Genomic DNA, 228,637 nt, shown 5'->3' with positions numbered 1-228,637 from the left:
AGCAGGCCCCACCAGTCGAAGCGGTCGAGCAGCTCGAAATGCGGCTCGTCGAAATCGACCAGTGCCAGCACGCCGACGGTGATGCCGATGCCGGGCACGACGTTGATGAAGAACAGCCAGTTCCACGACATCAGGTCGGTAATGTAGCCGCCGACCGTCGGGCCGATGGTGGGAGCGAGGGTCGCGACCAGCCCGATGATGGGGCCGACGATGTGGAATTTCGTTCGCGGGAAGACGGTATAGGCCGAGGCGAACACCGTCGGGATCATGCCGGCGCCGAGGAATCCCTGCAGCGCGCGCCAAAGGATCATCTCCTCGATGGTGGTGGCAAAGCCGCAGAGCAGGCTCGCGGCGGTGAAGCCGGCGGCCGAGATCGCGAACAACAGCCGCGTGCCGAAGGCGCGCGACAGGAATCCCGACAACGGAATCGCGATGACCTCGGCGATCAGATAGGCGGTCTGGACCCATGAGACTTCGCTGGAGCTTGCCGACAGGCCGGCCTGGATCTCGCTGAGGGATGCCGAGACGATCTGGATGTCCAGGATCGACATGAACATCCCGAACACCATGATGATGAAGGCGAACAGCCGCTTCGGCGCGATGCGCTCCGACGCCGGGTCCGCCATCATGGTAGGTGAAGCGGTGGTGGCGGTTGCCATGGGTCAGCTCGGAATCCTGACAGCCGCGGGGTCGGTGCACCTCTCCCGCCTGCGGGAGAGGTCGGCGCGCAGCGCCGGGTGAGGGTTCTCTCCGCTAGGGGACTGTCCCATTGCCGAAGCACCCTCTCCCCAGCCCTCTCCAGCAAGCGGGAGAGGGAGCGCACCTGCACTTGCGGCTGCAGCGCGATTCATTTCACCGCATCCTACTGCGGATGGACCGCGGGATCGTCGAGATCGACCTCGCTGTCGGCGTCGGCGGCGCCCTTGTTGGTGTCGACGGTGGCATAGACCGACATGCCGGCCCGGAGCAGGTTCTGCTTCGCCACCGACTTCGGCACGCGGATGCGGACCGGCACGCGCTGCACGATCTTGGTGAAATTGCCGGTGGCGTTGTCGGGCGGCAGCAGCGTGAACACCGAGCCCGCGCCCGCCGCGATGCTGTCGACCACGCCGGAGAACTTGCGCATGCCGTAGGCGTCGACCTTGATCGTCACCGGCTGGCCGGGACGGATGCGCTTGAGCTGCGTCTCCTTGAAATTGGCGTCGATGTAGACGTCGTCCAGCGGCACGATGTTGCCGAGGCGCTGACCGACCGCGACGAAGTCGCCGGTGTTGACGAGGCGATTGGAGAACGTGCCGTTGACCGGCGCACGCACCGCCGTGAAGCTGAGGTCGCGCTCGGCCTTGGCGAGCGTGGTCTTGAGCTCGGCGAGCTGGGCCTGCGCTTCGGCCTGCTGCGCCTTGGCGACCTCGACATTGCTGACGGCAACGTCGTAGGCGGCCTGCGCGGCCTTGACCGCGGCGGCGCCCTGGTCGCGTCCGGCTTCCGAGCTCTCGAACACTGCACGCGAGGCGAACCCCTTGGTGCTCAGCGCCTGCTGGCGCTCGTAATCGAGATCGGCGCGCTTCAGGCCCGCTTGGGCCGAGACGAGCTGAGCCTTGGCCTGCGCCACCTGGCTGTCGAGCGCGGCGACCTGGCGGCCGATGCGGTCGATGGCGGCCTGCTGGGTCGCGATCTTCGTGGCGGCGGCCTCGACCGCGATCTTGTAGTCGCCGTCATCGATGCGCAGGACGACGTCGCCGGCGCGCACCGGCGTGTTGTCGCCGGCGAGGATCGAGGCGACGTGTCCAGACACCCGCGCGCCCAGCATGGTGTTGTTGGCGCGGACGTAGGCGTCGTCAGTGGAGACGTAGAAGCGGCCGACCAGCGTGTAATAGCCGGCATAGCTCGCGACGGCGAGCGCGAGCAGCAGACCAACGCCCATCAGGACGAATTTGCGCTTGCCGGATTTGGGAGCACCGCCTGCGGGTGCGTCCGGCGCTGCTACAGCCGGCTCGTCAGTCGCGGGCTTCTCCAGCGCCTCAGCGGGGCGGCGCTTGGCCTCCTCGACCCTTTCACCGCGCAAGTGCTCGGTAACGGGAGCAGAGTTCTCGATCGCAGCGTTACCGCCGGCTTGCTCCGCCGCTTCCTGGCGAAGGACTCGCGCAGCCTGGTCTCTCGATGCCGCCATCAAGGCCTCCACAAAAGGCGATCGAGGACGGCCGGCCGGAGGCCGCTTTCCCTGTCGCTGATCTCAAATATCATTGACCGAACGGTTCGGTCAATATACATAAATGGCTCTAAGCGGCACCCTACTGAGCCGAATCCCTTAATATTTGCGTTTCACCGTTCAGCTGATCAGAAAATCTTCCGAGACCCTAAACCAATGGTTGTAGCCGGCCGCGACCATCTACACGCCGTCCAGGAGGAGGACGGCACCAAACGTCGCCAGATCCTGGACGGTGCCCGCAAGGTGTTCATGGATCTGGGTTTCGACGGCGCCAGCATGGGCGAGATCGCGCGCGCCGCGCAGGTCTCTAAGGGCACGCTCTACGTCTACTTCGCCGACAAGTCCGCGCTGTTCGAAGCCATCATCGAGGAAGAGGCCCTCCAGCACGGCCAGGTCGTGTTCAACTTCGATCCTGCCCGCGATGCCGAGGCCACGCTGAGGGAATTCGGCCTCGCCTACCTTCACCTGATCTGCCGGCCCGGTGGCGGATCGGCGATCCGGACCGTGATGGCGATCGCCGAACGCATGCCTGATGTCGGCCGCCGCTATTATGCGCGGGTGCTGGACAAGAGCATCAGCCGCCTCTCCGGTTATCTCAAGGCCCGTGTGGTCGCGCGCGATCTCGATATCGAGGATTGCGATCTTGCCGCCTCGCAGTTCATGGAACTGGCCAAGGCTTCACTCTTCCTGCCCTTCGTGTTCCAGGCCGCGCCGGCACCGTCGGAACAGCGCATGGCCGAGGTGGTCGACAGCGCCACGCGGATGTTCCTGGCGGCGTACAAGACGAAGTAGCGGCGCGTTGCACCTGCAGGCGGGGCGGCATTATATTGCGGCCATGTCTCGCGATCTTCGCCCGCCGGTCGACATCCTCCACTACGAGATCGTCCAGGAACAGGCCTCGGCACTCGGACGAATGGGCCGCGCCCTCGAACAGGCGCTGGCGCGCTTGCGCGAGTTTGACGCCGCTCACGCCGCCGCGGGAACTGCAGCCTCGATGCAGCCGGCCAGGCGCAAGCTGGTGCTGGAAGCCGGCCAGGCGCTCTGGATGTTCGTGGTCCAGCGCGAGGCGACGGGCCTGCGCGACAGCCGCCACATCATGCGCACCTACAACGTCCCGGGCGAGGTGCAGCGCTGCATGGGGCTGGCACCGTCGACAACAGGCTCGAGATGACGACAGCGGCTCGATCTAGTCCGTCACCTGCTTTCTCAACGCGGCGAGATCATTGACGACCATCTTGGTCGGACCGGTCGAGATGATGCCCTCGTCCTGGAGTCGGTTGAGGATCAGGCTGATCGACTGCCGTGTCGCGCCGATCATGCGCGCGAGATTGGCCTGCGTGATGCGGCCGAGTGAGATCGGAGCGTTCTCGTCCTGGGCCGCGTTCTCGCACAGTTTCACAAGCAGCAGCACCAGTCGTTCCGCAGCCTTTTGCCCGGCCAGCGTCTGCGCCAGCATCGAATAGGTCTCGCCCTTGAAGCCGAGACACTCGATCAGCGCGACTGCGAACGAAGGCGACTGCGCGATGAGCCGGCGGATCGCATCCTGGTCGAGATGCAGCGCCTCGACCCGGCCGAGCGCGCGCGCCGACCAGCTATGTCGATGATCGCCGAGAATGTAGGGGGCGCCGACGAAGTCGCCGGCCTCCCAGGTCGCCAGCATCAGTTCTCGCCCCTGCGTACCGGCGTGGGTGCTTTCGACGATCCCGCTCAAAATGATGTGGATGCCGTTCGCGGGCTCGCCTTCGCGCAGCAGATGTTCGCGGTTCTGGTAGGTCGCCAACCTGCCGGTCCGCATCACCAGATCCAGATCGGACTTGTCCAACGACTTCAGCACATAGCGCCCGGTGCCGGCGGCTCGCGCCTCCGCGCACGGCTCACCCGGATCGGCGACCTCATGCGCATGACCGCGCCCCACGATCAGTCTCCCTTCGAGTGACGGCTCGAAGGCTAGGAGGTATCAGGTCGGATTGCAACGCGGCGCGAACGCTCAATGCACGGCCGCCGTAGCTGTAAATGCGCAGGCGAGGTCAGCGAGCAGGCGCTCCCGCCCCGCCGGCGCCAAGAACGTGACCCCGTAAGGCACACCCGCCCTGGTCATCGCATTGGGAACTGCAATCGCGGCGAGCCCGAGCGGATTGGCGTAGTTGGTGTAGTAACCGTTGTTGAAGTTGGCCGTCAGCGGATCGCGCGCCACATCATCAATGCTGAGGACAGTGCCGACCGTCGGCACCACCAGCACGTCGTGAGCATCCCAGAAACCGCGAAGCCGACGCTGGACTTCCTTGACCTCGTAGGACGCACGGTATGCATCGGCGGCGGAGAACTTCCGGCTGCCGAGGACGAGGTCTCGGACGATCTTGACGCCCGCATCGGGATGGGCGTCGAGGAACGCACCGACCGAGACGTCGCGCTCGGCAAGGAACGGACCGAAGAACATCAAGTCGTTGATCGAGGTGAACGGCGCGAAATCGACCGGCGTGATCGGCAGGTCGAGTTGCCGCAGCCGGCGCAGTGCGGCGCCGAACAGCCTCTCCGTCTCCGGATTGCCGAAGAACTTGAGCTGATCGACCCGGGGCGCTGCGAGCTTCAGCGGCCGCGCGGGGGACGCCTGCTCCGTCCATCCGGCGAAATCCACCGGCGCAAAACAGTCCGCGGGATCGCGCCGCGCCAGCACGCGATAGACGTCGTAGCCGTCAGCGGGATCGCGCGTGTAGAGCGAGATGGTGTCGAAGCTCCGGCACGCATACACCATGCCGCGCTGGCTGAACGCGCCCGGCGCCGGCTTGAAGCCGGTCACGCCGCAATAGGACGCGGGCACCCTGCCCGATCCTCCGGTGTCGGTGCCGAACGCGAAGGACGACGTTCCGGTTGCGACCGACACCGCCGCGCCCGAGCTGGAGCCGCCGGGAATGTAGTCAGGATTGTGCGGATTGCGCGCGATGCCGTAGGGCGAGCGAACACCGACGAGCCCGGTCGCGAACTGGTCCATGTTGGTCTTGCCGATATAGATCCCCCCGGCTGCGATGGCATCGGCGACCACCGGGCTCGTATCCTTCGCGACATAGGCAAATTCCGGACAGGCCGACGTAGTCTGCTCGCCCGCGACGTCGATGCAGTCCTTGACCGAAAAGACGAGCCCGTAGAGGGGCAGGCCGTCGATCTCGCCGATGCGCGCATCGAGCGCGCGCGCCGCGGCCATGACGTTCTCGGGCCCCGCCGTCGATATCCAGACGCCGCTCTGGTCGGCGTCCGCCAGGCGCGACAGCACGTGCGCGGCGACGGCCGACGGCTTGAGCGTTCCGCTGCGATAGGCGGCGCGAAGACGGCGAGGCGAAATATCCATGTCGGTCACATGCTCATGGGAATCGGAGGTGCCGGCGAGACGAGCCCGCCGGCCCGGCGCGTCAGCGGCCGATCACCTTCTCGAGATAGACCGGCTGGATGAAGGCTTCGAAGTCGGTGCGCGGCAGCAGTTTCGGCAGTCGCTCCTGCTTCACCAGAAAGTCGGCGGTGGAAATCAGCGTGTCGACAAACCTGCCCTTCTTCGCGGTTGTGCCGAGATATTCCTCGGTGAGCTGCTTGTTGCAAGGCACCATGCCGGTGCCCTTCATCATCCGTGTCGCGTCGGGTAGCGGCAGCGACAGCTCCTCCGCAATGATCTCGGCCGTCTTCTCCGGGTTCTTCAGCCAGAAATCGATTCCCTCGCATTCGGCCTTGATGAACTTGTCGACGTAGGACGGATATTTCTCCGCGAACGCATTCATGACGACGCCGATGTCCCAGGTCGGATAGCCACGCTTGGTCATCTCCCCCGAGGTGATCAGGATCTTGCCACCGTTCTTGACGGCTTTGTCGAGGTTCGGCTCCCAGAACCAGGCGGCATCGATATCGCCGCGAAGCCAGCCGGCCGCGATGTCCGAAGGCGCGAGATCGATGATCTTGATCGAGGCGGGATCGACGCCCTCGTCCTTCAATGCCTGCAACAGCAGGTAGTGCGTGGTGGATCCGAACGGCGCGGCGACCGTCCTGCCCTTGAGGTCCTTGAGCGACGTGATGTTCTTGTCGGCCCGCACCACCATCGCCTCGACATAGTCGAGCAGATTGATCACAAGGATGCCCTTGATCGGCAGGGCTCGGGTCGCCCCGATCGCCGTCGGGGGATTGCCGAGGCCGCCGAAATCGACGTCGTTGCCGGCGATCGCGCGCAGCATGTCGCCGCCGCCGCCGACCTTGACGTATTTGATGTCGACACCCGGCATCTCCTTGGCGAGCAGGCCAAGATGCTTGGTGACAAGCTGCGCGTTCACCAAATTCAGATAACCGACGGTCACCTTGGCCGGCTTGTCCTCGGCCCGCGCGGCGGCCGTGAGCGCCAACGTGGCAAGTGCGAGCGTGGCAACAAGTCTCTTCATCATGTCGATTCTCCTCGATCAGGATTACGTTCGGGCCCACGGCATCAATAATCTGGCAATTCCGCGCATCATCAGGTCGAGCACGACCCCGGTCAGGCCAAGCACGATCAGGCCCATGATGACGACGTCGGACAGCAGGAATTTCGCGGCATCCCAGATCATCCAGCCGATGCCGGCCGAGGCCGCGACGATCTCGGCGGCGACGAGGACGGTGTAGGTGAAGCCGAGCGAGATACGCATGCCTGCGAGGATCAATGGTCCCGCCGCGGGCAAATAGACGTGAAACAGCAGATGCCGCCGGGTCGCGCCGAGGGATTGCGCCGCGCGCACATATACGGGATCGACGCTGGTGACGGCCTGGATCGTCGAGATCACGATGCCCGGCAGGCCCGCAAGAAACAGCAACGACAGTTTGGAGCTCTCGCCGATGCCGAGCCACATCACCAGCAGCGTATAGAGCCCGAGCGGCGGCAACGGGCGATAGAACTCGATCAGCGGATTGAGCAGCGCACGCGCATTGCTCGATACGCCCATGAGAACGCCGAGTGGAATGCCGACGAGGCACGCCAACGCGAACGCCACGAGGATGCGGTAGAGGCTGGCGCCGAGATGCTGAACCAGCGTGGCGCCCTGATAGCCCTTCGTCATGGTCTTGACGAACGCGCCCCACACCGCCTGCGGCTTCGGCAGGAACAGCTCATTGGCCCAGCCCATCTCCGTGACGATGGTCCATGCGGCCAGCAGCGCGGCGACGGTAAGCGTGGAGAGCAAGACCGACCGGGAGACCGTTGGCAGCCGCAAACTGCCCCGCCGCGTACGATCGGCGGAGATCGGAATCGCCATGGGGCTTGCCTCGACGCTCATGTGCGCACTCCCAGGATCTGCATGATGGTCAGCGCGTAGATCCGCGTCGCCATCACCGACTTGGTGATGGAGATGTTCTCGTTGTCGACGGCCCAGCCGTCCTCGCCCGGACCGAACGTCACCGCGTTGATGCCGGCTTCGCGAAAGCGGATGGTGTCGTTGAAGGCGTTCTTGCGATTGACGCCGGGCTCGCGGCCCATCAGGCGCCGATAGACCGCGCGAAGCGAGCGGCAGGGCTCTTCCTCAACCGGCACGGGCTCGGTCGCGTTGACGAACAGCGAGCCGGGCACCTGGCGCACCCCGACCCTGACGTCGTTGATCCCGGCAAATGTTTGCTGCCCGAGCCGCTCGATGTCGGAGATTACGCTGGCAAGCGTCATGCCGGGCACGATACCGACAACTGCGAGCGTGACGATGCAGGCATCCGGCGAGAACTGCATCTCGCCGGGCAGGCCGCCGCGGATGCGCACCACCGAGCAGCAGGGCGGCGTATGCCCCATGAACTTGCTCGGCACGTGGGTGAACGTCATCTCCGCGAGTCCTGGCAGCAGTTTCGCCGCCTCCATGATGGCATTGACGCTGATGTCGGGCCGCCAGATATGCGACTTGATCCCCTGGACCGTGACCTCGATCAGGCAATGGCCGGAATTGGCCACCGAGAGGTTCATGCCCCAGTCTTTACTGACGTCACCCCAGGCGGTCGGCTCGGCCGTGATCTCGTAGTCGGCAGCAAGGCCGACCTTGTCGAGCATGTAGATCGAGCCCTCGGTGCCGTTGCGCTCCTCGTCGACGGTGTAGCAGCACATCAGGGTGCCATCGAACTTCACGCCCTCCTCGATCAGGGCCTGCACCGCGAGCAGTGAGGCGGCGAGATTGCCGCGCGTGTCGGAGGTCCCGCGTGCGTAGAGCAGATCGCCATGGCGCGTCGCCTTGAACGGATCGTAATCCGTCATGTGCCATTTCTCGGGCTCGACCACCGGATAGGTGTCGAGATGATCGTTGAGAATCAACGACGGCGCGCCCTCGCGCCCTTTGAGCACGCCGAGCACATTGGGCCGGTGCGGCTGCGCGCTGTGCTTGGTAACCTCCATGCCGAGGGCTTCGAGCTTGCCCGCGACCAACATGGAGATCGCCTCCTCCTCGGCGGGCGGCAGATCGGGATCGAGCGGATTGCCGGAGCGCGGCTGACCGGTGCGGATCAGTTCGGATGCAAGGTCAAGCCAGCGTTCCTCCGTGATGCGCGCCAGCACGCGCCGCTCGAGATCAGAGTAAGGCGGGGTGACAGACATCTGCATGACGGGTTCCGCTGGCTTACAGCGCCGGCTGCGCTGCGTCGTTGCAGGCCCTTCATTGCACCGACTGTGCCAATTGCCGGCCACGCCCGTTCGGACACGAATAGCGATTGCAGTTCAATGATTTGGTCGAAAATCGAGACCGCGCAAATTTTTGCGCGTCAGCTGTGCTTTGCCGAAGGCACAGCGTTGGCTGAACAGACCAGCCGCAGCGGGTGGACGGCCGCCTGAGCTCTGGCGGACGCGCCTATTCGTCGATGTAATCGTCATCCTCGCGCTTGCGCGCCGTGCTCTTGCGCGCACCGAGCGAACCGGTGACGGAGGAATCGCGCGCATTGGCATAAGGGCTGCGCGACTGCGCGCGCGCGGCGACCTCCTCGCCGGACACGGCGGCCGGCTGGCAGATCAGGCGGCGGCTGGCGCGGCGCATCAGGTCGACGTGGATGTGATCGTAGTGAAAGACGTTCGAGCCCGGCGCGAGAACGGTGGTGAAATGCGCACACGCTCCCGCTTGCACGTCGCGCAGGAAGCCCTGCTCCTCCGGCATGCCGCGCCAACCGTCCTTGATGGTGACGCGGCGGCCGTCGGCGAGCACGAAGGCGGAGATGTCGAGCGCATTGCCGAAAGCGTGCTCGGAGATATGGGCCCGCGAGTTGCCGTTCATGCCGCGGCAGGAATAGGCGGAGATCTGCTTGATCTCGGCGACGCGGACGCCGAACCAGCGCATCGCCGAGGGCTGGACGGTGTCGGCGAGCCAGCGGTCGAGCTCGGACACGATCGGACAGGCCAGCGTCGCCGTCGGCTTGATCGCGACGGGCCCCACGGCCGTGACGGAATTGCCCTGCGCAGGGCCGAGGCGCGGCAGCGGTTGTTGCGCGGGCGCCTGCGAGTAAGGCGCCGGCCGTGCCGGATAGCTCGGCGAATTCATGTAGCGCGCCGCGCCTGCGGCATCGGTGCCATCGGGCGGCAGGTCGATCTCGTCCTCCTGCGCCGCCACACCCGGTGCGTTCAGCGACACCGGCCCGGACGAGGCGCCGTAGCCGGACGGGTGGCGCACCGCGCTCTCAGGATAGTTCGACTGCGGCGGATAGGCGGAGGCCGGGTAGTTCTGGCCCTGCGGATAGTTCGATTGCGGCTGCCTCACGGGCCAGCGCGGCTGGTTGCCGATGCTCCCCGGCGGCCGCAACGGCTCGTCGGCGAAGCCGTAGGTGCTGGAGGCTTCGCCGATAGCGGCCACCTTGAGTGGAAATTCGGCGCCGCACTGGCCGGGTCCGGAAATCGGGTCGATGCGGACGAGATCCGGCCCCTCTTTCACCGCGCCCGATTTCAGGCATGCGGCTTCCGCCTCGGCCCGCCACGGTTCGCGTTCGGCCTGGAAGAAGCCGCGTCCGCAACCCGCTAGCGAAACAAGGACGATGGAGCCGACGAGATACAAACGAACTCCGCGCGTCATGTACGCACGTTCGGTGAATTTACTTAAAGACTCTTCAACACGTTGATTTCAGTGTTCTTTAACCATGACGACCGGCGCGCGCCGAACCCCGGGCAAACCGAGCGACAGCAGGGCTGACTTTATCGAGACGAGACTCTCTGTTAACCATGATGCTCGCGCGCAAAGCGGCGCGCGTGGAGGGAGCGATTCATGACGTTCGCCGGGAAACTGAGCGTAGTCACCGCCTACCTCGCCATGGCCTTCGTCGGCGCCATCGTGCTCGGCATGATCTAGCGGCTCATCGAGCGCATCGAAGCCGGCTTCTTCCCTTCTCCCCTTGCGGCAGAAGGTGGCGCGAAGTGCCGGATGAGGGGTTCTATCCTCGCGCGCCGGCGTTCACGGACATGCCCTCTCCCGCAAGCAGCGCGGCATTTTGTGCGGCGCTACGACCGCGCGCTCCATTGCCGCGAGGTCGTGATCAGTTGCTCGCGCGGCGCTTCGATCCGCGTCCAATCATTGGCCGAGCACCAGAAACGCCAAAGCGCACAGGCCTCGACGCGGAGCCTGCCGGAGCTCTTCAGCGTCATCGTCGCGTAATAGGTGTTGCCGCTGGAGCGGCTGTAGATGCTGCCGGTCCAGACGTCGTGCGATTTCGGCTTCATGTTGACGAGCACGCTCTCGCCCCGGCGCGAGGTCTCGGTCAACGCATAACCGCAAAGCGCAGGGCCGCAGCGCTCGATGCGGACCGTGCCCTTGGCACCCCGGCTCTCCCATTCGCCGAGCGGCGTATAGGCCTGCTTGTCGTCGCTGCGCCGTGCGACCACCACGGTCTGCTTGATCTCGGGGCTCGGCACCGGCGGCGACTCCAGGCGCGGCGGGTCGGGATCCGGCGCCTCGGCTCTTGGCGCCTCGGCTCTTGGCGGCTCTGGTCTCGGTGGCTCTGGTCTTGGTGTCTGCGGCGGCACGACGGGCTGCGATGTCGCCGCGGCCAGCGTCGGGGCTGGAGCAGCCGGCGGAGTCGCGACCACGCTCGCCTGCGGCGGGCGAGGTGGGATGGCCGGATCGACCGGCGAGCTCGGGGCAATCGGCGCCGGGACCGGTCTCGTCGCGGCGTTTTCCGCCGGCCGAAAGCTGCGATGGGACGAGATCGACACGCAGGATGTGGATCGGCACGTTTTGGGCGCCTCGACATGGAAGCGGTGACGGCCAATCGAGACGGAATAGGAACCGGCCTCGGCCGCCGGCGCGATCGCCATCAGCGCGATCAATGTGCCAAGCGAAGTCGCAAGCCGTTGCATCGCCCTCTCCCTCAATGTCGCGACGACCTTACGCAGAGGAATTGCGGCTGAATGTGCGCTGCCTCACCCAGCCGCTCGCCGCCGTTGTGACCCTCATCACAGAACACCGGGCCAGCCCGGCATAGGGTCGAGCCACGTTTCATCCACCAGCGACTTCGGTCCATATCGGGACCGCGCCATTTTGGAGGTTGTCATGAACAAGCTCACCGTCGCCGCCACCGCGCTCTTCCTCGCCTCGACCGCCGCCCATGCCGGCGGCAATACGATCTCGTTCCAGATCGAGGGCCAGCACATCCGCATCGAGACGCCGCGCAACTGCGCCTCGCTCAACTGCGTGACCATCGTCGCACCGGGCCTGTCGGACAAACCGATCAAGCTGAACAACATCAACCTCAAGGGCTTCGGCGGCTCCAAGGATGATGACGCCGACACCACGCCGGCTCCGGCCACGGCCGCGCAGCCCGCGCCGGCACCGGTGCAGCAGCAGCCCGTGCAGCAGGCGCCGGTTCAGGCGACCGTACCGGCCGCACCAAGTGTCGCCCCCGCCGCGCCCGCGTCGACCGTTGCCGCCGCGCCGACCGTCGACACCACGACGCAGCCCGCGCCGGCCGCGGCGCCCGCGCCCGTTGCTGCGCCCACTGCGGTGGCGGTCGCTCCGGCTCCGGTGGCGGCCGCGCCCGTGGCCGTAGCTAACTCGCCGATCGGCATCTGGGCGACCGAAGAGGGGAAGGGCAATGTCCGGGTCGAGCAGTGCGGCGCCAATCTGTGCGGCTACGCCGAGAAGACCAACGAGCGCATCCTGATCAACATGAAGCCCGAGGGCTCGAAGTGGAGCGGCCGCATCCGCGATCCCAATTCCGGCCGCAACTACGACTCGACCATCGCGATGAAGGGCCCGAATACGATGCGCGTGCAAGGCTGCGCCTTCGGCGGCATGTTCTGCGGCGGTCAGACCTGGAAGCGCGTGAGCTGACACGCCGAGCGTGTCATTCCGGGGCGATGCGCAGCATCGAATCCGGGATCTCGCGCCACGGACCCCACTTCGAGATTCCGGGTCGCGACTTCGTCGCGCCCGGATGACGAGCAAAGGCGAAGCCACGCCCTCACCCAGCGTGGCGTTTGGACGTTCACCCTCCCCATACCACACATGTTCATCCGCCATTCAGGTCCGCGCGGCTGAGATCGGCTGATCTCGCCTCGCGTTCTCACCGGGACTTCCTCGTGACATCAATGCCGGCTTGGCGCCGCTTCGTGTTCGCGCTTGCGCTGCTGGCATTGCCGCTGGCGGGCGGCGGCGTTGCGCATGCATCCGATGCAATCAAGTTTGCTCAGGCGCAGCCGCAGGCGGACCCGGCGCCTGCACCTTCCCCAACACCCTCGGCCTCGCCGACACCGGCTACTGACGCAGAAGTGACCGCCGTCGAGCCTATCGGCAACGTCGCGGCCGTCACGGGCATCGCGACCGTGATCCGCGACAAGAACTCTTATCCTTTGCGCCTCCGTGACGACATCTATCTCAACGACGTCGTGCAGACCTCGTCGAACTCCACGCTCGGCATCACCTTCAACGACGCGACCACGTTCAATCTCTCCGCCAGTTCCAAGATCACCATCGACAATTACGTCTATGAGGACGGCGGCAAGCAGAACTCCGGAATCTTCGACATCGGCAAGGGCACGGTCGCCTTCGTTGCGGCGGCAGTGGCGAAGACCGGCAGCATGAAGATCACGACGCCGACGGCGACGCTCGGCATCCGCGGCACCACCGGCGTCGTCGAGGTGCCCGAAGGCGCCGCCGCCAGCGGCGCGCGCAACGTCAACGTCAAGCTCTATCCCGACGCCGACGGCCGCGTCGGCCACATCGACGTCGACGACCGCATCAGCGGCGCGCGGCTCGGCGCGCTGACGCAAGGCGCCAGCGGCTTTGCGATCCGGCCTGGCGCAGCCGCTGCCGGAATCATGCGCTTTGCCGCGGTACCGATCAGGATTCCCGCACAGCAGGTCGCACGCGACCGCGGCTTCGTCAGCCAGGTCCATCTGGCGCAGACCACGGGGCGCCGGATCGTCACCGAGCAGCGCGACTTCCGCCGCGCCAATCCGGGCGCGATCAGCCGCATCCCGCGGCCGATGCAGCCGTCGCAGCAACAACAATTGCGACCGGCAACCGCGCCTGGCCAGCAGCCGCAACGCCCGACCGGCCCGAACAACCGTCCAGGTCAGCAGCAGCCGGGCGCGCCGGACCGGCAAGGAACGCAGCCAGGCGCCCAGCCGCCACAGCGGCAGGGACAAGGCGGCGCGGTACAGCCCGGCACGCCGCGGACGGGTCAGGCACGGCAGCAAGGCCAGCAGCAACAGGGCCAGCCGCAACGCGGTCAGCAGCAAGGCACAGCTCGTCCAACGGGCGGGCCGCGTGCCGGCGAAAGCCTGCAGCCGGGCGGCACGTCGCAAATCCGGCCGCAGCGTGGTGGACGTATTCAATCTCAGCCCAGCCCGCAGCCCGAGCTGCCGCGCACCGGCATGCAGCCGGGCCAACCACCAGCAGAACAACAGCCTCGCATGCAGCGCCCCGGCGGATTCCAGCAGCTCCCCCCCGCCGCGCAGCGTCCCGCAGCGCCGCGCAAGCCGGCGCCAGCCCCGAAGGAGAAGGGACGGCAGTGACAGTGCCGCCCCTCACCCTGAGGAGCTTGCGAAGCAAGCGTCTCGAAGGGCGAGGCCACTGTCGGGCCGCATGGTTCGAGACGCGCGCGATGCGCGCTCCTCACCATGAGGGTCAACGTTGAGCACGCCGCTCTCTCCTCCGTCATTGCGAGCGCAGCGAAGCAATCCAGCGACCCTCCGCGGAAAGATTCTGGATTGCTTCGCTGCGCTCGCAATGACGATGTGGAAGGAGCTCAGGCTCTCACAGGCCCATCCGCTCGCGGATGTCTTCAGACCGCAAGCAGTGTGCTCTGGACCTCACGCCTCGCCGCGCAGCCAGGCCTTCATCTTGTGCAACAGACCGTGACGCAACTCATCAGCGGAGGCGGCTTCGGCTTGCGTCAGCGTCTGCAAGGCTGAATCGACGTCATCGGCCGATTGCACCGGCTCCGGCACCAGCCCTGCTGCGGCAAGTGCGATCGGGCCGGTCTGGGTCAGGAACGCGCGTTCGTATTCGCGCGACAGCCGCGCGATCGCGTCGTCCAGCGTCAGCCAGTCGACCGCCTTGACGTCGTTCATCAGCTTGCGGACCGGCCCGCCCTCGGCCTCCATGCGCCAGAAATGCACGACCTTTGAGCGTCCGCCGGATTGGTAGGCGAGCGTGCCGAGAAATTCGTGCACGGCGACGTCGTGGCCGGTTTCCTCCAGCACCTCGCGATGCGCGGCTTCTTTCGGCGTCTCGCCGTCGTCGAGCTTGCCCTTCGGCAAGACCCATTCGTTGCGCTTGCGCTGGCGCACGACCGCGATCAGCGGCGTCGAACCACGCCGCAGCACGATACCACCCGCCGCCATCACCGGCGCCCGCGCCATCACCACATCCGTCGTCGAATCGTCCCCACCGACGATATAGGCGCCCGGAACGGCGGATTGAAGGCTACTTTCTTCTGAGCAGCCCCTGGCCGGCTCGGATGCGCGTGCCCTCGGCGATGCCATCGCAGAAGGTGAAGTCGCCGGGCGCCAGGATGATGATGGTCGAGCCGTGCTCGAACCAGCCGAGCTCCTCGCCCTTGGCCACGTTGACGTCACAGGGGAAATTGACGGGACCGCGGGTCTGCGCGTTCAGCACCAGATCGAGGAAATGCAACCGGATGCTCGCGACCAGGATCGCGGCGACCGGCACCAGCGTCACGGCCTCGCCGGTCGAAAGATGCGTGCGGATCACGGCGCGCTCGTTCTTGCAGAACAGCCGCTCGACCCGCTTCAAGGCGATCGGGTTGACGTTCCAGACGTCGCCGTGGATCAGCGTCACGCCCTCGATATGCGCATCATAAGGCGCGTGGAAGCGGTGATACATGCTCGACGTCAGCCGCAGCGTGACGAACGAGCCGTTGCGGTGCTGATCGACCAGCGCGGAATCGCCGACGAGATCGAGCAGCGAATACGGCGCACCCTTGACCTGGAACAGCTCGGTATCCGCGATCCTGCCGTGAGCGCCGACGATGCCGTCCGAGGGGCTCGTCACGATGGCGGGGTCTGGATCAAAGGGCCGCAGGCCCGGCTTGAGCTCGCGGGTGAAGCAGTCGTGCAGACTTTTGAAATGCGTCTTGCGCGCCTCCGACAGATCGAGGTCGGAGAACAGCTTCCACAGCGCGATCGAGAAGTCCCGAACCAGGGGATTCTCGATCTTGGAGAACCATCCCATGAAGCGGGTCAGGGCGGCGCGCGGGATGCGGTTGGTCAACAGGAAGTTGAGATCTTCCTGCTGGGTGAAAGAGGCGATGAGGGCTTTGACTGTCATGAATCTGTCAGCTCGCAGGTTTAGCGCTTGTTGTCATGGAAACGACACTCCCGATTCTCTCGATGTCCGTGGCCGCCGCAGCGTCCGCTGCCGCCGTCCTCCCGAAGCTGAAGGCGCGGATCGAATTGTCCCGCGCCAAGCACCGCTCGCTCGCCGGACACTCCAAGATGTCGCGACGGGTGGCCAAGCTGCTCCCGTTCTACGAGTTCGGAGCGAACGACTACTTTTCGTGCGACGGCGCGCCGGCGAACATCGCCGCGCAGCGCAAGGACGGCTTCTTCCGTCTCGCCGCCCTCTACGCCGAGCGCTACCCGAAGGGGCGCGCGATGACAAAGGAAGCGGCGGAGAAAATCTCCGACCTGAATTTCACCGAGAGCTACCGCGTGCCGTTCCAGTTCTCGCGCCTGGTCCGCGAGCATCTGGGCACCTCGACCTTCGTGGCATCCTCCAGCGGCGTCACCGTCACCGATGTCGACGGCAACACGTCGTACGATCTCACCGGGTCCTACGGCGTCAACATTTTCGGCAACGACTTCTACAAGGAGTGCATCGAGGGCGCCGAGAAGCGCGCGCATGCGCTCGGCCCGGTGCTCGGCCCGTACCATCCCGTCATCCTGGAGAACGTGCAGCGGCTCTGCCAGATATCGGGCCTCGACGAGGTCTCGTTCCACATGTCCGGCACCGAAGCCGTGATGCAGGCGGTGCGGCTGGCGCGCTATCATACCAAGCGCACGCATCTCGTCCGCTTCGCCGGCGCCTATCACGGCTGGTGGGGCGACGTGCAGCCCGGCGTCGGCAACCCTATCCCTGCGCACGAGACCTACACCCTCGCCGAGATGTCGGAGAAGACGCTGCATGTGCTGCGCACACGCAAGGACATCGCCTGCGTGCTGGTCAATCCGCTGCAGGGCCTGCACCCCAACGCCAACGCCCCCGGCGATTCCGCGCTGGTCGACTCGTCGCGCGGCGGCCATTTCGATCGCGCCACTTATACCGAATGGCTGAAGAAGCTGCGCGAGGTCTGCACCGAGCGCGGCATCGTGCTGATCTTCGACGAGGTATTCGTCGGCTTCCGTCTCGCCGCGGGCGGCGCCCAGGACTATTTCGGCGTCAAGGCCGACATGGTGACCTACGGCAAGAGCCTCGCCGGCGGTCTGCCGGTCGGCGTCGTCTGCGGCAAGCGCGAGCTGATGCGCCGCTTCCGCGACGACCGCCCCGCCGACATCTGCTTCGCCCGCGGCACCTTCAACTCGCATCCCTATGTCATGACGGCGATGGACGAGTTCTTGAGCCGCCTCGCCAGCCCGAACTTCCGCGCCATCTATGACGGGCTGGAGGAAACCTGGGACGGCCGCGTGCAGAAGCTCAACGGGATGATGGAGGACGCCGACCTGCCGGTGCGGTTCGCCAATTTCTCCTCGATCTGGACGGTGAAATACACCACCCCGTCCCGCTACAACTGGATGCTGCAATATTACCTGCGCGCCGAAGGTCTGGCGCTGAGCTGGGTCGGCACCGGTCGGCTGATTTTCAGCCTCAACTACACCGACGCCGATTTCGCCGAAGTCGCCGAACGCTTCGTCCGCGCGGCCAGAAAGATGAAGGCCGACGGCTTCTGGTGGCACGACGGCGTGCTCACCAACAAGCAGATCAAGCGGCAGATTGTGAAAGAGATGCTGTCCAGGCGTTTCCGGCGCTGAGGCTTTCTGACACTTGGCCCCGATCACCGCTTGCCCTTCTCCCTCGCCCCGCTTGCGGGGAGAGGGTCGGGGTGAGGGGGACTCTCCGCGCATGCGGTGAGCGTTGACGCACGACCATCTGGCAGCACCCCCGCGGAGAGCCCCCCTCACCCGAATTTGCGCTCCGCGCAAATTCGACCTCTCCCCGCACGCGGGGAGAGGTGAAGGAAGCACCGCGTTCGCAGCCCCCAAGACGTGGATGCCCGGGACGAGCCCGGGCATGACGTAACCATCAGACATCGGAATGCGTCGTGCGAGCAGCGCGCTCAGGCATGCTGCTCTTCGAGCACGGGCTCGCCGACAAGACCCAGCGTGTGCTCGGGGTTGAGGTGCAGGCCGGGATCCATCAGCTCGCCGCGCATCAGCGCCAGCGGCGCCTTGTGGTAGAGCATCAAATCGTGGAACGGATCGGTCAGGATCTTGGTCATCCAGACCAGGCCGGTCTCGACATCGCGGATGAAGAACAGGTGCACGGTGCGGAACAACAGGCCGCCGCCGCCGACCACGAGCCAGATCTTGGCGACCTGCCGCATGAAGTCGGTCGCGCTTTGCCAGGGCGTGAACAGGCCGAACAACGTGGGATCCACCACCAGCACCAGCGGCGAGAGCGCCCAGATCGCCATCAGCACCACCTTGCGCTGCAGGTTGTAGCCGACCTTGATCTCTTCCTTGTACTCGTGCGTTGCCTGGTTGACGTGGTCGTAGGTATGCGGCTCGAAGAAGAAATGTCCGGCCTGCCGTGAGGTCATCGACACCAGCCAGCCGACCAGCGCGGAAACGACAGGATCGACGAACAGCCAGACATAGGCGAACAGGAAGCTCAGCGCGCTGATGAAGTGCAGACTCTGATTGATGCGGCTGTGATGGTAGTAGCGATGGTCGTCCCAGCGCTGGATCCGCAGCTGCTCGAGATAATTCTTGATCATGCTCTTCCCCAAATGCTTTCGGCTACGGGGTTAAAGGGATTCGATGTACGCCGTGTGACAACATCATCTTGTCATGTGATGGCATGCGGCGGCGCGATGACGCACGACGCCTGCACTCGAGGTCACGCGGCCTTGGCGACATCGACCTTGCGGAAGCGCACCAGCGAGAAATGACCGAGTGGCGGAATCAGGCGGCGTTCGGCGAGCTCTATACCGTGGGCGCCGGCCAGCCATTTCGTATAACGCGACCAGGCGAACTCGGCAGTGCGGAAGCCGAGCGGACGCACCACCGGCTGCAGCTTCTGCTCGATGAAGCGGCGCATGCCGGCATCTGCGCTGACGCGGGTGAGGACGATCAGCTCGCCGCCCGGACGCAGCACGCGGGCGAACTCGTCCAGGGCTTTCTCCGGATTCGGCACCGCGGTGACGACATATTGAGCCATCACCACGTCGAAGGAATTGTCCGGGAATTCGAGCTTCTCGGCGTCCATCACAGCGAGGCCCTCGACATTCTTCAGCTTGCGCTCGGCGACGCGCTGGCGCGCCTTGTCGAGCATCGCCTCCGAAATGTCGGTGCCGAAGATGCGCAAATGCGGCGCGTACATCGGCAGCGAGATGCCGGTGCCGACGCCGACCTCGAGCACGCGGCCGCCGATCTTGTTGGTGGCCGCGATCGCGGCCTGACGGCCCTTGGCGAACACGCCGCCGAACACGAGGTCATAGACCGGGGCCCAGCGGTCATAGGCCTGCTCGACCGTGCCGCGGGTGAGGTCGAGCTGCTGGGTGCCGTCAAGGTTCATGATCTTGGCCATCGATGAGGTTCTCGCTGTGGGTCTAAGGAAAGTTCAACCGCGCACCGGCCGCCGCGCCATGCGGGGCGAGGCGCGCAAGGCGCGGCTGGGTTGGAGTGAGGTCAGGTTGCCGACGAACTGGCGCGCGCTGTTCTCCCAGGAGCGCTCCAGCGCGAAGTTTCGGCAGGTCTCGCGCGACATGGCGAGCGCGCGCAGGCATGCGGTGCGCAGATCGTGATCGATCGCGCCGATCGGATGATCGGCGATGACGTCCTTCGGGCCCGTCACCGGAAACGCCGCCACCGGCGTGCCGCAGGCGAGCGCCTCCAGCTGCACCACGCCGAACGTGTCGGTCAGACTCGGAAAGACGAACACGTCGGCCGCGGCGAGGTGCGCGGTGAGATCCGCGCCCTTCTTCCCGCCGAGGAAGACGGCAGCGGGATATTTCCTCTCCAGCGCTGCCTTCTGCGGGCCGTCGCCGACGACGACCTTGGTGCCGGGCAGGTCGAGCGCGAGGAACGCTTCGAGATTCTTCTCCACCGCCACGCGCCCCATCGTCATGAAGATCGGACGCGGCAGGTCGAGCCTCGCCGGCGCGCCGGGATGAAACAGCTCGGTGTCGACGCCGCGGGTCCAGAAGCCGAGCCGCTTAAAGCCACGCTCGGCCAGCTCCTGCCGCAGCGACGGCGTCGCCACCATGGTCATCGCGGCGGCATCGTGGAAATGACGCAGCACGGCATAGCCGACACTTGCGGGGATGCCGGTCCGCACCGCGACGTATTCAGGAAAGCGCGTCGTGTAGGAGGTGGTGAAGGCGAGCCGGTTGCGGCGGCAATAGGCCCGCGCCGCCCAGCCGATCGGGCCTTCGGTCGCGATGTGCAGCGCGTCCGGCGCCGCGGTCTCGATCCGCCGCGCGATCTCCTTGCTGCCCGGCAACGCAAAGCGCAGGCCCGGATAGGTCGGCAGCGGCCAGGACGGAAAGCCGTCCGGGGTCAGGAAGCCGATCTCGACGTCCAGCGCCTTGGCCGCATTCGCCAGCGAGGTCAGCGTCCGGACCACGCCGTTGACCTGCGGATGCCAGGCGTCCGTCGCGATTAATACCCGCATGGGAAAATCCCGAGAGTTTGATGATTCTCGGTTTCCGACCATCAACGAAGGATATTTCAGGCGTGTGACGTCATAGAAGTGTCGGCCCGTCGTTTTGTGCGTTAACGGACGCCTGCGGCCACGAAACTGTCATGAAACAATTCTTGCCGCGGTGAAACCGTTTTCGGTTTTCCGCGCAAATGTCCCGAAACGTTTTGCCGTTAGTGATCCAGGCAACAGAGCACCGCAGCGGTGCCGCGGTGGCCGAGACCACCGAGCCAACAGGGGCGATCACATGTTCAATCTGGACACGTTCAAGACGTTTTCGCGCGCCGTTGCTTTTGGCGCAGTCGCGGCTTCCGCGATCGCATTCGCAGGCGCAGCCAAGGCGGCGCCGGTGCAGATCTTCCCGTTCTTCCAGCCGTTGCCGCCGATGGTCGCGCCGCAGCCGTTCCAGCCCTACCAGCCCTATCAGGCGCCGACCTACCAGACCGAGCCGTCCGAGGACCAGGACGCCGTGGAGATGCCGGCCCGCTTCCGCCGCCAGACCGTCGCTTACGCGACGCGTGAAGCGCCGGGCACCATCATCATCGATACGCCCAACACCTATCTCTATTACGTGCTCGGCAACGGCCAGGCGCTCCGCTACGGCATCGGCGTCGGCCGCGACGGCTTCACCTGGTCCGGCATCCAGTCGGTGACCCGCAAGGCCGAATGGCCGGCCTGGACGCCGCCGCCGGAGATGATTGCCCGCCAGCCCTATCTGCCTCGCCACATGGCCGGCGGCCCCGGCAATCCGCTCGGCGCGCGCGCCATGTATCTCGGCGGCACCATCTACCGCATCCACGGCACCAACGCCCCCGAGACCATCGGCAAGCGCGTCTCGTCGGGCTGCATCCGCATGACCAACGAAGACGTCACCGACCTCTACTCCCGCGTCAACGTCGGCACCAAGGTCGTGGTGCTGCCGATGACGGAGCGCCGCGCGGAACTCGGAACCGCGACGCGCTGAACCGGCAGGACATCGTGACGCAAACGGCCCCGGAACCTGCCGGGGCCGCTTTTGTTTGCCCTCGACATGTTGACGCGCGCCTGCCGCGGCGCGGTCCCCGATGGAGGCGCAAATGCAATCACGCCTGCAATCCTCGCCCTATCCGTGGCTGCACGCGATCGCTGGCGCCGCCACGCTGGCGTTGCTCGTGTCCGCGCCCGCCTCGCTCGCGCAGCAGCCTGCGGTCGATGAGGCAGGCAAGCAGGCCTTCAACAATTCCTGCCGCACCTGCCATTCCATGAAGGAAGGCGACAACCGCCTCGGCCCCAACCTCAACAAGATCGTCGGACGCAAGGCCGGCGCGCTGCCGGACTACAATTACTCGTCATCGATGAAGGAAGCCGGCATCGTCTGGGACCAGGACAAGCTGACGCGCTTCATGGTCAAGCCGGACGAGGTGGTGTCGGGCAACAAGATGCAGCCCTATGGCGGCATCTCGGCGGAGGAAGCGGCGAAGGTCGTTGCGTATCTGCAGGCGGCTTCGCAGTGACTCTCTCGGCCTGGCCCCGGTGACCGCGGCGCATCCTTCGAGACGCCCGCCTATCGGCGGGCCCTCAGGATGAGGACTGAGTGTGTGGCTCGCAGCCGCTCCAGTACTTGCGCCACTCGCCAAATGCCAGTTAGCCTCATCCTGAGGAGCGCGCCCTTGCGCGCGTCTCGAAGGACGAGGCGGGCACGAGATATCCGTTACCTACCCCGCCGCTCCGCGAGCAACCGCAGCCACGCCGCCGAATGAAACGCGCTCATCAGGAGATACATCGGCACCATGCCGCCGAGCAGCGCCCCCTGCCCGGCGGCGCACAGCGTGTCGGCCGGCCCATCCCCGACCATGGCCGTCAGCACGGCCATGATCGCGAAGGTGGGTGTCGCTGCCAGCGACAGCCACCTGGCAAGGTGGCGCGCCGCCACTACGCCATTGCCGCCGGCGCCGGCCATTGCGCCGACGGGGCTAGTCACGGCCTTCCGCCGCCTCCCGGCGGAACGCCTTCTCGCCGGCGTCTGAGATCTCGACCCACTTCTTGTCGGGCGCTGCGCCCTCCGTGTAGCTGTCGTGCCAGTTCCACCATTTGTAGGTCGGCGTCTGCGGATAGCCCTTCGGCGAGTCCTCCCAGACCTCCTGGCGGCCGAGCGGCGTGATGTCGAGGTAGTTCCAGGTGCCGCCCATCTGCTCGTCGCCGCGGCTCTTGACGAAATAGGTGCGGAAGATGCGCGTCCCGTCGCGGTAGAACACGTTCGTGCCGTGCCATTCGTCGACGCCGAAATCGGAGTCGAAGCTGTCGGCGATGGTGACCCACGGCATGGTCCAGCCCATCCGTTGCTTCAGCCTGATGATATCGGCTTGCGGCGCGCGCGAGGCGAACACGAGCGTGGTGTCGCGGGCGTTCAAATGCGCGACGTGGGCGACCTGGTCGGCCACCATGGAGCAGCCGCGGCAGGCGTGATCGGGCCAGCCGAACACGCCGGGCTCGAAGAACGCGCGGTAGACGATCAGCTGCCGCCGGCCCTGGAACAGGTCGACGAGACTGAGCTTGCCGCCGGGCCCCTCGAACGCATAGGTTTTGGAAACTTCCATCCACGGCATGCGCCGGCGCTCGGCGGCCAGAGCGTCACGGGCACGGGTATGCGCCTTCTCCTTCACGAGCAGTTGCTGACGGGCGGCCTCCCAGTCCTGCGGCGACACCACCGGAGGTGTCTGCATGACGGACTGTCCGTTATTCGGTTCGTTTTGGGCTAATGTCATCATGACTCTCCAAATCTCTCGCTCAAGTCCATTCCGCCCCGTACCGCACATGGTCGGTCGACAACGATTTCTGGCACCGCGCGGTTGCGCGGTGGGAGTAACAAGTGTGGCGGGATTTGAATGGAGTCGCTGATCACGGCCGCCGCGCGCGCGCTCGAGGCGGGCGATCCGCTCGGCGCCCTGAACCGCGTCGCGCTGCGCAACGACGCGCCGTCGCTGGCGCTGCGCGGCATCGCGATGGCGCAGCTCGGCGACCTCGCCAAGGCCAAGTCGCTGCTGCGAAATGCTGCGCGCGCCTTCGGTCCGCGCGAGGCGGTGGCGCGGGCAAGATGCGTGGTGGCCGAAGCCGAGATCGCGCTGGTCTCGCGCGACCTGAGCTGGCCGGACAGGACACTCGCCGCCGCGCGCACGACCCTCGAAAAGCACGGCGATCTCGCCAACGCGGCGCATGCCCGCCACATCGCCGCGCGGCGTCTTCTCCTGCTCGGACATATCGAGGAGGCGGAGCGTACGCTCGCCGATCCCGGCCGCTTCCCGCTCCCGCCTGCCTCACAAGTCGTTCGCGAGCTGGTGCTCGCCGGCATCGCCATACGGCGGCTCCGATCGGAGGATGCGCGCGCGGCGCTGGCGCGGGCGGCCCGCGCCGCACGGCAGGCCGGCATCCCCGCGCTCGCCGCCGAAGTCGAAGCCGCGAGCCGCGTGCTCGATACGCCGGCGGCGCGCCTGATCACGCGCGGCGAGGAGCGGCCATTGCTGCTTGCGGAGGTCGAACAGCTCGCGACATCCGAGGCGCTCGTCGTGGACACGTTCCATCATTCGGTGCGCAGGCGAGGCACCGTCGTGCCGCTCGGCACCCGGCCGGTGCTGTTTGCCCTCGTCCGCATCCTGGCGCAGGCGTGGCCCGCGGACGTATCGCGTCAGACGCTGATCGCGGGCGCGTTTCGCGCCAGGCATCTCGATGAATCGCATCGCGCGCGGTTGCGCGTCGAGATCGGTCGGCTCCGCACCAAGCTCAACCCGCTCGCCGACGTGCACGCGACGAAGCAAGGATTTGCGCTGGCGCCGCGCAGGACGCGCGACATCCTCGTGCTGGCGCGGCCGGTCGACGAGAAGCACGCCAATGTTCTCGCTCTCCTCTCCGACGGCGAGCCCTGGTCGAGCTCGGCGCTCGCGCTGGCGCTGGGAACGAGCCCGCGCACGGTGCAGCGGGCCCTCGACGAGCTGGCGCGCTCGAACAAGGTGCAATGTTTCGGGCACGGGCGCGCCCGGCGCTGGATGACGCCGCCCGTCCCGGGTTTCCCGACAGGCTTGTTACTCCCCACGCCGCTCCTGAAGACGTAACGTTGAGGCCACATCACAGGGAGCAAGCAGATGAAGCGTTCAGCCGCCGAGATCGTCAGGGAGTACGGGCCGTTTGAGGGCGTCGAGGCCGTGCATGGCGTCACCTATGACGGCAGCCATGTCTGGTTCGCCTCCGGCGACAAATTGAATGCGGTCGATCCCGACAGCGGCAAGGTCGCGCGCTCCATCGATGTCGCCGCACATGCGGGAACGGCATTCGACGGAAGGCACCTGTTCCAGATCGCCGAGGATCGCATCCAGAAGATCGATGCGGCCTCGGGCAAGGTGCTCAGCACCATTCCGGCGCCGGGTGGCGGCGGCGATTCAGGCCTCGCCTGGGCCGAAGGCTCGCTGTGGGTCGGGGAATATCGCGAGCGCAAGATCCATCAGGTCGATCCGGAGAGCGGCAAGGTTCTCCGCACCATCGAGAGCAAGCGCTTCGTGACCGGGGTGACCTGGGTCGACGGCGAGCTCTGGCACGGCACCTGGGAGAACGAGGAGAGCGACATCAGGCGGATCGATCCCGCGACCGGCAAGGTGCTCGAGCAGCTCGACCTGCCCGCCGGGACGGGCGTGTCCGGGCTGGAATCCGATGGCGGTGACCGCTTCTTTTGCGGCGGCGGCGCCAATGGCAATGTGAGAGCGGTCCGCCGTCCCCGGCGCGGCTGAATGCCCGGCAAATGCGGGGCGCATCCGTTAACCTGTTCGCCGCAATTCCACCCCACCGGTGCGCTCTAGCGCCCTGCTCGCCCGCCCTGTAAAATCCCCGCCGGGGCGGCTTGGGGGATTAATGCGACTGACGTTGAATCTGAAGACGATCCTGATCGGCGTCGCCGTGCTTGCGGCGTCCTTCTTCATCAGCTTGAAGGCGATGGATTGGCTGGCGCCGCGCGCGACGAATTCGGCGCCGCCGGTCGCGCAATTGCCGCCGCTGCCGCCGGCCGCGAAGAGCTCGATCGTGATCGCGCCGGTCGCCATCGCGCTCTCGGCGATCCGCGAGCAGGCCGAGAAGGCCGCGCCGCGCAATTTCTCGGGGAAAGCCGACAACCCGATCTCGCAGATCCTGGAGAACGCCGACATCGGCTGGTCGGCCGTGCGCGGGTCGATGGCAGCTAGCGGCGACAAGGACGTGCTGACGATCTCGACGCCGCTCTCCGGCAAGCTGAACGTGACGGGCTCGCTGTCGGCGAAGGCCACCGGCGCGCTCGGCGACGCGCTCGGCAGCGTGCTCGGCGGTGACGCAGCGAAACGGATCGGTGCCGTCAACATCAAGAATCTGAACGCCAGCGCGGAGATCAAGGGTAACGTGGTCGTCACCTCGCGCCCGAAGCTTGGGGCCAATTGGCATCTCGAGCCCAATCTCGGCGCCCAGGTCAATCTCGGCGACACCAACCTCAATGTCTCCGGCGCCAAGGTCAACGTGCCGGCGCAGGTGAAGCCGCTGATCGACAAGAATGTCGGCGAGCAGATCAACATCGTCTCCGAGCGGATCCGCAACGATCCGAGCCTGCGCGAGAACGCGAAGCTGCAATGGGCCAAGGCGTGCCGCTCGATCCCGCTGCAGGGCTCGGGCGCCTCGGCCGCGCTGCCGCCGCTCTGGCTGGAGATGAAACCGATCCGCGCCATCGCCGCGCAGCCGCGCGTCGACGCGCAGGCCGTGACGCTGCTGCTCGGCCTGGAAGCGGAGACGCGCGTCACCTCGACGCCGACCAAGCCGAACTGTCCGTTCCCCGACAAGATCTCGATCGTGCCGCCGACCGGCACCGGCGTGAACATCGGCGTGCCGATCGACGTGCCGTTCACCGAGATCAACAAGCTGATCGCCGCGCAGATGGTCGGCCGCACCTATCCCGAGGACGGCTCCGGCCCGGTCGACGTCACCGTGAAGAGCGCCAACGTGATCCCGTCGGGCGACCGGCTGCTGATCTCGCTGCTGGTGCGCGCCAAGGAGAAGAAGAGCTGGCTCGGCCTCGGCGCCGAGGCGACAGTGCACATCTGGGGGCGGCCTGTGCTCGACCAGGCGCAACAGACGCTGCGGCTCACCGACATCCAGCTCGCGGTGGAATCCGAGGCGGCCTTCGGCCTGCTGGGCGCCGCGGCGCGCGCCGTGGTGCCGCAGATGCAGCAGGCGCTGCTGCAGAAGGCGACGCTCGACCTGAAGCCGATCGCCGCCAACGCCCGCGAGAAGATTGCCGCCGCAATCGCCGATTACCAGAAGAGCGAGGACGGCCTCAAGGTCGAGGCCAGGATCGACAGCCTGACGCTGGCCGACATCGCCTTCGATTCCAAGACCTTGCGCGTGGTCGCGGAAGCCGGCGGCTCGCTGAACGTGTATGTGAGCAAGCTGTCGGGGATGTAGCGCTTTCACTGTCAGAAAGGCCATCGCATCGAGATCTGTCCCCGCGGCCATCCTTCGAGACGCCCGCCTCCGGCGGGCCCTCAGGATGAGGCTGGAATGTGCGACAGCCGTTTCAACGTGCATCCAATGCCGCCTAGCCTCATCCTGAGGAGCCCGCGAAGCGGGCGTCTCGAAGGACGAGGCGTGCGCGCATGCTACCGCCGCGAGTCGTGTCCGATAGCCTGTACTCGTACGCTTCTTCATCGGCCGCCCCGCTGGCATTCTCATTTGAGGATGCTAAGCTGCCCCTGGCCACCTCGAACGAGGTGCTGACGAGCATTGTAGCGGCAAGCCGAGGTCAACATGGAAGCCGGCACGGTCACGCCCCCGCCGGCATTGGTGCGCTTTTCCGGCATTCAGAAGACCTATGATGGCGAGCACCTCGTGGTGAAGAACCTCGATCTCGACATCAGGAAGGGCGAGTTCATCACCCTGCTCGGCCCGTCGGGCTCGGGCAAGACGACCACGCTGATGATGCTGGCTGGCTTCGAGGTGCCGACCCATGGCGACATCTATCTCGCGGACCGGCCGATCAAGAACATGCCGCCGCACAAGCGCGACATCGGCATGGTGTTCCAGAACTATGCTCTGTTTCCGCACCTGACGATCGCCGAGAATATCGCCTTTCCGCTCTCCGTTCGCAAGACGAGCAAGGCGGACGTGCAGGAGCGCGTGGCTGCGGCGCTGCGCATGATCAAGATGGAAAACCTGGCGCACCGGCGGCCCGGCCAGCTGTCCGGCGGCCAGCAGCAGCGCGTGGCGCTGGCGCGCGCGCTGGTCTTCAACCCGCAGCTCGTGCTGATGGACGAGCCGCTCGGCGCCCTCGACAAGCGCCTGCGCGAGCAGATGCAGCTTGAGATCAAGCAGCTGCACGAGACGATGGGCATCACGATCGTCTACGTCACCCACGATCAGAGCGAAGCGCTCACCATGTCCGACCGCATCGCCGTGTTCAACGACGGCGTCGTGCAGCAGATCGACAAGCCCGACGCGCTGTACGAGCATCCGGTCAACAGCTTCGTCGCCCATTTCATCGGCGAGAACAACGTGCTGGCCGGCACCGTCGAGACGGTCGACAGGGACTATTGCCGCGTCGCGCTGACTGGTGGCGGCGCCGTCACCGCCCGGGCGGTCAACGTCTCGGGCGCGGGCGCCTCCACCTCGCTCTCGGTACGGCCGGAGCGGATCACCATCATCGCGGACGGCAGCTCCGGCGACGGACCGAACCGCCTGCCGGCGAAGGTGCAGAACACCATCTATCTCGGCGACCACGCGCTGGCCGTGCTCGACGTCGCCGGCAACGCCGAATTCATGGTCAAGCTTCAGCCGGGCGCACATGGCAGCCTGAGACACGGCGAAAGCGTCTTCATCACCTTCCGCCCGGAGGATTGCCTCGCCCTCGATCCGGTCTGATCCAACGCAGGCGGACCTGAAATGCTCAACCTCAACGCAACTCGCACCAAGAAGGAACCAGGACCATGTTGAAGCGCAAGATTGGCAGGATTGCTCTGGGTTTCGCCGCCGCGCTCGGTGCCAGCGCTGCGCTGGCGACGGTCGCCCAGGCGCGGGACCTCACCGTCGTGTCGTGGGGCGGCGCCTATCAGGAGGCCCAGAAGAAGGTCTATTTCGAGCCGTTCAAGAAGGCCGCTGGAATTGCCATGAACGACGAGTCCTGGGACGGCGGCGTCGGCGTGCTGCGCGCCAAGGTGCAGGGCGGCGCCGCCACCTGGGACGTCGTCCAGGTCGAGAGCGACGAGCTTGCGGTCGGCTGCGAGGAAGGTCTGTTCGAGAAGCTGGACTATACCAAGATCGGCGGCGAGGCCGCCTACATTCCGCCATCGGTCAATCCGTGCGGCGTCGGCGCCATCCTCTACGACTTCGTGCTCGGCTACGACAAGGACAAGCTGAAGGAAGCCCCGAAGGGCTGGGCCGACTTCTTCGACACCAAGAAGATTCCGGGTAAGCGCGCCCTGCGTCAGGGCCCGAAGACCACGCTGGAAATCGCGCTGATGGCCGACGGCGTCGCACCGAAAGACGTCTACAAGGTGCTGGCGACCGACGAGGGCGTCGAGCGCGCCTTCAAGAAGCTCGACAGCATCAAGGGCGACATCGTCTGGTGGAAGGCCGGCGCCCAGCCGCCGCAACTGCTCGCCTCCGGCGAGGTGGCGATGACCTCGGTCTACAACGGCCGCATCGACACCGCGAACAAGAACGAGAAAAAGAACTTCGGCATGGTGTGGGACGGCGCGCTGTTCACGCTCGACAGCTGGGTCATCCTCAAGGGCAGCCCGAACAAGGACGCCGCCTACAAGTTCCTCGACTTCGTCGGCAAGGCGGAGAACCAGGCGAAACTGTCGGAGAACATCGCCTACGGCACCTCGAACAAGGACGCGGCCGGCAAGCTCTCGCCTGCCGTCCTGAAGGACCTGCCGACGGCGCCTGACAACATCAAGAACGCGGTCGAGATCAACGTCGCCTTCTGGCTCGAGAACATCGACCGCCTGACCGAGCGCTTCAACAAATGGGCCGCGAAATAGCGCCTTCCGAAGAGGTAAGGGATGCGTGACGGGCAACTCGCCCGTGACGCATCCTTCGAGACGCCCGCCTGCGGCGGGCCCTCAGGATGAGATCTGAGTCTGTGGCAGCAACTTTGCAAGCAGAGATGTCGATGAGCCTCATCCTGAGGAGATCGCGAAGCGGTCGTCTCGAAGGACGAGGCGCTTGCTCAGGCCATTCCGACGGGCCCTCTCCATGACAGCAGCGTCCCTGACCGGCGCCGATGCGTCGACCGAGGTGCCGCTCAAGCGCCGATTGAGGCGTGCGGAGCGGGCACGTCAGCTCAAGGCATTGGCGCTGGTCGCTCCGCTTCTCGTCTTCCTGCTCTTCACCTTCGCCGGGCCCATCGCCGGCATGTTGTGGCGCGCGGTCGACGACAGGGAGGTGCGTCAGGTTCTGCCCCAAACCATCGCTGCTCTCGCCGATTGGGACGGCAAGGATCTGCCGGACGAGAAAGCCTATTCAGCGCTGGCTAGCGACGTGCTGGCCGCGCGCGCCGCCGGCACCATCGCCATCGCGGCGAAGCGGTTGAACTACGCGCTGAACGGTTTTCGCACCATCCTGACCAGCACCGCCCGCAATCTGAAGACCGCGCCCGAGCCCGGCACCGCCAAGGAGACGCTGGGCAAGATCAATCCGGCCTGGCGCGAACGCGCCACCTGGACGACGATCAAGGACGCCAGCGGCCCCATCACGGGCTTCTACCTTCTGGCGGCGCTCGACCTCGTGCGGAACGTGGACGGCGCGATCGTTGCGGCCCCGCCTGACCAGGCCATCTACCGCAGCCTGTTCGTCCGCACCTTCGTCATCAGCCTCAGCGTCACCGCCCTCTGTCTGATCCTCGGCTTCCCGGTCGCTTACCTCCTGGCGACGCTGCCGCCCGGAAAGTCGAACCTGTTGATGATCTTCGTGCTGCTGCCGTTCTGGACCTCGCTTCTGGTCCGCACCTGCGCCTGGATCGTGCTGCTGCAGAGCAAAGGCGTTGTCAACGACAGCCTGCACTGGCTCGGCATCATCGACGAGCCGTTGCGCCTGATCTACAACCGCTTCGGCGTCTGCGTGGCCATGACCCACGTCCTGCTGCCGTTCATGATCCTGCCGCTGTACAGCAGCATGAAGGCGATTTCGCCGGCCTACTTGCGCGCCGCCGCCTCGCTCGGCGCGCCGCCGGTCACCGCCTTCCTGCGCATCTACCTGCCTCAGACCCTCCCCGGTATCGCCGCGGGAAGCCTGCTCGTTTTCATCCTGGCGCTCGGCTATTACATCACGCCGGCGCTCGTCGGCGGCGCCGCCGACCAGATGATCAGCTATTTCATCGCGCTCTACACCACCGACACCGCCAATTGGGGCCTGGCTTCGGCGCTCGGCGCGGTGCTGCTGCTCGCCACCATTCTGCTGGCGCTCGTCTACGGCAAGCTGGTGCAGGGCCAGCAGGTCACGGGAGGCATGAAGAATTGAGCGACAATTCCGCCCTGCGCACGCCCAGCCAGCGCATCGCGTGGACCGCGACCATCGTCGTCTCCACGCTGGTGTTCGTCTTCCTGATCGCGCCCATCCTCGCGATCATGCCGCTGTCCTTCAGCTCGGGCTCGTACCTCACCTATCCGCTGCCCGGGCTGTCCTTGCGCTGGTACGAGGACTTCATCACCTCGCCGCGCTGGATGAATGCGTTGAAGAACAGCGTCATCATCGGCGTCGCCTCGACCGCATTGTCGATGGTGCTTGGCACGCTGGCCGCGCTGGGGCTGGCGCAGTGGAAGAGCCGGTTCAAGCCGCTCGTGCTGGCCTTCGTGCTGTCGCCGGTCGTCGTGCCCGGCGTCATCACCGCGGTCGGCCTGTACTTCTTCTTCGCGCCGATCGGACTGACCGGCAGCTATCTCGGCTTGATCCTGGCCCACACCGCGCTGGCGACGCCCTTCGTGGTGATCACGGTCGGCGCGACGCTGCAGAGCTTCGACACCAATCTGGCGCGCGCCGCCGCCTCGCTCGGCGCCTCGCCGCTTCAAGCGTTCCGCCGCGTGATCCTGCCGCTGATCCTGCCCGGGCTCGCCTCGGGCGCGCTGTTCGCCTTCGCGACCAGCTTCGACGAAGTGGTGATCGTGCTGTTCATGGCGGGGCCCGAGCAGCGCACCCTGCCGCGCGAGATGTTCAGCGGCATCCGCGAGAACATCAGCCCGACCATCACGGCCGCGGCATTGATCCTGACCAGTGTGTCGGTCATCCTCCTCGCCACCATGGAAGCCCTGCGCCGCCGCAACGAGCGACTCAAGGCCGGCGGCTGAGCGGAAGCGTTCTCTTTCCCTTCCGGGCGCGGCTAGCAACGCACGACAGCGCGCCCGGTGAAGACCGGGCGCGCCTCGTCTACTCGCTCAGAGTCGCATTACTCCGAATACTTGAACTCCGGCATGTTCTTCAGCTCGTCCTTGCTGGCGTTGAACACGGCATGGTCCGGATACCACTTCGACGCGGACGACGTCGTGGTCGCAGCAGGCTTGTTGTCGGTGCCGGTGGCGGCGCCGGTGGTCGTCGTCGCCGCGGGCTTGGCGCCCGGGTTCGTGCCGGTGCCGGTATAGGCCACGGCCTCGTTGACGAACTTCAGCTTCTCGTAGGGCACGGCAACCAGATGCTCGCCCAGGCCGAGGAAGCCGCCGACGCCGATCACGGCGATCTTGATGTCGCCGTTCTTGTCCATCAGCAGGTCGTTGATGGTGCCGATGTTCTCGTTGGCTTCGTTATAGACCTTCAGGCCGTCCATCTTGGACGTACGCCACTGGCCGGACGCCGTGGTCGAGGCGGTCGTGGCCGTGGACGTAGTCGTGGTGGCGGACGGCGCCGCCTTGTCGGTGGTGGCGGTCGGTGCTTGCGCGAACGCAACGGTCGTGAGCAGTGCGGTGCCGGCAAGACCGGCGACGATCGACTTCATCATGTTGTCCTCTCCTTCAACGAAACTCGTAAGGAGAAAACAGCGCTGACCACACGCAGTTCCGTGCGCGCCGCAATTTCGTCGCGATGCGCGCATGCGCACTGTTCCTGCGTCACCTAGGAACATATTGCGACGCACGGTTCCCCGCCGGCGATCATGCGCCCTGGGTGGAAGCACGATCGCGGCGAGGAGCCGCGCCGACCGCGTCGCTCGGGGTCAGCTCTTGTAGTCGATCAGAAGCGCGGAGAAATCGGTGCTGGTGGATGAGCTGCCGTTGGCGCCGTAGGACGAAGTCGACGATTGCGATTGCTGCAGCGCCTGGAGGAACAGCTGGAGGATCTCGGCAACGGTCTCGTCGCTGGAGCTGCTGCCGGTCGTGTCCGTTGTCGACGACGAATCCGAGGAGCTGTCGTCCGGCGGCGGACCGGGGGGAGGTCCGCCTGCGCCGCCGGGGCCGCCCGCACCGATCGCGAAGGCGGATTGAAACACGCCCTTGAGCGCCTCGGCTTGGTCCGCGGTCAGCGTCCCGTTGGACACCTCGTTCGAGATGAGGTCGTCGATTTTCGACTGCATGTCCTCCTTGGAGGGACGCGTGCCGCTCGCCTCCTCGCTCGACCGGCTCTGCTGGAGTGCCGTGTCGATGTCGGTCAGCGCCGTCGAGAGCGCGGACTGATCCGCCGACGAGATCGTGCCGGCGGACACTTCCGATTGCAATTCCTGCTGCAGCCGCTGCAGCGGCGACTGGTAGTTGCCGGCGGAGGCGGCCGAAATCGAGGTCATGATGGCTCCGTGGATCTTGCGGGTTTCGCCGCGGACCACGCCACGGTATGGTTAACGGCCTTAACGAGACCTTGCCGCTGCGCGACGACGCGATTGCGGCCTGTTGCGGCAAGCCAGACAGAAACAATCCGAAACAAAAATCCCCGCCATTTGGCCCGAATCTTGGACAAACAAGGCGTATGGCCATTCCCAATCCGAACATCCTCGTTGTCGAGGACGACCGCGAAACCCGGACGTTGATTGCGAAGTACCTGCGCAACAACGCCTGCAACGTCACCGCCGTGGGCGATGGGCGCGAGATGTCGCGCGCCATGGCCGATCACCGCGTCGACCTCATCATTCTCGACGTCATGCTGCCCGGCGAGGACGGCCTCAGCCTGTGCCGCAAGGTGCGCGCCGAGGGGCAGACGCCGATCATCATGCTGACCGCGCGCGGCGAGGATGTCGACCGCATCGTCGGCCTCGAGATGGGCGCGGACGACTATCTGCCAAAGCCCTTCAACCCGCGCGAGCTGCTCGCTCGCATCAACGCGGTGCTGCGCCGCCAGGCCGCGGCGCAAGCGGCAAGCTCGATCGAAGGCGCCTCCACGCTCGCCTTCGAGGGCTGGCACATCGATCTGCGGCTGCGCGAGTTGCGCAATCCGGCAGGTGCGCGCGTCGCGGTGACCAGCGCCGAATTCGATCTCTTGCGCACGTTCTGCGAACGGCCGGGCCGCGTGCTGTCGCGCGACAGCCTGCTCGACCTCACGCAGGGGCGCAACACCGGCTCGTTCGAGCGCTCCATCGACGTGCTGGTCAGCCGCATCCGCCGCAAGATCGAGCCCAACCCGGCCGATCCCACGCTCATCAAGACGGTGCGCTCCGGCGGTTATCTGTTCACGCCGCGAACGCAGGTCGCAAACCTTCAAGCGGCAGACCTTCAAGCGACAGGCCTTCAGGCGGCAGATCTTCAAGCGGCAGGCCCTCAAGCCGCGGGCACTGAAGCGGTCGCAGCGCCCCCGAGCAATTGACGGGGACGCCGACGATGAAGTCGTTCGGGTTCTTCCACCTCAAGGGGATCGGCGGGCAGATCGCCGCGCTGGTGCTGGCGTCGACCGTCGCGCTCCATCTCGTCGTCACCACCGCCTTCCTGGTCAGCCGGCCGGACCGCTCCGACGCGCCGCCGGACGGCGCGCATCAACTGGCCGATGCCGCGCTGCTGCTCGGCGCGGCCGAGGCCGGCGAGCGCCCGCGCCTCCTCGCCGATCTCGCGCGCGCCTTCCCCAAGCTCGGTATCGAAATGCTAGCCCCTGGCACCGCAAGCGTCGAGGAGAGCGACAATCAACCCCTGCGCGGGATGCGCCGTCATCTCGGGCGCGGCTACAAGGCGGTCCAGCTGACCTCGAACGGTCCCGGAGCCCGCATCGGCGTCGAGTTGCCCGACGGCAGCATGATCGCCGGGCATGTCGATGGCGGGCCGCGGCCATGGTTCTGGGGCGCGCCGTGGCTGATGGCGCTGATGACCGTCTTCATCTGCGTCACCGTGCTCGGCCTGTGGGCGGCGCGCGCGCTGGCCGCGCCGCTGTCGTCCTTCGCCGAGGCCGCCGAGAATTTCAGCCTGGAGGGCGGGGCAGAGCCGTTGCCCGAGCGCGGGCCGGAAGAGATCCGCTCGGTGGCGCGCGCGTTCAACCGCATGCACGAGCGGATCGCGCGGCTGATGTCGGATCGCACCAGGATGCTGGCTGCGATCAGCCACGATCTGCGCACGCCGATCACGCGGCTGCGCCTGCGTGCCGAGTTCATCGAGGACGAGGGCCACCGCAAGCGCATGCTGATCGACCTCGACCAGATGCGCGCGATGCTGGAATCGGTGCTGTCGCTGCTGCGCAACGACCGCAAGGTCGAGGCCGCGACGCTAGTCGACATCGCGAGCACGCTCCAGCTCATCGCCGACCAGTTCGGCGACATGGGCCATGTCGTGCGTTACGATGGGCCCGCATCGGCAACCGCTGCCGCGCGGCCCGACGATCTGCATCGCGGCGTCACCAATCTCGTCGAGAACGCGGTGCGTTTCGGCGCCGAGGTGACGATCCGGCTCGTCGTCTCGGACAGCGCGCTCGTCATCGACGTCGAGGACGACGGTCCCGGCATTTCGGATGCGCGCAAGCAGGAGATGCTGGAGCCGTTCGTGCGCGGCGATGATGCCCGCACCATGGACGAGTCCACCGGCTTCGGGCTCGGCCTGTCGATCGCGCGTGCCATCGCGCTCGCCCATGGCGGCGAGCTGTCGCTGCACGACCGCGTCCCGCACGGACTGATCGTGCGGATGCAATTGCCGCTGTGGCAGCAGCCGCGCCTGGCAGCGTAGACCTCGCGCGCTGCTTGGCGGAAGGCCTTACGCCGCGAGCGGCGGGTGCTCGACGGCCGTCTCGTCGTAGATGGCCACCGCCTCGAAGCGGTAATTGCAGGCCTGGCAGGTCCAGAGATACGAAACGCGTCCCTCGCCCGGCTCGATCCAGTCGGGCCGCGGGATCGGCGTGCCGCACTGGGCACAGGGGTTCTGCCTGGGGGTGTCGCTGAGGATTGCTTTCGGCATGGCACCTCTCCCGATTTGCGGCGTCTTCTTACTCGCTTTCGCGCGCCCGCGCGAATAGACAGCCTTGCTGCCGCGAGCGGGCATCCGCCTGAGGGAACCCATAGCCCGGCATTGAGTCGTCAAAGCGGCTCGGCGCCGCAAAATCGCCATTGGCGGCGTTTGGTCACATCATCGCCGCGTTCGGAAGGCCTAACGGCGGCCGGGCGCAGGTCACACCAAGGGCCCAAGGGCCTAAGGAATATCTGATGAAAATTCTACGCATTGCCGCGCTGCTCGCAGCCGGACTGACATTGCCGCAAGCCGCGTTCGCCGGCCAAGCCGATTATGCCGAGATGGTCGCGGCCCATGCCCGCGCCAACGGCGTGCCCGAAGCGCTGGTTCATCGCGTGATCATGCGCGAGAGCCGCTATCAGCCGCACCTGGTCGGCCGCGGCGGCACCATCGGCCTGATGCAGATCAAGCTCGCGACCGCCCGCGGCGTCGGCTACACCGGCGACGCCGCCGGCCTGCGCGATCCCAACACCAACCTCACCTACGCCGTGAAATACCTCGCCGGCGCCTATCGCGCCGCCAATGGCGACCACGACCGCGCCGTGCGCTATTTCGCCGGCGGCTATTATTACGTCGCCAAGCGCCAGCGCCAGGACGCGGTGCAGCTCGCCACCATGAGCGACAGCAGCATGGGCCAGGGGGGTATGGGTCAACTTTGGCTCGAGCCGAACGGCAACCCGCAACCGATGTTCGCCGCCACTCCGCACCGGAAGCTGGCCCAGCGCGTCCGCAACGCGCGGGCGCAGGCCTCGCGGTGACTCCCGTGTCCCGGACGCGCTGCAGCGTGCAACGCTGCTGCGCAGAGTCGGGACCCAGCATCCCGCATGAGCATGGGCCCCGGCTCAGCAGCGCACCACTGCGTGATGCGCTGCGTCCGGGGCAGGGTTTCCACCTAACGCGTTGACCGCCCCGCCCCACTGTCCTACATTAGCACCGTTCCGAGGGGTGCTCCGAGGAGGAGCTGAGATACCGCTAAATGGGCAATGCCGATCAACCGGCTTGCCAGGACCGCGGTGACCCTTTGAACCTGATCCGGGTCATGCCGGCGAAGGGACAGGGATGTTGCAGAAGACCAAGCGACCGGATTCACCGGTATCCATCATCGGCGCAGGCATTGCGGGCGCCTGGCAGGCCCTGCTGTTCGCACAGGCCGGCCATGCCGTGACCTTGCACGAGCGCGGTGACGAGGCGATGACGGACGCCACCAGCCATTGGGCCGGCGGCATGCTCGCGCCCTATTGCGAGGCCGAGGTCGCCGAGCCCATCATCAGCCGCCTGGGGCTGCGCTCGCTCGATATCTGGCGGCGCGAGCTGCCCGACACGCCGTTCAACGGCTCGCTCGTCGTCGCCCATCCGCGCGAGCGCAACGACTTCGAGCGCTTTGCCCGCATGACCGAGGACCACCGCCGGCTCGACGCCGCCGGCCTTGCCGCGCTCGAGCCGTCGCTGGAGGGCCGCTTCCGCGACGCGCTGTTCTTCCCGGCCGAAGGCCATGTCGAGCCGCGCCGCGTGCTGCCGCAGCTGCACGAGCGCATCCGTGCCGCCGGCGGCACCATTAAGTTCGAAAGCGACGTGACCGCAAGCGATCTCGCCAAGGACCCCGACGGCATCGTGATCGACTGCCGCGGCCTCGGTGCCCGCGACGAGCACAGCGAGCTTCGCGGCGTCAAGGGCGAGATGATCCTGATCGAGACGGCCGAGGTGCAGCTGGCGCGCCCGGTGCGGCTGATGCATCCGCGCTGGCCGCTCTACGTGATCCCGCGCGAGAACAATCTGTTCATGCTGGGCGCGACCTCGATCGAGGCCGAGGACACCGGCGTCAGCGTCCGCTCCGCGCTGGAGCTGCTGGGCGCCGCCTATACCGTGCACCCGGCCTTCGGCGAAGCCCGCATCGTCGAGTTCGGCTCGGGGCTTCGTCCCGCCTATCCTGACAACCTGCCGCGCATCGGCATTCGCGGCAGGACGATCTCCGTCAACGGCCTTTACCGCCACGGCTTCCTGATCGCCCCTGCGCTCGCCGAGCTGACGCTCGCCTATGTCGAGCGCGGCCAGATCGACAACGAGGTGATGCAATGCGGGTGATTGCGCCATGCGTTTGATCGTCAACGGCGAGCAGCGCGAGGTGAACGCGGCCAGCGTCGATGCGCTGCTGTCCGAGCTCGACTACGAGGGCACCCATTTCGCGATCGCGCTCAACTACGACGTCGTGCCGAAAAGCCGCTGGGCCGAGACGAGCCTGAAGGCCGGCGACGAGATCGAGATCATCACGCCGCGGCAGGGAGGGTGAGGATGAACGATGCTGTCGCCTTCCTTCGCCTCTCCCCGCCTGCGGGGAGAGGCCGGAATTTGCAAAGCAAATTCCGGGTGAGGGGGACTCTCCGCGAGTCCGACTCTCACCGCCCCTGCGGAGGCTCCCCCTCACCCCAACCCTCCCAGCGCGAGCGAAGCTCGTCGCGGCCCCGCAAGCGGGGCGAGGGAGCCAAAGCGGAGACACCTTCCACATGGTGACCTTCTACGGCAAGACCTTCGCCTCGCGCCTATTGATCGGCAGCGCGCTCTATCCCTCGCCGGCGATCATGCAGGAGGCGATCCGGGCGTCCGGCGCCGGCATCGTCACGGTGTCGCTGCGCCGCGAATCCGCCGGCGGCAAGACTGGCGATGCGTTCTGGAAGCTGATCCGCGAGCTCGACGTCACCGTGCTGCCGAACACCGCGGGATGCCGCACCGTGCGCGAGGCGGTGACCACGGCCAAGCTCGCGCGCGAGCTGTTCGGCACCAATTGGATCAAGCTCGAGGTCATCGCCGACAACGACACGCTGCAGCCCGACGTCGTTGGCCTGGTCGAAGCCGCCAGCATCCTGATCAAGGACGGCTTTGAGGTGTTCCCCTATTGCACCGAGGATCTCTCGGTCGCCAATCGCCTGGTCGATGCCGGCTGCAGGGTGGTGATGCCGTGGGCCGCGCCGATCGGCAGCGCCAAGGGCATCACCAACCGCGATGCGCTGAAGCTGCTGCGCGAGCGCCTGCCCGACATCACGCTGGTGGTCGATGCCGGTTTAGGGGCGCCCAGCCACGCCGCGCAGGCGCTGGAGCTCGGCTATGATGCCGTGCTGCTTAACACCGCCATCGCCAAGGCTGCCGACCCGGTCGCGATGGCCAAGGCCTTCCGCCTCGGTATCGAGGCCGGCCGCACCGCCTTCGAGGCCGGGCTGATGAACGCCCGCGACTTCGCTTCCCCCTCCACTCCTGTCGTTGGGACCCCGTTCTGGCATGCCGTATCCTGATCGCTTCTATCCCGTCGTCGACAGCCTCCAATGGGTCGAACGTCTGACCAAGCTCGGCGTCGGCACCATCCAGCTGCGCGCCAAGGAGCTCGACGACGGCCAGGCCTTGCAGATGGTCACCGACGCACTGGCGATCACGAAAGGCACGCAAGCCAAGCTGGTCGTGAACGATTATTGGCGCGCTGCGATCGTCGCCGACGCAAAATATCTGCATCTCGGCCAGGAGGATCTCGCCGAGGCCGACCTCAAGGCGATCCGCGAAGCCGGCCTGTCACTCGGCATCTCCACCCATGACGATGCCGAGCTTGAAACCGCGCTCAAGGCAAAGCCTGACTACGTCGCGCTCGGCCCGATCTTCTTCACCACCTTGAAATCGATGCGCTTCGAGCCGCAGGGCATTCCCAAGATCACCGAATGGAAGAAGCGCATCGGCACCATCCCGCTGGTCGCGATCGGCGGCATCAAGTTCGAGCACGCCGCGGAGATCTTTGCGGCCGGCGCGGACTCCATCGCTGTCGTCAGCGACGTCACCCAAAACCCCGACCCGGATGCCCGCGTGCGGCAATGGCTCGGCCTGTCGCAGGAGGCGGCGTGATGCATGTCCGCCCCTATTCGACCGTCACCCTGAGGTGGCCGCTTCTTCAGCGGCCCTCGAAGGGCGACGGCCCGGCTCGTTCATTCTTCGAGGCTCTCGTTGCGGCGCGGACGCGCCGCAACGCTCGCGCCTCAGGATGACGAGATCAAACACCGCATACGAATTAAACCGGAGGATCCCATGAACATCCGCTCCAATCCCGAAAAAACCGTCCCTGCCGTCACCACCGGCCCGCTGCCCTCCTCGCGCAAGATCTTCGCCACCCCCGACGCCGCGCCGGACCTGCGCGTGCCGCTGCGTGAGATCATCCTGTCCGAAGGCGCGGGCGAGCCCAACCTGCCGGTCTACGACACCTCGGGCCCCTACACCGACCCCTCCGTCACCATCGATGTCAATGCCGGCCTAGCGCGCAATCGCAAGCAATGGGTGCTGGAGCGCGGCGGCGTCGAGGAATATGAGGGCCGGCAGATCAAGCCGGAGGACAATGGCAGCGTCTCCACCGACAAGGCCGCGCGCGCCTTCTCGGCCTATCACAAGCCCTTGCGCGGCCTCGACGGCCACAAGATCACCCAGCTCGAATTCGCCCGCGCCGGCATCGTCACCAAGGAGATGATCTACGTCGCCGCGCGCGAGAATCTCGGCCGCAAGCAACAGCTCGAGCGCGCGGAAGCCGCGCTTGCCGACGGCGAAAGCTTCGGCGCCTCCGTGCCCGCCTTCATCACGCCCGAGTTCGTGCGCGACGAGATCGCGCGCGGCCGCGCCATCATCCCCTGCAACATCAACCATTCCGAGCTCGAGCCGATGATCATCGGCCGCAACTTCCTGACCAAGATCAACGCCAATATCGGCAACTCGGCGGTGACCTCGTCGGTCGAGGAAGAGGTCGAGAAGATGGTGTGGGCGATCCGCTGGGGCGCCGACACCGTGATGGACCTCTCCACCGGCCGCAACATCCACACCACCCGCGAATGGATTTTGCGCAACTCGCCGGTGCCGATCGGCACCGTGCCGATCTATCAGGCGTTGGAGAAGTGCAACGGCGATCCCGTCAAGCTGACCTGGGAGCTCTACAAGGACACGCTGATCGAGCAGTGCGAGCAGGGCGTCGACTATTTCACCATCCACGCCGGCGTGCGCCTGCAATACATCCACCTCACCGCCAGCCGCGTCACCGGCATCGTCTCCCGCGGCGGCTCGATCATGGCGAAGTGGTGCCTGGCGCATCACAAGGAAAGCTTCCTCTATACGCATTTCGACGAGATCTGCGACCTCATGCGCAAGTATGACGTCTCGTTCTCGCTCGGCGACGGCCTGCGCCCCGGCTCGATCGCCGACGCCAACGACCGCGCCCAATTTGCCGAACTCGAAACCCTCGGCGAACTGACAAAAATCGCGTGGGACAAGGGCTGCCAGGTCATGATCGAAGGCCCCGGCCACGTGCCGATGCACAAGATCAAGATCAACATGGACAAGCAGCTGAAGGAGTGCGGCGAGGCGCCGTTCTACACGCTGGGACCGCTGACCACCGACATCGCGCCGGGCTACGACCACATCACCTCAGGGATTGGCGCCGCCATGATCGGCTGGTTCGGCTGCGCCATGCTCTGCTACGTCACGCCGAAGGAGCATCTCGGCCTGCCCGACCGCAACGACGTCAAGACCGGCGTCATCACCTACAAGATCGCCGCCCACGCCGCCGACCTCGCCAAGGGCCACCCCGCCGCGCAACTGCGCGACGACGCCCTCTCCCGCGCCCGGTTCGAATTCCGCTGGACCGACCAGTTCAACCTCGGCCTCGACCCCGAGACCGCCAAGAACTTCCACGACGAGACCCTGCCGAAGGAAGCCCACAAGGTCGCGCATTTCTGCTCGATGTGCGGCCCAAAGTTCTGCTCGATGAAGATCACGCAGGACGTGCGGGATTATGCGGCGACGCTGAACGATCCGAACTCGGTGGGGATGTCGATGGCCGGCACCGCCGAGGACGGCATGGCGAAGATGAGCGCGAAGTTCAAGGAGATGGGCGAGAGCTTGTATCTGGATGCGGAGAAGGTGAAGGAGAGTAATCGGGTGTTGTGAGAGCTCACACAGATTGTAGGCTCTTGCCTACCAATCCCAATGGTGAAAGGCCGAGCAAAGCTCGGCCTTTTCTATATAGCTAACGATTGAATTGTGTATTTTGATCTACTTATAGTAACGACACTGACCTAAGGATCAGCGAAATGACGATCTCATATGACGACGCGCTTAAGAAGTCCGATAAGAGTCGCTCTCTGCTTGTTGGAAACGGCTTCTCGATTGCTCAAGCCGGCGGGCAATTTTCTTATTCGAGCTTGATAGAGAAGTCGGGATTACAACCCGACACTCCGATCCGGCAGCTATTCAATACGCTCGCCACTGTCGACTTCGAGCTAGTTATGCGAGCTTTGCAAGATGCCGCTCAGGTCGAAGATGCTTATGGATCTGGCGATAGAGCCGATCTTTTCAGAGGTGACGCTGCCACAATTCGCGAATCTCTTATTCATGCCATTAGAGAAGTTCATCCCGGAATTCAGTTTGATATTCCTGAGGTCCAAAGGAAGAAATGCGCAGCCTTCCTTGGAAGTTTTCAGAATATATTCACGGTCAACTACGATCTTCTGCTCTATTGGGTTGTCCTCAAGATGGGCGGACAGGTATTTACTGACGGATTTGGCCGAGGAGAAACCGTAGAGGGTTTTCGCACGTTTAGCTTGAGTGCCGCGTGCAATACCTTTTACCTGCATGGGGCATTGCATCTTTTCCTTGGCCCTCAACGGGATGCCCTAAAGAGGGTGGTGACTACCGGTACGATCATTTCCGACATCTCGGATACAATTAGAGCTCGGCAAGAGTTACCCCTCTTCGTGGCGGAAGGAACTGCGTTACAAAAGATGGAACGGATAAATTCCGTCCCCTACTTTCGCCATTGCTACGATAAGCTGAGAGCTCTGACCGGCTCGCTTTTCATATTCGGGCATTCAGTCGCTGAGAATGACTTCCATCTTTATGACGCAATATTCGAAAGCGGCCTGACGAAGCTGTTCGTCTGCGTTTATCAGCCCGACGCAAACCTGCAAGGGGTCAAGGAACGGCTGGCTAAATTCCGTGAACGAAACGATAAAATTGCGGTTGAGTACATCGACTCTGCATCAGTCAAAGTTTGGCACTAATAAGCCCAGCCCGGACAAGCACAGCGATCTCAGCCTGCGCCGTCCCCTCGCACAGTATTTTTGGAGCGGAGCATGGAAAGAGCTATTGGCGACCTTGATCAGCTTTCAGATGAAGCCCTGTTCGAAGAGATCTCAACAGGTATCAATCATCTCATCAAAGGAATTGACCAGCTAAATAGTGCAGCCCTTTCGCTATCGCGGGGAGATAATGAGTATCCCGCGAAGATCTTAGGGAATTTGGCGGAGGAAGAAGCTGCAAAGATCTTGATATTAGTAGACGCAGTTAGATGCCCATTAGACCGGCGAAACGATCGCGCTCGCCAATTGCAGTATTTCTATCGCCATTTGCCAAAAGGCATCTACGTCGAGATTTGCAAATGGGGAGGAATCCTGTCGTTTGCCGAGATGAAGAAGGCTGTCGATCTGGAGCGTGAAACGCACTATCTCGACGGCCCAAACGATGTCGACTGGATTTTTCGCAACCAAATTCTTCAGAAACGAGAGGATGACCTCTACGTTGACTATTTGCGGGACAATGATGATCGGCGATATTGGACATCGCCGGTCGATAACGTCGTATCCTCTTCATTTCCATATCGTAGCCTTGCTTCGCCTGTCTTGCACATAGCGACGGCGCTAGCGTCTGTCGGGGCAACTTCCGTCAACGGGCTAAAGATCATTGCGCAGATTTGGCGTCCAATCAAAATGACGCCCAATTTTAGTATTGACGAGATTCAAAATCTAAATCGCGACACGCTTCTGAAACTTGAGATCGGTGGCCTTTTGAGAAGCAACGCTCAAGACGATTGTAACACTATCATCCAGTCTTGGCCGTTTCCCCTCTATTCGTTAGATCTCCACGAAACAAAGGTGGCAAAGAGTGAGCTCAAAGACAAGCAACGTCGTTGGCAACCTACCTAATTTTCGGGTTAACTGATAGGTCAACGGTACGCAGCGAAACTATCACGCTTGCTGAGTTCCCGAGGCAAACACCCAGCATCAAATCTTCTTAGGAATACTCGTCCAAGATGTCTGCTAGCTCCCTCCATGGCAAGCGTCGAAAGCCGCTTTTGGCTCGTGCACTTTTCCAGCCAAAAGTCCCCTGACCGATTTCGATCGTACCGATTAGCCCGTTGCGGCCTCGCACTCTAAGGCTCATAGCTGCACCGGCCTTGGCGATATCCCAAGCTTGCATCGAAACGTTAACCGCATAGCGAGGTTTCACTTTTCTAGATTTTCTTGCCACGCATCATCTCCCTTTGCCGTAGATAGCGTACCGCAGGGAACGAGGGCTGCAAGCTCGCCCTTAGGATGAGACGATCAACGATGCCACCGCACGCGCCCCTCTCCACCGCCTCTCCGACCAGCTCCGCGGGATCACGCTACGCGCTATCAGCCACACAAATTTCCGTCGCAGCAGGCGTCGACTTCACCGATCTCTCCAACGCAACCGCCTCGACAGAAACCTCCTCCACGCCTATTCTAATCGCATGAACATCATTCGCCGCACGCTGGAGATCGACACCGACGCGCGGTTGCGCGAGATGGCCGACGAGCGCGGGCAGGATGTCGCCGCCGTGCCCGCGGAGGCCGTGGCGCTGCTCGATTCCGTGGTCGATATTGCCGGCCCCGACATCGCCGAGGATCGCCGGCGGCTGGATCATTTCCGAAGGAACGGCGCCGCCGTGCCGCTCAACGAGGTGAAGGATTGGGTCGCGAGCTGGGGCTGGGCGAAGGAACTGCCGCGACCTGTGGCGCGCAGGATCGGATGATCCTGCTCTGCTCCGTTGAGCAGTCCACATGCACCACCTCATCCTGAGGAGACCGCGAAGCGGTCGTCTCGGAGGATGGCTGCACGCGAGGTGCGGGCCTTCATGGTTCGAGACGGCGCTCTGCGCCTCCTCACCATGAGGGTCGAGGTCTGTTGTCGTCGAAACTTAGGACACCGTGCTCTTCAGCAGCGGCTGGTCCTTCTTGACGGCGGCTAAACAACCGGCTTCCCAAGGGAAACGCCGATTGACGTCTTGCCAAACCACTTGAAGGCAGGGGAATTTCAGCCGCGACTTCCAGTAAACCAGATCGCTGTGCCGAGATACTCAGGGTAGGCCCCGAATGGCACCTGCCAAAAGCCGAGCTTGTAGCCGTTCTCCAGCATTTCGTCGCAGATATCGCCATCGACGAATTTGTGCCCTGCTGCGACCCGATCGCGGATGAGGTTGATGACGGCTTGCGCATTGCCGGCGTTCTGACCGAAGATGATGAGTTCAGGATGGCCATAGTTCAGAAACAGGCCGATTGAAAATGCGAACGGCGGATCGGCATCGGCCATGCCGATGATATGGCAGCCGTGCTCGCGGACGTTATGAAGAATAGCCTCGTCGGCTTGGTGCTCGGGCTCCGGCCACTCGAACTGGTCTTGCATTCCGCGCCTTTGCATCCTCTGGGACCAAGCTCTGAGGTCGGCAAACTCCGTTCGAATACCGACGTAAATCATGACAAAATGCAAGTCGTTGGTTGCACCGAGAATGTCCAACAGCCCCCACCGCCTCCCCGACCAGCTCCACCCCAACCTCCGCCTCGTCTTCGTCGGCACAGCCGCCTCGACGCGCTCGGCCGAGCTCGGGCACTATTACGCCCATCCCGGCAACCGCTTCTGGCGCGCGGTCCATGAGGCCGGGATCACGCCGCGGCGCTATCAGCCGAGCGAATTCGCGGCGCTGATCGAACTCGGAATCGGCTTTACCGATCTCTGCAAGACGGGCGCCGGGATGGATCACCAGATCGCGGCGGAGACGATCGACGTGGCGGGCTTTCGGGCGAAGATGGAAAAGTATCGGCCGCGGACGATCGCGTTCACGAGCAAGAAGGCGGCGAGCTTGTTTTACGGCCGGCCATCAGTTGCTATCCCGCTGGGGCGGCAGGCTTCGGATGGAAGCTGGCCGGAGACATTCGTGTTGCCATCACCGTCGGGTGCAGCGTCCGGGCATTGGACACTGGAGCCGTGGCGCGAGCTTGCGGCATGGATTGGTCGCGGACGCTGAACGGCTTCTGCCGGATTGCCTCTGCTCTCGTGTCCCGGGCAAGCGTAGCGCAGACCCGGGACCCAGAGGCTCCGGCACGCGTTCGTCATGGGCCCCGGCTCTGCAGCGCATCACGCCGCGCTGGACGATGCTTCGCATCGCCAGGGGCGCGCTACACTGCGTCCGGGGCACGTCACCACCGATATTTTGCACATGGTCTGTCGGAAAGCCCCATCCGTCGTTCGTCCTCTGGAAACGATTACCCGGAGCTCCATATGCCTCCCACCATCACCGCTTTCGAATCCTCCCCCGACCGCGGCCGCGGGCAGGCCCGCGACATGCGCGTGCGCTGGGCGTTCGAGGAGGTCGGCCGGCCCTACGACGTCCGCCTCCTCTCCTTCGCCGCGATGAAGCAGCCGGCGCATCTTGCGCTGCATCCGTTCGGGCAGATCCCGACCTATGAGGATGGCGATCTCGCGCTGTTCGAGTCCGGCGCGATCGTGCTGCACATCGCCGAGCGCCACGACGGCCTGCTGCCGAAGGACGCCAATGCGCGCGCCCGCGCGCTCGCCTGGATGTTCGCTGCGCTGAGCACGGTCGAGCCGCCGATTGTCGAGCTCAGCATGGCCATGCTGGTCGAGCGCGACAAGGGCTGGTACGCGGAGCGGCTGCCGATGTTGCAGGATCGCGTCCGCGTCAGGCTCGGCGAATTGTCCGCTCGCCTGGGCGGTGCCGAGTGGCTCGACGGTGCGTTCAGCGCCGGCGATCTCATGATGGTGACGGTGCTGCGGCGGCTGAACAATTCGGGCTTGCTGGACGAGTATCCTGACATCGCCGCCTATGTCGCCCGCGGCGAGGCGCGGCCGGCGTTCCGGCGCGCGTTCGAGGCGCAGCTTGCGGTGTTTACCGCGGCGTCGCGTTCGTAGGGTGGGCAAAGCGGCTTGTCCGCCGTAGCTCGAAGAGCGAAGGCGGAAAGCGTGCCCACCACCTGTCTCGATCATGCGATGGTGGGCACGGCGCTTCCGCGCCTTTGCCCACCCTACGGCACCTTGCCTAGCGCATCGTGATCGCGAGGCCGCTGAGATCGGCGTTCGCCATCAGGCCGACCTGGTGACCGGTCAGCTCCAGCACGGCGCCCTTCTGGTTGCTCAGCACGATGGCGCGGGCGCCGCGGCCGACGGCAAGGCCGGCACCGGCGGCGCCGTAGACGCCGGCGACGTCGGAGGGACGGTTGATGTTGCTGACGCGGCCGCGCAGCACGGTCTTGGAGCCGCCGAACACGAGGCCGTAGTCGAGGCCGCCGGTGGAGAGCCCATAAGTGCGGCCGCGGAAGTTGAGCACGCCCGAGCCGCCGGAGCCGCCGATGATCCAGCCCGCCTTGTAGATCGTCAGCGTCACGAAACCGCTGTCGGCCTGCGCCGCGGTCGAAAGTCCGGCCAGGGCCGCAATGGCGACCAGCGCGGCGCGAAGGGTGGATGCGAGCTTCATGGATGTCTCCGGGGGCTGTTTCTGAGGGGGATTCGAATCAGACGCGGCGAATGTATCTGATCGATCGGGGCGGCAACATGATGAGAGGCGGCGTCAATCGGGGCATGACAGCGGAGCTTGGGGCCGAGCCCAGTCCACTATGCCATCCTGCTCCTGTTTTGCCCGACGGAGCAATGCCAATTTCGACATTTCAGCATTCCAAAAAAGCCGATGATTTCCGCTGGACTCCTACAGTGCATGGGGTTGTTTTCGCATTTTTTGGTTTGAGGCCCCCTCGCCTGCCGCTACGCTTGTGGCATCAGCGACCGTCTTCGAGGTGATCCCATGCCGATCCAGCATTTCGCGCCCCCGCCGCACGTCAAGGCGCCGCCGCTGTCCTTTGCGACGCGGGTCGGCGATCTCCTGTTCGTCTCGGGCATTCCCGGCTTCGATGCCAACGGCGCGCTGCCTGACGGCTTCGAGGCGCAGTTCGCCAATGTCGTCGTCAACATCAAGCGCGTGCTGGACGAGGCCGGCGCCGGCATCCGCGACCTCGCCAAGGTCAACGTGCTGCTGACCCGCGCCTCCGACGTCGCCGCCATGAATGCGCTCTATGCCGGCGCCTTCGGCCCGCCGCCCTACCCGGCGCGCACCACCTGCGTGGTGCAGGCCCTGCCGAGACCGGAGATGCTGATCGAGATCGAGGCCGTGGCCTCGCTGGCCAGGTGAGGTTCAAATAAGGGCCACGTCAGGCTCACGTCAGCTGGCTGTGGCCCGCAGGGCACGCGGCCGAACCGAATGCGCCAGGCAGGGCTGACATGTCCGTGAGTGCCGGCTCACTCGCTTGCAAAGGGCCTGCTTTTACCGCACGAGTTTTTCCGGTCCATATCCCAAAGGAGTTATTTCATGCGTCGCCTTCTCGCGCTCAGTGCCGTTGCCGGCATCGCCAGTTCCGTGTTCGCCGTGCCCGCCTCCGCGAAGGTCGGCTATTACGTGATCCGCTGGGACAACACCGGCATCTGCCAGGTCTGGAACGAGGACCTGCAGATGAAGCCGCTCCAGATCGGGACCTCGACCTACAAGGTCGTCAGCAAGTCGTTCCCGACCTTCCAGCAGGCGTCAGATCTCCAGATCAAGATGCGCGGCGAGCGCCGCTGCACGCTTTAGAAGCACCGCAACAGCCGCGGATTTCAGGGGCGGATCGCGCAGGCGGTCCGCCCTTTTTCTTTGGCAGGACCGCGCATTTTTCCGTCCCCGACCGGCCATCTCCCGCGCGCGTCCGTTGAACCTGACCGGCAGGCGGAACTACTCACATCTTGTCCGGGGCGCATCGACTATAGAGCGTCCGGCACCCGCCCTCCCCGTCATTGCCGGGAGGCGCATCACATCATTCATTTGAGGAGCTGATCATGCGTCGTATTTCCCTGCTGTGCGCCGCCGCCGGCCTTGCCGTCACCGCCTTCGTCGCGGCGAGCCCCGCCGAGGCCGGCTATCACCTGATCCGCTGGCAGGACACCGGCTTCTGCCAGATCTGGGACGAGAGCATCCCGACCACGCCGTGGCCGGCCGGCTATCACCGCGCCAGCGCAAGCGTGCCGACCTTCGTCGACGCGCTCGTGCTGAAGGATTCCGCGCTCAAGAGCGGCAGCTGCACCTGGTAGAAATTCGATCGGCGGACGAACAGCCGGGCAAGGACGCAGCGTCCTTGCCCGGTTTCGTTTGTATTGCGCGACCGAGAACGCCCGCTCACGCGTCCTTGTGCGCGCCGGGATGGATCAGGACGTCGCGTGCGGCGGCGAGGTCGATGAAGGCTTGCGCGCTGCCGCCGTGGTCGGGATGCATGCCCTTGGCCGCGCGGCGATAGGCCTGGTTGATGTCCTCGCAGGTCAGCTGCACCGCGAGCGGGAGGCCGAGCATCCTGCGGGCGTGATCCTCGCGGGAGAGCTTCTTCGGCATGGCGTTGCGGCGGCCGAAGCGCGGCGCGGTCAGATCATGGACGACCTCGAGCACCACGCCGAGGCGGCGCTGCGCCGCCAGCGTCACGCCGTGATCGTCGTTGCCTGCCGCCTGGCGCAGCACCGGAAGCGCCTGCTCCGCCGCCTGGCGCAGCGTGACATCGACGCTCGACCGCGCGATTTCGGCCACGAGCCGGCCCGCCTCGGCGAAGTCGGCGGATGGCGCCGACCGCAGCCGTTCGAGGGCGAGTTTCCAGGAGTCCAGCCGGGAGTCGAGCCGTTCCATCATGCGCGCAACGTTTAGCAATCACGATCAGTATGCCAAGGCTGCCGTTTCCGGCCCCTTAATTTCGAGTTAGCGTTTCGTGAAACTTCGAAACGAAATCGGGAGGAATATGTCATGGCCTTGCTCGCAAACCACATCGCCGTCGTCACGGGCGCCGGTTCCGGCATCGGCCGCGCCATCGCCGCCGGCTATGCGCGCGAGGGCGCGCAGGTGGTGCTGCTCGACGTCAACGCCGACACCGTCGCGGAGGCCGCGCAGGAGATCCGAAATTCGGGCGGCAAGGCCGAGAGCTTTGCGCTGGACGTCACCCGGCGCGAGGATTGCTTCGCGCTGGCCAAGCAGGTCGCCGACAAGGTCGGGCAGGTCTCGATCCTCGTCAACAATGCCGGCATCACCCGCCGCAACGCCTTCACCGCCGAGACCGAGACGGTGGCGAAGGACTGGAACGACATCATCTCGCTCAACCTCAACGGCGTCTTCAACATGACGCAGGCCTTCCTCGCCCCCTTGCGCGCCAGCAAGGGCCGCATCGTCAACATCGGCTCGATCCAGTCCTTCGTGCATCTGCGCACGCCGAGCTCGGCGGCCTACACCACCTCGAAGCACGGCGTGCTCGGCTTCACCAAGGCGCTCGCGGTCGAGCTGGGCAAGGAGGGTGTGCGCGTCAACGCGATCGGGCCCGGCTTCATCGAGACCAACATCAACGCCAACGTGCGCGCGACCAATCCGGCGCTGGTGCAGGCCTTCGTCGACCACACCCCGCTGGCGCGCACCGGCAAGCCCGAGGATATCGTCGGGCCCGCGCTCTTCCTCGCCTCGGACCTGTCAGCCTATGTCACCGGAACGATCGTGATGGTGGACGGCGGCTATCGGACGGTCTGACCGGATTCATCACGGAGCCGCCGCCAATCGCGGCGGCTTCGCGGCATTCCTGAGGTCATCTGGTGCGGCGCCCCGCAATTAACCTTTCATTAACCAAACCCGAGCACCGTAGATCTACGGCTTGGGGGTCGTTTGTTCTCGATCCGCTTCCAACGATGGAAGCGGGCGTTGATCGGGGAGTGTATCGATGACCACTGTTCACGTCGCCGCGTCCGGGCCGGGCACCCAATTTCTTGCCCCCAACCAGATCGTTCCACTGCTGATCGGCGCCACCGTCGACGAGGTCGAACGCGAGCTCGTGCTGCAGACGCTGGCGCGCTGCGACGGCAACCGCACCCGCGCCTCGCGCGTACTCGGCCTGTCGGTGCGCACGCTGCGCAACAAGATCAAGCTCTATGCCGCATCCGGCATCGAGGTGCCTGCCTATCAGGACTAGCGCGCGGGCCGCGCGCATCGACGTTGACCCGCGTCGCGCGATGCGCGGGCGCGGAATTGCTGCTGTCGTCAAACGCCGCTAAGTAGCTTGCTTCGGATTAAGGGAGCAGTGGCGTGGCAGACGATCAAGGACGACGGCCGGGACCTCAGGGCCCGCGCGGACGGCAGGGCGAGCCGGGACGGCCTGGGCCGCAGGGTCATCCTGGACGGCGCGGGCCCGACGGTGCGCGCGGCAAGCCGGGGCCGCAGGGCAAGCCGGGGCCGATCGGAAAGGCCGGCCCGCCTGGCAAGCCCGGTCCGCAAGGCAAGCAGGGCGAAGCCGGCCCGCGCGGGCCAGTCGGCGCGCCAGGACCTGCCGGACGGCAGGGGCCAGCGGGGCCGCAAGGCCCGCGCGGCGAACCTGGTCCGCCCGGCCAATTGCCGTCGATCGAGCAGGTGCTGCCGTGGCTCGATCAGCTGTTCGACGCCTGGGACGAGCGCCGCCGTCAACGCGAGCGCGAGGCCGCCGAGCGCGAAGCGCTGGCGGCCGCCGTTCAGGAGCCCGATGAAGCCATTGTTGGCGAGAGCGACGACGGCGGCGGGCACAAGAAAAAGAAGAAAAAGAAAAAGCACGTCGACGAGGACTAGCAGCATGGCGGTGCCCCGGACGCAGCGCGACATGCAATGCTGCGCTGCTGAGCCGGGGCCCATATCACCGAGACCTGCGCCGACGATGACTGGGTCCCGGCTCTGCAGAGCGGCACTTCGCGCCGCACCGCGTCCGGGACACGAGAAAGATCAGGACGCGCCGGACGCATCGTCCTTGTGCGGCAGCAAGCCCATGCGCTCGAACTGCCAGCGCATGGCGCGATACCAGAGATAGCCGACCGCCGCGCCGCACAGGGCAAGGATGATCACCTGGGCGCTCGAGAACGAGCCGCTCCACCACATCATCCACGCCGTCCATAGCAGCGTGAGAACGATGGCACCTGCTTTCAGAGGAAGAAGGGGGCGGCTCATGATCGTGCTCCCGGGCTGTCAAAAACCCCGGCGGACATCATGGCAAGGCCGGGCCGCCCATACCGTGAGCCAGATCACGGAAGGAGTGGCCGGCGCTGCTAAAGCGCGATGAGACTTGGATGAATTGTCATCGCGCTTGAGGGTGTCGTTTGCGCATGATCTTGCTTTAGCCGAACCGCAGCCGCGAGCGCTCCCTGGCCCGCTCCGCCTCGACCTCGCGGTCGCGCGCCGGCGCATGGGTGTGCAGCGAGCTCAGCAATCTTCGCGCGGCCTCCGAGACTTCCGCCACCGCGCGGTCGAACGCCGCCTCATTGGCCTGCGACGGCTTGTTGAAGCCGGACAATTTTCGCACGAATTGCAGCGCGCTGGCATGGATCTCGTCCTCCGTCGCCGGCGGCTCGAAGTTGAACAGCGTCTTGATGTTGCGGCACATGCAGGCCTCTCTCCGGATGTTTCCATGAAGACGATCGGCGGAGCCGAAATCCTACATACTTCCCCGCATTTCTGCTAAGTTCCATCGCAACGCGGCCACTGACGACGAGCCGCAACGGGGAGAGAGACATGAGAGACATGAAGGCGCTTTGCGCCGCGCTGTCGACCGTCCTGTTGTCCTTTTCGATGTCGGCGACGGCCGCCGACTATCCCGCCCCCAGGCAGGGCGACTGGATCGCCAAGGATTTCAAGTTCCACACCGGCGAGGTCATGCCGGAGCTGAAGCTGCATTACACCACGGTCGGCGAGCCCTCGGGCCAGCCGGTGCTGGTACTGCATGGCACGGGCGGCTCGGGCACCGGCATGCTTGGACCCTCCTTCGGCGGCGAGTTGTTCGGCCCTGGGCAACCGCTCGACGCCGCCAAGTACTACATCATCCTTCCCGACAGCATCGGCCACGGCAAATCGTCGAAGCCGTCCGACGGCATGAAGACGAGCTTTCCGAAATACAATTACGACGACATGGTCGAGGCGCAGTACCGGCTGGTGACGGAGGGCCTCGGCGTCAAGCATTTGCGGCTCGTCATCGGCAATTCGATGGGCGGCATGCACACCTGGCTGTGGGGCGAAAAGTATCCGAAGGCTATGGACACGCTGATTCCGATGGCCTCGCAGCCGACCGAGATGGCCTCGCGCAACTGGATGATGCGGCGGATCATGCTCGACACCATCCGCAACGATCCCGACTACAATGGCGGCAACTACACCAGCCAGCCGCGCATGATGAAGTACGCCGTCACGGCCTACGGCATCGCCAGCATCGGCGGCACGCTCGCCTATCAAGCGCAGGCGCCGACCGCGGCCAAGGCCGACAAGATGGTCGATGACCGGCTCGCGACGCCGATCACGGCGGATGCCAACGACTTCGTCTACCAGTGGGAGTCCTCACACGACTACAATGCGGGCGAGAAGCTGGAGGCCATCGAAGCGTCGCTGCTCCTGATCAATTCCGCCGACGACGAGCGCAATCCGCCCGAGACCGGCATCACCGACGCGGCCATGAAGCGGGTCAAGAACGGCAAGCTGTACCTGATCCCCGCCAGCGCCGAGACGCGCGGCCACGGCACCACAGGCAATGCGAAGTTCTATCGCGAGCAGATCAGGCAATGGCTGGAGAGCACGCCCCAGCAAAGCATGGAATCGGCGCGCCGCTGATTTTGCAACGCATCATGTGCGACGCGTCGGCGCCGCATATTATTTGAGCATGCAATGCGCTGAGAGCTCGGGCTTAATCGCGCCAACGATGCGAATCGACGCGCGAGACCATTGCGCGCCGATCGCACGACACGCGACGAGGAGGACCGCATGCGCAGCCTCGCATTGTGCGTTTGGCTGGCCGCGATGACGGCGCTGACGAGCGCCGCGTTCGCGCGCGACAACGGTCAATACGACCATGTTCCGCCCGACATCCGTGCCTGGTTCAAGAGCGTCATCGCGCCGAACGGCGTGCCCTGCTGCGACATCTCCGACGGCCATCGTACCGAGTACGACGTGCGCGGTGGCGTCTATTGGGTGCCGATCGAAGGGCAATGGATGGAGGTGCCCGGGCGGGCGGTGATCCGCGACCAGGGCAATCCGGTCGGCCAAGCCGTCGTGTGGTACGTCCACCACCGCGGCGCCATCATCATCAGCTGCTTCGTACCGGCGGATGCGGTTTAGCGCGCCTTGATCGATTCCATTGGCTGGCAACGGCCCGATCGGGTAGGTTGCCGCCAATCCGATGCGGAGGCACGCCGTTGACCGATCTTTGCGCCGAAGACCTCGCCACCATCTACGCCAAGCCGAGCCCGCGCGTGATTGCGAAAGCGCGTCCCGCGATCGACGCGCATGCGAAGAAGTTCATCGAGATGTCGCCGTTCTGCGTGCTCGCGACATCGGGAGCGGACGGCAGCGTCGATGCCTCGCCGCGCGGCGGCGGGATCGGCTTCGTCCACGTCGCCGGTCCCAACCAGTTGTTGATGCCTGACCGCTCCGGCAACAACCGGATCGACAGTTTTCGCAACGTCGTCGAGGGCTCGGGCTTCGTGCAGCTGTTGTTCTTCGTTCCCGGCATCGACGAGACGCTGCGCGTCGGCGGACGCGGCACGCTCTCGGCCGATCCGGATCTGCTCGCGTCCATGATCGAGTTCGGCAAGCCGCCGCGCGCGGTGCTGAACGTCGCCGTCAGCGAAGTCTATTTCCACTGCGGCAAGGCGCTGATGCGCTCGAAGCTATGGTCGTCGGACAAGGTGCAGCGCTCGGTGATGCCGAGCATCGTCACGGTCATTCACGACCAGACCGGCCTCGGCGAACCGGCCAGCCAGGAGAGCGTGGAAGAGCTCTACAAGACGCAGTTGTAGTGGGGCGTGGTTCCGCAAACGAACCGTCATGCCCGGGCTTGTCCCGGGCATCCACGTCTGAGTCGCGCGGCAACACGTGGATGGCCGGGTCAAGCCCGGCCATGACGAATGGATGGGCCGGAGCCAGGGCCTAATGCCCCTCGCCCTCGAGCCCGCCGACGTGCTTCTGGGTGTAGAGTTCGAGGCCAATGCGGCCGATCAGGTCGAGCTGGGTTTCGAGGAAGTCGATGTGGTGCTCCTCGTCGCTCATCAGCTTCTCGAACAGGTCGCGCGTGACGTAGTCCTTGGCGCCATGGCAGTAGGTGGCCGCTTCCTGGTAGAGCGCCCGGGCGCTCATCTCGGCGGCGAGGTCGCACTCGATGATCTCCTTGACGTTCTGGCCGATGCGCAGGGGATCGAGCACCTGCATGTTCGGGAACCCGTCGAGGAACAGAATGCGCGCGGTGAGCTTGTCGGCATGCTCCATCTCCTCGATGGACTCCTTGCGCCAGACCTTGGCCATGTCGAGGAGGCCCCAATTGTCGAGAAAGCGGTAGTGCAGCCAGTACTGGTTGATCGCAGTCAGTTCGTGACGCAGCGCCTTGTTGAGATAGTCGATAACTTTTGCGTCGCCCTGCATGATTCACTCCAGCTCTTGCATTCCAAATCGGCCCCAAACCGAATTTAGAACGTTTCTAAGTCAGTTTGCGGATGAGGGCAACTGGCTACCGAGACGCAGCCGGGGAAAAGCTCTGCCGATCCGGCGGGAAGAGGTCAGCAGGCCGCGAGGGCGAACTGGGCGGGCTCGGTCGTCTCGTCATTGGCGGCCATCGTGTGGCTGTGCGGGCAGCCCGTACAGCAGGACTGGGCGCAGGGGCCAAGGGCTTCGTCGATGATGGTCTTGATGGTCCGCGCACAGCGGCCGCATTCGGCGCTGCAGCCGAGGCACCCATAGACCTGCTTGGCATGGCGCACGGCGTCGTCGGACTCGGCGACGGCGGCGCGGATGTCGTCATCGCTCAGCACGTTACAGGAACAAACGATCATGGAAGCGATAGGCCCTTCGGTGATGCGTCATCATCGATATTTAACGGGCCGGCCGGATGCAAAAGGAAAAACCGGAATTTTAAGCTATTCCAAACTGGCCCACGGACAGCCCAGATGGGCTTCGAAACCCGGCGTTGCGGTGGATCAAGATTAGAGCGGATCTAGTCGCCGCCGCCCCCACCGCCGTCGCCGCCACCTCCACAATCCCCGCCAACGCCGCCGCTGTCGCTGCTGGAACAACTGCCGCTAGCGGTCGCACTCCCCGTGCTGTCGCCGGAAAACCAGCTTCCCAGTGAGAAGCCGTCATTTGTCCCGCTGTAGGAGGTCTCGCTGCTGCTCCCGCCGTCGCCACCGGCCCCGGCACGCGAGCGTCGGCGGCGATTCTGGAGGTGGACCAGCCAGCCGTAGCCGATCGCAGAGACCACCCCCGCTGCGATCAGTGCGTTCATCATCGCGATGCCCATGTCGTTTCCTGGCAGACCCGGTTCACATGAATTGGTCGCGCCCGGCAAAAGGGCCGTTCATTGATCATTCAAGCGAAGTATGGAACTCTGCCCCAAAGGGTTCCAGCGTGTTTGTACGAAAGGTCAAGCCAATGAAGAAATTGCTCCTGGCGGTCGCAGCCGTCGCGACCCTGGCCGTGGCGGCCGGAACTCCGGCTCACGCCCAGCGCGGTGTCGCCGCGGGCGTAGCCGCGGGCATCATCGGCGGCGCCATTGTCGGCGGCGCGCTGGCCTCTCCGTATTATTACGGACCCGGTCCGGGCTATTACGAACCCGGCTACTACCCGCCCCGCTATTATGCGCCGGGTCCCGGCTATGTCTCCGACGGTTATTATGGCCGCGGATATTATGGCGGCGGCTGCGTCTGGCAGAAGCAGCGTTTCTGGGACGGCTATGCCTGGCGCATCCGCCGCGTCAGGGTCTGTGGCTGAGCCGCCTCGAACCGGCTCACTGCGACGGCTTCGGCTGCACCGGTTCACTACGGATACGCTGTTCATCTCGGGGCCTGAAAAACACCGCTTTTTCTCGTCACAGCTCCGTGTGCGTTTACCGTGGATTGACCATTTGCGCGCTTCCTAGCCCGACGGCCAATTCCATCAGAGTGTGCGTGAACCTTTGAAACCCGGGCGCCTCTAACCAGAGGAACCCATCTCCCAGGAGAGCCCTGAGCATGAAGAAGACTTTAGTTGCCGCCCTCACGGTTGCGACGGTCGCCGGTTCGCTGGTCACCGCCACGCCACCCGCGAAAGCCGGTGACGTCGGCGCCGGCATCGCAGCCGGCCTGATCGGCGGCGCCATCGTCGGCGGCGCGATCGCCTCGAGCCGTCCGGCCTATGGCGGTCCCGTCTATATCGCCGAGCCCCCGCCGCCCGCGCCCTGTTACTGGCGTCGTGAGCGCTATTGGGATGGCTACGGCTGGGTCAGCCGTCCGGTTCGCGTCTGCTACTGATCTGATCGCCTGATCCGATCGCATTGGCGCATGCGCGCCGCGATCGGGAAGCCCGGCCGAGAGCATCGGCCGGGCTTTTTTCTTGCCGCTTCGCTAGCGCGCGGCCTGGATCGAGCGGAGGACCTCCTCGCTCGGCCAGCAATCGACCTTGAGCCCCGCCGATTTCTGATAAGCGCCCAGCGCCGCGCGCGTCTGCATGCCGGCCTTGCCGTCGATCTTGTCCTTGTAGAGTCCGATCCGCGTCAGCCCGCGCTGCATGGTCTCGACGTCCTTGGTGCGCAACTGCTTCGAGGCCGACCAGGGCGTTGCGAACGGCAGCGGGCTGGTCATGCGGTCGCTGAGATGGCCGACGAACAGCACATAGAGGTCGGAGAAATTGTATTCCTTGATGACGAAGTAGTTCTTGGTGGTCAGGAATGACGGGCCGTAGATGCCCTCGGGCTGCAGCAGCGAGGCCGGCTGGGCCTGCTCCGCCGCGCTCAGGCGCTGGCCGCGCACCGGCACGAAGCCTTCGCGCAGCCACTGGCCGATCGGCTTCGTCACCTCGGGTACGCCAGCGGTGCAATCGACCTTCGCGGGCGCCTGCACTTCATAGGCCCAGCGCACGCCGCTCTGCCAGCCCTTGTTGGCGAGTTGCTGCGCGGCCGAGGCCAGCGCATCCGGCACCGAGTGCCAGATGTCGATGCGGCCGTCGCCGTCGAAATCGACGCCGTGCTTGTAATATTCGGACGGCAGGAACTGCGTGAGCCCGGTGGCGCCCGCCCAGGACGAGCGCATGTCCTTGCGCGTCACCACGCCCTCGCCGAGGAGCTTCAGCGCCAGGATGAACTCGGTGCGGTACTGATCCTTGCGCCGCCCCACATAGGCCTGGGTCGCCAGCACGCGGACCAGATCGTAAGGCAGCGTGTAGCGGCCATAATCGGTCTCGCGGCCCCAGATCGCGAGCATCACGGTGGCCGGCACGCCGGACTTGTTTTCGATCTCGCTCAGCACGGCGCGATGCTTTTGCAGCAACCGCTGCCCCTCGCCGGCCAGCCGCGCGATCGAGGATTCCCTGACATAATCCGCCGGCACCTGCACGAACTCGGCTTGCGACGGCGCGCCCGTCGCGGGGCGCCCGGGCAGGATCAGGTCGGGCAGCTTGTAGTCCGGCTCAAGCCCGCGCGTCTGCTCGTCGAATGTCTTGCGCGAGACGCCTTCGGCCTGCGCCTCCGGCCAGAGCGAAGCGATGAACTGGGTGAAGGCTGCGTCAGCGGCGCGGGCGGTCGACCAGCCGCAGGTGACCGCGATCACCGCAGCGATGAGCGCCCGCCGCATCATGCCGCCGTCACCGCGTCAGCTTCTTGTACTTCATGCGGTGCGGGATGATGCTGTCCTGGCCGAGCCGGCGCATCTTGTCCTTCTCGTAGTCCTGGAAGTTGCCTTCGAACCATTCGACGTGGCTGTCGCCTTCGAAGGCCAGGATGTGGGTCGCGATGCGGTCGAGGAACCAGCGATCATGGCTGATGATGACGGCGCAGCCGGCAAAATCCTCCAGCGCCTCTTCGAGCGCGCGCAGCGTGTCGACGTCGAGGTCGTTGGTCGGTTCGTCGAGCAGCAGCACGTTGGCGCCGGACTTCAGCATCTTGGCCAGATGCACGCGGTTGCGTTCACCGCCGGAGAGCGCACCGACCTTCTTCTGCTGGTCCGCGCCCTTGAAGTTGAACGACGAGCAATAGCCGCGCGAATTCACTTCCTTCTTGCCGAGCAGGATCAGCTCGTTGCCGCCGGAGATTTCCTCCCACACGGTCTTCTTGCCGTCGAGCGCATCGCGCGACTGGTCGACATAGCCGAGATGCACGGTCTCGCCGACCGTGATGGTCCCAGCGTCCGGCTTCTCCTGACCCGTGATCATCCGGAACAACGTGGTCTTGCCGGCGCCGTTCGGACCGATCACGCCGACGATGCCGCCGGGCGGCAGCTTGAAGGTGAGATTGTCGATCAGGAGCCGATCGCCGAAGCCTTTGCTGAGCCCATCGAAATCGACCACGTTGGCGCCGAGCCGCTCGGCAACGGGAATGATGATCTGCGCCGTCTGGGTCTGCTTCTCGCTCGCCTTCTTGAGCAGTTCCTCATAGCGCTGGTAGCGCGCCTTGGACTTGGCCTGGCGCGCTTTCGGCGAGGACGCGACCCATTCCTGCTCGCGGGCCAGCGTCTTCTGGTGCGCTACGTCCTCGCGTCCCTCCTGCTCCAGGCGCTTCTGCTTCTGCACCAGCCAGGACGAGTAATTGCCCTCATAGGGAATGCCGCGGCCGCGATCGAGCTCGAGGATCCAGCCCGTGACGTTGTCGAGGAAGTAGCGGTCGTGGGTCACGATCAGGATCGCGCCGGGATAGTTGCGCAAGTGCCCTTCCAGCCACGACACCGACTCGGCGTCGAGATGGTTGGTGGGCTCGTCCAGCAACAGGAGTTCGGGCTGGTCGAGCAGCAGCCGGCACAGCGCGACGCGGCGGCGCTCACCGCCCGAGAGCTTGGTAACGTCGGCATCGTCGGGCGGGCAGCGCAGCGCGTCCATGGCCTGGTCGACCTTGCTGTCGAGATCCCAGAGGCCCTGGGCCTCGATCTCGTCCTGCAGCTTGGTCATCTCGTCGGCGGTCTCCTCCGAGTAGTTGACCGCGAGCTCGTTGTAGCGGTCGAGGATGGCCTTCTTCTTGGCGACGCCCAGCATGACGTTCTCGCGCACCGAGAGCGCAGGGTCGAGCTGCGGCTCCTGCTCGAGATAGCCGACGCGGGCGCCCTCGGCGACCCAGGCCTCGCCGGTGTATTCCTTGTCGAGGCCGGCCATGATCCTGAGCAGGGTCGACTTGCCCGAGCCGTTGACGCCGAGCACGCCGATCTTGGCGTCCGGATAGAACGACAGATGGATGTTATCGAGCACCTTGCGGGTCGGGTAGCTCTTGGTCAGGCCCTGCATGAAGTAGATGAACTGGCGCGCCATCGGTCCCGAAAACCTTCGATTTGAGGAAATTTGCTTTGCCAGCGATGTAGCGACCCCGTCCCAAAAGGGCAACGTTTTCCGTCCGTTCACCACGGGTGATTACGGACCGGACACCATCCGGCCACCGATCCGGACAATTGAAACCATCTTTTAATAAATCAGGCCGAAAGCTCGGTTTCGCGCGCGGAAACAGCGCCACCGCTCAGAACGAACGGGAGCACAGCGAGGCCGCATCATGGCTCTGATCGAGACCCATTCTCTTCCTGCTCCGGCAGAAGCCGGCCACGTCTCCGACTTCGCCTCGGAGATCAGGGGATTCTGGAAGCGCTTCTTCGCCACCGCCTTCAACCCCTACCGGCCCGAGCTGCACTACATGCGCGGCCCCGGACCCGCCTGGCGCGCCAAGCACGGCATGGATGCGCCGTTCCGCCTGAAGCCCCGCGACCTCTAAAGCCTGCTCTGCTGTCGGATTCTTGAAGACGCAGGCGGCTTGCGCGCGTGCCGATTGCGCGCAACCATGGCCCGGTCCGACGATGGCGCTCGTCCAGCGCCCTCACCCCTCGCCATGGATGAACGCTGATGAGCCGGCTGCGCTGTGCAATTCTCGACGATTATTTCAACCTCGCGCTCGACGTCGCCGACTGGCAGAGACTGTCCGACCGCATCGACGTCACCGTGTTCAGCCACCCCTTCGCTTCGGAGCAGGCCGCGGCCAGCGCGCTGGCCGACTTCGAGATCATCTGCGCGATGCGCGAGCGCACCGCTTTCCCCAAGGGCCTGTTCGAGAGCCTGCCGAAGCTGAAGCTGCTCTTGACCTCCGGCATGCGCAACGCCGCGATCGACATGGAGGCTGCGAAGGCGCGCGGCATCGCCGTCGGCGGCACGCAATATTCCCGCGATCCCACCGCGCCGCTGGCCATGGGCCTGATCCTGGAGCTGACCCGCGGCATTGGCCGCGAAAATGCGCGCATGCATGCCGGCGAGCCCTGGCAGACCTTTGCCGGCGTCGAGATCGAGGGCATGACGCTCGGAATCGTCGGGCTCGGCAAGCTCGGCAGCAAGATGGCCGGGATCGCCAAGGCGTTCGGCATGAACGTGATCGCCTGGAGCCCGAACCTGACGCCGGAGAAATGCGCGGGCGCCGGCGTCGGCTACGCCACCAAGGAGGAGTTGTTCGCCAGGGCTGACGTCGTCACCATCCATGTCGTGCTGAGCGAGCGCTCGCGCGGTCTCGTCGGCCGCGAGGACCTGGCCCGCATGAAGCCGACGGCGTTCCTCGTGAACACCGCCCGCGGGCCGATCGTGGACGAGCAGGCGTTGCTCGAGGCGTTGCAGCAGCGCAGGATCGCAGGCGCCGGCCTGGACGTGTTCTCGGTCGAGCCGCTGCCGGTCGAGCATCCCTTCCGCAAGCTCGACAATCTCGTGCTGACGCCGCATCTCGGCTACGCCACCAAGGATGGTCTTGGCATCCATTACGGCCAGATGGTCGAGGCGATCGACGTCTTCACCAAAGGCAGCGAGCTGCCGCGCAAGCTGGCCTGAAACGACGAAGGGCGTGCCGATGGCACGCCCTTCGCTCTATCAGATTTCGTGTAGCGCTTAGCGCACGGTCACCGGCGCGGGCAGCGGCGGCACCACCGTCGGCTGCGTGCCCGGGACCGGACCGGCCTGGGCGGACATCGGAGCCGGACCGGCGGCGCCCTGCGTCGGTGCAGCGGACGCGGTCGCCGTTCCCGGCGGCGGGCCGCCCGGCATCACGACCACGCGGGTGCCGACCTTGACGCGATCGAACAGGTCGGAGACGTCCTCGTTCAGCATGCCGATACAGCCCGACGAGACGAACTTGCCGATGGTCGAGGGCTGGTTGGTGCCGTGGATGCGGTAGACGGTCGAGCCGAGATACATCGCGCGGGCGCCGAGCGGATTGCCGGGGCCGCCGGCCATGAAGCGCGGCAGATAGGGCTGGCGCTCGATCATCTCGGTCGGCGGATGCCAATCCGGCCACTCGGCCTTGCGGGTGATCTTCTGCACGCCGGTCCAGGTGAAGCCGTCGCGGCCGACGCGGACGCCGTAGCGGATCGCCCGGCCATTGCCGAGCACGTAGTAGAGATAGGTGTTGGGCGTATCGACCACGAGCGTGCCGGCCGGCTCCTTGGTCTGGAACGAAACCTCCTGGCGGCGCAGGTTCGGCGGCAGCTGCACCGGCGCAGCATCGGGCTGCTCCTCGGGCGGCAGCGCAGCCAAGGTCACGGGGCGACCATCGGTGCCGACGGGCGGCTGACCGGCCTGAACCGTTCCGGTCGCGGCGGGACCGCCGACAGCTTCCGGCGGACGGAGGCCATCATTGGCAGGAGCCTGCTGGGGAGGACGATCGGCGTAGATCACCGCTGGCGGGCCGGCGGGGCGGCCGTAGCGGGGATCATCCGGCGACATCACGGGCCCTTGCGGCGGCGCGGCCGAATAGACCGGCGGAGCGCCCGCCGGGCGGCCGTAACGCGGATCATCCGGCGACATCACCGGGCCCTGGGGCGGGGCTGCCGAGTAGACCGGGGGCGCGCCGAGCGGGCGGCCATAGCGCGGATCATCGGCCGGGCCGGGCGGCGGCAACGATGCGTGCGGCATCCCGTCATCGTCATCGTCCAGCGCATCGAAATTCGGCGTGCGATCGCCGGGGCGATACTCCGACGGTGCGCCGTACGCCGGCACCTGCTGGACCGGATAGCTCTGAGCCTGCGCGAGCGAGGTTCCGGCCGCAGCGAGCGTTGCGGCAGCGCATATCGTCAGAAAATGTTTGATCATCATCGCTCTTGTATAGTCCCCAAGGCCGATCGGACCGTTAACGGCCAGATGACGGAAGATAGCGGCACATTCAAGACATATCAGGCTTATTTGAGCCGGATTTGCCGTTTTGTGATCCGCAAGACTACCGTTGCGCCGTTGCATCACGGGGCGGAAATCGGATCGCGCCGCAGATTGCACGACAGGTTGGCTCCGAATTTAACGGAACGGCTCGGAATCGTTGCGGTATGTTCGAATAAGCCTGATTCGCCGCCGATTTGAGCTCCGATTCCCGCGCGGCGAACGCGGCAAACAGTACCGTCACCGCGTTCAGATGGCTCTTGGGCCCTGGCACCCCACGCTGCCGGGGCGGAAATCCGCAATCCTTCGATGCTTCCCGGCTTTCGCTTCCTGTTTGCCGCGATCCTGCTGTCAACCTCCATCCTGGTGTTCGGCCTGGGCGCCGCCGCGCTGCTGCGCGCGAGCCACGAGCAGTATGTCAGCAACCCCTCCTGGCGGAACGGCCCGCAGGAGCAGATGTTCGCGCGGGCTTCCGAGCCCGCCCAGCCGGTGCTCGCGATCCTCCGTGCCGAGCCGGAGGTCGCGGCCGCCCCCGAGCCGTCGTTGCGCGACCGGGTGCCGACCATTGGGCTGCCGGCAACCGAGCCCGAGCCGGAGCGGATCGCCGCGCTGACCGAGGCTGACGTCCCGGCCCAGGTCGCTGCGCCCGCGGCGGAAGCTGCGGCCATCGAGCCGGCCGAGGCCGAGACGACGACGGAGGCCGCTGCGCCGGCTGCCGCCGACACGCTCACTCCAGCGGACGCCACGGCGTCGATTCCCGACGCCAAGCCGGACGCCAAGCCTGACGTTCAGCCTGCCGCCGCCGCGACCGCCAGCGAGCCGGCACGGGCCGATCCCCATGCCGCCCCCGCCGCCTCGGCGCCCGAGGTCGCTTCGGGGAAGCTGGCTGCGCTGAACGACCCGGCGACAACGGCCGCGAAGGATGCGCCGGCGAAGGCCAAAGCCGAAAGCAAGCCCGAGAGCAAGGCCGACGACAAGGCGACCAAGCGCAAGGCGAAGGCCAAGAAGCGGCAGCGCGTGGTGCGGCGCCCGCCACCTCAGCAATTGCAGCAGCAGCTCGATCCGTTCGGTCAGCAGCAGCCGGCCTTCGCGACGACGACCGCGCGCACGCGCTGACGCGCCCTCCTTCGACCAAGCGATCGTTTCGAAGCGATCGTCATGCCCGGGCTTGTCCCGGGCATCCACGTTCTTTGTGCCGCGCCTCAAGACGTGGATGGCCGGGTCAAGCCCGGCCATGACGATGTGGAATAGCGAGGCTACGCCGGACCGGTCGCGATGGCCGGGCCGCCCTCCTGGCCCCATTCCGACCAGGAGCCGTCATAGAGCGCGGTGTCGGTGATCCCGAGGCGGTAGAGCGCGAGCGTCAGCACGCCGGCGGAGACGCCGGAGCCGCAGCTGGTGACGATCGGCGCATCGAGCCTGACGCCGGCATTGGTGAAGGCGGCCCGCAGATCCTCGAGCGGCTTCATCGTGCCGGTCGCGGCGTCGAACAGCAGGTTGTACGGCACGTTGCGGGCGCCGGGGATGTGGCCGGAGCGGATGCCCGGACGCGGCTCGGGCGCGCGGCCCTCGAAACGGTCGGCGGCGCGGGCGTCGATCACCTGCTCGGCACGGCTTTCGACATTGGCGACCAGCTGCTGCATGCTGCGCACGCGCTTGCCGTCAAAGCTCGCCTTGAACGTCGCGGGCTTCGGCTTCACCTCGCCGCTCTCGACCGGCCGCCCTTCGGCGCGCCATTTCTTCAGGCCACCATTGAGAATGCGCACGTTGTCGTGGCCGAACGCCAGGAACATCCACCACGCGCGCGGCGCGGCGACCCAGCCGCCGGAATCGTAGAGCACGACGGTGTCGGCGTTGGAGATGCCGAGATTGCCGATGTCGCGGCCGAACTGCTCGGCGCTCGGATACATGTGCGGCAGCGGGTTGGAATGGTCCGACACCGCATCGACGTCGAAGAACGCAGCGTCCGGCAGATGCGCGGCGAGATAATCGTCCTTCGGCAGCGGCAGCACGCCCGGCAGCTTGAAGCTGGCGTCGAGGACCTTGACGTTGGCATCGCCGATATGGGCGGCGAGCCATTCGGTGGAGACGAGGGGGTCGGTGGTCATTGCATGCTCCGGCAGTTGTCCCAGGCGTCATGGCCGGGCTTGTCCCGGCCATCCACGTTCTTGTTCGCGGCCAAGACGTGGATGCCCGGGTCAAGCCCGGGCATGAGGGAGTGTGTGGCGAGGAAAGCGTTCACACCTCACCCCTTCTTCTTCGGCTCCCACTTCTCCGTCGGGCCGCCGGCATCGCGCCAGGCGGCGTAGCCGCCGGCGATGTGGGCGACGGGCTTCAGGCCCATGTCCTGCGCGGTCTTGGCGGCGAGCGCGGAGCGCAGGCCGCCGGCGCAGTGGAACACGAACTTCTTGTCCTCCTGGAAGATCGGCTTGGCGTAGGGGCTCTGCGGATCGATCCAGAATTCGAGCATGCCGCGGGTGCAGGCGAAGGCGCCGGGGATGCGGCCGTCGCGCTCGATCTCGCGGGGGTCGCGGATGTCGACGATGACGACGTCGCCGTTCTTGGAGATCTCGATGGCGTCTTTCGCGGAGAGCGTCTCGATCTCGGCATTGGCCTCGTCGATCAGCGCCTTGATGCCGCGGGTGATATTTTGGGGCATGTGGTTCTCCCTCTTGTTGTCATTCCGGGGCGATGCGTAGCATCGAGCCCGGAATCCATTCCTCTACATGCGCTGCGGCCCGATGGATTCCGGGTTCGCCCTTCGGGCGCCCGGAATGACGACGGAAAGCATCAGTGCGTCAATTCCTTCATCGCAGCTTCCAGCCCCTCGATCGTGATCGGATACATCCGGCCCGCGAAGATGCGTTTGATGATGGTGGTCGATTCCGAATAGTCCCAGTGCTTCTGCTGCACCGGGTTCAGCCACACCGCATGCGGATAGGTGCGGATGATGCGGTCCAGCCAGACCGAGCCGGGCTCCTCGTTGACGTGCTCGACCGAGCCGCCGGGCACCATGATCTCGTAAGGGCTCATCGAGGCGTCGCCGACGAACACGATCTTGTAGTCGTGCGGGTATTTGTGCAGCACGTCCCAGGTCGGCGTGCGGTCGGTGAAACGGCGCTTGTTCTGCTTCCACACGCCTTCATAGAGGCAGTTGTGGAAGTAGAAATATTCCATGTGCTTGAACTCGCTCTTCGCCGCCGAGAACAGCTCCTCGACCTGCTCGATATGCATGTCCATGGAGCCGCCGATGTCGAAGAACACCAGCAGCTTCACCGCGTTGCGCCGCTCGGGGCGCATGTGGACGTCGAGATAGCCGTGGTTGGCGGTCTCACGGATCGTGGTGTCGAGATCGAGCTCGTCCGGCGCGCCGGTGCGGGCGAATTTGCGCAGGCGGCGCAGCGCCACCTTGATGTTGCGAATGCCGAGCTCGACATTGCCGTCCAGGTCCTTGAACTCGCGCTTGTCCCACACCTTGACGGCGCGGTTGTTGCGGTTCTTCTCCTGGCCGATGCGCACGCCTTCGGGATTGTAGCCGTGGGCGCCGAACGGCGAGGTACCGGCGGTGCCGATCCATTTCGAGCCGCCCTGATGCCGGCCCTTCTGCTCCTCGAGACGCTTCTTCAAGGTCTCCATGAGCTTGTCCCAGCCCATGGCCTCGATCTGCTTCTTCTCTTCTTCCGTCAGGTATTTCTCGGCGAGCTTCTTCAGCCATTCCTCGGGGATCTCGGCCTTCTCCATGGCGTCGAGCAGGTTTTCCAGCCCCTTGAACACCGTGCCGAAGACGCGGTCGAACTTGTCGAGATTGCGCTCGTCCTTCACCAGCGAGGCGCGCGACAGGTAGTAGAAGTTCTCGACCGAGTAGTCCGCAAGGTCGGCGTCGAGCGCCTCCACCAGCGTGAGGTATTCGCGCAGCGTCACAGGGACCTGCGCGTCGCGCAGAGAGGTGAAGAATTGCAGGAACATGGGTGACAGATTGCCCGTCGGGGGGCGAACGTCAAGGGGCGCCGCTTCACCTCTCCCATAGGGGAGAGGTCGCGCCGAAGGCGCGGGTGAGGAGTTTCGGTCTCTCCTGCCCCATCGCCCCCTCACCCGATTTGCTCCGGACGACGCTTCGCATCGCCAGGAGCATCGACCTCTCCCCGCTGGGGAGAGGTGAAGCGCGAGCGCGGCGATTCAGCGTGGACCCAAGCGCTTTTTGCTCTAGAATTGGCGTCCTCACGGGGTTGTCTTGGGGACGTATGCAATGGGAATTCTCGCAGCGCTCATCATCGGCGCGATCGCAGGCTGGCTCGCGGGCAAGATTGTCCACGGGGCGGCATTTGGGCTGATCGGCAACATCGTCGTCGGCATCATCGGCGCGCTGGTTGCGAGCTGGGTGCTGCCCCAGCTGCACATCCAGCTCGCGACCGGCACGGTCGGCGCGATCGTGGACGCCACCATCGGCGCGGTGATTGTGCTCGTCATCCTTTCGCTGATAAAACGGGTCTGAAAGCCTGACCGAACCAGGAACGGCCGCCATGAGCGGCCGTTCGCTTGTCGTGACCAAGGCAGCGACATTGGCATTGCCTCACGACGACGACCAACAAGGACGCGCGATGAAATTTACCGGCACCAAGGACTATGTTGCGACCGACGATCTCAAGGTCGCCGTCAACGCCTCGATCGTGCTGGAGCGCCCGCTCCTCATCAAGGGCGAGCCCGGCACCGGCAAGACGGTGCTGGCGGAGGAAGTGGCGAAGGCGCTGAACGCGCCGCTTCTGACCTGGCACATCAAGTCCACCACCAAGGCGCAGCAGGGCCTCTACGAATACGACGCGGTGTCGCGCCTGCGCGACAGCCAGCTCGGCGATGCGCGCGTGTCCGACATCAGGAACTACATCAAGCGCGGCAAGCTGTGGGAGGCGTTCAGCGCCGAGCAGCGCCCGGTGCTCCTGATCGACGAGATCGACAAGGCCGACATCGAATTCCCGAACGACCTCCTGCTCGAGCTCGACCGCATGGAATTCCATGTCTACGAGACCGGCGAAACGATCAAGGCCAAGCAGCGCCCGATCATGATGATCACCTCCAACAACGAGAAGGAGCTGCCGGACGCCTTCCTGCGCCGCTGCTTCTTCCACTACATCAAGTTCCCCGACGCCGACACGATGGGCCGCATCGTCGACGTGCACTTTCCCGGCATCAAGAAGCGCCTGGTGGAAGAGGCGCTGCGCATCTTCTTCGAGGTGCGCGAGGTGCCCGGCCTGAAGAAGAAGCCGTCGACCTCGGAGCTGCTCGACTGGCTCAAGCTGCTGCTCAACGAGGACATGAGCGCCGAGCAACTGCGGGAACGCGACCCGCGCAAGCTGATCCCGCCGCTGCACGGGGCACTGCTGAAGAACGAGCAGGACGTGCATCTGTTCGAGCGGCTGGCGTTCCTGAGCCGACGGGAAGTGTGAGGCTTGAACTTGCTTGCGATAGCGTCCGCTATCGCTCCCATCACCGGTGTCATTCCCCGCGAAGGCGGGGAATCCAGTACGCAGCAGCCTGTCGGCTCAATCACAACGGCCTCTGGAATACTGGATCGCCCGCCTTCGCGGGCGATGACAGCGATTGTGTAGATACAGACACGCCTTCGCGGCCTCGCGGCGCATGTCGCCCGAGCTTTGCTCTCATTCCTCGCCCCAAAATGAAGAGGGCGCAGGGAAGGCCGGGTGCTGACAACGCACCCGCGGTCCGCTGCGCAAAATGCACACGCAGAAGAACCGCACAGCAGCATACAGGTGGTGCCGATCACTCGGCCTTCCCTGCGCGATGGTCGGACGGCTTATGCCGTGCTCTCCCGGGAGCCGAACTTTCCTTCTGGCCTCCCTCGCCCCGCGAATTGGATGATGCAGTCTGCCCGGTTGGGCTCGCTCGCACCTTCGCAAGAGCTTGACCGTAGCAACGACGGCCAGGACCACACGGTTTTGCCGTACGCGCTCAGCGCCGTTCGTCCGCACGCAGGTTTCGGGCTCACAGGGACTACCCGCCCTGCCCATCCCATCTCGTGCCGACGCTGCCGCGTCCACCGCAACCCGGCCCGCGTTTCGAACGACTCGCGAACCGCCCCTCTTCGTCGGGCCGGGCTGTGTCGATCTATGCCGCAATTCCGAATTTCGGTAAAGGGGAATATTTTTGCATGGAGGGGTTGACGCGAGAGCGACACAGCAAGCTTGTAGGGTGGGCAAAGGCGCACTTGCGCCGTGCCCGCCACCTCTACAACATCGCAACAGAAGCGTGGGCACGCTTCGCTTTGCCCACCCTACGTTACTCGCAAGACTTGCGAGCGAGCGCGTGTCCCGGACGCGCTGCAGCGTGCAACGCTGCCGCGCAGAGCCGGGACCCAGACGTCACGTGGAGATCGTGGATAGATGGGCCCCGGCTCTGCAACGCACCCCTAAAGAAGCGCTGCGCTGCGTCCGGGGCACCGCAACCTCCTACGCCACCGCTGCGTCCGGGATGCGTGCGGCTTCCATCGGCTGCTTGCCCCGGATCAGGTCCGAGGCGCGGTCGGCAATCATCATGGTCGAAGCGTTCAAATTCGCCGAGATCATGCGCGGCATCACCGAGGCGTCGATCACGCGCAGGCCCTCAAGCCCGTGGACGCGGAGCTGGTCGTCGACGACCGCCCAGGTGGAATCCGCCGGGCCCATGCGGCAGGTGCAGCCGGGGTGGAAGGTGGTGGTGCCGCGCTCGGTGGCGGCGTGCAGGAATTCGTCGTCGGTGTTGACGTTGGGGCCGGGGAAATCCTCGTAGGCGTAATAGGGCGACAGCGGCGCGGATTTCAGCAGGCGCCGCGCGAGCTTCATGCCGCCCACGATGACGCGGCGGTCGAGCTCGGCGTCGAGATAATTGGTCTGGATGATCGGCGGCGCGAACGGATCGGACGAGCGGATGCGGACATAGCCGCGGCTCTCCGGGCGCTGCTGCCAGGAGGCCACCGTCATGCCGGGCTCGTCCTCGAGCTGGCCCTGCACGCCTTCCTTGTAGGACGCCGGCGTGAAGGTGAGTTGCAAATCGGAGCTCTCCGCGCTCTCGCCGGAGTGCCAGAAGCAATAGACCATGGTCGGCGACAGCGAGAGCAGGCCGCGGCGCGAGGTCGCCCATTTCAGCGCCTCGATCCACAGCGAGACGCCGCGGCGCAGCTCGTTGATGGTCTTGATGTCCTTGACGCGCGCCACCGTGCGCGGCGCGTAATGGTCCTGCAGGCCCTCGCCGACCGGCAGCGCGTGACGCACCGCGATGCCGTGCTGCTGCAACAGATCCGGCGAGCCGATGCCGGAGAGCTGCAACAGCTGCGGCGAATTGTAGGTGCCGCCGGACAGGATCACCTCCTTGTTGGCGCGCACCTCCACCGGCGTGCCGCCGCGGCCGCCCTTGCTGTAGCGGACGCCGACGGCGCGCTTGCCTTCGAAGATGATCTCAGTTGCGTGCGCATGGGTGCGCACATGCACGTTCGGCCGCTTCATCGCCGGCTTGAGGAACGCGGTCGAGCCGGAGACGCGCAGGCCCCTCTCGATGGTGCGTTGGCAGTAGGAGACGCCTTCCTGGGTCTTGCCGTTGTAATCGGGATTGCGGGGAATGCCGAGCGAGACCGCGCCTTCCATGAAGGCTTCGCAGAGCGGATCGCGCCAGTCCATGGTGGTGACGGTGAGGCTGCCCTCGCGGCCGCGATAGGTGTCCTCGCCCTCGCCGACGCGCTTCTCCAGCCGGCGGAAGTAGGGCAGCACGTCGGCATAGCCCCAGCCGCGATTGCCCATCTGCGCCCAGGTGTCGAAATCCATGCGCTGGCCGCGATTGTAGATGTGGCCGTTGATCGAGGACGAGCCGCCCAGCGTCTTGCCGCGCGGCGCATAGATGCTGCGCCCGCCGGTCCACGGCCCGGGCTCCTGCTGATAGGCCCAGTTGATGCTCTTCATATGGAAGGTCTTGATGAAGCCCGCCGGCAGATGGATGTAGGGATGCCAGTCGGACGGACCGGCTTCCAGCACGCAGACGCTGGTGTTCGGGTCTTCGCTCAGCCGGCTGGTGAGCACGCAACCTGCGGAGCCCGCGCCGACGATCACATAATCAAATCTGTCCATGGTCCTTCGGCCGCCCTTAGCGTGTCTCGATATGGGATGAATTGCAGCCGCGCACGCTGACACCTCTCTCCATGGGAGAGGTGATCGAGCTCACGGAGAGATCGGGGCGCATCATGGCTAGCGCGGTTTGTCGTTGAGTTGAAATTCGAGATGCGCCTCCACCGTCGGCCATTCGGCGGCGGTGATGCTGTAGACCACGGTGTCGCGCAGCGTGCCGTTCGGCGCGATCTGGTGGCTGCGCAAAATGCCGTCCTGCTTGGCGCCGAGACGCTCGATGGCGCGGCGGCTCTGGTGGTTGAAGAAATGCGTACGGAACTCGACCGCGATGCAGTTCAGCGTCTCGAAGGCGTGCCGCAACAGCAGCAATTTGCACTGCGTGTTAAGCGGGCCGCGCTGCGCGCTCTTGCCGTACCAGGTCGAGCCGATCTCGACGCGGCGGTTGGCGGCATCGATGTTCATGTAGGTCGTCATGCCGACGATGTTGCCGGCGGCATCGAACACGGTGAAGGGCAGCATCGAGCCCGCGGCCTGCAGGCCCAGGCGGCGGTCGATCTCCTTCGCCATGCCCTCTGGCGTCGGGACCGCCGTGTACCAGAGCTTCGAGAGCTCGCCGTCCTTGACGGCCGCGACCAGCCCCTCGCGATGCTGATGCGACAGCGGCTCCAGACGGGCGTGCTGTCCGCGCAGGGTGATGGGATCGGGCCAGGGCATTGAAGTCTCTCTCCGTTGTCTTTGTGCGGCGAAGCAGCCAAACTGCCAGATCCTCATCCTGAGGAGCGCGGAACGCGCGTCTCGAAGGATGAAGGCCCGGCTGGTGGCCTCGCCCTTCGAGACGCGCGCTAGGGGCGCGCTCCTCAGGGTGAGGGTCTGATACTTGCTTCGCTTGCTCGCAATGACGGTCACTAGCACCGTTTATTTGTTAAGAAAATTGAGCGGCAATCCGCCGCGCGGCCAGTCCATGGCGACCAGCTCGCCCTTGCCTGACAGCGTGATGTAGGCGGTCTTCAGCTCGGGGCCGCCGAAGGCGATGTTGGTGGTGACGCGGTCGCCGGTCGGGACCTGCTCCACCAGGGTGCCGTCGGGCGCGATCACCGAGATGCAGCCGGACACGAGCGTGGCGACGCAGACATTGCCGCCGGCCTCCACCGCGAGCGAGTCGAACATCTGGTAGCCGCCGAGGCCGCAGATCGGCTTGCCCCGCTCGCCGCGATAGATCACATCGCGCGGCTTCAGCGTGCCGGGCGCGGAAAGCTCGTAGGCCCAGAGACGGCCGGTCGGCGTCTCCGCGATATAGACGGTATTCTCATCCGGCGACAGCCCGATGCCGTTCGCCGGCAGGATGCCGTGCACGATCTCGACGAGCTCGGTCATGCCGGGCTTGAGATAATACATGCCGCCGACGTCCATGTCGCGTGCGCGGCGCTTGCCGAGATCGGAGAACCACAGGCCGCCCTGCTTGTCGAACACCAGATCGTTCGGCCCGCGCAGATCGTGCGCGCCGCATTTGGTCACGAGGGTCTCGATCTTGCCGGATTGCAGATCGACCCGCTGGATCGAGCCGCCGAGATAGTCGTCCGGCTGCGGGCCCGGCATGATCATGTTGCGGGTCGGGATCCAGGAGAAGCCGCCATTGTTGCAGATGTAGATCTTGCCGTCGGGGCCGAGCGCGGCGCCGTTCGGGCCGCCGGGAATCTTCGCGACGATCTCCTTGCGGCCGTCGGGATGGACGCGGGTCAGGCGCTGGCCGCGAATTTCCACCAGCACCACCGAGCCGTCCGGCATCACGACCGGCCCTTCGGGAAATTCGAGGTCGGTGGCGAGAACGCGGACGTCAGGCATCGTGAGATCCTCCCGGCTTGTTATGACTTGCACGGGATGTCCGGCACGGCTCCACACGCAAGCTTTGCCTGCGGTTATGGCAAAGTCGCTGCGGCTTGCCAAGCAAGCGGGACGGTATGCCAGCGTTGCGGAAGCTCTATTCCCTCACCGGCACCCAGATCTCGAAGCCGCCATTGCCGGTTACGGGATCGAACGCCGCGCCGTAGCGCTCGAAATTCGGCGCGTCGGCGGCCTCGAGACCCGATGCCGGCAGCCACTGATTCCAGATCGTGTTGACGGTGCGGCGGACCGAGGCGACGTGATCGGCATGGGTGAACACCGCATAACGCTGCCCGGTAATGCGGATGCGCGCGAAGCGGCGCGGCAGATCGGAGAAATCGGCGACCTCGACGCCGGCGATGTAGTCGAAATTGCCGGCATCGTCGCCATTGCAGCAGACGCCGTAAGCGACTTGATCCTTCCCTTGATCTCTTCCTTGGCCGACACGTGCGGGAATGTCGGCGACCTCCTGATGGAAGCGCCGCCACAGGCCCGGGATCATGGCGCCGTTGTCGCAGGCGATGCGCTCGGCGGGACCGGCGACGAGGAAGGCCTTTGCGGTTTCGAAACGCGGCGGGGCGAGATGGTCGAGCATGGTGGAATCCATCAGGATCGGCTCCTGTAGCTTGAGTTGGCTGACGCACGTCGCCGCCCTCACCGCTTCGGGCGTGACACCGAACTGGTCGCGGAACGCGCGGGTGAATGCTTCGTGCGAGCCGTAATCCGCCTCCAGCGCCAGCGACAGGATGTCGGGCGCGCCGTTCGCAAGGCTGCGTGCGGCCTCCGTCAGCCGGCGCGCGCGCACGTAGCGGATCACCGGAAGACCCGTGGCTGCGGCAAACGCACGCACGATGTGGAACCGCGACACGCCCGAGACCGCAGCGATGTCGTCCAGCGTCATCGGCTCGGCCAGATGACTCTCGATATACCAGAGCGCGCGCTGCGCTGGATTCATGGCGGCTAACCCTCGTTCGAAGCGCGGCGATGATGCGCAGGCCATCGGCCGCTTCGCTTGATCGGCATTGCTGTCCCGGCATGAGGATAGACCGGGAATCGCCACTGGCAACGCCCGGTGGTTCACGGCTACATTCCCGAAAGAACCGCTCACCAGAAAGCATGGAGGAACCGCGTCATGGACATCACCGATGTGCGGGCACACCATATCCGCATTCCCTATGATTCCGGTGTCGCGAGCTTCCGCCAGGGAGCTTCCGCAATCACCGCGCTCGACATGGTGCTGGTCGAGGTCTCGACCGATGCCGGACTTACCGGCTGGGGCGACGCCTTCGCCTATGTCTGTCCCCGCACCACGCGCAACGCGGTCGAGGAGATGATCGCACCGCAGGCCCGCGGGCTGAAGGTGCCCGATGCCGCCGGCATCCCCGCCGTCATGGAGCAGATCCAGCGCAATCTGCATCTGTTCGGCCGCTACGGCATCACCATGTTCGCGATCTCCGGCCTCGACATCGCGCTGTGGGACCTTGCCGCCAAGATCGAGGGCGTGCCGGTGCATCGCCTGCTCGGCGAGACCAGGCGCACGGCCATTCCGGCTTACGCGAGCCTGCTGCGGATCGGTACGCCCGACAACATCGCCGCCGAATGCAGGAAAGCGCTCGCGCTCGGCTATGGCGCGATCAAGCTGCACGAGACCACGGCGCCTGCGGTGTTCGCCGCACGCGAGGCGATCGGGCCCGGCATTCCGCTGATGGTCGACATGAACTGCCCGCTCACGGCCGCGCAGGCGATCGCGTTCGCGACGACGTGCCGCGACGCGCGGCCGATGTTCCTGGAGGAGCCGGTATGGCCGCCGGAAGACTTTGCCGCGCTGGCCGAGGTCCGCAGCAAAGGCGGGCTCGACATCGCCGCCGGCGAGAATGCCTGCACGGAGTATCAATTCCGCCAGATGATGGAGGCGGGCGCGGTGAGCCACGCCCAGCCGTCGGTGACCAAGGTCGGCGGCATCACGGAATTCGTGAAGGTCGCCGCGCTCGCCGATCGGCGCGGCGTCAAGATCGTGCCGCACTCGCCTTATTTCGGCCCCGGCCTGCTCGCGACGCTGCATCTGCTGGCGACGCGCGACGACGGGCTTGTGGAGATGTTTCATCTCAAGCGCGAAGCCTGCCTCTGGGGCGGCCGCATCGATGCCGATGCCACCGGCCATGTCGCAGTGCCCTCCGGCCCCGGGCTCGGCTACGAGCCCGATCGCGGCGTGATGGAGCGCTACCGCGTGGCGTGAACGGCGCGCTATTTCGCGTCCTTGGCCGGCGGCGAGTCCTGCTTCTTCTTGATATCCTCGGCCGTCTTCGCTTGGGCGGCCTGGAGGTCGAGAAGCGTCTTCTGCAGGCCGGCGAGGTTCGTCTTCAGCGCGTCGATCTGGCGGTTGGCGGCGTCCAGCTTCTGCTGATGATCGAGATTGAGCTTGGTGATCGTCTTCTGCAGGAAGTCGACATTGCTCTGCAGGCAGGAGGTGCGCCGCTCCATGGTCTTCTCGACCGTGCAGATCTCGATGCCGGGCACGTCCTGCGCGTGCACCGGCGCATGTGCCAGCGTTGCGAGCGGCAACATCGCGAAACATATGCCGGCGTTTCGAAGCAGCATGAAGGGTTCCTCGTCCGATCGATCACGGCAATGTGCGCTTTTTGCGCACAGCCGGGAAAGGCTACCACACTCGTACCGCATTCTCGCGTTGAGCTTGCGCCGTTCCCTCGGACGGGGAACGATGATCCGCACGCGGAGGAAGTGGGCGCTCGTTCCGCGGCTTTGTTTAGGGGAGATTTTCGGAATGGCAACGCGCGATAGACGACTGGCGGAATTCGACGGCGCCGGAGAACCGCCGCCGGGCCTGGCGCTTGAAGTGCTGTGCGAGGACCACAGCGGAACGTATCAATTGCCGTTCGCCTGCCGCTATGTCGAGGGACGCTGGCAGAACCACGAAGCCGGCATCGCGGTCGAGGCCACCGTGATCGGCTGGCGCCTGCCGCGCGTGAAGCATCGCGGGGCCGCCTGAAGCCCCATATCTGTTCCAAAATGCAACGGCGCCGCGCTCCGCTTTAACGAACGGAACGCGGCCCGAACGAATCGCGCCCGAATCAGCCGAATGGCCGTGTACGCAGCTGTTCACGGCTAGATGTCGATGCGGTGAGGGCAGGTGCGTACAATATCTGTGCGGGCGCGGCGCACGGCGTCGGCCGCACGAGAGCGCCAAAGGTTAATGCTGGCAAGGGCATAGAGCGCTCAGGTCGCCGCGGTCGGCGCCGCCCCCGAAACAGGCAAGGCCGCCAGCGCTGCCTAATATTCGACCTCGAGCTCCTCGATCTCGGCGGGCTCCTCCCGCGCCGCTGCGATCCATTCGGCCATCTCGGGCATCGCCATGATGGCGTCGGCATAGGCCTGCAGCTGCGGCTCCAGCTTGACGTCGTAGGTGACGAAGCGCGTCACCACGGGCGCGTACATCGCATCCGCCATGGTGCGCTGGGCGCCGAACAGGAAGGGGCCGCCCGACCGCTCCAGGCAGTCGCGCCAGATCGACCAGACGCGGTCGATATCGGCCTGGGCGCGCGACCAGACCTTGAAGCCGGGAAAACGTCCCTTCAGATTCACCGGCAGCGAGGCGCGCAGCGTGGTGAAGCCGGAATGGATTTCGCCGCAGATCGAGCGGCAATGGGCGCGCTGGATGCGGTCATCGGGCAACAGGCCGGCCGCCGGCATCACCTCGTTGAGATATTCGGCGATCGCCAGCGTGTCCCAGACCACGGCGCCCTCGTGCCGCAGGCACGGCACCAGGATCGACGAGGACAGCAACAGGATCTCCGCGCGCGCCGACGGATCGTCCGGCGCGGTGACGATCTCCTCGAAATCGAGCCCGGAGAATTTCGCCAGCAGCCAGCCGCGCAGCGACCAGGACGAATAATTCTTGCTGCTGATGGTCAGTGTCGCCTTCGCCATATGGCCCTTCCCTGATCCCGCCTCTCCGCCGGCTCGCGGATGTGCCCGTGCCTGCCGTGACGTGAGCAGCAAGCGACGTGCCAATTTTGCAGGCGGTCCGGCCGCCCGGTTTGGCGTCGTTATTGCATAGCAATGCGGGACGGGTGGGCGTTCCAGTTATGATGTCGATGAATTATCAGGCCTTTCAGAACCACATGGACCTGACGGCGCCGTGGCGCGCGGGGGCCTCGTCCGCGCTCAAGTTTCTCAATCTGGTGCCGCAGGGCATGTCGGATCAGCTCATTGGCCGGCTCGCGGCCGCGCTGGAGCTGATCTCACGCTCGACCCTGACCTATCACCGCCCCGCCTACGGCATCGAGCGCGTAACGGTGGGAAATCGCGAAGTGGCCGTCACCGAGGAGATCGCCTACGCGACGCCGTTCGGCTCGCTGCTGCACTTCAAGAAAGACGGGGTCGGCGAGCAGCCGCGCATGCTGCTGGTGGCGCCGATGTCCGGCCATTTCGCGACGCTGTTGCGCGGCACCGTGCAGACGCTGCTGCAGGACCACGACGTCTACATCACCGACTGGCACAATCCGCGCGACATTCCGCGCAGCGAAGGCCGCTTCGGGCTCGACGACTACACCGAGCACCTGATTGACTTCCTGGGCCAGCTCGGGCCGCGCCCGCACATGGTCGCGATCTGCCAGCCCTCGGTCTCGGCGCTCGCCGCCGCCGCGATCATGTGCGAGGACAACCATCCCTCGCGCCCGGCGACGCTGACGCTGATGGCAGGTCCGATCGACACCCGGATCCAGCCGACCCGGGTCAACGAATTCGCGAAGAGCAAGCCGATCGAATGGTTCGAGCAGAACCTGATCAACTACGTGCCGGTGCAATGCCGCGGCGCCCTGCGCAAGGTCTATCCCGGCTTCGTGCAGCTCACCGCGTTCGTCTCGATGAATCTCGAGCGCCACATCAAGCAGCATCTCGACCTCGCCAACCACATTGCCAAGGGCGAGAAGGACAAGGCCGCGACCATCAAGACCTTCTACGACGAATATTTCGCCGTGATGGATCTGCCGGCCGAGTTCTACATCGAGACCGTGCGCGACGTGTTCCAGGAACATTTGTTGCCGCAGGGCAGGCTGATGCACCGCGGCCGTCCCGTGAACACCAAGGCCGTCAGCCGCATGGGGCTGATGACGGTCGAGGGCGAGAAGGACGACATCTGCTCGATCGGCCAGACGCTCGCCGCGCAGGATCTCTGCACCGGCGTGCGCGCCTATCGGCGCGTCCACCACATGCAGGCCGGCGTCGGCCATTACGGCGTGTTCTCAGGCCGGCGCTGGAACAACGAGATCTATCCGCTGCTGCGGGATTTCGTGCACGTCAATTCGTGAGCGTCATCCCCTGCCCCAGGACGTCCGGCCAGGGGAAGCGTCACGTGCCTCATCCGCCTGCGTGAGCAGCTCCCTGGCTTCAACCAACTCCGGAAGATTTCGCTCCGCCTCGAATTCAGCAAGCACGGGATCGAGCACCCGGGATATCGCATCCGCTCGGCCATTTGTCTTGTACAGCCGTGCAAGTTCGAGCGCGCTGCGCAGCTCGAAAGTCCTGGTCTGCTGGTGTCGCGCGATGTCCAGCGCTCGTTCGAAGGCGTCTTCGGCACTGGGTTCGTCCGAAGGATCATGGCGCGACATGAGTTTGCCGCGGACTCGATGCAGCTCGGCATCAAGCCAATGCTGGCCGGATTGTGCCGTGCCGGCGATCAATTCGTTCAGGATGTCCAGCCCGGTCTCGACTTGGCCCAGCTCTGCATTCGCAACGGCGACGTGCATCCCCCAAAACGGTTCGCAGAGATAGCAATCGTTCTCGCGCAGCAAGGTCCAGCCGTGACGCATGTCCGCCAGTCCGGCCATTCGGTCGCCGGCACGCCACTTGGCCAGGCCATTCAGGTAGGTGCCCGCGGCCACGTATAGCGGCATCGTGTGGTCGCGCGCGAGACCGAGCGCCAGGATCGTCTCTGTTTGCTGCAACATGCCCCCGCATACCCCGTCGAACACTGCGCGATGAACCAGCGCATTGGCCTGGGACAGCGCTCGTTTTTCTGCCGGAGCACCCACCGCTTCCGCGGCGAGCCTGCACGCACGAGCGGTGCTGCCCAGCGGCCAGAGCACCAGGGCAAGAAATCTCATGATCACGAACGGCAGATCCAGCGCCGAAGCCCTGAAGGTTGCGGGATCCGGCTCGGCACCATAGATCGCCAGCGCCCGCTCGAGATGCGTTCTCGCAGTCAAGTAATCGCCGGCGAACCAGCAGGTGACGCCGCCCGTCCAATGGGCAACGACGGCGGCCACCGGCGAGTCCGGTCGCCGGTCAGCGGCGCTCCTGATGGCGTCCGCCAGCTCCCGCATCGGAGCGAGTTCGCCCTGCGTCAGGCAGGCATTGAAGAGTCCCGAATGCACCGGCGCCAGCTCAACGGGATCATCGATATCGGCTGCGAACTGGCGGGCACGCGTCCATGCCGCGACCGTTTCGGGAGCACTATGACCGAGGCTGCCCCTGAGTGCACGACCATATGCGATTTGAAGATGCAGCCTGCTCATCATCCGGCGCGGCTCGTCAGGCAACTGATCGGCGATCGCAATGGCCTTGCCGAGATGCGCGATCGCCTCGGAATAGGCCGAGCGTTTCAGTGCCTGCTGGCCCGCCTTGCGCCACCATTCGAGGGCGGCCTCGCTCAGCCCCGCCTCAGTGAAGTGATGCGCCAGGACTTCCGGTTCGGTCTCGGCGACGGCTGGAAAGTTCTCGCGCAGGATCTCGCCAATTCGGGTGTGAAGCACCTGCCGTTTGCTCTTGAGCAGGCTCTCGTAGGCCGCTTCCTGAACGAGGGCGTGCTTGAAACTATAATTTGCCTCGGGCGGAGTCCCACGGCGCAAGAGCAATTCGGCCTCTTCAAGCTGTTCCAGCGCAGCGCTCAGGGTCAGATCATCGCGTCCTGCCACGGTCTTCAGCAGCGCGTACGAAAAGTCGCGGCCGATGGCCGCGCCGATCTGTGCCACCTCCTTGACCGGAGCGAGCCGGTCGAGCCGCGCCATCAGCGAATCCTGCAGCGTCGCGGGGATGGCAAGCGGCGGCAGCGGACTGTTCAGCCGGTAGCGTCCGGCATCCTCGACGAGCAAGCCGGACTCCAGCACCATCTTGGTCAATTCCTCGACGAACAGCGGGATGCCATCGGTCTTGTCGATGATCTGCTTCATCATCTCGCGTGGCAGCTGGCGGCCGACGACTACCTGCTCCACCAGCGCGCGCGTGTCCTGCCGGTCGAGCCGGTCGAGCCGCAACAGACTGACGTTGGCAAGGCCCGACCAGGAGGGCTCGAACTCCGGCCGGGATGTCATGAGCACAAGTATCGGCAGGGCCCTGATCCGATCGACCGCGAGATCGAACAGTTCGAGCGTCGTGGCATCGGCCCAATGCATATCCTCGCAGATGAGCAACAGAGGCTGGCCTCGCGCCAATCCCTCAAGCTGATCGAGAAGGGCGGCAAACGTCTGTCTCCGCTGCTGCGCCGGGCTCAAGCCGAGGGGCGGGTAATGGTCGCCAATGGGAATCGAAAGCAGAGCCGCGATCAGCGGAGTTGCTCGGGCGACCTGCTGGGTTCCCAGCGCCAGCATGGCCTCGAGCTTGTCGAGCTTCTGTTCTGGCGTGTCGTGCAAGCGAATTCCGGCGGCGCGCTCGAGCTGCGCGACAAAGGGATGAAGTGCGCTGTTGGTGTGATAAGGCGAACACTGATACCGCACCCGACGGTGTGTCCCCAGCGAGGGGCTTTCGGACAATGTTGCCACGATGCGCGACTTGCCGATGCCCGCTTCGCCGGAAATCAAAACGATCTGGCCCAAGCCCTGCCATGCCTCCCGCTGGCGCGAGAGAATGAATTCGATCTCGTCCTTGCGGCCGACAAAGCCGATCGAGCGCGCGGCGCGGACCGCCTCGAAGCGGCTCTCAGATGCGCTCGCTCCTTCCACCGCCCAGACCGCGATGGGCTCGCTTATCCCCTTGACCTCGCGGCGGCCGAGATTGCGGAAGGTGAAGAGGTCGCCAAGCAGCCGGCGTGTCGATGAAGCAACGACGACCGCCCCCGGCTCCGCCAGGCTCTGCAGCCGGGCAGCGAGGTTCGGCGTATCGCCGATGGTCGCGTGTTCCTCTGACGCGTCTCCGCTGATGAGGTCGCCGACCACCACGAGCCCGGTCGCAATTGCGATCCGAAGTTCAACCCGTTCGCCCGCGCCTGTCTTGAGCTGGCAGATCGCAGCGATGATATCGAGGCCCGCTCGCACTGCGCGCTCCGCATCATCTTCGTGGGCGCGCGGATAACCGAAGTAGACGAGGATTCCGTCACCGACGAACCTCGCTATCCTGCCGTCGTAAGCGGCGATGACGCGCGCGCATGCGACGCGGTAGGCCCGGATCACTTCCCACAGATCCTCGGGATCGAGACGCGCTGAGAGTGCAGTGGATCCGACCAGATCGCAAAACATAACGGTGAGGTGGCGCCGCTCGGCGTCGTGAGGAGGAGACGGCGACGCGATCAACGCGGCTGGATCGAGCTCGGCAATGGCACGCAGCATCTTGCGGCGATGACCGAGCAGCACCCCGAGCTTGTCAAAGTCCTCGTCCATCAGTTCGGGGAGGATGCCCACATCGATGCCATTCTGGGCAAAACGCTCCGCGTATTGCCCAAGCCCCAGCTTCTCGAGCCACTCCGCAATCTGCATGGCTCCCACCGATCTTGTGACTGGCAGTTAGCAGAATTTTGGACCACGGACGCGCGGGAAGAATATCCCAACGCCGCAATGATCGCACGTCTTGTTTGTTGCGCGAAAATCTAGGTTACTCAGTACCGGTACGGTTTCGATCGGGATACTGCTCGATACGAACGGCTGCGCTACCAAACATCGCTGGCGCGCAGCGTTGGACAGCAGAGGTTGCGATGAGTCGTCATTGCTCATTCCAGACCTGAAGCCGAACCAACACTGCGGCTTGTGCTGACGTACGATGTCAAGCGGACGCTTTTCCGTGAGCGCACGTCCTTCATTGCTCGTTGATGGGCGCTTCGTCGTTGCGAGCCATCGTGCCCGCCGCAACCTGAAGCGAAGAACCAACCACCCAACAGCCGGCTACAAAGGCTATCAGGCCGTTAGGCAGATTCTGATCAAGGACAAGGATGCTGACGGACAGAGTCGCGGCGATCGCTGCACTAAACGTTCCGGCTGCACTCATGATCTCGATCGGCTCGGAACCGTTCCATTCTTCCGAGATGCCCGATGTCGACTTCCGTGCGACATTGCCGGCCAAGTCGATGCCGACATAATAACTGAGAGCTCCGTAGAGCATTGTTATCAGCACGATCCAGCCGCTTTCAAACAGTCCGCCTTTCTGACGCAACAGGGTCGCACCCACATAGAGGCCGCAAGAGGCTCCAACGGCTGCCAGTCCAATTCTTTCAAGGAGATGGGCCGACTTGATCAGACGGGAACGAGGGATCCGAAGACTGCCGACCTGCCTTGTGAGGGAAAATGCGTTGGAAAATGCGCTGCTTATCTTCATCGGGGGCTCCTTCTGAGTAAGTGGCAGCCTACCGGCCGACCCGAATGGAATCTGCCAGGACGCGTTTCTCGATGCCCTTGATTCCAATTCCTGAAAAATCTGTGCTGAGTGATGGGGCTGGCTTGCTCGTGAGCAAGACGAGGAGCCAACCCAAAGCTGCGAGCACGCGGCTGCGCAGGCATTGCATCTCACCCGTGTTCGTCAATCAGGTCCGGGTGCGGCAATTTCTTGCGGAAGTGGTAGTTCAGAAAGGGAGTGAAGGAGTATGAAGCGGTTCACATGCCGCTGTTCCCTGTCGCTCCATCCGCTCACGATTTCCGGAGAATGCGGAGCTCGCAGTCAGCCCGACCACTCCTCGCCCCAAGCCTGCACGACGTGGCCGGGCGAAACTTCGCGATAGTGCCGCACCGGGGGCTGGTAGTCCGGCGCGCGCACCGGGCTTCTGATCTCGTCGTTCGACACGTCACGCCGGGTGCCGCGACGGGAGGGATCGGGCACCGGCACGGCGGCCATCAGCTTCTTGGTATAGGGATGCTGGGGATTGCCGAACAATGCGGCGCGCGGGCCGATCTCGACGATTTCGCCGAGATACATCACCGCGACGCGGTGGCTCATGCGCTCGACCACCGCGATGTCGTGGGAAATGAAGAGATAGGCAAGGCCCATGCTGGCCTGCAGGTCGAGCATCAGATTGACGACCTGCGCCTTGACCGAGACGTCGAGCGCGGAGACCGCTTCATCGGCGACGATCAGCTTGGGCCCGAGCGCGAGCGCACGCGCGATGCAGATGCGCTGGCGCTGGCCGCCGGAGAACTCGTGCGGAAACCGCGCGGCCATGTCGGCGGAAAGACCCACGCGCTTGAGGAGGTCGGCGACCTTGTCGCGCGCCTGGGATGCGGTGGCGAGGCCGTTGGCGAGCAAGGGCGCGGCAATCGCCGTCCCCACCGACATCCGCGGATTGAGGCTCGCGAACGGATCCTGAAAGACGATCTGCATGTGCTTTCGGACGTCGCGCAAGGCGCGGCCCTTCATGGCGAGGACGTCCTGGCCGTCGATCAGCACGGTGCCGCTGTCCGGCTCGGTCAGCTTGAGGATCGAGCGTCCCGTGGTCGACTTGCCGCAACCGGACTCGCCGACCAGCGCCAGCGTCTCGCCGGCCCGCAAGGTGAAGGAGACGTTCTCGACCGCATGGACGCGGCCGGAGACCTTGCCGAACAATCCGGAACGGATCGGAAAGCGCGTGGTGAGGCCGGCGACCTCGAGCAGCGGCCGCTGCGCCGTCGAGACGGTGTCGGGCGTCTCCGCCGGCTCGTCCGAGGCCCCCGTCACCTTGTCGACGACCGGAAACCGCATCGGCCGCGCGCGGCCGTCCATCGAGCCGAGCCGCGGCACCGCGGCGAGCAGCGCGCGGGTGTAGGGGTGCGAGGGCGTCTCGAAGATGCGCGTCGTCGTATCCGTCTCCACCGCCTGGCCGCCATACATCACCACGGTGCGGTCGGCGGTCTCGGCGACCACGCCCATGTCGTGGGTGATGAAGAGGATCGACATCCCCTCCTCCTGCTGGAGCTGCTTCAGGAGCTCGAGGATCTGCGCCTGGATGGTGACGTCGAGCGCGGTGGTGGGCTCGTCCGCGATCAGGAGCTTTGGCTTGCAGGCCAGCGCCATCGCGATCATCACGCGCTGGCGCATGCCGCCGGAGAAGCGGTGCGGATGCTCGTGGAAGCGCGACCTTGCCGCGGGAATGCGGACGCGATCGAGCAGGCGCACGGTCTCCGCTTCCGCCGCCGCACGCGACAGGCCACGGTGCTGGATCAGCGCTTCCGCGATCTGGAAGCCAATGGTGAGCACCGGATTGAGGCTCGTCATCGGCTCCTGGAAGATCATGGCGACGTCGTTGCCGCGGATATCCTTCATGCGCACTTGCGGCAGCGTCAGCAGCTCGCGGCCGGCCAGCGTGACGCGTCCCTCAACACGGCCGATCTCCTGCGGGATCAGCCGCATGATCGACAGCGCGGTCACGCTCTTGCCCGAACCGGACTCGCCGACGATCGCCACGGTCTCGCGCGGCGCGACGTCGAAGGAGACGTTGCGGACGACGGGAATCCATCGTCGCTCGAGCATGAAGGAGGTGGTGAGGCCGGCGACTGACAGCACGGGCTCCTGCGCGCCGGCGGCGAGTTGGTCTGGTCTCGTCGCGCTGTTGCTCATGCGTGGATTCCAACGCCTGCCGCACGGACGGTGCGCCCCCTCCCCCGCCTGCGGGGGAGGGTTGGGGAGAGGGTGCCTCCGCAAGCGAGAACCTCCAAGAGGAGAGAACCCTCTCCCGGCGCTCCGCGCCGACCTCTCCCGCATCCGCCTTCGCCAAGGCTTCGGCGGACAAGAGCGGGAGAGGTAAGAGGAGCCTGCGGCTGCACCAACGTTTTCACCATCATCGCGCCCTCAATATCCACGCGTGCGGTCAACAAGTCCCGGCAGCTCTTCGCCGCGGCGGTGGCGCGCAATCACGTCGAGCACGAAATCGACCGCCGTATCGGGCATCGTCATGCTGGCATTGTGCGGCGTCAGCAGAATGCGGGGGTGGCTCCAGAACGGATGGCCTGGGGGCAGCGGCTCGGGATCGGTGACGTCGAGCACCGCAGCCGACAAGGCGCCGCTGTCGAGCGCCGCAAGGAAATCAGCCTCGACCAGATGCGGGCCACGGCCGACATTGACGAGCCCCGCCCCGCGCGGCAAGCGCGCGAACAGGTCTGCGTTCAGGATGCCGCGGGTCTCGTCGGTCAGAGGCAACAGGCAGATGAGAATGTCGGCCTGCGCAAGGAAGCTTGGCAGCACATCCGCGCCCGCGTAGCAGGTCACGCCTTCGATCTCGCGCGGCGAGCGGTTCCAGCCCGATAGCGGAAAGCCGAATGCCTTGAGGCGTTCGAGCACGGCCTGGCCGAGCTGGCCGAGCCCCATCACGCCGATGCGCCGGCGCCTCGCCGGCGTGATCCGAATCTCACGCCAAACCTGCTCCTTCTGCTGGCCGATGAAATGCAGGAGGTCGCGATGCAGGGCCAGCACGGCCATGGTGACGTATTCGACCATGGTCTCGGCAATGCCGGGCTCCAGCATGCGGACCAGCGGAATGTGCGCCGGAATTGTCGTGGCATCGAACTGGTCGACGCCGGCACCGACCGAGAAGACGAGCTCCAGGTGCGGAAAGGCCGTCGCGAGATGGTCCGGCGGCACCCAGGCCACGAGATAACGCACCGCGGCAGGGTCGCCGATGTCGGGCCAGAGCCGGAACGGCACGTCGGGCGCGCGCTCAGCGAAGAAGCGCGCCCATTCGGCGCCGCGCTCCATGTTGGCCTTGTAGAGAACCGTCATGCGGTCCTCAGAACGGACTGACCGGCGCCAGGCGCCGGCCGTCGATCATGCGCTTGTGGCTGTAGGCGGCGGGATCGACCAGCGGCGTCGCACCGGTGACGATGTCGGCGGCGAGCTTGCCGGCCGCAGGGCCGATGCCAAAGCCGTGGCCGGAGAAGCCGGTGGCGAGGAAGAAGCCGGGCAGCGCATCGACCGGCGAGATCACGGGGATCGTGTCGGGCGTGCAGTCGATGGTGCCGCCCCAGGCTTCCGCGATCTCGATGTCCTTCAACTCCGGATTTGCCTTGATCAACGAGGCAAGTGCGGCATTGACCAGCGACATGTCGGGCGCGGGATCGCGCACGCGCTCGGCCTCGAATGGCGACGGCTTGTCGAAGCTCCAGCTGGTGCCGCGCACGATCTGCTCGAAGAAGGACTTGCCGAACGAGAGCTTCAGCCCGTTCTTGCGATGCAGATAAGTCGGCCAGAACGTGCGCGCGTAGCGGAACAGGTCGGGCGACAGCTCGACCGTGCCGCGGTTGCGCAGCGCCAGCGTGAAACCGCCGTCGAGGCGGCGACGAATGCAATAGAAATCCGTGCCGAGCGCGCCGGAGGTGATCTCCGGTCCCGGCGTGGTCCGGCATGCGGTGGCGTTGACGAGACCGATCGGCAGCTCGATGCCGTGACGCCGGCAGAACAGCGACGACCAGGCGCCGCCCGACAGCAGCACGGCTTGCGTCCGGATGGTGCCCTTCTCGGTGACGACGGCGCTCACGCGCCCGCCGGTCGTCTCCAGCCCGCGCGCGGCGCAGCCCTGGTGGATGGTGACGCCGTGTTTTCGCGCGGCGGCCGCGAGCGCGGGCACGGCCATCGACGGCTCGGCGCGGCCGTCGCTTGGCGTGTGCAGGCCGCCGACCCATGTGTCGGTATTCCCAGGCATGCGCTCGGCAATTTCGGCCGGCGTCAGGACGGTGGAGTGAACCTGCATCTCGCGCGCGACCGCGGCCCAGCGCTCCCAGCTTGCGAGCTCGTCCTTGCTCTTGGTCAGGAACAGTACGCCGGTGCGGCGGAAACCGGCATCGACGCCGGCGTCGTTCTGCATGTCCTCCCAGAGCCGCAGCGCCTCGCGCGCCAGCGGAATCTCCTCGCGCGCGCGGCCCTGCTGCCGGCACCAACCCCAATTGCGGCTCGACTGCTCGCCACCGACATGGCCCTTTTCGACGAGAGCAACCGAATGCCCCTTCTTCGCCAGATGGTAGGCCGCGGAGACGCCGATGACGCCGCCGCCGATGACGACGACGTCCACCTGTGCCGGCAGGCGTTCATCGCTGTTGATACGGTTGAGCGGCGGGGACATGGGGCACTCCTGGAAGCGGTTCGATCGAGATCTGGTTCGTCATGGGATGTTCATGCGCGGATCGAGCGCGTCGCGCAGCCCGTCACCGAGGAAGTTGAAGCTGGTCACCGCCAGCGTGATGGCAACGCCCGGAGCAATCGCGAGCCAAGGCGCGCTGGTGAGATAGATCTGCGCATTGTTGAGCATGTTGCCCCAGCTCGCAGCCGGCGGCTGGATGCCGTAGCCGAGGTAACTGACATAGGATTCCAGCAGGATCGCCTTCGCAACGTTCAGCGTCGCGGCCACCACGATCGGCGCGATCGCATTGGGCACGAGCTCGCGGAACATGATGCGCAGGTTCGACGAGCCAAAGGCGAGCGCGGCGACCGCAAACTCGCGCTCGCGCAGCGACCGCACCTGGGCCTCGACAACGCGGGCAACGGCCATCCAGGCGGTGGCGGCGATCAGCATCGTGGTGGTGACGAGGCCGGGCTCGGTGAGCGCGGCCAGCGCCAGCAGGAGAAAGATGGTCGGAAAGCACAGCACGGCATCGACCAGCCGCATCAGGACCGCACCGACCACGCCGCCATAGAAGCCGGCGAAGGCGCCGACGGCAATTCCGACCGCCATCGCGATCACCATCGCGACGATGCCGATCGAAAGCGAGACGCGGCCGCCCATCATCAGCCGCGCCAGCACGTCGCGGCCGAGCTCGTCGGTGCCGAGGATATGAGCCCCGGACAGCGGCGGCGCGAACCGCTTCATGATGTCGATATAGGTGTCGTCAAACGGCAGCAGATACGGGCCGAACGCCGAGCCGAGCACGAGCACCAGGATGATGATGGCGCCGGCGAGCGCGAGCCGGTGCCGACGGAAGCGCCGCCACGCCGCCTGGCCGGGCGCGAGCTGGACGGTGGAGAGCGCTGCGGTCGCCATCGCTTCAGCCCACCCGGATGCGGGGATCGACGACGGCATAGAGGATGTCGGCCAGCAGCGAGCCGATCAGCACCATGGTCGCCGAGAACATCAGGATGCCCATCACCACGGGATAGTCGCGGTAGCCGATCGAATCGAGGAACAGCCGGCCCATGCCGGGCCAGGTGAACACGGTCTCGGCCACCAGCGCGCCGCCAAGCAGGGTGGGAAACTGCAGGCCTGCCACCGTGATCATCGGCAGCAGCGCATTGCGCAGCGCGTGCACGGTGAGGATACGCCATTCCGGCATGCCCTTGGCGCGCGCGGTGCGGATGTAGTCCTGGTTGATCACCTCGAGCATGGAGGAGCGCATGAAGCGGCCCCACATCGCGGTCTCCACCAGCGCCAGCACCATCGCCGGCGCGATCAGATGATGCAGCAGATCGAGGAAGGAGCCGTCGCCAATGGTGTGCCGGTTGCCGGCCGGCAGCCAGCCGAGCTTCACCGAGAAGACGTAGATGGTGACGAGGCCGAACCAGAATGTCGGGATCGACAGCGCGATCATGGCCCCGACGGTGGCCAGCGTATCGAACAGCGAATAGCGGCGCAGCGCGCCAAGGATGCCGATCCAGCAGCCGAGCAGCACCGCGATGATGGTCGCCGTCGCCATCAGCTCCAGCGTGGCGCCGAGATGCGAGGAGATCACCGACAACACCGCCTCGCCGTCGCGATAGGAGCGGCCCCAATCGCCTTTGAGCATGCGACCGAACCAGTCGAGATACTGCACCGGCAGCGGCCGATCGAGCCCGAGCTGCTTGGTGACGCGATCGAGATCTTCCTGCGTCATCTGCCCGGAGACGGCAAATTGCGACAGCGGGCCACCGGGCGCCAGATGCAGGATGGCAAAGCCGATCGCCGAGACGATCACCAGCAGCATGATCGCCTGCGCCAGGCGGTTGACGACGTAACGGGCCATCTCAGGCTGCCCTGCGCACCTGATCCGTCAGGCCCAGTACCATTCGCGGATGTTCCAGCAATTGATCGAGGTGTTGATGTTGGGCCGGAAGCCTTGCAGCCCCTCCTTCACGCCCTCGGCGATGAAGCCCTGGAACAGCGGCAGGATCGCAAGGTCGTTGCGGATCAGCTTTTGCAGCTCGCCATAGGTGGTCTTGCGCTGCGCCAGATCGAATTGCCTGGCGCCTTGGGCCAGCAGCCGGTCGGCCTCCGCGCTCTGATATTGATAAGTGTTGTAGCCGCGGCCGCCCTTGGCGGGAATGGCGCCGGAGCCGAAGCGCGGCGTCACGTCGGGGTCGCTGCCGAGCATGAAGTTCACGCCGACGATCACCGAATTGAACTTGGATTGCTGCCAGAACTCGCCCCAGATCACGGCCGCCGGCATGTTGTTGACGCGCATCGCGGCGCCGATCGCGCGCCAATCCTGGATCAGGAGCTGCTGGGTCTGCTCGCGCGCCGCATTGCCCGACGTGGTCGAGTTGGTGAATTCGAGCTTGACGCCGCCCTTCTCGCGCACGCCGCCGGCACCGCGCACCCATCCCGCCGCATCGAGCAGTGCGTTGGCCTTGGCTGGATCGTATTTGTGCTGCGGCAGTCCCTGCTGGGACGACCAAGCCTGTTGCGGCACGAAACTCTCGGTCTGCGTCGGCAGGCCGTAATAGAGCGCATCGATGATCGCCTGCTTGTTGATGGCCAGGTACAGCGCCTCGCGCACGGCGCGGTCGGCGAAGGGACCGAACTCCAGGTTAGGCGCGATATGCTCCACCGAGGACGTCGAGGAGACGACGATCTTGCGGCCCTTCAGCGTCTTCGCCTCCTGCACGAAGTTCGGCAGGATGCCTTGCAGGCCGGTGTAGTCGACCTGTCCCGTGCGGAACTGGGTGTAGAGCACGGTCAGATCGGGAATGTACTTGAAGACCACGCGTTCGACGTAAGGCCCTTTGCCGTGATAGCCGGTGTGGGCATTGAGCAGGATGTGGTCGCCGGGCACGCGTTCGCCCCAGCGGAAAGGCCCGGTGCCGACGGGCGCATTGTGGAACGGCGAGGCGTTCGGATCGGACACCTTCTCCAGGATGTGCTTGGGCACGATGAAGGTCAGCGATCCCAGGATCGACATGTAGGGCGAATAAGGCGCTTCCATGCGCCAGTGAATCTCGTCCGCCGCGACGACCTTGATGTCCTTGACCAGGCTGTGGCCGACGCGGCTGCGCGCGCGGAAATTGGAATCGTTGATCAGCTCGAGCGAGAACTTGACGTCGTCGGCCGTGAACGGCGTGCCGTCGTGCCACTTCACGTCGCTGCGCAGCTTGATCTTCCAGGTCAGGCCGTCGGCCGACAGGCCGCCATTCTCGATGGTCGGGATTTCGCGGGCGAGATCGGGAACGAAATTGCCGGCGGGGTCGATGTACCAGAGCAGCGAGAACACCTGCCACCAGACGCCCTGGTCAACCTCGATGCCGGGCATCAAGGGATGAAAGACCGTCGGCTCCTGCGACAGCGCCGCGATCACCTGCCCGCGCGGCTTGTCCGGCGGATTGGAGGGACGTTCGCTCTGCGCAAAAGCGTGGCCTGGAAGCGTCAAACCCGCCGCGGCGCCCGCACCGAGCTGGAACAATTGCCGGCGGCTTGGACTGCCGAAGTGGACTCCGCCAACGCCGAACCTGCCGGTGCTGTCTGCCATGACCAGTCTCCGTTCCCGCACGCGGCACCGTCTCCCGCGCCCCCGAGACCCCGGCAGGGGACAGGAGTGGGCTTTAGTGCTTCTAAATTCTTGAACCAAAATTTCATCACGACTAAATACAGCTGTCAATCGCATTGCTAGTATGCGCGACCTTTTCAATTTGACTTAAGCCTCGCACCGATGCGGCCGAGGCTCATGATGATGCATGGGAGAGCGGCATGGATGGTCGCGGCGACACCAACAGTCCGAAGGACGCCCCGACCAGCGAGGCGGACGATGCGGTCGACCAGCGGCTCGGCGAAACCGTGCGGCTGCTGCGTCAGCGCGCCGGCTTCTCGATCCAGGACGTCGCCAACAAGACGGGCCTCTCCACCGGCATGATCAGCCAGCTCGAACGCGCGCGCGCCATGCCGTCGATCCGGACGCTGCGCCTGCTCAGCATCGCGCTCGACGTGCCGATCTCCTATTTCTTCGAGACCAGCGATCCCGCCGAGGTGCCGCGCTACATCGTGCGCAAGAACAGCCGCCGGCTGCTGCGGCTCACCGCCAGCGGCGTCGTCAAGGAAGCCCTCACGCCCGAAGGCAAGGGCCAACTCGAGCTCTACGAGCTCACGCTCAATCCCGGCGCCTCCTCCGGCACCGACTTCCTGCAGCACACCGGCGAGAAGGCCGGCTACATCCTGTCCGGCAGCCTGCGGCTGTGGCTCGACAACCAGGCCCATGTGCTGGAGGCCGGCGACAGCTTCCGCTTTCCCAGCACCGTGCCGCACATGTTCGACAATCCGACCCAGCAGGCAGCGCGCGTGATCTGGGTGACGACGCTGCGCGAAAATCCCGCGACTGCTTAACGATCCTTTAGCTCAGCCGCCGCCGCAGCGTGGCAGACGGGGTCTCGCCGAATTTTTCGCGGTAGGCCCCGGCCATGCGGCTGAGATGGGTGAAGCCGAGCTCGAACGCGATGTCGGTGACGGAGGCATCGGGCGATCCTTGCGCGAGCCGGGCGTGCAGAGCGGCGAGGCGCATGTCGAGCAGCATCTGCGAGATCGACTGGCCGAAATGGCGGCGGAAGCCGAGCTGGAGCGCGCGGATGCCGATGCCGGAGGCGCAGGCGAGCTGTGCGAGGTCGAGCGGCTCGCCGGCATTGTCCGCAAGATGGTCCCGCGCCGCGCGGAGCGCGCGCGGCAGCCGCTCGCTTCGTCCCGAGAAAGTTTGAATGGCATCCGAGAGGCCATGCGGCTGGCCATTGAGGAGATGATCGAGCAGCATTTCGCGCCAATCGGCCATGGCGATCGCCGACAGCCTGCCGGACGGACCTAGACGCTCGGCGAGCGTCATCAGCTCGGCAAGACGGGTTCGCAGCACCACCCCGGCCGGCGTCTCCAGGTCGATCGCGGGATCGAACTCGACCGTGCCCGATGCCCTGCCCGACAGCGCCGCGGCGCGCTGCTCGACGATGCGACGATCGAGCAGCAGGATAGCCTGCGCGCAGTCGCGCCACATCATCCGGGTCGGGATCGTCGGCGACAGCAGCGACGCCGTCCGCTCCGGCGCGGCCTCGAGCTCGGTGATGCCAGCGCGGATCTGGGCTGTGCCCGCGAGCGGAATCTGCACCAGGAAGAAGCGCTCGAGGCAACCGGGATCGATGCAGACCGATCCGCCGTAGGCGACGTAATTGATGGAGAAACCGTCGAAGGCCGCGCAATTGTGCCGGGCCGAGAAGCCGGCCGCGCGCGCCTGTGCCGGCTTGAGGTCGTGCGGGCAGAAGATGCGTCCGATCTGTTCGGCCGCCTCGTCGACGTCATCGGTGGTGACGCGGGCGAAATCCGCAAGCCGTTCGGCCGCGGACGTCCTTGCGCCCATTTCCAGCACGGCTGCGGACATCGTCGACCACGCTTCGCGTCAGGGAATTACTTTAAGCCTATAATAATTCATCGGACTCGAAAAGGCCGGCCTTGCCAAAATCGTCAATGCTGCACGGCAACAGGCACTTCCCGGATTCGTTTATCGGATAGACAGGCCGCTCCGTGTTGACCGATGCTCCATCCCCGCCGGAATCCAATGGGAGCGCACCATGACTGCACTCGAAAAGGGCATTACCGCCAACGGCACAGGCTACGGCGGCAAGAGCTGGAACATTCTGGGCCAGGTTTATTTCCCCAAGGCCGTCACCGATTCCACCTTCGCGTTCGAGACCAACAGCGATCCCGGCCAGTTCGTGCCGGTGCACATCCATCCGACCCAGGACGAGTTCATCCTGGTGCAGGAGGGCACGCTCGACCTCAAGCTCGACGGACAATGGGTCAAGGCCCATGCCGGCGATCTCGTGCGCATGCCGCGCGGCATCCCGCACGGCTATTTCAACAAGTCCGACAAGCCCTGCCGCGCGCTGTTCTGGGTCTCGCCGATGCAGAAGCTCGAGGCGTTGTTCAACCAGCTGCACAATCTGACCGACCCAGCGGAGGTCGTGCGCATCTCGGCGCTGCACGAGGTCGATTTCCTGCCGCCCGAGGCCAACGACTAGGTTCCTCCTCCACTGTATCCGCTTGCTGGTCCGCCGGCCGCGCCTTGCGGCCGAACGGGGCCGCTTGCGCCCAAACACATTGCGAGCAAACCCATGGTCAGTCCCAAGCATGTCTGCGTGATCGGCGCCGGCGTCTCCGGCCTTGCCGCCGCCAAGGCGTTCTCTGCCCGCGGCCACCGCGTCGCCATCGTCGAGCGCAGCTCGGATCTCGGCGGCGTCTGGGAGCCCGCGCGCTCCTATCCTGACGTGCAGACGCAGAGCCCGAAGGAGCTCTATCGCTACACCGACCGCGCCATGCCGGAAGGCTATCCGGAATGGCCGACCGGGCCGCAGGTCCATGCCTATCTCGCCGACTACGCCAGCAGCTTCGGCCTCGACCGCATGCTGCGCCTCGACACCGAGGTCGCCGGCATGGCGCGGCGCGCCGACGGCAGACCGGGCTGGACGCTCGCGCTGAAGAGCAAGGACGGCGCGACGACGAGCGAAGATTTCGACTTCGTCGCGGTCTGCACCGGGCAATTCAACGAGCCGCGCGAGCTGCACTGCCCCGGCGAGGACGCGTTCCTCGCACAGGGCGGCCAGATCCTGCATTCCTCGAAATACGGCGATCCTTCGCTAGCGAAGGGCCGCCGCATCGTCGTGCTCGGCGGCTCGAAATCGGCGACCGACATCGCGGTCAACGCGGTGAAGTCAGGCGCCCGCGAGGTCACCATCGTGATGCGCGAGCCCGTCTGGCGTATCCCCTATTTCATCGGCGGGCTCGTGAACTTCAAGCGCATCCTCTACATCCGCGCGCAGGAGGAGATGTTTCCGGGCTGGGGCATGAGCGCGATGGGGCGGCTCGCGCATCGCATCGCCGCGCCCTTGGTCTGGGCCAACTGGCGCGGGCTGGAAAGCCTGCTGAAGGCGCAGCTCAAGCTCGGCCGCTGCAACATGGTGCCAAAGGAGCGGATCGAGGATGGCGTCAATTGCTCGGTGCCGATCGCAACACCTGGCTTCTATCCGATGGTCGCCGACGGCCGCATCAAGGCGGTGTTCGGCACCTTCGACCATTACGACGGCGACAGCATCGTGATGAGCGGCGGCGAGCGCGTGGGCGCCGACGTCGCAGTGCTCGCGATCGGCTACAAGCTCGGCGTGCCGTTCCTGCCCGAGGCCTACCGGCAGAAGCTGGTCGATGCCGACGGCCAGTACCGGCTCTACCGCCTGATCGCCAACCCCGATCTGCCCGAGCTCGGCTTCGTCGGCTTCAACTCCTCGTTCTGCACCGTGCTCTGCGCCGACCTCGCCGCCAACTGGCTGGTGCGCTATGCCGACGGGCAGCTCGCCAACCAGCCGACGGCGCAAGCGATGCGCGACAACATCGAGATGATGCTGCACTTCAAGCGCGTCGAGCGGCCGGCCGCCGGCGTCTATGGCGGCCTGTGCGTCGCGCCCTATCACTACCGCCATTTCGACGAGCTGATGGCCGACATCGGCGCGAAGAACCAGAAGCGCGGCGGGCTTGCGGGCCGCTTCCAGCCGCCGGACGCGGACGCCTACGCCAAATTCCTGGCGACGGCGCCGGATTATCGGGCTGCATAAGAATTCCGGCTGAGCGGGATTTGCGTCTCGCCAGCCCTCACCTCTGTTGCTTACGATCTCCCTGGCCAGCGAATCGACAGGAACCGGCCATGGGATTGAGACGTCTCGCAGTCTTTGCGGCTGTTGCCTTCTTCATCATGGGCCCTGCCCTCGCGCAGAAGGGCGCGCTCACGCCCCGGCAATCGGAGGCGGTCGCCGCCTATGACCGGGCGCTCGCCGAGTTCAAATCGATCCTTGCCGAGCGGCGGCGCCAGATCGACGCGAAGGAGCCGCTGCCGAACCTGCCGGGACAGGCGCTGTATCTCGCCCGCGTCGCCGTGATCAGCACCTACAAGGATCTCACCGACGCCGTGCCGTCGCGGATCGGCCGGCCCAACAAGTTCGAGATGCCCCCGGCCTATTTCGATGCCGATATCGAGCCGCTGATCGACGAATATTCAAAACTGTTCGACGTCATGGAAGCGCCGCCTGCGGGCGCGCAGAGCTCGGCGACGCCGTTCAAGGACGTCGTCGATCTCGGAACGGTGATCGCGCGCGCCAAGGGGCTCGCGCCCGAGCACGCCGACGCCGCGGGACGGATCAGCCTCGGGCTGTTCTTCGCCGAGACCAACGGCAAGCAGAACGTTCGCAACGGACGCTCGAACACCTATATGGGCAGCTTCCAGACCGGCCCCTCCGAGGACCGCAATGGTCACAGGAAATGGCAGGCGATCAGAAGCGAGATCGCCGCGATCGATCCGCACCTGAGCGCGCGCGATGACAAGGAGGAGGCACGGGCGCGCGGCACCGACCACCGCTTCAACCACTGGACCAACGTGCGCAACGGACTGATGAACGCGCACGCCGACCTGTTCCGGGAGATCCCGGGCATCGCGAAGACGCTGCCCGACCCGATCGACCAGATGAAGCTGTTTCAACTGATCCAGATCGTTCCCACCCCGACGCGGTCCGCGCTGAGATCGGGCGATCTCCTGAACTACCGGGTGTCCAGCCCCAGGATCATGAGGTACCTGCGCAACAACAGCATTTTCGCGTTCGGACAGGCCGACCGGGCGCGAACTTCGGCAAGCTATCGCGAGATCTTCGCCGCGATGTGGCTGTTCAACCGCAAGTTCGAGAAGGCGATGGCGAAGTATGCGGAGATCAAGGGGCGGTAGGGGCGCCAGGCAACTTTATCGGGTTTGCCCTGGTCCCTTCATGCGAAGGGCGACCGGCTAGATCGGTCGCCCTCCTCATTTCACATCGCCGGGATCAATGATGAAGATCCCGGGGCCGGACCAGAGGTCGTCAGTAGCGCGTCAAGCCCGGTCCGCCGAAGCGATAGTTGATGCGCGCAGTCACGATATCCACGTCCTGACCGATGCTGTTGGTCGTGGCAACGCCTCCAGGCGCAGCCGCAAAGCTCAGAGTCCGACGATCGAGGAAAATGTGATCGTACTCCACGCCGACCGACCAATTGGGCGCGAAGCCGAACTCCACGCCGGCGCCGACGGTGGCTCCCCAACGCGTATCGCTGCTGCTGTTGATCAACGCACTGGTCGCCGTGAAAGTGTGGGTGTAGCGATTATCCACCACGGCCGCGCCGCCCTTGGCATATAGCAGCACGTTGTTCCAGGCCCACCCGACCTGGCCGGTGAAAAGACCGAAGGCGCGCACCTGAGAATTGATGGTGAGGTCACCCGGCGCGAACACGAAGGCAGGCGATGACACCCGCGATCCGTTCAAGTCGGCCCAATCCCCTTGCGCCTCCAGTCCGAACACCCAGGACGCCGACTGCCAGCGATATCCGATCTGACCGCCAGCGACGGCACCGTCTGCGTTGTGACATCCCTCGCCTGCCGTAAAGGCTGCGCCTGCGAAGCTCACAAAGTCCCAGCAGTTGCGGGTGGTGCCCCATCCGCCGTTGCCGCCGATGTAGAAGCCGCTCCAATCGTAAACCGACGCCACAGCGGGCGGCGGCGCTTTGACGTACGGCCTTGCCGCCATATCAGCGGCCTGCGCATGGGTACTCAACGCCAGTGCCGCCACTGCGACACCGGCTAGCATTGTTTTTTTCATGTGTAGTCCCCTTGGGCTGAAATGCCGTAACAACTAGACACCATTGAGCGGTGCTTCGCTGTAACCGTGAAAACACGGGTATGCTGGACGTTCAGCCAGGAGAGTTCCTCCCGCTTCCGAACGTTCAGGACGAAAAGCCCAAAGAAATCAATGAGAGTACGGCGCCGACGTGCGAAAATTGCGGAACTCAACCTGATTGAAGCGGTGCTACCTGTCCTTCCGCACCGAAAAACGGTTCTTTCGCTTTTCGAACGCGAGGTACTTTTCAATCGTGGCCTGAAGTTCACCGGCCAATTCCAACCGCCGCTCAGGCGTGTTGAGGCCGCGCTGAAGTTCGAGCACCCGGCCGGCCATTTCCTGACAGATCTTCGCAAGCGTTTTGTTCATGGACAGCTTCCTCGGTGACTCTAACGAGAGGAAGTCGGTCTTGGATCACATCCAATCCGAGCCCAGGAGAATTCGCGCCCGAGCGAAGCGATCCTGCGGATAGCAGTAAAAGGCAAGTCGACCGAGATCAAGCGTCTCACTCCGCCGGCCTATTTCGACGCCGAGATCGACCCGCCGACAGGCGGTTGCAACTGCTACCGTAAATTGTAGTCTCTCGCGCTCACTAGCGGCACGGACCATGCACATCCTCATCCTCGGTGGCAGCCAGTTTCTCGGACGCGCGGTCGCGAGCCATGCCTGCGCTGCCGGCCACGACGTGACCTGTGCCGCCCGCGGCGTTGCGGGGCCCATCGCGGCGGGCGCGCGCTTCATCCGGGTCGACCGCGATGTGGCCGACGGTCTTGCGCCGCTCGCGGGCGAGACCTTCGACGCAGTGGTTGATGTCGCGCGTCATCCCGGCCAGGTCCGCCGCGCGGTCGCGGCGCTGAAGCGGCCGAACGTGCATTGGAGCTTCGTCTCCACGATCAGCGTGTATGCGGACAACCGGGTACCAGGACAACGCGCGGATACGGCACCGCTGCGCGAGCCTACGGCAGGGGATATGGAGCACAGCACGGATGCCATTTACGGCGCCGCCAAGGTCGCCTGCGAACAGGCGGTCGGCAACGATGCCTTCATCTGCCGCGCCGGCCTGATCGCCGGGCCGGAGGATCCGACGGGCCGCTTTGCCTATTGGCCGACACGGCTCGCGCGCGGCGGCGAGGTGCTGGCCCCGGGGTCTCCTGATGATGCCGTCCAGTTCATCGACGTGCGCGATCTCGCGCGATGGATCGTGCATGCCGCGGAAATTCGCCTCACCGGCATCTATGACGGGATCGGGCCAATTCGCACGCGCGGCGAGCTGCTGGCCGATTGCGCAGCGGCGCTGAACGCGTCCTGCACCTTCACCTGGATCGACCGTGCGTTTCTCGAGGCCCACGACGTGCGACGCTGGGCGGGCCCGCGATCATTGCCGCTGTGGCTGCCCCTGCCCGACTTTGCCGGCTTCATGACGCGCGACCCCACACCGGCCCGCGAGGCCGGCCTGACCGCGCGACCGCCGGGAGACACCGCGCGCGACACGCTGCATTGGCTTCGTAGCAGCGACGGCGCGGTCGTCGGGCTGACCGCCGATGAAGAACGCGCGGTGCTTTCAGCGTGGCACGCGCGCGAGGCAGCTGCGACCGGGACTTAGCCCGATCGCGGAAAACCAGGCTGACGGACGCTACTCCGTCCTGATCGGCGAATCCTTCAGGCCGTTATCGTCATAGGCCCTGCGCAGCGTGCCATTGTTCGTCGCGTCCGTCATGAACGTCGTGACGAACGCCAGCGCCCGGTTGTGGCCGAGCGGCACGGCGACGGCGGTCACGGTCTTCTTGAACGTCTCGTCCAGCACGCGCGTGCCCGGGATCTTCTGCGCCATCTTGTTGAGCTGGTCGCGCGACAATGCGAAGGCGTCGATCTCGCCGCTCCTGAGCAGGCCGAAAATCTCGTCATAGGTCTGATAGCCCGTGACCTTGGCATGCTTCAGATGCGCGATCGCGCCGCGCATGGTCGTGGTGGCGTTGACGGCGGCGACCTTGGTGCCGGATCGGTCCAGCGTTGCGAAATTGGTGACCGCCGAGCCGGGCTTGACGATGTAGGTGGCGTCCGCGACCTCGTAGATCGGGCCGAACAGCATCCTGGTCTCGCGATCGGGATCTTTGGGAAGCCAGGTGACGTCCCATGTCCCTGTCGACGCAGCGTCGGTGATCTGCCCGGAATTCTGGTGCGCGACATATTCGACGGGGACGCCGAGCTGCGCGGCCATCGCCTTGCCGAGATCGACCGGGACGCCGGCATAGCCGGCTTCGGTCCTGGTCGACCAGAACGCGCCGCCGGCGGGGCTGATGGCGATCGCGACCCGGAGCTTGCCGGTCGGCGCGATCTCGTCCTTCAAGCCGTCTGCTAGCGCGGGCATGTCATGGTCTCCTCACTCTTTCTTCCCTCCGACCGCTCCGTTTGGCTCGCACGGCCTTTGATACAATTCCGGTCGATCACGCCGCCGATGAAGAGCGGTTTGTGGTGATAAACTTGTCAAAGGCCACATCGCTCGTTGCAGGGCAAGGCCGGTGACTGCCATGGCTATGGTGTTCCACGGCCATTCGTTTATTGCTAGCCTGCCGCACCGACAGACAGCAATCGGGGGCTACCGAATGACCGCGCCGAATCCCGCCACTCCCGCGCGCCGCAATGAAGCGTGGAGGCATATCGGGCGGGTCCTTTCCGCTGCGGCGTCCATGGCCGTGCTCGCCGGCTGCGAGGACAAGAACGCATATGTCGCCCCGCCGCCGCCCAAGGTGGACGTCGCAGCGCCCGTGCAGCGTCCGGTGACGCGCTACATCGAGGCCACCGGCAACACCGCGCCGATCAAGAGCGTCGATCTGGTGGCGCGGGTGCAGGGCTTCCTGCAATCCATCGACTACCAGGACGGCACTTTCGTGAAACAGGGTACCCAGCTGTTCACGATCGAGCCGGAAACCTACAAGCTCAAGCTCGAACAGGCGCAGGCGGCGGAGATCGGCGCGCAGGCTTCGGTGCGGCAGACCGACGCCGACTACAAGCGGCAGGCCGAGCTGGTGCAGCGCCAGGCGGTCTCGCAAGCCACGCTCGACAACTCCACGTCCGCGCGCGACAACGCCCAGGCCAATCTGCAGCAGGCGCAAGTCAACACCAGGCTGGCCCAGGTCAATTACGGCTACACCAAGGTGACGGCGCCGTTCGACGGCATCGTCAGCGCCCACATGGTCTCGGTCGGCGAGCTCGTCGGCGTCTCCTCGCCGACCCAGCTCGCCACCATCGTCGCGATGGACCCGATCTATGTGAACTTCACCATCAACGAGCAGGACGTGCTGCGCATCCGCGCAGAAGCGGCCCGCCGAGGATATACCCCCGCCAACCTCAAGCAATTTCCGATCCAGATCGGCCTCCAGACCGAGAGCGGCTATCCCCACGAAGGTCATCTCGACTACGTCTCGCCGACGCTCAATCAATCCACCGGCACGCTGGCGGTGCGCGGCCTCATCGCCAACGACAAGCGCTTGCTGCTGCCCGGCTATTTCGTGCGCGTCCGCGTGCCGTTCGAGCAGGAGAAGAGCTCTCTGCTCGTCCCCGACGCCGCGCTGGGCAGCGACCAGGGCGGCCGCTACCTGCTGGTGGTCAACGGCGACAATGTCGTCGAGCAGCGCAAGGTGCAGATCGGGCCGGTCGACAACGGGCTGCGCGTGATCGAAAGCGGCCTGAAGCCTGACGATCGCGTGGTGATCGCGGGATTGCTGCGGGTGATCCCGGGTCAGAAGATCGATCCGCAGGTGACGAAGATCGAGCAGCCGCAGGCCTCGAGCAAGTAAGGGGCCAGCGAATGATCTCAAAGTTCTTCATCGAGCGGCCGGTCCTCTCGAACGTCATCGCGCTGTTGATGATCCTGATCGGCGGCGTCGCGCTGTTCAACCTCGCCGTCGCGCAATATCCCGACGTGGTGCCGCCGACCGTGCAGGTCACCACGCGCTATCCCGGCGCCAGCGCCAAGACCGTGATCGACACCGTGGCGCTGCCGATCGAGCAGCAGGTCAACGGTGTCGAGGACATGCTCTACATGCAGTCCTACAGCGGCTCCGACGGCACCTACACGCTGACGGTGACCTTCAAGATCGGCACCGACCTCAACTTCGCGCAGGTGCTGGTGCAGAACCGCGTCTCCAGCGCGCTGTCGCAATTGCCGCAGGCGGTGCAGAACCAGGGCGTCACCGTGCAGAAGCGGTCGACCTCGATCCTTCTGTTCGTGACACTGACCTCGCCGGATTCGCGCTACGACAGCCTCTATTTGAGCAACTACGCCACCATCAACATCCGCGACGAGCTCTCGCGCCTGCCCGGCGTCGGCAACGTCACCGTGTTCGGCGCCGGCCAGTATTCGATGCGGGTCTGGCTCGATCCCAACAAGCTGCAGGTCCGTGGCCTCGTGCCGCAGGACGTCATCCAGGCGATCCAGCAGCAGAGCCAGCAGGTCGCCGCCGGCCAGGTCGGCGCGCCGCCGACGCCGCCGGGACAGGCGTTTCAGTACACGCTCAACGTCAACGGACGGCTCGACGACACCAGCCAGTTCGAGAACATCATCGTCAAATCGGGCTCAAGCGGCGACGTCACGCGCGTGCGCGACGTCGGCTGGGTCGAGTTGGGGGCGCAGACCTACAGCCAGATCTTCTCGCTCAACAAGCAGCCGGCGGTCGGCATCGGCGTGTTCCAATCGCCCGGCGCCAACGCGCTCCAGGTCGAGAAGGCCGTCGAGAAGAAGATGGCCGAGCTCGCCAAGCGGTTTCCAGAAGGCATCAAATACGACACGCCGTTCGACACCACCAAGTTCGTCGAAGCCTCGGTGCACGAGGTCTACATGACCCTGATCGAGGCCGGCCTGCTGGTGCTGGTCGTGATCCTGGTGTTCCTGCAGGACTGGCGCGCGATGCTGGTGCCGGCCACCACCGTGCCCGTCACCATCATCGGCGCCTTCGCCGCCATGGCGGCACTCGGCTTCACCATCAACATGTCGACGCTGTTCGCGATCGTGCTCGCGATCGGCATCGTTGTCGACGACGCCATCGTCGTGGTCGAAGGCGCCGCGCACAACATCGAGCAGGGCATGAACGGCCACGATGCCGCGATCAAGGCGATGGACCAGCTGTTCGCGCCGATCGTCGGCATCACCCTGGTGCTGATCTCGGTGTTCCTGCCGGCCTCTTTCCTTGCCGGCCTCACCGGGCGGATCTACTCGCAGTTCGCGCTGGTGATCGCGGCGACCGCGCTGCTATCCGCCATCAACGCGGCGACCTTGAAGCCGACGCAATGCGCGCTGTGGCTGCGGCCGGCGGTGCCGCCGGAGCAACGCAATTTCTTCTACCGCGGCTTCAACGCGGTCTATGACCGCGTCGAGCGCGGCTATACGAGGCTGATCACTTTCCTCGTCAAACACGCCACAATCTCGGTCGCGTTCGCGCTGCTGGTCATCGGCGCCAGCGGCTACGGCCTGTCGCGGGTGCCGACCGGCTTCCTGCCGATCGAAGACCAGGGCTATCTGATCGCCGCCGTCCAGCTGCCCGACGGCGCCGCCTTGGAGCGGACGCAGAACGTGCTCGATCGCGCCAGCGAGATCATCAAGGACACGCCCGGCGTGGCGCAGGTCATCACCATCGCCGGCATCTCGGCGCTCGACAACAGCGCCAGCCTCGCCAATGCCGGGGTCGCCTACATCATCCTGAAGGATTGGGACGCCCGCAAAGGGCCCGGCGAGGATCTGCGCTCGCTGGTCTACGGCCTCAACGACAAGCTCGCGACCATCATGGAAGCCCGCACCATCGTGCTGCCGCCGCCCCCGATCCAGGGCATCGGCAACGCCGCCGGCTTCTCGATGCAGGTCGAGCTGCGCGACGGCAACAGCGATTTCGCCAAGCTGCAGGCCATCACCGGCGCGGTGGTCGCGAACGGCCAGAGCCAGAGCGCACTGCAGCGCGTGCAGTCATCGTTCCGCTCCTCGGTGCCGCAATTCAACGTCGAGATCGATCGGGTCAAGACCCAGACGCTGCATGTCACCACCGATCAGGTGTTCGCGGCGCTGTCGACCTATCTGGGCTCGTCCTATGTCAACCAATTCAACAAGTTCGGCCGCGTGTTCCAGGTCTACACCCAGGCCGATCCCGCCTTCCGCGTCACCGAGCGCGACATTGCCAACATGATGGTGCGCAACTCCAACGGAGACATGATCCCGATCGGCACCGTCGCCAAGATCACGCCGGCCACCGGCCCGTCGCTGATCAGCCTCTACAATCTCTATCCGTCCTCGACCGTGATTGGCCTGCCGGCACAGGGCTACTCCTCCGGCCAATCCCTGAAGCTGATGGAGGAGATCGCGGACAAGACGCTGCCGCCCGGCACCGGCTACGAATGGACCGCGATGTCGTATCAGGAGAAGGCGGTCAGCAACCAGATCTACTGGGTGTTCGGCCTCGCCATGCTGCTGGTTTATCTCGTGCTCGCCGGCCAGTACGAGAGCTGGTACGCGCCGATCTCGGTGATCCTCGCGGTGCCGCTGTCGCTGCTCGGGCCGATGCTGATTCTGTCCGGGCTCAAGATCGACAACAACCTCTATTGCCAGATCGGCCTGATCCTGCTGATCGCGCTGTCGGCCAAGAACGCGATCCTGATCGTCGAGGTCGGGCTCGAGCTGCACGGCCGCGACGGCAAGCCGGTGCTGGAGGCCGCGATCGAAGCGGCACGCGCCCGCTTCCGCCCGATCCTGATGACCTCGTTCGCCTTCATCCTCGGCGTGGTGCCGCTGGTGCTCGCCACCGGCGCCGGCGCCAGCGCGCGCAAGTCGATCGGCATCACCGTGTTCTCGGGCATGCTGGCCTCGACCTGCCTCGCCGTGCTGTTCGTGCCGGCCTTCTTCGTGGTGGTGCAGCGCTTCGAAAACTGGCGGGCGAGCAGGAAGGCGCCGAAAGGGGTGGCGGAGGTGAAGCCTTAGGAGCCGCTGCTTCGGGTCACCTCTCCCGAAGGGAGAGGTCGGAGCGCATCGAAGGTGCGTTCCGGGTGAGGGGTTACGGTCCCACCGAATACTGCGGCCCCTCACCCGGATTGCTGCGCAATCCGACCTCTCCCCGCTGGGGAGAGGTGAAGCGCTCCGGCCGCAGCAAACAAGTCGACCAGTTCAACCCTTCTCCACCGCAGCCCGCCGCGCCTCGCCACTCGATACCAGCAGCACCGAGACCTTCGACTGCCTGAGCACGGCGTCGGCGACGCCGCCGAAGGAGAGGTGGTCGGCCTGGATGCGGTCAACGCCCATGACGACGAGATCGACGTCGGTGGTGTCGATCTCGCGCAGGATCGCGACTTCCGGCGCACGGTTCACCCGCAGCGTGGTGGTGAAGTCGACGTCGTAGCGTGCTGCGAGATCGCTGGCGTCCTTGAGGATGCCGGCCTCCTGGCCGAGGCCGCGGGAGGTGCCGCGCTGCGCGCCCTTGTCGCGCGTGGTCGCGACGTAGATCACCCGGAGCGAGCCCGATCCTCCTTGCGCCAGCGCGACCGCGACCTCGGCGCCGCGCTTGGAGATGGCGCTGCCGGAGACCGGAATGAGGATGTTGAGCCCGTCGGGATTCGGCTGCTTCAGGTGCTTGCCCTTCGCCGCGGCGATCGCGAGCGGTCCCTCGAACGTCGCGGCGATGTCCTCGATCTTGCGGTCGAAGCGATCCTTGGTCGCGGCGACCTTGTCGATGCCGACGACGAGGAGATCAAAGCCCTTGCGCGCCTCCTCGGTGATGGTCTCGCCGAGCTCGGCACGCCTTGCGCGGGTGACGACATCGATGCCGCCGGCCTCGTTCTCGCTGCTGGCGGATACGGCCGCCTTCTTCACCACGGCTTCGTGGCTCTTCTCCTCCTCGCGGCCCTTCTCCTGCTCCTTGGCGTTTCGGCCGATATGCAGCACCGTGATCGGCAGGCCGCGCATGCCGGCGATCAGGCCCGCGAGGTGGGCGGCAAAGGTGGCGTTGACGCTTTCGTCCACCGCCAGCAGAGGCCGCTCGAGATTGGCGAGGAAGCCGCGCTTCTCGAATTCCTCCCGCTCCAGCCGCTCCTTCTCCTCCTTGTTCATCGGCAGCCTCGCCAGCGCTGCGCGCAGCATCGGGGGCATCGCCATCGTGGTCACGATCGCCATGGTCACGATCATCGTGAACAGGTTCTGGCTGAGCACGCCGATCGACAGGCCGATGGTGGCGATGATCACCTCGGTCGAGCCGCGCGCGTTCATGCCGCTTGCCAGCGCCAGCGATTCCCGCTTGCTGAGGCCGCCCAATGCGCCGCCGAAGAAGGCGCCGCCGAACTTGCCGACGCTGGCGATCAGGACCAGGAGGCCGGTGAGCATTAGCAGACCGGGATCGCGCAGCACCGAGAGATCGGCGGCAAGGCCGGCAAGGCCGAAGAACACCGGCATGAAGAAGCTGGAGATCAGGCCGCGCAGGCGCTCGTCGATCTGCCGCGTCAGGATCGGCGACTCCCCGACCAGGATGCCGGCGACGAAGGCGCCCAGCACGGTGTGGACGCCGATGGCATGCGTGATCATCGCCATCACGCACATCAGCAGCAGGATCACCGAGATGACCGCCGCGGCGCTGACGAGGTTGTCGTTGGCCCAGCGGATCAGCTGAAACACCAGGCGGCGGCCGATCGTGAAGCTGACAGCGAGGAACAGCAGCGTCCCCAGCACCGCCTTCGCCACCGAGGCGATGTCGAGCGTGCCGTGCGAGGCCAGGCTGAAGATGACGGCGATGATGATCCAGCCGATGGTGTCGTCGATGACGGCGGTCGCGACGATGATCTGACCGACATTGCGGCGCATGAAGTTCATCTCGCGCACGACCACCGCGACGATCTTGACCGAGGAGATCGACAGCGCCGTGCCCATGAACAGCGACGCCACCAGGCGCTGCTCCGGATTGGGCAGCAGCGCATCGGGCAGGAACTCGCCGAGGGCGAAGCCGCATGCAAACGGCACGACGATGCCTGCGATCGAGATCGCGACCGCGGCCCTGCCGACCTTCCGGACCAGCTTGAGATCGGTCTCCATGCCGGTGAGCAGCAAAAGGAGCAGGATGCCGACTTGCGCGATGCCGTCGAGCATCGCCTTCTGCTCGGGCGACTTGGGGAAGAGCGCGGCTTGCGCCTCCGGCCAGATCCAGCCGAACAGCGACGGCCCGAGGATGATGCCGGCGAGCAGTTCGCCGATCACCGAGGGCTGGCCGATCCGCTGCATGATCTCGCCGAGGCCGCGGCCGACCGCGATCAGCAGCACGATCTGCGCCACCAGGAGGAATTCGGACGGGCCGGCCGCTTTGCCCGCTTCAGCGCCGGCCGCAATGGTGGTGAGGACGAGCGCCGCCGGGACAAGGCCGGCCGATCGGAGCAGGCGCGAGAGCATGCAGATAATTTCCCCCTTCACCCCCGGCGTCGGGGCCATGGAGATAGAACCCGCAGCAGGTGGAGCCGGTTCCAGAGGTGTGAGGCGGCCGGCGAGGACAAAAAGTTCGAAAACAACCCCATGCACAGTAGGGATGGGGTTAAAAACGCTCGGGAAAATTTCGGCCTTGCCGAAGCGGTTTGCGCCGTCGGGCAAGACATAGGCAGAGTTGCATGATCGGGGGCGTGAGTGACGGGCCGCTCCGTTCCCTGTCATTCCGGGGCGTCGCGCAGCGACGAGCCCGGAATCCATTTCTCCGCAGTCAGTGCCGCCCGATGGATTCCGGGTTCGCGCTGACGCGCGCCCCGGAATGACGATGTGGAGACAGTTGCCCGCCTCACAAAGACCTCACACCGCCTGCGGGGTCCGGATCTCGCGCGGCAGGATGATGGCGGCTGCGATCGCGAGCAGGCAGAGGCCGGCGAAGGCGTGCAGCATGGTGACGAAGCCGCCCTGCTCGTAGAGCCAGGCGACCAGGCCGACCGAGGCGCCGGCCGCGGTGAAGCCGATGAAGTAACGCACGGCATAGGCGCGCGAGCGCCATTCCTCGCTGGTGTACTTGCCGACCATGGCGTCGTTGACCGTGACTTGCCCGAACGCCCCCATGACGATGCCGATCGAGACCAGGATCAGCGGCAGGTTCTCCAGGCTCGCGGCCAGATACAGGAACGGCGCCAGCATGAAGGACAGCGGCAATGCCACCGTCTTGAGCGAATAGCGGTCGAGCAGCCGGCCGATCGTGTACTGCGTCATCGCGCCGAACACGTAGACGCAGGCGGCGATGGCCCCGAGCAGCGCCGGGCTTTTGGTCAAGTCCGCGAGACGCTCGGCGAACAATTTTGGCAGCGCCACGGTGACTGCGTTGAACGTCGTGGAGATCGCGATCACCACGATCAGCAGCGACAGCACCACGCGCCACATGTCCTGCCTGGCCACCCGCGCCTGCGCCGCCGCCTGTTTCGAGCCCTTGCGGTCCTCATGCACGACCATGATCGCAAAGGCGATGCCGATCAGGATCGTGACCGCGCCGGGAATGATGAAAGCGAAGCGCCAGCCGAGATATTGGCCGATCACGCCGGTGACGAGCGCCGAGGACGCCACGCCGAGATTGCCCCAGACGCCGTTGATGCCCATCTCGCGGCCGAGCCGATCGGCATAGGACACGATCATGGCGGTGCCGACGGGATGATAGATCGAGGCAAAGATGCCGATCGCCAGCAGCGTGGCGCCGAGCTGCGCCGGGGTCTGCACGAAGCCGACCGCGACCATGGACGCCCCGATGCCGACGAAGAAGATCAGCATCATGTGGCGGCGGCTCCAGCGGTCGCCGAGCCAGCCGGTGAGCAGCGAGCCCGCGCCGAAGGCCACAAAGCCAGGTGTCGCGTAGGGCAGAAGTTCCGAATAGGCCATGCCGAGCGCCGGGCCCATGATGATGACGGCGGCGGCGAAGATCAGCATCGAATAATGGTCGATGAAATGGCCTGCGTTGACGAAACTGATGACCCGACTGGGACTGTTCATTCCCGAATCCTCTCCTGCTCCGAAATGAGTTATATGTCCTCCCCATGACGGGATGCCGCCAATGACTGTCTTTGAAACGCCAATTTTGGAAACGCCAGTCCTACGGGAGGTCCGCAGCAATCATCGCTCCCCCGCGGGCGTGCACCTGGTCGCGCGCGACTATCCCAGGGGCATGCGGATCGATCCGCATTTGCACCGCGAGGCGCAGCTGATCTATGCGGCGAAGGGCACCATGCAGGTGACGACGCCCGGGGGCCGCTGGCTGGTGCCGCCGGACCGGGCGGTGTGGGTGCCGGCCGGGCTCGAGCACGCCATCGACCTGCTCGCCGACATCGAGATGCGCACGCTGTATTTCGATCTCGCCTGGTTGAAGCGCGAGCAGCGCTACGACGGCCTCACCAGGGAATTCGTGGTGCGGGTGTCGCCGCTGCTCAACCAGGCCATCCTGGCGCTGTTCGACGTGCGCAATACGGAAGAGCGCACCGAGCTGCTGGTGCGCCTGGTGATGCTGGAATTGCACCAGGCCGAGGATTCCACGACGTTCGTGCCGCTGCCGCGCGAAGTGCGCTGCCGGCGCGCCGCGATGATCGTGCTCGACGATCCCACCGCCCTGCACGACATCGACACGCTGGCGCGGGCGGTCGGAACCTCGGCGCGGACGCTGTCGCGGCTGTTCTCGACCGAGACGCAGCTCAGCTTCAAGAGCTGGTGCCAGCGCGCGCGGATCGCCGCGGCAATCCAGCGCCTGTCGACCGATGCCAGCGTGTCGGTGAAGCAGCTCGCGACCCAGCTCGGCTATGCCAGCGTGCCGGCGTTCTCGGCCGCGTTCCGGCAGGTGACGGGACGGACGCCGACGGAGTTTGCGGGGAAATAACGCACCGCCTCCGCCCGGCATGACTGCATTCTCCAAACGCACGGCCCGACTAAAGTTGCCGCATTCCTCCGCTTGATTGTGATCGGCTTCCACCCAAATCCCGTGTAAGCTTCCGCAACGCACAAACCTGTACGAAAGCCCCTATGGCCAATGCCTTCTTCTCCGACCTGCTCGCCACCATCTCCGAGCGCGGCCGCACGCTGCTTCGTCGCGGCGAATCCGCCGACACCGGACGGGATGCCGACGGGTTGCTCGAGCTGTGCGATGCGCTGCTGTCGGGCCGGGGCGAAGCATCGGGTATCGCCATCGCACGCGAGGTGCTCGACATCTACCGGGAGCTCGATGCGGCGGGACGGCGCGCCTTCTTCGAAGGGCTGGTGCGCGACTTCGGTCCGGACCGGGAGCGCCTGTCCAGGGCGATCGAGACATGGCGCGCCGCGCCGAGCGACGAGGACGCGAGCTCGCTGCATTTCGCCTCGGAGCCGCGGCGGCAGGAGCTGATCCGAAGGCTCAACCGCGCGCCCGGCGGCACCGGCGACCTCGTCGCCATGCGCGCCGATCTGCTCGACATGATGAACGGGCACACCGATCTCGCCGCGCTCGACCGCGACGTCTCGCATCTTCTTTCTTCGTGGTTCAACAGGGGGTTTCTCGTGCTGCGCAGGATCGACTGGTCGACGCCGGCCAACATCCTCGAAAAGATCATCCGTTACGAAGCCGTGCACGAGATCTCGGACTGGGACGATCTGCGCCGGCGCATCGATCCGGTCGACCGCCGCTGCTACGCCTTCTTCCACCCCGCGATGGTGGACGAGCCCCTGATCTTCGTCGAGGTGGCGCTGACCGAGACGATCCCGGGCGCGATCGCGCCGCTGCTTGCGGTCGACCGTCAGCATCTGCCGATCGAGCGCGCGCGCACCGCCGTGTTCTATTCGATCTCCAACACCCAGCGCGGCCTCGGCGGCATCTCCTTCGGCAGCTTCCTGATCAAGCAGGTGGTGGAGGAGCTGCGGCGCGAGACGCCGAAGCTCGACACCTTCGTGACGCTGTCGCCGGTGCCCGGCTTCATGGCCTGGGTGAAGCAGGACAAGGACCTGCCGCTGTCGGACGAGGACCGCGAGGTGCTGAAGCGCCTGGACGATCCCAAATGGTTCGAGAACCCCGAGACGACGTCGCTGCTCCGCGCCGTGATCGAGCCTCTCGCCGCGCATTACTTCCTCAAGGCGCGCACGCCGAAGGGCAAGCTGATCGATTCCGTCGCCCGCTTCCATCTCGGCAACGGCGCCCGGCTCGAACGCATCAACTGGCTGGGCGACCTCTCGCCGAAGGGGCTGCGCGAATCCGCCGGCGTGATGGTCAACTACCTCTACCGCCTCGACGACATCGAGAAGAACCACGAGGCCTACGCCAATGACGGCGAGGTGGTGGCGTCGAGCGCGGTGAAGAAGCTGCTGAAGAGCGAAGGACGAAGGCTGCTGGACATGCGGTTGTCGTAGGCCACACACTCCATCGTCGCCCGGACAAGCGAAGCGCAGATCCGGGACCCATAACCACAGGACAGGGTTTGGGGAAGACTCGGAGTGACCAGCTCGCGCCATAACTCCTCCTTGGGGTTATGGGTCCCCGCGTTCGCGGGGACGACACTGAGGGATTGGTGCGAGCTTCATTCCCAAGCGCCGCAGCGCCGCCCCCTACTCCGCCAGCGCCTTCATCTCCTTGTAGAGATCGGATTTGCCTTCGAAGCCGATGCCCGGCAAATCCGGCATGGTGATGTGGCCGTTCTCGACGCGGACGCCGTCCGGGAAGCCGCCATAGGGCTGGAACAGGTCGGGATAGCTCTCGTTGCCCCCGAGGCCCAAGCCAGCGGCGATGTTGAGCGACATCTGGTGGCCGCCGTGGGGGATGCAGCGGCTGGGCGACCAGCCGTGGGTCTTCAGGACTTCCAGCGTGCGCTGGTATTCGCACAGGCCGTAGGACAGCGCGCAGTCGAATTGCAGCCAGTCGCGGTCGGGACGCATGCCGCCGTAGCGGATCAGGTTGCGGGCGTCCTGGTGGCTGAACAGGTTTTCGCCGGTCGCCATCGGGCCGGGATAGAATTCGGCCAGCGCGGCCTGCAGCGCGTAGTCGAGGGGATCGCCGACCTCCTCGTACCAGAACAGCGGATAGTCGCGCAGCATCTTGGCGTAGGCGATGCCGGTCTCCAGGTTGAAGCGGCCGTTGGCATCGACGGCGAGCTGCGCGTCCTTGCCGATCTCTTCCAGCACGGCCTCGATGCGCTTGCGGTCCTCGCCGATATCGGCACCGCCGATCTTCATCTTCACGACGTTGTAGCCGCGATCGAGATAGCCGCGCATCTCGCCGCGCAGCATCGACAGGCCCTTGCCGGGATAGTAATAGCCGCCGGCGGCGTAGACGAAGACGCGCGGATTGGCGGTGAGGCCGTGGCGTTCGGCGAGCAGGCGGAACAGCGGCTTGCCCGCGATCTTCGCCACCGCGTCCCACACCGCCATGTCGATGGTGCCGACCGCGACCGAGCGCTCGCCATGGCCGCCGGGCTTCTCGTTGGTCATCATCGCGGCCCAGACCCTGTCGGGATCGAGATTGCCGCCGGCTTCATCGAGCAACGATCTCGGATCGGCCTCCAGGATGCGCGGGGCAAAGCGCTCGCGGATCAGGCCGCCCTGGCCGTAGCGGCCGTTGGAATTGAAGCCGTATCCGACGACGCGCTTGCCGTCGCGCACCACATCGGTGACGACGGCGACAAGGCTCGTCGTCATCTTGGTGAAGTCGATATAGGCGTTGCGGATCGGGGACGAGATCGGCTTGGTGATCTCGCGGACGTCGACGATGCGGACGGACATGGGGGGGCCTTTCACTTTCGTCATTACGAGGAGCGAAGCGACGAAGCAATCCAGACTGCCTCAACGGTGAGATTCTGGATTGCTTCGCTTCGCTCGCAATGACGTGGAGAGAGCGCGGCGCGCGCTCAGAAACTACTTCTTATCCCTGAAATACGGCTCGACCGGACCGTGCACCTTGATGGTCAGCGGGTTGCCGTGGCGGTCCTTGGCGTTGCCGGCGGTGACGCGGACCCAGCCTTCGCTGATACAGTACTCCTCGACATTGGTCTTCTCGATGCCCTTGAAGCGGATGCCGACGTCGCGCGACAGGATGTCCGCGTTGTAATAGGGGCTGTTCGGATCGACCGACAGGCGGTCCGGAAATTCGTCGCTCATGATTGTCTCGCTTACAACAGTGTTTCGATTTGGTTGCGCAATGCTTCGGGCCGGGCGGTCGGCGCGTAGCGCGCGACCACGCGGCCGTCACGGTCCACCAGGAATTTGGTGAAATTCCATTTGATGGAGGCCCCCAACAGGCCCGATTGCTGGCGTTTCAGGTACGCATACAGAGGGTGCGCATTTGCGCCGTTGACGTCGACCTTCTCGAACAGCGGGAAGGTGACGGCGTAGTTGGCCAAGCAGAACGCCTGGATCTCGCTCGCCTGGCCCGGCTCCTGCGCACCGAACTGGTTGCAGGGAAAGCCGAGCACGGAGAAGCCGCGCGGCGACAGATCGCGATGCAGATTCTCCAACCCGCGATATTGCGGCGTGAAGCCGCATTTGCTGGCGGTGTTGACGATCAGCAGCACCTGTCCCGCGAAACGCCTCATCGGCACCTCCTCGCCGGCAAGCGAGTTGGCCTTGAAGTCGTAGATGGCGGACATCGCTAGCGCACGGGGTCGATCGGCGACGGCGGCACGCCGCCGGCCTCGATCGCTTCGCCCGCGAGCAGACAGAGATCCTCGCGATAACGGCCGGACACGACGTGCACGCCGACCGGCGCCTTGCCGACGAGGCCGGTGGAGACCACGAGGCCCGGCAAGCCCATGAAGGGGATGGCGATCTGCGGCAGCTGCGCTTCCCACACCCGCTTGAAGGATTCGTCGTCCTTGCGGTCGAGGTGATCCGGGAACGGCAGCTCGCCCGAGACCGGCGTCAGCAGCACGGCATATTTTTCGAAGAACAGCATCCACTCGCGCGTCAGGGTGGCGCGTCGGGTCAGCGCCTTGGCGTAATTGGCCTGGTCCATCGGCGTCACCCGGGCACGGTTGCCGCGCAGGCACGCCAGCGCGCCGGGATCGCCCTCGCGCTCGGCCATCGCGAGCTGCGCCTCGTAGCCGTCGCCGAGCCAGAGCTTGATCTGCCACTCCACCGCCTCGCGCATCGGCGGGGTGTCCTCGATCACGTCGACGGTCCAACCGGCGCGCTCCAGCCGCTTGCCGGCATCGCTCACCGCCGCCTTCACCTCCGGTGTGGTGGCAAGGCCGCCGGGATTGAGGCAAAGCGCGGCGCGCTTGTCCCGCGCCGGGCCTTGCAGTGGCACCGGCACGAACCAGGGATCGCGGATGTCGCGGGCCGCCATGGCTTCGAGGGAAATCCTGAGGTCGTTGACGGTGCGCGCCAGCGGACCCGACACCGCCATGATCTGCGGCCCGATCGGGCGCTCCGGCAGCGCGGGGTTGAAGGCGGGGATGCGGCCCAGCGTCGGGCGCAGGCCGTGCACGCCGCAGGCATAGGCGGGATAGCGGATCGAGCCGGCGATGTCGGTGCCGTGGGCGATGTGGCCGATGCCGGCCGCGACCGCGGAACCGGCGCCGCCGGAGGAGCCGCCCGGCGTCAGCGATGCATCGCGCGGGTTCTTGGTGTCGCCATGGATCAGATTGGTGGTGAACCAGCGATAGGAGAAGGCCGGGCAATTGGTGCGGCCGAGCAGAATGGCGCCGGCTTTGCGGAAATTGGCGACGACGGGATTGTCCTCGCGCGCGATCACGTCGCGCTGCAGCTTCAGGCCGTTGGTGGTGGCAAAGCCTTCCTGGTCGACATTGGCCTTGATGGTAACGGGCACGCCGGCGAGCACCCCGGGGTCCTCGCCTCGCGCGATGGCGGCATCGACGGCGTCGGCCTGCTTGAGCACGTCGTCCGGCCGGTGGTCGATCACCGCATTGAGCTGGGGGTTGACGGCATCGAGCCGGGCAAGACCGGCCTTGGCCGCCTCCCTGGCGGAGACTTTCCTGGATTTGACGAGGGTGGCGAGGTCGGCGGCGGACAGGCGCCAGAGATCTTGCATGGCATGCTCCGTGTATCCGGCGTCTTTTAGCGCCGGGAACGCGGCAAAGCCATGCGGATTTCGCAGGGGTGAAGGGGGCTGGCGCGGGACGACGCCACATTCTCCGTCATTGCGATGAGCCCTTGCGACGAAGCAATCCAGAATCCCTCCGTGGAGGCAGTCTGGATTGCTTCGCTACGCTCGCAATGACGGGGAGAGAGAGGGGCTAATGCCGCGTCGCGGACGGATCCGGCAGGTCCAGCAGCGCCTCGGTGAAGGGAAACTCCAGCACGACCTCGCCGTCGGTGTCGGTCACCTCGATCACCGCCTCGAGCAGGGCCCGTTGGGTGCCTCCGACTTCACCACCTCCAGGATCATCTGGCGGGCGACCTCCCAGGCGCGATCGGGGTTGCGCAGCTCCTCGCCGTCAGGATCCACGATCAGTTCGTCGCCGATACGGGTGTTGAAGAAATATCTGGGCATGCCTGATCCAATGGGGTCGCCTGCAGATGATTGGAAGCCGTTCTAACTCACAACTCGTTTATCCCGACAGGGATCACGACCTATCGGCGGTTTTTGCGTATGTCCATTGCGGATCTTTACGGCGGCAATGCGCTCGCTTTGCAGTGCAGCAATTCGGCACGCCTACTACCTAGGTCCGGGAAAATTTCACTAGCGAACTTCTCCGCCCGCATTAACTTAGCCTGTGGGCGGATACGTCCGAATTCGCAGAAATGGAGAGCCAAAATGGCATGGAAAGCCCCGAAGATCGTCGAAGTGCCCTGTGGCATGGAAATCAACATGTATGTGAGCGCCACCCGCAAGTAAGCCGGTTGGCGAACTCGCGTTCTGCGGCGGTGGATCTTTCGGTCACGAGGCATCTCCGAAGGAAAGAATCCGTGTCGGCGCTTGCGTCGGCCTGAGATCCACCGCGCGTGTTCCCTTCCAGGAGACGGATCATGCTTCGCGTCGTCGTCCTGGGCGCCGCAGCCGGCGGCGGAGTTCCCCAGTGGAATTGCGGCTGCGAAGGCTGCCGGGCGGCTCGCAAAGGCGGGCCTGAGCTGCACCGGACGCAGGCCTCGGTCGCCTTCAGCGGCGACGGCGAGAACTGGTTCCTGATCAACGCCTCCCCCGACCTGCGCCAGCAATTGAATGCCACGCCGCAACTGCACCCCAAGGCCGGGGCGCTGCGCCATAGCCCAATTGCGGGCGTGATCCTGACCAACAGCGAAGTGGATGCGGTGGCGGGCCTGCTCTCGATGCGCGAAAGCTCGCCGTTCACGATCTATGCGCATGACAAAGTGCTGGCGATCCTCGCCAGCAACAGCATCTTCAACGTGCTGAACGAGAAGCACGTGCGGCGCCAGCCGATTTCGATCCGCGAGCCGTTCGAGCCGCGCCTCACGGACGGCGCACGTTCCGGGCTGGAAGTGCTGCCCTTCGCGGTCCCGGGCAAGTCGGCCTGGTATCTGGAAGGCAAGGCGCATCCCGGCGGGAGCAGCGGCGACGGCGATACGCTGGGCCTGAAGATCACTGACAAGGCGACCGGGAAATATTTCTACTTCATCGCGGCCTGTGCCGATGTGACCGACGCCCTCAAGGCCGAGATCGACGGCGCCTCACTGGTGTTCTTCGACGGCACGGTTTGGCGGGACGACGAGATGATCAGGGCCGGCCTCGGCCACAAGACCGGCAAGAGCATGGGACATGTCGCCATGTCCGGCGACGACGGCGCGATCGCGCGCCTGGCCGATCTCGATATCGACAGGAAGATATTTCTGCATATCAATAACTCGAACCCGGCGCTGCTGCCTGCCTCGCCCGAGCGCAAGCAAGCTGAAGCGGCGGGCTGGCAGATACCGGCGGATGGAACGGAGATCGTGCTGTGACTACGGCATCAATGACTGGAATGACTGCGCTCTCGATCGGCAGGGATATCAGGCTCAATTCGGCCGAGGAGCTGGAGGCGACGCTGCGCCACATCGGCGCGACGCGCTATCACAGCCTGCATCCGTTCCATAAGCTGCTGCACGGCGGCAAGCTGAACAAGGGCCAGGTGCAGGCCTGGGCGCTCAACCGCTACTATTACCAGAGCACGATCCCGATCAAGGACGCGGTGGTGATCTCGCGCTTCCGCGACCGCGCCACCCGTCTGGAATGGCGCCACCGCATCGAGGACCATGACGGCGATGTCGGCGCCGAAGGCGGCATCGAGCGCTGGATCAAGCTGACCGAGGGTCTCGGCCTCGACACCGCCTACGTGGAATCCACCGAAGGCATCCTCCCGGCGACGCGCTTCGCGGTGGAAGCCTATGTCCATTACTGCCGCGAGAAGAGCCCCCTGGAGGCGATCGCCTCCTCGCTGACCGAGCTGTTCGCGCCGAGCATCCACGAAGAACGCATCGCCGGCATGCTGCAGCACTACGATTTCGTCAATCCGGACACCATGAGCTACTTCAAGCGCCGCCTGACGCAAGCGCCGCGCGATGCCAATTTCGCGCTCGACTACGTCAAGAGGCACGCTACGACGCCGGAGCAGCGCGCACAGGTGTGCAACGCGCTGATCTTCAAGACCAACGTGCTGTGGGTGCAGCTCGACGCGCTCCAGCATGCCTATGTCGAGGGCCACATTCCGCCGGGCGCGTTCGTGCCCAAAGCGGGCTGAGAGGAAGATTGATGGCCGGGCCGCGTCACATCAGCGTCAGCGAGGCAAGCCGCCCGGTGCTGCCGCGGCATGCCAAGCTGAAATATGACGAGACCCGCAAGGTCTGGGTGATCCTGGCGCCGGAGCGCGTGCTGGCGCCGGACGAGATCGCGGTCGAGGTGCTGCAGCTCTGCGACGGCAAGCGCAGCGTCGGCGATGTCTCCGATCAGCTGGCGGCGAAATACGCAGCTCCCCGCGAGGCGATCCTGGCCGACGTCATCGTCATGCTGCAGGATCTCGCCGACAAGGGCTTTCTCACCGAGATCAGGGAGAAGACGTCATGAGCGACGTGACCATCCCACCCAGCGACAGCCTGGCGGTGCTGGAGAAGCAGCGCTCGACTGCGGAGACGTTCGGCATCCCGCTCGCCGTGCTGCTCGAGATCACGCATCGCTGCCCGCTGCAATGCCCCTATTGCTCCAATCCGGTCGAGCTGGACCGCTCGGGCAAGGAGCTGACCACCGAGGAATGGAAGAAGGTCTTGAGCGAGCTCGCCGAGATCGGCGTGCTCCAGGTGCATTTCTCCGGCGGCGAGCCGACCGCGCGGAAGGATCTCGTCGAGCTGGTGAAGCATGCCAGCGATGTCGGGCTCTACACCAATCTGATCACCTCGGCCGTGCTGCTGACGCGCGAGCGTTTAAGCGAGCTTGCCGATGCCGGGCTCTGCCATGTGCAGATCTCCTTCCAGGGCATCGAGGAAGGCCTCGCCGACCGCGTCGCCGGCTACAAGGGCGGCCACCGCAAGAAGCTCGAGGTCGCCAAATGGACGCGCGAGCTCGATTTGCCGCTCACCGTGAACGCGGTGATGCACCGGCAGAATTTGCACCAGCTGCCTGACATCATCCAGATGTCGCTCGATCTCGACGCCGACCGGCTGGAGGTCGCCAACGTGCAATATTACGGCTGGGCGCTGAAGAACCGCGCCGCCTTGATGCCGACGGTGGCGCAGCTGGACGAGTGCACTGAAATCGTCGAGGCGGCGCGCGAGCGGCTGAAGGGTCGGCTGACGATCGACTATGTCGTTCCCGATTACTACGCGCTGCGGCCGAAGAAATGCATGGGCGGCTGGGGCCGGCAGTTCTTCAACATCTCGCCCGCCGGCAAGGTGCTGCCCTGTCACGCCGCCGAAAGCATCACCGGGCTCGAATTCGAGTCGGTGCGCTCCAACCATTCGATCGCCTGGATCTGGCAGAATTCCGAGGCCTTCAACCGCTATCGCGGCACCGGCTGGATGAAGGAGCCGTGCAAGTCCTGCGAGTTCCGCGAGATCGATTTCGGCGGCTGCCGTTGCCAAGCCTTTGCGCTGACCGGGGACGCCGCCAACACCGATCCCGCCTGCGCGCTGTCGCCGCTGCACGAGACCATCTTCAAGCAGGCGGAAGCCGAGGCCGAGGGCGAGACCAGCCGCTTCCTCTATCGCAATTTCGCCGGCGGCACCCTGGAATCCGAGAATGGGACCTGACGCCGACGCAGGCACAGCCGCCAAGGAAGCGGCGCGACGCGCCGATCCCTTTGCGCCGCTGACTTCTGAAATGCTCGACGTCGGCGACGGCCATGAGCTCCACGTCGAGAGCGTCGGCCGCGCCGACGGAATCCCTGCGGTCTACCTGCACGGCGGACCCGGCAGCGGCTGCCAGCCGGACCATCGCCGGCTGTTCGACCCTGATCGCTTCTGCGCCGTGCTGTTCGACCAGCGCGGCTGCGGCCGCAGCAGGCCGAAGGGCTCGCGCGCGCACAACACCACCGCGCACCTGATCGCGGACATCGAGGCGATCCGCGAAAGGTTCGGCTTTGATCGATGGATGGTGGTCGGCGGCTCCTGGGGCGCCACGCTGGCGCTGGCTTACGCCGAGGCGCATCCCGAGCGCGTCTCCGGCATTGCGCTACGCGCGACGTTCCTCGGCACGCGGGCCGAGGTCGAGACGGCCTTCACCTTGCGCCTGTCCCAGTTCTATCCTGCGCTCTACGAGGATTTCCTGAGCGTGCTGCCGCCTGACGAGCGCGAGCAACCGGTCGACGCCTATTGGCGCCGCATCCTCGATGCCGATCCGGCCGTGCACGGCCCTGCGGCGCGGGCCTGGCACGACGCCGAGCGCGCCCTATCCGAGCACAAGGCAGCCAAAACGCGGCTCGACCTCGCCTCGCTGAACGTCTGGCGCACGCTGCCGGCAACGCCGTTCATGGAGGCGCATTATTTCGTCAACAATTCCTTCATGAGCGAAGACCAGCTGTTGCGGAACGCGCATCGGCTCACCGGCATTCCCGGCGTGATCGTGCAGGGCCGCTACGATCTGCTCTGTCCGCCGCAGACCTCACAGGCCCTTGCGAAAGTATGGCCCGGTTCCGAGCTTCGCATCGTGGAAGAAGCCGGACATTCGCTCTATGATGCCGGCGTGAGGGATGCGGTGATGAAGTCGATCGCGGACCTCGCATCGAAGATCGCTCACTAGGGTCTATCTCCTCATCCTGAGGAGCGCTCGGAGAGCGCGTCGCGAAGGATGGGAGGCCCGGGTGCGACAGCGGGGCCTGCATGGTTCGAGACGGCGCTTACGCGCCTCCTCACCATGACGGTCTGGAAGCAAGGACAAGAAGAATGCCGCTCGCCGGGAAAGGCATGCTGCTGACGTCGATGAACATCGACGCAGCCGATGAAGCCGATTTCAACCGCTGGTACGATCGCGAGCATCTGGAAGAGCGCGTCGCGATCGACGGATTTCTCGAAGCGCGGCGCTATGTCGCGCATGCCGCCAACCCTAAATATCTCAGCCTGTACTCGACGGCGACGCTCGAGGTGCTCGACAGCCCCGCCTACAAGGCGCGGCTGGCGAAGCCGACCGACTGGTCGCGGCAGACCATGGCCCGCTTCAAGGACATGCTCCGCGTGGTCGCGCGGATCACCGTCAGCAACGGCACCGGGCGCGGAGCCGCGCTCGGCCTGGTGCGGCTGCGGCCAACGCCGGACAATGCCGCGGCATGGCGTGATGCGCTGCGAGAAAAACTGACGCCGGACAAGTGCGACGGCATCATCTCGATGCACCTGCTCGAAAGCGAGCCCGAATTGTCGGGTGCAACGGCAGGAATTCCGGCGACCGTCAACGAAGGCGCGCGCGACTGGTTCGTGCTGATCGACGGCACGCAAATCGGCGCGGTCTCCGCCGTCATCGCCGAGCGCTTTACCGGCCCGGCGGCGGCGCCCTTCCCGCTTCCCGTATCTGTCGGCACCTACTGCCTGATGTGGGATCTCGCGAAGAGTGATATCGCGCGCGGCTGACGCACTCGCACGCACCGCAACATGCTGCATCGCACGCATGTTGCGTGCGTCGTTAATGCTGTGCGCGCGTAGCTCCCATGAAAGCGTGGGCGCGCGCAACTTTGCCGTTGTACTTCGGAACGGTTCTAATAAGCTAACCCAATGACGTCATTCAGAAACCAGATCGAGACGCGTTAAGCGTCCGCCAGGCTCAACAAAAGAGGCCGCCGGGTCTTTGAGCCTGCGCGGACAGGGTAGGAATGAAACCAACCGATATTGCGGCCCCCGACTACTTTCACAAAGTGGTCGATTGCCAATGGGCCTGTCCTGCGCACACTCCGGTTCCCGAATACATCCGACTGATCGCCCAGGGCCGCTACAGCGACGCCTACATGATCAATTGGAAATCGAACGTGTTTCCCGGAATCCTGGGACGCACCTGCGATCGTCCCTGCGAGCCGGCGTGCCGGCGCGGGCGCGTCGAGGAAAACCCCGTCGCAATCTGCCGCCTGAAGCGCGTCGCCGCGGACTTCAAGGACGACATCAGACAGCGCCTGCCGCGGCCATCGCCGAAGAACGGCAAGCGCGTCGCGCTGGTCGGCGGCGGTCCCGCTTCGCTGACGGTGGCGCGCGATCTGGCGCCGCTCGGCTATCACTGCACCGTGTTCGATGCCGATCCCGAAGCCGGCGGCATGATGCGCACGCAGATCCCGAAATTCCGCCTGCCCAATTCCGTGATCGACGAGGAGACAGGCTACATCCTGGGCCTCGGCGTCGAGTTCAAAGGCGGCCACCGCATCGAGAGCATGAAGGCGCTGCTCGCGGAAAAATACGACGCGATCTTCGTCGGCTCCGGCGCCCCGCGCGGCCGCGAGCTCGACATCCCCGGCCGGAAGGAAGCAGCCGGCAACATCCATATCGGCATCGAATGGCTGGCTTCGGTCTCGTTCGGCCATACCGACAAGATCGGCAAGCGCGTCATCGTGCTCGGCGGCGGTAACACCGCGATGGATTGCTGCCGCACCGCGCGCCGGCTCGGCGGCGAGGACGTCAAGGTGATCGTCCGCTCCGGCTTCGAGGAGATGAAGGCCTCGCCCTGGGAGAAGGAGGATGCGCTCCACGAGGACATTCCGATCCTCAATTTCATGGTCCCCGTCGCCTTCATCCATGACAATGGCAAGCTCACCGGCATCACCTTCCAGAAGGTGAAGGCCGAGTACGACGCCAAGGGCCGCCGCAACCTCGTTCCCTCGGGCGAGCCGGACCAGACCATCGCATGCGACGACGTGCTGGTCGCGGTCGGCCAGGAGAACGCCTTCCCCTGGATCGAGCAGGATTGCGGCATCGAGTTCGACAAATGGCACATGCCCAAGGTCGACCCGAAGACCTTCGTCTCGACCAATCCAAGAGTGTTCTTCGGCGGCGACGCCGCGTTCGGGCCGAAGAACATCATCTGGGCGGTCGCGCACGGCCATGACGCCGCGCTGTCGATCCACAAGATGCTCTCGGGCGAGGACATCACCGAGCGTCCGCTGCCCGACGTGCAGGTCTCCTCGCAGAAGATGGGCATCCACGAATGGAGCTATGACAACGACATCTCCGTCGACAAGCGCTACAAGGTGCCGCATCGCGACAAGGTGATCGCGCTGAAGGACATCCGCGCCGAGGTCGAGCTCGGCTACGACGTCAAGCTCGCGCTCGGCGAAGCGCATCGCTGCCTGAACTGCGACGTGCAGACGGTGTTCTCCACTTCGCTCTGCATCGAGTGCGATGCCTGCGTCGACATCTGCCCGATGGATTGCATCACCTTCACCGCCAATGGCGAGGAAAGCGACCTGCGCCAGCGCCTGAAGGCGCCATCACTCCATCCCGACCAGGATCTCTACGTCTCCAGCGACCTCAAGACCGGGCGGGTGATGGTCAAGGACGAGGACGTCTGCCTGCATTGCGGGCTGTGCGCCGAGCGTTGTCCCACCGGCGCCTGGGACATGCAGAAATATTACATCGAGATGACCCACGCAGGTTCGACATGTCCGACAAAAAGCCGATCAGCAGCGTAAACGACTTCGTCGTCCGCTTCGCCAACGTCAACGGCTCGGGCTCAGCCAGCGCCAACGAGATGTTCGCGCGCGCGATCCTGCGCCACGGCGTTCCGGTGTCGCCACGCAACATCTTCCCCTCCAACATCCAGGGCCTGCCGACCTGGTACGAGGTGCGGGTTACGGAAGACGGCCATCTCGGCGCCCGCGGCGGCGTCGACATGATGGTGGCCATGAACCCGCAGACCTGGGACAAGGACGTCGCCGGCATCGAACCCGGCGGCTATCTGTTCTACGATTCGACCAAGCCGATGCCGTCGACCAAGTTCCGCGACGACATCACCGTGATCGGCGTGCCACTCACCGCGATCACCAACTCGACCTACACCGATCCGCGCCAGCGCCAGCTGTTCAAGAACATCATCTATCTGGGCGCGCTCTCGGCCCTGCTCGACATGGACCCGAAGCTGATCGAGCAGCTGATCGGCGAGCAGTACAAGGGCAAGGAGAAGCTGCTCTCCTCCAACGTCCACGCACTGCATCTCGGCCGCGACTGGGCGCTGCAGAACCTGAAATGCCCGATCGGGCTTCGCGTCAAGAAATCCGACAAGGTCGGCGACCGTATCTTCATCGAAGGCAACAGCGCCGCCGCGCTCGGCGCGGTCTATGGCGGCGCCACCGTGTGCGCCTGGTATCCGATCACGCCGTCCTCGTCGGTGGCCGAGGCCTTTACCGCCCATTGCAAGAAGTACCGCCACGACCCTGAAACCGGCAAGGCGAAATACGCCATCGTGCAGGGCGAGGACGAGCTGGCCTCGATCGGCATCGTGATCGGCGCGTCCTGGAACGGCGCCCGCGCCTTCACCGCGACCTCAGGTCCCGGCATCTCGCTGATGACTGAGTTCATCGGCCTTTCCTATTTTGCCGAGATCCCGGCCGTGATCATGAACATCCAGCGCGCCGGCCCCTCGACGGGCATGCCGACCCGCACCCAGCAATGCGACATCATCGCCTGCGCCTATGCTTCGCATGGCGACACCAAGCATGTGCTGCTGTTCCCGGAAGACCCAGCCGAAGCCTTTGAATTCGCGGCAGCAGCGTTTGATCTCGCCGAGCGGCTTCAGACCACGATCTTCCTGATGCTCGACCTCGACATCGGCATGAACCACCGGCTCTCACGCCCGCTGAAGTGGGACGATTCCAAGCAGTATGACCGCGGCAAGGTGATGACCGCGGAGATGCTGGATGAGGGCCGCGACTTCGGCCGCTATCTCGACGTCGACGGCGACGGCATTCCCTATCGCACCTATCCCGGCACGCACCCGACCAAGGGCTCCTATTTCACCCGCGGCACCTCGCGCGACCGCTATGCGCGCTATTCCGAGGAGGGCTCGGTCTACGCCGACAACATGCAGCGCCTGATGCGCAAGTTCGAGACCGCGCAGGACCTGGTGCCGCGGCCGCTGCAGGCCAACGCGGAACGGCCGACCAAATATGGCGTGATCTATTTCGGCTCGACTTCGCCGGCCATGGACGAGGCGATCGGCCTGTTGGAAGCGCGCGGCCATCAGCTCGACCGGCTGCGCATCCGCGCCTTCCCGTTCCATTCGAGCGTCGCAAGCTTCCTCGCCGAGCACGACTTCGTCTACGTGGTCGAGCAGAACCGCGACAGCCAGCTGCGCCAGCTCATCGTCAACGAGAACGGCATCGATCCCGTTCGCCTCGTGCCGATCGTGCACTACGACGGCACCCCGATCACCGCCCGCTTCATCGCCAAAGCCATCGGCGACCACCAGGATCACCTCAAGGTGACCCCGCTCCGCAAGGCCGTGTCATGACCTACATCGCCAAACCGAAATTCCATCATCCCGCGCTGAAGCCGAACGAGCTCGGCTACACGCGCCGCGATTACGAGGGCAAGATCTCGACGCTGTGCGCCGGCTGTGGCCATGATTCGATCACGGCCTCGATCATCGAGGCCTGCTACGAGCTTTCGATCGAGCCGCACCGGGTGGCGAAGATCTCCGGTATCGGCTGCTCCTCGAAGACGCCGGACTATTTCCTCGGCAATTCGCACGGCTTCAACTCCGTGCACGGCCGCATGCCCTCGGTGCTCACAGGCGCCAACCTCGCCAACCGCGATTTGATCTATCTCGGCGTTTCCGGCGACGGCGATTCCGCCTCGATCGGCTTCGGCCAGTTCGCCCATTCCATCCGGCGCGGCGTCAACATGACCTATATCGTCGAGAACAACGGCGTCTACGGCCTGACCAAGGGCCAGTTCTCCGCGACCGCCGATCGCGGCTCGAAGAGCAAGAAGGGCGTCACCAACACCGACAACGCCATCGACCTCGTCGCGATCGCGCTGCAGTTAGGGGCCACCTTCGTCGCGCGTTCCTTCTCCGGCGACAAGACCCAGCTGGTGCCGCTGATCGCGGCCGCGATCCGCCACAAGGGCGCCTCCTTCATCGACGTCATCAGCCCCTGCATCGCCTTCAACAACCACGCCGGCTCGACCAAGAGTTTCGATTATGTCCGCGAGCACAACGACGCGGTGAACCGGCTCGACGTGCTGGTCGGACGCGACCCGATCGCGGTCGATTACGCGCCCGGGACGGTGCAGGTGGTCGAGCAGCACGACGGCAGCAAGATCGCCCTGCGCAAGATCGACGCGGACTACGATCCGCACGACCGGCTGGGCGCCCAGACCTTCCTGGCAAGGCACGCCGCCAAGGGGCAGATCGTCACCGGGCTTCTGTATGTCGACCCCGAGGCGGAAGACCTGCACGAGCACCTCAACACGGTTGAGACGCCCCTTAACTCGCTGGAGGCGGACACGCTGTGCCCCGGCTCAGCGGTGCTGGACAAGATCAACGCCAGTCTGCGGTGATCATTTGCTCCGCGCTGAAGCCGACGACCTGACGCGGATCGTAATCTTCTCCGACACGATCGGCGGTGCAAACGGATAGTGCTTGGCGTCGCCGAGCACCAGCTGGAGCGTGTGCGTGCCCGGCGCAAGCTCAAGCATGGTTTCGGTCTGCCCTGCGCCGAAATGCAGGTGCGACTTGTCTTGCGGGATCGGCTCATTCGGATCGATAGGGTCTTTGACGTCGACCAACAGATGATGATGGCCGGCGTTCTGGTAGTCGTCGCCAGCATGCGTCACGCCCATGTTACGCAAGCCGAACCGGACCCAGAACCCACCGCGAACCTTCTGCCCGTCATGCGGCGTGATGAAATAGAGCTTGGCGTCCTTGGGCGCAGCCTTGCCCTGCGAACAGGCCGAGCCCGGTAGCAACGCGATCGCGACTACCAGCGCGACACAGGCAATGATCTTCATCAAACTTACTCCAGCACTTACGGACTGAGTGCGACACGGAATCCATGTGTGGGGTAACGGACATTGGTGTCGTAACCATCGCGGTTTGACGGCCGCACATATCTCGAATCGTTCTTCCAGGAACCCGAGCGGAGGACATGAGAGCTGCAGTCGCCGCTGCTCCATGCCGAGCCGTCACCCGGCGCGCCCTGATAGGTCTTATGCCAGCAGTCCTCGACCCACTGATCGATGCCGCCGCCCATGTCATAGAGCCCGAATGGATTGGGTTTGAAGCTGCCGACCTTGGCCGGCTGCTCGGCCGCAAGATCACCGCAATCCTTGCACCCGGCCATGCCCGGCTGGAGCTTGTCGCCCCACCAGTATTTGGTCTGCGTTCCGCCGCGCGCCGCATATTCCCATTCGGCTTCGCTCGGAAGGCGGTAAGGCTTCTTCGTCGCCTGCGCGAGCCAGGCGGCATATTGTTGCGCGTCGGCCCAGCTCACATTGCTGACGGGAGCATCGTCCTTGCCGGTGGCCGTGAATCCGCACGCCTTGGCGGCGGCGCATTCGTTCCACTCCTGCACTGTCACCGGGTATTTTCCGATCGAGAACGGCTTGATCGCGACCTGGTGGACAGGCCGTTCGGTCGGGTCGTCATTGCTTCCCATCGCGAAGCTTCCGCCGCGAATGGCGATCATCTCGGGTTCGCGGGGCGGCGTCGCCGATGGGCTGGGCGCCGGCGACGGCGAGGGCGAGGGAGGGGCAGAAGCCAATGATGGGGTGGGTTGTGGCGACTGCGTCGCTGCCTCTTGCGGCGACGCGGCCGGGGCAACGGTGGGCGTGGCGGCCTGCTCGTTGATCCTGCCGGGCTGCGCCAGCAAATACCAGAGCACGCCGGTCGCGATAATCAGCAGCGTGATGGCCAAAAGGAAGATAAGGGTATTTTCGCGCCGCCCTCGCGTGCTGCCGACCGCATCTGCATCCGGCAGCACGCGATAGACACGCACCGGGTCGGTGATGTTCTTGACTTTGCGGTCTCCGAGCGACTCATAGCCGCACACCACCTTGTGCTTGATCTGCTCGTAGATCGCGCCTGAGATATAGACCTGACCGGGCTGCGCAATGCCTTCGATACGGCTGGCGATATTGACGCCGTCGCCGTAGATATCGTCCGGCTCTACGATCACGTCGCCGAGATTGACGCCAATCCGGTATTCGAGGCGCGAATGCTTTGGAAGCGAGGCATTGCGGCCGATGAGGTTCTGCTGGATCACGATGCTGCAGCGAACGGCCTCAACAGGGCTATCGAAAATCGCGATGAAGCCATCGCCCGTCGTCTTCACCAGACTTCCATGGTGCTCGATGATGCTGGGCTGGATGATATCGCGCTCGATCCGCTTGACGCGGACATGCGTCCCCTCCTCGTCCGCTTGCATGATGCGGCTGTAGGAAGCGATGTCACCGACAATGATCGCGGCGAGACGGCGAGGCATGGAGCCGTGTGGCGGCGGCTCATCCTGATTGCCGGATTTGAAGTTGCGAATTTCGCCCATGCGGGGGACTCCACAAGCTTACAAGGCAGCCCCAGCTTACGACCGCCAAAGGCGGTCGTCTGTGAACGCTACCACATTGACGAACCGAGACAATGTCGCCGCCATCGCCGACATCGAGTTCCCGGAGAAATCAAGGAATGCACCAGTTGAACCTTCTTAATCCCATCAATGACTAAGGCCCGGCGTGAGACGACGGCCCCAAGTTCGTGCCGGGATAGTCGCAGGGGTGACCGTGCCGAAGGCTTGAACGCCGTGCGCTGGCGCCGCGACTAATGGCAGGCCTGCGCCGCCCTGCCGCGGCGGGCCATAGCCGCCAGGCGCCCGGTGCGATCATGAAGCTTGCTCTTATTGTTCCGCTTGCCCTTGCCGCATTCATCGGCGCCGCCCAGGCCGAGGAAGGCGACGACATCCGCGAGGCCGGCAAGGCTGAATCCGAGGCCTTCAATGCGCGCATGTATGCGGGCAAGCCCGGCGACAAGGCCTATGCCTGCTTCGTCCGCCGCTACGACGCCGACCATCTGGCGCGGCATCCCAAGCAGAAGGTCGCCGCGATGAAGCTGCTGATCTCGGCGGAACTGGACAAGGAGGACAAGGAGCTGCACCATTCCTTCCGCCTCGGCTTCGGGTACCGTCACCGCAGCGGCAATTTCGACTCCAGCGGCTCGTGTAACCACGCCGTGTTCACCAGGAATGGCAGCGAGGTGCGCCTCGGCTGCGGCGTCGATTGCGACGGCGGCGGCATCGGCGTTGCGCTCTCCAAGGACGACAAGGCGGCGATCGTGCGGCTCGAGCGAGTGCGCGTCTGGCAGAACAACAAGCCGGACGATGAGGCCGAACATGCGCTGGTCGGCGGCGCCGACGACAGGATCTTCCGGCTCGATCGCACCGAGACAAGTGAATGCGCTTCGCTCGTGACCGACCGCAAGGAGCTCGCCGCGCTGCGCCACAAGTGATACTGTCCGGCATCGTCGCTTTCGGGGAGGCCGCCATGAATCGCCGCAACATCTTGTGGAGCGCCGTCTCGGCACTTGGCGCCGCGTTCGGCGCCTCACGTGCGCAAGCAGCCACCGAAGCCGGCCCGGGCAACAAGCTCAAGGTGGTCTATCACCTCAGCGACGCCGAGAAGGTCAATTTCGTGCTGGGCAACATCCAGAACCATATCGACGGCGTCGGCGGCCCCGAACATGTCACGATCGCACTGGTGATCCACGGACCGGCGCTGAAGGCGTTTCATTCTGCGCAGGCCAATCCCGACATCAGCAGGCGCGTCAGTGATTTCTCCAAGGACGGCGTCGAGCTCGCCGCCTGCGGCAACACGATGAAGGCGCAGAACGTCACGCTGGCGGATCTGTTGCCCGGCTTCGTCAACCTGGAGAAGGGCGGCGTGGTCCGCATCGCCGAGCTGCAATCGCAGGGGTATCTTTATTTGCGGCCGTAGGCCGGGCTCGACGCCACATTCTCCGATATTGCGAGCGCAGCGACTTGTCCGCCGAAGCCTTGGCGAGCGCGGAAGCAATCCAGACTTTTCTCCGCGGAGACAGACTGGATTGCTTCGTCGCAAGGGCTCCTCGCAATGACGCGGAGAGGGCTGCGCCAGCCTTCGCCGCAGTCTCCCCTCGTACTTGACTTACCCATAACTCACCAGTTATAGATCAATTCATAACCTCTCAGTTATGGGTCGCCATGTCCCCTGCCCCCGATATTCTGTTCAGGACGCTCGCCGACCCTACGAGGCGGGCGATCTTCGAGCGGCTGTGCCGCGAGGGCGAGCAGACGGTCGGGGCGCTGACGGTGCGATCCGGGGTTTCGCAGCCGGCGGTCTCGAAGCATCTCGGCGCGCTGAAGCAGGCTGGCCTCGTGCGCGACCGCCATGAAGGACGCCAGACCCATTACAGCGCGCAGCCCGGCGCGCTCAATCCGCTGATCGACTGGACCAGCCAGATGTCGTCCTTCTGGCAGCGGCGGCTCGACGCGCTCGACGATCTCCTGAAGAGGATGGACCAATGACCGAAGCCTCAGGCCAGACGCGCTCCGTGGTGGTTGAGCGCGAATTTGCCTTTCCCGCCGACCGGCTCTGGCGCGCGCTGACGCAGCCGCACCTGATCGAGGAATGGCTGATGAAGAACGACTTCAAGCCGATGGTCGGCCATCGCTTCAACCTGCGCGGCGAATGGGGCGGCGTGCTGGACTGCGAGGTGCTCACCATCGAGCCGCAGAAGAGCCTCGCCTATACCTGGAATTTCTCGCATGAGGACGCCGCGTTCGACCTGAAAAGCGTCGTGACCTTCACGCTGACGCCGACCAGCGCGGGCACGCATCTGCGCGTCGAGCAGGCGGGCTTCAGCCCGACGCAGAAGCAGGCGTTCGGCGGCGCGCATGCGGGCTGGAAGCAGTTCCTGGCAAAGCTGGACGAGGTGCTGGCGCGAGGGGACTAGCTCGTCCGCCGTGTCTATTTCCAAACATTCGCAAGGGAGGATCCGATGAGCACGCAAATGTGGATTCGGCAAATTCATCGTTGGCTGTCGATGGCTTTCACGCTGGCCGTCATCGCCAACATCGTCGCGATGATCATGCAGCTCCAGGCGGTGTGGATCGGAATCCTGGCACTCGTGCCGCTGATTCCGTTGCTCGCGACCGGGCTGTATCTGTTCGCGCTGCCCTATCTCGGCCGCAGCAACGCGTGAGGCGAGATAATGAAGAAGTCCGTGACTGCAAAGAAGGTCGGCGCGACGGAAGCGAACGGGCTTTCGCCCGCCAAGCTGATCGACGGCAGGATCAATGAGCTGGGCGACTGGCGCGGGGACATGCTGAAGCGGATCCGCGCCCTGATCAAGGAAGCCGACCCTGACGTGGTGGAAGCGTGGAAATGGCGCGGCGTTCCCGTGTGGGAGCACGACGGCATCATCTGCACCGGCGAGACTTACAAGCAAGTGGTGAAGCTGACCTTTGCCAAGGGCGCGGCACTCGACGACCCCTCAGGCCTGTTCAATTCCAGCCTCGACGGCAACGTGCGGCGCGCGATCGACATTCGCGACGGCGAGACAATCAACGAGAAGGCGCTGAAGGCGCTGATCCGCGCGGCGGTGGAGCTGAATGCAAGCAAGGTGAAGAAGGCGGCGAAGCGACCGGGATAAAGGTGCCCGTTGTGCGGCCACAAACGCCTTCCTTCTCCCCTTGTGGAAGAAGGTGGCGCGAAGCGCCGGATGAGGGGTCTCTATCGACACGGGAAGATGCGGAGAGATACCCCTCACCCCACTGAGCTTGGGTCTGCCGGCGTCGCTGCCCTCTCCCGCAAGGGGCGAGGGCACATCAACGTGCATTACGCCCATTGCTCCGCATCGGTCGCCTCACGCCACCGCGGCGGGGATCGGGCGCGGGCTCACGACGTATTCGCGCAGGACCTTGTCGTTGGAATCGACCTCGATCAGCGCGACGTCGTAGGTCCAGAGATCGGCGAGGTGCTGCAGCACCCGCTTGGCATCGGTCTCGTTGAGCTGCGCGCCCTTGATGACGTGGTGATGCAGGATCAGGCGGCGATCGCCTGAGAGATCGACGTCGACCACCTCGATATTGGCGTCGATGTAGCCGACATCATGCTGCCGTGCCAGCTCACGGCGGACGCGGCGGAAGCCGCGCTCGTCGTGGATGGCGTCGACCCTGATGCCGGCACGCTCCTCGGGATCGTCGTGCAGGTGGAACATGCGGAAGTGCCGCATCAATTTGGGGCTCAGGAACTGGGCGATGAAGCTTTCGTCGCGATAGTTGGCCCAGACGTCGCGCAGCACGCCCATCACGTCGTTCTTGCCGGCGATGTCGGGGAACCATTCGCGGTCCTCGTCCTCCGGCCTGGTGACGATACGCTCGATGTCCTGCATCACGGCAAAACCGAGCGCGTAAGGGTTGAAGCCGGAGAAGCGCGGATCGTCGAACTCGGGCTGGAACACCACATTGGTGTGCGAGCCGAGGAATTCGAGGAAATTGCCGTCGGTGATGCGGCCCTGCTGGTGCAGCTGGGTCATGATGCGATAATGGACGTAGGTCGCCGTCCCCTCGTTCATCACCTTGGTCTGGCTCTGCGGATAGAAATATTGCGCGATGTGGCGGACGATGCGGAGCAGCTCGCGCTGCCACGGCGCCAGCCGCGGCGCGCTCTTCTCCAGGAAGTAGAGCAAATTCTCCTGCGGCAGGCCGAGCAGCTTGCGGCGGCGCTCGATGCTGAGCGCAGAGCGGGTCTTGCTCTTGCCGGCCGGCACGGTGCGCCAGAGGTCGTTGAAGACCTCTTCCTCGTGCTGACGGCGGCGCCCGGCCCGCTTCTCCTCGGCGCGCAGGTCGAGCTTCTTCTTGCCGGGATAGCGATCGATGCCGTGCGACATCAGCGCGTGCGCGGCGTCCAAGGTGCGTTCGACCTCGATGCGGCCGTAACGCTCCTCGCACTGCATGACGTAGTTCTTGGCGAAGTCGAGATAATCCAGGATGCCGTCGGCGTCGGTCCACTGCTTGAACAGATAATTGTTCTTGAAGAAGTGGTTGTGGCCGAAGGCGGCGTGCGCGATCACCAGGGTCTGCATCGTCGCCGTGTTCTCCTCCATCAGATAGGAGATGCAGGGCGAGGAGTTGATCACGATCTCGTAGGCGAGCCCCATCAGGCCCTTGCGATAGGACGCCTCGTGAAAGGCGAAATGCTTTCCGAACGACCAGTGCTTGTAGAACAGGGGCATGCCGACCGACGAATAGGCGTCCAGCATCTGCTCGGCGGTGATGACCTCGATCTGGTTCGGATAGACGTCGAGCCCGAGATCCTTCAGCGCCACCTCCTCGCAGGCATCGGTGATGCGCTGCAAGGTGTGGAAGTCCCAATCGGCGCCTTCGAATAATCGTTCCGTCATGGAGCAGCCTTCTCCTGGGACGTTTCGCGGCGCTGGAACAGATCGTGGAACACCGGAAAGATCTCGCTGCGCTCCGAGACCTTGCGCATCGAGAGCGGCGCGCCGCTGTTGCGCAGGCGCTCATAGAGGCTCCAGAGCGAGGAGTCGGAGAGATCGAAGGCGCTGCCGCCGGACTCCCCGACCTCGAGATAGGCAAAGAACTGGCAGACCGGCAGGATCTTGTCGGTCAGCAGCATGCCGGTGAGCTCGCCGTCGGAATAGGAATTGTCGCCGTCGGAAGCCTGCGCGGCGTAGATGTTCCAGTCCGACGGGTTGAAGCGCTCGCGCACGATCTCGTGCATGGCCTGCAGGGCGCTGGAGACCAGCGTGCCGCCCGAGGCCGGGCCGTAGAAGAAGGTCTGCTCGTCGACCTCCTCGGCGCGGTCGGTGTGGCGGATGAAGACGATCTCGACGTGCTTGTAGCGGCGCTTCAGGAACACGTAGAGCAGCATATAGAAGCGCTTGGCGAGATCCTTCATGTGCTCGGACATCGAGCCCGAGACGTCCATCAGGCAGAACATCACCGCCTGGGCCACCGGCCGCGGCACCGTCTCGAAGCGGCGGTAGCGGATGTCGAGCGGGTCGATGAAGGGAATGCGCTTGGATTTCGCCTTGAGCTTTTCGAGCTGGGCGAGCAGCACCTCACGCTCGTCCTCGTCGGTGCAGGCCGCGATCGCAGCTTCCAGCTCTTCGATCTCGTCCTTGCGCGGACGCTTGAGCGCGATGCGGCGGGCCAGCGCGAGCTTCACCGTCCGGCTCACCGAGATGTTGGCGGGCGAGCCCGACGTGGTGTAGCCGGCACGCTGGATGCCCTCGCTCTCGGTCTGGGCGATCTTGCGCTTGGCAAGATCGGGCAGCTCGAGATCGTCCAGGAAAAGATCGACGAATTCGTCGCGGGACAGCACGAAGCGGAACGCGTCCTCGCTGTCGCCCTCGCCCGGGCCGGAATCCTTGGCGCGGCCCTGGCCGGAGCGCTGGAGATAGTCGCCCTCGATGAACTTCTTGTTGCCGGGCAGCACCATGTCGCGCGTGCCGCCTTCGCGGCGGAAGCGCGGCTCGTGCATGCCGTCGAGGGGGATCGTGACCTCGCCCCCCTCCAGGACGTCCTTGATGTCGCGCTCCTGCGAGGTCTTCTTGACGGCGCCCTGCACCAGGGACTTGGCCCGACGCAAGAACCGCTGGCGGTTCTCAAGACTCTTGCCGCCTGGATTCAGGCGCCTGTCAATAATGTGAATGGGCACTTTACCATTCGCCTCCCATCCGCCTCAACCGGCCTGCTTCACGCGCATGTACCATTCGACGAGCCGGCGAACCTGACGCTCGGTGTAGCCACGCTCCACCATGCGTGCGACGAACTCGCCATGCTTCTTCTCCGTCTCGCCGTCCTTCTTCGACCCGAAGGAGATGACCGGAAGCAGGTCCTCGACTTGGGAGAATATCCGCTTTTCGATCACATCGCGAATCTTCTCGTAGGAGGTCCAGGCCGGATTCTTGCCGCCGTTCTGGGCCCGCGACCGTAACGAGAATTTGACGACCTCGTTGCGGAAGTCCTTGGGGTTGGCGATGCCCGCCGGCTTCTCGATTTTCGTCAGCTCCTGGTTCAAAAGCTCGCGATCGAGCAGCTGGCCGGTGTCGGGATCCTTGAAGTCCTGGTCCTCGATCCAGGCGTCGGCATAGTCGACGTAGCGATCGAACAGGTTCTGGCCGTAATCCGAGTAGGATTCCAGATAGGCCTTCTGGATCTCGTTGCCGATGAACTCGGCATAGCGCGGCGCCAGATCCGCCTTGATGAATTCGAGATAGCGCTTCTCGACTTCCTCCGGCAGCTGCTCCCTGCGGATCGCCTGCTCCAGCGCGTACATGAGATGCACCGCGTCGGCTGCAACCTCCTGCGGATCGTGGTTGAAGGTCGCAGCGAGGATCTTGAAGGCGAAGCGAGTGGAAACGCCGTCCATGCCCTCGTCGACGCCGGCGGCGTCGCGATATTCCTGGACGCTGCGCGCCTTCGGGTCGGATTCCTTCAGGCTCTCGCCGTCGTAGACCCGCATCTTGCCGAACAGGGTGGAATTCTCGTGCTTGCGCAGGCGCGACATCACCGAGAACCGCGCCAGCGTCTCCAGCGTCGAGGGCGCGCACGGCGCCGCGGCGAGCTCGGAGCCCTGGATCAGCTTCTCGTAGATCTTCTGCTCTTCGGTGACGCGCAGGCAGTACGGCACCTTGATCACGCAGATGCGGTCGATGAAGGCTTCGTTGTTCTTGTTCGCCTTGAAGCTCGCCCACTCGGCCTCGTTGGAGTGCGCCAGGATCACGCCGGTGAACGGAATCGCGCCGATGTTCTCGGTGCCGATGTAATTGCCTTCCTGCGTCGCGGTGAGCAGCGGGTGCAGCATCTTGATCGGCGCCTTGAACATCTCGACGAACTCCAGCACGCCCTGGTTGGCGCGGTTGAGGCCGCCGGAATAGCTGTAGGCGTCGGGATCGTTCTGGGCGTAGGTCTCGAGCTTGCGGATGTCGACCTTGCCGACCAGCGAGGAGATGTCCTGGTTGTTCTCGTCGCCGGGCTCGGTCTTGGCGATGGCGATCTGGCGCAGCCGCGACGGCTGGATCTTGGCGACCCGGAACTGGGAAATGTCGCCGCCGAAGGCTTCCAGCCGCTTGTAGCACCACGGGCTCATCAACCCGGTGAGACGCCGGCGCGGAATGCCGTATTTCTCTTCCAGCATCGGGCCGAGCTGATCGGGATCGAACAGGCTGAGCGGGCTCTCGAACACCGGCGAGAGTTCATCGCCGGCCTTGAGCACGTAGATCGGATGCACTTCCATCAGCGACTTCAGCCGCTCGGCAAGCGAAGACTTGCCGCCGCCGACCGGCCCGAGCAGGTACAGGATCTGCTTGCGCTCCTCGAGGCCCTGCGCCGCATGGCGGAAGAAACCAACGATGCGCTCGATGGTTTCTTCCATGCCGTAGAAGCCGGCGAAGGCCGGATAGGTCCGGATCGTGCGGTTCAAAAAAATACGGCCAAGGCGTGGGTCCTTGGCCGTGTCAATCGTCTGAGGTTCACCGATCGCTGCTAGCAATCGTTCGGCCGCGTTCGCGTATTTCATGGGATCGCTTCGACACGATTCCAGATATTCCGCCATCGACATGTCGTGCTGGCTTCTCGCCTCGAACGACCGAGCGAAAGCGTTGAATAGAGAATCGTTGTACATGATCCCTCTCCGCGTGAGTTCCGCTACAAGCTGAAACGAAAGCAGTTACCGGACCGTTCCTCAGGCCGTTTCGAATCAGCGTGAGCACATGACGATCATTGGACACCCGGGTGCCGACACGACGCAACGCACAACGTAGGCACTCGTTGAGTTACGAACAGGCACCTGCCCGTATTTTGTGCGAATCTCCGTCTATATTGGCTCATTTCCAGAAAATGTCACTCGGTCGCAACATCCGGGCCTTACCGGGGATGCGTTCATCCGGCGTTGCAGCATAGCGAGCCGCCAGCGGCGATCTTATGACGCTCGTAGGGCGAAGCCTTGAGCGCAGCTTTGAGAGCCGCGTTCATCTTCCTGCTGCAATGCAGTGCACAGAGTGCGCGTCGCCACGCAGCACTGTATCAAGTCGACTGCCAAGCCGTCCGACCGGATGAACGCTCCGCTCGTTCTGCGCGGGTCAAGTTGAGAATAGGGCGGAATGGCCGCTTCAAGTCGAGCGTCGGCGTCAGCGCGATCATGTCGTGCCCGCGGCGCCGTTCAGCAGAAATTTCGGTAACCGAATTCAGGGCGAACCGACGTTGCTCAACTGGCCTCGGCCGAGCTTTCGGCCGAAGACTTTTTACGCAACAGGGCTACTGCCGCCGGGATCGCCATGATCGCGACGGAGTTACACCGGAGGGTAGGACGCCTGTACCCTTGATTGGTTCCCTCCCGGGAGCATGTAAGCTAGAGGATAGCGCGTCAGGACTGGCGCGGAAACCCCTCGCCCGCAGGCTTGGAGATAAATAAGCATCATGAATCCCGTCAAAGAACTGGAAAAGCACGGACAAGCCGTCTGGCTGGACTTCCTGGCCCGTGGCTTCATCGCCAAGGGCGACCTGAAGCGGCTGATCGACACCGACGGCGTCAAGGGCGTCACCTCCAATCCCTCGATATTCGAGAAGGCGATCGGCAGCTCGGACGAATACGATGCGCCGATCGGCAAGGCGCTGAAGCGCGGCGACCGGACCGTGGCCGATTTGTTCGAGACTGTGGCGGTCGAGGACATCCAGAACGCCGCCGACGTGCTGCGCCCAGTCTATGACCGCCTCAAGGGAGGCGACGGCTATGTCAGCCTGGAAGTCTCGCCCTATCTGGCGATGGACACCGCTGGCACCGTCACAGAAGCGCGGCGGCTGTGGAAGGACGTCGGTCGCAAGAACCTGATGGTGAAGGTGCCGGCGACGCCCGAGGGCCTGCCGGCGATCGAGACGCTGATCGGCGACGGCATCAGCATCAACATCACGCTGCTGTTCTCCAGGGCGGTCTACCTCCAGGTGGCCGAAGCCTACATCGCCGGTCTGGAAAAATACGTCGCCGGCGGCGGCGACCCCGCGCATGTCGCGAGCGTGGCGAGCTTCTTCGTCAGCCGCATCGATTCCGTGGTCGACAAGCAGCTCGACGACAAGATCGCCCGCGCCAACGACCCGTCCGAGAAGGAGCGGCTCGCAGCGCTGAAGGGCAAGGTCGCGATCGCCAATGCCAAGGTCGCCTACCAGGACTACAAGCGCCTGTTCGCAGGTCCCCGCTGGGACAAGCTCGCCGCCAAGGGCGCCAAGCCGCAGCGCATGCTGTGGGCCTCGACCGGCACCAAGAACAAGGATTACAGCGACGTCCTCTATGTCGAGGAGCTGATCGGCCCGGACACCATCAACACGGTGCCGCCGGCGACGTTGGACGCGTTCCGCGACCACGGCAAGCCGCGCGACAGCCTGGAAGAGAACGTCGATGACGCCAGGCGCGTGCTGGAGGAGCTGGAGCGCTCCGGCATCTCGCTCGACGCCATCACCGAGGAGCTGGTCAAGGACGGCGTCAAGCTGTTCGCGGACGCCGCCGACAAGCTCTACGGCGCGGTCGCCCACAAGCGCGCGACCGTGCTCGCCCCCGCACTCGATCGGCAGCTTCTCTCGCTTGGCGACGGCCTCGGCAAGGCGGTGGCCAAGAGCACCGAGGAATGGCGGGCGTCCGCCAAGATCCGCAGGCTGTGGCAGCGCGACAAGTCGGTCTGGACCGGCACTGATGAGGACAAATGGCTGGGCTGGCTCGACAGCCCCGCCAAGGCCGACGTCGCCGATTACGAGGATTATGCGGGCCGCGTGAAGGGGCAGAAATTCTCCGACGCCGTCGTGCTCGGCATGGGCGGATCGAGCCTCGGCCCCGAGGTGCTGGCCGAGACCTTCGGCAAGAAGCCCGGCTTCCCGAAGCTGCATGTGCTGGATTCGACCGACCCGGCCGAGGTCCGCGCCATGGAGGCGAAGATCGACATCGCCAACACCGTGTTCATCGTCTCGAGCAAGTCCGGCGGCACCACCGAGCCGAACGCGATGAAGGATTATTTCCACGAGCAGGTTGCCAAGGCGGTGGGTGCGAAGGTGAAGACCGGCCATCGCTTCATCGCGGTGACCGATCCCGGCTCGTCGCTGGAGAAGGCGGCGAAGAAGCTGAACTATGCCCGCATCTTCCACGGCGAACCCTCGATCGGCGGCCGCTATTCGGTGCTGTCGCCGTTCGGCCTGGTGCCGGCGGCAACCGCCGGTATCGACGTCAAGACCTTCGTCAAGCATGCGCTCTCGATGGCCCGCTCCTGCGGCCCGGACGTGCCGCCGAGCGAAAACCCGGGCGTGCAGCTCGGTCTCGCCATGGGCCTCGCCGGCCTCGAGGGTCGCGACAAGGTGACGATCCTGGCCTCGAACAAGATCGCCGATTTCGGCGCCTGGGCCGAGCAGCTGATCGCGGAATCGACCGGCAAGGAAGGCAAGGGCCTGATCCCGATCGAGGGCGAGCCGCTAGGCGATCCCAGCGTCTACGGCAACGACCGCTTCTTCATCGACATCCGTGTCGAAGGCGAAGCGGACGCCGCTCACGATTCCCAGCTTGCCGCGATCGAGGCGGCAGGTCACCCCGTGGTCCGCATCGTCATGAAGTCGATCGACCATCTCGGCCAGGAGTTCTTCCGCTTCGAGATGGCAACGGCTGTGGCGGGCTCGATCCTCGGCATCAATCCGTTCGACCAGCCGGACGTGGAAGCGGCCAAGATCAAGACCCGTGAGCTCACCGCTGCGTTCGAGAAGACCGGCGCGCTGCCGGAAGAGCAGCCGGTGATCAGCACCGATGAGGCCGATCTCTACACCGACGAGGCCAACGCCACGGCGCTGCGCGCCGCCGGCGCCAATGGCGACCTCACCTCCTGGCTGAAGGCGCATCTGTCGCGATCCAGTGACGGCGACTACGTCGCGCTGCTCGGCTACATCGCGCGGGACAAGGCGACGATCGACGCGCTGCAGGCGATGCGGCTGGAGGTGCGCGAGAAGCGGCATGTTGCAACCTGCGCCGAATTCGGGCCGCGCTTCCTGCATTCGACCGGACAGGCCTACAAGGGCGGACCCGACAGCGGCGTGTTCCTCCAGATCACCGCCGACGATGCCAGGGACCTCAAGGTGCCCGGCCAGAAGGCAAGCTTCGGCGTGATCAAGGCGGCCCAGGCGCGCGGCGATTTCGACGTGCTGACCGAACGCGGAAGGCGCGCGCTGCGCGTGCACCTGAAGGCCGGGCTCAAGAAGGGCCTCGCCGCGCTCAATGCAGCGCTCAACGACGCGCTGAACTAAGGAATATTGCCAATGCAACTCGGCATGATCGGCCTCGGCCGGATGGGCGGCAACATCGTTCGCCGCCTGATGCGCCAGGGACATTCGACCGTGGTCTACGACAAGGACGCCAAGGCGGTCGCGGGCCTGGCCGCCGACGGCGCAGTCGGCTCCGCATCGCTCGAGGACTTCATCTCGAAGCTGGAGCGGCCGCGCACGGCCTGGGTGATGCTGCCAGCCGGCCACATCACGGAGACGACGATCGAGGCGATCGCCGGCGTGATGCAGGAAGGCGACGTCATCATCGACGGCGGCAACACCTTCTGGCAGGACGACGTCCGCCGCGGCAAGGCGCTGAAGGCCCGCGGCATCCACTATGTCGACGTCGGCACCTCGGGCGGCGTCTGGGGCCTCGACCGCGGCTATTGCATGATGATCGGCGGCGAGAAGACCGTGGTCGACCGGCTCGACCCGATCTTCGCTGCGCTCGCTCCCGGCGCCGGCGACATTCCGCGCACGGAGGGGCGCGAGGGCCGCGATCCCCGCATCGAGCAGGGCTATATCCACGCCGGCCCCGTCGGCGCCGGCCACTTCGTCAAGATGATCCACAACGGCATCGAATACGGCCTGATGCAGGCCTATGCCGAAGGCTTCGACATCCTCAAGAACGCCAACATCGAGGCCCTGCCGGCGGATCACCGCTACGATTTCGATCTGGCCGACATCGCGGAAGTGTGGCGGCGCGGCAGCGTGATCCCGTCATGGCTGCTCGATCTCACCGCCACGGCACTCGCCGACAGCCCGCAGCTCTCGGAATATTCCGGCTACGTCGAGGATTCCGGCGAAGGACGCTGGACCGTGAATGCCGCGATCGACGAGGCGGTGCCGGCCGAAGTCCTGACCGCGGCGCTCTACACACGTTTCCGTTCCCGCCGGGAACACACCTTCGCGGAAAAAATTCTCTCCGCGATGCGTGCGGGCTTCGGCGGCCACAAGGAGCCGAAGCAACCGGGCGCGGCAAAGCCTAAGTAAGCGTTAAACAAGCGAAGGCCGACAATTCGTGACAAAAGACCCGCAGCCCAAGCGCAAGCCGGAAAATTGCGCCTTCGTCATCTTTGGCGTGACCGGCGACCTCACCCATCGGCTGGTGATGCCGTCGCTCTACAATCTCGCCGCCGAGAACCTGTTGCCGGAAAAGTTCTGCGTCGTCGGCGTCGGCCGCAAGAATCAGTCGGATGACGAGCTGCGCCACAGCCTGATGAAGGGCTTGCGTGAGTTCGCGACGCGGCCGGTCGACGACGACGTCGCAACACAGCTGCTGCAATGCGTCACCTTCGTCGAGGCCGATCCGAAGGACCCGCCGTCGTTCGACCGCCTGCGCGAGCATCTGGACTCGCTGGAGTGCTCGCAGGGCACTGGCGGCAACCGCCTGTTCTACCTTGCCACGCCGCCGGCCGCGTTCGCGCCGACCGCGCGCGAGCTCGGCCGCACCGGTTTGACGAAGGAGAACGGCGCCTGGCGGCGGCTGGTGATCGAGAAGCCGTTCGGCACCGACCTCGCTTCGGCGCGCGCGCTCAACGCCGAGCTCCTGAAGATCATGGACGAGCACCAGATCTACCGGATCGATCATTATCTCGGCAAGGAGACGGTGCAGAACATCCTGGTGCTGCGCTTTGCCAACGGCATGTTCGAGCCGATCTGGAATCGCAACCACATCGACCACATCCAGATCACGGTGGAGGAGAAGCTCGGCGTCGGCCATCGCGGCGGCTTCTACGATTCGACCGGCGCGCTCCGCGACATGGTGCCGAACCATCTTTTCCAACTGATGTCGCTGGTCGCGATGGAGCCGCCGGCGCGTTTCGATGCGCATTCCGTGCGCTCCGAGAAGGCCGAGGTGCTCACCTCGATTCAGCAGCCGAGCATGGAAGAAGCCTTGAGGAATTCGGTGCGTGCGCAATACCTCGCAGGGCGGATCGGCGACGAGGAGATCCCGGACTATCGCAAGACCGAGGAGGTCAAGCCCGGCAGCACCACCGAGACCTATGTCGCGCTGAAGCTGATGATCGACAATTGGCGCTGGGCCGGCGTGCCGTTCTATCTGCGCACCGGCAAGGCGCTGGCGCACAAGCGCACGGAAGTGGCGATCAAGTTCAAGCAGGCGCCGCTGTCGATGTTCTCGGGGACGGCGATCGATCGCCTGTCGCAAAACTTCCTCACCATCGGCATCGCACCGACCGAGACCATCGAGCTGCAGTTCAACGCCAAGATCCCGGGGCCGAGCGTCACCATCGACGGTGTCGAGATGAAGTTTCGCTATGGCGACTATTTCCGGGCCGATCCCTCGACCGGCTATGAGACGCTGATCTACGACTGCATGATCGGCGACAACATCCTGTTCCAGCGCGCCGATGGCATCGAGGCCGGATGGCAGGCGGTGCAGCCGTTCCTTGACGCCTGGAAAAGCGCGGGCACCAACGGCATCGAGACCTATGAAGCCGGCAGCGACGGGCCGAAATGCGCCGACGAGCTGCTGCGGCGCGACGGACGAAGCTGGCGGAAGTTTTCGTGATGGCGGCGGCGGCCCTGCCGAAGCTGATCGTGGAGGCCGACGCCGAGGCCCTCGCCCGCGCCGCGGCCGAGCAGGTGATGGCGCGGATCGCGGCCAATCCCGGCCGCATCGCGATCTGCCTGACCGGCGGCTCCAGCCCGAAGAAGCTCTATCAATTGCTCGGCAGCGAGGCCTGGCGCGGCAGGATCCCGTGGCAGCGTGTGCACTGGTTCATCGGTGACGAGCGCTTCGTTCCCGCGAGCGATCCTCTCAACAACATGGCGGTCGCGCGCGCGACGTTCCTCGACCGCAACGCAGCCTCGAGCCACATTCACCCGATTCCGACCGCGACCGAGACTCCCGAGCAGAGCGCCGAGGCCTATGCGCGCGAGCTGCAAGCCTTCTACGGCTCCGACCGCCTCGATCCCTCGCGCCCGCTGTTCGATTTGGTCCTGATGGGCGCGGGACCGGACGGCCACACCGCTTCGCTGTTTCCTGGCTTCCCCGAAATCGAGGAGACCGAGCGCTGGGTCGTTGGGGTGCCCAGGGCCAATGTCGCGCCTTTCGTGCCGCGGGTCTCGCTCACCCTGCCCGCTTTGGCGTCCTGCCGCGAAATGCTGTTCGAGATTGCCGGGCACGACAAGCAACCGATCTTGACGCGCCTCCTCAATGGCGAGACCTTGCCGGCCTTGCGCGCGCGCTCGGCTGGCGAGACCGTCTGGCTGGTCGACAGGGCCGCGCTTCCGGAGGGCATTCGTGGGCCGCGTTGAAGCACCTTGTGCGTTGATCGTGATGGGCGTGTCGGGGGCGGGCAAGAGCACGATCGCCGAAGCGCTCGGCCAGCGGCTCGGCTGGCGCTTCGAGGACGGCGACAGCTTCCATCCCGCCAGCAATGTCGAGAAGATGCGGGCCGGCCACCCGCTCACCGACGAGGACCGCTGGCCCTGGCTCAATGCCATCGCCGACGAGATCGGGCGGGTCTGCGGACGCGGCGAGCACATCATCATCGCTTGCTCGGCGCTGAAGCACGCCTACCGTGACGTGCTGCTGCGCGGGCGCGACGATGTCCGCTTCGTCTTCCTGAAAGGCACCAGGGAGCTGATCGCCGAACGGCTCGCGCACCGCAAAGGCCACTTCATGCCACCCGGGCTGCTGACGAGCCAATTCGAGACGCTGGAGCCGCCGGAGGCGAGCGAGCACGTCATCACCGTTTCGATCGACGAAACCGTCGAGGCGATCGTGGACGGCATCGTCCGGCAACTGACACTGGGCGGCACGAACCGCTGAGGCGCGAGCAACGTTAGGTCCTGTCATGACGCAAATCTCACTCGTGGTGTCCGACGTCGACGGCACGCTGCTGACCAAGGACAAGACGCTGACGGACCGCGCGAGGAGCGCGGTGCAGCGGTTGCACAGAGCCGGCATCGGCTTCACCATCACCTCCAGCCGTCCCGCGATCGGCATGCGCTTCCTGATCGAGCCGCTGGCGCTCTGGCTTCCGGTCGGCCCATTCAACGGCTCCTCGATCGTCGATCCCGAGATGCGGCCGGTCGAGCAGCATCTGATCCCGGCCGGCGCCGCCGAGCGCGCCTTGCAGATCCTTCGCGAGTTCGGCGCCGACATCTGGCTGTTCACCACCGACGAATGGCTGATCGACAATCCGAGCGGACAATACGTTGCGCACGAGCGGCACACGATCCGCTCCGACCCGACCAGCGTGACGGATTTTTCGCCCTACCTCGCAAGCGCCTGCAAGATCGTCGGCGCCAGCGCCGACGCTGCCCGCCTCGAAGCTTGCGAGAAGGCGATGCAGCAGGCGCTCGGCAGCGAGGCCAACGCCGTAAGGTCGCAGACCTATTATCTCGACGTCACCCCGCCCGGCTTCGACAAGGGCACGTTCGTCGCGGCGATGGCCAAGCGCCTCGGCATCGCGACCGCTGCCGTCGCCACCATCGGCGACATGCAGAACGACCTCGCGATGTTCGCCGTCAGCGGCACCTCGATCGCGATGGGCAACGCCGCTGACAACGTCAAGGACCAGGCCACGCACGTCACCGCGACCAACGAGCAGGACGGTTTTGCCGAGGCCATGGAGATGATCCTGAAGCGGAACGGGATGGGCTGAGGCTTGTCGCCAGTTCGAGCAGAGCGCTCGCGGTTCACCTCTCCCCAGCGGGGAGAGGTCGGATTGCGCAGCAATCCGGGTGAGGGGCCGCAGCGGTCGGCGAGACTGTAACTCCTCACCCGGACCGCATCTTCGATGCGATCCGACCTCTCCCTAGGGGAGAGGTGAAGAAACCTCTGCCGCGCCGATTCACTTCGACCGCTGCATCGCCGGCTTCTCGCTCTTCTGCCTTGCCGCCGACAGATTATGTGCAGTGTTGACCAGCGCGATGTGGGTCAGCGCCTGCGGGAAATTTCCGGTCTGGCGCCGGGCGACTGAATCGTATTCCTCGGCGAGCAGACCGACGTCGTTGGCGATGCCCGCCACGCGGTCGAGGAGGGCTTGCGCCTTGTCGAGATCGCCCGCCAGCACATGGGCATCAGCCAGCCACAATGTGCAGGCCAGGAACGCGCCTTCGAGCGGCGGCTGCCCTGCGGGCAGTTCGCGCGGATCGTGCCGCAGCACGAAGCCATCACGCATCAGGCATTTCTCGACCGCCGCGACGGTGCCGCGAATACGCGGATCATCCGCCGGCAGAAAACCGACCGCCGGCAGCAGCAGCACGCTGGCATCGAGCAGCTTCGAGCCATAGGATTCGACGAAGGCGTTTTCCTCCGCGTCAAATCCCCTGCTGCAGACGTCGCGATGGATCGCCTCGCGCAAGGTGCGCCAGTGCAGCAGCGGCGCCTTGAAACCGAAGGTCTCGGCGCTCTTGATGCCGCGATCGAAGGCGACCCAGGTCATCACCTTGGAGAAGACATAATGCTTGGGCTCGCCGCGACGCTCCCAGATGCCGTGATCCGGCCGGTCCCAGACCTTGGCGAGATGGTTGAGCACGGCGCATTCCAGCGCCCATGTCGCTTCATCGTCGAGCTTGAGCTTGGCCATGCGGGACTGGTGGAAGGCGTCGATCAACTCGCCGTAGACGTCGAGCTGGAGCTGCGCATGCGCGGCGTTGCCGACGCGCACCGGCTTTGCGCCCTCGTAGCCGTCGAGCCAGCCGGCCTCCCATTCCAGGAGCCGACGCTGGCCCCAGATGCCGTACATGATCTGCATGTTCGCCGGCGAGCCGGCGGCGGCGCGCAGCAGCCAGTTATGCCAGGCCAGGGCTTCCTCGGTGTAGCCCGAGTTCATCAGCGCCAGCAGGGTGAAGGTGGCATCGCGCAGCCAGCAGAAGCGGTAATCCCAGTTCCTGGTGCCGCCGAGCTTCTCCGGCAACGACGTGGTCGGCGCCGCGACGATGCCGCCGGTCGGGGCGAAGGTCAGCGCCTTCAGCGTGATCAGCGAGCGCATGATGAGATCGCGATACTCGCCGTCGCGGGTGCAATGGCTGCACCAATCCCGCCAGAACGTCTCGGTCTCCTGGAGCGCAATTTCCGGATCGATCGGCGCGGGCGGCGGCAGATGCGAGGGGCCATAGGTCAGCACGAAGGGTACGGTCTCGCCCGCGCTCACCTCGAAGTCGGAGACCGTGGTCAGATCCTCGCCGCGGGTCTCGACCGGCGTGCGCAGCACCGTCATGTCCTGGCCGGCGATGGCCATCAGGGAATGGTCGATCCGCCGCACCCAGGGAATATCGACACCGAAGCCGAAACGGATGACGAGCTCCATCCGCATCTTCACCGTCCCCTTGATGCCGCGCACCAGCCGCACGACGTCGGACGCCTTGCCGCGCGGCGGCATGAAGTCGATCAGCGCAACGGTGCCGCTCTTCGTCTCGAAGCGGGTTTCGAGGATGAGGGTGTCGCCGAGGTAACGTCGCGATATCCTGGTGACGTCGCCGCTCGGTGCGATCAGCCAGCGGCCGTTCTTGTGGGTGCCGAGGATGGCGGCGAAGCAGGCGTCGGAATCGAAGGCCGGCCAGCATAGCCAGTCGATCGAGCCGTTGCGCCCGACCAGCGCCGCGGTCTCGCAATCGCCGATCAGCGCGTAGTCCTCGATCCTCTGAGACAATGTCGTGCGAGCCTGAGACGCCCCGGCCGATCAACTCCCGCCGTTCAACGAACGTTCCCGCGTTGCAGCTCGCAAGGCCGTGAGGTCGACCTTCGCGGCGATCTTGTCGAGTGCGACGGGAAGGCGCTGGCGCCAGTTCGGGTGCTCATCGATCGTGCCGGGAATGTTGGGCTGGTCGATCACGCCGAGCAGATCCTCCATCGACACCGCGAGCAGCCGCGACGGCGTGCGCGACAGGAAGGCGAGCACCGAATAGAGGTCGTTGGCCTTGATGCCGTTCTGGCGCAGGATCTCGTCGAGCCTGCCGAGCGCATCCCAGCGCGCCTGGTCGTTCTCGCCGGGATCGAGCCCGAGAGAGCGCTTCATCTTGAGGTCGCCGAAGGAGCGCCAGCCGGCATAGGTCGACAGGTCATGCGTATTCAGCGTGACGAGCGCATTGGGCCGGTAATGCTCGACGTTGCGGAAGCGGCCGGTCTCGTCGCGCTCGAACATCATGACGAGGTAGGACCAGATGCCGAAATCCTGCATCATCTCGCGGAAACCTTCCGGCACGGTGCCGAGATCCTCGCCGATCACGATGCATTTGTGGGCCGCGCTCTCGCGCGCCACGACGCCGAGCAGCGCCTCAAACGGCATCTGCACATAGGCGCCGTTGTCCGGCTTGAAGCCGCGCGGCACGAGATAGAGGCGCTTCAGGCCGAGCACGTGATCGAGCCTGATCGCGCCGGCATGGCGCATCGAGGCCGCCAGCATGTCGGCGAACGGCACGAAGGATTGCGCCTCCAGGCCGCCGGCGTTGAAGCCCGCAAGGCCCCAGTCCTGACCGATGGTGTTGAGCACGTCGGGCGGGGCGCCGACGGCGAGATGGCGGGAGATCGCCATCTGCTCGTTCCAGGCATCGAAGCCGTTGGACTGCACGCCGACCGCGACGTCGAGATAGAGCCCGACGCGCATGCCGAGCTGGCTGGCGAGCTCCTTGGCGTCATGCAGCTGGCTGTCCGCGGTCCATTGCACGAATTCGACGAATTCGACCTCGCGCTTGTCGGGTCCATTGCGCAGTTCGGCGCACTTGGCCTCGTCCGGTTGCTGCCATTCCGCCGGCCATTCCCACCACGGCGCGGCGAAGCGATGGCGTAGTACCTCGAAGCAGGCGAACCGGGACAACAACGGCGCGCGGGCGGCGCGGAAGGCGTCGAACGCCTTGCGGCGCGCTTGGCTCGCGCTCGCCACGAAACTGTTGAACGCCGCGCGCAAGGCCAGCCATTTCAACGCCGCCATGTCGGCGTAAGGCACGCGATCGCCCTGGCGCAGGCGTGCAGCGGTCGCCGCCGCGTCGGGCACGAGGTCCGCCGAGAATTCGGGGATGGCCTCGACGTCGATATAGAGCGGATTGAGGAACAGCCGGCTGTTCGGCGAATACGGACTGCAGTCGGACGGGTGGTCGTCGAACAGAACGTGCAGCGGATTGAGCCCGACGCCGTCGGCCCCGAGCTGCTTGGCGAGCCGGACGAGATCGGCGAGGTCGGTGAAGTCGCCGATGCCCCAGTTGCGGTCCGAACGGACGCTGTAGAGCTGCACGGCGAGCAGCCAGCCGCGGTCGAAATCGCCGCCGAAGGCCCGCTCGGGCGCCACGATCATCGGCACCTCTTCGGTCACGCCTTCGGCATCGGTCAGCGTCAACCGGTGATAACCCAGCGGCAGGCCGGCGGGCCAGGCGATCACGGGCTCGCGTGTCTCGCCCTGGGCCGTCGATTTGCCGTTGGCGGTCAATTTCCATTGCAGCGGCGGCGCGCCGATGGCGGCCAATTCCGTGCGCGGATGTCCGAGCGCGCGGACCACGACCGGCCCGTTGACGAAGCGGTAAACCCGCTTTTCCGGCAGGGCGTCGAGGATGGACTTCAGGGCCACGGGGTCGGTGACCCGCAGCTTCCCAAGCGCATCAATAAATTCGGATTGAACGCCCTTGATCCGGGCTTGAGCTAAAAGATCCATACGGCACGCAGCTTGCAGGCCATTCTTCGGCCGGGGGCATCGATTTTAACGAGGCAGCGGAAGACGTTAGTCTGGGTCAACTCACAAACCATGCCTGCCGTTCCCAGGGGGAACTAATGACACACAAGCGGCTTTCTATATAGGGTATCAAGCGTAGGTTCCCGACAAGGGAAACGGGCCCCTGCTCTCTTGTCACCTGCTTTCTTGTCAATGGCATCACCGTGAACAAGACAATTCAAACTGTCGAAAGTGCCGCAGCCGGCAGCGCTTTCCTCATCGAAGACGTCTATCCCGCGATCGATGGCGGCCGCTTCGCCGTGAAGAGGATCGCGGGCGATCGCGTCGAGGTGTGGGCCGATGTCTACCGCGACGGCGACGCCGTGATCGGAGCCGCACTGCTCTGGCGCCCCGAGCAGGACCGGGATTGGCGGCGCGAGCCGATGATCCAGCACGGCAATGACCGCTGGTCCGGCGCTTTCACACCGGTGGAGCCCGGCCGATATTTCTATTTGATCGAGGCCTGGACCGACGAGTTCGCCACCTGGTCCCACGGGATCGCGCGCAAGCAGCGAACGGGCGCCGATGTCAACCTCGACGCGCTCGAGGGTGCCAGCCTGCTGACCAAGGCCCACGGCGCGCCGCAGGCCGCGGCGGCAATCATCGTCCGACAATGCGAGGATTATCTTCAGACCGGCGATGTCACCTCGCTGCTGGCGAGCGAGCTCGGCGATGCCATGGCCGAGAGCCAGTCCCGGCCCGACCTGACCCGCTCACAATCCTTCCCGCTTGTCGTCGACCGCGACAGAGCGCGGTTCGGCGCCTGGTATCAGATGATGCCGCGCAGCCAGAGCCGGATTCCCGGCCGGCACGGCACGCTCCGCGACTGCATCGCCCGCGTGCCCGATATCGCGGCGATGGGATTCGACGTGCTCTATTTCACGCCGATCCACCCGATCGGCCGCAGCCGCCGCAAAGGCCGCAACAATGCGCCGGTGGCGCGCGAAGGCGAACCCGGCTCGCCCTATGCGATCGGCGCCGCCGAGGGCGGCCACGACGCGCTGCATCCCGAGCTCGGCACCATCGAGGACTTCCGCGCGCTGGTCGCGACCTGTCTCGAATACGGCCTCGAGCTGGCGCTCGACTTCGCCGTGCAATGCTCGCCGGACCACCCCTGGCTGACGCAGCATCCGGAATGGTTCAAATGGCGGCCGGACCGCTCGGTGCGGACGGCGGAGGGCCCCTATTCGGACATCGTGATTCCCGATTTCGCCTCAGTCGACCGCGTCGGCCTGTGGAACGCCTTTCGCGACGCCATGCTGTTCTGGATCGACCATGGCGTCACCATCTTCGCCATCGACAATCACGACACCGCGCCGCTTGCGTTCTGGGACTGGCTGATCGGCGACATCCGCCGCCGGCATCCCGAGGTCATCCTGTTCTCCAAGACGTTTGCGCGGCCCAAGCTGATGAAGGGACTCGCCAAGCTCGGCTTTGCGCAATCCTTCACCTATTTCCCCTGGCGCACGTCGCGGTGGGAGCTGGAGCAATATCTCGGCGAGCTGACGCGCTATCCCACGCGCGACTTCTATCGTCCGAACCTGTTCGTCAACACGCCCGACCTGCTGCCCTATCATCTCCAGAGCGGAGAAGCCTGGGCGTTCAAGTCGCGCGTTGCGCTGGCGGCCACGTTGTCGGGCAGCTACGGCGTTTACAGCGGGTTCGAGCTGCTCGAGCACGAAGCGATTCCCGGCCGCGAGGAATATCTCGATTCCGAGAAGTACCAGATCAAGCAGCGCGACTGGGACCAGCCCGGCAACATCAAGTCCTACATTGCCGACCTCAACCGCGTCCGCAACGACAATGCCGCGCTCCAGCAAACGGCGAATCTGCGTTTTCTTGGCGTCGACGACGGCGAGACCATCGCCTTCGTCAAGGAGGCGGCCGAGCCCGCCAACACCGTCGTGATCGTGATCGCACTCTCCGGCCGATCGCGCGAATGCTGGCTGCCGCTCGGCGACGTCACGGTTGACGCCGGCGGGCAGCGTCACCATGTGACGACACTCGAAAACCTCCTCAGCGGCGAACAGTCCCGCATCGAATGGGGCGGGATCAGGTTGCGTATCGATCCTGACCGCGATCCGGCGCTCTTGTTCCGCTGCCTGGCGTAAGGGGCACGCCATGAATGTTCTGTCTTCCGTCGACACCAAGAAAGCCGAGGCTGCCGAGATCGTGGACGAGCTGTGGTACAAGGACGCCATCATCTATCAGCTGCACGTCAAGGCCTTCGCCGACAGCAACAATGACGGCATCGGCGACTTCGCCGGACTGACCGAGAAGTTGCCCTATCTGCAGGAACTCGGCGTCACCGCGCTGTGGCTGTTGCCGTTCTATCCCTCGCCCGGCCGCGACGACGGCTACGACATCGCCGATTACGGCTCGGTCAATCCCGATTTCGGGACCATGAAGGACTTCAAGCGCTTCATCCAGGAGGCGCAGAAGCGCGGCTTGCGCGTCATCACCGAGCTCGTCGTCAACCACACCTCGGACCAGCACAAATGGTTCAAGCGCGCGCGACGCAGCCATCCCGGCTCGAGCGCCCGCAACTGGTACGTCTGGAGCGATACCGACCAGAAGTACCAGGGCACGCGCATCATCTTCACCGACACCGAGAAGTCGAACTGGACCTGGGACCACGAGGCCGGCGCGTTCTACTGGCACCGCTTCTTCTCGCACCAGCCCGACCTCAATTTCGACAATCCGCGCGTGGTCAGCGCGCTCATCCAGGTGATGAAGCGCTGGCTGGACGCCGGCGTCGACGGCTTCCGGTTGGATGCCATTCCCTATCTGTGCGAGCGCGACGGCACCAACAACGAGAACCTTCCCGAGACGCATGCCATCATCAAGCGCCTGCGCCAGGAGCTCGATTCCTACTCCAAGGGCAAGCTGCTGCTCGCCGAGGCCAATCAATGGCCGGAGGACGTGCAGGAATATTTCGGCCGCGGCGACGAGTGCCACATGGCCTATCACTTCCCCTTGATGCCGCGCATCTACATGGCGATCGCGCAGGAGGACCGTTTCCCGATCACCGATATCCTGCGTCAGACGCCGGACATTCCGGCGAGCTGCCAATGGGCGCTGTTCCTGCGCAATCATGACGAGCTGACGCTGGAGATGGTCACCGACGTCGAGCGCGACTATCTCTGGACCACCTACGCCAACGATCCCCGCGCCCGCATCAATGTCGGCATCCGCCGGCGCCTCGCGCCGCTGATGGACAACGACCGCCGCAAGATCGAACTGATGAACTCGCTGCTGCTGTCCTTTCCCGGCACGCCGATCATCTATTACGGCGACGAGATCGGGATGGGCGACAACATCTATCTCGGCGACCGCAACGGCGTGCGCACGCCGATGCAGTGGAGCCCGGACCGCAACGGCGGCTTCTCGCGCTGCGACCCGGCGCGCCTCTACGCGCCGCTGATCATGGATCCCGTCTACGGCTACGAGTCCGTGAACGTGGAGGCGCAGTCGCGCAGCCTGTCGTCGCTGCTCAGCGCCACCAAGCGGCTGATCTCGGTCCGCAAGTCGACGCTCGCCTTCGGCCGCGGCACCATGACCTTCATCCGCCCGGCCAACCGCGCCGTGCTGGCCTATGTCCGGCAATATCGCGACGAGGTGATCCTCTGCGTCGCCAATTTGTCGCGCGCGGCGCAAGCCACCGAGCTCGACCTGTCGCCGTGGAAGGACCGCATCCCGCAGGAGATGCTCGGCCGCACCCGCTTCCCGGCGATCGGCGAGCTCCCCTACATGATCACGCTGGGACCCTACGGCTTCTACTGGTTCCAGCTTCAGGAGCGCGACAAGTCCGAGCCGGTGACGCCGCGCGCGGTGCCGGAATTCGAGACGCTGGTGGTGCCGGTGAATTCGAACTGGGTGTCGCTGGCCCGCGAGCGCGGGGTGTTCGAGCGCGACGTGCTGCCCGGATTCCTGTCGCGCACAAGGTGGTATCCCGAGCACAATCCCAAGAAGATCAAGACCACGCTGACCTCAGCCGTGCCGTTCTGCGATATCGGCGACAACAGGCCCTGGATCGCGTTCTTCGAGAGGACGGACCAGGACGCCGGCTCGCGCTACGTGCTGCCGATGCAGATCGAATGGGTGCGCTTCGACCGCGAGCGCTTCAACCCGAAGGCGCTGGCCGCCGTGCGCCAGGGCGCGCGCGAAGGCACGCTGCTGGACGTCGCGACCGACCAGATCTTCATCGGCCTGTTCCTGCGCAATCTGTCGCAGAATCTGGTCGTGGAGGAGAACAATCTGCGGCTCGAGTTCAAGGCGACCAGCCGGTTTGCCGATTACACCATCAAGGAGCCCGAGCGCATCCGCGCGATCGAGCAGTCGAACAGCACCGCTCTGGTCGACAACCAGTATGTCGCCAAGATCTACCGCCGGCTCGAGGGCGGCGTCAGCCCCGAGATCGAGATCGGCCATTATCTCACCGAGGTCGCGCGCTTCGCCAACACGCCGGCGCTGCTCGGCAGCGTCGAGCTGGTCGAGGGTGACCAGCGCAGCGCGCTCGGCGTGCTGCATGCCTATGTCGAGAACCAGGGCGACGGCTGGACCGTGACCACGGGCTATCTCGATCGCTATATCGACGACCAACGCGTCGTCCCGATAGGCGAGGCGCTGCGCGAGACCCAGGAGCAGGCGCTCTATCTGCACTTCGTCGCGCAGATCGGCCGGCGGCTCGGCGAACTGCATGTCGCTCTGGCCGCGGCAGAGCCGGTCGATCTCGCTCCGGAGCCGATCGACTCCGCTTACGTCAAGCGACTCGTATCCGACCTCAAGGCGCGCGCCGAGCGGGTTTTCGACAGGCTGGCCGAAAGCCGCGAGGGCCTCCGGGAGGCGGACCGGCCGCTGGTCGATCGGCTCACGGAGGCGCGTACGCTCCTTTCCAACCATCTGAGCGGGCTCTTGCCATCCGAGATCGGCGGGTTGAACATCCGTCATCATGGCGACTTCCGGCTCGGGCAAACTCTGATCGTGAAGGACGATATCTTCATCATCGACTTCGACGGCGATCCGCGCGTGCCCCTGGCTGCCAAGCGGCGCAAGGCGCCTGCTGCCCGCGATGTCGCTGGCCTGATCCATTCGATTCATGTTTCGGTCGATGCCGCCCTCAGTCACGCACCGACCGGCGCCTCCGAGGAGCACGACCGGCTCGCGGCCGCGCTCGACGAATGGCGCGGGCGTGCCACCGCAACCTTCCTGTCCGCCTACCGCGAAGCCATGACCGATCAGCGGCTGTGGCCGGCAGATGCGCAATCCAGCGAGGGACTGCTGCGGTTCTTCCTGCTTGATCAAGCCTTCAATGACGTAGAGTACGAGCTGTCCCACCGGCCTGAGGGGCTGCATGCGCCGCTGACCGGACTGCTTCGCATTCTGTCCAAGACCGAGAGCGAAGCCCATGCCTAAACTTCCTGCCGAGGCCTATGCGATCATCGAGGGCCGCCACTCCGACCCCTTCCACTATCTCGGGCTGCATCCCGAGGGCGGCAAAAGCGTGGTGCGCGCGTTTCTGCCCGAGGCCTCCAATGTCGAGGCGGTCGGCGACCATGGCGAGGTCGCGCCGCTCGACCGCGTGCACGATGCCGGTCTGTTCATCGGCGCCCTGCCCAACGGCTCGAAGCACTACCAGTTGCGCGCGAAATTCGGCAACAGCGTCGTCGAATTCGAGGATGCCTACCGCTTTCCGCCGATCCTGACCGATTTCGACCTCTATCTGCTCGGCGAGGGCACCCACCAGCGCCTCTATGACAAGCTCGGCGCCCATCCGATGCGGCTCGAGGGCATCGACGGCATCGGCTTCGTGGTGCTGGCGCCGAATGCACGACGCGTTTCCGTGGTCGGCGATTTCAATTTCTGGGACGGGCGGCGCCATCCGATGCGGGTGCGCGGCGCCGGCTATTGGGAATTGTTCATCCCGCACGCCAAGGCCGGCGATCACTACAAGTTCGAGATCATCGGGCCGCATGGCCACCTGCTGCCGCTGAAATCCGATCCGATGGCGTTTGCGAGCGAAGTCCGTCCGAAGACGGCCTCCATCGTGTTCGACGAAGCCCATCTGCCGCGGCCGCGTCCGGCGCCGGACGGCATCAACGCACTGTCGGCGCCGATGTCGATCTACGAGGTCCATCTCGGCTCGTGGCGGCGCAAGAACGGCGATGAATGGCTGACCTATCGCGAACTGGCCGAGCAGCTGCCGGCCTACGCCCGCGACATGGGCTTCACTCATCTCGAATTCCTGCCCGTGAGCGAGCATCCGTTCGACGGCTCGTGGGGTTATCAGCCGACCGGCCTCTATGCCCCGACCAGCCGCTTCGGGACGCCCGAGGATTTCGCCGCCCTGGTCGATGCCTGCCACCGCGAGGGCGTCGGCGTGCTGCTCGACTGGGTGCCGGGTCACTTCCCCGACGATCCGCACGGGCTCGGCAGTTTCGACGGCACCGCGCTGTACGAGCACGCCAACCCGCTCCAGGGCCGCCACCTCGACTGGGGCACGCTGATCTACAATTACGGACGCACCGAAGTGACCAACTTCCTGGTGTCGAACGCGCTGTTCTGGATGGAGCGCTATGCCATCGACGGGCTGCGTGTCGATGCCGTCGCGTCCATGCTCTATCTCGACTACAGTCGCCCGCCCGGCGCTTGGATCCCGAACCAGTATGGCGGCCGCGAGAACATCGAGGCGATCAACTTCCTGCGGCGCTTCAACACCGAGGTCTTCGCCCGCTTCCCGCAGGCGACCACGGCTGCGGAGGAATCTACCGCCTGGCCGCAGGTCTCGCGCCCGGTCGAATTCGGTGGGCTCGGCTTCGGCTACAAGTGGAACATGGGCTGGATGCACGACACGCTGAACTACATCAGCAAGGATCCGATCCACCGGAAATACCATCACGACGAGATCCTGTTCGGCCTGCACTACGCGTTCTCGGAGAACTTCATCCTGCCGCTCTCGCATGACGAGGTCGTGCACGGCAAGCGATCCATCCTCGGCCGCATGCCCGGCGACGAGTGGCAGCGCTTTGCAAATCTGCGCGCCTATTACAGCTTCATGTTCGGCCATCCCGGCAAGAAGCTGCTGTTCATGGGCGCGGAGATCGCGCAGAGCCGCGAATGGAATCACGATCAGTCGCTCGACTGGCACCTGCTCGAGTACAAGTACCATTCCGGCACCCAGGCGCTGATCCGCGACCTCAACCGTCTCTACCGTGCGGTGCCGGCGCTGCACCAGATGGACTGCGACCAGGCCGGCTTCGAATGGCTGATCACGGATGACGCCAACCGCAACGTGTTCGCCTGGCTGCGCAAGGGATTTGACGAGCACGCGCGCTGTCTCGTGATCGTCAACTTCTCGCCGAACGTCTATCAGAATTATCGCGTTCGCGTGCCCTTTGCCGGAAAGTGGAAGGAAGTGCTCAACTCGGATTCCGCCCATTATGGCGGCAGCAATGTCGGCAATATCGGTGAAGTCCATGCCGAGGGCGGCGAGCTCCGCCTCACCATTCCGCCGCTCGCCGCGATCTTCCTTGTTCCGGAAAGCTGACACATGCGCCTGACTGCCGGATCGCCCGCACGCCTCGGCGCAAGCTGGGACGGACGCGGCACCAATTTCGCGCTGTTCTCCGCCAACGCGCAGAAGGTCGAGCTCTGCCTGTTCGACACGCAAGGCCGCCGCGAGCTAGAGCGCATCGAGCTGCCCGAGAAGACCGAGGACGTCTGGCACGGCTATCTCAACGACGTCTCGCCCGGCCAGCTCTACGGCTATCGCGTGCACGGCCCCTACGAGCCCGAGCACGGCCATCGCTTCAATGCCAACAAGCTGCTGCTCGATCCCTATGCCAAGCGGCTCGCCGGACGCCTGGTCTGGAGCGATGCGCATTTTGCCTACCGCACCGGAAGCCCGCGCGAGGACCTCTCCTTCGATCGGCGCGACAACGCGCGCGGCATGCCCAAGGCCGTAGTGGTCGACGAGACCTTCAACTGGGGCCGCCGCGAGATCCGTCCCCACATCCCCTGGGAAGACACGATCATCTACGAGGCCCACGTCAAGGGGCTGACGCAGAAGCGCGACGACGTGCCGCCAAATTTGCGCGGCACCTATGGCGGCCTGTCCTCGCCGGCGATGATCGAGCATCTGAAGAAGCTCGGCGTCACCACGGTCGAGCTGCTGCCGGTGCACAGCTTCGTCGACGACCGCATCCTCGTGGAGAAGAAGCTCGCCAATTACTGGGGCTACAACACGCTGTCCTTCTTCGCGCCCGAGCCGCGCTACGCCCAGGACAATGCACTCGATTCCTTCCGCACCACCGTGGCGCGCCTGCACGATGCCGGCATCGAGGTGATGCTCGACGTGGTCTACAATCACACCGCCGAGGGCAATCACCTCGGCCCGACGCTGTGCTATCGCGGCATCGACAACGCCTCCTATTACTGGCTGAACCGCGAGAACCCGCGCTATTACGACGACTTCACCGGCTGCGGCTCGTCGGTGAACCTGACCCACCCGCGCGTGCTGCAGATGGTGATGGATTCACTTCGCTACTGGGTCGAGGTCTGCCATGTCGACGGCTTCCGCTTCGACCTCGCCACCACGCTGGCGCGCGGGCCCAACGGCTTCGATCGCGGCATTTCGTTTTTGACTGCAATTCGCCAGGATCCGGTGCTGGCGACCGTCAAGCTCGTCGCCGAGCCCTGGGACCTCGGCCTCGGCGGCTACCAGGTCGGCGCATTCCCCTCGCAATGGTCGGAATGGAATGATCGCTATCGCAGCGCCATGCGCCGCTACTGGAGCGGTGAAGGCAGCCTGATCGGCGACATCTCGAGCCGGATGACGGCATCGTCCGACCTGTTCAACCACGACGGACGGCGGCCGCGCGCCAGCATCAACCACATCACCGTGCACGACGGCTTCACCCTCGCCGACCTCTTCAGCTACAACGAGAAGCACAACGAGGCCAATGGCGAGGACAACCGCGACGGCTCCAACGACAACCACAGCAACAATTGCGGCGTCGAGGGGCCGACCGACGATCCTCAGATCCTCGGCCTGCGCCGCCAGCTTCGCAAGAACGTGCTGGCCTGCCTGATGCTGGCGCAGGGCGTTCCGCTGATCCTCGCCGGCGACGAGGTCGGCAACTCGCAATCGGGCAACAACAACGCCTATTGCCAGGACAACGAGATCGGCTGGGTCGGATGGGACAATCTCGGCAAGGAGGATGACGACATGGTCGATTTCGTCGCCCATCTCGCCGAGATCCGCCGCCGGTTCTCGCAGCTTCGCAGCCACCGCTGGCTCGACGGCCGCCCCGCGGACGGCGTATCCTACGGCGCGTTGTGGTTGACGCCTGCCGGCGACGAGATGACGGAGAGCGACTGGAAATTCCCGGAGGGAAGATTCCTTTCCTACGTCATGGGCCCGATGGAACCGGGCGGAGCCGCGATCTTTATCGTACTGAACGCTGCCCCCGAAGAGATCGCATTCAAATTGCCAAAAATGACCGAATACAAGAGCTGGCAGCAGATCCTGAACACGACCGATGCCAAGCTGAATACGATCGACTTCCCGCCCGGAAGCGACAGCAAGGCGCCGCCGCGCTCCGTGCTCGCCTTCGCGGGGGCGCTATGAGGCCATCCTTCGGGGCGAAGCCGACCAAGGACGGCGTGTCGTTCCGCCTCTGGGCGCCTGCCGCGCGACGCGTCGACCTCCTGCTCGATCGACGACACGCGATGCAGCGCCGCCAGGAGGGCTGGTACGTGGCCGACATTGCCGGCCTCACCGCCGGCGCCCCCTACAAGTTCAGGATCGACGACGCGATCGACGTGCCCGATCCTGCGTCGGCTTTCCAGCCCGAAGACGTGTTCGGCCCGAGCGAGGTGATCGACCACGACGCCTTTTCCTGGCGTGCGCGCGATTGGCGCGGCCGTCCCTGGGAAGAGACGGTGCTGATCGAAACCCATGTCGGCACCTTCACCTCCGAAGGCACCTACCGCGCCATGATCGACAAGCTCGACCATCTCGCCGCAACCGGCATCACCGCGCTGGAATTGATGCCGCTGGCGGATTTCGCCGGACGTCGCGGCTGGGGCTATGACGGCGTGCTGTGGTATGCGCCCGACAGCGCCTATGGTCGCCCCGAAGACCTGAAAACGCTGATCGACGAGGCGCATTTGCGCGGCCTGATGGTGTTCCTCGACGTCGTCTACAATCATTTCGGTCCCGAGGGGAATTACCTTGGCCGCTATGCGCCGGCCTTCTTCACCGATGCGCACACGCCGTGGGGCAGCGCGATCGATTATCGCGTGCCGCAGGTGCGCGCCTTCGCGGTCGAGAATGCGCTGTGCTGGCTCAGCGACTACCGTTTCGACGGGCTGAGGCTGGATGCCGCCAATCACATCATGGCGATGCCCGGCGAGCAGTCGATGCTGCAGGATCTCAGCGTCGCCGCCGGCGAGCTCGCCAAGGCGACGGGACGCCACATCCATCTGGTGCTGGAGAACGGCGATAATCGCGCCGGCCTGGTCGACGCCGCACAGGAGCCGCCGAACGGCAAATATCGCGCGCAGTGGAACGACGATTACCACCACGTCTGGCACGTGATGCTGACCGGCGAGCTCGCCGGCTATTACGCGGATTATCAAACGCCACGCCTCGATCTGGCGCGCGCGCTGGCGTCCGGCTTCGTCTACCAGGGCGAGGTCTCCGAGTTCTGGGGCAAGAAGCCGCGCGGCGAGCCGAGCGGTGAGCTGACGCCGGCGACGTTCGTCAACTTTCTGCAAAACCACGACCAGATCGGCAACCGCCCGCTCGGCGACCGGCTCGAAAGCCTGGCATCGCCGCAGCAGATCGAAGCCGCGCTCGCGGTGACCCTGCTGGCGCCGATGGTGCCGATGCTGTTTCAGGGCGAGGAATGGGGCTCGACGGTGCCCTTCCCGTTCTTCTGCGATTTCCAGGGCGGGCTTGCCGACGCCGTCCGCCAGGGGCGCAAACGGGAATATGCGTGGGCCTACGAAACGTTCGGCGACGAAGTGCCCGACCCGCTCGATCCGGCGACGCTGCAATCGGCTGTGCTCGACTGGAGCGGCCGCACGCCGCAGCAAGACGCGCGGCTGGCGCTGGTCCGCGAGCTGCTCGCCCTGCGCCGCAAGCAGATCATGCCGCGGCTGAAGGGGGCCAGCTTCGGGAATGCGGAGGCGGCCGACAACGGCCTGCTCACCGCGCATTGGCGCATGGGCGACGGCACGACGTTGCGGCTCCTCGCCAATCTCTCGGACAAGGATATCGCGCGTCCCGAAGCTGCCACGGGCACGCCGATCTGGGGAGAGGCAAGTGGCGACCAGCTGCCGCCCTGGTCGGTGACCTGGCATCTCGGAGGTTAGCATGCCTCCTGCCATCCCCCTTGCGACCTACCGGCTCCAGCTCACCGCGGATTTCGGCTTCGACAAGGCCGCCGCCATCGTACCTTACCTCAAGGCACTGGGGATCACGCATCTCTACGCCTCGCCGGTGATGAAGGCGCGCAAGGGCTCGACCCACGGCTACGACACTGTCGATCACGGCCAGTTCAATCCGGAGCTCGGCGGTGAGGCCGGATTCGTGCGACTGAGCGAGGCACTCAGGGCGCACGACCTCGGACTCATCATCGACTTCGTGCCCAACCATGTCGGCGTGCATTTCGCCGATAATCCGTGGTGGCTCGACGTGCTGGAATGGGGCCAAGCCTCGCCCCACGCGGTGTCCTTCGACATCGACTGGGACCTGCTACCCTACCGCGCCCGCGGCGGCGTGCTGCTGCCGATCCTCGGCAAGTCCTACGGCGAAGCGCTGGAGAGCGGCGAGATCGAGCTGCGCTACGATCCGGATCAGGGCGGCTTCTCCGCCTGGTATTTCGAGCATCGCTTGCCGATCGCGCCCGAGCGCTATGGCGAGATGCTCCGCATGATCGTGAAGGACGCGGATGCCGCAGAGACGGAGGCCGGCAAGCGCCTGCTCTCGCTCGCGGCGCGCTACACCGGGCTGCGCCGCCCCAACCGCAAGGAAGCCCCCGCGTTCAAGGCCGAGCTCAAGGAGATTGTGGGCGCCGCCGAGATCATTGCGCGCGGTCTTGCCGCTTATCGTGCCGCCAAGGATCGTCCCGCGCAGACGCTGGCGTTGCATCACCTGCTCGAGCGCCAGCACTACAAGCTCGGGCACTGGCGGCTCGCCTCCAGCGACATCAATTATCGCCGCTTCTTCGACGTCAACGGGCTCGCCGGTCTGCGCGTCGAGGACGCGAGCACATTTGCCGCCACGCACCGGCTGGTGAAGCAGCTGATCGCCGAGGGCAAGCTGCAGGGCATCCGGCTCGACCACATCGACGGCCTGCGCGACCCCGCGCAATATTGCCAGCGGCTGCGCCGCCTGGTGCGCGACGCGCAGGGCAACACCAAGCCGTTCTACACGGTGATCGAAAAAATCCTGTGCGAGCACGAACGCCTGCCGCACTTCGCCGGCGTTCAGGGCACCACCGGCTATGAATGGATGAACGTAATTTCCCAGGTCCTGGTCGACACCAAGGGCATGGCGGCGCTTGATGAGACCTGGCGGCAGATCAGCAACCGTTCACCACGGCTTGCGCCATATGTGAAGGACGCCAAGCGGCGCGTGCTGGAGACGCTGCTCACCAGTGAATTCACCGTGCTGACGCGCCTGCTTGCACGTATCGCCAACGGGCATTACTCCACCCGCGATTTCTCCGCCGACAGCCTGCGGCAGGCGCTGGAGCTCTATGTGCTGCATTTCCCGGTGTACCGCACCTATCTGACCAACAGCGGCCCGACCGCGCCCGACCGCAAGCTGATCGACGACACCATCGCCCGCGCCCGCGCGGAATGGTTCGCCGCGGACGAAGGCATCTTCGATTTCCTGCGCGACGCCCTGACCATGGACCTGCTCAAGCCCGGGCGCCCTCCGCACAGTGCCCCGCGCGTGCGCCGCTTCGCGCTGAAGGTGCAGCAATTCACCGGGCCGATGATGGCGAAATCGCTGGAGGACACCGCGTTCTATCAATTCCACCGGCTGCTCGCGCTCAACGAGGTCGGTGGCGATCCCGCCAGCAACGGTCTTGCGATTTCCGCCTTCCACCAGACCATGCAGGCCCGCGCCAGGGAATGGCCGCTGGGAATGACGGCCACCGCCACGCACGACACCAAGCGGGGCGAGGATGCCCGCACGCGGATCGCGGCGCTCAGCGAAATTCCGGGCGACTGGACCGGCGCGGTTTCGCGCTGGAAGGTGTTGAACGCGCCGCACCTCACGCTCCAGGGCAACTTCCGCGCGCCTTCGGCGACATTCGAATACATGCTCTACCAGACACTGCTCGGTGCCTGTCCGCTCGAAGAGACGATAGACGCCGGCTTCGTCGAGCGCATCCAGGCCTACGCGCTGAAGGCCGCGCGCGAGGGCAAGGAAGAGACCAGCTGGCTCAACCCGCATGAAGCCTATGAGAGCGGCATCAAGAGCTTCATCGACAAGATCCTCGACCCCGCATTGTCAGGCGAATTCCTGGAGGCGCTGCAAGCGCTGGCCCGCCGCGTCGCACTGCTCGGCATGTTGAATTCGCTGAGCCAGCTCACCCTCAAGGCGACGCTGCCCGGCGTGCCCGACTTCTATCAAGGCACCGAGTTCTGGGACCTGTCACTGGTCGACCCCGACAACCGCCGCCCGGTCGACTTTGGCGCCCGGCACGCGGCGCTGAACGCGCTGGACGAGCCGGATTGGAACGCCCTCATGGCGCGCTGGCCGGACGGCCTGATCAAGCTGGCCTGGACACGGCGTCTTCTCAAGCTGCGCAATGCGCTCGCCGACGTCTTTGCTCAAGGCGATTACCAGCCGCTGGCGGTGCACGGCACGCATGCGAACCACGTCGTCGCCTTCGCCCGTCGTCACGGCCGCAGCGCGGCGATCGTCGTGGTCGGGCGTCACTTCGCGCCGCTCACGCAAGCGGGCCGGGAATGGCCTGCGCCGGAGAGCTTTGACGCCACCATCGACCTGACCGGCTACATCGCGCCCGGCCTCGCCGGTGGTGGATTGCCGCTGGCGCAGGCCTTCCGGGACTTCCCCGCGTTCGTCGTCGAAGCCCGCACGGCAAGCGCCGTCAGGCCGGCGCGACCGCGCGGACGCGCCTGAAATTACTTTCCCCCATCCTTGGTCAGCAGCAACTGACCACGCTTCTTGATCGTGGCCTGCGCCATCTCGGTAAAGCGCTGCAACAGCCAGGGCAGCACCACCTCGACCCGGACTTGATCGTCGCCGACGTCGACCTGTCCCGTCGCAATCTGGCCGAGCGCGCGAATGCGGAACGCCATGCTGTCGCCGGTCCAGCGCTCCTCCTCGACCTGCATCACGGGAATGCTGGCTGCGGCGCGGCCGAGCCCGGTCTTGAGCCGGCGCACCGCCTCCTCGCGGCCGAGACGGTGCGGAATTGAAACGACAAGCGGTGCTGACATGGCCCTCCCCCGAATTGACTGAACTCACATAGTTATGCCGACGGCCTGCACAAAGGTTCCATGTAAGTTGATCCGCCCGCCGTGTTTCAATGCGGGAACTTTACAACCTGCGGCAAGTTGCCTTCGCACAACGGGACAGGTTGCAAAGGACCCTTCAAGGAAGGGCTGGAGGAAATTGGCATGTCTATCGGCACGATCATTCTGATCATTCTAATCATCGCCCTGCTCGGCGGCTTCAGCGGCATCGGCGGCGGCCCGTTCTACGGCACCGGCTATTACGGCGGCGGCGGCCTCGGGCTCGTCATCGTCATCTTGCTGATCCTGCTGTTGATGGGCCGGATCTAGCGGCACAGCGAGGATCTCGTTGGGTGGGCAAAGGCGCCGTTGCGCCATGCCCACCTCTTCGTCGTAACGAGAAAGATCGTGGGCACGCTTCGCTTTGCCCACCCTACTTCTTCCCCGCCAACTTCTTCATCGCGGCCTTGATCGACACGGCCGCATCCTCGTAGCCCTCCCACGCCTTCGACCGCGACAGCAGGCCCGGCACGGTGCGCAGCGTATAGCGCTTCGGATCGAGATCGCTCTTCACCTGCGCCCAGGTCAGCGGCATCGAGACCGTGGCACCAGCGCGCGCCCGCGGCGACAGCGGGGCCACCGCCGTCGACATGCGGTCGTTGCGGAGATAGTCGAGGAAGATCTTTCCCTCGCGCAGCTTCTTCGACATGTTGAGCAGATAGCGCTCGGGGTTGTCGTCGGCCATCCACTGGCAGACGCCCTGCGCAAAGGCCTTCGCTTCCTTCCAGCTCACCTTGTCGCGTGCGCCGTGAAGCAGCGGCACCACCACGTGCAGGCCCTTGCCGCCGGTGGTCTTGCAGAAGCTCTCCATGCCGATGTCGGAAAGGCGCTGCCGCATCTCCTTGGCCGCCTCGACCACGGCGGCGAATTCGACGTCCGATGCCGGATCGAGATCGAACACAAGCCGGCCCGGCGTGTCATAGGCATAGGGCGCGCAATTCCAGGGATGCAGCTCGACGCCGCCGATCTGCGCAACGGCCGCGAGTCCCTCGATGCGGTCGATCTGCAGATAAGGCTTGCGGTCGCCGGAGACGCGCGCGAGCTCCAGAAGGTTGGACGTGCCCTGCATGGCGTGGCGCTGGAAGAAGCATTCGCCCTTGATGCCGTCGGGGGCGCGGATCAGCGAGCATGGCCGGCCCTTCAGGTGCACGATCATCCACGCGCCGACCGCTTCGAGATAGCGCGCGAGATCGAGCTTGGTGACGGGAGCACCCTCGCCGTCGTCAGGCCAGAGCTCCTTGTCCGGCTTGGAGATGATGACGCCCATCACCTCCGCTGTGCCGGCATCCTTGGAGCGCTTGGCCGTCTTTGCGGCTCGCTTGCCGGGTGCAGGTTCGGCAAGCTTCGTGTCGACGGGCGTCTCGGCCTCCACCTCCTCGGCCGGCTTGTCTTGCCGCAGGCCCTTGAACGCGGCCTGGCGGATATTGCCGTCGGCGGTGAAGCCTGCGAACTCGATCTCGGCGACGAGCTCCGGCTTCAGCCAGTGCACCTCGCGCGTCTTCTTCGGGGCATTCTTGCCGCCGAAGGGGCTCTCCTTGGCCGCCATCGCCTTCAACGACGGCATGATGCGCTTGACCTTGTCGGCGCCGAAGCCGGTGCCGACCATGCCGACGAAGGCGAGATGATCGCCGCGCTGCACGCCTGCCATCAGCGAGCGGAATTTGCCGTTCGTGGTCTTGTAGCCGCCGATCACCACTTCGTGGCCGGCGCGACATTTCGACTTGACCCAGCTCTCGGTGCGCCCCGAACGATACGGCGCATCCAGCTTCTTCGACACCACGCCTTCGAGCTCGAGCTTGCAGGCCGATTGCAGCACCGCATCGCCGCCGCTCTCGAAATGCTCGACATAGCGGATCTGGTTCGACTTCCGCTTGCGGGCTTCCAGCAGCTGCTTCAGCCGCGCCTTGCGCTCGCCGAGCGGCAGCCGCCGGTAATCCTGCCCCTCGGCGAACAGCAGGTCGAAGGCAAAGAAGATCAGCTCTTCGGTCTTGCCATCCGACAGCGCAGCCTGGAGCGAGGAGAAATTCGGTGCGCCGTTGTGGTCGAGCGCGACGATCTCGCCGTCGATCATCACGTCCGGCAGCGCGGCCGCCTCCTTGGCGATGGCGCCGAACTTGCCGGTCCAGTCGAGGCCCTTGCGCGTCTTCAGCGTCGCCTCGCCGTCCTCGACCCGGAGCTGCACGCGATAGCCATCGAACTTGATCTCGTGGCACCAGCCGTCTCCGGCCGGCGGCCGCTCGACCAGCGTGCAGAGTTGCGGCGCCACGAAGTCCGGCATCTCGGCGACCTTCTTCGCGCTGCTCGCCGTGGTGGCTTTCTTCTTCGCCGTCCTGGTCTTGGGGGTCTTGCCGGCCTTCAACGCCGCGCGCGGCGCCGGCTTGACGGTGCGCCCCTTCGTATCCTCGGCACGGTTGGACTGCCAGACGGCGTCGGCCTTACCCTTGGCGCCCTTCGCAAGCATGAACGGCTTTGGCGCGCGCCCCTTGCCCGCGGCGATCTGCTCCATCGCGCGGCCGGAGGCGACCGACCTGTCCTCGTCGAGAATGTCGTTGTCCTTGCCCTCGCGAACATATTCGTCGCGATGCTTGATCAGAAGCCAGTTGGTGCGCTTTTCGCCACCGCGGTTGCGCATGCGCACCAGCACCCAGCTGCCGTGCAGCTTGTCGCCATGCAGGGTGAACTTCAGATCGCCCTTCTTGAATCCGGCGTCCGGATCCTCGGCCTCCCAAGTGCCGCGATCCCACAGCATCACCGTGCCGCCGCCATACTGGCCTTCCGGAATCGTGCCTTCGAAATCGCCGTAGTCGAGCGGATGATCCTCCACCTCCACCGCCAGCCGCTTGTCATGCGGATCGAGCGAGGGGCCCTTGGTCACCGCCCAGGACTTGAACACGCCGTCGAATTCGAGCCGGAGGTCGTAGTGCAGCCGGCTCGCATCGTGCTTCTGGATCACGAAGCGCCGCTGCTTCGATGGCGCGACCGCGGCCTTGCCCGACGGCTCGGGCGTCTTCTCGAAGTCACGCTTCTGTCGGTAAGTGGAGAGTTTTTGCAGCACGACCAGTCCCGCTTCTCTTTCGGCCTTGAGCCTATCACGGCCAAAGTCCCGCCCGGAACCAAAACCCTGTGGGAGGGTTGGGGTTCCAAAACGCCTTGAAAACGCTGGAGAATGGAATGGCCCCGCGCGCCTATTGGAAGGGAACGTTGAAGCTGTCGCTGGTCAGCTGCCCGGTCGTGCTCTATCCCGCGACCACGGCGGCGGAGAAGACGCGGTTTCACCTGATCAACCGCGAGACCGGCAACCGGCTCAAGCAGCAGATGATCGATTCCGAGACCGGCGACGTCGTCGAGAGCGACCAGAAGGGGCGAGGCTACGAGCTGCGCAAGGGCAAGTATGTCGAGATCGAGCCGGAGGAGCTCGACGCGGTCCGGATCGAGAGCAACCACACCATCGACATCGAGAGCTTCGTGCCGAGCGAGGAGATCGACCAGCGCTACCTCAACCATCCCTACTACATCGCGCCCGACGGCAAGGCCGCGGTCGACGCCTTCGCGGTGATCCGCGACGCCATGAAGGACCAGGACCGCGTGGCGCTCGCCAAGATCGTGCTCACCAACCGCGAGCACATCATCGCGATCGAGCCGCTCGGCAAGGGCCTGCTCGGCACCACGCTGCGCTTTCCCTACGAGCTGCGCGACGAGGACCAGTTCTTCGACGACATCAAGAGCCCGAAGATCACCAAGGACATGGTCGAGCTCGCCGGCCACATCCTGCACACCAAGGCCGCGCATTTCGATCCCGGCAAGTTCAAGGACGACTACGAGACCGCGTTGAAGGCGCTGGTGAAGCGAAAGGCCAGCGGCAAGAAGATTGAATTGCCCGAGCCCGAGGAGCGGCCGAGCAACGTCGTCAGCCTGATGGATGCGCTGAAGCAGAGCCTGAAGGGACGCGGCGGGAAGAAGACGGCAGCGAAACCTCATGCGCGCCGCGCGACCGGACGGCAACGCGCGGCGAGAAAGACGCACCGGTCGACGGCGCGGCACAGGAAGGCGGGCTGAGGAGACCGCTCGCCCAGGGCTCGATATCGTAGGGTGGGCAAAGCGAAGCGTGCCCACCACCTTTGTCGAAATCGAAAGATGGTGGGCACGGCGCTTTGCGCTTTTGCCCACCCTACGGCACTGCGAAAATCAATCCCCCGCCTTGAGCCGGTACCCGATCCCCGTCTCGGTCAACACGTATTGCGGCCGTTCCGGATCGGCTTCGATCTTCTGGCGGAGCTGGCGGACATAGACGCGCAGATATTGCGCATCGGTCAGTTCGTCCCAGAGCTCCTTCAGCAGGAACCTGTGCGTGAGCACCTTGCCGGCATGCTGCACCAGCACGCGGAACAGGTCATACTCCTTCGGCGACAGCTTCACCTCGCGCTCGCCGACCTTGACGATGCGGCGGACCAGATCGACGGAGAGATCGCCGGTGCGGAATACCGGGCGTTCGCCCTTGACCTGGAGCTGGTGGCGCAGCGCGGCGCGCAGGCGGGCCAACAGCTCGTCCATGCCGAACGGCTTGGTCAGATAGTCGTCGGCGCCGAGATCGAGCGCCTGCACCTTGCCGGCTTCGTCGCCCCGGCTCGACAGCACCACGATCGGCACGCCTTCGTTGCGGGCGCGGATGGTGCGCAGCAGTTCGTGTCCCTGAATGTCGGGCAGGCCGAGATCGAGGATGATCAGCGCCGGCGCTTCCTCGAGCTTCTCCAGCGCGATCTTGCCGTTCGACGCCTCCAGGATGTCGTAGCCTTGCGTCGTCAGCCCCATCCGCAGCAATTTACGGATCGGCGGCTCGTCGTCGATGACAAGGACCTTGATCGGCGCAGCGTTCATGCAGCGGTATCCAATGTGCGGCTCTCTGCCGGAACGGGAAGACGGACGGTGAGGACAGCGCCGCGCCGGTCGCTGCGGTTGGCGGCCGAGATCGTGCCGCGCATCGCCTCGACGAAGCCGCGTGAGATGGCGAGGCCGAGCCCGGTGCCGGGGCGGACATGATCGCCCTTCTGCACGCGGTAGAACTTGTCGAACACGCTCTCCAGCTCGTCGGGCGGAATCCCGGCCCCCTCGTCCACGATCTCGAGCACGACATGATCGCGGTCCCGCCGGCTGCGGATCGAAACCGTCGTGTCGGCCGGCGAATATTTGGCGGCATTGTCGAGCAGGTTGAACAGCACCTGCTCGAACAGCACGGCATCGAGCTGAAGCATCGGCAGATCAGCAGCCAGCACCAGCTCGACCTTGTGGCAGCCGAGAATCTTGGCTGCACGCCGCAGCGCGCTGCCCACGATCTCGCCGAGATCGTGCAGCGCGGAGTTGGGGACGATGGCACCGGATTCGAGCTTGGTCATGTCGAGCAGATTGGCGATGAACCGGTTGAGCCGCTCGGATTCGTCGATGACGGTGGCCAGCAGGTCGCGCTTCTCGGTGTCGGAGAGCGCGGCGGCGAGATCGCGCATGGTGGAGGCCGCTCCCAGGACGGAGGCGAGCGGCGTTTTCAGATCATGCGAGATCGAGGTCAACAGCGCCGAGCGCAGCCGCTCGGATTCGACCGTGCGCTTGACCCGGTCCATGTCCTCGACCAGCAGCACCCGCTCGATCGCGAGCGCGCCCTGGTCGACCAGCGCATCGAGCAGCCGGCGCTGGTCCGGCGTCAACAGCGGGCCGGTGCGGTCGTTGTCGATGCCGATGACGCCGATCGGACCGCGCCCGGTGCGCATCGGCAGGAACAGCCGCTTTGCACCCGGCAACGTATCGGACCCGCGCCCGGCGGGTCGGTCGTTGCTCCACGCCCAGTTGGCCGCGGCAAGATCGGCCTGATCGAGCTGGTCTTCCGGCGGATAGCCGGATTTCACCGTGAGCAGCCCGTCCTCCGGCAGCAGCAGCACGACGCGCACCTTCAGCATCAACGCGATCTGATAGGCGCTCGCCCACAAGACATCGTCGAGCGTGGCGGTGCCCGCGAGCTTGCGGCTGAAGGCATAGAGCTGCTCGGTCATCCTGATCCGGCCGATCGCGGCATCGGCCTGCGTGCGCACGCGACCCGCAACGTTCGACACCACGAACGCAATCAGCATGAAAAAGAAGAAGGCCGCGACGTTGGTCGGATCGGTGATGGTGAACGTGTAGACCGGCGGCAGGAAGAAGAAATTGTAGGCCAGCGACCCCGCGACACTCGCGAGCAGTGAGGGCCACAGCCCATAGCGCACGGCCACGGCCACCACCGCGGTGAGGAACATCAGGTCGACGTTCTCGACGCCGACGTACGGCTTGATGCCCATCGCGGCCGTAAGGCCAACCGCCGTGATCCCGAGCGCCTTGACATAGGGGAGCGGATCGAACGGCTCGGATCGCGCCGCGGTCTGCACCGCCGTCTTGGGCGCCGCCTCTCCGGAGAGCTCGTCGCCGGGGATGACGTGAACGCTGATATTGCCGGCACGCCGCACGAGGTCATGCACGACGGAACCGCGCGTCATCTCGAACCAGCGCGAACGCGTCGACTTACCGATCACGATCTGGGTGACGTTGTTGCCGTGCGCGAAGTTGATCACGTCGTCGGCGATGCGGCGACCGACGCCCGGGATGGTCAAAGCCTCCCCGCCGAACGATTCCGCGAGCCGCAGCGTATCGGCAAGCCGGTCGCGCTCCTCGTCGGAAAGCTGGAGCGAGCGCCGCGTCTCGATCGACAGCGCGGTAAACGGCGCATGCAGCCGGTCGGCCAAGCGCTTGGTGTAGCGCACGAGGCCGGTCGCGCGCGGATCCTCGCTGACGCAGACCAGGATGCGCTCCCCCGCGGCCCAGGGCCCGGGAATCGCATTCGCCTGCATATGGCTGAGGAGCTGCTCGTCGACCCGCTCGGCAGTGCGCCGCAATGCGAGCTCGCGCAGTGCGGTGAGATTGCCCGGCGAGAAATAATGCTCCAGCGCCCGCTCGGCCTGCTTGGGCACGTAGACCTTGCCCTCCTTCAGCCGCTGGATCAGATCGTCGGGCGTGAGGTCGATCAGCTCGATGGCATCGGCGCGGTCGAAGATCGAGTCCGGCACGGTTTCGCGGACCCGGACATGGGTGATCTGGGCGACGACGTCGTTGAGGCTCTCGATGTGCTGGATGTTGACGGCGGTGTAGACGTCGATGCCATGGGACAGCAATTCCTCGACGTCGAGATAGCGCTTGGGATGGCGGCAAAGGGGCGCGTTGGTATGGGCGAGTTCGTCGACCAGCGCAATCTGCGGCCGGCGCGCGATCACCGCATCGAGATCCATCTCCTCGACGATCTGGCCGCGATAGTCGAGCCGCTTGCGCGGGATCACCTCGAGCCCGCGCACCAGCGCCTCGGTTTCGGCGCGGCCGTGAGTCTCGACGAGGCCGACCACGACGTCGATGCCGGCCTTGCGCCTGGCGTGGGCGCTTTGCAGCATCTCGTAGGTCTTGCCGACGCCGGGCGCGGCGCCGACGAAGATCTTCAGCTTGCCGCCCGCACCCTCCTCCCGGCGCGCTGCTTCCAGCAGCGCTTCGGGAGAGGGACGTTGTTCGGGATCGCGGCGCTCTCGGACCATCAGGATGGTTACGGCTCGTTAGGTTGTTCGCCTGCCTCTTCGCCTCTCCCCGCGTGCGGGGAGAGGCCGGAATTCAAGCGCAGCTTGAATTTCGGGTGAGGGGGAGCCTCCACGAGTCCAATTGTCACCGTCGTCGTGGAGACTCCCCCTCACCCCAACCCTCTCCCCGCAAGCGGGGAGAGGGAGAAGCAGCTTCGTCCCAAATATAACCATCCGGGCGCCGCGAGCCTAGACGGCTACTTGGCGGCGATGCGATCGAGCACGAGATTCAGTGCCAGGACGTTAACTCTGGGTTCGCCGAGCAGGCCGAGCAGACGGCCTTCGGTGTTGGCAGCGACGAGCTGCCTGACCTGATCCTCAGGCAGATTCCGCGCCTTGGCCACGCGCGGCACCTGGAATTGCGCCGCTTCTGGCGAGATATCAGGGTCGAGGCCGCTGGCAGAGGTCGTCACCAGGTCGACCGGCACGGCCGCGTTCGGATTCTCGCCCCTGAGCTTGTCCACGTCCTCCCTCAACCGGTCGGCCAGCGCCTTGCTGGTCGGGCCAAGGTTGGAGCCGCCCGAATTGGCGGCGTTGTAGGGGGCCGACACCGTCTTGGTCGAATCATTGGGGTCCGGCCCAAGCGTCGCCGAGGGACGGCCATGGAAGTACTTGTCGTCCTTGAATTCCTGCCCGATCAGGGCGGAGCCGATCACCTTGCCGTCCTTCTCGATCAGGCTGCCCTGCGCCTGCACGGGAAACAACGTGCCGGCAATGGCGGTCATCGCCAGCGGATAGGCAAGGCCGGTGATGGCGGTGAGTGCCAGCAAGAGGACGATGGCGGGGCGGATTTCTCTGAGCATGTTGGGTCTCCGATGTTCTGTCACTACGAGCTGGGAAGCCAGACCCTCACCCTGAGGAGCCGCGCCTGCGCGGCGTCTCGAAGGGCGAGGCCACCAGCAGGGCCTTCATCCTTCGAGACGCGCGTTCCGCGCTCCTCAGGATGAGGGTCTGGCAGGATTGCCTCGTCGCTCGCGATGACATGTCAGGCCAGGTGCAAGGCGGTCACCACGAGATCGATTGCCTTGATGCCGACGAAAGGAATGACGATGCCGCCGAGGCCGTAGATCAGGAGGTTGCGCCGCAGCAGCGCACCGGCGCCGACCGCGCGATAGGCGACGCCTTTCAGCGCGAGCGGGATCAAGCCGATGATGATCAACGCGTTGAAGATGATCGCCGACAGGATGGCGCTCTGCGGGCTCGACAGGTTCATGACGTTGAGCACGCCAAGCTGCGGGTAGAACGCCAGGAACATCGCCGGGATGATCGCGAAGTACTTGGCGACGTCGTTGGCGATCGAGAACGTCGTCAGCGCGCCGCGCGTCATCAACAGCTGCTTGCCGATCTCGACCACCTCGATCAGCTTGGTCGGGTTGGAGTCGAGGTCGACCATGTTGCCGGCCTCGCGGGCGGCCTGGGTGCCGGTGTTCATGGCGACACCGACGTCGGCCTGGGCGAGCGCCGGCGCGTCGTTGGTGCCGTCGCCGCACATGGCGACCAGCTTGCCCTTGGCCTGCTCGTCGCGGATCAGCTTGAGCTTGTCCTCGGGAGTTGCCTGCGCCAGGAAGTCGTCGACGCCGGCTTCCGCCGCGATGGCCGCGGCGGTCATCGGATTATCGCCGGTGATCATGATGGTGCGGATACCCATGCGGCGCAGCTCGGCAAAGCGCTCACGGATGCCGCCCTTGACGATGTCCTTGAGCTGGACGATCCCGAGCAGCCTGCCATCCCTGGCGACGGCCAGCGGCGTGCCGCCGGACTTCGACACGTCATCGGCGATGGCCTGGATCTCGCGGCCGAGCTCGGAAAGCGCGGCAGGCTGCATCGCCCGCGCCATGTTGCCGGAAGCGACCGCGGTCGGAGCGCCGCCGCCGACATAGTTCAGCATGGCATCGACCGCACCCTTGCGCACCGACGAGCCGCCGGCATCGACGCCGCTCATGCGGGTCTGTGCCGTGAACGGGATGAAGGTGGCACCCAACTCGGCCATGTCGCGGCCGCGGATGCCGTACTTCTCCTTGGCCAGCACGACGATGGAGCGGCCTTCCGGCGTCTCGTCGGCCAGCGAGGCGAGCTGGGCGGCGTCGGCCAGCTCCTGCTCGGTGACACCGCGGACAGGGCGGAGGGCGGTCGCCTGGCGATTGCCGAGCGTGATGGTGCCGGTCTTGTCCAGCAGCAGCGTGTCGACGTCGCCGGCGGCCTCGACCGCGCGGCCCGACATCGCCAAGACGTTGAAGCGAACCAGGCGATCCATGCCGGCGATGCCGATCGCCGACAGCAGCGCGCCGATCGTGGTCGGAATCAGCGTCACGAACAGCGCGACCAGCACGATCACCGAGATCGAGCCGCCGGCGTAGGCGGCGTAGCTCGGGATCGTCACGGTTGCGAACACGAAGATGATGGTAAGGCCGGCGAGCAGGATGTTGAGCGCGATCTCGTTCGGCGTCTTCGCCCGCTCGGCGCCCTCGACCAGCTTGATCATGCGGTCGATGAAGGTCGAGCCCTGGGCTGCCGTGATGCGGACGCGAATCCAGTCCGACAGCACCTGCGTGCCGCCGGTCACCGCCGAACGGTCGCCGCCGGATTCGCGGATCACGGGTGCCGACTCGCCGGTGATGGCGGCCTCGTTGACGGAGGCGACGCCCTCGATCACCTCGCCGTCCGAGGGGATCGTGTCGCCCGCCTCGACCAGCACGAGATCGCCGACCTTCAGGCTCGTGCCTGATACGAGCTTGTAGTCGCGGCCCGCGCCGCTCAGGAGCTTGGCCTGGCTCTCGGTGCGGGTCTTGCGCAGCGTCTCGGCCTGCGCCTTGCCTCGGCCCTCGGCCACCGCTTCGGCGAGATTGGCGAACAGCACTGTGAACCACAGCCAGAGGATGATCTGGAAGGTGAATCCGAGATTGTCCCCCCCGGTCAGGAGATCGCGCAGGAAGATCACGGTGGTGAGTGCAGCAACGATCTCGACCACGAACATGACCGGGTTCTTGATCATGGCGCGCGGATCGAGCTTGGCGAAAGCCGCGCCGATCGCCGGCATCACGATCCTGGGATCCAGCATCGCCGACACCGGCATGCGCTTGTTGGGTTTATGGACGGGTTCCATGGAGGCCACTCCGAAAGAGCTGGATCAGAACAGGTTGCCGGCGTTCATCGCGAGATGCTCGACGATGGGGCCGAGGGCGAGCGCCGGGAAGAACGTCAGACCGCCCATGATCAGGATGACGCCGACGACGAGACCGACGAACAGGCCTCCCGTGGTCGGGAACGTGCCCATCGACGGCGGGATCGATTTCTTCGCCGCGAGCGATCCCGCGATCGCCATCGCCGGCACGATCATGAAGAAGCGGCCGACGAACATCGCGCTGGCAAGCGTGAGATTGTAGAAGAAGGTGTTGCCGGTGAGGCCGGCGAAGGCCGAGCCGTTGTTGGCCGCCCCCGAGGTGAAGGCGTACAGCACTTCCGTGAAGCCGTGCGGTCCAGCATTCGCCATGGAGGCGACGGCCGCCGGATAGACCACGCCGACGGCGGTCCAGCCAAGAATCATCAGCGGCAGGACGAGGATGGCGAGCATCGCCATCTTGACCTCGCGCGCCTCGATCTTCTTGCCGACATACTCGGGGGTGCGGCCGACCATCAGGCCAGCGACGAAGATCGCGAGGATGACGAACAGCAGCATGCCGTACATGCCGGCGCCGACGCCGCCGACGATGATCTCGCCGAGCTGCATGTTGATCAGCGGGATCATGCCGCCAAGCGCCGTGAAGCTGTCATGCATGGCGTTGACCGCACCGCAGGAGGCGGCGGTCGTGATCACGGCGAACAGCGCGGACGCGACGATGCCGAAGCGGACCTCCTTGCCCTCCATGTTGCCGCCGGTCAGGCCCAGCGCATGCAGGATCGAGGTGCCGTTGGCTTCGGCCCAATAGCAGACGCCGACGCCGGCGATGAACAGCAGGCCCATCACGGCGAGGATCGCCCAGCCCTGGCGCTGGTTGCCGACCATGCGTCCGAACACATTGGTGAGCGCGGCGCCGAGCGCGAAGATCGACAGCATCTGCACGAAATTTGACAGCGCGGTCGGGTTCTCGAAGGGGTGCGCGGCGTTGGCATTGAAGAAGCCGCCGCCATTGGTGCCCAACATCTTGATCGCGACCTGCGAGGCGACCGGGCCGACCGCGATGGTCTGCTTGGCGCCTTCGAGCGTGGTCGCCTCGACATAGGCCCCGAGCGTCTGCGGCATGCCCTGCCAGACCAGGAACAGCGTATAGACGACGCAGATCGGCAGCAGGATATAAAGCGTGCAACGTGTCACATCGACCCAGAAATTGCCGACGGTACGCATCGAGGCGCGGGCAAAGCCGCGGATCAGCGCGACCGCGAGCACGATGCCGGTCGCCGCCGACAGGAAGTTCTGGTGTGTCAAACCAAGCATCTGCACGAGATAGGACAGCGTGCTCTCGCCGCCGTAGTTCTGCCAATTGGTGTTGGTGATGAAGGAGATCGCCGTGTTGAAGGAGAGGTCCGGGGCGACCGCCCCCTGCCCGGCCGGATTGAATGGCAGCACCGCCTGCAAGCGCATCACGCCGTAGATGATCAGGAAGCCGCCGACATGAAACAGCAGCATGGCGACCGTGTAGGTCAGCCAGTGCTGCTCGCGCTTCTCGTCGACACCGGAAATCCAGTAGATGCCGGCCTCGATCGGGCGCAGCACCGGCGACAGGAACGTCCGCTCGCCGTTGAATACGCGCGTCATGTACCAGCCGAGCGGCTTGACGAGCGCGACGACGATGACGCAGAAAAGAATGATCTGGAGCCAACCGATCGCAGTCATGGCATTAAACCTTCAGGCTTTGGGTCCGGCGCAACAGTGGCAGGAGCAGCGCGAGCAGAGCCGCGACGAGCACAGCGTCGGCCAGCAGCAATTGAACGAGCAGCAGCACGATTCAGAACCGCTCGGGCCGCAGCAGCGCGTAGGTGAGATAGACCAGGAGGCCGAACGAGACGGCGCCGGCGAGCGCATAATCGAAGATCATGGTCCGCTCCCTCACAGCCGTTCGCAGGCATAGGTGTAGCCGATCGCGAGGGCGAAGAAGGCGATGGCAAGCGCCAGCATCAGAAGGTCCATCATGGCGATACTCCTCGTTGCGCCTCATGTGCGGCGCAACCGCTTTCCCGGGACTCCGGTGAGCGCAAGGAGGGGTGGGCTTCCACGACCGGCCCGCGCTCTTGACCGTGCTGAGGTGCCACCGCAGGCATAGGTTTTCGAGACGATCGCGACGGCAAAGTTATAGGAATCTCATAAAGGCCAGGTGGAGCGATCTGGCGCAATTTCACGGAACCGTGTAGAGCGTTTTCATGAGCACCAGCAACGTCAACGTCGTCGTCCACCCCCTGGTCCAGCACAAGCTCTCCCTGATGCGGGAGAAGGACCGCTCGACCAAGAGCTTTCGCGAGATTCTGAACGAGATCGGGATGCTGCTCGCTTACGAGGTGACGCGCGATTTGCCGCTGGAGCTGGTCGAGATCGAGACGCCGATCGCGCCGATGCGGGCGCCCAAGATCGCCGGCAAGAAGCTCACGCTGGCGCCGATCCTACGCGCCGGCGTCGGTTTCCTCGACGGCATGCTGGCGCTGATGCCCTCGGCGCGCATCGCTCATATCGGGCTCTACCGCGACCCCGAGACGTTGCAGGCCGTGGAATATTACTTCAAGGCGCCGCAGGACCTGTCCGACCGCACCGTGATCCTGATGGACCCGATGCTGGCGACCGGCAACTCGGCCTGCGCCGGCGCCTCCCTGCTCAAGGCCCGCGGCGCCCGCGATATCCGCTTCGTGTGCCTTCTGGCCGCGCCCGAGGGCATCGCGCAATTCCAGAGCGAGCATCCCGACGTGCCGATCTGGACCGCCGCGATCGACGAGCGGCTCAACGACCACGGCTACATCGTGCCGGGGCTCGGCGATGCCGGCGACCGGATGTTCGGCACCAAGTAGACAGCTCGGCATGATCGCGTTACTCCCGTTGCCATGAGTGCCAATACGCTGTCGCTGCAATCGCTGATCCGGGCCGAGGCCGCCGCCGATCCCGCCTTCGTATTCGACGGCACGCCGGTCTCGCGCGCGGATTTCGCAAGAAGAGTAGAGCAGACCGCCGCCTGGCTCGCAGCGCAGGGCATCGGCAAAGGGGACGTCGTCGCGGTCTGGCTGGTCAACCGGATCGAATGGATCGCCCTGCTGTTTGCCGCCGCCCGATGTGGTGCGATCGTCGCCGCCGTCAATACGCGCTACCGGAGTGCGGAAGTCGCGCATCTGCTTCGCTTGTCGGGCGCCAGGCTGATGGTGGTGGAGGCCGCATTCCGCTCGATCGATTTTGCCGCGATCCTTGCCGGGATTGCCGAACACGAAGTCCCCGCGCTGCAACGGCTCGCGGTGGTCGGCGCGGATGCGATCCCGGCGCACTGGCCCTGCGTGCGCTTCGACGCCTTCGACAGCCTCTATCCGCCCGCGCCGCCGGCCGAGGACGATATCGACCTGCCGGTGCTGCTCTACACCACATCGGGCACCACCAAGGGACCGAAGCTGGTAGCGCATTCGCAGCGGACGCTGGCGAGCCATGCCGTCTCCGTCGCCAAGGCGCTGCGGCTCGATCCACAGCGTCACGCGCTGCTGGCCATGCTGCCATTCTGCGGCACCTTCGGCATGACGAGCCTGCTCGGCTTCGTCGCGGCCGGTGCAACCGTTCATGTGCTCGACGCCTTCGAGGCGGCGCCGGCCTTCGAGATTCTGCGCGAGCACAGGATCACGCATTCCTTCGGCTCCGACGAAATGTTCCGGCGCATTCTCGCCCTCACCGATGCGCCGCGCCCGTTCCCGCACCTCGAGCTCTGCGGTTTCGCCGCGTTCCAGCCAGGTTGGCGCGAGCTTGCGGCAGAGGCTGAATCCCGCGGCCTGCCGCTGTTCGGCCTCTATGGCTCGAGCGAGGTCCAGGCCCTGTTCGCGATCGCGCAGCCTAGCGATGCCTTCGCCGATCGCATCGAGGGCGGCGGCTGGCCGATGTCACCCGACGCAAGCGTGCGCGTGCGCGACACCGAGACCGGCGAGCTTGCAGCCAGCGGCATTTCCGGTGAGATCGAGATCAGCGCGCCGTCACGCTTCCTTGGGTACTTCCACAACCCGGATGCGACACGCGAGGCGATCACCGCGGACGGCTTCTTCCGCACCGGCGACATCGGCCGGCTGCGCGGCGACGGCTCCTTCGTCTACGAGACCCGCGCCGGCGATGCCATGCGGCTGGGCGGCTTCCTGGTCGCCCCCGGCGAGATCGAGGATGAGCTCAAATCCTGTGCCGGCGTGAGTGATGCCCAGGTGGTTGCGGTCGATCTGAAGGGTCAGGCGCGCTGCGTCGCGTTCGTGATCCCGGCAAGGGAGCCGCCGCTGCAGGAGAAGTTGATCGCGCATCTGCGCGAGCGGCTCGCCGGCTACAAGGTCCCGGCGCGGATCTATCTCGTGGACGCCTTTCCGGTCACCGACAGCGCCAATGGCGTGAAGATCCAGCGCGCCAGGCTGCGCGCCATGGCGATGGAGCGGATCGCCGCCGAATAGGCCGCTTGCGCCAAGGCGCGTTCAATACGACTTGGCGAGCCCCAGCACCTTCTCGGCGATGAAGCTGAGCGCGAGCTGCGGGCTGACCGGCGCGATGCGCGGGATCAGGATTTCTCGCAAATATCGCTCGACGTGGAATTCCTTGGCATAGCCGAAGCCGCCATGGGTCATCACGGCCTGCTCGCAGGCCGAGAAACCCGCCTCGCCCGCGAGGTACTTTGCGGCGTTGGCCGCAGCGCCGCACGGCATGCCCTTGTCGTATTGCCACGCCGCCGACATCACCATCAGCCAGGCCGCCTCGAGCTCGACCCAGTTCACCGCGAGCGGATGTTGGATGCCCTGGTTCTTGCCGATCGGGCGGTTGAACACGATTCGCGTCTTGGCGTATTCGGTGGCGCGCGACAGCGCCAGCTTGCCGAGGCCAACCGCCTCCGCCGCGATCAGGATACGCTCCGGGTTCATCCCTTCGAGGATGTACTCGAAGCCTTTGCCTTCCTCGCCGATACGGTTTTCCATCGGGATCTCGAAATCCTCGAAGAACAGCTCGTTGGAATCGACGACCTTGCGGCCCATCTTCTCGATCTCGTGGACCTTGATCCTGCTGCGGTCGAAATCGGTATAGAACAGGCTGAGACCGTGGGTCGGCGAGCGCACCTCCTCCAGCGGCGTGGTACGCGCGAGTAGCAGGATCTTGTGTGCGACCTGCGCGGTCGAGATCCACACCTTCTGGCCATTGACGATGTAGCGGTCGTTCTTGGCGACCGCGCGGGTCTTGAGCTGCGTGGTGTTGAGGCCGGTGTTGGGCTCGGTGACGGCGAAGCAGGCCTTCTCGCGGCCCTCGACCATCGGGGGCAGCATGCGCTTGCGCTGCTCCTCGGTGCCGAACACCACGACGGGATTGAGCCCGAACACGTTGATGTGCACGGCGGATGCCCCGGACATGCCCGCGCCCGATTCCGCAATGGTGCGCATCATGATCGCAGCTTCGGTGATACCGAGCCCCGAGCCGCCGTAGGCTTCCGGCACGCAGATACCGAGCCAGCCGGCGTCCGCCAAGGCCTTGTGGAAGTCGTGCGGGAAGCCGCCGTCGTTGTCCTTCTTCAGCCAATAGGCGTCCGGAAAGCCTTCGCAGATCTTGGCGATGGCATCGCGAATGGCTTCCTGCTGATCGGTGAGCGCGAAATCCATGGGTGTCGGCCTCCTCCTTGGGAGCCGCGACCACGCCATCTCCCGTCTCTTCGCGTTCCCTGCGCAAAGGCCATCGCGACTTGCTGCGCCCCGACGTGCCCTCGCCTGCGTTGTTTAGCTCGAAATTCCGGGTGCAGATACGTGAATTTGTCTGTCAACTGTGTCTACCATGCATGGGCTCATGCGGCGTGACGCCAAGAGCGCGCCGTTATTTCGCATGGAGGAAACCGCGATGGCCGGACTTTACTTCGAAGACTTTTCCGTGGGCCAGGAGTTCAAGCATCCGCTGACGCGAACCGTCACGGAGATGGACAACACGATGTTCAGCCTGCTGACGCTCAACCCGCAACCGCTGCATATCGACGCGCATTTTGCCGAAAAGACCGAGTTCGGCCAGCGCATTTTCAACAGCCTTTACACCCTCGGCATCATGATCGGCATGACGGTCTATGATACGACCATGGGCACAACCGTCGCCAATCTCGGCATGACCGACGTCACGTTTCCAAAACCGGTCTTCCATGGCGACACCCTGCGGGCGACGACGAAGGTGCTTGCGTTGAGGGAATCCAAATCGCGCCCGAGAGCGGGCATCGTCGAGTTCGAGCACCATGCCTTGAACCAGAACGACGAGATCGTGGGCAAATGCCGCCGCATGGCGATGATGCACAAGAGGCCGGTCTGATGCGTTCGATGCTGTTCGTGCCGGGCGATTCCCCGCGCAAATTCGAGAAGGCGAGCGAAGGCAGGGCCGACGCGCTGATCATCGATCTCGAGGATTCCGTCGTCACCGATAAGAAGCCGGAGGCGCGCACCTTGACGCTTGCAATGCTGAAGCGCCGTCCCGGCCCGCACCAGCTCTATGTCCGCGTCAACGCGCTCGACACCGGCATGACGCTGACCGACCTCGCGGCGGTGCTGCCGGGCAGGCCCGACGGCATCGTGCTGCCGAAATCGCAAGGAGGCGACGACGTGCGCCAGGTCGCGACCTGGCTCGAAGCGCTGGAAGCTGCGGCCGGCACCGCGATCGGCACGACGCGGATCGTCTGCGTCGCGACGGAGACAGCAAGCTCGATCTTCGGCCTCGGCAGCTACAAGGGTTGCTCCCCCCGCCTCGCCGGCCTGATGTGGGGCGCGGAAGACCTCTCGGCGTCGCTCGGCGCCACCGAGAAAGCCGCAGGGGGCGTGTTCCACAGCCCCTATCGCCTCGCGCGGGATCTATGCCTGATGGCGGCGGCCGCGGCCGAGGTCGCGCCAATCGACACGGTCTATACCGACATCGACAACCTCGCCGGCCTCGAGCAGGAGACGCGCGCCGCGCGGCGCGACGGTTTTTCGGCGAAGGCGCTGATCCATCCCAAGCATGTCGACATCGTCAATGCGGCGTTCGCGCCGACGAACGAGGAGCGGACCTGGGCCGAGAAGGTGATCGCGGCGTTTGCCGGCAATCCCAATTCCGGCACGCTGCGGCTCGACGGCCAGATGATCGACAGGCCGCATCTTCGCGCCGCGAAGAAGATCCTCGGCCAGCCCTAGGTCGGGGTGCAAGCGGCTGCAACCGAAGGCATCGGCTTGAGGAGACGGTTTCAGTCGAAGCCCTGAACGGGCGGTGTCGAGCTCTGCGCTGGCGCGGCGGGCGCGGCTTGAACCGGCGGCGGAGCCGGATTGGCGGCAGCTCGCATCTGGCCATTGGCATTCATGGCCTGGCGCGTGGGCGGCGGGCTCCTGGTCGCGGCCGCGCGGCGCGGCGGCGGCCGATGTCCTGCCGATTGCGACCCTCTGATGCCCCAGGAGCGGGCGATCGACGGTCCCGCGGTGTAACCGATCAAAGCCCCGGCGACTGCCCCGACCGGTCCAAGCACGACCGCGCCGGATACCGCGCCGAGCGCCGCATCGCCGGCGCGCTCCTGCGCAACCGCGCTCACGGGCACACAGGCCAGCATTGCGACAGCACTGATCAGAGCTTTCATCATCGGAGCGCCTCCCTCACGGGAAACCACTCCTGCTCAAATATGGCCGCACGAGGTTCGCTTGCCGGCCAACAGAAGGCAATCGCACGGCGGATCCGGTCGCCGCAGAGCCACCGCCGCCAACCGAAGGTTGTGGCAGCGGCGTGCGAGCTTCGAACATCTTGACAGCGGTTTCGCGCTGAATATTTTTTCGGGCGAGAAAGCACTTTCTCACCCTCGAAAAATCAAAGGATCCAAGGCGACCGTCTGGAGAGACGACGATGCTCGATGAGAATCTGGCCCGCATACGTGCGCACCGCAATAATATTCACCGCTATCGGCGGCTGCTGAAGACGAGGCTGTCGCAGCTGGAGCGCGATTTCATCGAGAGACGCCTGGCAGAAGAGAGGTCGGCGCTCGATGCGCTGACCACGGCGACATTCCCTGTCGGCTTCCGAGCCGCCGGAGTGCCGGCCGAGGCGATGGGTGTGGCGCGCTGAATCGGCAGCGGGAGCTGCTCATTCGAGGCAGCGAGAGGGCGATCGGCCATTGCGAGCTTCTGCTTGCAGGCGCCAAGAGCGAGCATGAGCGCGAGCTCTATCGGCTGCGGCCGCAGGGTCGTTCACCTCCCCCGCAAGCGGGCGAGGGAGTGCACCTCCATCATGGCGGGCACGAGCCTCATCGCGTCATGCTTTAGCGAACGAGGCGATTGGGGCCTGCAAGCGCACTGCTCGGTTGGTTCGCCGGCGCCACGCGCACCGTGGCGGTCAGCGGCGCACCGTTGCGCAGCAGAGTGAGCCTCACCTCCTCCCCGACTCGCGCGAGGCCGATCGTGTTGCGGAGCTGGGCGGCGGTGCGGATCGGACGCTCGTCGGCTGCGGTGACGATATCGCCCTTGCGCAGGCCGGCCCTTTCCGCGGGCGAGTCCGCAGCGATCTCGGCGACGACGGCGCCTTGATTCAGTCCCTTGTTGATCGACGGATGCAGATCCTTCAGCGAGACGCCGATGCGGCCGCGCTCGACGCGGCCGCTCACGATGATCTGCTCCATCACCTTGCGCGCCATGTTGACCGGAATGGCGAAGCCGATGCCGACATTGCCGCCGGCCGGCGAGATGATCGCCGAGTTGATGCCGACCAGTTCGCCGCGCAGGCTCACCAGCGCCCCGCCGGAATTGCCTGGGTTGATCGCAGCATCGGTCTGGATGAAATCCTCATAGCCCTGCTTGCCGAGACCGGTGCGGCCCAGCGCGCTGACGAGGCCGGATGTCACGGTCTGGCCAAGGCCGAAAGGATTGCCGATCGCCAGCACGAAATCGCCGACATCGAGCGCATCGCTGTCGCCGAAGGGAAGCGCCTTGAGGCCCGCGGGGCTCTGGATCTGGAGCACGGCAACGTCGGTCGGCGGATCGCGCCCGACCACCTTGGCGGAAAACTGCCGGCCGTCCTTGGTCGTGATCTGGACGGCGGAGGTGCCCTCGACCACGTGATTGTTGGTCAGCACGTAGCCGCGCTCGGCATCGACGATCACGCCGGAGCCGGTCGCGTTGACCTCCTTCTCAATCTGCCTGGGAACGTCGAAAAACTCGCGGAACAGCGGGTCGCGATAGAGCGGGTTGTCCTCGCGGACGCGGCCGTGGACGGAAATATTGACCACGGCGGGTGTCACCCGGCGCACCAGCGGCGCCAGCGTCGGCACCGGGCCGCCGGTCTTCATGTCGGGAATCTGGCCGGCGGCAGGCTGTGACGCCGTGAGCGTCAGCACCAGCATCGCCAGCAAGAGCGGACGCACAGCGTTCATGTTCTTTCCTGCCGCTTTGTATGGAGATCGGAGAGTGAAGTGGCTTCACGCCTCGCGTGAGGCGACGATCCAGCCTTGCATGGCCAGGAACGGAGCGGCGAAGGCCGCCGAGGCCTGACCGAGCAACACGAGGCCCAGAACGGTCTGCGTGAGCATCATCGGCTTGCCCCCTCTGCGGCGGCCCAGGGCCGCCGCAGCCGCATCGGCACGCCGCCGCCGCGCGGCGGATCGTCATTGTCGTTGTCGCCGTCGAGCTTGCGCAGGGCGGCCAGGATGTCGGCGAGCCGGACCGTATGGCTCATCCCGGGAATCTCGCGCAAGGCGGGACAGGATTCGACCGCGTACATGTCGGACGCCCAGGACGACAGGATGATGCGTTTCTCCGGCGGAGAAAGCTCCGTCGCATTGAGAACGTCGGCAGGCGAATCGTAATGGGCCGCGGGGTGAAACAGCGGATTGAGAGTGCCGGTATTGGTATTGACGTTGGTCATTTCTGGACCTCCCCTCATGCTCCTTTCCAAGGGACGGGCTTGTTGACGATGATGGAGCGGCGGCAATTGCCGCCGCCCCGCCTTCACTTAACGCGTGTTGATCGCGATGCGCTTGACGCCTTCGCGCGCCTTCTCGGATTTCGGCAGCATCACGGTGAGGACGCCGTTCTTGAACGACGCCTCGGCCTTGTCCTCCTCGACGCCGTCGAGCGGGATCTGACGTTCGAAGCTGCCGTAATAGCGCTCGGTGAAGTACTTGCCTTCGCCGTTGCGCTCCGCCTTCTTCTCGCCGCGCAGCGTCAGCACGCCATTGGCGATCTCGACCTGGACGTCCTTCTCGGTGAGGCCGGGAAGCTCGGCCGAGACGGTCAGCGTCTTGTCGGTCTCGCTGAGCTCGACCTTCGGCCAGCCGAAGCGGCCCTCCATCAGCGGCGAAAGGCTGGTCCCGCCGAAGCCGCGGAAGACGTCGTCGAACAGACGGTTCATCTCGCGATGAAGCGTCAGGAAGGGATCGAAATTGTCGCGCCCAGGCGCAAGCTCCTGTTTGCCTGACCAGGGAATCAGATCACGAAAACCCATGGTTCTCTCCTCCATGCATCGGGGAAGCGCGGCCCACGCATCGCGCGCCGCGCTTCGCCGTCTCGCTTGCTCGAGAGCCTAAGCCGCTTTCTTCTGCTCGATCTGCGATGCCGCAGGCGCGGCGCCCGAGATCGGAATCCGCCGCGGCTTCATCGCTTCCGGAACCTCGCGGACGAGGTCGATGATCAACAGCCCGTCCTGGAACGAGGCCTGCTTCACCTGGACATAGTCGGCAAGGTTGAACACGCGCCGGAACGGCCGCGCGGCGATGCCCTGGTACAGGTATTCGCGCGCAGCGGTCTCGGGCTTCCTGCCCTCGATGGTGAGCGCGTTCTGTTCGGCCGTCACCGTAATGTCGCTGGCGCCGAAGCCTGCCACCGCAAGGCTGATCCGGTAATGGTCCTCGCCGGAGCGTTCGATGTTGTAGGGGGGATAATTGTCCTCGGTCGCCTGGCGCAGCGTGCTGTCGACGAGGTCGGCCAGGTGATCGAAGCCGATGGTGGAACGCCACAGGGGCGCGAAGTCGAAACTGGTCCTCATAACCAAGTCCTCCTGAGAGCAAGATGGATACGAAGGAGCGCAGGACAGCGTTTTCGGACGAGGTCCGAAGACCGGCCCGGCGCCCGTACCGGACCCGATCCGGCATCCGGCACACCGCTCTCGCGGCGAAAAACGACTTAGAAAATCGAACATTCGTTTCAAGGGGCCGATCAGAAAAAATTTCGGGCCCGGGGCTCTTCGCACCCCCGCTCATTTGCCGGAGGTTATTCGTTATTGACAAATCTATTCGCTTATATCTAATTTACCTCCAGAACGATCAGCCGCCATGCGGCCAACAAAAGAGAGGAAACAACAATGAGAGGGTATCTCGCCTGCGCCATGCTCGCGGCCATGACTTCGGCTGCCATGACCACGGCAGCGACCGCGCAAGTCTCCGATGACGTGGTGCGGATCGGCGTGCTGACGGATCTGTCGAGCTGGGGCCGCGACAACAGCGGGCCGGGTTCGGTCGAGGCCGCCAAGATGGCGGTGGAGGAATTCGGGCCGACCGTGCTTGGCAAGCCGATCGAGATCATCAGCGCCGACCACCAGATGAAGACGGACGTCGGCGTGCAGATCGCGCGCGGCTGGTTCGACAACGGCAAGGTCGATGCCGTGGTCGACATCCCCAATTCCGGCATTGCGATCGCCGTGCACAACATGGTGCGAGAGCGAGGGAAGGTCGCGCTGCTCTCCGGTCCCGGCGCCAGCTCACTGACCGACGAGCTGTGCAGCCCCAACACCGTGCACTTCACCTACGACACCTATGCGCTGTCAAAGGTGACGGCCTCGGCCGTGATCAAGGAAGGCGGCAAGTCCTGGTATTTCATCACCGCCGACTATGCCTTCGGCCAGCAACTCGAGAAGGATGCCACGCGCTTCATCAACGAGATGGGCGGCAAGGTGCTCGGCGGCGTCAAGCATCCGACCAACACCGCAGACTTCTCCTCCTTCGCGCTGCAGGCGCAGAGCTCCAAGTCCGACGTCGTCGCCTTCGCCAATGCCGGCCAGGACACCGACAACGCCATCAAGCAGTCCGGCGAGTTCGGCCTCGTTCAGGGCGGCCAAAAGCTGGTCGGCCTTTTGATGTTCGACACCGACGTGCACGCGATCGGCCTTAAGGCCGCGCAGGGCACCTATATGACCACGGCCTCCTACTGGGCCATGGACGAGGCCACGCGCGCCTGGTCGAAGAAGTTCTACGAGCGCACCAAGGTGATGCCGACCATGATCCAGACCGGCGTCTATGGCGCGGTTCTGCATTATCTGAAGTCCATCAAGGCCGCCGGCACCGACGAGTCCGCCAAGGTGATGGCGAAGATGCGCGAACTGCCGATCGAGGATATCTTCGTCCATGGCGGCAAGTTGCGCGAGGACGGCCGGGTCATCCGGGACATGTATCTCGCCAAGGTGAAGACGCCCGAGCAATCGAAGGAGCCGTGGGACTATCTGGACATCGTCAAGACCGTGAAGGGCGAAGACGCCTTCCGCCCGGTCTCGGAGTCCAAATGTCCGCTGCTGAAGAAGTGAGGTCCAGATGACCGGCAACGAGCATAGCGCAAGCGAAACCTACGAGTGCGATGTGCTCGTGGCCGGATCGGGCTGCTCCGGCATGTCGGCCGCGATCACCGCCCGGTCCCGCGGCCTCGACGTCCTGATCGTCGAGAAGGAGCCGCGCTTCGGCGGCACCACCGCCCGCTCCGGCGGCTGGCTCTGGATTCCCGGGACGTCGCTGGCGAAAGCCTACGGCATCGAGGAGACGCCGGAGCAGGCCCGCACCTATCTGCGACACGAAGCCGGCAACAACTTCGATGCGGCACGCGTCGATGCATTTCTGGCGGCCGGCCCCGAGGCGGTCGATTTTTTCACCACCAAGACCGCGTTGCGCTTCGACATGCCGCTGGTGTTTCCGGACTATCACGCGGAGGCGCCGGGCGGCGCGCAGGGCGGCCGCTCCATGGTGACGCGTCCGTTCGACGGCCGCGAGCTCGGCGACCTCATCAAGTCGCTGGGCATGCCGCTGCCCGAGCTGACCGTGTTCGGCATGATGCTTGGCTCCGGCAAGGAGATCATCCACTTCATGCGGGTGACGAAGTCGCTGACGTCGGCGGTCTATGTCGCCAAGCGCTTGTCGCGGCACCTGATGGACGTGCTGCGCTACGGCCGCGGCATGACCTTGACCAACGGCAATGCGCTCGCCGGGCGCCTCGCAAAATCCGCGCTCGACCTGAAGATTCCGATGTGGCTGTCCTCCCCGGTGCGCGAGCTGACGGTCGAGAACGGCACTGTGACCGGCGCCATCGTGTCGCGCGAGGGACGCGAGGTCCGCGTCCGCGCCCGCCAGGGCGTCGTTCTCGCCTGCGGCGGCTTCCCACACGATGTGGAGCGGCGCAGAAAAATGTTTCCGCACGCACCGACCGGCAATGAGCATTTTTCGCCGGGGCCCACCGGCAACACCGGCGACGGCTTGCGTCTTGCGGAGCGCGCAGGCGGGCATGTCGAGGACCGCCTGCCGAACGCAGCAGCCTGGGTGCCGGTGTCGCTGACCACGCGCAAGGACGGCTCGAAGGGGGTGATGCCGCATTTCATCGACCGCGCCAAACCCGGCGTGATCGCGGTGATGCGCGACGGCAGGCGTTTTGCCAACGAGGGCAATTCCTATCACGACTTCGTTCAGGCCATGGTCAAGGCCGCCAAGCCCGGCGAGGAGATCGCCGCCTTCCTCGTCTGCGATCACAAGACTCTGCGCAAATACGGCCTCGGCTGCGTGCCGCCCTTCCCGATGCCGCTGGGTCATCACCTCAAGACCGGCTACCTGATGCGCGGCGACACGCTGGAGGCGCTGGCGGCCAAGGCCGGCATCGACGCCACGTCCTTCGTCGAGACCGTCAGGCAGTTCAACGCCACCGCCCCGCTCGGTCACGATGCTGCCTTCGGCAAGGGCTCGAAAGCCTACAACCGCTACCAGGGCGATGCGCTGCACGGCCCGAATCCCTGCGTCGCGCCGATCGGGAACGGGCCGTTCTATGCCATCAAGATGGTGATCGGCGATCTCGGCACCTATGCGGGCATCGTCACCGACGAGAACGCGCGCGCGCTCGACGCCGAAGGCCGGGTCATCCCAGGGCTCTACGCTGCCGGCAACGACATGGCGAGCATCATGGGCGGCAATTATCCCGGGGCCGGCATCACGCTTGGGCCGGCGCTGACCTTCGGCTACATTGCCGGCCGTCATCTCGCCGACAGCGCCGAAAAGCGCGACGCGGCTTGAGCCACGCCAGGAAGCGCATGAGCAGGGAAAGCCGCGGCATCCAGTCCATCGAGGTCGGCGGAGAATTGCTCCGCGCGCTCGCAAGATGCGGCGAGCCGATGATGCTGCGCGATCTCGCGCGCGAGGCCGGCATGGCGCCGGCCAAGGCGCACCCCTATCTCGCCAGCTTCTCGCGCATCGGGCTGATCGAGCAGGACGAAACCACCGGCCGCTACGAGATCGGCGCGCTGGCGCTGGAGCTGGGGCTGATCAGCCTGCGCCGGCTCTCCGGCGTCCGCATCGCAAGGCCGAGGATCGCCGCGCTCGCCAGCCAGATCGGACATGCCGTGTCTCTCGCCGTGTGGGGCACGCACGGCCCGACCGTGGTCCAGCTCGAGGAGCCGGCCCAGCCGGTCCACATCGTGATGCGGGTCGGCTCGGTGATGGCGCTGCTGGAGACCGCGACCGGGCGGGCCTTCGCGGCGTTCCTGCCGGAGCAGACGATCACCGCCGCCCTCGAGAGCGGGCTCGACCGCCACGGCGTCGGCTACAATCCCAAGCGCGCCGTGAAGGGCGCCAAGCTAACCGAGATGCTCGCGGAGGTCCGCAAGCACGGCCTCGCCCGCGCCCTCGGCGATCCCCTGCCCGGCGTCAATGCCTTCTCGGCCCCGGTGTTCGACCATTCCGGCCACGTCGCGCTGGTCATCACCGCGATGGGCCCCGAAGGCACGTTCGATGCGCGCTGGGACAGTCCGATCGCGCATGCCTTGCGCGACTGCGCCGGCGGCATCTCGAAGCGGCTCGGTCACGGGATGACGGTGGCGGCTGAATAGGATTGGACGCCCCCGCCGTCATGGCCGGGCTTGTCCCGGCCATCCACGCAGCACCGCGATTGCTGACAGCCGTGGATGCCCGGGACAAGCCCGGGCATGACGACTGAGATGCAGCGAGGCCTACTTCTCCTTCACTGGCACCGTGTAGTTCAGGACCAGCCTTCCGCCGTCCGGATAGATCGTCTGTCCGGTGATGTAGGAGGCATCGTCGCTCGCCAGGAACGCCACCACCGAGGCCACCTCGCTCGGCTCACCGCCGCGGCCGGCCGGCGTGCGCGACATCACGGTCTTGCGGGCGTCATCTGACGTGTAGATCGACGACTTCACCATGTCGGTCAAAATCGTGCCTGGTCCGACCGCGACGACGCGGATGTTGTGCGGGGCAAGCGCAACAGCGGCAACCGACGTCAGCTGTTTCATGCCGCCCTTGGACATCGCGTAGGTCGCCAGCGCCGGGATCGCCAGCAGTGCATTCACCGAGGACATGTTGATGATGACGCCGCCACCGCCCTGCGCGATCATCTGCCTCGCCGCGGCCTGCACGCCGAAGAATGCGCCCTTCAAGTTGATGCCGATGATCTCGTCGAACTCCTCTTCGGTGATGTCGAGGATGTCCCGGTTGCGTGCGACGCCGGCATTGTTGACCATGATGTCGAGCCGGCCGAATTCCTTCGCGGCGGTGGCAACGAGCTGATCCACATCGGTGCGCTTGGCGACATTTCCGACCACGGTGCGCAGGGCATCCGGCCGGCCCAGCTCCGCGGCCGTCGCGGCGAGGCCTTCCGCATCGACGTCCGAGATGACGACCTTGACGCCGTCGTCCAAGAATCTCTTCGCGCAGGCCTTGCCGATGCCGCGCGCCGCGCCGGTGATGGCGGCGACCTTGCCGGATAGTTTCATGGGCTGCTCCAGGACTTGTGACGATCTCGCGGGACGCGGTCACGCAAAGACGCGCGGGCGCAGTCCGGCGTGAAACCAGGTGATCATGGAATAGATGTCGTAGACCGGCAATCCCACCTCGGCCTGAAGCGCCGCGGCGTAAGGCGGCATGTTGGTGCATTCGAGCACGATGGCGCCGACATCGGGATTCCCGGCGACGAGCTGCTTGCCGGCCTCGACCACGTCACGCTCGGCCTGCGCGATGTCCATGTCGTCCTTCTCGGCCTTGATCAGGACGCGAAAGAACTCCTTGCCGTTCTCGGTGCCGACCAACGGCGTGTCGAGCGGCACGCCTGCGCCTTCGAGATGGGCCGGCGTCAGGGTCGAGCCCGACACCGTGACGAGACCGACGCGCTTGCCCGGCGGCAGGGTCGCCTGCACCCACGGCACCTGCATCAGCGAGGAGGTTGCGACGGGAACGCCGACCGCGGCCGCGATCTCCTTCTGGAACAGCGAGAGGAAGCCGCAATTGGTGGTGATGGCCTCAGCCCCTAACCGCACCAGGTCCTTCGCCGCATCGATGAAGTCGGGCAGCAGGCCGGCCGCGCCCTTCAACACCACCTTCTCGGGCGAAGCCCCGCTCACCACGCGATAGAGCACGGGGAACGGCCAGGTGGTGCCGTTGCCCATGTCGCCGGGAATGCGGGGAAAGCGCGCTTCCAGCATCAAAATGCCGAGCGGCGCGCCGTAGATGGCCTTACCGCCACGGGCGATGCGGGAGGACGAATGAGCCGTGTTGGTCATGCTGCGACCTCAGAGGAAACGTTCGGGCGCGAAGGGAAGAAGCGGAATTTCCGGTTGCCTGCCGCTGAGGAGCTGCGCGACGAGGCGGCCGGTCCGGGCCGAGCCGACCAGGCCGACATGGCCATGACCGAAAGCGTAGACGATATCACGCGAGGCGCGCGCATAGCCGATGCAGGGTCGCCCATCCGGCATGCTTGGGCGATGGCCGAACCAGGTCTTGATGCGCGAGGCCGGAATATCCCTCGGCAGTTTCGGGAACATGCCGAGAAGATGATCGCGCAGGATCTCGGCGCGCTTCCAGTTCGGCGCGGCCTCGAGGCCGGCGATCTCGACCGTGCCGGCGGCGCGCAGGCCCTTGTTGGTCCAGTTCACCACCATCTTGGCGTCGGACGCCATCATCGAGCTGCGCGGACCCACTTCCGGATTCTCGATCATCACATGATAGCCGCGCTCCGTTTCCAGCGGCAGTGGATCGCCGATCGATGCCGTCAGCTGCTTCGAGCGGGCCCCGGCGGCGACGACGGCAGCATCGCAAGCGATCTCGCCGGTATCGGTCAGAACAGCCACCAGCTTGTCGCCATTCAGCCTCAAGCCGGTCGCCTTGGCCCGCGCGTGCTTCGCGCCAATGGCGATCGCATGATTGGCGAGCGCGGCGACATAGGCGCCGGGATCGCGGCAGCGTCCGGCCTCTTCCACCACCACGCCGAAGGTGTAGCGCGGATGCAGATCCGGCTCGCGCTGGCGCATCTCGTCGGCGGAAAGCTCCAGCCATTCGACGCCGACCTTCCTGCGCAGGCGCCAGCCGAGATCGTTGTCGAAATTGCCGCGCGACGGAAACACATGCATCACGCCGTTGCGCTCGATCAGCTCGGGGACGCCTGCCTCTTCGGCCAGTTTCCGGTGCAGCAGCGGTGCGTCCTTCAAGAGATCGCGCAGCGCGAACGCCGTCGTCTCGACCCGCGCCGCGGTCCAGCCCGAAAGCAGGTATTTGACCAGCCAGGGCAGCGCCTTCGGCAAATAGGACCAGCGGATCGCGAGCGGCCCGAGCGGGTCCATCAGATAGCCCGGCACCTTCCTCCAGATGCCAGGCTCCGCCGGCGGGATCACCGAATGCGACGACAGCCAGCCGGCATTGCCATAGCTCGCCGCCTGTTCGCCGCCGGGCTCGCCCGGATCGATCAGCGTGACGCGATGCCCCTCGCGCAGCGCCTCGATGGCGCTGACGACCCCGACCGCGCCGGCTCCGATGATCGCGACGTGGCGGCCGGCCGCCATCGCTTTAAGCCTTCACCGCGGGCGTGAAATCCTTGCCGACCGAGATCGCGCGGGGATCGATGATGCAATGGAGGATCGACGGCTTGCCCGAGGCCAGCGCACGCTCGAACGCCGGCGCGAATTCTTCCGTGCGCTCGACCCGTTCGCCATGGCCCCCGAACGCCTTCGCATACATCGCGAAGTCAGGGTTCTTGAGCTGGGTGCCGACGACGCGGCCGGGATAATCGCGCTCCTGGTGCATGCGGATGGTGCCGTATTGCGAATTGTCGACGACGACGACGATCAGGGCTGCGTCATATTGCACGGCGGTCGCGAATTCCTGGCCGTTCATCAGGAAGCAGCCGTCGCCGGCAAAGGCGACGACGATTCGATCCGGATATTGCCGCTTGGCGAGCACGCCCGCCGGCACGCCATAACCCATCGAACCCGAGGTCGGTGCCAGCTGCGCGGCAAAGCTGTGGAAGCGGTGATGGCGGTGGATCCAGCCAGCGTAGTTGCCGGCGCCGTTGCAGACGATGGCGTCCTTCGGCAGCCGGTCGCGCAGCCAGGTCATGACCTGGCCGTACTGGAACGTGCCCGGCAGCTCGCGCGCCTTGTCGGTCCAGGCGAGGTAATCGGCATGGGCCTTGGCGGCCTCGCCCTTCCAGGCCACTGCGCCCGAGGGCTTCAGCGTCTCGACGGCGGCCGCGAAGGCCGCAGGCGTTGCCTGGATCGCGAGCGCCGGCTGATAGACGCGGCCGAGCTCCTCCGAGCCCGGATGCACATGGACCAGCTTCTGCTTTGGCGAGGGAATGTCGAACAGCGTGTAGGACGAGGACGGCATTTCCGACATGCGGCCGCCGATCAGCAGAACGACGTCGGCGTCATCGATGCGCGCCTTCAGGCCCGGGCTCGGCCCGATGCCGAGATCGCCGGCATAATGCGAATGATCGGCATCGATCAGCGAGGCCCGGCGGAACGAGGTCGCGACCGGCAGGTCGAAGCGCTCGGCAAAGCGCGCGATGCTCTTGGTCGCCTCGTCGGTCCAGCGCGAGCCGCCGAGGATCACCAACGGTGCCTTGGCACCCGCGAGCATGGCGCCGAGCTTTTCGAGATCGGCCGGCGCGGGCCAGCTCACCGCCGGCTCAATGCGCAAGGCATCGGCGACGGCCGCGGTCTCGGTCAGCATGTTCTCCGGCAGCGCGATCACCACGGGACCGGGACGGCCCTGCATGGCGACGCGGAAGGCCCGCGCGACCAGCTCCGGAATGCGGTCGGGACGATCGATCTCGACCGCCCATTTCGCCATGGAGCCGAATACCGCCTTGTAGTCGAGCTCCTGAAACGCCTCGCGCTCGCGCATGCCGGTGTCGACCTGGCCGACGAACAGGATCATCGGCGTCGAATCCTGCATCGCGATGTGGACGCCGTGGCTGGCATTGGTGGCGCCGGGACCGCGGGTGACGAAGCAGATTCCGGGCCGGCCCGTGAGCTTGCCATAGGCTTCCGCCATCATGGCCGCGCCGCCCTCGGCGCGGCAGATCACGACGTCGATCGGGCTGTCATGCAGCGCATCGAGCGCGGCGAGATAGCTCTCGCCCGGCACGCAGGTGACGCGCTCGACGCCTTGCGCGACGAGCTGATCGATCAGGATCTGCCCGCCGGTGCGGGTGTTGCGGATGGTCATGACGGCTCCCTCAAGGCTCTGGCGATGCGCCATTATTCGGCAACTGCGTAAGACAGGCCGAGAGCGCGCGCAAGGTCGAAAGGCCCTGATCGCCTGCACGGGCGTCATGCCGGTCCGTGCCGTTTGCACGACGGCCTGTTCGCGACCTTCGACCGTAACAGGCCCTGCAATCAAGCAACGGCTACCGGGCTTCGAGGTCTTCGGTTACGATCCGGTTGAACCAAATTTGGAGCAACTGGAATGCAGACCATCGGCCTGATCGGCGGCATGAGCTGGGAGAGCACGGCGCTCTATTACAAGCTGATCAACGAGCGCGTCCGCGATCGCATGGGCAAGCTGCATTCCGCCCCGCTGCTGCTGTATTCCTACGATTTCGAAGAGATCAAGCAAATGCAGTATGCGGGCCGCTGGAGCGAGGCGGCAGCCAGCCTGGCCGAGGTCGCGCGGCGCCTCGAAAGTGCCGGCGCGCGGGCGATCGTGTTGTGCACCAACACGATGCACAAGCTGGCCCCCGAGATCGTCTCCAGCGTGACCATCCCGTTCATCCACCTTGGCGATGCGACGGCGCAGCGGATTCGGGCGAAAGGCTACCGGCGGGTCGGGCTGCTCGGCACCAGGTTCACGATGGAGGAGGACTTCTACATCGACCGGCTGCGCGCGCATGATCTCGACGTGCTGGTTCCGCCCCCCGAGGCGCGCGCCGACGTCAACCGCATCATCTACGACGAGCTGTGCCTCGGAATCGTCGCCGATGCTTCGCGTCGTCGTTACCAGGACGTGATGGCAGCGCTCGTCGCCGCAGGCGCGGAATGCATCATCCTCGGCTGCACCGAGATCACGATGCTGGTCGGCCCCGATGACACGTCGGTCGAGACGTTCGACACCACGGCCATTCACGCCGAGACGGCCGCGGATTTCGCGATCGGGTGATGCTGAACAAGGGCTCGCGACGCCTCGTGCAACGGCGTCCGGCGCGCCGGATTGCGCCAGGCAACGCCGCCCCTCACCCGTCCTTCTTCCGCGCGCTCGCCAGCAGCACCAGCATGAACGAGGCCGCCGTCATCAGCGTCGAGATCGCGGCGATGGTCGGGTCGATCTCGTCGCGCAACGCGGTGAACATGCGCTTGGTCAGCGGCTGATACTGGCCGCCCGAGATGAACAGCGCGACGATGGTTTCGTCCATCGCCGAGATGAAGGCGAAGATGCCGCCGGCGACCACGCTGGACTTGATCTGCGGCAACGTCACCGCAAAGAAGCTGCGGAGGCGGTTCATGCCGAGGCTGCGCGCCACCATCTCCTGCGCCGGATCGAAGCTCTGCAGGCCTGCCAGCACCGAGATGACGACGTAAGGCAATCCCAGCATCACATTCGCCAGAACGAGGCCGGGCATGGTCGCGACCAGGCCGACCTTGGCATAGACAAAGAAGATGCCGACCGCGGTGATGATGATTGGCACCACCAGCGGCAGCAGGAGCGCCATGTGGATCACGCGCATGATGCGCAGTTTTGACTGGCTGATGGCGTAGGCGGCGGCGACGCCAAACGGCGTCGCGACCAGGACGGTCAGGGCCGCGACCGTCAGCGTCACCTGCGTCGCCTGCATCCAGGCGGGGCTGGCGAAATATTGCTGGTACCAGCGCAGCGAGAACGACGGCGGCGGGAAGGTCAGGAAGCGCGCGCTGGAGAACGAGATCGGCACGATGATCAGGACCGGCAGGATCAGATAGACCAGCACCAGCGCGCTGAACACGTAGAGGACGATGCGTGCGGGCGAGAGACGGTTCATTTCTGCCCCAGCACGCGATCGAGCGAGATGAAGCGGCTGACGAGAACGAAGATCGCGAGCACGCCGAGGAGCAACACGACCGCCACGGCGCTGGCGGCGCCGAACTGGCTATAGAGCTCGACATTGCGGCTCACCAGCATCGACACCATCACGGTGCGGCCGCCGCCCAGCAATTCCGGCGTGATGTAGAAGCCGAGGCAGAGCACGAACACCATGGTGCAGCCCGCCAGCACGCCCGGCAGCGACAGCGGCAGGAACACGCGGGCAAACGTCAGCGACGGGCTTGCGCCCAGGCTGGCGCCGGCCTGCATCAGCTCGCTCGGGATCTTCTGCATGGTCGCATAGAGCGGCAGCACCATGAAGGGCAGCAGGATGTGCACCGTCGCGACGACCGTGCCGAAGGTGTTGTGGACCAGCGCGAGCGGCTCGGAGACCCATTCGAGATGGCGCAGGAACTGGTTGATCACGCCGCTGCGCTGCAGCAGCACCAGCCAGGCATAGGCGCGCACCAGCACGCTGGTCCAGAACGGCAGCACGACCAGCGACAGGATGAGGATGCTCCAGCCCTTCGGCAGCGCGTTGGCGAGATAAGCGACGGGATAGCCGAGCAGCAGTGCAATCAGCGTGACCGCGAGGCTGATCTCGAAGGTCAGCGCAAAGCTGCGCCAGTAGATGTCCTCGGTGAAGACGCGGCGATAATTCTCCAGCGTGAAGCCGTCATGGTAGATCGACTGCCAGGCGAGCCAGCCGACCGGCAGCACGATCAGAGCCAGGATCACGAGCAACGCCGGCGACACCAGCGCCAGCATCAGGCCGTGCTCGCGGCGCTGATGCTTCTGCGATGGATCTGAGACTGATGTCGTCAACGTTGCCTCGCCTCACTTCTGCATGAACGACGCCCAGCGCTTCTCCGCGGCCTCGCCGGCGGGCGAGGACCACCAGGCGTAGGACATCAGCGCCTGCTTGGCCGCATTGGCCGGCTCGCTCGGCAATTGCGCGGCGCGATCGGGCTTGATCACGTTCGTTTCGAATGCCTTGGGATTGCCCGGGCCGTAATCGATGTGGAGCGGCAGATTGGCCTGGTGCACGGGATCGACGGCTTCGTTGAGGAATTTCACCGCGGTGGCGAGATTGGGCGCGCCCTTGAGGATGCAGAGCGAGGTGCTCTGCAGGACGCCCTGGTTGTAGGTGAAGGCGACCTTGGCGCCTTCCTTGGCGACCGCGCTGACGCGGCCGTTCCAGGCCATCTCCATGTCGACCTCGCCGTCGTTGAGCAGCTGCGCCGACTGCGCGCCCGAGGTCCACCACACCGTGATGTGCGGCTTGATCTCCTCGAGCTTCTTGAAGGCCCGGTCGACATCGAGCGGATAGAGCTTGTCCGGCGCGACGCCGTCGGCCATCAATGCCGCCTCGAGCGTCGCGAACGGGTGGTTGCGCAGCGCGCGACGGCCGGGAAATTTCTTCACATCCCAGAAATCGGCCCAGCTGTTCGGCGCGTCCTTCGGAAATGTCTTCTGGCTGTAGGCCAGCACGCTCGAATAGAACTCGTAAGACACCGAATACGGACTGCGATAGGCCTCCGGCATCGCCGCGCCGTTCGGAATCTTCGAGAAGTCCAGTTTCTCGATCAGACCCTGCTCGCCGCCGCGCAGGCAGTTGCCGGTGGGGGTGTCGACCACGTCCCAGATCGGCTTGCCGCTGCCGACCTGCGTCTTGATCGCGGGCCAGGCGTCGGGAATCGAGTCCTGGTTGATGGTGATGCCGAGCTTCTTGGCGGAGGGATCGAGGATCGCCACCGTCTGCGCCTGCTGATAGGCCCCGCCCTGCGAGACGAAGGTGATCTGCTCGGCCGCATCGGCGGCCGTGCTCAATCCGATTGCGCTCAGCAGCGCGCAGCTCAGTCCAAAACTCTGCTTCATCGTCATCCTCGCCTCCTCCAAAGAGATCTCACCGACCGATCGCATCGAGAAACTGGTACCAGCCGGCGACCATGCGCACGGCGGGCTCGCGCAGCGGGTAGAGCGGAATCGTCTTCATCCGCCGGACGTCGAGCAGGCCGACATCGGGGCTTTCGCCGCGCACGAAAGCGGCGAGATAGCGACCCATCAGGCTCGACATCGCAACGCCGGCGCCGTTGTAGCCCAGCGAGACCAGCGTGCGGTCGTCGAGCCGGCCGATATGGGGCACCGAGTCCAACGTCATCGCGACCAGGCCCGACCATTTGTAGTCGAGCGGAACGTCGGCGAGTTCGGGGAAGATGCCGACCATCGCCTTGCGAAGTGCGTCGAACGCGGCTTGCGAATCCTGCTTGCCGAAGGCGCCGCGGCCGCCGAAGATCACGCGGTGATCGACCATGCGGAACCAGCGCATCATGCGCTTGGTCTCGGTATAGGTGCGCCCCGACGGCATCAGCTTTCCCGCAAGATTGCGCGGCAGCTGTGCGGTCGCGACCATGGCGCTGCGGAACGGGACCAGCGTGCGCTGCAGATGCGCGGTGGCGCCGGTGAGGTCGGAATAGCTGTTGGTGGCGATGATCGCCTGTCTTGCGCGCACGGCGCCCTGCGGCGTCTCGGCGACGATGCCGTCCTTCTCGCGCCGCAGCCTCACGACGGGCGACTCCTGGAACATCGAGACGCCGCGGCGCGCGACGCCGTCGGCGAGGCCGCGCAGGTAGTTCAGCGGATGGATACCGCCGGAGCCGGGATGGAGCACGCCGCCGACGAAGATGTCCGAGCCGGTCTCCTCGCGCACCCCGCTCTTGTCGAGGATGCGGACCTCGGCAGAGCCCATCTCGCGCGTCATCCAGTCGGCTTCGTCGATCGCGGCCCGGAGCGTCGTCTCGTTATGCGCGGCCTTGACCTGGCCGGTGCGCGTCAGGTTCGCGCTGGTGATGCCGAACTCCGACACCAGCTCCTCGACCATGTCGGTCGATTCATGCGCGATCTCGTACATGCGCTTCGCCATGGCGCGGCCATGCGCGGCGTCGATCTCGCGAAACGACAGCCGGAACTTTGCGGTGATGACCCCGCCATTGCGGCCGCTCGCGCCCCAGCCGGGGCGGTTCGCCTCAAGCACGATTGGCGCGAGGCCGCTCTTGGCGATGTGGTGCGCCGCCGAGAGCCCCGTGTAGCCGGCACCGATGATCACCACATCGGCCTGTTGCTCGCCCGACAGCACGGGAAAATCGCGCGCCGGCGCCGCCGTGGCTTCCCACAGCGAGTTGGCCGACGGCAGCGCGCTCCAGTCCCGTGTCATGCCCGCGCTCACGATGCTACGCCGCAGGCCCAACGGCGGCGTCGGCGAGCGCCTTCAACGTCGGGAAATGGAAGTCCGGCTTGGTCAGCGTCTCCACCGCCGGCGTGCCGCCGAAGCCGGCGATGCCCTGGCGACGCTCGATCCAGCACACCTTGTAGCCGAGCTTCCGCGCGATGCCGATGTCGTGGTACTGGCTCTGCGCGACATGCAGGATGTCGGACTGCTTGTAGCCGAACGCGGACTGGCGCCCCCTGTTGTAGGCGAAGAACTCTGGATTGGGTTTTGCCACCCCGGTGTCGTCGGCACACACCGTGTCGTCGAAGGGATCGCCGAGCGCGTGGGCATAGCAGGACAGCGCGACGCGGTCCGCGTTGGTCATCGCCACCAGCCGGAATTTCGTCCGCAGGCGCCTCAGCGCCTCGACCGAATCCGCGAACGGCCCCCAGCGCAGCACGGCAAGCTGGAACATGTCGCAGGCCGCATCATCGGCGGGCAGTCCGAGTTCGGTGGCGAGATGACGATAGACGTGGAACATCGCCTCGCTGGAGCGCCCGTAATGCTTGTCGCGGCCGCGCTTGTAGGGCTCGAAGATCTGGTCGTCGCTGAGCTCGGCCGGCGTCTTGCCCGAGATCCTGCGCACCGCGGAGAGCACGCCGGCCTCGAAATCGATCAAGGTGCCGACGACGTCGAAGGTGAGAACCTTGAAATTGCTGAACGCGGCTTGGGTCGACATGTCAGTTTCTTCTTTCGGTTGGACAAGGCTTGAGGTCAGTCCCCCCACTTCAGTCCACTCTCGGCACGACGATGGTGTCCTCGGGGTGAAGGGTGACGGTGAGGCTGCCGCCGAGCGGCGGAATGCGGCTATAGGCCTGGTGGTAGCTCGGCTGGCGCAGGCTGAGCGCAATGCCGTTTTCGAGCGCCAGAAAGATGCGCAGGCTTTCGCCCTGATAAACGATGTCGGTGACCGTGCCGGTCAGCCGGTTGCAGGCGGCATCCTGCGCGCCGTCGTCGATCAGGAGCTTTTCGCTGTGCACGGCGAGCATCAGCGCATCGCCATCGGGAATGACGCGGGCGCTGCGCAGCAGCGCATTGCCTAGCGCGACGCTGGAGGCATCGACGCGGCGAACGGGGAGCATCGTCGCTTCCCCGATGAAGCTCGCGACGAAGGAATCGGCGGGATGATCGTGCAGGCGCTCGGGCACGTCGATCTGGATCAGCCGGCCGTCCTTCATGACCGCGACGCGGTCGCTCATGGTCAAGGCTTCGCGCTGGTCATGGGTGACATAGATGATGGTGGCCTGGATGCGCCGGTGCAGCGCGCGCAGCTCGATCTGCATGGATTCGCGCAGCTGCTTGTCGAGCGCCGACAGCGGCTCGTCCATCAGGATCAGCCGCGGCTCGAAGATCATGGCGCGCGCCAGCGCCACGCGCTGGCGCTGGCCGCCGGAGAGCTGCGCGATGCCGCGCTCCTCGTAGCCGGCGAGCCCGACCATGCCGAGCGCCGCGCGCACCTTGTCGGGCCAGGACGTCTTCGGCAGGCGGCGGGCGCGCAAGGGGAAGGCGACGTTCTCGCCGACGCTCATATGCGGGAACAGCGCGTAGTTCTGGAACACGACGCCGATGTCGCGCTTGTGCGGCGGCATGTAGGTGACGTCGCGGCCGCCGAACAGGATCGTGCCCGCCGACGGCAGGATGAAGCCGCCCAGAATTCCAAGCAACGTGGTCTTGCCCGAACCGGAGGGACCGAGCAGCGACACGAACTCGCCGGCGCCGACATTGAGGGAGACGTCGTCGAGGGCGCGGACGGGGCCATAGGCCTTGCTCGCGGATCTGATCTCGACGCTTTCCGCTCGTTTGTCCAACGATCGACCTCGCCCGTCCCTGCAACGGCGTGCCTCACTGCGCGCCATAAGCCTGCTTTATAGACAGGGAATCCGAGCAATCGGGATCGAAGCGTGCGCCGCACCAAATCCTTGCTCGCCAGCCCCTGTCTTTAGGCTGTGATCGCGATGACAACAGACTTGGCAAAACTCGGCAATTGCCAAATTCTCACGCGGCTCATAACATGGCGTTATGCCTGAGCTTCGCCGCATGCTGCCGTCGAGCAACGCCCTGTTCGTCTTCGACGCCGCGGCGCGCAATGGCAGCTTCACGGCCGCGGCCGCCGAATTGAATGTCACGCAGCCGGCGGTGAGCCGGATGCTCGGTCAATTCGAGGAGCATCTCGGCGTGCGCCTGTTCGATCGCAAGGCGGGACGCGCGGTGCTCACCGAGGAGGGCGAACTGCTCTATCGCCGCGTGCTCGACGGCTTTCGCAGCATCGAGAGCGGGCTGGTCGAGATCGAGCGGCGCCGCAAGGGCACCGAGACGGTGACGCTGTCGGTCTCGTCGGCCTTCACGACGCATTGGCTGATGCCGCGCATCGACAAGCTGCAGAAGCAGTTTCCGCAAGTCGATCTGCGCTTCCAGCTCATCTCCGGCGCGTTGCGCGGGCCGGTGGAGAATGTCGATCTCGGCATGCGCTTCCGCGATCGCGACGAGCCGCCATCGGGCGGCACGCTTGTGATGAGGGAAGTCATGCTGCCGATGTGCAGCCCCTCCTATCTCGGCGAAACCGATCCCACCGAAGGCAACACCATCATCCGCCTTGCCGAGACGCCGGGCGACTGGGCCGCGGATTACGCATCGCTCCTCACCGGGCGCCGCGGCGCGGCCAAGGCGCTGAGCTTCACCGATTATGCCGTCGTGGTGCAGGCCGCCCTGCTCGGCCAGGGCATCGCGCTCGGCTGGCTGACGGTCGCCTCGCACTGGCTGCTCACCGGCGCGCTGGTGCCGGCCTCCGACCGGCTCACCACCACGCGCCGCGTCTGCGAATTCCTGCCGCCGCGCAACCGCCCGATGCGTCCGATCGCCGCCGAGATCCGCGACTGGATCATCGCGCAGATGGCAAGCGAGATCGCGGCGATCGACCGGCTCTATCCGAAGCTGGGGGCAATGGCGGCGTGCTATTAGTGCCCCTCTCGCCCCGCTTGCGGGGAGAGGGTCGGGGTGAGGAGGACTCTCCGCGGGGGTGGTGAGAGACGGACTCGCGGAGAGTCCCCCTCACCCGGATCGCATCTTCGATGCAATCCGGCCTCTCCCGCAAGCGGGGAGAGGCGAAGAAGCACCCGCAGCACCGCTCTACCGATGCTCGATCGCGCGGATCGCGCCGCGCAGCTCGGCGAGACCGCGGAGGCGGCCGATGGCGGTGTAGCCGGGGTTGGTGCGCTTGGTGGCGGCGAGGTCGTCGAGCATGCGGTGGCCGTGATCGGGGCGGAACACGATCCTCTTGTCGGGCGCGCGCCGCGCGTTCTCCTTGAGCAGCGCCTTCAGCACCGCGACCATGTCGACGTCGCCGTCGAGATGATCGGACTCATAGAACGACAGCCCGTCGGCCTCGCGCTTGGTCGCGCGCAGATGGGCAAAGGCGATGCGCGGGCCGAAGCGCTCGGCCATTTCAGGCAGGTTGTTTTCCGCGCGCACGCCGAGCGAGCCGGTGCACAGGCAGATGCCGTTCGCCCTGGACGGCACCGCGTCGAACAGCGCCTGATAATCCTCGGCGCTGGAGGCAATGCGCGGCAGGCCGAACAACGGCCGCGGCGGATCGTCCGGATGCAGCGTCAGCGACACCCCGAGTTGCTCGGCCACCGGCGTCACGCGCGCCAGGAACTCGGCGAGATGCTGCCGCAGGATCCTTGGCGTGATATCGCGATACGTCTCCAGCCGGTCGCGGAATTGCGGGATGGTCATCGGCTCGGTGGTCGAGCCTGGCAGCGCGCTGGCGATCACCATGACGAGGTAATCGATATCGACCTGGCTCATCTGCTCGAACAGCGCCTTCGCGCGCGCCTGCTGTTCGGGCGAGTACTCCTGCACGGCCGCGGGACGCTTGAGGATGTGCAGCTCGAAGGCGGCGAAACGATCCTGGTCGAAGCGCATGGCGCGGGCGCCGTTCGGCAGCTCCCATTCGAGATCGGTGCGGCACCAATCGACCACAGGCATGAAATTGTAGCAGATGATCTTGATGCCGGCCGCCGCGACGGCTTCAAGGCTGGCGATCCAGGCCTCGATGGACCTGGCCGCCCTGGCTCCCAGGCGCTTGACGTCGTCGGGAATCGGAATCGATTCCACCACCGACCAGGTCAGCTGCGATCGCCCCGGTTGACCGCTCTCGATAAAATTCTTGCGCTCCTCGACCGCCTTGCGCGTCCAGGCCTCCCCGATCGGGACCTGATGCAGCGCCGAGACGATGTCGGTCGCCCCGGCCTGCCTGACGTCGTCAAGCGACACGGGATCATCAGGCCCGTACCAGCGCCATCCCTCTAGCATCACGGGTCTCCTCCCAATCAGGTCGCGGTCAGCACGACCTTGACGCTCTGCGAGCGGTCGAGGGCCAGCCGCAGCGCATCCGGCGCGGTCGCCAGCGGACGCTCGGCGGTGACCAGCGACAGCACGTCGACGCTGCCGTTTGAGATCAGCTCCACTGCCGTCATGAACTCGAAGCCGAAGCGGAACGAGCCGCGCAGGTCGATCTCCTTCGCCATCACCGCGTTCGACGGCGTCGGAATCTGGCCGCCCGGCAGATTGCCGATCTGCACCACGATGCCGCCGCGCCTGACGATGCCGATGGCGCTGGCAAGGCCGGCGGCGGTGCCCGACACCTCGAAGGCGACGTCGTATGGGCGCGAGGCCGCCTGCGCCTTCAGGCCCTCTTCCCCGCCCGAGACATTCTCGACATGCGAAGCGCCAAGCCGGGTTGCAAACGCCAGCGGCGCCGGTGCGATGTCGGCCACCGTGATGTCGGCCATGCCGGCGCGGCGCGCGGCCAGCATGGTCAGAAGCCCGATCGGTCCGGCACCGAAGATGATGCCGCGCTTGCCCTCGATATTGCCGGCGCGCGCGACCGCATGCAGGCAGACCGCGAGCGGCTCGGCCAGCGCGGCCGCCTGGTATGACACGTGGTCCGGGATCTTCACGCACTGCGCGGGGATCGCGTCGAAATAATTGGCAAAGCCGCCCTGCATGTGCGGCGTCTTCGAGGCCGAGCCCATGAAGTAGATGTTCTCGCACAGGTTCGGCCGGCCCTCGCGGCAGGCGACGCAACGGCCGCACCAGCGCGACGGGTTGACGGCGACGCGGTCGCCGACCTTCAGATTGGCGGCAGTGCCTGCGATCTCCACGACCTCGCCCGAGATCTCGTGGCCGAGCACCAGCGGCGACTTCACCACGAAATCGCCGGTCCGGGCATGGCGGAAATAGTGCATGTCCGAGCCGCAGATGCCGCCGGCGCCGAAGCGGATGCGCACCATGCCGTCGGCGAGCCTGTCGAGCGGCTGCTCGATCATGCGCAGATCTTCGGGACCGAACAGGGTTGCGGCGAGAGCGGTCGAGGTCATTTGGAGAGTCCCATGTATTTTGGCAGCCAGAGGGTCAGTTCAGGAATGAAGGTGATCGCGATCAGTCCCAGCATCAGCGGCACCAGCCAGGGCAGGATCGCCACCGTCGTGCGCTCGACCGAGAGTTTTGCGACACGCGCGAGCACGAACAGCACCATCCCGAGCGGCGGATGCAGCAGGCCGATCATCAGGTTCAGCGTCATGATCAGGCCGAAGTGAATGGGATCGATGCCGAGCTTGAGCACGATCGGCAGCAGGATCGGCACCAGGATGGTGATCGCCGCCGTGGTGTCGATGAAGCAGCCGACGAACAGGATCAGCACGTTGGCGAGCGCCAGGAACACCCATTTGTTCTGGGTGATGCTGAGCATCCAGTCCGACAGCATCTGCGCCGCCTGCGACACCGTGAGCAGCCAGGCGAAGATCGAGGCGGCGGTGACGATGAACAGCACCGAGGCCGTGGTCTCGATCGTGTCGAACGTCGCCTTCGCCACCGTCTGCAGCGTCATGGTGCGGTAGCGGACGAGGCCAAGGAACAGCGACCAGATCACCGCGGCAACGGCAGCTTCCGTCGGCGTGAACCAGCCGAGCGTCATGCCGCCGATCAGGATCACCGGCGCCATCAGCGCCATCACCGCCGAGAAGTCGAAATACCAGTCGATCGCCAGCAGCGTGCCGAGACCGATGACGACCGCCACGTTGATCGAGAGGCCGGCCATCACCATCAGCCAGATCGCCATCGGGAACGACAGTACGATCAATATCTCGAGGCCGGCCGAGCCGAGCTGCGGCCAGGAGAACGGCGTGTCGCTGCCCCATTTGTTCTTGTGCGCGAAATACGTGACGGTGATCATCATGAACAAGGTCAGGACGACGCCCGGAATGACGCCGCCGAGAAACAGCGCGCCGATCGAGACGTTCGCCATCATGCCGTAGATCACGAACGGCAGCGACGGCGGGATGATGGGCCCGAGCGTCGCCGAGGCCGCGGTGACGCCGACCGAGAACTCGGTCGAATAGCCGTGGTCCTTCATCGCCTTGATCTCGATGGTGCCGAGACCGGCGGCGTCCGCGATCGCGGTGCCGGACATGCCGGAGAAGATCACCGAGCCGATGATGTTGACGTGGCCGAGGCCGCCGCGCATCCACCCCACCAGCGCGACGGCGAACTTGTAGATGCGCCCGGTGACGCCGGCGATGTTCATGAGGTTGCCGGCGAGGATGAAGAACGGCACGGCGAGCAGGGGAAAGCTCTCGACGCCGGCGATCATGCGCTGCGCCAGCGTGACGTCGGGCGTCACCCCGCTGACCAGGATGTAGAGCAGCGACGAGGCGGCCATGGCGATCGCCACGGGAACGCCGAGCAGCATCAGAAGGAGAAAGCCTCCGAGCAACAGCAGCATGACGTTATATCTCCGACCCGTCGTAGGCACCGGGGCGTTCGAGGACCGAGTAACCCTGCCGCCAATGTTGCAGCGCCGCCTGCACGGAACGCAGGAACATCAGCACGAAGCCGAGCAGCACGAAGTAATAGACGTAGTTCTTGGGGAAATTGATCGTGGTCATCTGCTCGTCGCCGATGATCTGGATGTAGACCCAGACCAGCTTGATGGCGTAGCCGAAGAAGGCGATCCGGATCAGGTCGATCATCGTCGACAGCGCGCGCCCCACGCGCGGCGGCAGATAGCGGTAGAGAAGGTCGACCTGAATGTGCCGGGACAGCCGCACGCACATCGAAGCGCCGATGAAGACCACGCCGATCAGGCAATAGGTCGCGATCTCCTCGGTCCAGGCGTAGCTGTCGTTGAGCACGTAGCGGGTGAAGAACTGCAGGAAGACGGCGAGCGCCATCACCCAGAAGACCGCAAGCGCCACCCAATCCTCGAACGCGTAGATGCCGAGATCGACCTTCGGCGTCGCCTCCTCCTCGAAAGTATGGGCGATCTCCTCCGCGGTGATCTGCCGGTGGATTTCGGCGGTGGACATCAGGCTACCTCTCTCCAATCGTCGTTCCGGGGCTCGCGAAGCGAGAACCCGGAACCTCGAGATTCCGGGTTCGGTGCTCGGACCGTGCTGTGCACGGTCCTGCGCGCCGCCCCGGAATGACGAGTCAATTCTATTCCATCACTTTGCTCCGCTCCTCATCCTGAGGAGCTTGCGAAGCAAGCGTCTCGAAGGATGGCCCCGGGCGACATCGGGGCCTTCATGGTTCGAGACGCGCTTCGCGCTCCTCACCATGAGGGTCTTATGACGCTGCGAGCCGCGTCATTTCACCGCCTGGATCTTTTCCCAGTCGGCCTTGCGATAGCCGAAGGTCTCGAACGCGACGTTCTTCAGCACGGTGTCGCGGAATTCGTTCTTGTCGACCTCGGTGACGGTCAGGCCCTTGTCCTTGAAGAAGGCGACCAGCTTGGCCTCGTTCTGCTTGATCTCGCCGGTGGCCTTGGCGGCGGCTTCCTGCGCGACGTCGGTGAAGATCTTCTTGTCTTCGTCGCTGAGCTTCTTCCACAGGGCGCCGGCGACCACGGTGTTGAGGTGATCGACGATGTGGCCGGTCAGCACGATGTGCTTCTGCACCTCGTAGAACTTCTTGGCCTCGATCGTGGTCAGGGGATTCTCCTGCGCCTCGACGGTGCCGTTCTGGAGCGCGAGATAGACTTCGGCAAACGCGATCGGCGCGGTGTTGGCGCCGCAGGCGCGCGGCATCGCGAGATAGGCGGGCACGTCGGGCACGCGTATCTTCAGGCCCTTCATGTCGGCGCAGGTCTTGATCGGCTTGTTCGACGAGGTCTGCCGCACGCCGTAATAGGTCACCGCGACGATGTGGTGGCCGCTCTTGTCCTCGTAGCCCTTGACCAGCTCCTTGAAAATATCGCTCTTGGTATAGGCGAGCAGATGATCGGCATCGCGGAACGTGTAGGGATAATAGGTCACGCCGATCGGCGCGAAGCTCTTGGCCGCGAAGCTCGAGCCGGAGATGATGAGGTCGACCGAGCCGAGCGAGAGGCCCTGGTTGATGTCGGTCTCCTTGCCGAGCTGGGAGGCCGGATAGACATCGATCTGGTAGCGCCCGTTGGTGCGCTTGCCGATCTCCTGCGCGGCCCAGACCGAAGCGGTGTGGAACGGCTCCGAGGTCTCATAGACATGGGCCCATTTGAGCTTGGTCTGCGCCACGCTGGCACTGGTCGCAGCCAGCAGCGTAGCGGCGGAAATCATTGCTGCAATCGTCATCTTCTTCAACATCGACTTTTCCTCCATCGTTCAAGTCTGCTTCTTGTTCGCCCGCCCCGGCATGGATGCGGGCCGCACAATCTCATCGCGGCCGCGCGCTGCCGCCCGTGGCGCGCTTCTTCGGCGCAGGTTTTGGCTTTGACGACTTCGCCGCGGCGCGCACGGTCCGGCTCGCTCCCGGCGACGGCGCGGCCGCGTTCTCGGCACCGAAATTCTGCGCGAAGCGCTCCTGCGATCTCGCCAGGTGGACCCGCATCGCCTCGCGCGCGGCTGGCGGATCATGCGCCGCGATCGCCTCGCGCACGGCGCGATGCTCGTCGAGCGCGGTGCGCCAGGTGCCCGGGTTCTCGAAATAATGCGCGAGCTGCGCGAAATAGGGATTGAGGCGCTGGTCGAACAGCTCGCCGACCACGCGCACCAGCACGGCATTGCCGAGGCTGCCGGCGATCGCGACGTGGAATGCGCGGTCGTGAACCATGGAGGCTTCGCCGGGATGCTCGACTTTCTCCATCGCGAGCAGCGAGGCGTCGATGCGGGCGATGTCGTCCTTCGTCGCCACGCGCGCGGCCTCTTCGGCAATCGCGCTTTCCAGGAATTCGCGGGCGCGCAGCAGCTCGAACGGCCCCTCGATGACGGACGCGGCTGCCGGCGCGGCGATTGCGGCAGGCTCGATCACATAGATGCCGGAGCCGACGCGAATGCGCAGCCGCCCCTCGACCTCGAGCGCGATCAGGGCTTCGCGCACCGTGGGCCTGGACACCTTGAGCTGCTCGGCGAGCTCACGTTCGGTCGGCAAGCGGCTGCCGACCGCGTACTCGCCGCTGTCGATCAGGCTTCGCAATTGATCGGCGACCTGGCGATAGAGCCGTCTCGCCTCCACAGCTTCCAGCGGCACGCTGGTCCTCCCGAAAGGGGTCACGCGGGACTTTCCGACCGCGGCCCGCCAATTTTGGAAAATTGGCCTTACCAATTGACCAGAGCATTGACCCGATCCGGGCGCCATGTCAAGCAGCGGCAAAGCTCAAGCAGCGGCAAAGCAAAGGGGAGACGTCCATGCGCCCAGGTTCAGCGCGTCTTGCCAGGGCCAATCTCGACCGGCTGCCACCGGCCGTCCGCCGCCCGGCCTACGACCTCTCGCGCGTCACGCCCGGCATCGTGCATCTGGGTCTCGGCGCGTTTCATCGCGCGCATCAGGCCGTCGTCATCGACGATTGCCTTGCCACGGGCAGCCCGTCCTGGGGCATTGTCGGGGCGAGCCTGCGCAGCCCGGGCACGCGCGACGCCCTCGCCCCGCAGGATCATCTCTACACAATTGCCGTACGCGCCGCGGAGGGCACCGAGCATCGCGTCATCGGCGCGCTGCTCGACAGTGTCGTCGCACGCGAGAAGCCGGCGGCCCTGGTCGAACGGATGGCCGATCCCGCCACGCGCATCGTCTCGCTCACCGTCACCGAGAAGGGCTATTGCCACACGCCGCAGACCGGCGATCTCGACGAGCGGCACCCTGACGTCGTGCATGACCTGAACAATTTGGACGCGCCGCGATCGGCGCCCGGCTTCATCGTCGCGGCGCTGGCGCGGCGGCGCGCGCTCGGAGCCAAGGCCTTCACCGTGCTGTGCTGCGACAATCTCGCCGCCAATGGCCACACCGCACAGCGGATCGTGACGCAGTTCGCCGCGCTGCGCTCCAAGGATCTCGGCAAGTGGATCGCGGACAATGCCGCCTTCCCCTCGACCATGGTCGACCGTATCGTTCCTGAAACCACGGATGCCGACCGGGACGCGGTGTCATCCGCGCTGGGCCTGCGCGACGCCTGGCCCGTCATGACCGAGCCCTTCACGCAATGGGTGGTCGAGGACCGCTTCACGGCGGGTCGGCCCGATCTTGCCGCGGCCGGCGTCGAGCTCGTCAGCGACGTCAAGCCGTTCGAGCTGATGAAGCTGCGGCTGCTCAACGCCAGCCATTCGGCGCTGGCCTATCTCGGCTATCTCGCAGGCTACGAGACCATCGCCGACACCATGCAGGATCCGCATTTCGCGCGCCTCGCCGCGCAGGTGATGGAGCAGGCCGCGGCGACGCTGACGATGCCATCAGGCACGGATCTCGCCGCCTATCGCGCCTCGCTGCTGAATCGCTTCTCCAATCCGGCGCTGCATCACCGCACCTGGCAGATCGCGATGGACGGCTCGCAAAAGCTGCCGCAGCGCCTGCTCGGCACGATGCGGGACCGTCTCGCCAAGAACCTGCCGATCGCTACGCATGCGCTCGCGGTGGCCGGCTGGATGCGCTACGTCAGCGCAACGGACGAGCAGGGCCGCGCCATCGACGTGCGCGATCCGCTTGCCGCCGAGTTCGCACAGCTGGCGCGCGAGGCAGGGCCCGTCGCGGAGCGGCTCGCGCCGGCGCTGCTCGCCGTGGAGAAGGTGTTCGGGCCGCTCGGCGCGGAGCCGCGCCTGCGTGAGGCTGTCACCGCGGCCCTCGGCCGTCTCTACCGGGACGGCGCGCGGCGGGCGGTGGAGTCGCTGGTCTCGGCTTGAGCACAAGCGCACAATGCTGCACTGCGGTCCAAATTGAACGCCACGTCGAACGGAAGTCGCGCTTGATTTTTGTCTGTCGTTGCCCCACCCGGGAGTGATGGCAAAAGACAGCAAGATCATCGCCGCCAACGCGGCCTTCTACGCCGCGTTTTCAGCAGGCGACTTCGCCGGCATGGAACGGATGTGGGCGGATGACGACGGCATTTCCTGCATCCATCCCGGCTGGCCCGCGATCGTCGGCCGTGCCACGGTGATCGGAAGCTGGCGCGACATCCTGCAAAATCCAGAGCGGCCGCAGATCGCCTGCGCCGAGCCGCAGGCGATCGTCGACGGCGACAGCGCCCGCGTGCTCTGCATCGAGATCGTCGACGGCACCGCCTTGGCCGCCGCGAACCATTTCCGCCGCGTCGGCGACGATTGGCGCCTGGTGCATCACCAGTCGAGCCCGATCGCGCAGATTGTCGAGCAGGCTGAGGACGATAGGACGAGCCACCGGGTCCACTGACGGCGCCGGACAAGCGGGCGCGTTCTACTGTGCATGGGGTTGTTTTTCGGTTTCTTGCTTGGCGGCGTCGAGTTCCGACAGATCATCCAGCACGAACCGTGCCGCGCTGAAATCCTCGTCGCGGAAAAACATGCTGCGGGTGATCAGGACCGGAATGCCGGCGCGTGAGGCCGCGATCAGCCCGTTGGCGGAATCCTCAACGGCGACGCAGCCGGCCGCGCCCAGCTGCAGCCGCGCCAGCGTTTCGAGATAGACGTCCGGCGCGGGTTTCTTGTGCCTGACGTCGTCGCCGGCGACGATGGCATCGAACTCCGCCGCCCAGCGCGCCCCCAGCGCCTGCGACAACAGCGCATCGATGTTGCCGTGCGAGGTCGTGGTCGCGATCGCGAGCCGCTGGCCGCGTGCCTTCGAAGCGGCGAGCAGCTCGATCACGCCGGGCCTCAAGCGACAGCAGCCGGTCTCGACCATTTCGGCATAACGCGCGGTCTTGACGCGGTGAAGCGCGGCGATGTCCGCATCCGACAGCGGCGGGGCGATCGGCAGCCGCGCATGGTAGGCGCGCATGCGCTCCTTGCCGCCGGTCACCCGCAGCAGTTCCTTGTAGACGGCGCGGTCCCATTGCCAGTCGAGACCGTGGCGGGCGAAGGCATGGTTGAAGGCCTGCCGATGCAGCTCCTCGGTCTCGGCCAGGGTGCCGTCGACGTCGAAGATCAGCGCTGCCGCGCGCCGGATCAGCTCGCTGGCATTCGCCGGCGCCAAGGCGAGCGCTTCTGCCTGCATGATCGTGCCTCCCTGTGACAGCCGAACATCGCCCGCGACAGGAGGCGAGACAAATCGCAATATCTTTTGCCGGACCCAAAATCTCTTATGAGCGAAAGGCGCGCGACGGCGCGGACGGGAACTTCGAGCTTTCAGGGAGACCCATGCGCCTCTTCATTCTTGGCCTCGGCTACAGCGCCTTGCATTTCGTCCGCAAGCACGGCGACAGCTTCCCGCATCGCGCCGGGACCGTGCGCGATCCGGCGCAGCGGAACGACCTCTCCGGCATCGAGGTCCACGCCTTTTCCGGCAGCCCTCCGTCGCGCGAGACGGTCGAGCAGGTGCGCGACGCCGACGTGGTTCTGGTGTCGATCCCGCCCGGCAGCAGCGGCGATCCCGCCATCGCCGCGTTCGGCGACGTGCTGGCGGCGGGCCGCCGCAAGATCGTCTATCTCTCCACCATCGGCGTCTATGGCGACCATGGCGGCGGATGGGTCGACGAGAGCACCCCGCCGCAGGCCACGCTCGACCGCGCGCGCCTGCGGATTGCCGCCGAGCAGGCCTGGATGGACGTTGCGCACGGCAATGCCGCAATCCTGCGGCTTGCCGGCATCTATGGTCCCGGCCGCAATGCGCTGGCGACGCTGCGCGCGGGAACGGCGCGGCGCATCATCAAGCCCGGCCAGGTCTTCAACCGCATCCATGTTGACGATATCGCCAGCGCGATCATGGCCGCCATCCGCCACGAAAGCGGCGGCATCTGGAACGTCTGCGACGACGAGCCTGCGCCGCCGCAGGACGTGATCGCCTATGCCGCGACGCTGATGGGCGTGGCACCACCACCGGAAGAGGCGTTCGCGACGGCCGAGATGTCGCCGATGGCCCGCAGCTTCTATGCCAGCAGCGCCCGTGTCTCCAACGCGAAATTGAAGCGCGAGCTCGGCGTCGCGCTGGTCCATCCGACCTATCGGCACGGCCTCGATGCGCTGTGGCGCGCGGGCGAAGCACGATAGGTTCCGGCGCTCCCGGCGCCCCAGTCATGCCCCGCGCGTGCTTGACTTCGCGTCGATGCGGACGTGATCTAGGCCTCGAGTGGGCCACCGCGTAACGAGCTCGCCTGGGAGGACGCAATGATCAAGACGATCGCCATGATCGCGACGGCGGCTGCCGTCATCGCATTCGGCACGGCCAGCGCCGCGCCACTGCCCGAAGCCAATCCCGACGACGTCGGCTTTTCCAAGCAAGGCCTGGCACGCCTCGACAATTTCTTCGCGCGCGAGATCGCCGCCAAGCGCGTGCCCGGCGCCGTCGTCGCCATCGCGCGGGACGGCAAGCTGGTGCACTACAAGGCCTACGGCCTGCTCGATCCGGACAAGGGCACGCCGATGCCGGTCGATGCGATCTTCGCGCTGGCCTCGATGACCAAGCCGATGGCGGCGGTCGCGGGCCTGACGCTGATGGAGCAGGGACGGCTGCCGCTCCAGGCCAAGCTGTCCAATTACTATCCCGGCTTTGCCGACATGAAGGTCGGCGTGACCGGAGCCGACGGTTCGCTCAAGCTCGAGCCCCAGGCCTCGCCGATCTTCATCCACGATCTCTACCGGCACACGTCGGGCTTGATGTATGGCGGCCGGCCGGACTCGTCGAGCCCGGTGGCGCGGCAATACCCTGACGGCATTGCTCCGGCGATCGAAGGCGACACCCAGGCCTTCATCGACCGCATCACCAAGCTGCCGCTGGCGCAACAGCCCTCGACCGCGTTCGAATACGGCTTTTCGATCGACGTGCTCGGCGCGGTCGTCGAGAAGGTGAGCGAGCAGAAGCTCGGCGACTATCTCGCCGCCAATGTCTGGCAGCCGCTCGGCATGAAGGACGCGACCTTCCACCCGACCGATGCGCAGCGCCCTCGCCTCGCCCGCCCCTTCGCCAACGATCCGCTGACCGGCAAGCCGCAAGCCATCAAGCTGCTGGACACGCCGACCAAGTTCGACTGCGGCGGCGCCTGCGCGTTCGCCACGATCGGGGACTACCTCCGCTTCGGCCAGATGCTGCTCAACGGCGGCGAGCTCGACGGCCAGCGCATCCTTTCCCCGAAGACCGTGCATCACATGACGGCTAACCATCTCGGTCCCGAGATCAAGAACAACGTGGCCAAGGTCGAGCCGCATCGCGCCGGCTTCGGCTTCGGCCTTTCGGTCGCGGTCCGGACCAGCGAGGGGCTGTCGTCGGTCCCCGGCAACCCCGGCGAGTTCACTTGGAATGGTGCCTACGGAACGCAGTTCTTCTGCGATCCCAAGGAGCGTCTCGTCGTTGTGGTCGGAACGGCGGCGCCGGGCGAGCTCCGCAAATATTATCGCGAGCAAGTGCAGGACACCGTCTATGGCGCGATGACGAAGTGAGAGCGAGAAAGCTGCTGCCGACGAAGCCGTAGAGCTCGAACATGTTGCCCCGCTGCCGCCAATGCCGCACGTGTGCCCAATCACGTGCGAGCTGCCGTCATTTGATTGAAATCTTCAAAGAATTTGAGCTGTGCGATTTACTCGAACTTTCTTTGTGACGTCCTAGTTCCACGGCCGGAAGTTCCAATGGCGAGATTCTTCCCCACGCGCGGTACGCATCCGGCAACGGACGAACGGCGAGGCGGGACTTCATCTCGTCCACTCAGATTGCGCTCCAAAAGGCTCACAAAAGGCTCAATTGAATAGAGCTTTATCCGGCTTGGAATTGAAATGAATTTGGCTCGCGAATCGATTGCACTGCTGGAGCAGGCCGCAAGCATCCTGTGTTTCGAAGGCACCAGGCACGGCCTGCGCGACCGCGAGTGGATGGCGCTGCGGTTCCTCACCCGCGCCAACCGCTTCTCGCGGACACCTTCGGCGCTCGCAACTTATGTCGGCACCACGCGCGGCACCGCATCCTTCATCATCGGAGAGCTCGAGCGGCTCGGCTACCTCGAGCGGAAGCGCTCCGCCACCGACAAACGCTCGGTGATGTTGAGCGTGACGCAGCAGGGCAAGAAATTCCTGGTGCGCGATCCCGTCAACGTTCTGGTCGAGGCGATTGCCGGGCTCGACGACGAGGTCAAGATCCGCTTCCGCGACACGTTCCGGCAGGTGCTGGACCAGTCTGACACGGCCGAGCAGCAGCACCACACCGACGTCTGCAGGCGATGCATCTTTCTTCGGGAGGAGCGCACCGCCTCGGACAGCAAGGCGACGGCCGGGTTCAGCTGCCGCCTGTTCCGCTCGCCGATCGCGGAGGCGGAGGTCGATCTGCTCTGCACCAGCTTCGGGCATCACCGCCAATAGAAGCCGGCCTCAGCCGGCCTTGTATGCATTATCCCAGTTGCCATCCCCGCGCACTTCGCTTTACATGCCGGCAAACGCCCGCGAATGACGGCCGGGGCTGAAAAATCGCACAGATTGTCAAAGGGACGGAGCATGGCGCGCAACATATTGATTCTCGGGGCTTCTTACGGCTCCCTGCTGGGCACGAAGCTGCTGATGGCCGGGCACAACGTGACCCTGGTGTGCCGCGCCAAGACCGCGGAGCTGATCAATCGCGAAGGTACCGAGGTGCGCATCAAGTTGCGTGACGAGGCAGTTCACCGGGCGATCTTCTCGCGCGACCTTCCGGGCAAGCTCGACGCGGTGACCCCGCAGAATGTCGATCTCTCCCGCTACGATCTGGTCGGCCTTGCGATGCAGGAGCCGCAATACACCAACCACACCGTGCGCGTTCTCATGGTCAAGATCGCCGCGGCCAAGCTGCCGTGCCTGTCGATCATGAACATGCCGCCGCTGCCCTATCTGAAGCGGATTCCGGCGCTCGCCGACATGGATCTGGAAGAGGCCTACACCAACGCGCAGGTGTGGGAGCGGTTCGAGCCGGGGCTGGTGACGCTGTGCTCGCCCGACCCGCAGGCATTCCGCCCGCCGGAAGAAGCCGCCAACGTGCTGCATGTCGGCCTGCCCACCAACTTCAAGGCGTCGGTCTTTGCCGACGAGAAGCACAACAAGCTGCTGCGCGAACTCGAAGCCGACATCGATGCGGTGACGCTCGACGGCCACGACGTTCCGGTGAAGCTGAAAGTTTTCGATTCCCTGTTCGTACCGCTGGCGAAATGGTCGATGCTGCTGACCGGCAATTACCGCTGCATCACGCCGAACGAGCCGCAGTCGATCCGCGATGCCGTGCACGGCGACCTTAAGCGCTCGCAGACGATCTACGAGCATGTCGACGCGATCGCGCGCCGCCTCGGCGCCGATCCGCAGGACCAGGTGCCGTTCGCAAAATATGCCAAGGCCGCCGAGAGCCTGCTCAAGCCGTCATCGGCCGCGCGGGCGGTCGCAAGCGGCGCGCCCTTCATCGAACGCGTCGACCTCCTGGTGAAGCTGATCTCGCATCAACTCGGCGTGCCCAACGCCGAGATCGACCGCACGGTCGACACGGTGGACCAGAAGCTGAACGAGAAGATCGTGCAGGGCGGCTCCGGCGCGCAGTAAGCGAGCGCTCACGAGCGGGGCGTGGCGCTTCAGGCCGTCAGGAAGGATTGAAGCCAGATCAGGCCGGTCACGGCAACCAGCGTGACCGCGCCGATGCGCGTGACAAGGTGGGGATGCCCGAGACGACGGGCGCCACGGCCGAGCGTCGCGCCGAGGGCGATCCACGCGGCGCCGGCCGTGACAATCTGCAGCGCGATCGCGCCGAACCAGGGCAGCAATTCGAGCGGCGCAGCCTCGAGCGGCAGGAGCAGGAAAGCGAACACGAGCGCTTTCGGGTTCAGCAGCGTCGCAAGCAGCACCTGGCCGAACGTCACCGGTGCGCCATCGCGCAGCTCGCGCGTGTTGACCCGCCAGAGCATGAAGGCGAGGCAGAGGATATAGCAAGTCACCGCGACGCGAAGCACGAGCGCCGCGATCGGGATGTCGCCGACGATGGGGCCGAGCGTGAGCCGCAACAGGGCAATCGCCAGCAAATAGCCGCACAGTTCCGCAACGAGCAGATGAAGCGAGCGCGCAATGCCGATTCCCGCGCCCGATGTCGCGAGCAGGGTGTTGGTCGGCCCCGGTACGGCGAGCAGGAAATAGGTCGCTGCGAGGAAAGTCAGGAAGCTCATGCGCCTGACTACCAGGCTTGCGGCCAGGCTGGTTTGATCTTCATCAGCGAATCCGGTCGTCAAAAGCCCGGAATCGGCCCCAAGCTACCGATATGCCCGCGAACCCCTATCGTCCCACACTCCTACGGCACATCGGATCGGACCGGAACGCCGCCGTGGGCAACGCGGATGATCAAGCCCGTGCCGCTCGACGCGCCGCGATGGGATTGATAAGCCGCTGTCCGCGAATGACGAGGACTTGAGTCGGGGACATGACGGTTGCGATCGAGATGGGGCAGACCACGGCGGGCGCCGTGGCCGCCATGGACCTCGAGGAACTCTTGGCGACCCGCCTCCTCGTGCAGGGCAATTCCGGTTCCGGCAAATCGCACTTGCTGCGGCGGCTGTTGGAACAGAGTGCGCCCTGGGTGCAGCAGGCCATCATCGACCCCGAAGGCGATTTCGTCACGCTGGCCGAGCGCTTCGGCCATCTGGTGATCGAGGCCGAGGATCACACCGAGCGCGGCCTTCAGGTTGCCGGCGAACGCGCGCGGCTGCATCGCGTCTCCACCGTGCTCAATCTCGAAGGTCTCGACGCCGAGAACCAGATGCGACGCGCCGCCGCGTTTCTCGGCGGCCTGTTCGACGTCGACCGCGACCATTGGTATCCGATGCTCGTGGTCGTGGACGAGGCGCAGCTGTTCGCGCCGGCGGTGGCGGGCGAAGTCTCGGACGAAGCGCGAAAGCTCTCGCTCGGCGCCATGACCAACCTGATGTGCCGCGGCCGCAAGCGTGGCCTCGCCGGCATCATCGCGACGCAACGCTTGGCGAAGCTCGCCAAGAACGTCGCGGCCGAAGCCTCCAATTTCCTGATGGGCCGGACCTTCCTCGACATCGACATGGCGCGCGCCGCCGACCTGCTCGGCATGGAGCGGCGGCAGGCCGAAGCGTTTCGCGATCTCGAGCGCGGGCAGTTCATGGCGCTCGGACCTGCGCTGTCGCGCCGTCCGCTGCGTCTCAACATCGGCCCGACCGACACCTCTCCGCGCAACTCGACGCCGCGCCTGATGCCGCTGCCGGAAGCGACGCTGGAGGATGCGCGCGCCGTGATCCTGGCCGCGCCGCCGCCCGATGCCAGCCGGCCGCAGCGCCGGCCGGCGCCGGATCTGCTGGAACAGCTTCGTGCCGCGAAGGCCGCCGCCCCGGTGATCCAGCCAGAAGTGGTCGAGGTGCCGGTCAGTGCCGAGGAGCTCGCCGAGCGGCGCGAGCGCGTGGATCGTACGCTGCGGGCCGTGCTCGCCGCGCCCGACGCGGGCTTCCGTGCCATCGGCGTGCTCTACCAGGAGTTCGTGGTCCGCTGCCGCATCGAGGGCCTCGGCTCGGCGGTGCCCGATCTCAACGAGTTTCGCCGCATGCTGACGCATGCGCGCGCCGGGCTCGGCACCGATCTCACCGAAGACGACGCCTGGCAGGACGTGTCGCTGCGCGCGTCCATTCTGCCTGAGGACATGCAGGGCGTGTTCATGATGATCGCACGCGCGGCCAAGGAAGGCTGGCCCTGCCCCGGCGACGCCGCGATCGCGCGGGCCTACGGCTCGCATTCGCTGCGCCGGGCGCAGCGGCTGCTCGGCTACATGGAGGAGCAGGGCCTGATCGTGGTCCAGCTCGACGGCGGCGGCCGCCGTATCGTGACGCTGGTGGAGCTGGCCTGGGCCACCGCGCCGGGCGACCCCAACGGCGATGATCTGCCGGCCGCGCCGGTCGCGCGAGCAGCGTCGGCCTGATACGAGATAATTTGGTGCAACGCGAGCACATCCATTCCGGCTAGACCGCCAGCGCCACTTCGCCCGCCGTCCGGGTCCAGCCCAGCGCCGGCGCGACCTTCTCGGCGACCAGCTCGATCGAGCGCAGGACGTAAGGGTGCGGCGCATCGACCGAATGCACCTGGAACACGAGATCGGTCACCCGCTCAAGCGTCGCATCGGCCCGCAGCGAGGCGATGACGTGATCGGCATTGCCGACATGGGTGTCGAACGCCGCGATCATCTCCTCCAGTGTCTCGCCCGGCTTGGCGTGACCGCCCTGCAGGAATTGCGGCAGCGCGCGGCGCAGACCAATGTCTGCGAGCCGCATTGCCTCTCGATGATCGTCGGCGACGAAGACGCTGCGTGAGGCCATGATGCGCGGCTCAGTCCCCTTGGGCAGCGCGTCCAGATAGGCATCGATCACCGGGTTCTGGATCTCGGCGAGGGTCGCGTTTGGCGCATCCTTGCTCCGCGGCTGGGTGCGCGAGAGCAACAGGCCATCGCCGGCCTTGCCGGCGCGCGCCCCGCCGGCCACCGAGAAGGTCGCCTGCCAGATCCGCTTGTCCAGTTGCGGCCGCTGAGGATAGATCGTGTCGCCGCCCGCGAGTGGCTTGCCGACCAACGCGGTGCGGACGACCTCGAGATTGCGGGCAAAGATCTCGTTGCGCTGGGCGCTGTCGAGGCCGAAGGCGGCGAACGCCGAGGGATTGCCGCCGGTGCCGACGCCGAGCTCGAAGCGCCCGTTGCAGAGGAGATCGAGCACCGCGGCGTCCTCCGCTACCCGCACCGCATTCTCCAGCGGCAGCGTGACGATGCCGGTGCCGAGGCGGATGCGCGAGGTCTGCGCCGCGACGTAGCCGAGGAAGGTGAATGGCGACGGCAGGCCGCCCTCACGCTCGTGGAAATGATGCTGCGCGATCCACGCGGCATCGAGGCCCGCCTTCTCAGCGTGCACGATCTGCTCGGCCGCGAAGCGGTAGCGGTCCGCCGGCGGAGCCTCGTCAAGCAGCCGCGTGAAGAATCCCAGGCGTTTCAGGTTTGCAAAGCGTTTCATGCGACCCCTGTCGGACGAGGATGGTCCAGCGCCCGATGATGTCGGTAGCCGCGGCTCGAGACAAGCGGACATTGCGCAGAACTCAAATGTAGGGCTCATCCGCGAGGCGCATATAGAAAGCCTGCCCGCCGGGACCGCCCTGCGCCGGGCTTTCGGCAGACCGCCTACCAGCTCGGCAGCACCGCGCCGGGAGTGACCGCGTTAGGGTTGCGGCGCGGCCTTAGAATTTCCCCAGGTTCACATGAGTTCGCACTGGATCGTCGCCTGGTTTCTCGGGCGCCGGTCCAGGTCCCGGCCCTCCACGTCGTCATTTCGTCGCAGGGCAGCCCTGCCGGCATTGCGCCTCGCGCCCGATGCAACATGATGGTTGCCAGCGACGATTTGTCTTCGAGGTGGAGGGGTCATCTGATGAACGAGAACGAAATCCGGGGTCTGGTCGGACAGGTAAAGCAAGGCACGCTGTCGCGACGATCGTTCATGCAAAAGGTGGCCGCGCTCGGAATCGCGGCGCCGATCGCGAGCCAGATCCTGGTCTGGCACGACGTCGCGATGGCGGATGCCACGCTGCCGTACAAGCCGACCAAGGCCGGCGGCGGCGGCCCGCTGAAGCTGCTGTTCTGGCAGGCTCCGACCCTGCTCAATCCGCATTTCGCGATCGGCACCAAGGACCAGATGGCCTCGCGCGTGTTCTTCGAGCCGCTCGCCGGCTGGGACAGGGAAGGCAATTTGGTCCCCTGCCTCGCCGCCGAAGTCCCGACCAAGCAGAACGGCGGCCTTGCCGCCGACGGCACGAGCGTGATCTGGAAGCTGAAGCAGGGCGTCAAATGGCATGACGGCAAGCCCTTCACCGCCGACGACGTCGTCTTCACCTGGGTTTACGCCGCCGATCTCGCGACGGCCGCCTACACCACCGGATCCTACAAGGACATCAAGGTCGACAAGATCGACGACCATACGGTCAAGGTGACCTTCAAGGCGCCGACGCCGTTCTGGGCCGACCCGTTCGTCGGCTCGGTCGGCCCGATCCTGCCAAAACATCATTTCGGCGATTATGCCGGCGCCAAGTCGCGCGAGGCGCCGGCCAATCTGAAACCGGTCGGCACCGGGCCCTACAAATTCGTCGAGTTCAAGCCCGGCGACCTGATCCGCGCCGAACGCAATCCCGACTATCACATCAAGAACCAGCCGCATTTCGACACGCTCGAAATCAAAGGCGGCGGCGATGCGGTGTCGGCGGCGCGCGCCGTGCTGCAGACCGGCGAATATGACTTCGCCTGGAACATGCAGGTGGAGGAGGAGGTCCTCAAGCGCATGGAGGCGAGCGGCAAGGGCAAGCTCGACATCACACCCTCCGGCAACGTCGAGTTCATCATCCTCAACACGACCGACCCGTGGACCGAGGTCGACGGTGAGCGTTCGAACGCCAAGACCAAGCATCCGACGCTGTCCGACCCGGCCGTGCGCCGGGCGATCAACCTGCTGATCGACCGCGATTCGATCCAGAAATACATCTACGGCCGCGGCGGCATCGCCACCGCGAGCTTCGTCAACGCACCCAAGCAGTTCAAGTCGCCCAAGCTGAAATACGAGTTCAGCATCGACAAGGCCAACAAGGTGCTCGACGAGGCCGGCTGGAAGAAAGGCGCGGACGGCATCCGTGAGAAGGACGGCAAGAGGCTCAAATACGTGTTCCAGACCTCGACCAACGCGCCGCGCCAGAAGACTCAGGCCATCATCAAGCAGGCCTGCGAGAAGGCCGGCATCGAGATCGAGATCAAGGCGGTCACCGCCTCGGTGTTCTTCTCCTCGGACGTCGGCAACCCCGACACCTACTCGAAATTCTATGCCGACATGGAGATGTACAACACCACGCAGCCGCAGCCCGATCCGGAGCGCTTCCTGAACCAGTGCGTCTCCTGGGAGATCGCCAGCAAGGAGAACAAATGGCTCGGCCGCAACATCTCGCGCTGGTCGGATCCCGAAGCCGACAAGGCCTACAAGGCCGCGCAGAACGAGCTCGATCCGGCCAAGCGCGCCGCGCTGCTGATCAAGGTCGACGAGATCTTCTGCGAGGCACATGTGTTCCTGCCGCTGCTCTCTCGCAACGTCGTCAACGCCCACGTCAACAACCTCATGGTCGACATGTCAGGGTGGGACGTCACGACGTGGAATCTGGCGGCGTGGTATCGGGTGTAGTCCGCTGTCCGGGACAAGCCGCAACGCGCATAGCGCATCGAAGACGCGCGTGAACGCGCTTATGGCGTTGCGGCGCCGAGCCCGGGACCCGGAAGCCGATACGGTACAATGCCGCGACATGGGCCCCGGCTCAGCAGCGCACCGTCGAAGTGACGCTGCGCTGCGTCCGGGGCACGAGAGCGGGATGTAGCGCTCGCCGCCTCCACATCGTCATTGCGAAGCAATCCATATTGCCGCCGCTGGCAGCCATCATACTTTTTCCATTGTGTGCTTCAGGTCACAGGCGAATCATGCGCCGTGGCCTACAAACATCGTGCATGGCCGCAAACAAGGTAACGGCGGTACGCGTGAGCTGCGGAGGCAATCAACAGCTACGGACTTTTCAAGGCCGCCAGGGTGAAGAGCCGGGCGGCCTTTTCTTCGTTGCAGCGCCGCACTGTTGCAACGCAGCACCGAAAATGCGGACACCAGTCAAGCCTGGGCCTGATGACTTCGCAAGAATCCGGTGATCGAGCCGGATCGGGCTCGCTGCTATCGCTTCGAGGACGCGTCGGAACCCTTCCGTTCCTCGCGCTCGTCCTCGATCTGCCGTTCCGCTTCGAGCCAGAACTCCAGCTCGCGACCGGCCGGCCGTCCAGCCTGCTCCCAGAGCTCGTAGGCGCGCGCGCGCACCTTGCCGCGCCGCATCATGCGCCGGAGCTTTCGCTTCAGCTCCTCGGCAAAGCTTCGGAAGCGCTGCCCGGTGGTTTCGTCCCTGACGAGCGCGGCCGCTCGCGTTGCGAATTCGATCTGGTGCTCTAGCTTCTTCTGCTCGTCCACCGCCGACACTGCCGTGGGAAATGAATATTCTTCGAGCCCGTGCTGTTCAGACACTGAATGCCTGTCCGGGATGGTCTGTTCCCCGAGACGCAGCTCGCATCGTGGGAAATGTGCCGACCCGGTTCAGTGCCACGTCGTGTCCGCTTCGACGATCACCACGCGTATCTCCGGATCTTCGGTCGTGTTGCAGGTGCAGGGCATGCCCTCGCCGCAGCGGCAGCCGCCGAGCTGTTCGCTCCAGGCCCGGAGCGGATGATTTTCGCAGACCCATCCCAGACCCCGGCAGAATGGGCAGGTCTTGGCGGTCACAACGTGTCCGGCGTCCGCAACGTGTTGGACTTGTCCTCGTTGCGCAGGTCCTGCTCGGCGGCCTGCCAAAACTCGTCGTCGCGGCCTTCAGGCTTGCCGGCCTGCTCCCACAGGCGGTGCGCGCGTTCTCTGATCTCTTGCTCGGTCGGGTCGGACATGGTGTCTCCTCTGGTGACGCACGGCCCACCCTGGGGGGCATGGGGGCTTTGGAGGCGGGCCGTGCAGGCCAGCAATCGACGGCGACTCTGGCCCGCTGATTCAAGCGCCGGGCGTGCCCGGGGTTCCTAGTCGCGCCTTGCGGCAAAGACTCCTCGGTTCGATTCTTCAACCGACCGACGGCGCAACATCGGCCTTGATCCAGATTAAACTGGCGCTGCCCTGCCGGGATATCCTGCCAAGCTAGTTGAAGGCAGATGAGCGCTCCAGGCTGGCCCATCCCCATCATTGCGGGACGATATTCTGACTCCAAGTGGATACAGACAAGGTCATGCCGGACATCGCCACCGTCACGATCAATCCCGCGGTCGATGTGTCGACTTCGGTCGAAAAGATCGTTCCCGTCGCGAAGCTGCGCGGCACCTCGCAGCGGCGCGACCCTGGCGGCGGCGGCATCAATGTCGCGCGCGTGATCAAGCGGCTCGGCGGCCGCGGCGTGCGCGCCATCTATCCGGTGGGCGGCGGGACGGGCGATCTGCTGCGCCGCCTGCTCGACGCGGAGAGCGTTGACAGCCAGACCTTCCCGATCGCGGGGGAGACGCGGGAGGATTTCTTTGTCCACGAGCAGTCAACTGCTTTGCAATACCGCTTCATCCTTCCGGGGCCGACACTCACTGACCGCGAATGGTCGGAGTTCCTGCAGCTGGTCGCCTCGCTCGATCCTTTTCCCCGAATAGTGGTCGCAAGCGGCAGCTTGCCGGGCGGAGTGCCCGACGATTTCTATGCGCGCCTGGCGGCGATCACCAAGCGGCGTGGATCCCAGATCATTCTCGACACGTCAGGCGCGGCGCTTGCCGCGGCAGTCGCCGAAGGCGTCGACCTGATCAAGCCAAACTTGCGCGAGATGCGTGAATTGACGGGAACGGAACCTCAGGACGCCGGTGAATGGGTGGCGGCCGCCCGACGCATCGTCGAGACGCGGCAAGCGTCGATCGTCGCGCTGACCATGGGACATCTCGGCGCGGCGCTGGTGACCCGGGACCGCACATGGCAAGCGAAGTCTCTGCCGATCAAGCCGCTGAGCGCCGTCGGGGCCGGTGACAGTTTTCTCGGCGCGCTGGTGCTGCGGCTCGCCGCCGGCACCGATCTTGGCGCCGCCTTCCGCTACGCCATGGCAGCGGGCGCCGCTGCCCTGCTCCATCCCGGCACCGAGCTGTGCCGGACCGCGGATGTCGAGCGGCTGGCCGAGCAGGTGGTGATCGAGGAAACCTAGCTAACGCCGCCATTGATCTTTCGCAACACCGTACACCTCGCCTCCCGCCACATTGCCGATCAGGATCGCGTCCCGACGGCACCCTCGACTGCAATGCGGAGCAAACAGATGAGCGGCAACCCCTACGTTCGCTGGTTCGAGGACCTCGGCCTGGACGATGTCGGCATGGTCGGCGGCAAGACCGCCTCGCTCGGCGAGCTCTATTCCATGCTGTCGCGGCGCGGCATCTCGGTGCCGAACGGCTTTGCGCTGACGGCTGCCGCCTATCGCGCCGCCCTCCTGCAGCAAGGCGCCTGGGAAGAGTTGCGCAAGCTGCTTGCGGGTCTCGACAAGCGGCATATCGCGGACCTCGCCCGGCGGGGTGCCGCGGCGCGTGACATCGTGTACGCCGCGACGGACCTCGCCGACCTCAGGCAGAAGGTTGCGGAGGCCTATCGGCAGCTCGAGCAGGAATACGGCTCGAACGTTGCGGTGGCAGTCCGCAGCTCGGCCACCGCCGAGGACCTGCCGAACGCGAGCTTCGCCGGACAGCACGACAGTTTTCTCAACGTCCGCGGTGCGCGCGCGCTGTTCGAGGCCTGCCGCCGCTGCTTTGCCTCGATCTTCACGGACCGCGCGATCTCCTATCGCATCGACAACGGCTTCGATCATTTCAAGGTCGCGCTTTCCGTCGCCGTGATGAAGATGGTCCGGTCGGACCTCGCGTCCAGCGGCGTCATCTTCACGCTGGATACGGAATCCGGGTTTCGCGACGTGGTGTTCGTGACCGGCGCCTACGGGTTGGGCGAGAACATCGTGCAGGGCGCCGTCGAGCCGGACGAGTTCTATGTCCATAAGCCGACCTTCAACGCGGGCTTCCGCGCGGTCTTGTCGCGCCGGATCGGCGCCAAGGACAAGAAGATGATCTACGCGCGGGGTCGCACCACCACGCGCAACGTGCCGACGTCGCGCCGCGAGCGCGAGAGCCTTTGCATTTCGGACGACGATGTCCTCAGCCTCGCCGAGAGCGCAATCGTCATCGAGAACCATTACTCGAACAAGGCGGGACATCCGCGGCCGATGGACGTCGAATGGGCCAAGGACGGCACCGACGGCAAGCTCTACATCATCCAGGCCCGGCCCGAGACGGTTGCATCCCGCCGCACACCCGAGGCGCTGGAGAACTATGTGCTGAAGCCGAATGCCGCGGCGGTGCTCGGCGAAGGCCGCGCCGTCGGCGAGAAGATCGCGGCCGGCAAGGTCCGGCTGATCAGAAAGAAGCAGGATCTGCGGGCCTTCAAGCCGGGCGAGGTCCTGGTCGCGCCGGCCACCAGCCCCGACTGGGAGCCGGTCATGAAGATCGCTGCCGCGATCGTCACCGAGCATGGCGGCCGGACCTGCCATGCCGCCATCGTTGCCCGCGAGCTCGGCGTTCCCGCCGTGGTCGGGATCGAAGGCATCACCAGGAAGGTGAAGACCGGAACCAACGTGACCGTATCCTGTGCCGAGGGCGACATCGGCCATGTCTATGCCGGCCGCCTGCCCTTCGACGTCGAGCGAGTCGCGACCGCGGCGCTGAACAAGCCGCGCACCAGGATCATGGTCAATCTCGGCAATCCAGAGCTCGCCTTCAAGACCGCCATGATGCCTAACGACGGCGTCGGCCTGGCGCGCATGGAATTCATCATCAACCAGCACATCGGCATTCACCCCATGGCGCTGGCAAAGCCGAAGCAGGTGAAATCCGCCAAGGACCGGCGATTGATCGAGCAGATCACCCGGCGCTACAAGAAGCCCTCGGACTTCTTCGTCGAGCGTCTGTCGGAAGGCGTGGGTACGATCGCGGCCGCGTTCTTCCCGCGTCCGGTCATCGTTCGCCTGTCCGATTTCAAGACCAACGAATATGCCAATCTCAGAGCCGGCGCCGATTTCGAGCCGCGGGAGGAGAACCCGATGCTCGGCTTCCGCGGCGCGGCCCGCTACGCCCACCCGGCCTATGCCGCGGGCTTTGCATTGGAATGCGCCGCATTGCGGCGGGTCCGCAACGACATGGGCCTGACCAACCTGAAGGTCATGATTCCGTTCTGCCGGCGCGTCGAGGAAGCCCGCAATGTCATCCAGACCATGGCCCAGCAGGGGCTGAAGCAGGGCGAGAACGGGCTCGAGATCTACGTGATGTGCGAGATTCCCAACAACGTCATCCTGATCGACCGGTTCGCGGAGCTGTTCGACGGCTTCTCGATCGGCTCGAACGATTTGACCCAGCTCACGCTGGGGGTCGACAGGGATTCCGACATCGTCGCCTTCGACTTCGACGAGCGCGATCCCGGCATGCTGGAAATGCTGAGACTCGCCGTCGACGGCGCCAAGCGCAACCACCGCCATATCGGCATCTGCGGCGAGGCACCGGCGAACTATCCGGAGATCGCACGGTTTCTGGCCGGGCTTGGGATCGACTCGATCAGCGTCAATCCGTCGAGCATCCTCCGGACCATCGGCGTCGTGTACGAAGCCGAGCAGAATGCCGGCAAAACTGGAGACATGAGCCGAAGCGGCCAAAGAGACGTGCTGGATCACGCGGCTCTCACACGCTGATCATGGCTGTGAGGGGACGTCAGGGATTGGGGCACGACTTCGCAGCCTCGCGACGATTTTCGCCCGAGCTTTGCTTGACCACTTCACCCTCTCGTTCAAGAGGCAAATGCACACGCAGAAGAACCGCACAGCCGTAGGGTGGGCAAAGGCGCCCTTGCGCCGTGCCCACGATCTGTCCGATGCGGTGATAGACGCGTGGGCACGCTGCGCTTTGCCCACCCTACGAGATCGCGTTTGTGGCACGCGCAGCTGAAATCGCAGACATGCCTTTCGCTCTCGCGGCTGAATTCGCCCGAGCTTTGCTTGCGTCTCCACCCTCAAAGCCAAGAGGGCGCAGGGAAGGCCGGGTGCTGACAACGCACCCGCGGTCTGCTGCGCAAGACGCACACGCAGAAGAACCGCACAGCAGCATACAGGTGGTGCCGATCACTCGGCCTTCCCTGCGCGATGGTCGGACGGCTTATGCCGTGCTCTCCCGGGAGCCGAACTTTCCTTCTGGCCTCCCTCGCCGTTCGAATTGGCGATGCCGTCCGCCCGGTTGGGCTCGCGCACATCTTCGATCCGGCTTGACCGTAGCAACGACGGCCAGGACCACACGGTTTTGCCGTACGCACGGCCCGCCATGTCGCCGCAGTTTTTCCAGCCCTGTCGACGAAGCCGGAAACTTACAGGCGAGACGAAACCTAACAGCGCCGCTCGTCCGCACGCGGCCACGGGCTCACAGGGACTACCCGCCCTGCCCGCACCTTTCATGCCGACGCTGCCGCGTCCACCGCAAGCCCGGCTCGCGATCAAGACGACCTCGAGATCGCCCCTCCTGGTTGAGCCGGGATGGACGACACATACGCCATTTCCGAATTTCGGTAAAGAGGAATGTTTTTTGCCCCGAGGGGTTGACGGGGTGGCGACACAGGGCATTTGGTGTTGCCCTTAGCACCAACGAAGCACACTCACCATGACAGCCTCGCTGGTACGAAATCTGAAATTTTCAGGTTTCGTGAAGCTGTCGCAATGATCGCTCCGCGTCAGAAAACGCGCGGGACACAGCTCGTGCTGTGCCCCGCGGCAAGGTCACAAGGACGCGTTACAGCAATCCGACCTTGTGCATGATCTGCCGGATCTGAGCTGGATCAGGATCCATCATCATGGGGGCGATTCCGTTGGCGACCTGTGCCGGACCGCGAGCGACGTGGCTCGAACTGTTCGGCATGGGACCAATGGACTGTGGCGTCATCGCGCCCGCCGGAATCATGCTCGGCGCTTCGACCGGCCGCAATCCAAGCAGGCGACGCAGCGCTGCCAGCGAGGGATCGGTTCCGGACGCAGCGGCGGCAACCGGAGCGATTCCGGTTTCCAGGCCGAGCGCCCGCATCGCGTTCGGCAGTCCCGCGCCGGCACGATTCGGGTCACCGAATTGCAGCGGCGTCGCGGTTTCCTTCAGGATCTGGAACAGCCGCTCGACCCGGCGTGCATCGCGATTCTGGAAGCTGCCTTTGGTGAAGTCCGGATGGTGCGCCAGCACAAGCGCGGCCAGGCCGGTGACATGCGGCGTCGCCATCGAGGTACCGTCCCATGCACCGAAACCATCGGCGGGAAGCGATGAGACGATCGCCACACCCGGTGCGCAGACGTCGATCTCCGGCCCGAAGCAAGAGAACTTGGCCGGAAAATATCCATCGCGGCTCTGGAAACCGTCGAGGGCTTGCTGCGAATGATAGCTGTCGTCGGGAAACTCGCCCCACTTGCCCAACGCGGCGACCGCCAGGCAATGCGGGGTCGAAGCCGGAAACTGCACCGGCCCCGAGGAATTCCCCGCAGCAATGATGCAGGCCATGCCCCTTTCCTTGGCGCGGACGATTCGTTCCTCGATGATCCGCGAGGGCTCGCCGCCACCGAGGCTCATATTGGCGACGTCGATGCCATGCTCCATGCAATAGTCGAGCGCAGAGACGAGATCGCTGAACCGGCCGCCCGGGAAGATGCGGCAGACATGGATTTCCGCCGCGGGAGCGAAGCCGCGGATTCCGCCGCCGGAGCCGATGGGTCCGCCGGCGATGATTCCGGCGCAATGCGAGCCATGGCCGATCGTGTCGACGGTCCAGGCCGCCTTGTCATTGCCGACGATGCTGGTGCCTTCCGTAATGCCGCGCAGGTTGCGATGGGTCGGCGCCAGGCCGGAATCGATGACCGCGATCTTGATACCGGCGCCATCAAAGGACGGCGGCACACGATCGAGGCCCATGGCGCGCTCACCCCAACCGGTCAATTGCTGGCCGGGGAAGCTCCGCAAGACTGCGCCGAGCGCCCTCACGACGATCCGGTTGACATTGTTGGGAACGAGCTGCGGACGATCGAGCCAGAAGGTCCAGTAGTCGATCTTCGGCTTGACCAGGATCGAGCGGATTGTCTCGGGAGTTTCGCCTTGGAGTGTCACCGTGGCGCGGCCCGTGGCGTCGGTGATGGCCTGTGCCGGCCACATGCTGCCGAACACGTAGACCTCGGCGCCGGGCAGCGGGCCGTCCTGGCCCAGGACTTCGATGGTCGCAGTGAAGCCGTCGGCCAGCGGCGTCAGCACCCCCGGATTGGGAAGCTGGGGCGTCGTCGGATCGAGCATGTAGGTCAGCCGCTCGTCACGCTCCACCGCGCAACGCTCTCCCGCCTGGGTCTGCAGCACCCTGGCCTTGTCGGGAGTCATCTTGGCGAGGACCAGCGGACTGAGCGGCACTTGCCCGAGATCCGCGCTCTGAAATCCGAACAGGCGCGGCGCAGGCACCGTCTTCACCACTTCGATGTCGGGGCTGCTGGTGAGCTGCTGGGTCAGAAAATCGATGCTGAAGGTCGCAAGCCCGGGTTGCTGCTGCGGCGCGATCATGAATTGCGCCGGGCGCGGTGCGATCGTTGCGGCCCCCTGCCCGCGTGCCGGTGACGGGCTGTCGCCATGCTCGGGAATCGCGCCGTTGCCGTTTGTCGCCGATTCGCTCGCACCGTGCTCGCCCTGCGCGGAAGGTCCTGATTTTCCTCTCGTGGCCATCTGCGGCCTCCTTGATGTTTTGCGTGTCCAATGTTTGCCCACCGAAATCAGTCGGCATCGAACGGCTTCAGCGCCGAATCCGGTTCAACCACGAGCGTGGCAAACCTCGATTTCAGGCGGTCGGCCTGTGTCTTCGTCATCGAAAGAATGACGACGTCGGGTGCGACCTGCGCGACTCGCTTCACGTCGGGTTCACGCTGCAAGTGGTCGTTGAGCTCACCGGATTGGACCGGGTCTCCCTGCACGATGAATTGCTGCGACGTGTTTGAATCCGCCATCTGGTTTCCCTGGTCATCTGTGCGTGGAGGGCGGGCGTTCGCCCGCC

General features: G+C 65.3%; 207 protein-coding genes, 1 pseudogene and 1 riboswitch (1 of these 209 only partly in view). Of the genes and pseudogenes, 105 read left to right on the top strand and 103 right to left on the bottom strand.

Going from position 1 to position 228,637, the window contains the following annotated elements:
* Both WI560_RS06610 and WI560_RS06605 read right to left on the bottom strand, forming a co-directional pair.
* Positions 1–659: the 5' portion of a DHA2 family efflux MFS transporter permease subunit gene (locus WI560_RS06610; protein ID WP_375307355.1), read on the bottom strand. Its footprint begins 928 nt before the window's first position; 659 of the gene's 1,587 nt are visible here — the first part of the coding sequence; it begins with the start codon at positions 657–659; its stop codon lies off the left edge, out of view.
* A gap of 203 nt (positions 660–862) precedes the next feature.
* Entirely contained in the window at positions 863–2,170 is a 1,308-nt protein-coding gene (locus WI560_RS06605; RefSeq protein ID WP_375307354.1) for an HlyD family efflux transporter periplasmic adaptor subunit, read from the bottom strand.
* 195 nt (positions 2,171–2,365) lie between these two features.
* On the opposite strand from WI560_RS06605, the gene WI560_RS06600 reads away from it, so the two are divergent.
* Both WI560_RS06600 and WI560_RS06595 read left to right on the top strand, forming a co-directional pair.
* Entirely contained in the window at positions 2,366–3,001 is a 636-nt protein-coding gene (locus WI560_RS06600; RefSeq protein WP_375307353.1) for a TetR/AcrR family transcriptional regulator, read from the top strand.
* 43 nt (positions 3,002–3,044) lie between these two features.
* Positions 3,045–3,380, top strand: a complete 336-nt coding sequence (locus tag WI560_RS06595; protein WP_375307352.1) for a DUF6665 family protein — start codon at positions 3,045–3,047, stop codon at positions 3,378–3,380.
* Positions 3,381–3,395: 15 nt separating this feature from the next.
* Here the strand turns inward: WI560_RS06595 and WI560_RS06590 are convergent, their stop codons facing one another.
* From WI560_RS06590 to WI560_RS06560, 7 genes are all read right to left on the bottom strand, one after another.
* Positions 3,396–4,124 carry a Crp/Fnr family transcriptional regulator gene (locus WI560_RS06590; protein WP_375307351.1) on the bottom strand — a complete coding sequence of 243 codons (729 nt, stop codon included), beginning with the start codon at positions 4,122–4,124 and terminating at the stop codon, positions 3,396–3,398.
* A 72-nt stretch (positions 4,125–4,196) separates the two neighbouring features.
* Positions 4,197–5,552, bottom strand: a complete 1,356-nt coding sequence (locus WI560_RS06585; RefSeq protein ID WP_375307350.1) for an amidase family protein — start codon at positions 5,550–5,552, stop codon at positions 4,197–4,199.
* Positions 5,553–5,613: 61 nt separating this feature from the next.
* Positions 5,614–6,624 (bottom strand): ABC transporter substrate-binding protein, encoded by a 1,011-nt coding sequence (locus WI560_RS06580; protein ID WP_375307349.1) that lies wholly within the window; start codon positions 6,622–6,624, stop codon positions 5,614–5,616.
* Between the two features lie 21 nt (positions 6,625–6,645).
* Positions 6,646–7,485: an ABC transporter permease gene (locus tag WI560_RS06575; RefSeq protein WP_375307348.1), complete on the bottom strand. Its 840-nt coding sequence runs from the start codon at positions 7,483–7,485 to the stop codon at positions 6,646–6,648.
* Positions 7,482–8,780, bottom strand: coding sequence for a M20 family metallopeptidase (locus WI560_RS06570; protein ID WP_375307347.1), 1,299 nt, complete (start codon positions 8,778–8,780; stop codon positions 7,482–7,484). The genes WI560_RS06575 and WI560_RS06570 overlap by 4 nt, the downstream gene beginning before the upstream one ends.
* Before the next feature lie 244 nt (positions 8,781–9,024).
* Positions 9,025–10,230, bottom strand: coding sequence for an extensin family protein (locus WI560_RS06565; protein WP_375307346.1), 1,206 nt, complete (start codon positions 10,228–10,230; stop codon positions 9,025–9,027).
* A gap of 422 nt (positions 10,231–10,652) precedes the next feature.
* Complete coding sequence (locus tag WI560_RS06560; protein WP_375307345.1) at positions 10,653–11,507, bottom strand: DUF2147 domain-containing protein; 855 nt, start codon at positions 11,505–11,507, stop codon at positions 10,653–10,655.
* Between the two features lie 193 nt (positions 11,508–11,700).
* Between WI560_RS06560 and WI560_RS06555 the strand changes: the two genes are divergently transcribed.
* Together WI560_RS06555 and WI560_RS06550 are read left to right on the top strand one after the other, a co-directional pair.
* Positions 11,701–12,480 carry a DUF2147 domain-containing protein gene (locus tag WI560_RS06555; protein ID WP_375307344.1) on the top strand — a complete coding sequence of 260 codons (780 nt, stop codon included), beginning with the start codon at positions 11,701–11,703 and terminating at the stop codon, positions 12,478–12,480.
* Positions 12,481–12,737: 257 nt separating this feature from the next.
* Complete coding sequence (locus WI560_RS06550) at positions 12,738–14,165, top strand: FecR domain-containing protein (protein WP_375308787.1); 1,428 nt, start codon at positions 12,738–12,740, stop codon at positions 14,163–14,165.
* Positions 14,166–14,462: 297 nt separating this feature from the next.
* Here WI560_RS06550 and WI560_RS06545 read toward each other — a convergent pair whose 3' ends face one another.
* Together WI560_RS06545 and asd are read right to left on the bottom strand one after the other, a co-directional pair.
* On the bottom strand, positions 14,463–15,014 hold the full coding sequence (locus tag WI560_RS06545) for an NUDIX hydrolase (protein ID WP_375307343.1): 552 nt from the start codon (positions 15,012–15,014) through the stop codon (positions 14,463–14,465).
* 64 nt (positions 15,015–15,078) lie between these two features.
* Positions 15,079–15,942 (bottom strand): archaetidylserine decarboxylase, encoded by an 864-nt coding sequence (gene asd / locus WI560_RS06540; protein ID WP_375307342.1) that lies wholly within the window; start codon positions 15,940–15,942, stop codon positions 15,079–15,081.
* Positions 15,943–15,977: 35 nt separating this feature from the next.
* On the opposite strand from asd, the gene WI560_RS06535 reads away from it, so the two are divergent.
* Positions 15,978–17,642 carry an aminotransferase class III-fold pyridoxal phosphate-dependent enzyme gene (locus WI560_RS06535; RefSeq protein ID WP_375307341.1) on the top strand — a complete coding sequence of 555 codons (1,665 nt, stop codon included), beginning with the start codon at positions 15,978–15,980 and terminating at the stop codon, positions 17,640–17,642.
* 305 nt (positions 17,643–17,947) lie between these two features.
* On the opposite strand, the gene WI560_RS06530 is transcribed toward WI560_RS06535, so the two are convergent.
* The 3 genes from WI560_RS06530 to WI560_RS06520 form a co-directional block, all read right to left on the bottom strand.
* Positions 17,948–18,607: a hypothetical protein gene (locus tag WI560_RS06530; protein WP_375307340.1), complete on the bottom strand. Its 660-nt coding sequence runs from the start codon at positions 18,605–18,607 to the stop codon at positions 17,948–17,950.
* 122 nt (positions 18,608–18,729) lie between these two features.
* On the bottom strand, positions 18,730–19,419 hold the full coding sequence (locus tag WI560_RS06525) for a methyltransferase domain-containing protein (RefSeq protein ID WP_375307339.1): 690 nt from the start codon (positions 19,417–19,419) through the stop codon (positions 18,730–18,732).
* Between the two features lie 33 nt (positions 19,420–19,452).
* Positions 19,453–20,505, bottom strand: coding sequence for a glycosyltransferase family 4 protein (locus tag WI560_RS06520; RefSeq protein ID WP_375307338.1), 1,053 nt, complete (start codon positions 20,503–20,505; stop codon positions 19,453–19,455).
* Positions 20,506–20,779: 274 nt separating this feature from the next.
* On the opposite strand from WI560_RS06520, the gene WI560_RS06515 reads away from it, so the two are divergent.
* Together WI560_RS06515 and WI560_RS06510 are read left to right on the top strand one after the other, a co-directional pair.
* Positions 20,780–21,496, top strand: coding sequence for a L,D-transpeptidase (locus tag WI560_RS06515; protein WP_375307337.1), 717 nt, complete (start codon positions 20,780–20,782; stop codon positions 21,494–21,496).
* 112 nt (positions 21,497–21,608) lie between these two features.
* On the top strand, positions 21,609–22,025 hold the full coding sequence (locus WI560_RS06510; RefSeq protein WP_375307336.1) for a c-type cytochrome: 417 nt from the start codon (positions 21,609–21,611) through the stop codon (positions 22,023–22,025).
* Between the two features lie 197 nt (positions 22,026–22,222).
* On the opposite strand, the gene WI560_RS06505 is transcribed toward WI560_RS06510, so the two are convergent.
* Positions 22,223–22,492: a hypothetical protein gene (locus tag WI560_RS06505; RefSeq protein ID WP_375307335.1), complete on the bottom strand. Its 270-nt coding sequence runs from the start codon at positions 22,490–22,492 to the stop codon at positions 22,223–22,225.
* Positions 22,485–23,276 (bottom strand): DUF899 domain-containing protein, encoded by a 792-nt coding sequence (locus WI560_RS06500; protein ID WP_375307334.1) that lies wholly within the window; start codon positions 23,274–23,276, stop codon positions 22,485–22,487. The genes WI560_RS06505 and WI560_RS06500 overlap by 8 nt, the downstream gene beginning before the upstream one ends.
* 120 nt (positions 23,277–23,396) lie before the next feature.
* Between WI560_RS06500 and WI560_RS06495 the strand changes: the two genes are divergently transcribed.
* The 7 genes from WI560_RS06495 to WI560_RS06465 all read left to right on the top strand — a co-directional run bounded on the left by WI560_RS06495 (position 23,397) and on the right by WI560_RS06465 (position 31,853).
* A complete protein-coding gene (locus WI560_RS06495; protein ID WP_375307333.1) occupies positions 23,397–24,617 on the top strand; it encodes a helix-turn-helix domain-containing protein in 1,221 nt (406 codons plus the stop codon).
* 30 nt (positions 24,618–24,647) lie between these two features.
* The gene (locus tag WI560_RS06490) at positions 24,648–25,286 is read left to right on the top strand and encodes a glutaminyl-peptide cyclotransferase (protein WP_375307332.1); all 639 of its coding nucleotides are present in this window, start codon (positions 24,648–24,650) and stop codon (positions 25,284–25,286) included.
* Between the two features lie 121 nt (positions 25,287–25,407).
* A complete protein-coding gene (locus tag WI560_RS06485; protein ID WP_375307331.1) occupies positions 25,408–26,976 on the top strand; it encodes a DUF4403 family protein in 1,569 nt (522 codons plus the stop codon).
* Between the two features lie 342 nt (positions 26,977–27,318).
* Positions 27,319–28,428, top strand: coding sequence for an ABC transporter ATP-binding protein (locus WI560_RS06480; protein ID WP_375307330.1), 1,110 nt, complete (start codon positions 27,319–27,321; stop codon positions 28,426–28,428).
* Positions 28,429–28,493: 65 nt separating this feature from the next.
* Entirely contained in the window at positions 28,494–29,552 is a 1,059-nt protein-coding gene (locus WI560_RS06475; protein ID WP_375307329.1) for an ABC transporter substrate-binding protein, read from the top strand.
* A gap of 214 nt (positions 29,553–29,766) precedes the next feature.
* Positions 29,767–31,029, top strand: coding sequence for an ABC transporter permease (locus WI560_RS06470; protein ID WP_375307328.1), 1,263 nt, complete (start codon positions 29,767–29,769; stop codon positions 31,027–31,029).
* Positions 31,026–31,853: an ABC transporter permease gene (locus WI560_RS06465; protein WP_375307327.1), complete on the top strand. Its 828-nt coding sequence runs from the start codon at positions 31,026–31,028 to the stop codon at positions 31,851–31,853. Before WI560_RS06470 ends, WI560_RS06465 begins: the two co-directional genes overlap by 4 nt.
* Before the next feature lie 98 nt (positions 31,854–31,951).
* Here WI560_RS06465 and WI560_RS06460 read toward each other — a convergent pair whose 3' ends face one another.
* Positions 31,952–32,497, bottom strand: a complete 546-nt coding sequence (locus WI560_RS06460; RefSeq protein WP_375307326.1) for a PRC-barrel domain-containing protein — start codon at positions 32,495–32,497, stop codon at positions 31,952–31,954.
* A gap of 213 nt (positions 32,498–32,710) precedes the next feature.
* Entirely contained in the window at positions 32,711–33,274 is a 564-nt protein-coding gene (locus WI560_RS06455; RefSeq protein WP_375307325.1) for a hypothetical protein, read from the bottom strand.
* Positions 33,275–33,453: 179 nt separating this feature from the next.
* Here WI560_RS06455 and WI560_RS06450 point away from each other — a divergent pair, with 179 nt between their 5' ends.
* Both WI560_RS06450 and WI560_RS06445 read left to right on the top strand, forming a co-directional pair.
* Positions 33,454–34,284 (top strand): response regulator, encoded by an 831-nt coding sequence (locus WI560_RS06450; protein ID WP_375307324.1) that lies wholly within the window; start codon positions 33,454–33,456, stop codon positions 34,282–34,284.
* 14 nt (positions 34,285–34,298) lie between these two features.
* Positions 34,299–35,621 (top strand): ATP-binding protein, encoded by a 1,323-nt coding sequence (locus WI560_RS06445; protein WP_375307323.1) that lies wholly within the window; start codon positions 34,299–34,301, stop codon positions 35,619–35,621.
* Between the two features lie 27 nt (positions 35,622–35,648).
* Here WI560_RS06445 and WI560_RS06440 read toward each other — a convergent pair whose 3' ends face one another.
* Positions 35,649–35,849: a hypothetical protein gene (locus WI560_RS06440; RefSeq protein WP_257195524.1), complete on the bottom strand. Its 201-nt coding sequence runs from the start codon at positions 35,847–35,849 to the stop codon at positions 35,649–35,651.
* 245 nt (positions 35,850–36,094) lie between these two features.
* Between WI560_RS06440 and WI560_RS06435 the strand changes: the two genes are divergently transcribed.
* From WI560_RS06435 to WI560_RS06395, 9 genes are all read left to right on the top strand, one after another.
* Positions 36,095–36,658, top strand: coding sequence for a transglycosylase SLT domain-containing protein (locus WI560_RS06435; protein WP_375307322.1), 564 nt, complete (start codon positions 36,095–36,097; stop codon positions 36,656–36,658).
* 173 nt (positions 36,659–36,831) lie between these two features.
* Positions 36,832–36,972: riboswitch (TPP riboswitch) on the top strand.
* On the top strand, positions 36,960–37,982 hold the full coding sequence (locus tag WI560_RS06430) for an FAD-dependent oxidoreductase (RefSeq protein ID WP_375307321.1): 1,023 nt from the start codon (positions 36,960–36,962) through the stop codon (positions 37,980–37,982). (Overlaps the previous riboswitch by 13 nt.)
* Before the next feature lie 7 nt (positions 37,983–37,989).
* Positions 37,990–38,187, top strand: coding sequence for a sulfur carrier protein ThiS (thiS, locus tag WI560_RS06425; protein WP_126255223.1), 198 nt, complete (start codon positions 37,990–37,992; stop codon positions 38,185–38,187).
* Between the two features lie 214 nt (positions 38,188–38,401).
* Complete coding sequence (locus tag WI560_RS06420) at positions 38,402–39,184, top strand: thiazole synthase (RefSeq protein ID WP_375307320.1); 783 nt, start codon at positions 38,402–38,404, stop codon at positions 39,182–39,184.
* On the top strand, positions 39,171–39,779 hold the full coding sequence (locus WI560_RS06415) for a thiamine phosphate synthase (RefSeq protein ID WP_375307319.1): 609 nt from the start codon (positions 39,171–39,173) through the stop codon (positions 39,777–39,779). Before WI560_RS06420 ends, WI560_RS06415 begins: the two co-directional genes overlap by 14 nt.
* Positions 39,780–39,959: 180 nt before the next feature.
* Positions 39,960–41,858, top strand: coding sequence for a phosphomethylpyrimidine synthase ThiC (gene thiC / locus WI560_RS06410; RefSeq protein ID WP_375307318.1), 1,899 nt, complete (start codon positions 39,960–39,962; stop codon positions 41,856–41,858).
* A gap of 143 nt (positions 41,859–42,001) precedes the next feature.
* Positions 42,002–42,970 carry a DUF4917 family protein gene (locus tag WI560_RS06405; protein WP_375307317.1) on the top strand — a complete coding sequence of 323 codons (969 nt, stop codon included), beginning with the start codon at positions 42,002–42,004 and terminating at the stop codon, positions 42,968–42,970.
* Between the two features lie 72 nt (positions 42,971–43,042).
* Positions 43,043–43,891, top strand: coding sequence for a hypothetical protein (locus WI560_RS06400; RefSeq protein WP_375307316.1), 849 nt, complete (start codon positions 43,043–43,045; stop codon positions 43,889–43,891).
* A gap of 569 nt (positions 43,892–44,460) precedes the next feature.
* The gene (locus tag WI560_RS06395; RefSeq protein ID WP_375307315.1) at positions 44,461–44,742 is read left to right on the top strand and encodes a hypothetical protein; all 282 of its coding nucleotides are present in this window, start codon (positions 44,461–44,463) and stop codon (positions 44,740–44,742) included.
* 281 nt (positions 44,743–45,023) lie between these two features.
* On the opposite strand, the gene WI560_RS06390 is transcribed toward WI560_RS06395, so the two are convergent.
* The gene (locus WI560_RS06390) at positions 45,024–45,392 is read right to left on the bottom strand and encodes a DUF4262 domain-containing protein (protein ID WP_375307314.1); all 369 of its coding nucleotides are present in this window, start codon (positions 45,390–45,392) and stop codon (positions 45,024–45,026) included.
* Between the two features lie 103 nt (positions 45,393–45,495).
* On the opposite strand from WI560_RS06390, the gene WI560_RS06385 reads away from it, so the two are divergent.
* Positions 45,496–46,011 carry a mismatch-specific DNA-glycosylase gene (locus tag WI560_RS06385; protein WP_375307313.1) on the top strand — a complete coding sequence of 172 codons (516 nt, stop codon included), beginning with the start codon at positions 45,496–45,498 and terminating at the stop codon, positions 46,009–46,011.
* A 254-nt stretch (positions 46,012–46,265) separates the two neighbouring features.
* Complete coding sequence (locus WI560_RS06380; protein ID WP_375307312.1) at positions 46,266–46,916, top strand: glutathione S-transferase family protein; 651 nt, start codon at positions 46,266–46,268, stop codon at positions 46,914–46,916.
* Between the two features lie 127 nt (positions 46,917–47,043).
* On the opposite strand, the gene WI560_RS06375 is transcribed toward WI560_RS06380, so the two are convergent.
* Entirely contained in the window at positions 47,044–47,478 is a 435-nt protein-coding gene (locus tag WI560_RS06375) for a hypothetical protein (protein WP_375307311.1), read from the bottom strand.
* 324 nt (positions 47,479–47,802) lie between these two features.
* Here WI560_RS06375 and WI560_RS06370 point away from each other — a divergent pair, with 324 nt between their 5' ends.
* The 3 genes from WI560_RS06370 (at position 47,803) to WI560_RS06360 (ending at position 49,118) form a co-directional block, all read left to right on the top strand.
* Positions 47,803–48,186, top strand: coding sequence for a RidA family protein (locus tag WI560_RS06370; RefSeq protein ID WP_375307310.1), 384 nt, complete (start codon positions 47,803–47,805; stop codon positions 48,184–48,186).
* A 177-nt stretch (positions 48,187–48,363) separates the two neighbouring features.
* Positions 48,364–48,624 (top strand): hypothetical protein, encoded by a 261-nt coding sequence (locus WI560_RS06365; RefSeq protein ID WP_028138129.1) that lies wholly within the window; start codon positions 48,364–48,366, stop codon positions 48,622–48,624.
* A 242-nt stretch (positions 48,625–48,866) separates the two neighbouring features.
* On the top strand, positions 48,867–49,118 hold the full coding sequence (locus WI560_RS06360; RefSeq protein ID WP_375307309.1) for a hypothetical protein: 252 nt from the start codon (positions 48,867–48,869) through the stop codon (positions 49,116–49,118).
* A gap of 85 nt (positions 49,119–49,203) precedes the next feature.
* Here WI560_RS06360 and WI560_RS06355 read toward each other — a convergent pair whose 3' ends face one another.
* Positions 49,204–49,701 carry a J domain-containing protein gene (locus tag WI560_RS06355; protein ID WP_375307308.1) on the bottom strand — a complete coding sequence of 166 codons (498 nt, stop codon included), beginning with the start codon at positions 49,699–49,701 and terminating at the stop codon, positions 49,204–49,206.
* Positions 49,702–49,812: 111 nt separating this feature from the next.
* On the opposite strand from WI560_RS06355, the gene WI560_RS06350 reads away from it, so the two are divergent.
* From WI560_RS06350 to WI560_RS06340, 3 genes are all read left to right on the top strand, one after another.
* The gene (locus WI560_RS06350; RefSeq protein ID WP_375307307.1) at positions 49,813–50,580 is read left to right on the top strand and encodes an SDR family NAD(P)-dependent oxidoreductase; all 768 of its coding nucleotides are present in this window, start codon (positions 49,813–49,815) and stop codon (positions 50,578–50,580) included.
* Between the two features lie 187 nt (positions 50,581–50,767).
* Positions 50,768–51,016, top strand: a complete 249-nt coding sequence (locus tag WI560_RS06345; protein WP_375307306.1) for a helix-turn-helix domain-containing protein — start codon at positions 50,768–50,770, stop codon at positions 51,014–51,016.
* A 113-nt stretch (positions 51,017–51,129) separates the two neighbouring features.
* Positions 51,130–51,642, top strand: coding sequence for a collagen-like protein (locus WI560_RS06340; protein ID WP_375307305.1), 513 nt, complete (start codon positions 51,130–51,132; stop codon positions 51,640–51,642).
* A 150-nt stretch (positions 51,643–51,792) separates the two neighbouring features.
* On the opposite strand, the gene WI560_RS06335 is transcribed toward WI560_RS06340, so the two are convergent.
* Complete coding sequence (locus tag WI560_RS06335) at positions 51,793–52,014, bottom strand: hypothetical protein (RefSeq protein ID WP_028138135.1); 222 nt, start codon at positions 52,012–52,014, stop codon at positions 51,793–51,795.
* A gap of 166 nt (positions 52,015–52,180) precedes the next feature.
* Positions 52,181–52,447 carry a DUF2277 domain-containing protein gene (locus WI560_RS06330; RefSeq protein ID WP_028138136.1) on the bottom strand — a complete coding sequence of 89 codons (267 nt, stop codon included), beginning with the start codon at positions 52,445–52,447 and terminating at the stop codon, positions 52,181–52,183.
* Positions 52,448–52,584: 137 nt separating this feature from the next.
* Between WI560_RS06330 and WI560_RS06325 the strand changes: the two genes are divergently transcribed.
* The 3 genes from WI560_RS06325 (at position 52,585) to WI560_RS06315 (ending at position 54,845) form a co-directional block, all read left to right on the top strand.
* The gene (locus tag WI560_RS06325) at positions 52,585–53,661 is read left to right on the top strand and encodes an alpha/beta fold hydrolase (RefSeq protein WP_375308786.1); all 1,077 of its coding nucleotides are present in this window, start codon (positions 52,585–52,587) and stop codon (positions 53,659–53,661) included.
* 150 nt (positions 53,662–53,811) lie between these two features.
* Positions 53,812–54,165: a hypothetical protein gene (locus tag WI560_RS06320; protein ID WP_028138138.1), complete on the top strand. Its 354-nt coding sequence runs from the start codon at positions 53,812–53,814 to the stop codon at positions 54,163–54,165.
* A 77-nt stretch (positions 54,166–54,242) separates the two neighbouring features.
* Positions 54,243–54,845, top strand: coding sequence for an MSMEG_1061 family FMN-dependent PPOX-type flavoprotein (locus WI560_RS06315; RefSeq protein WP_375307304.1), 603 nt, complete (start codon positions 54,243–54,245; stop codon positions 54,843–54,845).
* A gap of 130 nt (positions 54,846–54,975) precedes the next feature.
* On the opposite strand, the gene bfr is transcribed toward WI560_RS06315, so the two are convergent.
* From bfr to WI560_RS06300, 3 genes are all read right to left on the bottom strand, one after another.
* On the bottom strand, positions 54,976–55,464 hold the full coding sequence (gene bfr / locus WI560_RS06310; RefSeq protein WP_024339472.1) for a bacterioferritin: 489 nt from the start codon (positions 55,462–55,464) through the stop codon (positions 54,976–54,978).
* A 134-nt stretch (positions 55,465–55,598) separates the two neighbouring features.
* The gene (locus tag WI560_RS06305; RefSeq protein ID WP_375307303.1) at positions 55,599–55,871 is read right to left on the bottom strand and encodes a bacterioferritin-associated ferredoxin; all 273 of its coding nucleotides are present in this window, start codon (positions 55,869–55,871) and stop codon (positions 55,599–55,601) included.
* A gap of 161 nt (positions 55,872–56,032) precedes the next feature.
* Positions 56,033–56,335 carry a hypothetical protein gene (locus WI560_RS06300; RefSeq protein WP_375307302.1) on the bottom strand — a complete coding sequence of 101 codons (303 nt, stop codon included), beginning with the start codon at positions 56,333–56,335 and terminating at the stop codon, positions 56,033–56,035.
* A 131-nt stretch (positions 56,336–56,466) separates the two neighbouring features.
* Between WI560_RS06300 and WI560_RS06295 the strand changes: the two genes are divergently transcribed.
* Together WI560_RS06295 and WI560_RS06290 are read left to right on the top strand one after the other, a co-directional pair.
* Positions 56,467–56,805 carry a hypothetical protein gene (locus WI560_RS06295; RefSeq protein WP_257176981.1) on the top strand — a complete coding sequence of 113 codons (339 nt, stop codon included), beginning with the start codon at positions 56,467–56,469 and terminating at the stop codon, positions 56,803–56,805.
* A gap of 239 nt (positions 56,806–57,044) precedes the next feature.
* Positions 57,045–57,323: a hypothetical protein gene (locus WI560_RS06290; protein WP_135162791.1), complete on the top strand. Its 279-nt coding sequence runs from the start codon at positions 57,045–57,047 to the stop codon at positions 57,321–57,323.
* Positions 57,324–57,416: 93 nt separating this feature from the next.
* Here WI560_RS06290 and WI560_RS06285 read toward each other — a convergent pair whose 3' ends face one another.
* Together WI560_RS06285 and ettA are read right to left on the bottom strand one after the other, a co-directional pair.
* Positions 57,417–58,643 (bottom strand): lytic murein transglycosylase, encoded by a 1,227-nt coding sequence (locus tag WI560_RS06285; protein ID WP_257176979.1) that lies wholly within the window; start codon positions 58,641–58,643, stop codon positions 57,417–57,419.
* Between the two features lie 7 nt (positions 58,644–58,650).
* The gene (gene ettA / locus WI560_RS06280) at positions 58,651–60,300 is read right to left on the bottom strand and encodes an energy-dependent translational throttle protein EttA (protein ID WP_257176978.1); all 1,650 of its coding nucleotides are present in this window, start codon (positions 60,298–60,300) and stop codon (positions 58,651–58,653) included.
* Positions 60,301–60,535: 235 nt separating this feature from the next.
* On the opposite strand from ettA, the gene WI560_RS06275 reads away from it, so the two are divergent.
* Positions 60,536–60,751: a hypothetical protein gene (locus WI560_RS06275; RefSeq protein WP_375307301.1), complete on the top strand. Its 216-nt coding sequence runs from the start codon at positions 60,536–60,538 to the stop codon at positions 60,749–60,751.
* Positions 60,752–60,879: 128 nt separating this feature from the next.
* Positions 60,880–61,842 (top strand): D-2-hydroxyacid dehydrogenase family protein, encoded by a 963-nt coding sequence (locus WI560_RS06270; RefSeq protein WP_375307300.1) that lies wholly within the window; start codon positions 60,880–60,882, stop codon positions 61,840–61,842.
* A 57-nt stretch (positions 61,843–61,899) separates the two neighbouring features.
* On the opposite strand, the gene WI560_RS06265 is transcribed toward WI560_RS06270, so the two are convergent.
* The gene (locus tag WI560_RS06265; protein ID WP_375308785.1) at positions 61,900–63,099 is read right to left on the bottom strand and encodes a L,D-transpeptidase family protein; all 1,200 of its coding nucleotides are present in this window, start codon (positions 63,097–63,099) and stop codon (positions 61,900–61,902) included.
* 369 nt (positions 63,100–63,468) lie between these two features.
* Between WI560_RS06265 and WI560_RS06260 the strand changes: the two genes are divergently transcribed.
* Positions 63,469–64,275: a hypothetical protein gene (locus WI560_RS06260; RefSeq protein WP_375307299.1), complete on the top strand. Its 807-nt coding sequence runs from the start codon at positions 63,469–63,471 to the stop codon at positions 64,273–64,275.
* 140 nt (positions 64,276–64,415) lie between these two features.
* On the opposite strand, the gene sseA is transcribed toward WI560_RS06260, so the two are convergent.
* The 3 genes from sseA to WI560_RS06245 form a co-directional block, all read right to left on the bottom strand.
* A complete protein-coding gene (gene sseA / locus WI560_RS06255) occupies positions 64,416–65,267 on the bottom strand; it encodes a 3-mercaptopyruvate sulfurtransferase (RefSeq protein ID WP_375307298.1) in 852 nt (283 codons plus the stop codon).
* A 137-nt stretch (positions 65,268–65,404) separates the two neighbouring features.
* The gene (locus WI560_RS06250) at positions 65,405–65,818 is read right to left on the bottom strand and encodes a rhodanese-like domain-containing protein (protein WP_027572658.1); all 414 of its coding nucleotides are present in this window, start codon (positions 65,816–65,818) and stop codon (positions 65,405–65,407) included.
* A gap of 131 nt (positions 65,819–65,949) precedes the next feature.
* Entirely contained in the window at positions 65,950–67,125 is a 1,176-nt protein-coding gene (locus tag WI560_RS06245; protein ID WP_028138152.1) for a VWA domain-containing protein, read from the bottom strand.
* Positions 67,126–67,405: 280 nt separating this feature from the next.
* On the opposite strand from WI560_RS06245, the gene WI560_RS06240 reads away from it, so the two are divergent.
* Together WI560_RS06240 and WI560_RS06235 are read left to right on the top strand one after the other, a co-directional pair.
* On the top strand, positions 67,406–67,651 hold the full coding sequence (locus WI560_RS06240) for a GlsB/YeaQ/YmgE family stress response membrane protein (RefSeq protein WP_375307297.1): 246 nt from the start codon (positions 67,406–67,408) through the stop codon (positions 67,649–67,651).
* A gap of 106 nt (positions 67,652–67,757) precedes the next feature.
* Positions 67,758–68,600, top strand: a complete 843-nt coding sequence (locus tag WI560_RS06235) for an AAA family ATPase (protein ID WP_375308784.1) — start codon at positions 67,758–67,760, stop codon at positions 68,598–68,600.
* 1,020 nt (positions 68,601–69,620) lie between these two features.
* Here WI560_RS06235 and WI560_RS06230 read toward each other — a convergent pair.
* From WI560_RS06230 to WI560_RS06215, 4 genes are all read right to left on the bottom strand, one after another.
* On the bottom strand, positions 69,621–71,267 hold the full coding sequence (locus tag WI560_RS06230) for a GMC family oxidoreductase (protein WP_375307296.1): 1,647 nt from the start codon (positions 71,265–71,267) through the stop codon (positions 69,621–69,623).
* 117 nt (positions 71,268–71,384) lie between these two features.
* Positions 71,385–71,978, bottom strand: coding sequence for a GNAT family N-acetyltransferase (locus WI560_RS06225; protein ID WP_375307295.1), 594 nt, complete (start codon positions 71,976–71,978; stop codon positions 71,385–71,387).
* 201 nt (positions 71,979–72,179) lie between these two features.
* Positions 72,180–73,106, bottom strand: coding sequence for an SMP-30/gluconolactonase/LRE family protein (locus WI560_RS06220; RefSeq protein WP_375307294.1), 927 nt, complete (start codon positions 73,104–73,106; stop codon positions 72,180–72,182).
* A gap of 136 nt (positions 73,107–73,242) precedes the next feature.
* Positions 73,243–74,100, bottom strand: a complete 858-nt coding sequence (locus WI560_RS06215) for a GyrI-like domain-containing protein (RefSeq protein ID WP_375307293.1) — start codon at positions 74,098–74,100, stop codon at positions 73,243–73,245.
* A gap of 177 nt (positions 74,101–74,277) precedes the next feature.
* Between WI560_RS06215 and WI560_RS06210 the strand changes: the two genes are divergently transcribed.
* Complete coding sequence (locus WI560_RS06210) at positions 74,278–75,381, top strand: mandelate racemase/muconate lactonizing enzyme family protein (protein ID WP_375307292.1); 1,104 nt, start codon at positions 74,278–74,280, stop codon at positions 75,379–75,381.
* Positions 75,382–75,389: 8 nt separating this feature from the next.
* Here the strand turns inward: WI560_RS06210 and WI560_RS06205 are convergent, their stop codons facing one another.
* Positions 75,390–75,743 (bottom strand): hypothetical protein, encoded by a 354-nt coding sequence (locus WI560_RS06205; RefSeq protein ID WP_375307291.1) that lies wholly within the window; start codon positions 75,741–75,743, stop codon positions 75,390–75,392.
* 184 nt (positions 75,744–75,927) lie between these two features.
* Between WI560_RS06205 and WI560_RS06200 the strand changes: the two genes are divergently transcribed.
* Positions 75,928–76,152 (top strand): hypothetical protein, encoded by a 225-nt coding sequence (locus WI560_RS06200; protein ID WP_257176967.1) that lies wholly within the window; start codon positions 75,928–75,930, stop codon positions 76,150–76,152.
* 281 nt (positions 76,153–76,433) lie between these two features.
* Here the strand turns inward: WI560_RS06200 and WI560_RS06195 are convergent, their stop codons facing one another.
* Positions 76,434–77,090, bottom strand: a complete 657-nt coding sequence (locus WI560_RS06195) for a glutathione S-transferase family protein (protein ID WP_375307290.1) — start codon at positions 77,088–77,090, stop codon at positions 76,434–76,436.
* Positions 77,091–77,248: 158 nt separating this feature from the next.
* Here WI560_RS06195 and WI560_RS06190 point away from each other — a divergent pair, with 158 nt between their 5' ends.
* Entirely contained in the window at positions 77,249–78,472 is a 1,224-nt protein-coding gene (locus tag WI560_RS06190) for a polyhydroxyalkanoate depolymerase (protein ID WP_375307289.1), read from the top strand.
* A 3-nt stretch (positions 78,473–78,475) separates the two neighbouring features.
* On the opposite strand, the gene WI560_RS06185 is transcribed toward WI560_RS06190, so the two are convergent.
* The 8 genes from WI560_RS06185 to WI560_RS06150 all read right to left on the bottom strand — a co-directional run bounded on the left by WI560_RS06185 (position 78,476) and on the right by WI560_RS06150 (position 90,973).
* Positions 78,476–81,850: an adenylate/guanylate cyclase domain-containing protein gene (locus tag WI560_RS06185; protein WP_375307288.1), complete on the bottom strand. Its 3,375-nt coding sequence runs from the start codon at positions 81,848–81,850 to the stop codon at positions 78,476–78,478.
* Between the two features lie 316 nt (positions 81,851–82,166).
* Positions 82,167–82,682: a hypothetical protein gene (locus WI560_RS06180; protein WP_375307287.1), complete on the bottom strand. Its 516-nt coding sequence runs from the start codon at positions 82,680–82,682 to the stop codon at positions 82,167–82,169.
* A 339-nt stretch (positions 82,683–83,021) separates the two neighbouring features.
* Positions 83,022–84,890 carry an ABC transporter ATP-binding protein gene (locus WI560_RS06175; protein ID WP_375307286.1) on the bottom strand — a complete coding sequence of 623 codons (1,869 nt, stop codon included), beginning with the start codon at positions 84,888–84,890 and terminating at the stop codon, positions 83,022–83,024.
* 231 nt (positions 84,891–85,121) lie between these two features.
* Positions 85,122–86,048 (bottom strand): 2-hydroxyacid dehydrogenase, encoded by a 927-nt coding sequence (locus tag WI560_RS06170; RefSeq protein ID WP_375307285.1) that lies wholly within the window; start codon positions 86,046–86,048, stop codon positions 85,122–85,124.
* A gap of 7 nt (positions 86,049–86,055) precedes the next feature.
* Positions 86,056–87,384 (bottom strand): NAD(P)/FAD-dependent oxidoreductase, encoded by a 1,329-nt coding sequence (locus WI560_RS06165; protein WP_375307284.1) that lies wholly within the window; start codon positions 87,382–87,384, stop codon positions 86,056–86,058.
* Between the two features lie 39 nt (positions 87,385–87,423).
* Positions 87,424–88,299: an ABC transporter permease gene (locus WI560_RS06160; protein WP_375307283.1), complete on the bottom strand. Its 876-nt coding sequence runs from the start codon at positions 88,297–88,299 to the stop codon at positions 87,424–87,426.
* Positions 88,300–88,303: 4 nt separating this feature from the next.
* The gene (locus tag WI560_RS06155; protein WP_257176958.1) at positions 88,304–89,254 is read right to left on the bottom strand and encodes an ABC transporter permease; all 951 of its coding nucleotides are present in this window, start codon (positions 89,252–89,254) and stop codon (positions 88,304–88,306) included.
* A 27-nt stretch (positions 89,255–89,281) separates the two neighbouring features.
* On the bottom strand, positions 89,282–90,973 hold the full coding sequence (locus WI560_RS06150) for a peptide ABC transporter substrate-binding protein (protein WP_375307282.1): 1,692 nt from the start codon (positions 90,971–90,973) through the stop codon (positions 89,282–89,284).
* 218 nt (positions 90,974–91,191) lie between these two features.
* On the opposite strand from WI560_RS06150, the gene WI560_RS06145 reads away from it, so the two are divergent.
* Positions 91,192–91,821: a cupin domain-containing protein gene (locus WI560_RS06145; protein ID WP_028138170.1), complete on the top strand. Its 630-nt coding sequence runs from the start codon at positions 91,192–91,194 to the stop codon at positions 91,819–91,821.
* 7 nt (positions 91,822–91,828) lie between these two features.
* Here the strand turns inward: WI560_RS06145 and WI560_RS06140 are convergent, their stop codons facing one another.
* A complete protein-coding gene (locus tag WI560_RS06140) occupies positions 91,829–92,854 on the bottom strand; it encodes an AraC family transcriptional regulator (RefSeq protein WP_375307281.1) in 1,026 nt (341 codons plus the stop codon).
* 190 nt (positions 92,855–93,044) lie between these two features.
* Between WI560_RS06140 and WI560_RS06135 the strand changes: the two genes are divergently transcribed.
* From WI560_RS06135 to WI560_RS06125, 3 genes are all read left to right on the top strand, one after another.
* On the top strand, positions 93,045–93,494 hold the full coding sequence (locus tag WI560_RS06135) for a cupin domain-containing protein (protein ID WP_024339447.1): 450 nt from the start codon (positions 93,045–93,047) through the stop codon (positions 93,492–93,494).
* A gap of 93 nt (positions 93,495–93,587) precedes the next feature.
* Positions 93,588–95,078: a flavin-containing monooxygenase gene (locus WI560_RS06130; protein ID WP_375307280.1), complete on the top strand. Its 1,491-nt coding sequence runs from the start codon at positions 93,588–93,590 to the stop codon at positions 95,076–95,078.
* An 89-nt stretch (positions 95,079–95,167) separates the two neighbouring features.
* Positions 95,168–96,235, top strand: coding sequence for a hypothetical protein (locus WI560_RS06125; protein WP_375307279.1), 1,068 nt, complete (start codon positions 95,168–95,170; stop codon positions 96,233–96,235).
* A gap of 130 nt (positions 96,236–96,365) precedes the next feature.
* On the opposite strand, the gene WI560_RS06120 is transcribed toward WI560_RS06125, so the two are convergent.
* The gene (locus tag WI560_RS06120; RefSeq protein ID WP_375307278.1) at positions 96,366–97,136 is read right to left on the bottom strand and encodes an outer membrane protein; all 771 of its coding nucleotides are present in this window, start codon (positions 97,134–97,136) and stop codon (positions 96,366–96,368) included.
* 207 nt (positions 97,137–97,343) lie between these two features.
* Positions 97,344–97,523 carry a hypothetical protein gene (locus WI560_RS06115; RefSeq protein WP_028138175.1) on the bottom strand — a complete coding sequence of 60 codons (180 nt, stop codon included), beginning with the start codon at positions 97,521–97,523 and terminating at the stop codon, positions 97,344–97,346.
* 238 nt (positions 97,524–97,761) lie between these two features.
* On the opposite strand from WI560_RS06115, the gene WI560_RS06110 reads away from it, so the two are divergent.
* Positions 97,762–98,757 carry an NAD-dependent epimerase/dehydratase family protein gene (locus WI560_RS06110; RefSeq protein WP_375307277.1) on the top strand — a complete coding sequence of 332 codons (996 nt, stop codon included), beginning with the start codon at positions 97,762–97,764 and terminating at the stop codon, positions 98,755–98,757.
* Between the two features lie 30 nt (positions 98,758–98,787).
* Here WI560_RS06110 and WI560_RS06105 read toward each other — a convergent pair whose 3' ends face one another.
* Positions 98,788–99,522: a transporter substrate-binding domain-containing protein gene (locus tag WI560_RS06105; protein ID WP_375307276.1), complete on the bottom strand. Its 735-nt coding sequence runs from the start codon at positions 99,520–99,522 to the stop codon at positions 98,788–98,790.
* A 235-nt stretch (positions 99,523–99,757) separates the two neighbouring features.
* On the opposite strand from WI560_RS06105, the gene WI560_RS06100 reads away from it, so the two are divergent.
* Positions 99,758–100,951, top strand: a complete 1,194-nt coding sequence (locus WI560_RS06100; protein ID WP_375307275.1) for an efflux RND transporter periplasmic adaptor subunit — start codon at positions 99,758–99,760, stop codon at positions 100,949–100,951.
* A gap of 11 nt (positions 100,952–100,962) precedes the next feature.
* Positions 100,963–104,115, top strand: a complete 3,153-nt coding sequence (locus WI560_RS06095; RefSeq protein WP_375307274.1) for an efflux RND transporter permease subunit — start codon at positions 100,963–100,965, stop codon at positions 104,113–104,115.
* Positions 104,116–104,298: 183 nt separating this feature from the next.
* Here the strand turns inward: WI560_RS06095 and WI560_RS06090 are convergent, their stop codons facing one another.
* Both WI560_RS06090 and WI560_RS06085 read right to left on the bottom strand, forming a co-directional pair.
* Complete coding sequence (locus WI560_RS06090; RefSeq protein ID WP_375307273.1) at positions 104,299–106,560, bottom strand: cation:proton antiporter; 2,262 nt, start codon at positions 106,558–106,560, stop codon at positions 104,299–104,301.
* 387 nt (positions 106,561–106,947) lie between these two features.
* Positions 106,948–108,120: an MFS transporter gene (locus tag WI560_RS06085; RefSeq protein ID WP_375307272.1), complete on the bottom strand. Its 1,173-nt coding sequence runs from the start codon at positions 108,118–108,120 to the stop codon at positions 106,948–106,950.
* Positions 108,121–108,172: 52 nt separating this feature from the next.
* Between WI560_RS06085 and WI560_RS06080 the strand changes: the two genes are divergently transcribed.
* Positions 108,173–108,994 (top strand): helix-turn-helix transcriptional regulator, encoded by an 822-nt coding sequence (locus tag WI560_RS06080; protein WP_375307271.1) that lies wholly within the window; start codon positions 108,173–108,175, stop codon positions 108,992–108,994.
* 143 nt (positions 108,995–109,137) lie between these two features.
* Positions 109,138–110,490, top strand: coding sequence for a malonyl-CoA decarboxylase (locus tag WI560_RS06075; RefSeq protein WP_375307270.1), 1,353 nt, complete (start codon positions 109,138–109,140; stop codon positions 110,488–110,490).
* Positions 110,491–110,685: 195 nt separating this feature from the next.
* Here WI560_RS06075 and tarD read toward each other — a convergent pair whose 3' ends face one another.
* The 5 genes and pseudogenes from tarD to WI560_RS06050 form a co-directional block, all read right to left on the bottom strand.
* Positions 110,686–111,855 (bottom strand): D(-)-tartrate dehydratase, encoded by a 1,170-nt coding sequence (gene tarD / locus WI560_RS06070; protein WP_375307269.1) that lies wholly within the window; start codon positions 111,853–111,855, stop codon positions 110,686–110,688.
* 132 nt (positions 111,856–111,987) lie between these two features.
* Entirely contained in the window at positions 111,988–112,230 is a 243-nt protein-coding gene (locus WI560_RS06065) for a DUF3297 family protein (protein WP_008559805.1), read from the bottom strand.
* An 11-nt stretch (positions 112,231–112,241) separates the two neighbouring features.
* A complete protein-coding gene (locus WI560_RS06060) occupies positions 112,242–112,718 on the bottom strand; it encodes a glutathione peroxidase (RefSeq protein WP_375307268.1) in 477 nt (158 codons plus the stop codon).
* Positions 112,719–112,720: 2 nt separating this feature from the next.
* The gene (locus tag WI560_RS06055) at positions 112,721–114,121 is read right to left on the bottom strand and encodes an amidase family protein (RefSeq protein ID WP_375307267.1); all 1,401 of its coding nucleotides are present in this window, start codon (positions 114,119–114,121) and stop codon (positions 112,721–112,723) included.
* A 205-nt stretch (positions 114,122–114,326) separates the two neighbouring features.
* Positions 114,327–114,583 (bottom strand): annotated as a pseudogene (locus WI560_RS06050) (hypothetical protein).
* A 264-nt stretch (positions 114,584–114,847) separates the two neighbouring features.
* On the opposite strand from WI560_RS06050, the gene pqqA reads away from it, so the two are divergent.
* From pqqA to WI560_RS06000, 10 genes are all read left to right on the top strand, one after another.
* Positions 114,848–114,928 (top strand): pyrroloquinoline quinone precursor peptide PqqA, encoded by an 81-nt coding sequence (gene pqqA / locus WI560_RS06045; protein WP_007595659.1) that lies wholly within the window; start codon positions 114,848–114,850, stop codon positions 114,926–114,928.
* 131 nt (positions 114,929–115,059) lie between these two features.
* Complete coding sequence (pqqB, locus tag WI560_RS06040; protein WP_375307266.1) at positions 115,060–115,989, top strand: pyrroloquinoline quinone biosynthesis protein PqqB; 930 nt, start codon at positions 115,060–115,062, stop codon at positions 115,987–115,989.
* 20 nt (positions 115,990–116,009) lie between these two features.
* Positions 116,010–116,765 carry a pyrroloquinoline-quinone synthase PqqC gene (gene pqqC, locus WI560_RS06035; RefSeq protein ID WP_373568114.1) on the top strand — a complete coding sequence of 252 codons (756 nt, stop codon included), beginning with the start codon at positions 116,010–116,012 and terminating at the stop codon, positions 116,763–116,765.
* An 11-nt stretch (positions 116,766–116,776) separates the two neighbouring features.
* Positions 116,777–117,088, top strand: coding sequence for a pyrroloquinoline quinone biosynthesis peptide chaperone PqqD (gene pqqD / locus WI560_RS06030; RefSeq protein WP_135162725.1), 312 nt, complete (start codon positions 116,777–116,779; stop codon positions 117,086–117,088).
* Positions 117,085–118,266 (top strand): pyrroloquinoline quinone biosynthesis protein PqqE, encoded by a 1,182-nt coding sequence (pqqE, locus tag WI560_RS06025; RefSeq protein WP_375307265.1) that lies wholly within the window; start codon positions 117,085–117,087, stop codon positions 118,264–118,266. The genes pqqD and pqqE overlap by 4 nt, the downstream gene beginning before the upstream one ends.
* Positions 118,256–119,254, top strand: a complete 999-nt coding sequence (pip, locus tag WI560_RS06020) for a prolyl aminopeptidase (protein ID WP_375307264.1) — start codon at positions 118,256–118,258, stop codon at positions 119,252–119,254. The genes pqqE and pip overlap by 11 nt, the downstream gene beginning before the upstream one ends.
* A gap of 143 nt (positions 119,255–119,397) precedes the next feature.
* Positions 119,398–120,075 carry a hypothetical protein gene (locus WI560_RS06015; RefSeq protein ID WP_375307263.1) on the top strand — a complete coding sequence of 226 codons (678 nt, stop codon included), beginning with the start codon at positions 119,398–119,400 and terminating at the stop codon, positions 120,073–120,075.
* Positions 120,076–120,314: 239 nt separating this feature from the next.
* Entirely contained in the window at positions 120,315–122,114 is a 1,800-nt protein-coding gene (locus WI560_RS06010) for an FAD-dependent oxidoreductase (protein WP_375307262.1), read from the top strand.
* Positions 122,084–123,931, top strand: a complete 1,848-nt coding sequence (locus tag WI560_RS06005) for a 2-oxoacid:acceptor oxidoreductase subunit alpha (protein ID WP_375307261.1) — start codon at positions 122,084–122,086, stop codon at positions 123,929–123,931. The genes WI560_RS06010 and WI560_RS06005 overlap by 31 nt, the downstream gene beginning before the upstream one ends.
* Positions 123,928–124,983 carry a 2-oxoacid:ferredoxin oxidoreductase subunit beta gene (locus tag WI560_RS06000; RefSeq protein ID WP_375307260.1) on the top strand — a complete coding sequence of 352 codons (1,056 nt, stop codon included), beginning with the start codon at positions 123,928–123,930 and terminating at the stop codon, positions 124,981–124,983. The genes WI560_RS06005 and WI560_RS06000 overlap by 4 nt, the downstream gene beginning before the upstream one ends.
* Here WI560_RS06000 and WI560_RS05995 read toward each other — a convergent pair whose 3' ends face one another.
* On the bottom strand, positions 124,984–125,433 hold the full coding sequence (locus WI560_RS05995; RefSeq protein WP_375307259.1) for a DUF4399 domain-containing protein: 450 nt from the start codon (positions 125,431–125,433) through the stop codon (positions 124,984–124,986).
* 17 nt (positions 125,434–125,450) lie between these two features.
* A complete protein-coding gene (locus WI560_RS05990) occupies positions 125,451–126,965 on the bottom strand; it encodes an SUMF1/EgtB/PvdO family nonheme iron enzyme (protein ID WP_375307258.1) in 1,515 nt (504 codons plus the stop codon).
* Positions 126,966–127,297: 332 nt separating this feature from the next.
* Here WI560_RS05990 and WI560_RS05985 point away from each other — a divergent pair, with 332 nt between their 5' ends.
* From WI560_RS05985 to WI560_RS05960, 6 genes are all read left to right on the top strand, one after another.
* On the top strand, positions 127,298–127,918 hold the full coding sequence (locus WI560_RS05985) for a hypothetical protein (RefSeq protein WP_375307257.1): 621 nt from the start codon (positions 127,298–127,300) through the stop codon (positions 127,916–127,918).
* A 35-nt stretch (positions 127,919–127,953) separates the two neighbouring features.
* Positions 127,954–128,403, top strand: a complete 450-nt coding sequence (locus tag WI560_RS05980; protein WP_375307256.1) for a DsrE family protein — start codon at positions 127,954–127,956, stop codon at positions 128,401–128,403.
* A gap of 245 nt (positions 128,404–128,648) precedes the next feature.
* Positions 128,649–128,972, top strand: a complete 324-nt coding sequence (locus tag WI560_RS05975; RefSeq protein ID WP_126255144.1) for a helix-turn-helix transcriptional regulator — start codon at positions 128,649–128,651, stop codon at positions 128,970–128,972.
* Entirely contained in the window at positions 128,969–129,400 is a 432-nt protein-coding gene (locus WI560_RS05970; protein WP_375307255.1) for an SRPBCC domain-containing protein, read from the top strand. Before WI560_RS05975 ends, WI560_RS05970 begins: the two co-directional genes overlap by 4 nt.
* A gap of 45 nt (positions 129,401–129,445) precedes the next feature.
* Positions 129,446–129,649, top strand: coding sequence for a hypothetical protein (locus tag WI560_RS05965; RefSeq protein WP_375307254.1), 204 nt, complete (start codon positions 129,446–129,448; stop codon positions 129,647–129,649).
* Positions 129,650–129,658: 9 nt separating this feature from the next.
* Positions 129,659–130,099 carry a DUF1801 domain-containing protein gene (locus tag WI560_RS05960; protein WP_375307253.1) on the top strand — a complete coding sequence of 147 codons (441 nt, stop codon included), beginning with the start codon at positions 129,659–129,661 and terminating at the stop codon, positions 130,097–130,099.
* Positions 130,100–130,312: 213 nt separating this feature from the next.
* On the opposite strand, the gene WI560_RS05955 is transcribed toward WI560_RS05960, so the two are convergent.
* Genes WI560_RS05955 through WI560_RS05945 form a run of 3 tightly spaced genes read right to left on the bottom strand, consistent with a single transcriptional unit; the run spans position 130,313 to position 135,099 of the window.
* Positions 130,313–131,851, bottom strand: coding sequence for a SpoVR family protein (locus tag WI560_RS05955; RefSeq protein ID WP_257176923.1), 1,539 nt, complete (start codon positions 131,849–131,851; stop codon positions 130,313–130,315).
* Complete coding sequence (locus WI560_RS05950) at positions 131,848–133,125, bottom strand: YeaH/YhbH family protein (RefSeq protein ID WP_375308783.1); 1,278 nt, start codon at positions 133,123–133,125, stop codon at positions 131,848–131,850. Before WI560_RS05950 ends, WI560_RS05955 begins: the two co-directional genes overlap by 4 nt.
* A gap of 30 nt (positions 133,126–133,155) precedes the next feature.
* Positions 133,156–135,099 (bottom strand): PrkA family serine protein kinase, encoded by a 1,944-nt coding sequence (locus tag WI560_RS05945; protein WP_028138205.1) that lies wholly within the window; start codon positions 135,097–135,099, stop codon positions 133,156–133,158.
* Between the two features lie 794 nt (positions 135,100–135,893).
* Here WI560_RS05945 and WI560_RS05940 point away from each other — a divergent pair.
* From WI560_RS05940 to WI560_RS05915, 6 genes are read left to right on the top strand one after another with little or no spacing between them, the layout of a single operon-like run.
* Positions 135,894–138,743 (top strand): bifunctional transaldolase/phosoglucose isomerase, encoded by a 2,850-nt coding sequence (locus WI560_RS05940; RefSeq protein WP_375307252.1) that lies wholly within the window; start codon positions 135,894–135,896, stop codon positions 138,741–138,743.
* A 12-nt stretch (positions 138,744–138,755) separates the two neighbouring features.
* The gene (gnd, locus tag WI560_RS05935) at positions 138,756–139,754 is read left to right on the top strand and encodes a phosphogluconate dehydrogenase (NAD(+)-dependent, decarboxylating) (protein WP_375307251.1); all 999 of its coding nucleotides are present in this window, start codon (positions 138,756–138,758) and stop codon (positions 139,752–139,754) included.
* Positions 139,755–139,782: 28 nt separating this feature from the next.
* Positions 139,783–141,294 carry a glucose-6-phosphate dehydrogenase gene (gene zwf, locus WI560_RS05930; protein ID WP_375307250.1) on the top strand — a complete coding sequence of 504 codons (1,512 nt, stop codon included), beginning with the start codon at positions 139,783–139,785 and terminating at the stop codon, positions 141,292–141,294.
* Complete coding sequence (gene pgl, locus WI560_RS05925; protein ID WP_375307249.1) at positions 141,294–142,043, top strand: 6-phosphogluconolactonase; 750 nt, start codon at positions 141,294–141,296, stop codon at positions 142,041–142,043. Before zwf ends, pgl begins: the two co-directional genes overlap by 1 nt.
* The gene (locus WI560_RS05920; protein WP_375307248.1) at positions 142,030–142,560 is read left to right on the top strand and encodes a gluconokinase; all 531 of its coding nucleotides are present in this window, start codon (positions 142,030–142,032) and stop codon (positions 142,558–142,560) included. Before pgl ends, WI560_RS05920 begins: the two co-directional genes overlap by 14 nt.
* A gap of 25 nt (positions 142,561–142,585) precedes the next feature.
* A complete protein-coding gene (locus WI560_RS05915) occupies positions 142,586–143,398 on the top strand; it encodes an HAD family hydrolase (protein ID WP_375307247.1) in 813 nt (270 codons plus the stop codon).
* Positions 143,399–143,587: 189 nt separating this feature from the next.
* Here the strand turns inward: WI560_RS05915 and WI560_RS05910 are convergent, their stop codons facing one another.
* Together WI560_RS05910 and malQ are read right to left on the bottom strand one after the other, a co-directional pair.
* On the bottom strand, positions 143,588–145,390 hold the full coding sequence (locus tag WI560_RS05910; RefSeq protein ID WP_375307246.1) for a glycoside hydrolase family 15 protein: 1,803 nt from the start codon (positions 145,388–145,390) through the stop codon (positions 143,588–143,590).
* 30 nt (positions 145,391–145,420) lie between these two features.
* A complete protein-coding gene (gene malQ / locus WI560_RS05905) occupies positions 145,421–147,382 on the bottom strand; it encodes a 4-alpha-glucanotransferase (RefSeq protein WP_375307245.1) in 1,962 nt (653 codons plus the stop codon).
* A 221-nt stretch (positions 147,383–147,603) separates the two neighbouring features.
* Here malQ and WI560_RS05900 point away from each other — a divergent pair, with 221 nt between their 5' ends.
* Genes WI560_RS05900 through treY form a run of 6 tightly spaced genes read left to right on the top strand, consistent with a single transcriptional unit; the run spans position 147,604 to position 161,606 of the window.
* On the top strand, positions 147,604–149,550 hold the full coding sequence (locus WI560_RS05900; RefSeq protein WP_375307244.1) for a maltotransferase domain-containing protein: 1,947 nt from the start codon (positions 147,604–147,606) through the stop codon (positions 149,548–149,550).
* A gap of 10 nt (positions 149,551–149,560) precedes the next feature.
* Positions 149,561–152,854: a maltose alpha-D-glucosyltransferase gene (gene treS / locus WI560_RS05895; protein ID WP_375307243.1), complete on the top strand. Its 3,294-nt coding sequence runs from the start codon at positions 149,561–149,563 to the stop codon at positions 152,852–152,854.
* A complete protein-coding gene (glgB, locus tag WI560_RS05890; protein WP_375307242.1) occupies positions 152,847–154,985 on the top strand; it encodes a 1,4-alpha-glucan branching protein GlgB in 2,139 nt (712 codons plus the stop codon). Before treS ends, glgB begins: the two co-directional genes overlap by 8 nt.
* 3 nt (positions 154,986–154,988) lie before the next feature.
* The gene (gene glgX / locus WI560_RS05885) at positions 154,989–157,067 is read left to right on the top strand and encodes a glycogen debranching protein GlgX (RefSeq protein WP_375307241.1); all 2,079 of its coding nucleotides are present in this window, start codon (positions 154,989–154,991) and stop codon (positions 157,065–157,067) included.
* Entirely contained in the window at positions 157,064–158,818 is a 1,755-nt protein-coding gene (treZ, locus tag WI560_RS05880; protein WP_375307240.1) for a malto-oligosyltrehalose trehalohydrolase, read from the top strand. The genes glgX and treZ overlap by 4 nt, the downstream gene beginning before the upstream one ends.
* A 1-nt stretch (position 158,819) precedes the next feature.
* Complete coding sequence (treY, locus tag WI560_RS05875) at positions 158,820–161,606, top strand: malto-oligosyltrehalose synthase (protein WP_375307239.1); 2,787 nt, start codon at positions 158,820–158,822, stop codon at positions 161,604–161,606.
* 2 nt (positions 161,607–161,608) lie between these two features.
* Here treY and WI560_RS05870 read toward each other — a convergent pair whose 3' ends face one another.
* Positions 161,609–161,926 (bottom strand): polyhydroxyalkanoic acid system family protein, encoded by a 318-nt coding sequence (locus WI560_RS05870; protein ID WP_375307238.1) that lies wholly within the window; start codon positions 161,924–161,926, stop codon positions 161,609–161,611.
* 180 nt (positions 161,927–162,106) lie between these two features.
* On the opposite strand from WI560_RS05870, the gene WI560_RS05865 reads away from it, so the two are divergent.
* Complete coding sequence (locus WI560_RS05865; RefSeq protein ID WP_008560028.1) at positions 162,107–162,271, top strand: DUF3309 family protein; 165 nt, start codon at positions 162,107–162,109, stop codon at positions 162,269–162,271.
* A 103-nt stretch (positions 162,272–162,374) separates the two neighbouring features.
* Here WI560_RS05865 and ligD read toward each other — a convergent pair whose 3' ends face one another.
* Positions 162,375–165,056, bottom strand: a complete 2,682-nt coding sequence (ligD, locus tag WI560_RS05860) for a DNA ligase D (protein ID WP_375307237.1) — start codon at positions 165,054–165,056, stop codon at positions 162,375–162,377.
* Between the two features lie 116 nt (positions 165,057–165,172).
* Here ligD and WI560_RS05855 point away from each other — a divergent pair, with 116 nt between their 5' ends.
* On the top strand, positions 165,173–166,057 hold the full coding sequence (locus tag WI560_RS05855; protein ID WP_375307236.1) for a Ku protein: 885 nt from the start codon (positions 165,173–165,175) through the stop codon (positions 166,055–166,057).
* Positions 166,058–166,186: 129 nt separating this feature from the next.
* Here the strand turns inward: WI560_RS05855 and WI560_RS05850 are convergent, their stop codons facing one another.
* From WI560_RS05850 to WI560_RS05825, 6 genes are all read right to left on the bottom strand, one after another.
* Positions 166,187–166,876: a response regulator gene (locus WI560_RS05850; protein ID WP_375307235.1), complete on the bottom strand. Its 690-nt coding sequence runs from the start codon at positions 166,874–166,876 to the stop codon at positions 166,187–166,189.
* Positions 166,873–169,596 carry a DUF4118 domain-containing protein gene (locus tag WI560_RS05845; protein ID WP_375307234.1) on the bottom strand — a complete coding sequence of 908 codons (2,724 nt, stop codon included), beginning with the start codon at positions 169,594–169,596 and terminating at the stop codon, positions 166,873–166,875. Before WI560_RS05845 ends, WI560_RS05850 begins: the two co-directional genes overlap by 4 nt.
* A 236-nt stretch (positions 169,597–169,832) precedes the next feature.
* Complete coding sequence (locus WI560_RS05840; protein WP_375307233.1) at positions 169,833–170,438, bottom strand: K(+)-transporting ATPase subunit C; 606 nt, start codon at positions 170,436–170,438, stop codon at positions 169,833–169,835.
* Positions 170,439–170,620: 182 nt separating this feature from the next.
* On the bottom strand, positions 170,621–172,738 hold the full coding sequence (gene kdpB, locus WI560_RS05835) for a potassium-transporting ATPase subunit KdpB (RefSeq protein ID WP_375307232.1): 2,118 nt from the start codon (positions 172,736–172,738) through the stop codon (positions 170,621–170,623).
* Positions 172,739–172,762: 24 nt separating this feature from the next.
* Entirely contained in the window at positions 172,763–174,466 is a 1,704-nt protein-coding gene (gene kdpA / locus WI560_RS05830; protein ID WP_375307231.1) for a potassium-transporting ATPase subunit KdpA, read from the bottom strand.
* A 112-nt stretch (positions 174,467–174,578) separates the two neighbouring features.
* Positions 174,579–174,668: a K(+)-transporting ATPase subunit F gene (locus tag WI560_RS05825; RefSeq protein WP_018641117.1), complete on the bottom strand. Its 90-nt coding sequence runs from the start codon at positions 174,666–174,668 to the stop codon at positions 174,579–174,581.
* A gap of 322 nt (positions 174,669–174,990) precedes the next feature.
* Here WI560_RS05825 and upp point away from each other — a divergent pair, with 322 nt between their 5' ends.
* Entirely contained in the window at positions 174,991–175,626 is a 636-nt protein-coding gene (upp, locus tag WI560_RS05820; RefSeq protein WP_257176899.1) for a uracil phosphoribosyltransferase, read from the top strand.
* 33 nt (positions 175,627–175,659) lie between these two features.
* Complete coding sequence (locus WI560_RS05815) at positions 175,660–177,234, top strand: AMP-binding protein (protein ID WP_375307230.1); 1,575 nt, start codon at positions 175,660–175,662, stop codon at positions 177,232–177,234.
* A gap of 21 nt (positions 177,235–177,255) precedes the next feature.
* Here the strand turns inward: WI560_RS05815 and WI560_RS05810 are convergent, their stop codons facing one another.
* Positions 177,256–178,422: an acyl-CoA dehydrogenase family protein gene (locus WI560_RS05810; RefSeq protein WP_375307229.1), complete on the bottom strand. Its 1,167-nt coding sequence runs from the start codon at positions 178,420–178,422 to the stop codon at positions 177,256–177,258.
* A 232-nt stretch (positions 178,423–178,654) separates the two neighbouring features.
* Here WI560_RS05810 and WI560_RS05805 point away from each other — a divergent pair, with 232 nt between their 5' ends.
* Together WI560_RS05805 and WI560_RS05800 are read left to right on the top strand one after the other, a co-directional pair.
* Entirely contained in the window at positions 178,655–179,107 is a 453-nt protein-coding gene (locus WI560_RS05805; RefSeq protein WP_375307228.1) for a MaoC family dehydratase, read from the top strand.
* Entirely contained in the window at positions 179,107–179,958 is an 852-nt protein-coding gene (locus WI560_RS05800; protein WP_375307227.1) for an HpcH/HpaI aldolase/citrate lyase family protein, read from the top strand. Before WI560_RS05805 ends, WI560_RS05800 begins: the two co-directional genes overlap by 1 nt.
* A 50-nt stretch (positions 179,959–180,008) precedes the next feature.
* On the opposite strand, the gene WI560_RS05795 is transcribed toward WI560_RS05800, so the two are convergent.
* The gene (locus WI560_RS05795) at positions 180,009–180,395 is read right to left on the bottom strand and encodes a hypothetical protein (protein WP_375307226.1); all 387 of its coding nucleotides are present in this window, start codon (positions 180,393–180,395) and stop codon (positions 180,009–180,011) included.
* A gap of 257 nt (positions 180,396–180,652) precedes the next feature.
* Here WI560_RS05795 and WI560_RS05790 point away from each other — a divergent pair, with 257 nt between their 5' ends.
* Complete coding sequence (locus WI560_RS05790) at positions 180,653–180,871, top strand: hypothetical protein (RefSeq protein WP_375307225.1); 219 nt, start codon at positions 180,653–180,655, stop codon at positions 180,869–180,871.
* A 193-nt stretch (positions 180,872–181,064) separates the two neighbouring features.
* On the opposite strand, the gene WI560_RS05785 is transcribed toward WI560_RS05790, so the two are convergent.
* From WI560_RS05785 to WI560_RS05770, 4 genes are all read right to left on the bottom strand, one after another.
* Positions 181,065–182,171 carry a trypsin-like peptidase domain-containing protein gene (locus WI560_RS05785; RefSeq protein ID WP_375307224.1) on the bottom strand — a complete coding sequence of 369 codons (1,107 nt, stop codon included), beginning with the start codon at positions 182,169–182,171 and terminating at the stop codon, positions 181,065–181,067.
* Positions 182,172–182,326: 155 nt separating this feature from the next.
* Positions 182,327–182,662, bottom strand: a complete 336-nt coding sequence (locus tag WI560_RS05780; RefSeq protein WP_257176892.1) for a hypothetical protein — start codon at positions 182,660–182,662, stop codon at positions 182,327–182,329.
* Between the two features lie 87 nt (positions 182,663–182,749).
* Entirely contained in the window at positions 182,750–183,241 is a 492-nt protein-coding gene (locus WI560_RS05775; RefSeq protein ID WP_375307223.1) for an Hsp20/alpha crystallin family protein, read from the bottom strand.
* A gap of 78 nt (positions 183,242–183,319) precedes the next feature.
* Complete coding sequence (locus WI560_RS05770) at positions 183,320–183,781, bottom strand: Hsp20 family protein (protein ID WP_028138237.1); 462 nt, start codon at positions 183,779–183,781, stop codon at positions 183,320–183,322.
* 315 nt (positions 183,782–184,096) lie between these two features.
* On the opposite strand from WI560_RS05770, the gene WI560_RS05765 reads away from it, so the two are divergent.
* The 3 genes from WI560_RS05765 to WI560_RS05755 are packed head-to-tail and all read left to right on the top strand — an operon-like array spanning position 184,097 to position 187,864.
* Positions 184,097–185,311: an ABC transporter substrate-binding protein gene (locus tag WI560_RS05765; RefSeq protein WP_375307222.1), complete on the top strand. Its 1,215-nt coding sequence runs from the start codon at positions 184,097–184,099 to the stop codon at positions 185,309–185,311.
* Between the two features lie 7 nt (positions 185,312–185,318).
* Positions 185,319–187,052: an FAD-dependent oxidoreductase gene (locus WI560_RS05760; RefSeq protein WP_375307221.1), complete on the top strand. Its 1,734-nt coding sequence runs from the start codon at positions 185,319–185,321 to the stop codon at positions 187,050–187,052.
* A 17-nt stretch (positions 187,053–187,069) separates the two neighbouring features.
* A complete protein-coding gene (locus WI560_RS05755) occupies positions 187,070–187,864 on the top strand; it encodes an IclR family transcriptional regulator (RefSeq protein WP_375307220.1) in 795 nt (264 codons plus the stop codon).
* Positions 187,865–187,984: 120 nt separating this feature from the next.
* Here WI560_RS05755 and WI560_RS05750 read toward each other — a convergent pair whose 3' ends face one another.
* The 4 genes from WI560_RS05750 to WI560_RS05735 are packed head-to-tail and all read right to left on the bottom strand — an operon-like array spanning position 187,985 to position 192,488.
* On the bottom strand, positions 187,985–188,764 hold the full coding sequence (locus tag WI560_RS05750; RefSeq protein ID WP_375307219.1) for an SDR family NAD(P)-dependent oxidoreductase: 780 nt from the start codon (positions 188,762–188,764) through the stop codon (positions 187,985–187,987).
* 39 nt (positions 188,765–188,803) lie between these two features.
* On the bottom strand, positions 188,804–189,547 hold the full coding sequence (locus WI560_RS05745) for an aspartate/glutamate racemase family protein (RefSeq protein WP_375307218.1): 744 nt from the start codon (positions 189,545–189,547) through the stop codon (positions 188,804–188,806).
* A 9-nt stretch (positions 189,548–189,556) separates the two neighbouring features.
* A complete protein-coding gene (locus WI560_RS05740; RefSeq protein WP_375307217.1) occupies positions 189,557–190,822 on the bottom strand; it encodes an NAD(P)/FAD-dependent oxidoreductase in 1,266 nt (421 codons plus the stop codon).
* Positions 190,823–190,826: 4 nt separating this feature from the next.
* Entirely contained in the window at positions 190,827–192,488 is a 1,662-nt protein-coding gene (locus WI560_RS05735) for a thiamine pyrophosphate-binding protein (RefSeq protein WP_375307216.1), read from the bottom strand.
* A gap of 240 nt (positions 192,489–192,728) precedes the next feature.
* Between WI560_RS05735 and WI560_RS05730 the strand changes: the two genes are divergently transcribed.
* Positions 192,729–193,418 carry an aspartate/glutamate racemase family protein gene (locus WI560_RS05730; RefSeq protein WP_375307215.1) on the top strand — a complete coding sequence of 230 codons (690 nt, stop codon included), beginning with the start codon at positions 192,729–192,731 and terminating at the stop codon, positions 193,416–193,418.
* A gap of 73 nt (positions 193,419–193,491) precedes the next feature.
* Here WI560_RS05730 and WI560_RS05725 read toward each other — a convergent pair whose 3' ends face one another.
* The 6 genes from WI560_RS05725 to WI560_RS05700 form a co-directional block, all read right to left on the bottom strand.
* The gene (locus WI560_RS05725) at positions 193,492–194,274 is read right to left on the bottom strand and encodes an ABC transporter permease (RefSeq protein WP_375307214.1); all 783 of its coding nucleotides are present in this window, start codon (positions 194,272–194,274) and stop codon (positions 193,492–193,494) included.
* Positions 194,271–195,083, bottom strand: a complete 813-nt coding sequence (locus WI560_RS05720) for an ABC transporter permease (protein ID WP_375308782.1) — start codon at positions 195,081–195,083, stop codon at positions 194,271–194,273. The genes WI560_RS05725 and WI560_RS05720 overlap by 4 nt, the downstream gene beginning before the upstream one ends.
* Before the next feature lie 69 nt (positions 195,084–195,152).
* Positions 195,153–196,199, bottom strand: a complete 1,047-nt coding sequence (locus tag WI560_RS05715) for an ABC transporter substrate-binding protein (RefSeq protein WP_375307213.1) — start codon at positions 196,197–196,199, stop codon at positions 195,153–195,155.
* Positions 196,200–196,221: 22 nt separating this feature from the next.
* Entirely contained in the window at positions 196,222–197,529 is a 1,308-nt protein-coding gene (locus tag WI560_RS05710; RefSeq protein ID WP_375307212.1) for an NAD(P)/FAD-dependent oxidoreductase, read from the bottom strand.
* Positions 197,530–197,545: 16 nt separating this feature from the next.
* A complete protein-coding gene (locus WI560_RS05705) occupies positions 197,546–198,262 on the bottom strand; it encodes an HAD family hydrolase (protein ID WP_375307211.1) in 717 nt (238 codons plus the stop codon).
* A 49-nt stretch (positions 198,263–198,311) separates the two neighbouring features.
* Positions 198,312–199,391: an ABC transporter ATP-binding protein gene (locus WI560_RS05700; protein WP_375307210.1), complete on the bottom strand. Its 1,080-nt coding sequence runs from the start codon at positions 199,389–199,391 to the stop codon at positions 198,312–198,314.
* Between the two features lie 211 nt (positions 199,392–199,602).
* Between WI560_RS05700 and WI560_RS05695 the strand changes: the two genes are divergently transcribed.
* Positions 199,603–200,541: a LysR family transcriptional regulator gene (locus WI560_RS05695; RefSeq protein WP_257193113.1), complete on the top strand. Its 939-nt coding sequence runs from the start codon at positions 199,603–199,605 to the stop codon at positions 200,539–200,541.
* A 168-nt stretch (positions 200,542–200,709) separates the two neighbouring features.
* Here WI560_RS05695 and uxuA read toward each other — a convergent pair whose 3' ends face one another.
* From uxuA to WI560_RS05665, 6 genes are all read right to left on the bottom strand, one after another.
* Positions 200,710–201,900: a mannonate dehydratase gene (gene uxuA / locus WI560_RS05690; RefSeq protein WP_375307209.1), complete on the bottom strand. Its 1,191-nt coding sequence runs from the start codon at positions 201,898–201,900 to the stop codon at positions 200,710–200,712.
* A 14-nt stretch (positions 201,901–201,914) separates the two neighbouring features.
* Positions 201,915–202,964, bottom strand: coding sequence for an L-idonate 5-dehydrogenase (locus WI560_RS05685; RefSeq protein ID WP_375307208.1), 1,050 nt, complete (start codon positions 202,962–202,964; stop codon positions 201,915–201,917).
* Positions 202,961–204,367 carry a TRAP transporter large permease gene (locus tag WI560_RS05680; RefSeq protein ID WP_257176874.1) on the bottom strand — a complete coding sequence of 469 codons (1,407 nt, stop codon included), beginning with the start codon at positions 204,365–204,367 and terminating at the stop codon, positions 202,961–202,963. Before WI560_RS05680 ends, WI560_RS05685 begins: the two co-directional genes overlap by 4 nt.
* A gap of 4 nt (positions 204,368–204,371) precedes the next feature.
* A complete protein-coding gene (locus tag WI560_RS05675) occupies positions 204,372–204,950 on the bottom strand; it encodes a TRAP transporter small permease (RefSeq protein ID WP_257176873.1) in 579 nt (192 codons plus the stop codon).
* A 279-nt stretch (positions 204,951–205,229) separates the two neighbouring features.
* Positions 205,230–206,195, bottom strand: a complete 966-nt coding sequence (locus tag WI560_RS05670) for a sialic acid TRAP transporter substrate-binding protein SiaP (RefSeq protein WP_375308781.1) — start codon at positions 206,193–206,195, stop codon at positions 205,230–205,232.
* Positions 206,196–206,277: 82 nt separating this feature from the next.
* Complete coding sequence (locus WI560_RS05665; protein WP_375308780.1) at positions 206,278–207,090, bottom strand: FadR/GntR family transcriptional regulator; 813 nt, start codon at positions 207,088–207,090, stop codon at positions 206,278–206,280.
* A 158-nt stretch (positions 207,091–207,248) separates the two neighbouring features.
* Between WI560_RS05665 and WI560_RS05660 the strand changes: the two genes are divergently transcribed.
* Together WI560_RS05660 and WI560_RS05655 are read left to right on the top strand one after the other, a co-directional pair.
* Entirely contained in the window at positions 207,249–208,733 is a 1,485-nt protein-coding gene (locus WI560_RS05660) for a mannitol dehydrogenase family protein (protein ID WP_375307207.1), read from the top strand.
* A gap of 97 nt (positions 208,734–208,830) precedes the next feature.
* Positions 208,831–209,238 carry a nuclear transport factor 2 family protein gene (locus WI560_RS05655; protein WP_375307206.1) on the top strand — a complete coding sequence of 136 codons (408 nt, stop codon included), beginning with the start codon at positions 208,831–208,833 and terminating at the stop codon, positions 209,236–209,238.
* A gap of 24 nt (positions 209,239–209,262) precedes the next feature.
* Here the strand turns inward: WI560_RS05655 and WI560_RS05650 are convergent, their stop codons facing one another.
* The gene (locus tag WI560_RS05650) at positions 209,263–210,018 is read right to left on the bottom strand and encodes an HAD family hydrolase (RefSeq protein WP_375307205.1); all 756 of its coding nucleotides are present in this window, start codon (positions 210,016–210,018) and stop codon (positions 209,263–209,265) included.
* A 143-nt stretch (positions 210,019–210,161) separates the two neighbouring features.
* Between WI560_RS05650 and WI560_RS05645 the strand changes: the two genes are divergently transcribed.
* From WI560_RS05645 to WI560_RS05630, 4 genes are all read left to right on the top strand, one after another.
* The gene (locus WI560_RS05645) at positions 210,162–211,010 is read left to right on the top strand and encodes an SDR family oxidoreductase (protein WP_375307204.1); all 849 of its coding nucleotides are present in this window, start codon (positions 210,162–210,164) and stop codon (positions 211,008–211,010) included.
* A 117-nt stretch (positions 211,011–211,127) separates the two neighbouring features.
* The gene (locus WI560_RS05640; protein ID WP_375307203.1) at positions 211,128–212,396 is read left to right on the top strand and encodes a serine hydrolase domain-containing protein; all 1,269 of its coding nucleotides are present in this window, start codon (positions 211,128–211,130) and stop codon (positions 212,394–212,396) included.
* A gap of 330 nt (positions 212,397–212,726) precedes the next feature.
* The gene (locus WI560_RS05635; RefSeq protein WP_375307202.1) at positions 212,727–213,305 is read left to right on the top strand and encodes a MarR family winged helix-turn-helix transcriptional regulator; all 579 of its coding nucleotides are present in this window, start codon (positions 212,727–212,729) and stop codon (positions 213,303–213,305) included.
* Between the two features lie 132 nt (positions 213,306–213,437).
* Positions 213,438–214,502: a ketopantoate reductase family protein gene (locus WI560_RS05630; RefSeq protein ID WP_375307201.1), complete on the top strand. Its 1,065-nt coding sequence runs from the start codon at positions 213,438–213,440 to the stop codon at positions 214,500–214,502.
* Positions 214,503–214,531: 29 nt separating this feature from the next.
* On the opposite strand, the gene WI560_RS05625 is transcribed toward WI560_RS05630, so the two are convergent.
* Positions 214,532–215,116, bottom strand: coding sequence for a LysE family translocator (locus WI560_RS05625; RefSeq protein WP_375307200.1), 585 nt, complete (start codon positions 215,114–215,116; stop codon positions 214,532–214,534).
* A 251-nt stretch (positions 215,117–215,367) separates the two neighbouring features.
* Here WI560_RS05625 and WI560_RS05620 point away from each other — a divergent pair, with 251 nt between their 5' ends.
* Positions 215,368–216,879, top strand: coding sequence for a helicase HerA domain-containing protein (locus tag WI560_RS05620; protein ID WP_375307199.1), 1,512 nt, complete (start codon positions 215,368–215,370; stop codon positions 216,877–216,879).
* A gap of 40 nt (positions 216,880–216,919) precedes the next feature.
* On the opposite strand, the gene WI560_RS05615 is transcribed toward WI560_RS05620, so the two are convergent.
* Positions 216,920–217,954 carry a putative FMN-dependent luciferase-like monooxygenase gene (locus WI560_RS05615; protein WP_375307198.1) on the bottom strand — a complete coding sequence of 345 codons (1,035 nt, stop codon included), beginning with the start codon at positions 217,952–217,954 and terminating at the stop codon, positions 216,920–216,922.
* 408 nt (positions 217,955–218,362) lie between these two features.
* On the opposite strand from WI560_RS05615, the gene WI560_RS05610 reads away from it, so the two are divergent.
* Complete coding sequence (locus WI560_RS05610) at positions 218,363–220,150, top strand: peptide ABC transporter substrate-binding protein (RefSeq protein WP_375307197.1); 1,788 nt, start codon at positions 218,363–218,365, stop codon at positions 220,148–220,150.
* A gap of 531 nt (positions 220,151–220,681) precedes the next feature.
* On the opposite strand, the gene WI560_RS05605 is transcribed toward WI560_RS05610, so the two are convergent.
* The 3 genes from WI560_RS05605 to WI560_RS05595 all read right to left on the bottom strand — a co-directional run bounded on the left by WI560_RS05605 (position 220,682) and on the right by WI560_RS05595 (position 221,436).
* Positions 220,682–221,023 carry a DUF2934 domain-containing protein gene (locus WI560_RS05605; protein WP_375307196.1) on the bottom strand — a complete coding sequence of 114 codons (342 nt, stop codon included), beginning with the start codon at positions 221,021–221,023 and terminating at the stop codon, positions 220,682–220,684.
* A 69-nt stretch (positions 221,024–221,092) separates the two neighbouring features.
* Positions 221,093–221,278, bottom strand: a complete 186-nt coding sequence (locus WI560_RS05600; protein ID WP_375307195.1) for a hypothetical protein — start codon at positions 221,276–221,278, stop codon at positions 221,093–221,095.
* On the bottom strand, positions 221,275–221,436 hold the full coding sequence (locus tag WI560_RS05595) for a DUF2934 domain-containing protein (protein WP_375307194.1): 162 nt from the start codon (positions 221,434–221,436) through the stop codon (positions 221,275–221,277). The genes WI560_RS05600 and WI560_RS05595 overlap by 4 nt, the downstream gene beginning before the upstream one ends.
* Positions 221,437–221,765: 329 nt before the next feature.
* Here WI560_RS05595 and WI560_RS05590 point away from each other — a divergent pair, with 329 nt between their 5' ends.
* Together WI560_RS05590 and ppsA are read left to right on the top strand one after the other, a co-directional pair.
* On the top strand, positions 221,766–222,707 hold the full coding sequence (locus tag WI560_RS05590) for a 1-phosphofructokinase family hexose kinase (protein ID WP_375307193.1): 942 nt from the start codon (positions 221,766–221,768) through the stop codon (positions 222,705–222,707).
* Between the two features lie 108 nt (positions 222,708–222,815).
* On the top strand, positions 222,816–225,281 hold the full coding sequence (gene ppsA, locus WI560_RS05585) for a phosphoenolpyruvate synthase (RefSeq protein WP_375307192.1): 2,466 nt from the start codon (positions 222,816–222,818) through the stop codon (positions 225,279–225,281).
* 1,084 nt (positions 225,282–226,365) lie between these two features.
* Here the strand turns inward: ppsA and WI560_RS05580 are convergent.
* Both WI560_RS05580 and WI560_RS05575 read right to left on the bottom strand, forming a co-directional pair.
* Entirely contained in the window at positions 226,366–228,312 is a 1,947-nt protein-coding gene (locus tag WI560_RS05580) for a S8 family serine peptidase (protein WP_375307191.1), read from the bottom strand.
* Between the two features lie 47 nt (positions 228,313–228,359).
* On the bottom strand, positions 228,360–228,590 hold the full coding sequence (locus tag WI560_RS05575) for a hypothetical protein (RefSeq protein WP_375307190.1): 231 nt from the start codon (positions 228,588–228,590) through the stop codon (positions 228,360–228,362).
* Between the last annotated feature and the right edge of the window lie 47 nt (positions 228,591–228,637).

Source organism: Bradyrhizobium sp. A11, from assembly GCF_042077125.1.
Taxonomy (GTDB): Bacteria; Pseudomonadota; Alphaproteobacteria; order Rhizobiales; family Xanthobacteraceae; genus Bradyrhizobium; species Bradyrhizobium japonicum_B.
This window is presented reverse-complemented; position numbering and strand designations above follow the sequence as displayed.

Coding starts and splice junctions, on each gene's coding strand:
- WI560_RS06605 (WP_375307354.1), bottom strand. CDS start 2,170: ATGGCGGCATCGAGAGACCAGGCTGCGCGAGTCCTTCGCCAGGAAGCG.
- WI560_RS06600 (WP_375307353.1), top strand. CDS start 2,366: ATGGTTGTAGCCGGCCGCGACCATCTACACGCCGTCCAGGAGGAGGAC.
- WI560_RS06595 (WP_375307352.1), top strand. CDS start 3,045: ATGTCTCGCGATCTTCGCCCGCCGGTCGACATCCTCCACTACGAGATC.
- WI560_RS06585 (WP_375307350.1), bottom strand. CDS start 5,552: ATGGATATTTCGCCTCGCCGTCTTCGCGCCGCCTATCGCAGCGGAACG.
- WI560_RS06580 (WP_375307349.1), bottom strand. CDS start 6,624: ATGATGAAGAGACTTGTTGCCACGCTCGCACTTGCCACGTTGGCGCTC.
- WI560_RS06575 (WP_375307348.1), bottom strand. CDS start 7,485: ATGAGCGTCGAGGCAAGCCCCATGGCGATTCCGATCTCCGCCGATCGT.
- WI560_RS06570 (WP_375307347.1), bottom strand. CDS start 8,780: ATGCAGATGTCTGTCACCCCGCCTTACTCTGATCTCGAGCGGCGCGTG.
- WI560_RS06565 (WP_375307346.1), bottom strand. CDS start 10,230: ATGACGCGCGGAGTTCGTTTGTATCTCGTCGGCTCCATCGTCCTTGTT.
- WI560_RS06560 (WP_375307345.1), bottom strand. CDS start 11,507: ATGCAACGGCTTGCGACTTCGCTTGGCACATTGATCGCGCTGATGGCG.
- WI560_RS06555 (WP_375307344.1), top strand. CDS start 11,701: ATGAACAAGCTCACCGTCGCCGCCACCGCGCTCTTCCTCGCCTCGACC.
- WI560_RS06550 (WP_375308787.1), top strand. CDS start 12,738: ATGCCGGCTTGGCGCCGCTTCGTGTTCGCGCTTGCGCTGCTGGCATTG.
- WI560_RS06545 (WP_375307343.1), bottom strand. CDS start 15,014: ATGGCGCGGGCGCCGGTGATGGCGGCGGGTGGTATCGTGCTGCGGCGT.
- asd (WP_375307342.1), bottom strand. CDS start 15,942: ATGACAGTCAAAGCCCTCATCGCCTCTTTCACCCAGCAGGAAGATCTC.
- WI560_RS06535 (WP_375307341.1), top strand. CDS start 15,978: ATGGAAACGACACTCCCGATTCTCTCGATGTCCGTGGCCGCCGCAGCG.
- WI560_RS06530 (WP_375307340.1), bottom strand. CDS start 18,607: ATGATCAAGAATTATCTCGAGCAGCTGCGGATCCAGCGCTGGGACGAC.
- WI560_RS06525 (WP_375307339.1), bottom strand. CDS start 19,419: ATGGCCAAGATCATGAACCTTGACGGCACCCAGCAGCTCGACCTCACC.
- WI560_RS06520 (WP_375307338.1), bottom strand. CDS start 20,505: ATGCGGGTATTAATCGCGACGGACGCCTGGCATCCGCAGGTCAACGGC.
- WI560_RS06515 (WP_375307337.1), top strand. CDS start 20,780: ATGTTCAATCTGGACACGTTCAAGACGTTTTCGCGCGCCGTTGCTTTT.
- WI560_RS06510 (WP_375307336.1), top strand. CDS start 21,609: ATGCAATCACGCCTGCAATCCTCGCCCTATCCGTGGCTGCACGCGATC.
- WI560_RS06500 (WP_375307334.1), bottom strand. CDS start 23,276: ATGACATTAGCCCAAAACGAACCGAATAACGGACAGTCCGTCATGCAG.
- WI560_RS06495 (WP_375307333.1), top strand. CDS start 23,397: ATGGAGTCGCTGATCACGGCCGCCGCGCGCGCGCTCGAGGCGGGCGAT.
- WI560_RS06490 (WP_375307332.1), top strand. CDS start 24,648: ATGAAGCGTTCAGCCGCCGAGATCGTCAGGGAGTACGGGCCGTTTGAG.
- WI560_RS06485 (WP_375307331.1), top strand. CDS start 25,408: ATGCGACTGACGTTGAATCTGAAGACGATCCTGATCGGCGTCGCCGTG.
- WI560_RS06480 (WP_375307330.1), top strand. CDS start 27,319: ATGGAAGCCGGCACGGTCACGCCCCCGCCGGCATTGGTGCGCTTTTCC.
- WI560_RS06475 (WP_375307329.1), top strand. CDS start 28,494: ATGTTGAAGCGCAAGATTGGCAGGATTGCTCTGGGTTTCGCCGCCGCG.
- WI560_RS06470 (WP_375307328.1), top strand. CDS start 29,767: ATGACAGCAGCGTCCCTGACCGGCGCCGATGCGTCGACCGAGGTGCCG.
- WI560_RS06460 (WP_375307326.1), bottom strand. CDS start 32,497: ATGATGAAGTCGATCGTCGCCGGTCTTGCCGGCACCGCACTGCTCACG.
- WI560_RS06455 (WP_375307325.1), bottom strand. CDS start 33,274: ATGACCTCGATTTCGGCCGCCTCCGCCGGCAACTACCAGTCGCCGCTG.
- WI560_RS06450 (WP_375307324.1), top strand. CDS start 33,454: ATGGCCATTCCCAATCCGAACATCCTCGTTGTCGAGGACGACCGCGAA.
- WI560_RS06445 (WP_375307323.1), top strand. CDS start 34,299: ATGAAGTCGTTCGGGTTCTTCCACCTCAAGGGGATCGGCGGGCAGATC.
- WI560_RS06440 (WP_257195524.1), bottom strand. CDS start 35,849: ATGCCGAAAGCAATCCTCAGCGACACCCCCAGGCAGAACCCCTGTGCC.
- WI560_RS06435 (WP_375307322.1), top strand. CDS start 36,095: ATGAAAATTCTACGCATTGCCGCGCTGCTCGCAGCCGGACTGACATTG.
- WI560_RS06430 (WP_375307321.1), top strand. CDS start 36,960: ATGTTGCAGAAGACCAAGCGACCGGATTCACCGGTATCCATCATCGGC.
- thiS (WP_126255223.1), top strand. CDS start 37,990: ATGCGTTTGATCGTCAACGGCGAGCAGCGCGAGGTGAACGCGGCCAGC.
- WI560_RS06420 (WP_375307320.1), top strand. CDS start 38,402: ATGGTGACCTTCTACGGCAAGACCTTCGCCTCGCGCCTATTGATCGGC.
- WI560_RS06415 (WP_375307319.1), top strand. CDS start 39,171: ATGCCGTATCCTGATCGCTTCTATCCCGTCGTCGACAGCCTCCAATGG.
- thiC (WP_375307318.1), top strand. CDS start 39,960: ATGAACATCCGCTCCAATCCCGAAAAAACCGTCCCTGCCGTCACCACC.
- WI560_RS06405 (WP_375307317.1), top strand. CDS start 42,002: ATGACGATCTCATATGACGACGCGCTTAAGAAGTCCGATAAGAGTCGC.
- WI560_RS06400 (WP_375307316.1), top strand. CDS start 43,043: ATGGAAAGAGCTATTGGCGACCTTGATCAGCTTTCAGATGAAGCCCTG.
- WI560_RS06395 (WP_375307315.1), top strand. CDS start 44,461: ATGAACATCATTCGCCGCACGCTGGAGATCGACACCGACGCGCGGTTG.
- WI560_RS06390 (WP_375307314.1), bottom strand. CDS start 45,392: ATGCAAGACCAGTTCGAGTGGCCGGAGCCCGAGCACCAAGCCGACGAG.
- WI560_RS06385 (WP_375307313.1), top strand. CDS start 45,496: ATGTCCAACAGCCCCCACCGCCTCCCCGACCAGCTCCACCCCAACCTC.
- WI560_RS06380 (WP_375307312.1), top strand. CDS start 46,266: ATGCCTCCCACCATCACCGCTTTCGAATCCTCCCCCGACCGCGGCCGC.
- WI560_RS06375 (WP_375307311.1), bottom strand. CDS start 47,478: ATGAAGCTCGCATCCACCCTTCGCGCCGCGCTGGTCGCCATTGCGGCC.
- WI560_RS06370 (WP_375307310.1), top strand. CDS start 47,803: ATGCCGATCCAGCATTTCGCGCCCCCGCCGCACGTCAAGGCGCCGCCG.
- WI560_RS06365 (WP_028138129.1), top strand. CDS start 48,364: ATGCGTCGCCTTCTCGCGCTCAGTGCCGTTGCCGGCATCGCCAGTTCC.
- WI560_RS06360 (WP_375307309.1), top strand. CDS start 48,867: ATGCGTCGTATTTCCCTGCTGTGCGCCGCCGCCGGCCTTGCCGTCACC.
- WI560_RS06355 (WP_375307308.1), bottom strand. CDS start 49,701: ATGATGGAACGGCTCGACTCCCGGCTGGACTCCTGGAAACTCGCCCTC.
- WI560_RS06350 (WP_375307307.1), top strand. CDS start 49,813: ATGGCCTTGCTCGCAAACCACATCGCCGTCGTCACGGGCGCCGGTTCC.
- WI560_RS06345 (WP_375307306.1), top strand. CDS start 50,768: ATGACCACTGTTCACGTCGCCGCGTCCGGGCCGGGCACCCAATTTCTT.
- WI560_RS06335 (WP_028138135.1), bottom strand. CDS start 52,014: ATGAGCCGCCCCCTTCTTCCTCTGAAAGCAGGTGCCATCGTTCTCACG.
- WI560_RS06330 (WP_028138136.1), bottom strand. CDS start 52,447: ATGTGCCGCAACATCAAGACGCTGTTCAACTTCGAGCCGCCGGCGACG.
- WI560_RS06325 (WP_375308786.1), top strand. CDS start 52,585: ATGAAGGCGCTTTGCGCCGCGCTGTCGACCGTCCTGTTGTCCTTTTCG.
- WI560_RS06320 (WP_028138138.1), top strand. CDS start 53,812: ATGCGCAGCCTCGCATTGTGCGTTTGGCTGGCCGCGATGACGGCGCTG.
- bfr (WP_024339472.1), bottom strand. CDS start 55,464: ATGCAGGGCGACGCAAAAGTTATCGACTATCTCAACAAGGCGCTGCGT.
- WI560_RS06305 (WP_375307303.1), bottom strand. CDS start 55,871: ATGATCGTTTGTTCCTGTAACGTGCTGAGCGATGACGACATCCGCGCC.
- WI560_RS06300 (WP_375307302.1), bottom strand. CDS start 56,335: ATGGGCATCGCGATGATGAACGCACTGATCGCAGCGGGGGTGGTCTCT.
- WI560_RS06295 (WP_257176981.1), top strand. CDS start 56,467: ATGAAGAAATTGCTCCTGGCGGTCGCAGCCGTCGCGACCCTGGCCGTG.
- WI560_RS06290 (WP_135162791.1), top strand. CDS start 57,045: ATGAAGAAGACTTTAGTTGCCGCCCTCACGGTTGCGACGGTCGCCGGT.
- WI560_RS06285 (WP_257176979.1), bottom strand. CDS start 58,643: ATGATGCGGCGGGCGCTCATCGCTGCGGTGATCGCGGTCACCTGCGGC.
- ettA (WP_257176978.1), bottom strand. CDS start 60,300: ATGGCGCGCCAGTTCATCTACTTCATGCAGGGCCTGACCAAGAGCTAC.
- WI560_RS06275 (WP_375307301.1), top strand. CDS start 60,536: ATGGCTCTGATCGAGACCCATTCTCTTCCTGCTCCGGCAGAAGCCGGC.
- WI560_RS06270 (WP_375307300.1), top strand. CDS start 60,880: ATGAGCCGGCTGCGCTGTGCAATTCTCGACGATTATTTCAACCTCGCG.
- WI560_RS06265 (WP_375308785.1), bottom strand. CDS start 63,099: ATGATCAAACATTTTCTGACGATATGCGCTGCCGCAACGCTCGCTGCG.
- WI560_RS06260 (WP_375307299.1), top strand. CDS start 63,469: ATGCTTCCCGGCTTTCGCTTCCTGTTTGCCGCGATCCTGCTGTCAACC.
- sseA (WP_375307298.1), bottom strand. CDS start 65,267: ATGACCACCGACCCCCTCGTCTCCACCGAATGGCTCGCCGCCCATATC.
- WI560_RS06250 (WP_027572658.1), bottom strand. CDS start 65,818: ATGCCCCAAAATATCACCCGCGGCATCAAGGCGCTGATCGACGAGGCC.
- WI560_RS06245 (WP_028138152.1), bottom strand. CDS start 67,125: ATGTTCCTGCAATTCTTCACCTCTCTGCGCGACGCGCAGGTCCCTGTG.
- WI560_RS06240 (WP_375307297.1), top strand. CDS start 67,406: ATGGGAATTCTCGCAGCGCTCATCATCGGCGCGATCGCAGGCTGGCTC.
- WI560_RS06235 (WP_375308784.1), top strand. CDS start 67,758: ATGAAATTTACCGGCACCAAGGACTATGTTGCGACCGACGATCTCAAG.
- WI560_RS06230 (WP_375307296.1), bottom strand. CDS start 71,267: ATGGACAGATTTGATTATGTGATCGTCGGCGCGGGCTCCGCAGGTTGC.
- WI560_RS06225 (WP_375307295.1), bottom strand. CDS start 71,978: ATGCCCTGGCCCGATCCCATCACCCTGCGCGGACAGCACGCCCGTCTG.
- WI560_RS06220 (WP_375307294.1), bottom strand. CDS start 73,106: ATGCCTGACGTCCGCGTTCTCGCCACCGACCTCGAATTTCCCGAAGGG.
- WI560_RS06215 (WP_375307293.1), bottom strand. CDS start 74,100: ATGAATCCAGCGCAGCGCGCGCTCTGGTATATCGAGAGTCATCTGGCC.
- WI560_RS06210 (WP_375307292.1), top strand. CDS start 74,278: ATGGACATCACCGATGTGCGGGCACACCATATCCGCATTCCCTATGAT.
- WI560_RS06205 (WP_375307291.1), bottom strand. CDS start 75,743: ATGCTGCTTCGAAACGCCGGCATATGTTTCGCGATGTTGCCGCTCGCA.
- WI560_RS06200 (WP_257176967.1), top strand. CDS start 75,928: ATGGCAACGCGCGATAGACGACTGGCGGAATTCGACGGCGCCGGAGAA.
- WI560_RS06195 (WP_375307290.1), bottom strand. CDS start 77,090: ATGGCGAAGGCGACACTGACCATCAGCAGCAAGAATTATTCGTCCTGG.
- WI560_RS06190 (WP_375307289.1), top strand. CDS start 77,249: ATGATGTCGATGAATTATCAGGCCTTTCAGAACCACATGGACCTGACG.
- WI560_RS06185 (WP_375307288.1), bottom strand. CDS start 81,850: ATGCAGATTGCGGAGTGGCTCGAGAAGCTGGGGCTTGGGCAATACGCG.
- WI560_RS06180 (WP_375307287.1), bottom strand. CDS start 82,682: ATGAAGATAAGCAGCGCATTTTCCAACGCATTTTCCCTCACAAGGCAG.
- WI560_RS06175 (WP_375307286.1), bottom strand. CDS start 84,890: ATGAGCAACAGCGCGACGAGACCAGACCAACTCGCCGCCGGCGCGCAG.
- WI560_RS06170 (WP_375307285.1), bottom strand. CDS start 86,048: ATGACGGTTCTCTACAAGGCCAACATGGAGCGCGGCGCCGAATGGGCG.
- WI560_RS06165 (WP_375307284.1), bottom strand. CDS start 87,384: ATGTCCCCGCCGCTCAACCGTATCAACAGCGATGAACGCCTGCCGGCA.
- WI560_RS06160 (WP_375307283.1), bottom strand. CDS start 88,299: ATGGCGACCGCAGCGCTCTCCACCGTCCAGCTCGCGCCCGGCCAGGCG.
- WI560_RS06155 (WP_257176958.1), bottom strand. CDS start 89,254: ATGGCCCGTTACGTCGTCAACCGCCTGGCGCAGGCGATCATGCTGCTG.
- WI560_RS06150 (WP_375307282.1), bottom strand. CDS start 90,973: ATGGCAGACAGCACCGGCAGGTTCGGCGTTGGCGGAGTCCACTTCGGC.
- WI560_RS06145 (WP_028138170.1), top strand. CDS start 91,192: ATGGATGGTCGCGGCGACACCAACAGTCCGAAGGACGCCCCGACCAGC.
- WI560_RS06140 (WP_375307281.1), bottom strand. CDS start 92,854: ATGTCCGCAGCCGTGCTGGAAATGGGCGCAAGGACGTCCGCGGCCGAA.
- WI560_RS06135 (WP_024339447.1), top strand. CDS start 93,045: ATGACTGCACTCGAAAAGGGCATTACCGCCAACGGCACAGGCTACGGC.
- WI560_RS06130 (WP_375307280.1), top strand. CDS start 93,588: ATGGTCAGTCCCAAGCATGTCTGCGTGATCGGCGCCGGCGTCTCCGGC.
- WI560_RS06125 (WP_375307279.1), top strand. CDS start 95,168: ATGGGATTGAGACGTCTCGCAGTCTTTGCGGCTGTTGCCTTCTTCATC.
- WI560_RS06120 (WP_375307278.1), bottom strand. CDS start 97,136: ATGAAAAAAACAATGCTAGCCGGTGTCGCAGTGGCGGCACTGGCGTTG.
- WI560_RS06115 (WP_028138175.1), bottom strand. CDS start 97,523: ATGAACAAAACGCTTGCGAAGATCTGTCAGGAAATGGCCGGCCGGGTG.
- WI560_RS06110 (WP_375307277.1), top strand. CDS start 97,762: ATGCACATCCTCATCCTCGGTGGCAGCCAGTTTCTCGGACGCGCGGTC.
- WI560_RS06105 (WP_375307276.1), bottom strand. CDS start 99,522: ATGCCCGCGCTAGCAGACGGCTTGAAGGACGAGATCGCGCCGACCGGC.
- WI560_RS06100 (WP_375307275.1), top strand. CDS start 99,758: ATGACCGCGCCGAATCCCGCCACTCCCGCGCGCCGCAATGAAGCGTGG.
- WI560_RS06095 (WP_375307274.1), top strand. CDS start 100,963: ATGATCTCAAAGTTCTTCATCGAGCGGCCGGTCCTCTCGAACGTCATC.
- WI560_RS06090 (WP_375307273.1), bottom strand. CDS start 106,560: ATGCTCTCGCGCCTGCTCCGATCGGCCGGCCTTGTCCCGGCGGCGCTC.
- WI560_RS06085 (WP_375307272.1), bottom strand. CDS start 108,120: ATGAACAGTCCCAGTCGGGTCATCAGTTTCGTCAACGCAGGCCATTTC.
- WI560_RS06080 (WP_375307271.1), top strand. CDS start 108,173: ATGCCGCCAATGACTGTCTTTGAAACGCCAATTTTGGAAACGCCAGTC.
- WI560_RS06075 (WP_375307270.1), top strand. CDS start 109,138: ATGGCCAATGCCTTCTTCTCCGACCTGCTCGCCACCATCTCCGAGCGC.
- tarD (WP_375307269.1), bottom strand. CDS start 111,855: ATGTCCGTCCGCATCGTCGACGTCCGCGAGATCACCAAGCCGATCTCG.
- WI560_RS06065 (WP_008559805.1), bottom strand. CDS start 112,230: ATGAGCGACGAATTTCCGGACCGCCTGTCGGTCGATCCGAACAGCCCC.
- WI560_RS06060 (WP_375307268.1), bottom strand. CDS start 112,718: ATGTCCGCCATCTACGACTTCAAGGCCAACTCGCTTGCCGGCGAGGAG.
- WI560_RS06055 (WP_375307267.1), bottom strand. CDS start 114,121: ATGCAAGATCTCTGGCGCCTGTCCGCCGCCGACCTCGCCACCCTCGTC.
- pqqA (WP_007595659.1), top strand. CDS start 114,848: ATGGCATGGAAAGCCCCGAAGATCGTCGAAGTGCCCTGTGGCATGGAA.
- pqqB (WP_375307266.1), top strand. CDS start 115,060: ATGCTTCGCGTCGTCGTCCTGGGCGCCGCAGCCGGCGGCGGAGTTCCC.
- pqqC (WP_373568114.1), top strand. CDS start 116,010: ATGACTGCGCTCTCGATCGGCAGGGATATCAGGCTCAATTCGGCCGAG.
- pqqD (WP_135162725.1), top strand. CDS start 116,777: ATGGCCGGGCCGCGTCACATCAGCGTCAGCGAGGCAAGCCGCCCGGTG.
- pqqE (WP_375307265.1), top strand. CDS start 117,085: ATGAGCGACGTGACCATCCCACCCAGCGACAGCCTGGCGGTGCTGGAG.
- pip (WP_375307264.1), top strand. CDS start 118,256: ATGGGACCTGACGCCGACGCAGGCACAGCCGCCAAGGAAGCGGCGCGA.
- WI560_RS06015 (WP_375307263.1), top strand. CDS start 119,398: ATGCCGCTCGCCGGGAAAGGCATGCTGCTGACGTCGATGAACATCGAC.
- WI560_RS06010 (WP_375307262.1), top strand. CDS start 120,315: ATGAAACCAACCGATATTGCGGCCCCCGACTACTTTCACAAAGTGGTC.
- WI560_RS06005 (WP_375307261.1), top strand. CDS start 122,084: ATGTCCGACAAAAAGCCGATCAGCAGCGTAAACGACTTCGTCGTCCGC.
- WI560_RS06000 (WP_375307260.1), top strand. CDS start 123,928: ATGACCTACATCGCCAAACCGAAATTCCATCATCCCGCGCTGAAGCCG.
- WI560_RS05995 (WP_375307259.1), bottom strand. CDS start 125,433: ATGAAGATCATTGCCTGTGTCGCGCTGGTAGTCGCGATCGCGTTGCTA.
- WI560_RS05990 (WP_375307258.1), bottom strand. CDS start 126,965: ATGGGCGAAATTCGCAACTTCAAATCCGGCAATCAGGATGAGCCGCCG.
- WI560_RS05985 (WP_375307257.1), top strand. CDS start 127,298: ATGAAGCTTGCTCTTATTGTTCCGCTTGCCCTTGCCGCATTCATCGGC.
- WI560_RS05980 (WP_375307256.1), top strand. CDS start 127,954: ATGAATCGCCGCAACATCTTGTGGAGCGCCGTCTCGGCACTTGGCGCC.
- WI560_RS05975 (WP_126255144.1), top strand. CDS start 128,649: ATGTCCCCTGCCCCCGATATTCTGTTCAGGACGCTCGCCGACCCTACG.
- WI560_RS05970 (WP_375307255.1), top strand. CDS start 128,969: ATGACCGAAGCCTCAGGCCAGACGCGCTCCGTGGTGGTTGAGCGCGAA.
- WI560_RS05965 (WP_375307254.1), top strand. CDS start 129,446: ATGAGCACGCAAATGTGGATTCGGCAAATTCATCGTTGGCTGTCGATG.
- WI560_RS05960 (WP_375307253.1), top strand. CDS start 129,659: ATGAAGAAGTCCGTGACTGCAAAGAAGGTCGGCGCGACGGAAGCGAAC.
- WI560_RS05955 (WP_257176923.1), bottom strand. CDS start 131,851: ATGACGGAACGATTATTCGAAGGCGCCGATTGGGACTTCCACACCTTG.
- WI560_RS05945 (WP_028138205.1), bottom strand. CDS start 135,099: ATGTACAACGATTCTCTATTCAACGCTTTCGCTCGGTCGTTCGAGGCG.
- WI560_RS05940 (WP_375307252.1), top strand. CDS start 135,894: ATGAATCCCGTCAAAGAACTGGAAAAGCACGGACAAGCCGTCTGGCTG.
- gnd (WP_375307251.1), top strand. CDS start 138,756: ATGCAACTCGGCATGATCGGCCTCGGCCGGATGGGCGGCAACATCGTT.
- pgl (WP_375307249.1), top strand. CDS start 141,294: ATGGCGGCGGCGGCCCTGCCGAAGCTGATCGTGGAGGCCGACGCCGAG.
- WI560_RS05915 (WP_375307247.1), top strand. CDS start 142,586: ATGACGCAAATCTCACTCGTGGTGTCCGACGTCGACGGCACGCTGCTG.
- malQ (WP_375307245.1), bottom strand. CDS start 147,382: ATGGATCTTTTAGCTCAAGCCCGGATCAAGGGCGTTCAATCCGAATTT.
- treS (WP_375307243.1), top strand. CDS start 149,561: ATGAATGTTCTGTCTTCCGTCGACACCAAGAAAGCCGAGGCTGCCGAG.
- glgB (WP_375307242.1), top strand. CDS start 152,847: ATGCCTAAACTTCCTGCCGAGGCCTATGCGATCATCGAGGGCCGCCAC.
- glgX (WP_375307241.1), top strand. CDS start 154,989: ATGCGCCTGACTGCCGGATCGCCCGCACGCCTCGGCGCAAGCTGGGAC.
- treZ (WP_375307240.1), top strand. CDS start 157,064: ATGAGGCCATCCTTCGGGGCGAAGCCGACCAAGGACGGCGTGTCGTTC.
- treY (WP_375307239.1), top strand. CDS start 158,820: ATGCCTCCTGCCATCCCCCTTGCGACCTACCGGCTCCAGCTCACCGCG.
- WI560_RS05870 (WP_375307238.1), bottom strand. CDS start 161,926: ATGTCAGCACCGCTTGTCGTTTCAATTCCGCACCGTCTCGGCCGCGAG.
- WI560_RS05865 (WP_008560028.1), top strand. CDS start 162,107: ATGTCTATCGGCACGATCATTCTGATCATTCTAATCATCGCCCTGCTC.
- WI560_RS05855 (WP_375307236.1), top strand. CDS start 165,173: ATGGCCCCGCGCGCCTATTGGAAGGGAACGTTGAAGCTGTCGCTGGTC.
- WI560_RS05850 (WP_375307235.1), bottom strand. CDS start 166,876: ATGAACGCTGCGCCGATCAAGGTCCTTGTCATCGACGACGAGCCGCCG.
- WI560_RS05845 (WP_375307234.1), bottom strand. CDS start 169,596: ATGGTCCGAGAGCGCCGCGATCCCGAACAACGTCCCTCTCCCGAAGCG.
- WI560_RS05840 (WP_375307233.1), bottom strand. CDS start 170,438: ATGCTCAGAGAAATCCGCCCCGCCATCGTCCTCTTGCTGGCACTCACC.
- kdpB (WP_375307232.1), bottom strand. CDS start 172,738: ATGGAACCCGTCCATAAACCCAACAAGCGCATGCCGGTGTCGGCGATG.
- kdpA (WP_375307231.1), bottom strand. CDS start 174,466: ATGACTGCGATCGGTTGGCTCCAGATCATTCTTTTCTGCGTCATCGTC.
- WI560_RS05825 (WP_018641117.1), bottom strand. CDS start 174,668: ATGATCTTCGATTATGCGCTCGCCGGCGCCGTCTCGTTCGGCCTCCTG.
- upp (WP_257176899.1), top strand. CDS start 174,991: ATGAGCACCAGCAACGTCAACGTCGTCGTCCACCCCCTGGTCCAGCAC.
- WI560_RS05815 (WP_375307230.1), top strand. CDS start 175,660: ATGAGTGCCAATACGCTGTCGCTGCAATCGCTGATCCGGGCCGAGGCC.
- WI560_RS05810 (WP_375307229.1), bottom strand. CDS start 178,422: ATGGATTTCGCGCTCACCGATCAGCAGGAAGCCATTCGCGATGCCATC.
- WI560_RS05805 (WP_375307228.1), top strand. CDS start 178,655: ATGGCCGGACTTTACTTCGAAGACTTTTCCGTGGGCCAGGAGTTCAAG.
- WI560_RS05800 (WP_375307227.1), top strand. CDS start 179,107: ATGCGTTCGATGCTGTTCGTGCCGGGCGATTCCCCGCGCAAATTCGAG.
- WI560_RS05795 (WP_375307226.1), bottom strand. CDS start 180,395: ATGATGAAAGCTCTGATCAGTGCTGTCGCAATGCTGGCCTGTGTGCCC.
- WI560_RS05790 (WP_375307225.1), top strand. CDS start 180,653: ATGCTCGATGAGAATCTGGCCCGCATACGTGCGCACCGCAATAATATT.
- WI560_RS05785 (WP_375307224.1), bottom strand. CDS start 182,171: ATGAACGCTGTGCGTCCGCTCTTGCTGGCGATGCTGGTGCTGACGCTC.
- WI560_RS05780 (WP_257176892.1), bottom strand. CDS start 182,662: ATGACCAACGTCAATACCAATACCGGCACTCTCAATCCGCTGTTTCAC.
- WI560_RS05775 (WP_375307223.1), bottom strand. CDS start 183,241: ATGGGTTTTCGTGATCTGATTCCCTGGTCAGGCAAACAGGAGCTTGCG.
- WI560_RS05770 (WP_028138237.1), bottom strand. CDS start 183,781: ATGAGGACCAGTTTCGACTTCGCGCCCCTGTGGCGTTCCACCATCGGC.
- WI560_RS05765 (WP_375307222.1), top strand. CDS start 184,097: ATGAGAGGGTATCTCGCCTGCGCCATGCTCGCGGCCATGACTTCGGCT.
- WI560_RS05760 (WP_375307221.1), top strand. CDS start 185,319: ATGACCGGCAACGAGCATAGCGCAAGCGAAACCTACGAGTGCGATGTG.
- WI560_RS05755 (WP_375307220.1), top strand. CDS start 187,070: ATGAGCAGGGAAAGCCGCGGCATCCAGTCCATCGAGGTCGGCGGAGAA.
- WI560_RS05750 (WP_375307219.1), bottom strand. CDS start 188,764: ATGAAACTATCCGGCAAGGTCGCCGCCATCACCGGCGCGGCGCGCGGC.
- WI560_RS05745 (WP_375307218.1), bottom strand. CDS start 189,547: ATGACCAACACGGCTCATTCGTCCTCCCGCATCGCCCGTGGCGGTAAG.
- WI560_RS05740 (WP_375307217.1), bottom strand. CDS start 190,822: ATGGCGGCCGGCCGCCACGTCGCGATCATCGGAGCCGGCGCGGTCGGG.
- WI560_RS05735 (WP_375307216.1), bottom strand. CDS start 192,488: ATGACCATCCGCAACACCCGCACCGGCGGGCAGATCCTGATCGATCAG.
- WI560_RS05730 (WP_375307215.1), top strand. CDS start 192,729: ATGCAGACCATCGGCCTGATCGGCGGCATGAGCTGGGAGAGCACGGCG.
- WI560_RS05725 (WP_375307214.1), bottom strand. CDS start 194,274: ATGAACCGTCTCTCGCCCGCACGCATCGTCCTCTACGTGTTCAGCGCG.
- WI560_RS05720 (WP_375308782.1), bottom strand. CDS start 195,083: ATGCTGGCGCTGGTGTCGCCGGCGTTGCTCGTGATCCTGGCTCTGATC.
- WI560_RS05715 (WP_375307213.1), bottom strand. CDS start 196,199: ATGACGATGAAGCAGAGTTTTGGACTGAGCTGCGCGCTGCTGAGCGCA.
- WI560_RS05710 (WP_375307212.1), bottom strand. CDS start 197,529: ATGACACGGGACTGGAGCGCGCTGCCGTCGGCCAACTCGCTGTGGGAA.
- WI560_RS05705 (WP_375307211.1), bottom strand. CDS start 198,262: ATGTCGACCCAAGCCGCGTTCAGCAATTTCAAGGTTCTCACCTTCGAC.
- WI560_RS05695 (WP_257193113.1), top strand. CDS start 199,603: ATGCCTGAGCTTCGCCGCATGCTGCCGTCGAGCAACGCCCTGTTCGTC.
- WI560_RS05685 (WP_375307208.1), bottom strand. CDS start 202,964: ATGACCTCGACCGCTCTCGCCGCAACCCTGTTCGGTCCCGAAGATCTG.
- WI560_RS05680 (WP_257176874.1), bottom strand. CDS start 204,367: ATGCTGCTGTTGCTCGGAGGCTTTCTCCTTCTGATGCTGCTCGGCGTT.
- WI560_RS05675 (WP_257176873.1), bottom strand. CDS start 204,950: ATGTCCACCGCCGAAATCCACCGGCAGATCACCGCGGAGGAGATCGCC.
- WI560_RS05670 (WP_375308781.1), bottom strand. CDS start 206,195: ATGACGATTGCAGCAATGATTTCCGCCGCTACGCTGCTGGCTGCGACC.
- WI560_RS05660 (WP_375307207.1), top strand. CDS start 207,249: ATGCGCCCAGGTTCAGCGCGTCTTGCCAGGGCCAATCTCGACCGGCTG.
- WI560_RS05655 (WP_375307206.1), top strand. CDS start 208,831: ATGGCAAAAGACAGCAAGATCATCGCCGCCAACGCGGCCTTCTACGCC.
- WI560_RS05650 (WP_375307205.1), bottom strand. CDS start 210,018: ATGCAGGCAGAAGCGCTCGCCTTGGCGCCGGCGAATGCCAGCGAGCTG.
- WI560_RS05645 (WP_375307204.1), top strand. CDS start 210,162: ATGCGCCTCTTCATTCTTGGCCTCGGCTACAGCGCCTTGCATTTCGTC.
- WI560_RS05640 (WP_375307203.1), top strand. CDS start 211,128: ATGATCAAGACGATCGCCATGATCGCGACGGCGGCTGCCGTCATCGCA.
- WI560_RS05635 (WP_375307202.1), top strand. CDS start 212,727: ATGAATTTGGCTCGCGAATCGATTGCACTGCTGGAGCAGGCCGCAAGC.
- WI560_RS05630 (WP_375307201.1), top strand. CDS start 213,438: ATGGCGCGCAACATATTGATTCTCGGGGCTTCTTACGGCTCCCTGCTG.
- WI560_RS05625 (WP_375307200.1), bottom strand. CDS start 215,116: ATGAGCTTCCTGACTTTCCTCGCAGCGACCTATTTCCTGCTCGCCGTA.
- WI560_RS05620 (WP_375307199.1), top strand. CDS start 215,368: ATGACGGTTGCGATCGAGATGGGGCAGACCACGGCGGGCGCCGTGGCC.
- WI560_RS05615 (WP_375307198.1), bottom strand. CDS start 217,954: ATGAAACGCTTTGCAAACCTGAAACGCCTGGGATTCTTCACGCGGCTG.
- WI560_RS05610 (WP_375307197.1), top strand. CDS start 218,363: ATGAACGAGAACGAAATCCGGGGTCTGGTCGGACAGGTAAAGCAAGGC.
- WI560_RS05595 (WP_375307194.1), bottom strand. CDS start 221,436: ATGTCCGACCCGACCGAGCAAGAGATCAGAGAACGCGCGCACCGCCTG.
- WI560_RS05590 (WP_375307193.1), top strand. CDS start 221,766: ATGCCGGACATCGCCACCGTCACGATCAATCCCGCGGTCGATGTGTCG.
- ppsA (WP_375307192.1), top strand. CDS start 222,816: ATGAGCGGCAACCCCTACGTTCGCTGGTTCGAGGACCTCGGCCTGGAC.
- WI560_RS05580 (WP_375307191.1), bottom strand. CDS start 228,312: ATGGCCACGAGAGGAAAATCAGGACCTTCCGCGCAGGGCGAGCACGGT.
- WI560_RS05575 (WP_375307190.1), bottom strand. CDS start 228,590: ATGGCGGATTCAAACACGTCGCAGCAATTCATCGTGCAGGGAGACCCG.